General features: G+C 39.8%; 182 protein-coding genes, 3 tRNA genes and 1 pseudogene (1 of these 186 only partly in view). 114 read left to right on the top strand and 72 right to left on the bottom strand.

Going from position 1 to position 211,685, the window contains the following annotated elements; genetic code table 11:
- Nucleotides 1-267: 267 nt before the first annotated feature.
- Nucleotides 268-344, top strand: a tRNA-Pro gene (locus R3X26_RS06640).
- Between the two features lie 53 nt (nt 345-397).
- Here R3X26_RS06640 and R3X26_RS06635 read toward each other — a convergent pair.
- Both R3X26_RS06635 and R3X26_RS06630 read right to left on the bottom strand, forming a co-directional pair.
- Entirely contained in the window at nt 398-1,255 is an 858-nt protein-coding gene (locus tag R3X26_RS06635) for a TraB/GumN family protein (protein ID WP_317716434.1), read from the bottom strand.
- Complete coding sequence (locus R3X26_RS06630; protein ID WP_317716440.1) at nt 1,255-4,041, bottom strand: heavy metal translocating P-type ATPase; 2,787 nt, start codon at nt 4,039-4,041, stop codon at nt 1,255-1,257. The genes R3X26_RS06635 and R3X26_RS06630 overlap by 1 nt, the downstream gene beginning before the upstream one ends.
- 215 nt (nt 4,042-4,256) lie before the next feature.
- On the opposite strand from R3X26_RS06630, the gene gltX reads away from it, so the two are divergent.
- On the top strand, nt 4,257-5,684 hold the full coding sequence (gene gltX / locus R3X26_RS06625) for a glutamate--tRNA ligase (RefSeq protein ID WP_317716433.1): 1,428 nt from the start codon (nt 4,257-4,259) through the stop codon (nt 5,682-5,684).
- A 154-nt stretch (nt 5,685-5,838) separates the two neighbouring features.
- Here the strand turns inward: gltX and R3X26_RS06620 are convergent, their stop codons facing one another.
- Nucleotides 5,839-6,333: a Fe3+-citrate ABC transporter substrate-binding protein gene (locus R3X26_RS06620; RefSeq protein WP_317716432.1), complete on the bottom strand. Its 495-nt coding sequence runs from the start codon at nt 6,331-6,333 to the stop codon at nt 5,839-5,841.
- Nucleotides 6,334-6,686: 353 nt separating this feature from the next.
- Nucleotides 6,687-6,762 (bottom strand) — tRNA-Arg (locus R3X26_RS06615).
- A gap of 249 nt (nt 6,763-7,011) precedes the next feature.
- Here R3X26_RS06615 and R3X26_RS06610 point away from each other — a divergent pair.
- On the top strand, nt 7,012-8,985 hold the full coding sequence (locus R3X26_RS06610; RefSeq protein WP_317716431.1) for a methyl-accepting chemotaxis protein: 1,974 nt from the start codon (nt 7,012-7,014) through the stop codon (nt 8,983-8,985).
- Nucleotides 8,986-9,098: 113 nt separating this feature from the next.
- On the opposite strand, the gene R3X26_RS06605 is transcribed toward R3X26_RS06610, so the two are convergent.
- Nucleotides 9,099-10,247 (bottom strand): flagellar assembly protein FlgT, encoded by a 1,149-nt coding sequence (locus R3X26_RS06605; protein WP_317716430.1) that lies wholly within the window; start codon nt 10,245-10,247, stop codon nt 9,099-9,101.
- 186 nt (nt 10,248-10,433) lie between these two features.
- On the opposite strand from R3X26_RS06605, the gene R3X26_RS06600 reads away from it, so the two are divergent.
- Together R3X26_RS06600 and R3X26_RS06595 are read left to right on the top strand one after the other, a co-directional pair.
- Nucleotides 10,434-11,069: a FlgO family outer membrane protein gene (locus R3X26_RS06600; RefSeq protein WP_317716429.1), complete on the top strand. Its 636-nt coding sequence runs from the start codon at nt 10,434-10,436 to the stop codon at nt 11,067-11,069.
- A 9-nt stretch (nt 11,070-11,078) separates the two neighbouring features.
- A complete protein-coding gene (locus tag R3X26_RS06595) occupies nt 11,079-11,516 on the top strand; it encodes an LPP20 family lipoprotein (protein WP_317716428.1) in 438 nt (145 codons plus the stop codon).
- A 136-nt stretch (nt 11,517-11,652) separates the two neighbouring features.
- On the opposite strand, the gene R3X26_RS06590 is transcribed toward R3X26_RS06595, so the two are convergent.
- The 3 genes from R3X26_RS06590 to flgA all read right to left on the bottom strand — a co-directional run bounded on the left by R3X26_RS06590 (nt 11,653) and on the right by flgA (nt 13,276).
- Nucleotides 11,653-12,078 (bottom strand): flagella synthesis protein FlgN, encoded by a 426-nt coding sequence (locus tag R3X26_RS06590; protein WP_317716427.1) that lies wholly within the window; start codon nt 12,076-12,078, stop codon nt 11,653-11,655.
- An 18-nt stretch (nt 12,079-12,096) separates the two neighbouring features.
- The gene (gene flgM, locus R3X26_RS06585) at nt 12,097-12,405 is read right to left on the bottom strand and encodes a flagellar biosynthesis anti-sigma factor FlgM (protein ID WP_317716426.1); all 309 of its coding nucleotides are present in this window, start codon (nt 12,403-12,405) and stop codon (nt 12,097-12,099) included.
- Between the two features lie 160 nt (nt 12,406-12,565).
- Nucleotides 12,566-13,276, bottom strand: a complete 711-nt coding sequence (flgA, locus tag R3X26_RS06580; RefSeq protein WP_317716425.1) for a flagellar basal body P-ring formation chaperone FlgA — start codon at nt 13,274-13,276, stop codon at nt 12,566-12,568.
- Between the two features lie 111 nt (nt 13,277-13,387).
- Here flgA and R3X26_RS06575 point away from each other — a divergent pair, with 111 nt between their 5' ends.
- Complete coding sequence (locus R3X26_RS06575) at nt 13,388-14,317, top strand: chemotaxis protein CheV (protein WP_317716424.1); 930 nt, start codon at nt 13,388-13,390, stop codon at nt 14,315-14,317.
- A 17-nt stretch (nt 14,318-14,334) separates the two neighbouring features.
- The gene (locus tag R3X26_RS06570) at nt 14,335-15,162 is read left to right on the top strand and encodes a protein-glutamate O-methyltransferase (protein ID WP_317716423.1); all 828 of its coding nucleotides are present in this window, start codon (nt 14,335-14,337) and stop codon (nt 15,160-15,162) included.
- 154 nt (nt 15,163-15,316) lie between these two features.
- Here the strand turns inward: R3X26_RS06570 and R3X26_RS06565 are convergent, their stop codons facing one another.
- Complete coding sequence (locus tag R3X26_RS06565; protein ID WP_317716422.1) at nt 15,317-15,844, bottom strand: regulatory protein ToxS; 528 nt, start codon at nt 15,842-15,844, stop codon at nt 15,317-15,319.
- 1 nt (nt 15,845) lies between these two features.
- Nucleotides 15,846-16,742: a transcriptional regulator gene (locus R3X26_RS06560; protein WP_317716421.1), complete on the bottom strand. Its 897-nt coding sequence runs from the start codon at nt 16,740-16,742 to the stop codon at nt 15,846-15,848.
- A 287-nt stretch (nt 16,743-17,029) separates the two neighbouring features.
- Here R3X26_RS06560 and htpG point away from each other — a divergent pair, with 287 nt between their 5' ends.
- The 4 genes from htpG (at nt 17,030) to rfaH (ending at nt 21,481) form a co-directional block, all read left to right on the top strand.
- Nucleotides 17,030-18,934, top strand: a complete 1,905-nt coding sequence (gene htpG / locus R3X26_RS06555) for a molecular chaperone HtpG (protein ID WP_317716420.1) — start codon at nt 17,030-17,032, stop codon at nt 18,932-18,934.
- Nucleotides 18,935-19,112: 178 nt separating this feature from the next.
- On the top strand, nt 19,113-19,757 hold the full coding sequence (gene adk / locus R3X26_RS06550; RefSeq protein ID WP_317716419.1) for an adenylate kinase: 645 nt from the start codon (nt 19,113-19,115) through the stop codon (nt 19,755-19,757).
- Nucleotides 19,758-19,942: 185 nt separating this feature from the next.
- The gene (hemH, locus tag R3X26_RS06545; RefSeq protein ID WP_317716418.1) at nt 19,943-20,905 is read left to right on the top strand and encodes a ferrochelatase; all 963 of its coding nucleotides are present in this window, start codon (nt 19,943-19,945) and stop codon (nt 20,903-20,905) included.
- 78 nt (nt 20,906-20,983) lie between these two features.
- The gene (gene rfaH, locus R3X26_RS06540; protein WP_317716417.1) at nt 20,984-21,481 is read left to right on the top strand and encodes a transcription/translation regulatory transformer protein RfaH; all 498 of its coding nucleotides are present in this window, start codon (nt 20,984-20,986) and stop codon (nt 21,479-21,481) included.
- Nucleotides 21,482-21,619: 138 nt separating this feature from the next.
- Here rfaH and asnB read toward each other — a convergent pair whose 3' ends face one another.
- The 5 genes from asnB to nagB all read right to left on the bottom strand — a co-directional run bounded on the left by asnB (nt 21,620) and on the right by nagB (nt 28,616).
- Nucleotides 21,620-23,287 carry an asparagine synthase B gene (gene asnB / locus R3X26_RS06535; RefSeq protein WP_317716416.1) on the bottom strand — a complete coding sequence of 556 codons (1,668 nt, stop codon included), beginning with the start codon at nt 23,285-23,287 and terminating at the stop codon, nt 21,620-21,622.
- A gap of 202 nt (nt 23,288-23,489) precedes the next feature.
- Nucleotides 23,490-25,073 (bottom strand): cation:proton antiporter family protein, encoded by a 1,584-nt coding sequence (locus tag R3X26_RS06530; protein ID WP_317716415.1) that lies wholly within the window; start codon nt 25,071-25,073, stop codon nt 23,490-23,492.
- Nucleotides 25,074-25,339: 266 nt separating this feature from the next.
- Nucleotides 25,340-26,554 carry a DNA-binding transcriptional regulator NagC gene (nagC, locus tag R3X26_RS06525; RefSeq protein ID WP_317716414.1) on the bottom strand — a complete coding sequence of 405 codons (1,215 nt, stop codon included), beginning with the start codon at nt 26,552-26,554 and terminating at the stop codon, nt 25,340-25,342.
- Between the two features lie 108 nt (nt 26,555-26,662).
- Entirely contained in the window at nt 26,663-27,799 is a 1,137-nt protein-coding gene (nagA, locus tag R3X26_RS06520; protein ID WP_317716413.1) for an N-acetylglucosamine-6-phosphate deacetylase, read from the bottom strand.
- A gap of 13 nt (nt 27,800-27,812) precedes the next feature.
- Nucleotides 27,813-28,616, bottom strand: coding sequence for a glucosamine-6-phosphate deaminase (gene nagB, locus R3X26_RS06515; RefSeq protein WP_317716412.1), 804 nt, complete (start codon nt 28,614-28,616; stop codon nt 27,813-27,815).
- Between the two features lie 253 nt (nt 28,617-28,869).
- On the opposite strand from nagB, the gene nagE reads away from it, so the two are divergent.
- Together nagE and glnS are read left to right on the top strand one after the other, a co-directional pair.
- Entirely contained in the window at nt 28,870-30,342 is a 1,473-nt protein-coding gene (nagE, locus tag R3X26_RS06510) for an N-acetylglucosamine-specific PTS transporter subunit IIBC (RefSeq protein ID WP_317716411.1), read from the top strand.
- 167 nt (nt 30,343-30,509) lie between these two features.
- Entirely contained in the window at nt 30,510-32,177 is a 1,668-nt protein-coding gene (gene glnS / locus R3X26_RS06505; RefSeq protein ID WP_317716410.1) for a glutamine--tRNA ligase, read from the top strand.
- A 153-nt stretch (nt 32,178-32,330) separates the two neighbouring features.
- Here the strand turns inward: glnS and fcrX are convergent, their stop codons facing one another.
- Entirely contained in the window at nt 32,331-32,777 is a 447-nt protein-coding gene (gene fcrX / locus R3X26_RS06500; protein ID WP_317716409.1) for a ferric iron uptake transcriptional regulator FcrX, read from the bottom strand.
- Nucleotides 32,778-32,957: 180 nt separating this feature from the next.
- Between fcrX and R3X26_RS06495 the strand changes: the two genes are divergently transcribed.
- The gene (locus R3X26_RS06495) at nt 32,958-33,449 is read left to right on the top strand and encodes a DUF4442 domain-containing protein (protein ID WP_317716408.1); all 492 of its coding nucleotides are present in this window, start codon (nt 32,958-32,960) and stop codon (nt 33,447-33,449) included.
- A 66-nt stretch (nt 33,450-33,515) separates the two neighbouring features.
- Here the strand turns inward: R3X26_RS06495 and fldA are convergent, their stop codons facing one another.
- The 3 genes from fldA to R3X26_RS06480 form a co-directional block, all read right to left on the bottom strand.
- The gene (fldA, locus tag R3X26_RS06490; RefSeq protein WP_317716407.1) at nt 33,516-34,043 is read right to left on the bottom strand and encodes a flavodoxin FldA; all 528 of its coding nucleotides are present in this window, start codon (nt 34,041-34,043) and stop codon (nt 33,516-33,518) included.
- Nucleotides 34,044-34,129: 86 nt separating this feature from the next.
- A complete protein-coding gene (locus tag R3X26_RS06485) occupies nt 34,130-34,351 on the bottom strand; it encodes a DUF2788 domain-containing protein (protein ID WP_317716406.1) in 222 nt (73 codons plus the stop codon).
- A gap of 83 nt (nt 34,352-34,434) precedes the next feature.
- A complete protein-coding gene (locus R3X26_RS06480) occupies nt 34,435-35,205 on the bottom strand; it encodes an alpha/beta fold hydrolase (RefSeq protein ID WP_317716405.1) in 771 nt (256 codons plus the stop codon).
- 161 nt (nt 35,206-35,366) lie between these two features.
- Here R3X26_RS06480 and seqA point away from each other — a divergent pair, with 161 nt between their 5' ends.
- Nucleotides 35,367-35,939: a replication initiation negative regulator SeqA gene (gene seqA, locus R3X26_RS06475; RefSeq protein ID WP_317716404.1), complete on the top strand. Its 573-nt coding sequence runs from the start codon at nt 35,367-35,369 to the stop codon at nt 35,937-35,939.
- A gap of 112 nt (nt 35,940-36,051) precedes the next feature.
- Complete coding sequence (gene pgm, locus R3X26_RS06470) at nt 36,052-37,692, top strand: phosphoglucomutase (alpha-D-glucose-1,6-bisphosphate-dependent) (protein ID WP_317716403.1); 1,641 nt, start codon at nt 36,052-36,054, stop codon at nt 37,690-37,692.
- A 150-nt stretch (nt 37,693-37,842) separates the two neighbouring features.
- On the opposite strand, the gene R3X26_RS06465 is transcribed toward pgm, so the two are convergent.
- Nucleotides 37,843-38,589, bottom strand: a complete 747-nt coding sequence (locus tag R3X26_RS06465; protein WP_317716402.1) for a DUF1853 family protein — start codon at nt 38,587-38,589, stop codon at nt 37,843-37,845.
- 60 nt (nt 38,590-38,649) lie between these two features.
- On the opposite strand from R3X26_RS06465, the gene R3X26_RS06460 reads away from it, so the two are divergent.
- Nucleotides 38,650-39,405 carry a Nif3-like dinuclear metal center hexameric protein gene (locus R3X26_RS06460; RefSeq protein ID WP_317716401.1) on the top strand — a complete coding sequence of 252 codons (756 nt, stop codon included), beginning with the start codon at nt 38,650-38,652 and terminating at the stop codon, nt 39,403-39,405.
- Between the two features lie 208 nt (nt 39,406-39,613).
- On the opposite strand, the gene R3X26_RS06455 is transcribed toward R3X26_RS06460, so the two are convergent.
- Nucleotides 39,614-40,903, bottom strand: coding sequence for a citrate synthase (locus R3X26_RS06455; protein WP_317716400.1), 1,290 nt, complete (start codon nt 40,901-40,903; stop codon nt 39,614-39,616).
- 417 nt (nt 40,904-41,320) lie between these two features.
- On the opposite strand from R3X26_RS06455, the gene sdhC reads away from it, so the two are divergent.
- The 10 genes from sdhC to R3X26_RS06405 all read left to right on the top strand — a co-directional run bounded on the left by sdhC (nt 41,321) and on the right by R3X26_RS06405 (nt 53,135).
- Nucleotides 41,321-41,713, top strand: a complete 393-nt coding sequence (sdhC, locus tag R3X26_RS06450; RefSeq protein WP_317716399.1) for a succinate dehydrogenase cytochrome b556 subunit — start codon at nt 41,321-41,323, stop codon at nt 41,711-41,713.
- Nucleotides 41,707-42,054 carry a succinate dehydrogenase, hydrophobic membrane anchor protein gene (gene sdhD / locus R3X26_RS06445; protein WP_317716398.1) on the top strand — a complete coding sequence of 116 codons (348 nt, stop codon included), beginning with the start codon at nt 41,707-41,709 and terminating at the stop codon, nt 42,052-42,054. Before sdhC ends, sdhD begins: the two co-directional genes overlap by 7 nt.
- The gene (gene sdhA, locus R3X26_RS06440; protein ID WP_317716397.1) at nt 42,055-43,821 is read left to right on the top strand and encodes a succinate dehydrogenase flavoprotein subunit; all 1,767 of its coding nucleotides are present in this window, start codon (nt 42,055-42,057) and stop codon (nt 43,819-43,821) included.
- A 15-nt stretch (nt 43,822-43,836) separates the two neighbouring features.
- Complete coding sequence (locus R3X26_RS06435) at nt 43,837-44,550, top strand: succinate dehydrogenase iron-sulfur subunit (RefSeq protein WP_317716396.1); 714 nt, start codon at nt 43,837-43,839, stop codon at nt 44,548-44,550.
- Between the two features lie 165 nt (nt 44,551-44,715).
- Nucleotides 44,716-47,526 (top strand): 2-oxoglutarate dehydrogenase E1 component, encoded by a 2,811-nt coding sequence (sucA, locus tag R3X26_RS06430; RefSeq protein ID WP_317716395.1) that lies wholly within the window; start codon nt 44,716-44,718, stop codon nt 47,524-47,526.
- A gap of 32 nt (nt 47,527-47,558) precedes the next feature.
- Nucleotides 47,559-48,767 (top strand): 2-oxoglutarate dehydrogenase complex dihydrolipoyllysine-residue succinyltransferase, encoded by a 1,209-nt coding sequence (odhB, locus tag R3X26_RS06425; protein WP_317716394.1) that lies wholly within the window; start codon nt 47,559-47,561, stop codon nt 48,765-48,767.
- Between the two features lie 310 nt (nt 48,768-49,077).
- Nucleotides 49,078-50,244, top strand: coding sequence for an ADP-forming succinate--CoA ligase subunit beta (gene sucC, locus R3X26_RS06420; protein ID WP_317716393.1), 1,167 nt, complete (start codon nt 49,078-49,080; stop codon nt 50,242-50,244).
- Nucleotides 50,244-51,116 (top strand): succinate--CoA ligase subunit alpha, encoded by an 873-nt coding sequence (sucD, locus tag R3X26_RS06415; RefSeq protein WP_317716392.1) that lies wholly within the window; start codon nt 50,244-50,246, stop codon nt 51,114-51,116. Before sucC ends, sucD begins: the two co-directional genes overlap by 1 nt.
- Before the next feature lie 219 nt (nt 51,117-51,335).
- Nucleotides 51,336-51,902 carry an NnrU family protein gene (locus R3X26_RS06410; protein ID WP_317716391.1) on the top strand — a complete coding sequence of 189 codons (567 nt, stop codon included), beginning with the start codon at nt 51,336-51,338 and terminating at the stop codon, nt 51,900-51,902.
- A 147-nt stretch (nt 51,903-52,049) separates the two neighbouring features.
- Nucleotides 52,050-53,135 (top strand): TRAP transporter substrate-binding protein, encoded by a 1,086-nt coding sequence (locus R3X26_RS06405; protein ID WP_317716390.1) that lies wholly within the window; start codon nt 52,050-52,052, stop codon nt 53,133-53,135.
- A 47-nt stretch (nt 53,136-53,182) separates the two neighbouring features.
- On the opposite strand, the gene R3X26_RS06400 is transcribed toward R3X26_RS06405, so the two are convergent.
- Complete coding sequence (locus tag R3X26_RS06400) at nt 53,183-54,361, bottom strand: multidrug effflux MFS transporter (RefSeq protein WP_317716389.1); 1,179 nt, start codon at nt 54,359-54,361, stop codon at nt 53,183-53,185.
- A gap of 214 nt (nt 54,362-54,575) precedes the next feature.
- On the bottom strand, nt 54,576-55,160 hold the full coding sequence (gene sodB / locus R3X26_RS06395; RefSeq protein ID WP_317716388.1) for a superoxide dismutase [Fe]: 585 nt from the start codon (nt 55,158-55,160) through the stop codon (nt 54,576-54,578).
- Between the two features lie 276 nt (nt 55,161-55,436).
- On the opposite strand from sodB, the gene R3X26_RS06390 reads away from it, so the two are divergent.
- Nucleotides 55,437-55,760 carry a Grx4 family monothiol glutaredoxin gene (locus R3X26_RS06390; RefSeq protein WP_317716387.1) on the top strand — a complete coding sequence of 108 codons (324 nt, stop codon included), beginning with the start codon at nt 55,437-55,439 and terminating at the stop codon, nt 55,758-55,760.
- Between the two features lie 137 nt (nt 55,761-55,897).
- On the opposite strand, the gene R3X26_RS06385 is transcribed toward R3X26_RS06390, so the two are convergent.
- Together R3X26_RS06385 and rnt are read right to left on the bottom strand one after the other, a co-directional pair.
- Complete coding sequence (locus R3X26_RS06385) at nt 55,898-57,220, bottom strand: Na+/H+ antiporter family protein (protein WP_317716386.1); 1,323 nt, start codon at nt 57,218-57,220, stop codon at nt 55,898-55,900.
- A gap of 26 nt (nt 57,221-57,246) precedes the next feature.
- Nucleotides 57,247-57,903: a ribonuclease T gene (gene rnt / locus R3X26_RS06380; RefSeq protein WP_317716439.1), complete on the bottom strand. Its 657-nt coding sequence runs from the start codon at nt 57,901-57,903 to the stop codon at nt 57,247-57,249.
- Nucleotides 57,904-58,117: 214 nt separating this feature from the next.
- Between rnt and motY the strand changes: the two genes are divergently transcribed.
- A complete protein-coding gene (gene motY / locus R3X26_RS06375; protein ID WP_317716385.1) occupies nt 58,118-59,002 on the top strand; it encodes a flagellar protein MotY in 885 nt (294 codons plus the stop codon).
- Between the two features lie 114 nt (nt 59,003-59,116).
- Here the strand turns inward: motY and purU are convergent, their stop codons facing one another.
- The gene (gene purU / locus R3X26_RS06370) at nt 59,117-59,950 is read right to left on the bottom strand and encodes a formyltetrahydrofolate deformylase (RefSeq protein WP_317716384.1); all 834 of its coding nucleotides are present in this window, start codon (nt 59,948-59,950) and stop codon (nt 59,117-59,119) included.
- A gap of 228 nt (nt 59,951-60,178) precedes the next feature.
- Here purU and R3X26_RS06365 point away from each other — a divergent pair, with 228 nt between their 5' ends.
- From R3X26_RS06365 to R3X26_RS06320, 10 genes are all read left to right on the top strand, one after another.
- Nucleotides 60,179-60,376 carry a hypothetical protein gene (locus tag R3X26_RS06365; RefSeq protein ID WP_317716383.1) on the top strand — a complete coding sequence of 66 codons (198 nt, stop codon included), beginning with the start codon at nt 60,179-60,181 and terminating at the stop codon, nt 60,374-60,376.
- Between the two features lie 107 nt (nt 60,377-60,483).
- Complete coding sequence (locus R3X26_RS06360; RefSeq protein ID WP_317716382.1) at nt 60,484-62,397, top strand: ATP-dependent DNA helicase; 1,914 nt, start codon at nt 60,484-60,486, stop codon at nt 62,395-62,397.
- Between the two features lie 27 nt (nt 62,398-62,424).
- Nucleotides 62,425-63,126: a tRNA (adenosine(37)-N6)-threonylcarbamoyltransferase complex dimerization subunit type 1 TsaB gene (tsaB, locus tag R3X26_RS06355; RefSeq protein ID WP_317716381.1), complete on the top strand. Its 702-nt coding sequence runs from the start codon at nt 62,425-62,427 to the stop codon at nt 63,124-63,126.
- Nucleotides 63,127-63,207: 81 nt separating this feature from the next.
- Entirely contained in the window at nt 63,208-63,501 is a 294-nt protein-coding gene (locus tag R3X26_RS06350; protein ID WP_317716380.1) for a chromosome partitioning protein ParA, read from the top strand.
- Nucleotides 63,502-63,615: 114 nt separating this feature from the next.
- A complete protein-coding gene (locus R3X26_RS06345) occupies nt 63,616-64,161 on the top strand; it encodes a Slp family lipoprotein (RefSeq protein WP_317716379.1) in 546 nt (181 codons plus the stop codon).
- On the top strand, nt 64,162-65,040 hold the full coding sequence (locus R3X26_RS06340) for an alpha/beta hydrolase (protein WP_317716378.1): 879 nt from the start codon (nt 64,162-64,164) through the stop codon (nt 65,038-65,040).
- Between the two features lie 152 nt (nt 65,041-65,192).
- The gene (fadD, locus tag R3X26_RS06335; protein WP_317716377.1) at nt 65,193-66,908 is read left to right on the top strand and encodes a long-chain-fatty-acid--CoA ligase FadD; all 1,716 of its coding nucleotides are present in this window, start codon (nt 65,193-65,195) and stop codon (nt 66,906-66,908) included.
- 98 nt (nt 66,909-67,006) lie between these two features.
- Nucleotides 67,007-68,128 (top strand): ribonuclease D, encoded by a 1,122-nt coding sequence (rnd, locus tag R3X26_RS06330; RefSeq protein ID WP_317716376.1) that lies wholly within the window; start codon nt 67,007-67,009, stop codon nt 68,126-68,128.
- A gap of 8 nt (nt 68,129-68,136) precedes the next feature.
- The gene (locus R3X26_RS06325) at nt 68,137-68,412 is read left to right on the top strand and encodes a YcgL domain-containing protein (RefSeq protein ID WP_317716375.1); all 276 of its coding nucleotides are present in this window, start codon (nt 68,137-68,139) and stop codon (nt 68,410-68,412) included.
- A gap of 40 nt (nt 68,413-68,452) precedes the next feature.
- Nucleotides 68,453-69,424, top strand: coding sequence for a lytic murein transglycosylase (locus tag R3X26_RS06320; RefSeq protein ID WP_317716374.1), 972 nt, complete (start codon nt 68,453-68,455; stop codon nt 69,422-69,424).
- Between the two features lie 80 nt (nt 69,425-69,504).
- Here R3X26_RS06320 and folD read toward each other — a convergent pair whose 3' ends face one another.
- Complete coding sequence (folD, locus tag R3X26_RS06315; RefSeq protein WP_317716373.1) at nt 69,505-70,362, bottom strand: bifunctional methylenetetrahydrofolate dehydrogenase/methenyltetrahydrofolate cyclohydrolase FolD; 858 nt, start codon at nt 70,360-70,362, stop codon at nt 69,505-69,507.
- A 187-nt stretch (nt 70,363-70,549) separates the two neighbouring features.
- Here folD and R3X26_RS06310 point away from each other — a divergent pair.
- Nucleotides 70,550-70,626: transfer RNA gene (locus R3X26_RS06310), tRNA-Arg, on the top strand.
- Between the two features lie 335 nt (nt 70,627-70,961).
- Here the strand turns inward: R3X26_RS06310 and R3X26_RS06305 are convergent.
- Nucleotides 70,962-71,921 (bottom strand): transposase, encoded by a 960-nt coding sequence (locus R3X26_RS06305; protein ID WP_317716372.1) that lies wholly within the window; start codon nt 71,919-71,921, stop codon nt 70,962-70,964.
- A 427-nt stretch (nt 71,922-72,348) separates the two neighbouring features.
- Here R3X26_RS06305 and R3X26_RS06300 point away from each other — a divergent pair, with 427 nt between their 5' ends.
- From R3X26_RS06300 to R3X26_RS06290, 3 genes are all read left to right on the top strand, one after another.
- Complete coding sequence (locus R3X26_RS06300) at nt 72,349-73,344, top strand: DctP family TRAP transporter solute-binding subunit (RefSeq protein ID WP_317716371.1); 996 nt, start codon at nt 72,349-72,351, stop codon at nt 73,342-73,344.
- A 63-nt stretch (nt 73,345-73,407) separates the two neighbouring features.
- Nucleotides 73,408-74,031 carry a TRAP transporter small permease gene (locus tag R3X26_RS06295; RefSeq protein ID WP_317716370.1) on the top strand — a complete coding sequence of 208 codons (624 nt, stop codon included), beginning with the start codon at nt 73,408-73,410 and terminating at the stop codon, nt 74,029-74,031.
- Nucleotides 74,032-74,034: 3 nt separating this feature from the next.
- Nucleotides 74,035-75,396: a TRAP transporter large permease gene (locus R3X26_RS06290; RefSeq protein ID WP_317716369.1), complete on the top strand. Its 1,362-nt coding sequence runs from the start codon at nt 74,035-74,037 to the stop codon at nt 75,394-75,396.
- Between the two features lie 62 nt (nt 75,397-75,458).
- Here the strand turns inward: R3X26_RS06290 and R3X26_RS06285 are convergent, their stop codons facing one another.
- Nucleotides 75,459-76,802 carry a sigma-54 dependent transcriptional regulator gene (locus R3X26_RS06285; RefSeq protein ID WP_317716368.1) on the bottom strand — a complete coding sequence of 448 codons (1,344 nt, stop codon included), beginning with the start codon at nt 76,800-76,802 and terminating at the stop codon, nt 75,459-75,461.
- A gap of 15 nt (nt 76,803-76,817) precedes the next feature.
- On the bottom strand, nt 76,818-78,602 hold the full coding sequence (locus tag R3X26_RS06280) for an ATP-binding protein (protein ID WP_317716367.1): 1,785 nt from the start codon (nt 78,600-78,602) through the stop codon (nt 76,818-76,820).
- 548 nt (nt 78,603-79,150) lie between these two features.
- Here R3X26_RS06280 and tig point away from each other — a divergent pair.
- The 7 genes from tig (at nt 79,151) to R3X26_RS06245 (ending at nt 88,381) form a co-directional block, all read left to right on the top strand.
- Nucleotides 79,151-80,461, top strand: coding sequence for a trigger factor (gene tig, locus R3X26_RS06275; protein WP_317716366.1), 1,311 nt, complete (start codon nt 79,151-79,153; stop codon nt 80,459-80,461).
- Nucleotides 80,462-80,707: 246 nt separating this feature from the next.
- On the top strand, nt 80,708-81,334 hold the full coding sequence (gene clpP / locus R3X26_RS06270) for an ATP-dependent Clp endopeptidase proteolytic subunit ClpP (RefSeq protein WP_317716365.1): 627 nt from the start codon (nt 80,708-80,710) through the stop codon (nt 81,332-81,334).
- A gap of 99 nt (nt 81,335-81,433) precedes the next feature.
- The gene (gene clpX, locus R3X26_RS06265; RefSeq protein ID WP_317716364.1) at nt 81,434-82,714 is read left to right on the top strand and encodes an ATP-dependent protease ATP-binding subunit ClpX; all 1,281 of its coding nucleotides are present in this window, start codon (nt 81,434-81,436) and stop codon (nt 82,712-82,714) included.
- A gap of 274 nt (nt 82,715-82,988) precedes the next feature.
- The gene (gene lon / locus R3X26_RS06260) at nt 82,989-85,358 is read left to right on the top strand and encodes an endopeptidase La (protein ID WP_317716363.1); all 2,370 of its coding nucleotides are present in this window, start codon (nt 82,989-82,991) and stop codon (nt 85,356-85,358) included.
- A gap of 182 nt (nt 85,359-85,540) precedes the next feature.
- Entirely contained in the window at nt 85,541-85,813 is a 273-nt protein-coding gene (locus tag R3X26_RS06255; RefSeq protein WP_317716362.1) for an HU family DNA-binding protein, read from the top strand.
- 151 nt (nt 85,814-85,964) lie between these two features.
- Nucleotides 85,965-87,830 carry a peptidylprolyl isomerase gene (ppiD, locus tag R3X26_RS06250; protein WP_317716361.1) on the top strand — a complete coding sequence of 622 codons (1,866 nt, stop codon included), beginning with the start codon at nt 85,965-85,967 and terminating at the stop codon, nt 87,828-87,830.
- A gap of 269 nt (nt 87,831-88,099) precedes the next feature.
- Nucleotides 88,100-88,381, top strand: coding sequence for a helix-hairpin-helix domain-containing protein (locus R3X26_RS06245; protein ID WP_317716438.1), 282 nt, complete (start codon nt 88,100-88,102; stop codon nt 88,379-88,381).
- A 113-nt stretch (nt 88,382-88,494) separates the two neighbouring features.
- Here the strand turns inward: R3X26_RS06245 and rrtA are convergent, their stop codons facing one another.
- A complete protein-coding gene (gene rrtA, locus R3X26_RS06240) occupies nt 88,495-89,049 on the bottom strand; it encodes a rhombosortase (protein WP_317716360.1) in 555 nt (184 codons plus the stop codon).
- Between the two features lie 3 nt (nt 89,050-89,052).
- Here rrtA and R3X26_RS06235 point away from each other — a divergent pair, with 3 nt between their 5' ends.
- Nucleotides 89,053-89,673 carry a tRNA-uridine aminocarboxypropyltransferase gene (locus R3X26_RS06235; protein ID WP_317716359.1) on the top strand — a complete coding sequence of 207 codons (621 nt, stop codon included), beginning with the start codon at nt 89,053-89,055 and terminating at the stop codon, nt 89,671-89,673.
- A 59-nt stretch (nt 89,674-89,732) separates the two neighbouring features.
- Here the strand turns inward: R3X26_RS06235 and R3X26_RS06230 are convergent, their stop codons facing one another.
- Nucleotides 89,733-91,088, bottom strand: coding sequence for an anti-phage deoxyguanosine triphosphatase (locus R3X26_RS06230; RefSeq protein WP_317716358.1), 1,356 nt, complete (start codon nt 91,086-91,088; stop codon nt 89,733-89,735).
- A 266-nt stretch (nt 91,089-91,354) separates the two neighbouring features.
- Between R3X26_RS06230 and R3X26_RS06225 the strand changes: the two genes are divergently transcribed.
- The gene (locus R3X26_RS06225) at nt 91,355-92,401 is read left to right on the top strand and encodes a polysaccharide lyase family 7 protein (RefSeq protein WP_317716357.1); all 1,047 of its coding nucleotides are present in this window, start codon (nt 91,355-91,357) and stop codon (nt 92,399-92,401) included.
- A 308-nt stretch (nt 92,402-92,709) separates the two neighbouring features.
- Here R3X26_RS06225 and nirD read toward each other — a convergent pair whose 3' ends face one another.
- Genes nirD through cobA form a run of 3 tightly spaced genes read right to left on the bottom strand, consistent with a single transcriptional unit; the run spans nt 92,710 to nt 96,512 of the window.
- Entirely contained in the window at nt 92,710-93,054 is a 345-nt protein-coding gene (gene nirD, locus R3X26_RS06220; RefSeq protein WP_317716356.1) for a nitrite reductase small subunit NirD, read from the bottom strand.
- A gap of 52 nt (nt 93,055-93,106) precedes the next feature.
- Nucleotides 93,107-95,647, bottom strand: coding sequence for a nitrite reductase large subunit NirB (gene nirB, locus R3X26_RS06215; protein ID WP_317716355.1), 2,541 nt, complete (start codon nt 95,645-95,647; stop codon nt 93,107-93,109).
- 43 nt (nt 95,648-95,690) lie between these two features.
- Nucleotides 95,691-96,512, bottom strand: coding sequence for a uroporphyrinogen-III C-methyltransferase (cobA, locus tag R3X26_RS06210; RefSeq protein WP_317716354.1), 822 nt, complete (start codon nt 96,510-96,512; stop codon nt 95,691-95,693).
- Between the two features lie 409 nt (nt 96,513-96,921).
- Between cobA and R3X26_RS06205 the strand changes: the two genes are divergently transcribed.
- Nucleotides 96,922-99,435: a nitrate reductase gene (locus R3X26_RS06205; protein ID WP_317716353.1), complete on the top strand. Its 2,514-nt coding sequence runs from the start codon at nt 96,922-96,924 to the stop codon at nt 99,433-99,435.
- A gap of 58 nt (nt 99,436-99,493) precedes the next feature.
- Here R3X26_RS06205 and yfbR read toward each other — a convergent pair whose 3' ends face one another.
- Both yfbR and R3X26_RS06195 read right to left on the bottom strand, forming a co-directional pair.
- Nucleotides 99,494-100,093, bottom strand: a complete 600-nt coding sequence (gene yfbR / locus R3X26_RS06200) for a 5'-deoxynucleotidase (protein WP_317716352.1) — start codon at nt 100,091-100,093, stop codon at nt 99,494-99,496.
- Between the two features lie 118 nt (nt 100,094-100,211).
- Nucleotides 100,212-101,426, bottom strand: coding sequence for a pyridoxal phosphate-dependent aminotransferase (locus tag R3X26_RS06195; protein ID WP_317716351.1), 1,215 nt, complete (start codon nt 101,424-101,426; stop codon nt 100,212-100,214).
- A gap of 221 nt (nt 101,427-101,647) precedes the next feature.
- Here R3X26_RS06195 and R3X26_RS06190 point away from each other — a divergent pair, with 221 nt between their 5' ends.
- From R3X26_RS06190 to menE, 6 genes are all read left to right on the top strand, one after another.
- Nucleotides 101,648-102,997: an isochorismate synthase gene (locus R3X26_RS06190; RefSeq protein WP_317716350.1), complete on the top strand. Its 1,350-nt coding sequence runs from the start codon at nt 101,648-101,650 to the stop codon at nt 102,995-102,997.
- Entirely contained in the window at nt 102,994-104,823 is a 1,830-nt protein-coding gene (menD, locus tag R3X26_RS06185; protein WP_317716349.1) for a 2-succinyl-5-enolpyruvyl-6-hydroxy-3-cyclohexene-1-carboxylic-acid synthase, read from the top strand. Before R3X26_RS06190 ends, menD begins: the two co-directional genes overlap by 4 nt.
- Nucleotides 104,810-105,619 carry a 2-succinyl-6-hydroxy-2,4-cyclohexadiene-1-carboxylate synthase gene (menH, locus tag R3X26_RS06180; RefSeq protein ID WP_317716348.1) on the top strand — a complete coding sequence of 270 codons (810 nt, stop codon included), beginning with the start codon at nt 104,810-104,812 and terminating at the stop codon, nt 105,617-105,619. Before menD ends, menH begins: the two co-directional genes overlap by 14 nt.
- Nucleotides 105,620-105,646: 27 nt before the next feature.
- The gene (gene menB, locus R3X26_RS06175; protein WP_317716347.1) at nt 105,647-106,513 is read left to right on the top strand and encodes a 1,4-dihydroxy-2-naphthoyl-CoA synthase; all 867 of its coding nucleotides are present in this window, start codon (nt 105,647-105,649) and stop codon (nt 106,511-106,513) included.
- 181 nt (nt 106,514-106,694) lie between these two features.
- Nucleotides 106,695-107,696, top strand: coding sequence for an o-succinylbenzoate synthase (gene menC, locus R3X26_RS06170; RefSeq protein ID WP_317716346.1), 1,002 nt, complete (start codon nt 106,695-106,697; stop codon nt 107,694-107,696).
- Nucleotides 107,697-107,735: 39 nt separating this feature from the next.
- The gene (gene menE, locus R3X26_RS06165; RefSeq protein WP_317716345.1) at nt 107,736-109,235 is read left to right on the top strand and encodes an o-succinylbenzoate--CoA ligase; all 1,500 of its coding nucleotides are present in this window, start codon (nt 107,736-107,738) and stop codon (nt 109,233-109,235) included.
- 246 nt (nt 109,236-109,481) lie between these two features.
- On the opposite strand, the gene R3X26_RS06160 is transcribed toward menE, so the two are convergent.
- From R3X26_RS06160 to R3X26_RS06150, 3 genes are read right to left on the bottom strand one after another with little or no spacing between them, the layout of a single operon-like run.
- On the bottom strand, nt 109,482-110,399 hold the full coding sequence (locus R3X26_RS06160) for a YeiH family protein (RefSeq protein ID WP_317716344.1): 918 nt from the start codon (nt 110,397-110,399) through the stop codon (nt 109,482-109,484).
- Nucleotides 110,396-112,285, bottom strand: a complete 1,890-nt coding sequence (locus tag R3X26_RS06155; protein ID WP_317716343.1) for an MFS transporter — start codon at nt 112,283-112,285, stop codon at nt 110,396-110,398. The genes R3X26_RS06160 and R3X26_RS06155 overlap by 4 nt, the downstream gene beginning before the upstream one ends.
- Before the next feature lie 37 nt (nt 112,286-112,322).
- Complete coding sequence (locus R3X26_RS06150; protein WP_317716342.1) at nt 112,323-112,907, bottom strand: TetR-like C-terminal domain-containing protein; 585 nt, start codon at nt 112,905-112,907, stop codon at nt 112,323-112,325.
- Between the two features lie 323 nt (nt 112,908-113,230).
- Here R3X26_RS06150 and R3X26_RS06145 point away from each other — a divergent pair, with 323 nt between their 5' ends.
- Nucleotides 113,231-114,139 carry a Tim44 domain-containing protein gene (locus R3X26_RS06145; RefSeq protein WP_317716341.1) on the top strand — a complete coding sequence of 303 codons (909 nt, stop codon included), beginning with the start codon at nt 113,231-113,233 and terminating at the stop codon, nt 114,137-114,139.
- A gap of 160 nt (nt 114,140-114,299) precedes the next feature.
- Here R3X26_RS06145 and pta read toward each other — a convergent pair whose 3' ends face one another.
- Both pta and R3X26_RS06135 read right to left on the bottom strand, forming a co-directional pair.
- Nucleotides 114,300-116,456 carry a phosphate acetyltransferase gene (pta, locus tag R3X26_RS06140; protein ID WP_317716340.1) on the bottom strand — a complete coding sequence of 719 codons (2,157 nt, stop codon included), beginning with the start codon at nt 116,454-116,456 and terminating at the stop codon, nt 114,300-114,302.
- A 102-nt stretch (nt 116,457-116,558) separates the two neighbouring features.
- A complete protein-coding gene (locus R3X26_RS06135) occupies nt 116,559-117,755 on the bottom strand; it encodes an acetate kinase (RefSeq protein ID WP_317716339.1) in 1,197 nt (398 codons plus the stop codon).
- 337 nt (nt 117,756-118,092) lie between these two features.
- Between R3X26_RS06135 and yfbV the strand changes: the two genes are divergently transcribed.
- From yfbV to R3X26_RS06115, 4 genes are all read left to right on the top strand, one after another.
- Nucleotides 118,093-118,545 (top strand): terminus macrodomain insulation protein YfbV, encoded by a 453-nt coding sequence (yfbV, locus tag R3X26_RS06130; protein ID WP_317716338.1) that lies wholly within the window; start codon nt 118,093-118,095, stop codon nt 118,543-118,545.
- A gap of 206 nt (nt 118,546-118,751) precedes the next feature.
- On the top strand, nt 118,752-119,717 hold the full coding sequence (locus R3X26_RS06125; RefSeq protein ID WP_317716337.1) for an ABC transporter substrate-binding protein: 966 nt from the start codon (nt 118,752-118,754) through the stop codon (nt 119,715-119,717).
- 128 nt (nt 119,718-119,845) lie between these two features.
- Complete coding sequence (locus tag R3X26_RS06120; protein WP_317716336.1) at nt 119,846-120,790, top strand: ABC transporter permease; 945 nt, start codon at nt 119,846-119,848, stop codon at nt 120,788-120,790.
- Nucleotides 120,787-121,581: an ABC transporter ATP-binding protein gene (locus tag R3X26_RS06115; RefSeq protein ID WP_317716335.1), complete on the top strand. Its 795-nt coding sequence runs from the start codon at nt 120,787-120,789 to the stop codon at nt 121,579-121,581. Before R3X26_RS06120 ends, R3X26_RS06115 begins: the two co-directional genes overlap by 4 nt.
- A 145-nt stretch (nt 121,582-121,726) precedes the next feature.
- Here the strand turns inward: R3X26_RS06115 and dusC are convergent, their stop codons facing one another.
- Nucleotides 121,727-122,689 (bottom strand): tRNA dihydrouridine(16) synthase DusC, encoded by a 963-nt coding sequence (gene dusC / locus R3X26_RS06110; RefSeq protein ID WP_317716334.1) that lies wholly within the window; start codon nt 122,687-122,689, stop codon nt 121,727-121,729.
- A gap of 123 nt (nt 122,690-122,812) precedes the next feature.
- On the opposite strand from dusC, the gene R3X26_RS06105 reads away from it, so the two are divergent.
- Entirely contained in the window at nt 122,813-123,403 is a 591-nt protein-coding gene (locus tag R3X26_RS06105) for an SEC-C metal-binding domain-containing protein (RefSeq protein WP_317716333.1), read from the top strand.
- A gap of 87 nt (nt 123,404-123,490) precedes the next feature.
- Here the strand turns inward: R3X26_RS06105 and dsbB are convergent, their stop codons facing one another.
- Nucleotides 123,491-124,003 (bottom strand): disulfide bond formation protein DsbB, encoded by a 513-nt coding sequence (gene dsbB, locus R3X26_RS06100; RefSeq protein WP_317716332.1) that lies wholly within the window; start codon nt 124,001-124,003, stop codon nt 123,491-123,493.
- 84 nt (nt 124,004-124,087) lie between these two features.
- Nucleotides 124,088-125,683, bottom strand: coding sequence for a Na(+)/H(+) antiporter NhaB (gene nhaB, locus R3X26_RS06095; RefSeq protein ID WP_317716331.1), 1,596 nt, complete (start codon nt 125,681-125,683; stop codon nt 124,088-124,090).
- Between the two features lie 602 nt (nt 125,684-126,285).
- Here nhaB and fadR point away from each other — a divergent pair.
- Nucleotides 126,286-127,125 (top strand): fatty acid metabolism transcriptional regulator FadR, encoded by an 840-nt coding sequence (gene fadR / locus R3X26_RS06090; RefSeq protein ID WP_317716330.1) that lies wholly within the window; start codon nt 126,286-126,288, stop codon nt 127,123-127,125.
- A 101-nt stretch (nt 127,126-127,226) separates the two neighbouring features.
- Here fadR and R3X26_RS06085 read toward each other — a convergent pair whose 3' ends face one another.
- Both R3X26_RS06085 and metG read right to left on the bottom strand, forming a co-directional pair.
- A complete protein-coding gene (locus R3X26_RS06085; RefSeq protein WP_317716329.1) occupies nt 127,227-128,036 on the bottom strand; it encodes a hypothetical protein in 810 nt (269 codons plus the stop codon).
- Between the two features lie 263 nt (nt 128,037-128,299).
- Complete coding sequence (gene metG, locus R3X26_RS06080) at nt 128,300-130,345, bottom strand: methionine--tRNA ligase (protein WP_317716328.1); 2,046 nt, start codon at nt 130,343-130,345, stop codon at nt 128,300-128,302.
- Nucleotides 130,346-130,564: 219 nt separating this feature from the next.
- Between metG and apbC the strand changes: the two genes are divergently transcribed.
- The 3 genes from apbC (at nt 130,565) to R3X26_RS06065 (ending at nt 134,932) form a co-directional block, all read left to right on the top strand.
- On the top strand, nt 130,565-131,629 hold the full coding sequence (apbC, locus tag R3X26_RS06075; protein ID WP_317716327.1) for an iron-sulfur cluster carrier protein ApbC: 1,065 nt from the start codon (nt 130,565-130,567) through the stop codon (nt 131,627-131,629).
- Between the two features lie 291 nt (nt 131,630-131,920).
- Entirely contained in the window at nt 131,921-132,562 is a 642-nt protein-coding gene (gene udk / locus R3X26_RS06070; RefSeq protein ID WP_317716326.1) for a uridine kinase, read from the top strand.
- A 189-nt stretch (nt 132,563-132,751) separates the two neighbouring features.
- A complete protein-coding gene (locus tag R3X26_RS06065) occupies nt 132,752-134,932 on the top strand; it encodes an AsmA family protein (protein WP_317716325.1) in 2,181 nt (726 codons plus the stop codon).
- 98 nt (nt 134,933-135,030) lie between these two features.
- Here the strand turns inward: R3X26_RS06065 and cobO are convergent, their stop codons facing one another.
- The 8 genes from cobO to R3X26_RS06025 all read right to left on the bottom strand — a co-directional run bounded on the left by cobO (nt 135,031) and on the right by R3X26_RS06025 (nt 142,554).
- Nucleotides 135,031-135,636, bottom strand: a complete 606-nt coding sequence (cobO, locus tag R3X26_RS06060; protein ID WP_317716324.1) for a cob(I)yrinic acid a,c-diamide adenosyltransferase — start codon at nt 135,634-135,636, stop codon at nt 135,031-135,033.
- A 251-nt stretch (nt 135,637-135,887) separates the two neighbouring features.
- Nucleotides 135,888-137,447: a SulP family inorganic anion transporter gene (locus R3X26_RS06055; protein ID WP_317716323.1), complete on the bottom strand. Its 1,560-nt coding sequence runs from the start codon at nt 137,445-137,447 to the stop codon at nt 135,888-135,890.
- A 239-nt stretch (nt 137,448-137,686) separates the two neighbouring features.
- Complete coding sequence (locus R3X26_RS06050) at nt 137,687-138,457, bottom strand: heme ABC transporter ATP-binding protein (protein ID WP_317716322.1); 771 nt, start codon at nt 138,455-138,457, stop codon at nt 137,687-137,689.
- Complete coding sequence (locus R3X26_RS06045; protein ID WP_317716321.1) at nt 138,457-139,512, bottom strand: iron ABC transporter permease; 1,056 nt, start codon at nt 139,510-139,512, stop codon at nt 138,457-138,459. The genes R3X26_RS06050 and R3X26_RS06045 overlap by 1 nt, the downstream gene beginning before the upstream one ends.
- A 22-nt stretch (nt 139,513-139,534) precedes the next feature.
- The gene (locus R3X26_RS06040; protein ID WP_317716320.1) at nt 139,535-140,374 is read right to left on the bottom strand and encodes a hemin ABC transporter substrate-binding protein; all 840 of its coding nucleotides are present in this window, start codon (nt 140,372-140,374) and stop codon (nt 139,535-139,537) included.
- Nucleotides 140,374-140,802 (bottom strand): biopolymer transporter ExbD, encoded by a 429-nt coding sequence (locus R3X26_RS06035; protein WP_317716319.1) that lies wholly within the window; start codon nt 140,800-140,802, stop codon nt 140,374-140,376. Before R3X26_RS06035 ends, R3X26_RS06040 begins: the two co-directional genes overlap by 1 nt.
- Nucleotides 140,799-141,521: a MotA/TolQ/ExbB proton channel family protein gene (locus R3X26_RS06030; RefSeq protein WP_317716318.1), complete on the bottom strand. Its 723-nt coding sequence runs from the start codon at nt 141,519-141,521 to the stop codon at nt 140,799-140,801. Before R3X26_RS06030 ends, R3X26_RS06035 begins: the two co-directional genes overlap by 4 nt.
- 1 nt (nt 141,522) lies before the next feature.
- Nucleotides 141,523-142,554, bottom strand: a complete 1,032-nt coding sequence (locus R3X26_RS06025; protein WP_317716317.1) for an energy transducer TonB — start codon at nt 142,552-142,554, stop codon at nt 141,523-141,525.
- Nucleotides 142,555-142,951: 397 nt separating this feature from the next.
- On the opposite strand from R3X26_RS06025, the gene hutX reads away from it, so the two are divergent.
- From hutX to R3X26_RS06005, 4 genes are all read left to right on the top strand, one after another.
- Nucleotides 142,952-143,482: a heme utilization cystosolic carrier protein HutX gene (gene hutX, locus R3X26_RS06020; protein ID WP_317716316.1), complete on the top strand. Its 531-nt coding sequence runs from the start codon at nt 142,952-142,954 to the stop codon at nt 143,480-143,482.
- The gene (gene hutZ / locus R3X26_RS06015) at nt 143,472-143,996 is read left to right on the top strand and encodes a heme utilization protein HutZ (protein ID WP_317716315.1); all 525 of its coding nucleotides are present in this window, start codon (nt 143,472-143,474) and stop codon (nt 143,994-143,996) included. The genes hutX and hutZ overlap by 11 nt, the downstream gene beginning before the upstream one ends.
- A 127-nt stretch (nt 143,997-144,123) precedes the next feature.
- Nucleotides 144,124-146,262: a TonB-dependent hemoglobin/transferrin/lactoferrin family receptor gene (locus tag R3X26_RS06010; RefSeq protein ID WP_317716314.1), complete on the top strand. Its 2,139-nt coding sequence runs from the start codon at nt 144,124-144,126 to the stop codon at nt 146,260-146,262.
- Nucleotides 146,263-146,351: 89 nt separating this feature from the next.
- Nucleotides 146,352-148,142, top strand: coding sequence for an ABC transporter ATP-binding protein (locus R3X26_RS06005; RefSeq protein ID WP_411572400.1), 1,791 nt, complete (start codon nt 146,352-146,354; stop codon nt 148,140-148,142).
- A 225-nt stretch (nt 148,143-148,367) separates the two neighbouring features.
- Here the strand turns inward: R3X26_RS06005 and rne are convergent, their stop codons facing one another.
- Nucleotides 148,368-151,550, bottom strand: coding sequence for a ribonuclease E (gene rne / locus R3X26_RS06000; RefSeq protein WP_317716313.1), 3,183 nt, complete (start codon nt 151,548-151,550; stop codon nt 148,368-148,370).
- A 612-nt stretch (nt 151,551-152,162) separates the two neighbouring features.
- On the opposite strand from rne, the gene rluC reads away from it, so the two are divergent.
- Nucleotides 152,163-153,104 carry a 23S rRNA pseudouridine(955/2504/2580) synthase RluC gene (rluC, locus tag R3X26_RS05995; protein ID WP_317716312.1) on the top strand — a complete coding sequence of 314 codons (942 nt, stop codon included), beginning with the start codon at nt 152,163-152,165 and terminating at the stop codon, nt 153,102-153,104.
- Nucleotides 153,105-153,144: 40 nt separating this feature from the next.
- Here the strand turns inward: rluC and R3X26_RS05990 are convergent, their stop codons facing one another.
- Nucleotides 153,145-153,750, bottom strand: coding sequence for a nucleoside triphosphate pyrophosphatase (locus R3X26_RS05990; protein ID WP_317716311.1), 606 nt, complete (start codon nt 153,748-153,750; stop codon nt 153,145-153,147).
- A 163-nt stretch (nt 153,751-153,913) separates the two neighbouring features.
- Between R3X26_RS05990 and yceD the strand changes: the two genes are divergently transcribed.
- The 13 genes from yceD (at nt 153,914) to R3X26_RS05925 (ending at nt 164,666) form a co-directional block, all read left to right on the top strand.
- Complete coding sequence (gene yceD, locus R3X26_RS05985) at nt 153,914-154,438, top strand: 23S rRNA accumulation protein YceD (protein ID WP_317716310.1); 525 nt, start codon at nt 153,914-153,916, stop codon at nt 154,436-154,438.
- A gap of 96 nt (nt 154,439-154,534) precedes the next feature.
- Nucleotides 154,535-154,705, top strand: coding sequence for a 50S ribosomal protein L32 (gene rpmF / locus R3X26_RS05980; protein WP_153447365.1), 171 nt, complete (start codon nt 154,535-154,537; stop codon nt 154,703-154,705).
- Between the two features lie 9 nt (nt 154,706-154,714).
- Complete coding sequence (gene plsX, locus R3X26_RS05975; protein ID WP_317716309.1) at nt 154,715-155,788, top strand: phosphate acyltransferase PlsX; 1,074 nt, start codon at nt 154,715-154,717, stop codon at nt 155,786-155,788.
- A gap of 5 nt (nt 155,789-155,793) precedes the next feature.
- Nucleotides 155,794-156,834, top strand: a complete 1,041-nt coding sequence (locus R3X26_RS05970; RefSeq protein ID WP_317716308.1) for a beta-ketoacyl-ACP synthase III — start codon at nt 155,794-155,796, stop codon at nt 156,832-156,834.
- A 115-nt stretch (nt 156,835-156,949) separates the two neighbouring features.
- Nucleotides 156,950-157,873, top strand: a complete 924-nt coding sequence (gene fabD / locus R3X26_RS05965) for an ACP S-malonyltransferase (RefSeq protein ID WP_317716307.1) — start codon at nt 156,950-156,952, stop codon at nt 157,871-157,873.
- Between the two features lie 14 nt (nt 157,874-157,887).
- Nucleotides 157,888-158,625, top strand: a complete 738-nt coding sequence (gene fabG, locus R3X26_RS05960; RefSeq protein ID WP_317716306.1) for a 3-oxoacyl-ACP reductase FabG — start codon at nt 157,888-157,890, stop codon at nt 158,623-158,625.
- A gap of 166 nt (nt 158,626-158,791) precedes the next feature.
- Nucleotides 158,792-159,025: an acyl carrier protein gene (gene acpP / locus R3X26_RS05955; RefSeq protein WP_017051317.1), complete on the top strand. Its 234-nt coding sequence runs from the start codon at nt 158,792-158,794 to the stop codon at nt 159,023-159,025.
- A 90-nt stretch (nt 159,026-159,115) separates the two neighbouring features.
- Nucleotides 159,116-160,360, top strand: coding sequence for a beta-ketoacyl-ACP synthase II (gene fabF, locus R3X26_RS05950; RefSeq protein WP_317716305.1), 1,245 nt, complete (start codon nt 159,116-159,118; stop codon nt 160,358-160,360).
- An 82-nt stretch (nt 160,361-160,442) separates the two neighbouring features.
- On the top strand, nt 160,443-161,246 hold the full coding sequence (pabC, locus tag R3X26_RS05945) for an aminodeoxychorismate lyase (RefSeq protein ID WP_317716304.1): 804 nt from the start codon (nt 160,443-160,445) through the stop codon (nt 161,244-161,246).
- Nucleotides 161,243-162,274, top strand: coding sequence for an endolytic transglycosylase MltG (mltG, locus tag R3X26_RS05940; RefSeq protein WP_317716303.1), 1,032 nt, complete (start codon nt 161,243-161,245; stop codon nt 162,272-162,274). Before pabC ends, mltG begins: the two co-directional genes overlap by 4 nt.
- Complete coding sequence (gene tmk / locus R3X26_RS05935) at nt 162,274-162,903, top strand: dTMP kinase (protein WP_317716302.1); 630 nt, start codon at nt 162,274-162,276, stop codon at nt 162,901-162,903. The genes mltG and tmk overlap by 1 nt, the downstream gene beginning before the upstream one ends.
- A gap of 3 nt (nt 162,904-162,906) precedes the next feature.
- Nucleotides 162,907-163,908, top strand: a complete 1,002-nt coding sequence (gene holB / locus R3X26_RS05930; protein WP_317716301.1) for a DNA polymerase III subunit delta' — start codon at nt 162,907-162,909, stop codon at nt 163,906-163,908.
- Nucleotides 163,899-164,666: a YchF/TatD family DNA exonuclease gene (locus R3X26_RS05925; protein ID WP_317716300.1), complete on the top strand. Its 768-nt coding sequence runs from the start codon at nt 163,899-163,901 to the stop codon at nt 164,664-164,666. Before holB ends, R3X26_RS05925 begins: the two co-directional genes overlap by 10 nt.
- Before the next feature lie 121 nt (nt 164,667-164,787).
- Here R3X26_RS05925 and R3X26_RS05920 read toward each other — a convergent pair whose 3' ends face one another.
- On the bottom strand, nt 164,788-164,889 hold the full coding sequence (locus R3X26_RS05920; RefSeq protein WP_317716299.1) for a MetS family NSS transporter small subunit: 102 nt from the start codon (nt 164,887-164,889) through the stop codon (nt 164,788-164,790).
- Between the two features lies 1 nt (nt 164,890).
- The gene (locus tag R3X26_RS05915) at nt 164,891-166,378 is read right to left on the bottom strand and encodes a sodium-dependent transporter (protein WP_317716298.1); all 1,488 of its coding nucleotides are present in this window, start codon (nt 166,376-166,378) and stop codon (nt 164,891-164,893) included.
- Nucleotides 166,379-166,910: 532 nt separating this feature from the next.
- Here R3X26_RS05915 and R3X26_RS19060 point away from each other — a divergent pair.
- From R3X26_RS19060 to R3X26_RS05905, 3 genes are all read left to right on the top strand, one after another.
- Nucleotides 166,911-167,099 carry a YnhF family membrane protein gene (locus R3X26_RS19060; protein WP_411572399.1) on the top strand — a complete coding sequence of 63 codons (189 nt, stop codon included), beginning with the start codon at nt 166,911-166,913 and terminating at the stop codon, nt 167,097-167,099.
- Between the two features lie 707 nt (nt 167,100-167,806).
- A complete protein-coding gene (locus tag R3X26_RS05910) occupies nt 167,807-169,021 on the top strand; it encodes an ROK family protein (protein WP_317716297.1) in 1,215 nt (404 codons plus the stop codon).
- A gap of 83 nt (nt 169,022-169,104) precedes the next feature.
- Nucleotides 169,105-170,046: a chemotaxis protein CheV gene (locus tag R3X26_RS05905; RefSeq protein ID WP_317716296.1), complete on the top strand. Its 942-nt coding sequence runs from the start codon at nt 169,105-169,107 to the stop codon at nt 170,044-170,046.
- Between the two features lie 6 nt (nt 170,047-170,052).
- Here R3X26_RS05905 and R3X26_RS05900 read toward each other — a convergent pair whose 3' ends face one another.
- The 3 genes from R3X26_RS05900 to imuA are packed head-to-tail and all read right to left on the bottom strand — an operon-like array spanning nt 170,053 to nt 175,325.
- Nucleotides 170,053-173,199, bottom strand: a complete 3,147-nt coding sequence (locus tag R3X26_RS05900; RefSeq protein ID WP_317716436.1) for an error-prone DNA polymerase — start codon at nt 173,197-173,199, stop codon at nt 170,053-170,055.
- A 15-nt stretch (nt 173,200-173,214) separates the two neighbouring features.
- A complete protein-coding gene (locus R3X26_RS05895; protein ID WP_317716295.1) occupies nt 173,215-174,615 on the bottom strand; it encodes a DNA polymerase Y family protein in 1,401 nt (466 codons plus the stop codon).
- Nucleotides 174,616-174,617: 2 nt separating this feature from the next.
- Nucleotides 174,618-175,325, bottom strand: a complete 708-nt coding sequence (gene imuA / locus R3X26_RS05890; RefSeq protein WP_317716294.1) for a translesion DNA synthesis-associated protein ImuA — start codon at nt 175,323-175,325, stop codon at nt 174,618-174,620.
- A 215-nt stretch (nt 175,326-175,540) separates the two neighbouring features.
- Here imuA and R3X26_RS05885 point away from each other — a divergent pair, with 215 nt between their 5' ends.
- Nucleotides 175,541-176,476 (top strand): AEC family transporter, encoded by a 936-nt coding sequence (locus R3X26_RS05885; RefSeq protein WP_317716293.1) that lies wholly within the window; start codon nt 175,541-175,543, stop codon nt 176,474-176,476.
- A 183-nt stretch (nt 176,477-176,659) separates the two neighbouring features.
- On the opposite strand, the gene R3X26_RS05880 is transcribed toward R3X26_RS05885, so the two are convergent.
- Nucleotides 176,660-177,400: a YciK family oxidoreductase gene (locus tag R3X26_RS05880; RefSeq protein ID WP_317716292.1), complete on the bottom strand. Its 741-nt coding sequence runs from the start codon at nt 177,398-177,400 to the stop codon at nt 176,660-176,662.
- A gap of 87 nt (nt 177,401-177,487) precedes the next feature.
- On the opposite strand from R3X26_RS05880, the gene sohB reads away from it, so the two are divergent.
- The 7 genes from sohB (at nt 177,488) to pyrF (ending at nt 184,084) form a co-directional block, all read left to right on the top strand.
- A complete protein-coding gene (sohB, locus tag R3X26_RS05875) occupies nt 177,488-178,549 on the top strand; it encodes a protease SohB (protein ID WP_317716291.1) in 1,062 nt (353 codons plus the stop codon).
- 293 nt (nt 178,550-178,842) lie between these two features.
- Nucleotides 178,843-179,520 (top strand): (d)CMP kinase, encoded by a 678-nt coding sequence (cmk, locus tag R3X26_RS05870; protein ID WP_317716290.1) that lies wholly within the window; start codon nt 178,843-178,845, stop codon nt 179,518-179,520.
- 104 nt (nt 179,521-179,624) lie between these two features.
- On the top strand, nt 179,625-181,301 hold the full coding sequence (gene rpsA / locus R3X26_RS05865; RefSeq protein ID WP_317716289.1) for a 30S ribosomal protein S1: 1,677 nt from the start codon (nt 179,625-179,627) through the stop codon (nt 181,299-181,301).
- 74 nt (nt 181,302-181,375) lie between these two features.
- Complete coding sequence (ihfB, locus tag R3X26_RS05860; protein ID WP_317716288.1) at nt 181,376-181,657, top strand: integration host factor subunit beta; 282 nt, start codon at nt 181,376-181,378, stop codon at nt 181,655-181,657.
- A 131-nt stretch (nt 181,658-181,788) separates the two neighbouring features.
- Nucleotides 181,789-182,064, top strand: a complete 276-nt coding sequence (locus R3X26_RS05855) for a LapA family protein (RefSeq protein WP_317716287.1) — start codon at nt 181,789-181,791, stop codon at nt 182,062-182,064.
- A 26-nt stretch (nt 182,065-182,090) separates the two neighbouring features.
- Nucleotides 182,091-183,260, top strand: coding sequence for a lipopolysaccharide assembly protein LapB (lapB, locus tag R3X26_RS05850; protein ID WP_317716286.1), 1,170 nt, complete (start codon nt 182,091-182,093; stop codon nt 183,258-183,260).
- A gap of 128 nt (nt 183,261-183,388) precedes the next feature.
- Nucleotides 183,389-184,084, top strand: a complete 696-nt coding sequence (gene pyrF / locus R3X26_RS05845) for an orotidine-5'-phosphate decarboxylase (RefSeq protein ID WP_317716285.1) — start codon at nt 183,389-183,391, stop codon at nt 184,082-184,084.
- Between the two features lie 114 nt (nt 184,085-184,198).
- Here the strand turns inward: pyrF and miaE are convergent, their stop codons facing one another.
- Together miaE and R3X26_RS05835 are read right to left on the bottom strand one after the other, a co-directional pair.
- A complete protein-coding gene (gene miaE, locus R3X26_RS05840; RefSeq protein WP_317716284.1) occupies nt 184,199-184,954 on the bottom strand; it encodes a tRNA isopentenyl-2-thiomethyl-A-37 hydroxylase MiaE in 756 nt (251 codons plus the stop codon).
- A gap of 261 nt (nt 184,955-185,215) precedes the next feature.
- On the bottom strand, nt 185,216-185,980 hold the full coding sequence (locus R3X26_RS05835; RefSeq protein WP_317716283.1) for a DNA repair protein: 765 nt from the start codon (nt 185,978-185,980) through the stop codon (nt 185,216-185,218).
- Nucleotides 185,981-186,271: 291 nt separating this feature from the next.
- Between R3X26_RS05835 and cysB the strand changes: the two genes are divergently transcribed.
- Nucleotides 186,272-187,246: an HTH-type transcriptional regulator CysB gene (cysB, locus tag R3X26_RS05830; RefSeq protein WP_317716282.1), complete on the top strand. Its 975-nt coding sequence runs from the start codon at nt 186,272-186,274 to the stop codon at nt 187,244-187,246.
- Nucleotides 187,247-187,269: 23 nt separating this feature from the next.
- A complete protein-coding gene (locus R3X26_RS05825) occupies nt 187,270-188,463 on the top strand; it encodes a methyltransferase (protein ID WP_317716281.1) in 1,194 nt (397 codons plus the stop codon).
- A 126-nt stretch (nt 188,464-188,589) separates the two neighbouring features.
- Here the strand turns inward: R3X26_RS05825 and R3X26_RS05820 are convergent.
- Nucleotides 188,590-188,697, bottom strand: a pseudogene (locus R3X26_RS05820) (alanine dehydrogenase); the annotation flags it as partial.
- Between the two features lie 392 nt (nt 188,698-189,089).
- Here R3X26_RS05820 and lrp point away from each other — a divergent pair.
- The 5 genes from lrp to serS all read left to right on the top strand — a co-directional run bounded on the left by lrp (nt 189,090) and on the right by serS (nt 196,356).
- Nucleotides 189,090-189,584, top strand: coding sequence for a leucine-responsive transcriptional regulator Lrp (gene lrp, locus R3X26_RS05815; RefSeq protein ID WP_317716280.1), 495 nt, complete (start codon nt 189,090-189,092; stop codon nt 189,582-189,584).
- A 227-nt stretch (nt 189,585-189,811) separates the two neighbouring features.
- Entirely contained in the window at nt 189,812-192,745 is a 2,934-nt protein-coding gene (locus R3X26_RS05810; protein ID WP_317716279.1) for a DNA translocase FtsK, read from the top strand.
- A gap of 160 nt (nt 192,746-192,905) precedes the next feature.
- Entirely contained in the window at nt 192,906-193,523 is a 618-nt protein-coding gene (gene lolA / locus R3X26_RS05805) for an outer membrane lipoprotein chaperone LolA (protein WP_317716435.1), read from the top strand.
- 86 nt (nt 193,524-193,609) lie between these two features.
- Entirely contained in the window at nt 193,610-194,959 is a 1,350-nt protein-coding gene (locus R3X26_RS05800; protein WP_317716278.1) for a replication-associated recombination protein A, read from the top strand.
- 104 nt (nt 194,960-195,063) lie between these two features.
- Nucleotides 195,064-196,356, top strand: a complete 1,293-nt coding sequence (gene serS, locus R3X26_RS05795) for a serine--tRNA ligase (protein ID WP_317716277.1) — start codon at nt 195,064-195,066, stop codon at nt 196,354-196,356.
- A gap of 159 nt (nt 196,357-196,515) precedes the next feature.
- Here the strand turns inward: serS and bioA are convergent, their stop codons facing one another.
- A complete protein-coding gene (gene bioA / locus R3X26_RS05790; RefSeq protein WP_317716276.1) occupies nt 196,516-197,796 on the bottom strand; it encodes an adenosylmethionine--8-amino-7-oxononanoate transaminase in 1,281 nt (426 codons plus the stop codon).
- 196 nt (nt 197,797-197,992) lie between these two features.
- On the opposite strand from bioA, the gene bioB reads away from it, so the two are divergent.
- The 4 genes from bioB to bioD all read left to right on the top strand — a co-directional run bounded on the left by bioB (nt 197,993) and on the right by bioD (nt 201,962).
- Entirely contained in the window at nt 197,993-199,045 is a 1,053-nt protein-coding gene (gene bioB / locus R3X26_RS05785; protein ID WP_317716275.1) for a biotin synthase BioB, read from the top strand.
- 2 nt (nt 199,046-199,047) lie between these two features.
- On the top strand, nt 199,048-200,295 hold the full coding sequence (bioF, locus tag R3X26_RS05780) for an 8-amino-7-oxononanoate synthase (RefSeq protein ID WP_317716274.1): 1,248 nt from the start codon (nt 199,048-199,050) through the stop codon (nt 200,293-200,295).
- Nucleotides 200,296-200,493: 198 nt separating this feature from the next.
- Nucleotides 200,494-201,276 carry a malonyl-ACP O-methyltransferase BioC gene (gene bioC / locus R3X26_RS05775; RefSeq protein WP_317716273.1) on the top strand — a complete coding sequence of 261 codons (783 nt, stop codon included), beginning with the start codon at nt 200,494-200,496 and terminating at the stop codon, nt 201,274-201,276.
- Nucleotides 201,273-201,962 (top strand): dethiobiotin synthase, encoded by a 690-nt coding sequence (gene bioD, locus R3X26_RS05770; protein ID WP_317716272.1) that lies wholly within the window; start codon nt 201,273-201,275, stop codon nt 201,960-201,962. The genes bioC and bioD overlap by 4 nt, the downstream gene beginning before the upstream one ends.
- 165 nt (nt 201,963-202,127) lie before the next feature.
- Here the strand turns inward: bioD and R3X26_RS05765 are convergent, their stop codons facing one another.
- Nucleotides 202,128-202,295, bottom strand: coding sequence for a hypothetical protein (locus R3X26_RS05765; protein ID WP_317716271.1), 168 nt, complete (start codon nt 202,293-202,295; stop codon nt 202,128-202,130).
- Nucleotides 202,296-202,591: 296 nt separating this feature from the next.
- Between R3X26_RS05765 and R3X26_RS05760 the strand changes: the two genes are divergently transcribed.
- Together R3X26_RS05760 and htpX are read left to right on the top strand one after the other, a co-directional pair.
- Nucleotides 202,592-203,248 carry a hypothetical protein gene (locus tag R3X26_RS05760; protein WP_317716270.1) on the top strand — a complete coding sequence of 219 codons (657 nt, stop codon included), beginning with the start codon at nt 202,592-202,594 and terminating at the stop codon, nt 203,246-203,248.
- Nucleotides 203,249-203,510: 262 nt separating this feature from the next.
- Nucleotides 203,511-204,374: a protease HtpX gene (htpX, locus tag R3X26_RS05755; RefSeq protein WP_317716269.1), complete on the top strand. Its 864-nt coding sequence runs from the start codon at nt 203,511-203,513 to the stop codon at nt 204,372-204,374.
- 74 nt (nt 204,375-204,448) lie between these two features.
- Here htpX and rsmS read toward each other — a convergent pair whose 3' ends face one another.
- The 4 genes from rsmS to dinG form a co-directional block, all read right to left on the bottom strand.
- The gene (rsmS, locus tag R3X26_RS05750) at nt 204,449-204,634 is read right to left on the bottom strand and encodes a pleiotropic regulatory protein RsmS (protein WP_317716268.1); all 186 of its coding nucleotides are present in this window, start codon (nt 204,632-204,634) and stop codon (nt 204,449-204,451) included.
- Between the two features lie 64 nt (nt 204,635-204,698).
- Nucleotides 204,699-205,346, bottom strand: a complete 648-nt coding sequence (gene priC, locus R3X26_RS05745; RefSeq protein ID WP_317716267.1) for a primosomal replication protein PriC — start codon at nt 205,344-205,346, stop codon at nt 204,699-204,701.
- A gap of 19 nt (nt 205,347-205,365) precedes the next feature.
- Nucleotides 205,366-206,145: a TSUP family transporter gene (locus R3X26_RS05740; protein WP_317716266.1), complete on the bottom strand. Its 780-nt coding sequence runs from the start codon at nt 206,143-206,145 to the stop codon at nt 205,366-205,368.
- Nucleotides 206,146-206,202: 57 nt separating this feature from the next.
- Nucleotides 206,203-208,275: an ATP-dependent DNA helicase DinG gene (dinG, locus tag R3X26_RS05735; protein ID WP_317716265.1), complete on the bottom strand. Its 2,073-nt coding sequence runs from the start codon at nt 208,273-208,275 to the stop codon at nt 206,203-206,205.
- Nucleotides 208,276-208,911: 636 nt separating this feature from the next.
- Here dinG and R3X26_RS05730 point away from each other — a divergent pair.
- The 3 genes from R3X26_RS05730 to R3X26_RS05720 form a co-directional block, all read left to right on the top strand.
- Nucleotides 208,912-209,814, top strand: a complete 903-nt coding sequence (locus R3X26_RS05730) for a porin (protein WP_317716264.1) — start codon at nt 208,912-208,914, stop codon at nt 209,812-209,814.
- A 110-nt stretch (nt 209,815-209,924) separates the two neighbouring features.
- A complete protein-coding gene (locus R3X26_RS05725; RefSeq protein ID WP_317716263.1) occupies nt 209,925-210,644 on the top strand; it encodes a DUF2057 family protein in 720 nt (239 codons plus the stop codon).
- A 253-nt stretch (nt 210,645-210,897) separates the two neighbouring features.
- Nucleotides 210,898-211,685, top strand: partial view of an inosine/guanosine kinase gene (locus tag R3X26_RS05720; protein WP_317716262.1) — the 5' portion only. The gene runs 517 nt beyond the window's last position; only the first 788 of its 1,305 coding nucleotides appear in the window; its start codon is at nt 210,898-210,900; the stop codon falls past the right edge of the window.

Below are 211,685 nucleotides of genomic sequence, written 5' to 3'. Positions count from 1 at the left end.
AGTAGAGGGCAAGTGGTAAGAATAAGATACTCGCCAAGAATAAAAGCGCTATATAAAATGATCCAACTTGGAATGGATTTGATGGATACTCAGTCTTTTTGTCAGTCTTTTTAGGTCTGTCCTTTAATGCTTTAGGTCTGTCCTTTAATGCTTGGTATTGCTTTCACTATTTTTTCAACAAAATAATCCTTAACCTATTGAATTTTGTTAAGAGTAGTTGCCAAATTTTTGGGGATATTTATAATCAATCTGATAGTAAAACATTGCCGGATGCTAGCGCAGTTTGGTAGCGCACTACTCTGGGGGAGTAGGGGTCAGCGGTTCGAATCCGCTGCATCCGACCAGTTTTTTATCGAGATTTAAATTTAGAACGTCGCCGCAATAAAAAATTATGTCATTAACAGTCTAGAGGTTGTTCTTGAGATAATTGTATTATCTCAAAGCCTTTTTCAGATAATAAATTGATTAGATTGTCTTTTCCCACTAGATGAAGTGCTCCAACTACGACAAGATATTTCCCATCACTAATAAATGAGTTGGACGTTAATTTGTTTGCCCATGCATGGTTTCTTTTATAGATAAACTCATCGTTTAGAGCTTCGTTTAAACTATTTTGTAACAGAAACTCTGCCAGTTTTTCCTTGTTACCAGCTTGCCAGTTTTGAGCAAGGCACTGACTAACTTCCTGATGTTCAGTCCAATTATCAATAGTATCGGTTAACATTAGCTCTCCTGTTTTAGGGTCATCGGTAAACAATGAAAGTTGAAATTGAGCGCTTTCCAGGCCAAGTATTGGCTTATCTAGCAGAGTTGCCTGCTCTGTGATGTAGTGATCGGTACCGAGTTCTTGGCTGAACCCCATTTTGATGAATTGACTAATTTGTAAGGTCATTGCTGTTTGCCATGCCGGTTTGTTTACAAAAGCCTTCGGGTTAAAATTAAGTTGTTGATTGATTTCTTCAAGTTTTAGTAGTTGTTGCTTATCGAGAACTTGGTTGGTTAGTATCGCATCTGTGGGTATAGTAGGTATGCCGTCGGTTAGTTTCATTTCGGTAATGATTGCATCACTACTCTGTAAAAAATTGTGTATGGCCTCTGGCAATGGATACATTTTGGGGTGTCCAATATGAATAGACCCTAATATCATTAACTGCTTATCTCCTTTCTTGGCTTGGAAGAAGAGCGGTTCTGCTGCCACTGTATAAGACAAGAGCAAAGAGAGTAGTGTTATCGATGTAGTTACTGCAGTATTCATTAATGTACCTTGAAAAATCTTAGTCTGTTTGCGTTGCTCACTACCGTAATAGAGGATAAAGCCATTGCTGCGCCAGCAAATACTGGGCTAAGTAAAAATCCAAATGCGGGGTATAAAATGCCTGCAGCAACTGGAATTCCAATGAGATTGTAGATAAAAGCGCCTAATAAGTTTTGTTTTATGTTTACCACGGTCGCTTTTGAAAGTTCAATCGCGTTGTTGACTGCGAGTGGAGAAGAAGTCAGTAGTGTCATTTGAGCACTTTCTATCGCAACATCGGAACCACTCCCCATTGCCATACCAATATCTGCTTGTGCCAATGCTGGTGCATCGTTTATACCGTCTCCAATCATCGCGACTTTTCGGCCTTCTGATTGTAATTTTTTGATATGTTTGGCTTTTTCATCGGGCAAGACATTGGCAATTGTTTTTTCAATACCTACTTCTTTTGCAATTTTCTCTGCTACGGTTTTATGATCACCACTTAACAAAATAACATCGATTCCTTTGGCCTTGAGGTTTGAAATTGCCTGAGCGGAATCTTTTTTGATAGGGTCTGAGATAGCTATTATCCCGACAAGTTGTTGACCGAGACTAACACAAGCAACAGATCTTGCTTTAGTAAGGTATCGGTTGACACTTTTGTCAGGTATGGAGATTCCTTTTGAGCGTATAAAACTTATTGAGCCAATGGCTATATCTAGACCACCTACTTGTCCGGTAATCCCTTTCCCTTTAACGTTTTGTACGTTAGAAGCAGTGGCTAACTGGATAGGTCTGTCCTCAGTATAGTTGGGTCTGTCCTCGATAGCGTTTTCTTTATATTGCTCTTTTGCAAAATGACAAATAGCGCTTGCTAGTGGATGTTCAGAGTGACTTTCTAACGCATAAATGGATTGTAAAAATATGTCTTTCTCAATTCCGTTGAAGGTTTCGAATTCAGTTACGCTTGGCTTTCCTAGTGTTAGGGTTCCTGTTTTATCAAACACAACCGTGTTGATTTTACTGGTATGTTGTAGAACATCTGCATCGCGTATTAAAATTCCTAACTCTGCAGCTTTACCTATTCCAACCGTTATGGATAAGGGTGTTGCTAACCCTAATGCGCAAGGACAGGCGATAATAAGAACTGTAGTGGAAACAATTAACATAAAACTGGCTTTTGGCTCAGGCCCAAACCACCACCATATAAGTGCAGCAGTAAGCGCGATGCAGATAACGATAGGGACAAATACAGCTGATATGGAGTCAGCTAGTTTAGCGATAGCTGGTTTACTACTTTGAGCTAATCGAACCAGTTGGATAATTCTTGATACCATGGTTTCATTACCCACTCCAGTGGCAAGCATCAGTAGGCTGCCGTCATTGTTTATTGTTCCGGCGGATATTTTATCACCGCTAATTTTTAAATTAGGTATTGGCTCACCAGTCAACATTGACTCATCGACATAAGACTCGCCTTCGAGTACTTGTCCATCGACGGGTACTTTCTCGCCTGGTTTGATGAGAATATACATACCCTTGTGTATCGCTTCGATTGGCATTTGAACTTCACCATGGTCTGTCCTTACAGTAGCAAACTTAGCCTGTAGACCAATAAGTGATTGTAAAGATTGGGTCGTCTTCTGCTTTGCTTTTGCTTCAATATAGTGTCCTAATGAGATGAGCCCAATGATCATGGTACTGGCTTCAAAGTAGATGTGGCGTGAAGCGACAGGAAACCAGTTTGGAAAAAAAACAACTAACATTGAATAGAACCATGCAGCGCCTGTCCCTAGAGCAACGAGTGTGTCCATGGTGGCTCGTTTGTGGATCAACGATTGCCATGCGTTGATATAAAAATGTTTTCCTGCCGTTGCTAACAATAGTAAGCAAATAATTCCAATCAGTCCCCAACTTAATTGATCCGATCCATTTCGAATCATCATATTGCCACCGAATAATCCCCACAGCATTAGCGGTATGCCTAATGCTAATGCTAAGGTGGCGTTTTTTTTATGTGTGGTTTGTGCATGTAAATGGCCAGCTTGCAATTCTTGCTGCAAAGTCGCTTCATCTTCGATTATTGATGCGTTATAGCCAGCTTGTTCGATTGAATATATGAGTTTGTCTTGGATTACATTGTCATTTGTTTGCGCGGAAATTATGGCACTTTGTTCTGCTAAGTTGATTTGAGCATTTATGACTCCGGCCACTTTTAAACAGGCTTTTTCTACTGATGAAACACAGCTTGCGCAGGTCATGCCTTGTAAAGAAAGGTTGAGTGTATGTAAGCTTGGCCTGTTGTTTTTATTTAGCGTTGCTTGTTTAAAGTCGCTTGATGCTTCTGATTGTGAAGAATTACTTTTGTCACATGTATTTGATTCTGACAATGGATGCGGCGTTGCTTGAGGTGATTCTGAGTTGTTTATAGTCGCTGAAAAGCCTAATTTTTCTATTATATCGATAATAGAGAGTGCGTTTAGAGTTGTGACTACGGTTAATGAATCTATTAACACATCAAAACGAGCGATTTGATTATTGTTATCGAGAGCTTCAGCAACTTTATTGACACACTTGTTGCATTTTAATCCAAATAAGGTGAGTGAAATATGGTTTCCAGCTTGATATTGCAGAGACTCAATAGCTGAAATAATAGTAGTCAACGGTTGTGATGTTTCTACAGACAATGAGGTTTTGTCGATAGAGTGTATTTTTGTCTCAGAAAATGGCGTGAGGCTATCGGTGACTTTCTTCACACATTTTCCACAATTTAATCCTTTGAGTGGGATAACAAACTGATTCATCATTCTGTCCAATTTCTAGAGTACGTAGATTAAAGATAAACCTTCCCCCTTGGGTAAGGTCAAGGTTTAACTTGTGTGAGTGACTTCGTAACCAACTATTTGGTGAGAAAAGGAATGATTGAGATAAAGGGTGACACAATGTTAAAATGCGTGCACTTTTGTCTTCATCTACGCAGTCACTCGTGATTGCACCTTTAAATTTTAAGGTAATTCTAATGACGGTTAAAACTCGTTTTGCTCCTAGCCCAACAGGCTATCTTCATGTCGGTGGTGCACGCACTGCTTTATACTCTTGGTTATACGCAAAAAATCAGGGCGGTGAATTTGTTTTACGTATCGAAGATACAGACATAGAGCGTTCTACTCAAGAAGCGGTTGATGCGATTCTTGAAGGTATGCAATGGATGGGGTTGGAATGGGATGAAGGCCCGTACTATCAAACTAAGCGTTTTGATCGTTACAATGAAATGGTTGATAAACTTCTTGCTGAAGGGAAAGCGTACAAATGTTACGCACCAAAAGAGTTGTTAGATGAAATTCGTGCTGAACAAGAAGCTAATAAAGAGATGCCACGTTACGATGCCGAGCATCCTAAAATTGTTGCGGTCAACTCAGCGGCTAAAGAAGATGATCCAAGTGTCATTCGTTTTCGTAATCCTAAATCAGGTTCTGTCGTATTTGATGACCAGATTAGAGGACGAATAGAAATAGATAACGATCAACTTGATGATTTAATTATTCGACGTACAGATGGTTCTCCAACCTATAACTTCTGTGTTGTTGTTGATGATTGGGATATGGGCATTACCCATGTAGTTCGTGGTGAAGACCATATCAATAATACGCCTCGTCAGATTAATATTTATGAAGCTCTGGGTGCACCTGTACCTGTTTTTGCACACTGTGCAATGATTCTTGGTGATGATGGTGCGAAGCTATCTAAACGTCACGGTGCCGTAAGTGTTATGCAATATCGTGATGAAGGTTATCTTCCAAATGCTTTGAATAATTACCTAGTTCGTTTAGGTTGGTCTCATGGAGACCAAGAGATTTTTTCTCAACAAGAGATGATAGAGTTATTTAAACTTAATGATGTTAGTAAGTCTGCGTCGGCATTTAATACTGATAAATTGAATTGGTTAAATAATCATTACATTAAAACTTCTGAACCTGCTTATGTTGCTAAATATCTGCAATGGCATCTAGATAATCAAAAAATCGACATAAGTAATGGCCCCGATCTTGAAAGTGTGATCACTTTAGTGGGAGAACGTTGTAATACATTAGTTGAGTTAGCGAGTCAGTCTCGTTATTTTTATCAGGATTTTCAAGAGTTTGATGCGGCTGCCGCTAAGAAACATTTACGTGGTGTCGCTAAGGGACCTTTAGAATTAGCGCTAAGAAAAATAGAAGCTATTGAACAATGGACGACTGAAAACTTGCATAATGTTATTGCGCAAGTATGTGAAGAACTCAGTATTGGTATGGGTAAAATCGGTATGCCTCTTCGCGTCGCGGTGACGGGTGGTGGTCAATCGCCTTCAGTCGATGTTGTAATGCAACTAATAGGTAAGGATCGTGTGATTGCTCGGATTAATATGGCATTAGAATTTATCGCTCAACGTGAGGCAAACTCACAGTAACTTTCGAAAAAATAGCTTTTGGAACAACAATAACGGTTTACACCGAAATATCGTTATTTAGTTTTCGAAGGTTCGCTAAAAAAGTCACTGTTTCTTTAAGAATGCAGTGACTTTTTTATAGTGTAGTATGAGCGGTTATATCAAATAGTATTGATTATTTTAAATCAATACTATTCAATCTACCCATAAATAACAGAAGGTCGATATTATCTTTGTGTGCTTCTAGCAGTGCACGTTTAGCTTTTGAATAGGCAGCTAATTTGCCATGCTTGTCGATAGAGCAAACGGTACTACGATAATTAAATTGACCGTCGTCAGAGTACTCACGCCATTTTGCAATGTAATAACCTTGGCTTGTTGCAGGATCTTTCGATTTAAAAATGATTTTCGGCTCTAAATCGTGAGGTAAGCGAGTCATCAAATATGGTTCTTTAAGTAACCGGTTCCAAAACTTTCCCCACATTTCTTTTCCGAGTTCATTTCTAATATTTAAGGCTTTTTCCAAGGCTTTTTTTTCACCAATGCGAATAAAACCTACCGAACGATGTAAAATAGTATCATCAGGAGTATGGATGTGAATTTTATAAGCAGTTTTGCCTTTCGATATGAAACGATGGCCTGTATTGGATGTTAAATTACTTTTACTCATTATTTTTTTAACTTAATGATACATCTATTATTCACAAATAATATGACATTCTGCCCAAAAATTGAAGAAGTAGTTGACAAAAATGCCACATGCATTACGTGTATTTTTTATTTTACTTAAAAACCAGTGAGTTATATTTAGACTTCAATAGGTACAGCAATCTAACAAATATATGCAATAGACTGTGTTGTCTGGATCGTTGCTCTAACAATGATTTTTTGAATAGATGGCGTTTTTTCTATATTGATTAGCGGATTTTTAAGTATGTGGGCAGGGTTAATTTAAATTAATAGAGATGATGTTGTTGGCCAGTTACGAGCCAAATTTTTTGAACCGCAGAAACATAATAGAAGTGGCGTCCCCTACAGGATTCGAACCTGTGTCTAAGACTTAGGAGGTCCTTGTTCTATCCAGCTGAACTAAGGGGACACACTGAGGCTTGATTATATAAGTATTTTTTACAAATTCTATTGCTTTGTTGCTTTTTGTTGTCCAAGTGAGTAATTAAGCAACAATATGCACTTTTTCTAGATTGAACTAATCTTATGACAGAAACGAAATATTGATTATGTGATCAATAACAAACAGCTGTTACTTATTAGGCTTTTTTGCCATCTAAACTAAGGAAAGTGGTTGTTTTATCGATAACAGAGTGAACAGATGATTTGAGAAAATATTATGTATTTAAATATAAAACAAAAAATTTTATTGATTATTTTGCCTGTATTAATTGTTGTTTGTTATTTTTCAGCTTTGGAAATAACTGCAACTAATGATGCCAAAAAATCTGCATCTGAAACCTATAATTTTGTCGAGCTGTCTGCTTACAACAGTCGTCTGGTCCATGAATTACAAAAAGAGCGAGGTATGTCTGCTGGTTTTTTAGGTTCGCAAGGCTCTAAATTTGAGTCTGCTTTGGTAGTGCAACGTAAAGAAACCGACAGAAGGCTAGCCGATTTACAAGGTTATTTAACACAAAGTTCATCTAGCTTAGCGCAATATACTCAATTATGGGCTGTAGTGGATGAGGCTAATAAAATGTTAGCACGTATCGAATCAATGAGACGCGCTATTAGCAATCTCTCTTTACCTTTAGCTGATGCTCTTAATTACTACACCACGCTTAACAGCCATTTATTATCTGTACCCGGCTTAGCGGTACGTATTTCTAAAGTGGCAGAAATTAGTCGCTCTCTTGCCGCTTATTATGAATTTCTGCAAGGAAAGGAGAGAGCAGGGATAGAAAGAGCAGTGTTAAGTAATACTTTTGGTCAAGGTGAGTTTTCCCCCGGTCTATTTCGGAAATTTGTGCAGTTAGTGAGTGAACAAAACAGCTACTTTTCTACTTTTGAAACGTATGCTGCGCAAAACCATATCAATTCTTTCAACCAGATTATCCAACAAACGCCTTTTAAAGAAGTAGAAAATTACCGTGCTAAAGCATTCAACAGTGAACTCGAGCAAAACCCTGAGCTGTGGTTTTCCGCTTCTACTAACAGAATTAATCTGTTGAAAGAGCAAGAAGAAAAACTCACGGCAGAAATTCTTGATTCTTCTCACGTTCTTGTTGCGGAGAAAACCCAAAAATTTTGGCTTTTGTTAACGTTCTCTCTCACTGTGATTGTGTTAACCATCTATTTCAGTTTTATATTATTACAAGGCATTTCTAGGCAAGTAAATAGCTTAAATAATACTATGCAGTTGGCGGCCAAAAAGAATTTAGTTCCGCGCTGTACTGAAACAGGAGGGGATGAATTAAGCGTTATAGCCAGAAATTTAAATTCAATGCTAAATTCACTTACCGATGCAGTTCATGTTATCGCTAGTTCGAGTGAACAATTGGCAACGGCAGCAGAGACATCTGAAATGATAGTAACAGAGAGCGCTGCTGGTCTTAAGGAAGAATATAAACAGGTTTTGTTAGTTGTTAGCGCAATTGAACAAATGAGTGTTTCCGTAAGAGAGGTTGCAACCAATATTCTCACCACTTCTGAAGAAGCTAATACCGCGGATGAGCTTATTGCACACAGCAGTAAAATAGTTGGTGAATCCACCGATACTATTCACCAATTATCGTCAAAAATCGACAATGTATCGAATACAATTAATGAGTTGCATGAGAGCAGTAGTGATATTTCCAGTGTTGTAGATGTTATTCAAGGGATAGCAGAACAGACTAATCTATTAGCATTGAATGCGGCAATTGAAGCGGCAAGAGCAGGCGAATATGGAAGAGGTTTTGCCGTTGTTGCCGATGAAGTACGTTCATTAGCTCAAAGAACTCAAGATTCAACTTTAGAAATTGAAACAATGGTGACAAAACTACAAGGGATCAGTGATGATGCTTATACTCAAGTGAGTAGTACGAAAACTCTTGCACTCTCAAGTGTGGAAAAATCTGCGCAGGTCCAAGATACATTGCAATCGGTTGTTGCCTCTATTGCTCGAATTCAAGCAATGGCTGCTGAAATTTCGGCTGCCGCTGAACAGCAAGTAACGGTCAGTACTGATATTTCATCAAATGCACAAAATATCAGTCATAGTGTGGATGTCAGTGTTAGTAGCGGTGAGAAAATCGCGATAGCGGCAAAAGAACAGACATTACTAGCGGATAAGCTAAAACGCCTTGCGAATCAATTTGAAACAAAATAGAGGCTAGAGGCATTTCATTATTTTTGTTTAAAGACTGGCTAATAACTGCCACCTTGTTAAGTTAAGGTGGCAAATTTATTCTATGTTAAAGCTATGGTTAGTGTTTTGGATACTTAATTGATGGGAGTGAGAATTTCTTTATGCATTACGTCGCCAATATGAACACTTTGTGCTAATTCGGCTTGTTCTATATTCAGTTCAGCTTGCTGGTCAAATACTCGCGAAACCGTTAATGTGATGTCACTTTGGGACACTCTATTTCTTGGTAACCCTGTTTGATCAATAAACGATCCTGTATGCCATAATTGGAGTTTATCACCTACGTTTACACCATGAACTCTTCCTAAATTTATCGTAACAGTATTTCCTGCAACTCTGACGACTTCTGGTAGAGTAATTTTACAAGATAATTCAGATTCTAGATCGAGCATAATATTTCGGCTGACGCGTAGCAGCATTTTTCCATATGTTGATGCCCAAAATCGAGCACTACGAGTATCGACTTGACTGGTTTTAGGAAACCCCCAAACTGCGACTTCACGGTATGCTTGGCTGTAAACCTCTTGCCCAGTTTTGCCATCATAGACTTGCATTTCTAACGCAAATTGGCGGTTGATGGTATCGTCTTTTAGTACGTTTTGGTCAACGGTTGCCGTTAGGTCGCTAATGTGTCCACCGATAATATATTGCGCATTACTGTCTTGAGCTATCATTTGCAAGGTTAATGGATTACTCCTATCGATTTCGTAATCGGTTGTTCCAACAGAAACGAAGCTGATCGATTCCTGATCAAGTTGTTTATTCAGCACGTGACTGAAATCATCACCGATATTATAAACTTGTCCCATTACTGCTTGTTGTGGAGAGAGAATATCTATATTGCCAACTAAAAAGGTCTTTTTATATTGATCGACATGGCAACCTGTTGCCGATGGGTAGATATCTAATTGCACTCGTAGAACCATATTGCCGTTTTGTGTTCTAGAATCTAATACTCTGATATATCTAACTTCATGATTTGTGAACTGATATTCACTTTTTCTTTCCTCTAAAAATGGACGTAAAGTGCTTAGAGTACCAATATCAGCTCCTGAAAATTTCATTGCTTGGTATATAGCGTCTTCTAAAGCGTAAACTCTCGCCGTCTCCTGAGAAGAAACATAGGTAGCAGAACCACTTACTTCATACCACTCAGAAAATGCTAACTTACTAAATAGCAAGGATATTAAGAATATGCTGGTCGTTAAATTTAATTTTTTCATTTATATTTCCCTAACTGGGTATAGTTCTTGCTTGTTGTTTAGTAATTAAATGTTTTGGTGGCTGATTTAGTATGTCGTTTTTCAGTATAGGCAAATATTGAAAAGCAAAGATTGTTCCATAATCGTTTAAGAGAGATAAACAAGTTATAGAACATATGGCATCAAGTATATCTGGAGATCAAGAAAATGAGAAAATGGTTTATTGCAGTGATCAGCTTACTAGTTGCATCTTGCGCATATTCACCCATTTATAACGGCAAAGAACCTTATGCTGGGAGTCGGTTTATGCTCATGGAGAACCCTCGCCATACATTGGATTTCTTTGTAGAAACAATGACGGACGAATTGGTTGTCACCAACACCAGTATTTCTTCACGAACCCCAATAGCGGTGACGTCTTTTGTTGATATACAGGAACTAGATACAACCAGTTGGTTAGGCAATACGGTATCAGAGTCCTTTATACATCAGTTTCAACAGCGTGGATTTCAAGTGGTTGACTTTAAAACTACAGGCTCTATCCAAGTTACTCAGCAAGGTGATTTTGCCATGAGTCGTGATTGGCAAGATTTGGCACAAGAGCAGCAAGTTACTTATGTATTGACCGGTACTATGTTGCGCCAAGAAGGAGGAGTACTGGTTAATGCTCGCGTTGTTGGCATGAGAAGTCGTATCGTTGTCGCTACTGCGCAAGGTTTTTTACCTGCGGACAGAATCGGCCGAGACTTGGATACATTGAATACTATTCGTACTCAAGATGGATTAGTTATCCGCTCTGATCCTACTCGTTCTTCTCGAAATACTATTATTTTACGCCCTTAGGAGTTTGATATGAATTTTAAAAATTTACTCGTGCTTGCTTTCATATTGATTGCCGCAGGATGCCAGCCTCTACAAAAGATGAATGAAGATAATGTGTTAACGGCGGTTGGATACGCGAGCGTAAGTGAACAGAAAGGGCAAAATGCTGAAGAAAAACGTATTAGAGCAATGAGAGCGTCAAAGATTGATGCGTATAGAGAATTAGCTGAACAAATTTACGGTATGCGAGTGAGTGGCCGTGCTAATTTGCAAGATCAACGACTTGGAACTGAACGTACTTCAGGTGCCGTTGATGGTGTCATTCGTGGCGCAGAAGTGGTGAGAAGCTATCCTGTCGGAGATAGTTATGTGACAGAATTGGAACTGGATGTTACCAAAATGGATAGGCTCAAAGATTACGGTGAAGTCCAACAAGTACCATCTAAGAGGCAGCAAACATTATTCTAATTTAAGTATTAATATACGGTAACCCGACGTTTTACTTGATATCCAGACATAACACATCATCTCGATCAATAACATGATCGACAAAAGCCAAAAAGCGACAACGATTGCCATTGTCGCTTTTTGGCTTTTGTTATTATTATGCTTTTATATTAGTACCGAGAGTGGACACAGTTGAGGTTTGACCACCAGCGGTGTAGGTCATTCCTATTTTTCCTCGGCTTTGCTGCATTAAATTATTGAGTTTATTATAACTGAGCTGAGCACGTTGTAGAGCTTCGCCATTAACTTCATTGGCTTGCTGGCAATCGTGTATTATCGAGCGAATCAATTCAACATTGGCTTTAATTTGTTCATCTGATGTAAGTAGCTGAATATCAGTATGAGTTGCGATTCTTTGATCCGTTTGCTGAAGTTGAGAAATCAGTTGAAGTTTTTCTTTAGCTAATGCTTCTATATCAGAAGACATACGAGAAGTGATCGCCACTTTCTCTTTTTCTAAAAGAGTCGAAAGTGTCTGTGCGTTTTCTAATTGGTAGTTAACTAAATCAACAAGTTTTGCCATAGTCGTAGTTGGGCTAAATTACAGCCCACCTAATTCATTTTCAAATTTCATTATATTATCAGCCAGCTTTTCAGGGTCGACTCGATAAGAGCCATTAGAGATGGCTTCTTTAATCGCCGCAACTTTTGCACTGTCGAAACTTGGTTGAGACGCCATGTCTTGATGGAGTTGACCGATAGCTTTTCCTTGCTGGCTAAGAGAAACGGAATCTTGACTGCTTCTTGATTCTTTAACCGAATCAGAATTAGATGCCCCAGATTCTGAACGAGTCGCACTACGTCCTGTTGTCAGGGTGTGGCTCGAACGGATGTTATCTATACCTGCCATAATTAAAGCCTTTTCACGTATTGAGTAAATGTCATGTAAGAGATATCGGCAAATAAACGATGAACTTTAGCGATTATTTGCACTATTTTCATAATTTCTTCTACACGCCATCAATATTAACTATAATGATGAATACTAGCGTAATGTGAGTCAAAATGAACTAAAAATAAACAGTAATCTCAGCAATATCCGTTACAATTCCTTCAATTATACGCTTAGATTTGTCATTTTTCACTCTTACTTGATCTCCACTTGCTCCGTCAGATAGTGCCGTACCTTTTGTTGTAATAGTTAATTCACCCTTGATAGCCTTAATGATCACCTTTTCATTTCGACACACAACACAAATATCACCTCGCTCTATTACTTCTCCAACTCTAACATTTTTTTTCATTTTTGCGCCTGCAACATGATTTATTGTGTCATAACCCTGTCGGCGATAAGAATTCAGTTCTATCATTGTTATAGTTAGATCGGATTTTGTCACTATTTCGCCACGGGTTAAGGAACGATTCGCGACAACAAGAGGCAATGACATTGAAATACGCACAGGTACGTACACTCGCCAACCATGCTCTGGGCATTCGACTAATACAGTTAGGTTACTGGTTGAACGGCTTTTAGACGAGGATGAGGTCTGTAATGTTGATGGACATGTTGTGGCTTTAATTCTTGAATCTATATTGGCGGCTTTTGCAACTAATGCTCCGTCTTGAGGGACAGGGATAACCGTAGCTACGTGGCTTTCCGCAGCTTGTTGAATCATCGCTATTTGTTCAGGTGTTGCAGCGGACGAAAAAAAACTAAAGAAAATAGTCAAAAAGCCGATAAAATTAACAAAGGAAGAATAACAATTTATTGTTTTAGACATAAAATACATATTACGCTTCCCTCAGTTTTAGCATCCATATTGTGCTTTGTTGTAAAATAGCTCAATTAGGTTAACATTTTTTTATTCAGAAGTTTAAATGGAGTTGAGTTTATGACCGGTATTATGGATTCAGTGAATCAACGTACACAGCTCGTAGGTCAAAATAGGTTAGAGTTACTGACTTTTCGTCTTATGGGACGTCAAAGATATGGTATCAATGTATTCAAAGTAAAAGAAATACTACAATGTCCTAAATTGACATTAATGCCTAATCTTAATCCGTTAGTTATCGGAATTGCTCATATTCGTGGAAAAACGATCTCTATTATAGATTTAAGTTTAGCGATTGGTGGGCGACGTACCGCAGAGCCAGAAAAATGTTTTGTTGTTATTTCGGAATTTAACCGTACAGTGCAGGGGTTTTTGGTGTCATCTGTCGAGCGTATAATCAATATGCATTGGGAGACTATACTTCCACCGCCTGAGAGTGCCGGAAGTGGGAATTATTTAACTGCTGTAACGAATATTGATAATGAGCTAGTAGAAATACTCGATGTAGAAAAAATACTCGCAGAAATTTCTCCGGTAGAAGAAGAAATGAGTACAGATATTGCGGAAGAAATTGCGCAAGCAGAGCAAGGTACGCAAAAACCAATTGTACGTAGAATCTTGATTGCTGATGACTCTACCGTAGCTCGTAAACAGGTACAAAGAGCAATTGAATCTATCGGTTTTGAAGCGGTAGCGGTTAAAGATGGAAAAGAGGCGTATGAGAAGTTGGTTGAGATGGCCTCCGAAGGTAGCATTTATGAGCAACTTTCTTTAGTTATATCCGATATAGAAATGCCTGAAATGGATGGTTATACTCTAACCGCCGAGATTCGTCGTCATCCTGAATTAAAGGATCTACACATTATTTTGCATACTTCTCTAAGTGGCGTTTTTAACCAAGCGATGGTTGAACGAGTAGGGGCGAATGAATTTATTGCTAAATTTAATCCAGATGAATTAGGCGCAGCTGTGAAGGCAGCGGTTGTCTAATAATAAAAGAGAAATGAATGACAGTTATTACGATAAGTGATCAAGAGTACCGTGATTTTAGCCGATTTTTAGAATCGCAATGTGGTATTGTTTTGGGCGACAGCAAGCAATATTTAGTGCGCAGTCGCTTAAGCCCACTGATAAGTAAATTTAAGCTCGAATCGCTATCTGATCTATTAAAGAATGTAGTGACAGGGCGAAACAGAGAATTGCGGATTGCAGCGGTAGACGCTATGACAACCAATGAAACGTTATGGTTTCGTGATGGCTACCCTTTTACTGTTTTAGCTGAAAAATTATTACCTGAAGTTGCAGCAAATAAAAGGCCAATTAAAATTTGGTCTGCGGCGAGTTCTTCTGGGCAAGAGCCTTATTCTATGGCAATGACTATTTTAGAAACACAGAAAAAAAAGCCGGGTTTATTACCTAACGTATCAATTACTGCAACGGATATTTCCGCTAGTATGCTAGATATGTGCCGAGCTGGTGTGTACGATAATTTAGCTCTTGGTCGTGGTTTATCGCCTGAACGCAGACGAACTTTTTTTGAAGAAGCAGGTGATGGGAGAATGAAGATTAAGGATAATGTTAAACGGTTCGTTAATTTTCGTCCGCAAAACCTCATGGAAAGTTACGCTTTGTTAGGTAAATTCGATATTGTGTTTTGTCGAAATGTGCTTATTTATTTCTCTCCTGATATGAAGGCAAAAGTATTGAATTCTATTGCTAGTTCACTTAATCCTGGTGGTTATTTATTATTAGGGGCATCAGAATCCTTAACAGGATTAACCGATCGTTTTGAAATGGTCAGGTGCAATCCCGGTATTATCTATAGATTGAAGTAAGTTTTTTCTCAATTATGACGGTATAAATACACTCTCGAGACAGAGAATAAAAGGGGCAAGCACTCTTTTTATTCTCTGTTTTAGCCTCCCACCTTTCTTAAATCACCTATCTATTTCAAGCCTTGCTATTTAGGTAATAGTGATAGTGACTCTATTATTGCGAGGATAAAATACGGGAACCTTGATTTAAGCTGGTTAATAACAGTGCTTTATGATTAATAATATCAACTCGTCGGCTCTGTTCTGCATCCATAATAAAAAGTGTTTTTACGATATCGAGTTGTTGTTCAGTAAACTCCACGCTGTTGTTGGTCGATGTCTCTTTAAAATCTTTCGGATTAATGAGTAAATAGTTGTCACTGAGCTCCCAATCACCAGATTCTAAAATATTCATAACGGAAGTCACTTGTTGGTTTTTGTCAAACATTTTGAGATGTGAAACGCGCAGATAAGAACCATTAGGCAGGTATTTTACATTACTGATCATTTCAATATTGCTTAGAATATAAATTTTATTATTTTCATCTTTCTGCATTTCTGGAGAAATGAAATTATCTATTGTTGACTGCCACTCTCTAGACGTTAACTCCTTTTCTAATCTAAGATCTGATCCCCAATATAACCATGTGCTAAACATAATGGAGATCGATAAAATGATAAGCGCATACTTGGTGTTGTTCATTTTATCTCTCCGACATGTTACACAGTGGGTTAGCGCCATACTGTTTAGTAAATAGCTGAACGGTAACGTTCTCAGATGTATTCGATTCTGAATACACATAATTAAGAATTAAATTGTTATTTGGTCCTGCGGTTATTATCACTTCAACAGGCTGTTGTTTGTTTTGAGTAAGCTTTATTTCTGCTAAGTACGTTTGTACACATTTGTTTATTAATGGCTGCCATTTATCTAGAGGTGGGTGACGCTCTGTCGTTTGTAATGGGATCCCTTGGATTGTATCGATGAGTTTGAATTTTGAAGGCGCTGGTTCAATTGACAGATAAACGCAAATGGGTAGAAGCGCAGCCGCAAGCCAGATTAAGCGATAGACAATACGATGTTGCTTACTGTTTAGCCGGAAATTATCCCAAGTAGTCGAGTTATTATTGCTGTTAGACAAGTTCTGATTTGAATCAGGCTTATCCGAATCTCGGTGCGATGCTGTTACATTTGTCTTAGAAAGAATTGTGCCAATATCAGGTACCTTATTTTCGTTTAGACTAGAAAGTAACGGTACGGTTTTTTCTACTGAGGAAATAAACTGATAACCGCGTTTGGGGACAGTCTTAATAAATTGAGGTGTTTTTGTTGAATCACTGAGTACTCTTCTTAGAGTAGAGATCGCTTGTGTTAGGCTAGAGTCATCTACTTGGAAGCCTTGTTCTCGCCAAACAAAGTCATGTAATTCATCACGAGTGATAATTTGGTTAGGGCGTGTTGAAAACAGCAGTAAAATTCTACTTTCGTTACTACCCAATCGATTTAATTCATTACTATTTGTTTTATCAACTAGCGAATCGTTGTTTGGATCAAAAACAAACCGTTGTGCAAGAAGAAATTTAGTACCAATGCTAGTCATTTTATGGGATTTATACCTTAAGTAATTGAATAAAATATAGAAAAAATGAAAATATTCTATTTGTATAATTATTAATATAGGTTTGTTACGGTTTTTTGCCAAAAAGTTAGCGCACAATAGATAAAAATAGTTGTAAAAAACACTGTTTTTATAAAAATTGACCTTGAATTTACAAATGCCACCCTTATCTATTAGCCAACGATAGGCATGATTGCGCCTTACACGATACACAAGTAAGTAACAGAACTTTCTGTTATCTCATTTATTGAATAATTAATGGAGCTAAAATGAGCGAGACGGCAACAAACAACAAAGAAACTCGTGGTTTTCAGTCGGAAGTAAAACAACTACTTCATTTAATGATCCACTCACTTTACTCAAATAAAGAAATTTTTCTGAGAGAACTTATCTCAAATGCATCTGATGCTTCTGATAAGTTACGTTTTCAGGCTTTGTCTAATGCTGAATTGTACCAAGGTGATGCCGATTTAGGCGTAAAGCTTAGTTTTGATGCGGAAGCGAAAACGTTAACTGTGTCAGATAATGGTATCGGTATGAGTCGTGAAGATGTTATCGAACATTTAGGTACTATCGCTAAATCAGGTACTGCTGAATTTTTCTCTAAGCTTTCTGAAGATCAAAGTAAAGACTCCCAGCTAATCGGTCAGTTTGGTGTTGGTTTTTACTCGGCATTTATCGTGGCTGATGCCGTGACAGTACGAACTCGTGTTGCTGGCTCTGCCCCCGAAGATGCTGTCCAATGGTATTCTTCTGGAGAAGGCGAATACACCATTGAGTCTATTAAAAAAGAAACTCGCGGTACCGATATTATTCTGCATATGCGTGAAGAAGGAGAAGAGTTCCTTTCTGATTACCGTTTGCGCGATGTTATTAGTAAGTATTCTGATCATATTGGTATTCCGGTATCAATTTGGACTAAACAGAAAGATGAAGAAGGCAACGAAAAAGAAGAAGGTCAATGGGAGCAAATTAACAAAGCTCAAGCACTATGGACTCGTAATAAATCGGATATTGACGAAGAAGAATACAAAGAGTTTTATAAACATGTTTCTAATGATTACGCCGATCCATTGGTATGGAGCCATAACCACGTAGAAGGTAAGAACGATTACACGAGCTTATTGTATATTCCGTCAAAAGCACCTTGGGATATGATGAATCGTGATCATAAAAGTGGCTTAAAACTATATGTTCAACGCGTATTCATTATGGATGATGCAGAACAGTTCATGCCAACTTACTTGCGATTTGTGCGTGGTTTAATAGATTCTAATGATCTTCCTTTAAACGTTTCTCGTGAGATATTACAAGACAATAAAGTGACACAGTCACTAAGAAATGCGTGCACTAAGCGTGTGTTAACCATGTTAGAACGTGTTGCTAAAAATGATGAAGAAAAATACCTGACTTTCTGGAAAGAATTTGGCCAAGTATTAAAAGAAGGGCCTGCGGAAGATTTTTCTAACAAAGAAAAGATTGCTGGTCTATTACGTTTCTGTTCAACAGAGGTAGATTCATCCGATCAAACTATTTCTCTAGCGGCTTATATTGAGCGCATGAAAGAAGAACAAGATACGATCTATTATCTAACCGCTGATAGCTATGCTGCGGCTAAAAATAGCCCGCATTTAGAGCAATTTAAAGCCAAAGGTATTGAAGTTATATTGATGTGCGACCGTATTGACGAATGGCTAATGAACTATTTGAATGAGTTTGATGGTAAAACATTCCAGTCAATTACTAAAGCGGGCTTGGATCTGAGCAAGTTTGAAGATGAAGCGGAAAAAGAGAAGCAAAAAGAAACAGCGGAAGAATTTAAATCAGTTGTTGAGCGTACCAAAACCTATTTAGGTGACCGCGTTAAAGAGGTTCGTACAACCTTTAAACTAGCGAATACTCCAGCCGTGGTTGTTACGGATGATTTTGAAATGGGAACTCAAATGGCGAAGTTGTTAGAAGCGGCAGGCCAAGATGTCCCTGAAATGAAGTATATTTTTGAAATCAATCCAGAACACGATTTAGTTAAGCGTATGGCTGATGAAGCAGACGAAGAAGCATTTGGTCGTTGGGTAGAAGTGTTACTTGGACAAGCTATGTTATCTGAACGTGGTGCAATGGAAGATCCCGCTCAATTCTTAGGTGCAGTGAATACTCTTTTGACTAAGGTGTAAGAGAATCAAACACGGATGATCCGTAAACTACACAATAAGCCCGCATTCTGTGCTAGAATCCGCGGGCTTGAAAATAACTGAATAACATAAATGTTATACCGAAACTTACCGCTAACCTTTCATGATGAAAAAGTGAACAGTGAGTTTCGTTATAAATTAAAAATTAAGAGGAAATGTCATGCGCATCATTCTGCTAGGTGCCCCAGGTGCTGGTAAAGGAACACAAGCTCAATTCATCATGGAAAAATTCGGCATACCGCAAATTTCTACTGGTGACATGCTGCGTGCAGCCATCAAAGCGGGCACTGAAATGGGCAAAGCGGCTAAAGCAGTGATCGATGCTGGTCAGCTTGTATCCGATGAAATTATTTTAGGGCTTATCAAAGAACGTATTGCACAAGATGATTGTGAGAAAGGATTTCTTTTAGATGGTTTTCCTCGCACTATTCCGCAAGCCGATGGCTTGAAAGAACTGGGTGTTGCCGTTGACTACGTTATTGAAATTGATGTTGATGATAGTGTTATCGTTGAACGTATGGCAGGTCGTCGAGCTCATTTGCCTTCAGGTAGAACTTATCACACTACATTTAATCCGCCTAAAGTCGAAGGTAAAGATGACGTTACAGGTGAAGATCTTGTGATTCGTGATGATGACCAAGAAGATACTGTACGTGCTCGTTTAGGTGTTTACCATGAGCAAACATCTCCTCTTATAGAGTATTATGGAAAAGAAGCGACAATGGGTAATACTACCTACTTGAAGTTTGACGGTACTAAGCAAGTTGCTGAAGTTAGCGCTGAAATAGAAGCGGCTCTTTGTTAAGAATCACTCGGTTAATTAGCTTTTTTTCAACTGAATTTATTTAAATTTACAGAAAAAACCGACTGCTGGTAGTCGGTTTTTTTATGCGTATTGTAACAGCATGAGTAGGAAATCTTTGTCTAAGTTAACATGACAAGATAAGCTGTAGGTAAGCATTATTTTTAAATGACAATAAGTAGTTTTGAATGGAATTGAACAATAATAAAGGCGTTTTGTTGGTTAATTTGGGCACGCCTAATGCACCAACATCCGCGGCAGTAAAACAGTTTCTAAGTCAATTTTTGCACGACCACCGAGTTGTTGATATGACTCGTTGGCTATGGTGCCCGCTATTACACGGAATAATCCTGCCTATTCGCGCTCCGAAAGTCGCCAAATTGTATCAAAGCATTTGGATGGATGGAGGATCTCCGTTATTGGTGCATTCTAAAAACCAAGTTAAAAAATTAGAAGCTAGGTTGCAGTTGCCAGTTGAACTTGGTATGACCTATGGCAGCCCAAGTCTATTGACGGGGTTAGAAAACTTACAGCAACGTGGTGTCGATGAGATAATATTATTGCCGCTTTATCCACAGTATTCCGGTACAACAACGGGAGCGGTGCAAGACGCTTGCGATAAGGCTGTAACTAAAATAAGTGGAAAATACTCTGTAAGTTTAGTGAATGATTATCACGATCATCCGCTTTATATTAAAGCGTTGGCAAATAAAGTGAGGCAATTTTGGCAGCAAAATGGCCAAGGTGATTATTTGCTTTGTTCTTACCATGGTATTCCGCAACGTTATGCAAACAACGGTGATGTTTATCCGCAACATTGTGAAAAGACAACGCAGTTGTTGGCAAAAGAGTTGGCATTAGATAGTGATAAAATTGGCATGAGTTATCAATCTAGATTTGGAAAAGAAGAGTGGCTTAAGCCATATACGGATATGACGTTAAAGGCCTTGGCTAGTAGTACTAAACGAGTTGATATTATTTCGCCTGCTTTTTCAGTGGATTGTTTGGAGACTCTAGAAGAATTAGCTCAAGAGTGCAAAGAGCTATTTTTACAAGCGGGCGGCGAAGATTTTCGCTATATAGCTTGTTTGAATGATGATGATGATCATATTGAGATGATGATGGAATTAGTAACTAATAACGCTAGTTAGTGTTGGTTTGTGACTTTTTAATAGTATCAGTAACTAAAAGATTGCCATTAAATAATAATATAAATGAGAACAAGAGTTATGAAGCGTTGGTATCTTCTCTATTGCAAAAGAGGTGATTTGGAAAGAGCAAAAGCGCACCTAGAGAATCAAGGTGTTGAGTGCTATTACCCAGTAGTTGAAATTGAAAAGGTGGTGCGAGGAAAAAGGAAAAAAGTTGTTGAGCCATTATTTGCTTCTTACATGTTTGTTCAGTTTGATTATGAACAAGGCCCCTCTTTTACCACGATACGCTCGAGCAGAGGTGTTGTGGACTTTATTCGTCAAGGAACTTCTCCATTGGAAGTCAATGCGCAGCTGGTGGCGGAAATTAAAGTATGTGAGCAAAATACAGTTGTTCAACGTTCAGATCAATTACCTGAAAAAGGCCAAGAGGTTAGAATTACTCAAGGGCAATTTGAAGGCATTGAGGCTATTTATAAAGAAGCGGACGGCGATAAACGTTCTGTTTTATTGATAACATTGATGAGTCAAACGGTGCCTGTTTCTGTAGACAATAGTAACATTGAGGTGAAGTAATACCCGAGTGATCAAATGAGCATCGACGATTCGTTATATGTTGGTTCTTAAGGCGTGAATTTACTTAACCTGAACTAAAAACAACAAAGGGCAAATATGCCCTTTGTTGTTTGTGATTATAAAGATTAACTACTTATCTTAGTAAGAATCGTTATGTACTGCCTGAATAGCACGACCAGAAGGATCAGCCATGTTTTTAAAGGTCTCATCCCATTCAATAGCCTTCGCCGATGAACAAGCAATAGAAGGCCCCCCAGGTACACACTCTGCTGCAGATGGCAGCGGGAACAACTCTTCAAAGATTTCGCGGTACATGTAGCCTTCTTTGGTTGATGGCGTGTTGTACGGGAATCTAAACGCGGCATTTTCTAACTGTTGGTCAGTTACTTTTTCTTCAGCCAGTTCTTTTAATGAGTCTATCCAACTATAACCTACACCATCAGAGAACTGTTCTTTCTGACGCCATGCAATAGAATCAGGTAAATAGTCTTCAAAACACTCGCGTAAAATATGTTTTTCCATTTTTCCGTTGCCACACATCTTATCTTTTGGATTGATACGCATAGCGACATCAATAAATTCTTTATCCAAGAATGGTACTCGACCCTCTACACCCCAAGCTGCAAGAGATTTGTTCGCACGAGCACAATCAAACATGTTTAAGGCTAATAATTTACGCACTAATTCTTCGTGCATCTCTTTGTCATTTGGTGCTTTGTGGAAATATAGATAACCGCCAAATATTTCATCAGCGCCTTCTCCAGAAAGAACCATTTTAATTCCCATGGCTTTGATTTTTCTACCTAGCAAAAACATTGGTGTTGAGGCTCGAATAGTAGTGACATCATAAGTTTCAATGTGGTAAATAACATCACGAATCGCATCAATACCCTCTTGAACGGTATAAGTCATTTCGTGATGAACCGTACCAAGTTTGTCTGCAACTTCTCGTGCTGCAACAAGATCTGGGGCGCCTTCTAGTCCAATAGCGAATGAGTGAAGCTGAGGCCACCATGCTGCTGATTTTTCATCATCTTCGATGCGCATTGCAGCAAAACGTTTTGCTACCGCAGAAGTAATAGATGAATCTAATCCACCAGAAAGAAGAACACCATAAGGCACATCAGTCATTAATTGACGTTTCACGGCATCTTCAAGTGCTTTGGTTAACTCTTCTTTGCTTGATACATTATCTTTGACTGAATCGTATTCCATCCAGTCACGTTGATAGTATCGTTGAGGTTCGCTGTCATCTGAGCCATAGTAACAACCAGGAGGGAATTCACTAATAGTTTTACAAACAGGAACAAGAGCCTTCATTTCAGAAGCAATGTAGTAGTTTCCATGCTCATCATAACCTTGATACATTGGAATAATGCCAATGTGGTCACGACCAACAAGATATTTATCTTTTTCTTCATCGTAAAGAATAAATGCGAATATACCGTTTAGTTCTTCTAGCAGAGCTTCTGCACCTAATTCTTGATATAGGGCTAAAATTACTTCGCAATCAGAATCGGTTTGAAAATCGTATTTGTCAGCGTACTTAGCTCGGATTTCTTTGTGGTTATAGATCTCTCCGTTGACCGCTAATATGTGTTTTTTGTTTGGGCTATATAGCGGCTGAGCCCCACTATTAAGACCTACAATTGATAAACGCTCATGAGCTAAAATTGCGTTGTCTGAAGTATAGATACCAGACCAATCTGGACCACGATGACGAAGTTTTTTTGACATTTCTAGCGCTAATGGACGCAGAGTAGCGGTGTCGCTTTTAATGTCTAAAATACCAAATATTGAACACATATATATAAATCCCTGTTAAGTTCCGATGCTGCAATAGACACAATTTGCCACTATGGTTAAAAAAAGCAATCATTAATTATGATAAAAATCACAAAACCTTTATTCAATTAGAATTTTTTTAATATATTTGATTTTAAATGGATAATTTCTAATTGCTGTTCATTTTTGCACCGATAAAGTGAATGTTGCCCATTAACGGTGATTATTGTTTAAATTTAGGTTTAAGATGTTCTATTACGTGTTTAGCAAATCCACTTCCTGCTTCGCTGTATATATTGAATGCGGCGTTTACACCAAGCTCATTAAGAGTCTCTACTTGATCAGGGTAGGCAGCAATTGCTGCAGATTTTCCTGTGTAATATTTTGATTTTAATTGATTAAATGCTAATTCGTTACCATGATGGTTCGGCATTGCGAATAAGACTAATTGTATTTTGCCATTATCAAGGATATGCTCCCAAAAATCGGGGTCAACTGCATCACCACAAATTACATTTCGTCCTTCTTTACAATGTTCTATTGCTGCATCAGGGTGCAACTCTACACCTAATACTATATTGCCATGCCGTTTTATTAACTCATCGTAAGCACCTGTTCCTATTCTTCCCATACCTAAGATCAATATTTGAGCAGTGCCCGCCTTGATAGGTCGGTCCATCGGATTAAGGTTTTCCGGTGTCTGTTCTTGTAACCACTTTGACGAGCGTTGATAAACAGTATTGCCAAATCGATTTAATGGTGCGGAGATCATAAAAGAAAGAGAAACTGCTATTGCTATAGAGACTAATATATCGCCAGGCAACCAGCCCATTTTAAAAGCTAGCCCCCCGACTATAAGACCAAATTCACTGTAATTAAATAGAGATAAACTAGTTAATAACGCTGTTCTTATTCGGAATTTGAATTTATTTAATATCAAATAATAGATTGCGCCTTTTATTGGCAGGAGCAATAACAAAAGCAGCGCGGTAATTGTTCCAGATACGGTGGGATATTCAGCTAAACCTATGTTAAGAAAAAAACAGACTAAGAACAATTCTTTTAAGTTAAATAAAGACTTTGATAATTCAGATGACTTCTTGTGCCCTGCAAGCAATAATCCTAGAATTAACGCTCCCAAATCGGGCTTAAGGCCGACCAAATCAAATAAACCAGCACCTACCACTAGCGCCATAAATATGCCAAATACCACCAGCATTTCACCATGACCAACCCAATGTAATAGTCGATAGAAAAATGGCCGTAACATAGGTAAAGCGAATAGGCTTATAGCGTACCATTCTGGTACTTTTCCTGTAGAAATGGTTAGAAACAACACGGCAAAAATATCCTGCATGATCAGAATACCGATAGCGAGGGTTCCATAGGTGGTGTTCATTTCCCCTTTTTCTTCTAAATGTTTTACCGCGAATACCGTACTTGAAAAAGAAAGAGCGAAACTTAACAGTAGTATTTGGCTTAAGGTCATTGCACTAAAACTTGTGACTCCAATAAATTTTAATGCAACGATCGAGAGAGTGAAAAACACGGTAGATAATAGGTTATGGAATGTCGCTCCTCCCCATATTTCTTTAGATAGCAGTGTTTTGATATCTAATTTAAGTCCGATAGTAAAAAGTAATAACGTTACGCCTAAATCTGATAATAGTTCGATGTTTTCGTTAGATTCAAATCCTGAAAATTTTAAAATAAAACCAGCAAGCAGAAAGCCCACGAGAGGTGGCAAATTGCATCTAAGTGCAATAAAACCCATGATAAAAGAGGCGGTAATTAACAGGATATCCATACAAACCTACAATGTGATGTTATACCAATTATATTTACTAAAATAGTGAACTTACCTAATGCAGTTCAACGGATGTGTATTGAAACAGACATGTATTTAGACAAGCAGGCACGTGAAAACTAGGCCGAAAAAAGTGACATTATTCCGGCTCAATTATAGGTATTTACGGATAGTAGTGAATGCTTGCAATAAAAGTCTTACTTATTCAAGCATAACTTAGACAATGTCGCTATAAAAAATTGTATATTCTGAATTCAACTTAGTACTTATTGTTCTAGAAGCTTTTGCAGCAAAACACCATTAAGCATGGCACGTTTGATCATTGAAAATGCACCGATGGTTGGTTTATTTTCCAGTTCAGATACGACGATTGGCAAATTAGTGTGGAACCGTGTTAGAGACTGCGCTTCAATATTTCGGCGTATGGCTGGAATAAGTAACTCCGATGCTTGAGTTATATCACCAGCAATAACGATTTTTTGTGGGTTAAATAAATTTATCGTTATTGCTATCGCTTTGCCCAAATCATTGCCGACACGGACTAAACTTTGTTTAGCCAATTCGTCGTCGTTCAATGCATGCTGACAAACATCACTAATTGTTATAGCGGTTAATGTAGCAAGCGTGGAGGGGTAACCTTTACTTAAGCGAGAGCTGATACCATGCAAAATAGCTGGATTGGAGGCAACCGTTTCTAAACATCCATAGTTACCACATTGGCATTGTTCTCCCAGTGGATCTATTTGAATATGACCAATTTCACCAACGTTCCTATTGGATCCTAAAAAAACTTGGCCGTTGACGATAATACCTGCGCCGGTACCATTGTGGACACTAACCAGTATCGAATCGCTCGCATCTTGACTGGCTCCAAAATAATACTCTGCTAGTGCTCGACCTCGAATGTCGTTACCAATAAAACATTCAACATTGAATACTCGCTTAACCGCGTCTACAAGTTCGAAATTATCGACATCGGTATTAGGAATATAGTCAACAATGCCTTCTTCTGGGTTAATTAAACCCGGTAATACAATTCCGATCGCGATCAATTGACTAATGGTTTCTGATTGTTGGTCTAAGAAGTGTTGAATATGTTGTAACAGACCCGCTTCGAGTTCGGTTTGGTTGGCATAAATAAAGGCACTATGATGGCTTGCAAGTTCTACCGCACCTAAATCAAATAAACTTAAATGGATATAATCACGTCCTAGCCTTATTGCGATCGAGTGAAACAAGGATACTTCTGTTTTCAAAGAAATGGCACGGCGTCCGCCAGTCGATGCTTGTTGGGCGACTTCCTTTATTAATCCTCTTTGCATTAACTGCCGAGTTATTTTAGTAACGCTTGCTGGTGCGAGTTGACTAGCATCAGCTACCTGAATTCGAGAAATTGGACCTTGTTGGTCTATGACACTATAAACAGCCGCACTGTTAAGCTGCTTTACAAGATCCACGTTACCTATTTGTCCGCCAGTCACTGTTTGTTCACCAATTATTTTTGTTCACTAATCACTTTTTTCGTTATCGTGATTGTTCAAATCATAGTTTGGTTCACAAGACTTTTATATCTGATCGCAAACTATGCGTTAATTTTTCTGGAATTGTCCGTTTACTACGGTTGCTTGTACCTTAAAATCATCATCAAAAACGGTAAGATTTGCCACCATTTGAGCTTTAATTTGACCTAACTTATTATCTACTCCTATAGCTTGGGCTGGATAAAGAGTCGCCATTCTCAATGCTTCATCTAAATCTAGTCCTACCTGTTCAACCGTATGCTGTACTGCTTCAATCATAGTAAGTGCTGAACCACCTAGGGTGCCATTTTCATCTACACACTTGCCATTACGATAATATACTTTCTTTCCAACAAAAATAAAGTGATCCATATCCGCACCCGCGGGAGCTGTGGCGTCCGTCACTAATATGAGCTTACTACCTTTAATTTTATGTGCTATGCGGACATTGGCATAATCAACATGAAAGCCATCAACAATAATACCCGCATACACTTGTGGAGAATCAAAAATAGCACCCACCGCACCAGGCTCTCTACCTTGCATAGGTGTCATAGCATTAAACAAATGAGTAGCGAAACTTATTCCTGCGTCAATACCTTGCTTGGCTTGCGCATAAGTGGCATTAGTGTGTCCCATAGAGACAACAATGCCTGCACTTGTTAAACGTTCAATGAGTTTTGGGTCATTTTGCTCCGGAGCCAAAGTGACTTTGGAAACTAACTGACTATTAGAGCAGATATAATCAACCATGGCTTTATCAGCTTGGCGAATAAATTCTGGGTTATGGATGCCTTTTTTTTCTGTATTAAGGTAAGGTCCTTCTAAATGTAGGCCTAATGATTGGTTTTGGTACAACTCATTATAGTCACGCTGAACATCAATTGCTTGTCGCATATTACTGTCCGATGAAGTAATCAATGTTGGTAAAAAGCTAGTACAACCTGATTTCAGGTTTGCTTGATGCATTGTGTCGAGTGTTTTAACTGAAATATCATCATTAAACATGACACCGCCACAACCATTCAATTGCAAATCTATAAAACCAGCGCTTAGATTGGCGCCATTTAGGTCAATAGACTTGATCTCTTTAGGGAGATCTATGTTTAAGCAGATAGAGTGTATGTTTTCGCCTTCAATTAGTAACGAAGCGTTTTGCACCACTTCATTACCAGTGAATATTTTACAGTTAGTTAGCGCGTACATAATTAGCGTCCTGTTACTTAAGGTTTTGGATCTCTTCGGCTTCTAATTCTTTAAAGTATTTTACCGTTTTTACTTTTAATTCTTGAGTAGCGCTTTCGTCACAGACAATAATTGACCTTGCATGTAATTGTAGTGCTGAAATTGTCCAAAGGTGATTGACGCAACCTTCAACAGCCGCTTGCAAAGCTAACGCTTTGCTATGTCCTGAGACGAGTAGTAGTACTTCCTTAGAATCAAGTAAAGTGCCTACACCAATCGTTAATGCGTACTTAGGTACTTGGTTAACATCATTGTCGAAAAATCGAGAGTTAGCGATACGTGTATCTTCTGTTAATGTTTTAATTCGTGTTCTAGAAGATAAAGAAGATGCCGGTTCGTTGAATGCAATATGACCATCATTTCCTACCCCGCCCATAAAGAGATGAATTTGGCCGAATGAGCGGATTTTTTCTTCATATTGCCTGCATTCCGCCTCATGATCTGCGGTGTTTCCATTCAGTAGATTAATGTTTTTTTCTTGAATATCAACATGATTAAAAAAGTTTTTATACATAAATGTCCGATATGATTCCGGATGATCTTCTGCAAGCCCGACATATTCGTCCATATTAAATGTTACGACGTTCTCAAAACTTACTTCGCCTGCTTTATAAAGTGCAATTAAGTGCTTGTATGTATTAAGAGGAGATCCTCCAGTTGGTAAACCTAATACAAATGGGTTTTCTTTGGTAGGGTTGAATTTATTGATACGATTAACAATATATTGTGCTGACCATAAGCCAATATTTTCTGAAGTTTTAAGCGGAATCAATCTCATTTCGGTACCTTAATTAAATGTTGGAAGTAAAGTAATACTAGTACTTTATTGTCGTTATTTTTAATCATAAAATAAGTTTTATGATCAAGCCAACATAAAGTGAGAGCATTGAGGGTTTAACGTGATTTATGTCACATTTTAACTTCAATTAATTTGCGAAGAAAAATTATGAACATAAACTGAACAGGACTAAATTAGAAAGATAAAATAAGTCTTTCGAACCAAATGGATTTCCTATAGGAGGGAACGCAAAGTGAATATTCTTGGATATTTTCAAAAAGTAGGTAAAGCATTGATGGTTCCGGTAGCAACATTACCTGCAGCCGCAATACTAATGGGTATCGGTTATTGGATCGACCCTACAGGTTGGGGGGGTAATAATGCATTTGCTGCCTTTTTAATTAAAGCGGGTGCGGCAATTATTGATAATATGTCAGTATTGTTTGCTATTGGTGTAGCGTACGGCATGTCTAAAGATAAAGATGGTGCAGCTGCGTTGGCGGGCTTTGTTGGTTATATGGTTATTACAACTTTATGTAGCGCAGGTTCTGTTGAAGCAATTGGTCTAGTGACACTTGACGAAGGCTCGACACTTGCTTTTAACAAGATTGGTAATCAATTTGTCGGTATTTTATCAGGGATTGGTGCTGCCGAAATTTATAACCGTTATTATCAAGTTGAATTGCATAAAGCCTTGGCGTTCTTCAGTGGTAAACGCTTAGTACCTATCTTAACTTCATTCGCCGCAATTGGTGCCTCTTTTGTTCTCATGTTTGCATGGCCAATTATTTTCGGTGGATTGATTTCGTTTGGTGAAAGTATCGTTGGCTTGGGTGAAGTTGGTTCAGGTTTGTATGGCTTCTTTAACCGTCTCTTGATCCCAGTAGGTCTCCACCATGCATTAAACTCTGTATTCTGGTTTGATATGGCAGGAATCAATGATTTAGGTAACTGGTGGACACCAAATGCCGTTGAAGCTGGCGTTGGTGTTGTGGGTGAAACAGGTCGCTATATGGCTGGTTTCTTCCCAATTATGATGTTTGGTTTACCTGGTGCTGCTTTGGCTATTTATCATACGGCTAAACCAGAGCACAAAACTAGAGTGGCTTCTATAATGATCGCTGCAGGTTTTGCTTCTTTCTTTACCGGCGTAACTGAGCCACTTGAATTCTCTTTTATGTTCTTAGCGCCCGTACTGTATGTTCTGCATGCCGCATTAACAGGACTGTCCCTTTATATTGCAGATATCATGAACTGGACTGCTGGTTTTGGATTTTCTGCTGGTTTGGTCGATATGGTGCTTTCAGCACAAAATCCATTAGCAAATAAATGGTATATGCTTATTGTTCAAGGACTTGCATTCTTTGGTATTTATTATTTCGTATTCCGTTGGGCTATCGTTAAGTTTGGTCTCAAGACTCCGGGCCGTGAAAGCGATGAAATGAATGAAGTGAGTTCTTCGTCTGCCAGTGATGATACCGCTGAATTAGCAAAACAATATTTGGCTGTACTAGGTGGACACGAGAATTTACAGAATATTGATGCGTGTATTACGCGTTTACGTTTAACAGTAAATGATATGAGTGTTATCAATGAAAATGAATTGAAAGCACTCGGCGCGATGGGAGTAGTAAAACTTGGCAGCAATAATGTACAAGTTATTCTCGGGCCGTTGGCTGAAATTATTGCGGGAGAAATGAAAAATATCCCTGCTTCTACACGTTAAATTTGCGTTAAATTGCATTTCATACACTAACCTCCCATTTTTGGGAGGTTTTTTTATTCTACTGATAAGTAATTTGGCAAGAAATGCTCTGTTTTAGTTGTGTAAATATGGTGAATCGTGGATCATTAGCGAAACTATTTTTTGACATTAGACTAGAGGGTGCGTAGATGACTGAAGCTGAGGCTCGTCCATCAAATTTTATTCGCCAAATCATCGATAAAGATTTAGCGGATGGCAAACACACTAGCGTACATACCCGATTTCCGCCAGAGCCAAATGGCTATCTGCATATCGGTCACGCTAAATCCATTTGTTTGAATTTTGGTATTGCTCAGGATTATCAGGGTCAGTGTAATCTTCGATTTGACGATACTAACCCAGAAAAAGAAGACATCGAATATGTAGAGTCGATTAAAAATGATGTGAATTGGCTAGGCTTTCAATGGTCAGGAGATATCCACTATTCTTCAAATTATTTTGATCACCTTTATGGTTACGCGATTGAGCTTATTAATAAAGGTTTGGCGTATGTTGATGAACTGAGCCCTGATGAGATTCGCGAATACCGTGGTACGTTAAAAGAGCCGGGTAAACACAGCCCATATCGTGATCGCACGGTTGAAGATAACCTATCGTTATTTGAAAAAATGCGTGATGGTGGATTTGCAGAAGGAACCGCGTGTCTACGGGCTAAAATTGATATGGCATCTCCATTTATGGTGATGCGAGATCCGGTTATATATCGCGTCCGTTTTGCTCAACATCATCAAACCGGCGATAAATGGTGCATTTATCCAATGTACGATTTCACCCATTGTATTTCTGATGCGTTAGAAGGAATAACTCACTCTATTTGTACGTTAGAGTTTCAAGATAACCGTCGTTTATATGATTGGGTTCTGGACAATATTACCATTGATTGCCAGCCTCGACAGTACGAATTTAGCCGTTTAAATCTTGAATATACTGTGATGTCTAAGCGTAAATTGAATCAATTGGTTACAGAAAAGCTCGTCAACGGTTGGGATGATCCACGTATGCCGACCATTTCTGGCTTACGTCGCCGTGGATTTACTGCAGCTTCTATTCGCGAGTTTTGTTTACGCATAGGTGTAACAAAGCAAGAAAATATGATTGAGTTTAGCTCACTTGAATCGTGTATTCGTGACGATTTGAATGAGAATGCACCTCGCGCAATGGCTGTGTTAGATCCTATTAAGGTCGTGCTAGAAAACTTTGAAGCAGATAAAATTGAAACCCTGAATGTTGCAAATCATCCAAACAATCCTGAAATGGGTAGCCGTGAAGTGCCTTTTACCCGTGAAATTTGGATTGAGCGAGACGATTTCCGTGAAGAAGCTAACAAAAAATATAAACGCCTAGTATTGGGTAAAGAAGTTCGTTTACGCGGTGCTTACGTGATTAAAGCTGAGCGAATAGAAAAAGATGCTCAAGGTAATATCACGACTATATTTTGCAGTTACGATACCGAAACGCTAGGTAAAAACCCAACAGACGGTCGTAAAGTAAAAGGAGTGATACATTGGGTGTCAGCTGATAAAGGGCTACCTGCAGAAATTCGATTATATGATCGCTTATTTACAGTACCCAACCCAGCTGCTGCTGAAGATTTTAAAGCCACAATTAATCCAGAGTCTTTGTTGATTAAAAATGGCTATGTAGAACCAAGTTTACTGACCGCATTACCAGAACAAGGCGTGCAGTTTGAGCGTACTGGGTATTTTTGCGCAGATAGTAAAGATTCGAAGCCAGAGGCGTTAGTCTTTAATCGTACAGTAGGGCTACGCGATACATGGGCAAAGCAAAGCGTCTAGTCATTAAGCTTACTAAATAACCTGAATTCAAAACCATCTTATTCTGAGCTCAGGTTAACTTACTACTCGTACAAAGCAATAATGAAAATAAAAACGCCTAGGGTAATTTACCTTAGGCGTTTTAGTTTGTATCCACTGTCTATTAGTATTCGGTTACTTAATTTTATGCAGCTCAGGATTTTCTTTACAATTTCCAACACTGCATTTTCCATATAGATAGAGACTGTGATTGGTCAGCTCTATGTTATATGACTCTGCAATTTCTTGTTGGCGTTTTTCTATCATATCATCCGAAAACTCAATTACTGCGCCACAATCCAAACAAACTAAATGATCATGGTGATGTTGAGTGGATAACTCAAATACAGACTTTCCACCTTCAAAATGATGTCGAGTGACAATTCCTGCGTCATCAAATTGGTTTAAAACACGATAAACCGTAGCAAGGCCTATTTCTTCGCCTTGATCTATTAGCAGTTTATATAACTCCTCTGCGCTAATATGTTGACACTGTGGTTGTTGAAGCACTTCAAGTATTTTTAAGCGAGGTAAGGTTACTTTTAATCCCGCATCTTTAAGTGCTTTATTGTTATCTGACATATTTTTTCCTGTAGGCGAACTAATTTCTTAAATGCGACAGCATCAATATTACACATTATAGGGTAGCATTCATTAACATTAAACCTCAAACGTCAGGGGCTTAACAAGAAAAATTGTAATAAGTTAAGAATTTCAGTTACTGTAACCTATAAATAACATTTTGTTAACACTAGGGTGATTATGAATAAAACGTTAGCAAAGCTGTATAAGCCAAATTTAGTGAGGCATGCACTTAACAGTTGGCCTCCATTTTGGGGCGCGGGCATCACAATAACCAATATCAGTGAAGACTTTCGTAATGTAAACATCAAACTAAAGTTACGTTGGTGGAATAAGAACGCCAATAGAACTCAATATGGTGGGAGTATTTTTTCTTTAACGGATCCCGTTTACGCTTTGATGTTGATGGGGATACTTGGTGATAAGTATTTTGTGTGGGATAAAGAAGCGAGTATAAATTTTATTAAACCAGGAAAAACTGACTTACATGCTGACTTCCAAATTACGCAGGCCATGTTAGATGACATTTTGAACAATACCGCCAATGGAGAAAAATGTTTCCCCCAATTTATGACTTACGTGAAAGATGATAATGGGGTTATTGTCGCGGAAGTACAAAGAAAACTGTATGTAAGGAAAAAACCGCAATACAGAGAAGAACAACAGTCTTAGCGAATAAAAAATGCCTCTAAGAGGCATTTTCGAGATATCGTAATTTGAACGGGGTCACTACAAAGCTTAGTCTTCAAGCTCAGCAAGACACATCTCGTCGTAAATTTGCTTAACCCAGTTTGATACGCGTTCATCAGTCAGTTCTGGTTGACGATCTTCATCAATACACAAACCAACAAATGTTTCGTCGTCGATAAGTGCTTTTGATGCTTCAAACTCGTAGCTTTCTGTTGGCCAGTTGCCTAAAACAGTTCCGCCTTTTGCTTCGACGATATCGCGGATATTTCCCATCGCATCACAGAAATATTCGGCGTAATCTTCTTGATCACCGCAACCGAAAATAGCAACAAGCTTAGTAGAAAAATCTATGTCTTCTAATTCAGGGAAAAAGTCATCCCAGTCACATTGTGCTTCTCCGTAGTACCAAGTTGGTATTCCCAGTATAAGAAGATCAAAGTTGTCGATATCTTCTTTACTACTTTTCGCGATGTCTTGAACGTGAACCAGTTTTTTACTCAATTGTTTTTGAATCATCTTAGCGACAGCTTCTGTGTTGCCGGTGTCACTGCCAAAGAAGAGACCTACACTTGCCATATTTGTATACCTATTGATAATTTGTGATGTTGGCCAAACGCGCTATGGACAGTATGTTACTACCGCCTAGCTTTGACGAATTCTGGTTAACCTAAACCAGTTCCTTCCCAAGCTATTTGGATAATGCCTTTGGCAATGAATCCAGCGCAGCCTAAAAATAGAACCATCCATACGATACGTTGACCAAATACTGGAACATTACCCTGCTTAAGTACATCTTTTATCGCCATCCCTATGAGGAAAAAAATAGACGCAAATAAAAGATCTAAACCGATGGATTCCAATAAATCGTAATACTCGTAAAGCATAGTTGCCCTTTATACCAAATTTGTGGGTGAACTATACCACTGTTAATCATTAAAGTTAATGTGAAGCAGCACAGTTTAGCAGTCTATTTTTTATCGAGAAATCGTCTTATCACTCTAATCACTTCTTGTGGCTTTTCTGCATGCAACCAATGGCCTGTATTAGCGATAACATGAGCTTTTGCATCGGTGAATTGAGCTTGTATCAATGGTTGGTGTTCTTGAGTTAAATAGTCCGACTCGCCACCTTTAATAAATAAGGTTGGAACTCGAGTCTTTTCAATACGATCCCAACCGAGAATATAATTATAATTGTCCATTATAGATTTAACATCAAAACGCCAGTTGAATCCTGTTTCAGAGCGAAATAATGATTTACCCAAAAACTGCCTAACACCATCTAATTCTATGTGCTGTTCTAATATTTCCATCGCTGCAACGCGAGTTTGTGGCTGGGTCGCTTGCACCGCTTGTAGACCAGCAAAAACGTTGTCATGCTTTCGTTTTATGTAGGCAACAGGCGCCATGTCTAAAACGATAAGTTTATTGATATTATCTGCATATTGGCTTGCCAGTTTTATTGCCACTTTGCCACCCATTGAATGGCCAATTAATGTGATATTTTTCAACTCTAGTGAGGTAATTAACTGCTGAACATCGTCTGCCATTGCTGAATAAGTATGTTCATTTGAATGAAACGACAAACCATGGTTTCGCAAATCCATAGACAATACCTGATGATCGCGTTCGAGTTCTCGAGCCAGAAGCCCTAAATTGTCTAGATTACCAAATAGACCGTGTATTAATACTACCGTTGGCCCCTTGCCGTGAAGTTTATAGTTGAGCAGCTCAGACATTGTATTTATTTTCGATAAAAAAGGGAAAGAACGTTCATGGTAGTAATCCAAATGTCGCTGTGCAACCCAAAAATGCAGAAATACGATCTTGGAAACTCGCATCTTATGTTTGAATGAGTATAATCAACCAGATATTAATACAGTGAGATTGTGAAAAGCGAATGAAAACAATTGAAGTTGATGAGGATCTATACCGTTATATTGCAAGTCAGACTCAGCATATTGGTGAAAGCGCGTCAGATATATTGCGTCGTTTGCTGATTGTAGCTGAAGAGAAGCAAGGTTCACCTCAAATCGCAGAAGCTACTGGCGCGCAGAAAGTGCCTCTTGCTACCAAAGAACCAGTTGGTATTGTTGTGAGCAAAGATGCAGGGAATGCCGAGAAAGTTGATGGTGTGAAAGCGATGCGAATGTTACTTATCTCTGATGAATATTCAGAAAGTAACAAAGCAATAGATCGTTTTTTACAAGTTTTGTCTACGTTATACCGTATAAACAATGAAAGTTTTGCAGAAGCTACTCAAGTGAAAGGGCGAACACGTGTTTACTTTGCTGATAATGAAGATGTACTTTTAGCCAGTGGCAAAACAACCAAACCTCGCTCTATACCAAATACACCATTCTGGGTTATTACTAATAATAACACCAATAGAAAACGTCAAATGGTTGATCAGTTGATGACCAGAATGAACTTCCAGCAAGATTTAATAGAAAAAGTGTGCAGTTCGATTTAATTTTTGATTTGTGCTGTGGTATTCAAATGTATATAAGCCTCATAATGAACTGATTCCTCAGATGTCGTTATGAGGCTTTTTATTTAGGCTTTAGTTATTAAAGGATTACAAAATGGCAATGCATCCCCGAGCTGGGCAGAAAGCCCAACAACAAGATCTCACCAATATTCCTGCATTAGTATCAAGTTATTATTTGTTGCAGCCTGATAGTGAAGACGCCGCAAAACGTGTTGCGTTTGGTACGTCTGGTCATCGTGGTTGCTCAGAAAAAGAGACGTTTAATGAGAATCATATTCTTGCTATTGCACAAGCCATAGCGGAAGTTCGAGCGGAAAAGGGGACTACAGGGCCTTTATTTTTAGGTAAGGATACTCACGCTCTTTCTGAACCGGCTTTTTGTAGTGTAATAGAAGTATTGGTTGCTAATGATGTGAAAGTGATTGTTCAAGAAAACAATGGTTTTACGCCTACACCTGGTATTTCACACGCTATTTTGACTTATAACCTTCAACATGATGATAAAGCCGATGGGATTGTCATTACACCTTCTCACAATCCACCTCAAGATGGCGGAATTAAATATAATCCACCACATGGTGGCCCAGCAGAAGGTGACTTAACTCAGGCTATTGAAGATCGTGCTAATGAATTGATCGCGAATGAAATGAGTGGTGTTAAAGCCATGCCAAGTGGTGCAGCTAAGCAACTTATATCTGAAGTTGACCTTGTTCAACCTTACGTTGACGATTTAGTTAATGTTGTTGACATGCAAGCGATTCAAAATGCCAATATCAAAATTGGCGTAGATCCATTAGGGGGATCGGGCATCGAATATTGGCGACAAATAGCGAAAACTTATAATTTAGATTTAACCTTAGTTAACGAAGCGATTGACCCATCATTCCAATTTATGTCTTTGGACAAAGATGGTGCTATTCGTATGGACTGTTCTTCACCTTATGCCATGGCGAGTTTACTGGCATTAAAAGATGATTACGATTTAGCATTTGGTAACGACCCAGATTACGATCGTCATGGTATTGTTACCCCCAAAGGTCTGATGAACCCTAATCATTATTTAGCGGTATGTATTGATTACCTTTATCGCCATCGCGACGGTTGGGGGAAAAATGTCGCGGTAGGAAAAACACTGGTTTCAAGTGCATTAATCGACCGTGTTGTTGCCGATCTCGGTCGAGATCTGTGTGAAGTACCTGTTGGCTTTAAATGGTTTGTTGATGGTTTGTACGATGGTTCATTTGGCTTTGGTGGTGAAGAAAGTGCTGGTGCTTCTTTCCTACGTAAAGACGGTACACCTTGGTCTACTGATAAAGATGGTATTTTATTGTGTTTGTTAGGTGCAGAAATTACCGCTGTGACAGGAAAAAATCCACAACAATATTATGAAGAATTGGCTGCCAAACACGGTTCTTCAGAGTATAACCGTATATCTGCTGTGGCTAATGCTGAGCAAAAACGCGTTTTATCTAAGCTTTCTCCTGACATGGTTTCAGCAGAAACGTTAGCAGGAGAGCGTATTACGGCAAGATTGACTCATGCTCCTGGTAATGGGGCTGCTATTGGTGGATTGAAAGTGACCACGGAAAACGGTTGGTTTGCAGCTCGTCCATCTGGGACGGAAGAGATTTATAAAATTTATTGTGAAAGCTTTAAAGGTGAAGCGCATTTAAAAGCTATCGAAAAAGAAGCACAAGAAATTGTAAATCAAGTCTTTAAAGAAGCAGGATTATAGTTTTATCGCTGTTAAATGCATTAATCTACCGCGATTTTAAAGTTAATAAATTTGAAAACCGATACTATTAAGTGTCGGTTTTTTATTGGATTTGCAGCAAGAGTATTTATCTATTTTATTAATTTGAATACACAATACTTATCTAACTGATTACTTAGGCCAATGGTCAGGTACCACAAACCAAAAGTCACCGCTTAATGTTTGGCAATGTACGGCATACTCGCTAAGTTCTGTCAGTTTTTCGGTTAGTGCGTTAGTGCCGGCAATCCAATCGTACTTTTTAAGTTTGTATAGCGGTTCATTTACTAACTGTAGTTGATGTTGATAGCACCAGTTACCGGCAATTGAACTTGGGTTGATTGTGTACCCAACGCTCTCTTGAGGCACTGTTTCGGGTTCAAATGGGTTGATATATAGCCGTCCATGCATGAGCAGTTTTGGTGTAATATCGGCTAAATTGGGAAAGCGTTGCATAAATGCTTCACTTTTGGACATTTCTAGTTGGTGGGTAAGCATTCTATCCAGTTTTATATCTAACCTATCGCGACTATCTGGACCATACCAGAGTCCTCCTTGTAATAAATAAAACTTAATCGCGACTTCCCAATGTTCAATTTTTTGCTGCCGTTTGAGGATAAAATCAATGGCTCCGATGGTTTGCTTACCTTCAAATAGTTGTATTTCATCTGCGACAACAGAAAAATCAGAATGATGCTCAAAAAGGCGTTTACATAGTTCTTGATAGATAAAACCTAATCGACTGTTTCCGTTATATTCTTGGTAGTTAGGCAAGGATAATTGTTTAAATGGGTTACATGTGGCAGGTTCTTTATCAGGTTGTAATATTGGTGGATTATCGATCATCCATTGCGTTATTTTGCTGACATTATCCTGCATTATTGACGTCCTGTGGTATTCTGGAAACAAGGCTAACTTTATATATTGGTATAACATAAAATGGATCACTTGCAATTAGAAGCACTGCTAAATCAAAAACTTTCTCCTGAATTAATCAAAGATTACTGTCCAAACGGACTCCAAGTAGAAGGAACGTCGCAAGTTAAAAAAATTGTGACTGGTGTTACGGCATCTATTGCTCTTATTGAGAAAGCAATAGCTTTAAATGCTGATGCTATTTTGGTTCATCATGGTTACTTCTGGAAAGGCGAGCCTGAACCGATTCGAGGAATGAAAGGTGAAAGAATTAAAGCCCTCATAAAGAATGACATTAATCTTTACGCCTATCATTTACCGTTAGATATTCACCCAGAACTTGGTAACAACGCGCAACTTGCACAATTACTAGGTATTGAGGTTGAAGGTGGCCTAGAAGCGACGCCTCAATCTGTTGCTATGTATGGTTCGCTAAAGTCCACGCTTTCGGCAGATGAGTTTGCACAAAAAATTGAATCTGTTCTAAATCGAGTACCGTTACACATTTCCTCAGAAGTAAACAAGTCAATAAAAACGGTAGGTTGGTGTACTGGCGGAGGACAAGACTATATCGATTTAGCGGCAGCTAAAGGGCTTGATGCTTTTATTTCAGGGGAAATATCAGAACGCACAACGTACTCAGCCAGAGAGCAGGACATTCATTTTTTTAGTGCGGGTCATCATGCGACCGAACGTTATGGGGTGAAAGCGTTAGGGGAGTGGTTAGCTCGAGAATATGGGTTTGATGTTGAGTTTATTGATATCGATAACCCTGTTTAAGGGAAGCTTTTGTAACTCATTGATTTATAAATTTATTATTGTGTGGATAAAAAAGAGAAGCGATAAAATACGCTTCTCTTTTATTGTTTAACCTTTAATCAGTTATCCAAGTACTAATCAGCTACCTGAACACCAATTACTTGCCCGATTATGAGTAAATAAGTAGTGCGCCATAAATTCTCAGCACACTACAATTTAATCGTGACTGTTATTCTCTTTCGTGCAACGGTTCAAAATCACGTAATTGCTCACCAGTATAAAGCTGACGTGGACGACCGATACGGTTGTCTGGATCGCCATGCATTTCATTCCAGTGAGCTATCCAGCCAATAGTACGAGACATTGCAAAAATAACCGTGAACATAGAGATTGGGATACCAATTGCTTTCAGGATGATACCGGAGTAGAAATCCACATTCGGGTACAGTTTTTTCTCAACAAAATATGGGTCAGATAGAGCGATACGCTCTAATTCCATCGCCACATCCAACAATGGGTCTTCGATTTTTAGCTCTTTTAAAACTTCATGGCAGGCTTCACGCATTACTGTTGCACGTGGGTCATAGTTTTTGTAAACACGGTGACCAAAGCCCATTAATCTAAATGGATCTTCTTTATCTTTGGCACGGTCGACATATTCTGGAATATTATCAACACTGCCTATTTCCTCTAACATACGCAAGCACGCTTCGTTAGCACCGCCATGAGCAGGCCCCCAAAGAGATGCAATACCTGCGGCAATACAGGCAAATGGGTTTGCACCTGAAGAACCGGCTAAACGTACCGTTGAGGTTGATGCGTTTTGTTCATGGTCTGCATGCAATGTAAATATTTTGTCCATAGCACGAGACACAACAGGATTAACTTCATAATCCTCACATGGGTTAGCAAACATCATATGCAAGAAATTTTCTGCATAATTTAAATCGTTGCGAGGATAAATAAACGGTTGACCGATAGAATATTTATAACACATTGCAGCCAGTGTTGGCATTTTCGATAGTAGGCGGAATGCAGCTATCTCGCGATGGCTGTCATTATTGATATCAAGTGAATCGTGATAAAACGCTGCAAGGGCACCTACTACCCCAACCATAATAGCCATTGGATGAGCATCACGACGGAAACCATGGAAAAAGCTCGCTATTTGCTCATGAACCATAGTGTGTCTTGTGACGATTTTTTTGAATTCGTCGTACTCTTTTCTATTGGGCGCCTCTCCGTATAGGAGGATATAGCAAACTTCTAAGTAATCTGCTTTGTTGGCTAATTGATCAATTGGATAGCCTCGGTGTAATAGCACACCTTTACCGCCATCGATGAATGTTATTTGGGATTCGCAAGATGATGTCGCTAAAAAACCAGGGTCAAATGTAAAATATCCATTTGCACCTAATTTACGTACATCGATTACTTCAGGGCCTAACGTACCTTCCATAATCGGCAGTTCTATTGGAGCTTTACCTTCTATATGAAGGGTCGCCTTCTTATCTGCCATTACATTCTCCTTTGTTTAAAATTAGTCCATCCGGGATTTGTTCTGAGACATTTTTTACTCAGGATCTTGAGTAAAGTCAATTTTTCTAGAGGTTTGTGTGCACTTGTTAAGGTTTTCCACATTTAAAAAGTTAAAAACATGTGCCATGTAGCACTTTTTGTTAAGATTATTGTATTAATTTGTTGCCAAACGTATAGTGTAAATGAAGTTTGTGGTTGAGACCTTATAAGTTCAAGCCTAGAAAGAAATAATTACTTTAAAATCTGAACGCTTGATTAACATTTTATTTACATAATTAACCAGTGTTTGAACGTTAAAATGTTAAATCGATGTTAAGTTTTGTAAGGTTGACACATAAAGAACTCTAGATCTATCAAAATTCGAAGTAATAAACAAACAAACGCTCAATGGAGCTGAGTGAGCAAGCCCGTGAAAGAAAGAAAGTCAAGACCTGTCAATCTCGATTTGCAGACCATACGCTTTCCAATTACTGCGATTGTGTCTATCTTACACCGTGTTACTGGTGTAATCACATTTGTAGCCATTGGTATTTTGCTTTGGCTGTTATCAATATCTTTATCATCCCCTCAAGGTTTTATGCAAGCAGCTGATCTCGTAGACAGCTTTTTGGTTAAGTTTGTCTTATGGGGAATACTAACCGCACTTGCCTACCATATTGTTGGTGGAATTCGTCATTTAATTATGGACTTTGGCCATTATGAAGAATTCGAATCTGGCGTTATGACTGCAAAAGTAACCTTTGCTGTAACTGCAGTATTGTCGCTACTTGGAGGTATTTTGGTATGGTAAATTCTGTTTCTTCTGTAGGTCGTAATGGTGTTCATGACTTCCTACTTATCCGCGCTACTGCAATTATTCTTACTTTGTACACAATTTACATTGTTGGTTTTTGTGCTTTTAGTGGCGATATAACTTATCACACATGGACCTCGTTCTTTGGTGGCACGTTTACCAAGGCATTTACCATGCTTGCTTTGACTTCTGTCCTTGTCCATGCTTGGATTGGTTTATGGCAAGTTCTAACTGACTATATCAAGCCAACGCTTATTCGTGGCCTGTTACAATGTGTAATAGTTGCTATCTTATTTGTGTATTTCTTTTCTGGCCTATTTATTCTGTGGGGTGCCTAAGTGACTATTCCGGTTCGTGAATTCGATGCAGTTGTCATCGGTGCTGGTGGCGCAGGTATGCGCGCAGCATTACAAATTTCAGAGCAAGGCCTTTCTTGTGCTTTGCTATCAAAAGTATTTCCTACTCGTTCGCATACTGTATCCGCTCAAGGTGGTATTACCGTTGCACTAGGTAACTCCCACAAGGATAACTGGCAATGGCACATGTACGATACGGTGAAAGGTTCCGATTATATCGGTGACCAAAATGCCATCGAATATATGTGTAAAAATGGACCTGAGTCGGTGATTGAACTTGAAAAAATGGGATTACCATTTTCTCGTTTTGAAGACGGTTCTATTTATCAACGTCCATTTGGTGGACAATCTAAAGAGTTTGGTGGTGAGCAAGCCGCACGTACTGCAGCGGCAGCTGACCGTACTGGGCATGCATTATTACATACGCTTTATCAGCAGAATATTAAACATAAGACCACTATTTTTTCTGAATGGTATGCGCTAGATTTAGTTAAAAACCAAGATGGCGCCATAATGGGTTGCACTGCAATCTGTATGGAAACCGGTGAGATTAATTACTTCAAATCTAAAGCAACTATTTTAGCTACAGGTGGGGCAGGTCGTATTTACTCATCGACTACGAATGCGCATATTAATACCGGCGATGGTGTTGGTATGGCATTGCGTGCTGGTGTGCCAATGCAAGATATCGAAATGTGGCAATTCCACCCAACAGGTATCGCTGGTGCAGGAGTATTAGTGACAGAAGGTTGTCGTGGAGAAGGTGGTTATCTTCTCAATAAAGACGGCGAACGCTTCATGGAACGTTATGCGCCAAATGCGAAAGACTTAGCCGGACGTGATGTTGTTGCTCGTTCTATTATGATCGAAATTCGAGAAGGTCGTGGGTGTGATGGGCCATGGGGACCACATATCAAGCTTAAATTGGATCACCTCGGTAAAGATGTCTTAGAGTCTAAATTACCAGGTATCTGCGAATTATCGCGTACATTTGCTCATGTGGATCCAGTAAAAGAACCAATTCCTATTATTCCTACTTGCCACTACATGATGGGTGGCGTACCTACTCAGGTATCTGGACAAGCGATTAAGCAAGATACAAATGGTGCTGACATTGAAGTTCAAGGCCTGTTTGCTTGTGGTGAAATTGCGTCTGTATCTGTGCATGGTGCTAACCGTCTAGGCGGTAACTCACTGCTTGATCTAGTGGTATTTGGTCGTGCTACAGGGCTTCATTTGGGTGACACATTGGCTGCTCAATCAGAAGCTCGTCCCGCAACAGAATCGGATATCGAAGCATCTTTGGCTCGTACAATGCGTTGGGAAAATAGCGAGAAAGGTGAAGACCCCGTTCAAATTCGTAAGGATTTACAAGCGTGTATGCAGAATAACTTCTCAGTATTTAGAGAAGGTGATGCAATGGCAAATGGCCTTCAAGAGTTGAAAGAGATTCGTGAACGTTTAAATAATGCTCACTTATCAGATAAGTCTTCTGAGTTTAATACTCAACGTATTGAGTGTTTAGAGCTTGATAATTTAATGGAAACGGCTTTTGCTACTGCAGTCGCTGCTAACTATCGTACAGAAAGCCGTGGTGCTCACGCTCGATTCGATTTCCCTGACCGAAATGATGAACAGTGGTTGTGTCACTCTATCTATAACCCGGAAACAGGTGAAATGTCTAAGCGCGATGTTAATATGGAACCTGTGCATCGTGATGCTTTTCCACCTAAAGTTCGTACTTACTAAGGGGAGTAGAATACTATGAAACTGAATTTCTCTCTTTACCGTTATAATCCTGACGTAGACAGTAAACCTTATATGAAGGATTACGTACTCGAAGTGGATGAAGGTACAGACATGATGGTGTTAGATGCGCTGATTCTGTTAAAAGAACAAGATGCGTCAATTTCTTTCCGTCGTTCATGCCGAGAAGGTGTATGTGGTTCAGATGGTTTGAATATGAATGGCAAAAATGGCTTAGCTTGTATTACGCCGTTGTCAGCACTGATGGAACAAAACCCTATAGTCATCAGACCACTACCAGGTCTACCAGTGGTTCGTGATTTAATTGTGGACATGACACAATTTTATGATAATTATGAGAAAGTTAAGCCGTATTTGATTTCAGATGGTAATCAACCACCATCAAGAGAAAATTTACAGATGCCTGAAGAACGTGTTCATCTGGATGGACTATATGAATGTATTATGTGCGCATGCTGTACAACATCGTGCCCATCATTTTGGTGGAATCCAGATAAATTCATTGGGCCTGCTGGTTTGCTTGCTGCGTATCGCTGGTTAATTGATAGCCGAGATACCGCGACAGACGAACGCTTATCAGATCTCGATGATGCATTTAGCGTTTTTCGTTGCCATGGCATCATGAATTGTGTAAGTGTTTGTCCTAAAGGATTAAATCCGACTAAAGCAATTGGCCATATTAAAACCATGTTAGTGAATAGATCGGTCTAAGCTTTATTAGGAAACAACTGCAATATTTTATTAGTGAATATTGTAATAGTAAGCAAAATTGAAAAATAGGCATTGCCAGCATTGTGAACATATTGCAGTGCTGGCTATATACATAAAGCCCGAATAAATCGGGATTAAAGTGAAAACTACTGGTTAAGGGAATATATGCACAACGGCGTGATGAAGGCATGGCTCGAGTCTTCACACTTGGCTGGCGCCAATGCAACTTACGTAGAAGAACTCTACGAACTGTATCTAAGTGACCCGGATCTGGTCAGTGAGGAATGGAAACGTGTGTTTGAAGATTTGCCTGCGCAATCTTCCGAGGTGACAGAACAATCTCACTCACGTGTCCGTGACTACTTCCGGAGACTCGCCCAAGAGACAAAGCATTACAATGTCCAAGTTAGTGATCCAGATGTCGATGCTAAACAAGTTAAAGTTTTACAATTAATCAATGCCTATCGATTCCGAGGGCATCAAGCAGCTAACCTAGACCCACTAGGTATATGGGAACGTGACCCCGGTCCGGACCTAGACCCTGCATTTCATAACCTTACTCAAGACGACTTTGAAGAAACCTTCAATGTAGGCTCTTTTGCAGTAGCACAAGATTCTATGCAGTTAGGTGATCTTTATTCTGCGTTGAAAAAGACCTACTGTGGCTCAATCGGTGCAGAATATATGCATATGACGAATACAGAGCAAAAACGCTGGGTTCAACAGCGTTTAGAATCTGTATTAGGCCAGCCAACGTTCACAGCAGAAGAAAAAGCAACTTTTCTTGATGAATTAACTGCCGCTGAAGGCCTAGAGCGTTATTTGGGAGCTAAATTCCCAGGTGCAAAACGCTTTTCTCTAGAAGGTGGTGATGCACTTATTCCAATGACTAAAGAATTGATTCGTCATGCGGGTAAATCCGGTATGCGTGAAGTAGTTATTGGTATGGCTCACCGTGGCCGTCTAAACATGTTGGTCAATGTATTAGGCAAAAAGCCACAAGACCTATTTGATGAGTTTGCCGGAAAGCACGATGATACTTGGGGTACAGGTGACGTTAAATATCACCAAGGTTTCTCTGCGGACTTTGCCACTCCTGGCGGCGATGTACACTTAGCTCTCGCGTTTAACCCTTCTCACTTAGAAATTGTTAATCCGGTAGTTATTGGTTCAGTACGAGCTCGTCAAGATCGCCTTAAAGATAAAGATGGTAGTATGGTATTGCCAATCACAATTCATGGCGATTCAGCTATTGCAGGTCAAGGTGTTGTACAAGAGACCTTTAATATGTCTCGTACTCGCGGATTTCAAGTTGGTGGAACAGTCAGAATTGTTGTTAATAACCAAGTTGGCTTCACCACGTCGAACCCTAGAGATACTCGTTCTACTATGTACTGTACTGATATTGCAAAAATGGTACAGGCTCCTATTTTCCATGTAAATGCTGATGATCCAGAAGCCGTTGCTTTCATAACGCGTATTGCCCTAGATTATCGAAATACATTTAAACGCGATGTAGTGATTGATTTAGTGTGTTATCGCCGCCATGGTCACAATGAGGCAGATGAACCTAACGCTACCCAGCCATTGATGTATCAAAAAATCAAAAAACACCCAACGCCACGTAAGCTTTATGCTGATGTGTTAATTGATCGTGGTGAAATTGATATCGGTAAAGCTACTGAATTGGTTAATGACTACCGTGATGCACTCGACCATGGTGAAGTCGTCGTAAAAGAATGGCGTCCAATGGAAATGCATTCCGTTGATTGGAACCCTTATCTTGGACACGATTGGAATATCGAGTGGGATAGCGAGTATGAACTTACTCGACTTAAAGATCTTGGTGAAAAACTGTGTGATTATCCGGAAAGTCATAAGTTACAAAGTCGTGTAAATAAAATTTATAACGACCGTCGAGCAATGATTAGCGGCGAAAAAGCACTCGACTGGGGTATGGCTGAAATTTTAGCCTATGGAACACTGGTTGATGATGGCAAACGTATCCGTATTTCTGGTCAGGATTCTGGTCGTGGTACTTTTTTCCATCGCCATTCGGTATTGCATAATCAGGAAGATGCTAGCACTTATGTACCGCTGCAGAATGTTCATTCTAAACAAGGTCCATTTCAAGTGTTTGACTCGGTTCTGTCAGAAGAAGCGGTATTAGCGTTTGAATATGGCTATGCAACCGCAGAGCCAGGTGGTTTAACCTTATGGGAAGCACAGTTCGGTGATTTCGCTAACGGTGCTCAAGTGGTTATCGACCAGTTCATTTCGTCTGGAGAACAGAAATGGGGGCGGTTATGTGGTCTAACGATGCTGTTACCGCATGGTTATGAAGGGCAAGGTCCAGAGCACTCATCTGCACGACTAGAGCGTTATTTGCAGTTGTGCGCGGAGCAAAATATTCAAGTTGTTGTGCCTTCAACACCTGCACAAGTTTACCACATGATTCGTCGTCAAGTTGTCCGTCCTATGCGTCGTCCACTGGTGGTCATGTCGCCGAAGTCTTTACTTCGTCATCCATTGTGTACCTCGACACTTGAAGAACTTGCACAAGGCACTTTTCAACCTGCGATTGGTGAAGTTGATGAGATAGAACCAAGCCAAGTGAAACGTGTGGTATTTTGTTCTGGTAAAGTCTATTACGATTTATTAGATCAAAGACGCAAGAACGAACAAAATGATGTGGCGATTATTCGTATAGAGCAATTGTACCCATTCCCATTATTTGAAGTGCGTGATTTGATAGAACAATATGAAAACGTGCAAGATTTTGTTTGGTGTCAAGAAGAACCACAGAATCAAGGTGCTTGGTATTGTAGTCAGCATAACTTCCGTAATGCGATTCGAGATGGTGTTCTAAAATATTCAGGAAGACCAGCTTCAGCATCTCCAGCGGTCGGCTATATGTCGGTACATATGAAACAACAAAAAGCGTTGGTTGATGACGCTTTGAATCTAGATTTTTGATGAAGAACTAGAAGTTAAAGGAAGAATAAACTATGACAATTGAAATTCTGGTTCCAGACTTGCCTGAATCCGTCGCTGATGCAACGGTGGCAACTTGGCATAAAAAACCAGGTGAAGCAGTTGCTCGTGATGAAGTGATTGTTGACATCGAAACAGACAAAGTAGTACTCGAAGTTCCAGCACCAGAAGCAGGTGTATTGGATGCGATTATAGAAGAAGAAGGTGCTACGGTACTTTCGAAGCAATTACTGGCTCGTATTAAACGCGGAGCAGTGGCCGGTGAGCCAACTTCCGCAACGACCACTACGACAGAAGAATCTCCAGATCAGCGTCATAAAGCAGCACTGACTGAGGAATCGAATGACACATTAAGTCCTGCGATTCGCCGTTTGTTGGCAGAACATAGTATCCAAGCGAGTCAGATAAAAGGTACTGGTGTTGGTGGCCGGATTACTAGAGAAGATGTTGATGGTTATTTAACGAACGCCAAAACAGCGGCTAAAGATGAAGCCGCTCCAGCGATAGATACGCCTGCTGCGGCACGTAGTCAAAAACGCGTACCAATGACTCGTTTACGTAAACGAGTTGCTGAGCGTTTGCTGGAAGCGAAAAACAGCACAGCCATGCTGACTACTTTTAACGAAGTGAATATGAAACCTATCATGGATCTGCGTAAACAGTATCAAGAGCAGTTTGAAAAACGTCATGATATACGTTTAGGCTTTATGTCTTTCTATGTTAAAGCAGTAACAGAAGCGCTTAAACGTTACCCAGAAGTGAATGCTTCAATCGATGGTGAAGATATCGTTTACCATAACTACTTTGACATTAGTATGGCAGTGTCAACTCCACGCGGGTTGGTGACACCAGTACTGAAAGATTGCGATATGCTCGGTATGGCAGATATAGAGAAAGGGATCAAAGAACTGGCTATTAAAGGTCGTGATGGCAAGCTTACCGTAGAAGAATTGACAGGCGGTAACTTCACTATTACTAATGGTGGTGTATTTGGTTCATTAATGTCAACGCCAATTATTAACCCACCGCAAGCGGCAATTCTTGGTATGCACAAAATTCAAGACCGCCCTATGGCGATTAATGGCAAAGTAGAAATCTTACCGATGATGTATTTGGCCCTGTCTTATGACCACCGCCTAATTGATGGTAAAGAGTCAGTTGGATTCTTGGTAACGATCAAAGAATTACTTGAAGATCCTGCACGTTTACTGCTCGATGTTTAAGTTATTTACACATCAGTTGTTATATTAACTGAGAAAAACAGAGCTAGGCAGCTCAACACCTAGCTCTAATTTTACTAAGGCGTTGCTTAAAGTTAGCCGTGTAAGCTGCGGTTATTAAATATCTTTATGCCAACTAAAAAACCCTACAAATGTAAAGGAAGCCTCAATATTATAAATTTATTCGCTTTAGATACTATTTACTCAGGCATTTGTGAATCGAGTAAGTAACAACGTTGGCGAGAAATTGAATAATATTTTGTACTTTATGGAAATAATAATCCCTTAAGGGATAGGAAAATGGAATAGCACAATGAATTTGCATGAATATCAAGCGAAACAGCTATTTGCTGAGTTCGGACTGCCAGTACCAGAAGGCTATGCGTGTGACACTGCACAAGAAGCATTTGAGGCGGCGGGCCGCATCAGTACAGAAAAAAAGGTCGTAAAATGTCAAGTTCACGCTGGTGGACGCGGTAAAGCCGGCGGCGTAGAGTTGCATGATACTAAAGATGGCGTTAAAGCGTTCGCACAGAAATGGCTTGGCAAAAATTTAGTTACATATCAAACTGATGCTAACGGTCAACCGGTCAGTAAAATTTTGGTTGAAGAAGCCTCTAGTATCGCGAATGAACTTTACCTCGGAGCGGTTGTTGACCGTTCAACACGTCGAATCGTGTTTATGGCATCAACTGAAGGCGGAGTAGAGATTGAAAAAGTGGCCGAAGAAACACCAGAGCTTATCCACAAAGCCGCGATCGATCCACTGGTTGGCCCACAAGCCTACCAAGGACGTGAATTGGCCTTTAAGCTAGGTTTGAAAGGCGACCAAATTAAGCAATTCAGTAAAATTTTCATGGGTCTAGGTAACATGTTTGCTCAATATGACCTTGCTTTGTTGGAAATTAATCCATTGGTCATCACTGGTGACGGAAATCTTTTATGTCTTGACGGTAAAATTAATATCGATTCTAACGCGATGTATCGTCAGCCAAAATTACGTGAGATGCACGATGCATCTCAAGAAGATGAACGTGAAGCACATGCGGCGCAGTGGGAACTAAACTATGTTGCACTCGATGGCAGCATTGGTTGTATGGTTAACGGTGCCGGTTTAGCTATGGGCACCATGGATATTGTTAATCTGCATGGTGGTCAGCCAGCAAACTTCCTTGATGTTGGAGGGGGGGCAACTAAAGAACGTGTAACAGAAGCGTTTAAAATTATTCTTTCTGATGAAAATGTTAAAGCCGTATTGGTGAATATTTTTGGTGGAATCGTTCGTTGTGATTTAATCGCAGACGGTATTATCGGTGCAGTTGAAGAAGTTGGTGTTAAAGTGCCAGTAGTGGTTCGACTCGAAGGTAATAACGCCCCACTAGGTTCAAAAAAATTGGCCGAAAGTGGACTCAATATTATTGCAGCGACCTCGCTAAAAGAAGCTGCGGAAAAAGTAGTTGCAGCAGCGGAGGGCAAATAATGTCTGTATTAATTGATAAAAATACCAAAGTTATCTGCCAAGGTTTCACTGGCGGACAAGGTACATTTCATTCAGAACAAGCGATTGAATATGGTACACAAATGGTGGGTGGTGTTTCACCTGGTAAAGGTGGTCAAATTCATCTAGGTTTGCCGGTATTTAATACGGTGAGAGAAGCGGTAGAAACAACCGGTGCAACAGCTTCGGTTATCTACGTTCCAGCGCCATTTTGTAAAGATGCTATTCTAGAGGCTATCGACGCTGGTATTACTTTAATTGTAACAATTACCGAAGGTATTCCAACGCTTGATCTGCTTGATGTAAAAGTACGCTTAGATGAAGCTGGCGTGCGTATGATTGGTCCTAATTGCCCAGGTGTTATTACGCCTGATGAATGTAAAATTGGTATTATGCCGGGCCATATTCATAAAAAAGGCAAAGTCGGCATTGTATCGCGTTCAGGTACGCTAACTTACGAAGCGGTTAAGCAGACTACTGACGAAGGTTTTGGTCAATCGACATGTGTTGGTATTGGCGGAGATCCGATTCCGGGTTCGAACTTTATCGATATATTAAAACTGTTTGAACAAGATCCAGAAACAGAAGCAATTGTTATGATTGGTGAGATTGGCGGAACCGCTGAAGAAGAAGCAGCAGCTTTTATCAAAGATAACGTAACTAAACCTGTTGTATCTTATATCGCTGGTGTGACTGCACCTCCTGGTAAGCGTATGGGACATGCAGGTGCGATTATCTCTGGTGGTAAAGGGACTGCTGAAGATAAATTTGCCGCTTTGGAAGCCGCGGGTGTAAAAACCGTTAAAAGTCTTGCCGATATTGGTCAAGGTCTGCGAGAGATTACTGGTTGGTAAAGAGGGTATATAGCTGGTTAATATTGCCAACTAAACTGCCTATCTAAATAGACTAATTAAATCTTAATAGAAAAGCTTGAACATTTGTTCGAGCTTTTTTTTTGCTTTGGACTTACTATTAGCAGGACAAATAATAGTATAAAAAGTATAAATACATAAAATATAAAACTATTATTTGTTCAACGTTCGTTGTCGTTTGGTTTAAAGGAAGCTATTGCTATGTTGAGTTTACTGTTGGGGTTGTTGTTATTTTTGGGGATGCATTCTACGTCCATTTTTGCACCTTCTATTAGACAAAAAATGGCGCAAAAAAGTGAATTGGGGTGGAAAGCGATCTATTCGATTGTTTCGATTCTCGGTATTTACTTCATTGCGATAGGTTATAACGCTCTTCGAATGGAACCTGTTTTAATTTATGTCACGCCTTATTGGTTTAGACATATTACCTATCTCTTAATGGTTCCAGTGATGATTCTTTTCGTTACCCCGTATTTACCTGGGAAAATAAAACAAGTCACCAAACATCCACAATTGATTGCCGTGAAGTTATGGGCATTAAGTCACTTATTAGTTAACGGCATGCTGGCCGACGTTATTCTGTTTGGTGCTTTTCTTGCTTGGGCGGTACTTGACCGAATTTCGATGAAAAAGCGTGAACAACGGCCAATACCTAGCTTAAAACCCTCAATTATCAATGATGTTATAGCGGTGGTAGTTGGAATTGTATTGGCATGTGTATTTGTAATGTATTTGCATGGTAAGTTGATTGGTATGCCACTAATGTAAATTATTGGTTCGGTTTCCCCTATTTTAATAAAAAACGATGCAAATGCATCGTTTTTTAGTTTGTGTCGTAAATATTACTTGACCTTATTAATGAATGCCGTAAATTTATCTGTACATTTCGAATGTATTAAAATTATAGAGGAACGGATGAGATCCCAAAATAAAATTAAGCTGTTATTAAAAACAGCGACAATTGCAGCGATTGCTGCTTTTTCAGTTTCAACTCATGCTGCCGACAAAGTATATCGTTTAAAACTAGCAGAAACTTGGGGGCCAAATACGCCAATCCTCGGAGATGCAAGTAAGAACATGGCTAAAATTGCCAATGAAATGTCTAACGGTCGATTGCAAATACGTATTGATTCAGCCAATAAGCATAAAGCACCGCTGGGTGTGTTTGATATGGTTAAATCTGGTCAATATGACTTGGGCCATTCAAGTTCGTACTATTGGAAAGGTAAGGTTCCAAACACGTTGTACTTCTCATCAATGCCTTTCGGCCTAATGACAACGGAGCAGTATGCATGGTTTTATCGTGGTGGCGGTATGGAGTTAATGCAAGAAGTGTATGCACCTCATAACTTACTCTCTTTCCCGGGTGGCAATTCAGATATTCAAATGGGTGGATGGTTTAGAAAAGAGATCAACTCTATCGAAGACCTACAAGGGCTCAAAATGCGTATCCCTGGGTTCGCAGGAGAAGTGTTTGCTCGAGTCGGTGCTAAGCCAACCAATATTGCGCCAGGAGAGCTATACACGTCATTAGAGCGCGGTACTATCGATGCGCTAGAATGGGTAGGTCCTGCATTTGATTTACGTATGGGCTTTCAAAATATCGCACCATATTACTATACTGCATGGCATGAGCCAGGTTCAGAAACGCAATTCTTAGTAAATAAAAGAACTTGGGATAAACTACCAAAAGACTTACAAGTTATCTTAGAAACATCATTCCGTGTAGCCGCATTTGACATGTATGTTCAAGCAATTGACGAAAATGCTGAAAGTTGGGAAAAAATGTTAAGTGATAATCCAAACATTAAAGTACGAGATTTCCCACCAGAAGTGCTTGATAGAATGCTGCAAGAAAAAGAAGCTTTACTTGCTGAGTATGCAGAAAAAGATCCACTGGCTAAGAAGATTATTGATTCTCAAGCAACGTATTTAAAACGTGTACGCGCTTGGACTAATATCTCGACTAAAGCTTATTTAGACAGTACTTCAGCTGAATAAGTTATTTACTGACTCGTATTACAAAGCTCGGTATTTACTGGGCTTTTTTATTGTTTGGGTTCAGATTTAAAACCAAACCAAATACCGATAGAACTTAATACCGTAATGAAGACCACTACCACACCTAAATGCCATGCCTGTTGAATCCCAAAGCTCATCAAAATCATGCCAAGTAACGAAGCAAAGGTCATTTGCCCACCGCCTGATAAAGCTGCGACTGAGCCCGCCTTTTCTTTATAAGGCACCAATAATTGTGTTTGAGCACAAGGGAATGCAATGCCGTTACCTAAGGTTAAAAGGAATTGTCCAAACATCATTGAAAGTGGCGTAAGTGGCGCGAAGATCAACCATATAGCACCAGTTAAATGGACGAAAGGAGCGCAGAATAGCATTCTCTTTGTGCCAATTTTAGGCCGTACTCGATTACAAATAGTACCACCCACCAATAAACCACAAGCAGGAATAAGTGCCCACAATGCATACTGATCAGAGTTCATTCCAATTTGAATTTGCATGATAAAAGGCATAACTGAAATAGAAATAACCACCAAACTAAAATTAAACCAACCGATGCTAGCGAAACTTAAAAAGTAACGGGAAGTAATAAGCATCTTATAAGTTGAGAGCATAGCGGTAATATTCGGCAATGGTTTTTTTACCGCTAATGTTTCGGTAAAGACAAAAAGCAACAAAGTAATAACCAAGCCAATATAAGAAAGTAGAGCGATAAATACCGCTAACCAACCAAACGCATGGTTGATAAATCCACCAAGAACGGGGGCAATAATAGGGGTAAATGAAGCTACAATAGTCACCCAAGAAAGCGCTCTTGGTAGGTTAGCACCGTCGTAAGAATCCCGTATTGAAGCCCTAGCCAATACAGCACAGCAGCCAGCACCTAGCCCTTGTATAAATCGTCCTAATACCAACATATCAAACGAAAAACTGGCCAATATCGCTATTGATAAACCTAAAATAGCTAAAAATAACCCTGCTATAAGTATAGGCTTTCGGCCTAGTGCGTCAGATATCGGTCCATAAATAAGCTGAGAAGGTCCAAAACCTAACAAGTAGATAGAAATGAGCAATTGAGCATCTTCCGCAGAGATAGAAAAGTCTTGAGCAATCCAAGGTAAAGCAGGAAAAACTAAGCCCATACTAAATTGGCCAATACTAACGATAAGTCCAGCAAGTAGGACGGGTTTCCAGTCAAAAGAAGAAGGCATGGTTGTTCCAATAATAGCTAACAGACTCAACCAATAATGGTAAGTCTAGATGACATTTGAGAATTAAAGATGCCCTGATTATTGTATGAGAACTAGAGCTTGTCGATGGTTATTTTTAATAAATTCAATGAGTTTTTAGTCAATAACGGATTTTTATTCACCGTTTAAATACAAAAAGCTGGCCTAGGCCAGCTTTTGCATCAGGAAGAGAAAACTATTTTGCTAGGTTTTCTGCTACGAATTCCCAATTAACTAACGCCCAGAAACCATTCATGTAATCTGGACGAACGTTACGGTAGTCGATGTAGTAGGCGTGTTCCCATAGATCAACAGTAAGTAACGGAGTAACAGTATCGTCAGTTAGTGGCGTTGCTGCATTTGATGTGTTTACTATATCTAAAGAACCATCAGCTTTCTTAACAAGCCAAGTCCATGAAGAACCGAAGTTGTTGATTGCTGAATCGGTGAATTTTGCTTTAAATTCTTCAAAAGAACCGAATGATGCAGTAATTGCTTCTGCAACTGCACCTGTTGGTTCGCCACCTGCATTTGGAGCAAGGCAGTGCCAGTAGAACGTATGGTTCCAGATTTGCGCTGCGTTGTTGAAAATACCAGCAGAAGAAGTTTTTATGATCTCTTCTAATGATTTGTTTTCAAACTCAGTACCTGGAATAAGGCCATTTAGTTTTACAACGTAAGTGTTGTGGTGTTTACCGTGGTGAAAATCTAGAGTTTCAGCTGAGATATGTGGTTCTAGTGCATCTTTTGCATAAGGAAGTGCTGGTAATTCAAAAGCCATTGCCGGATTCTCCATTGATTTGAAAGATTGATTCTTTCGGTTGCTTCCAATAATTATTTTTATTTCGTCAAGTAAGCTGACTTAGTAAATAGTTTATCAAGTTTTTACTTTATTAAAAGCCTATTAACAAAAAAAACTTCAAAATGTAATTATCTTATCTGCGGATAAGATAATTAAGCATAGCTTAAAACCTTACTTATATTGTGCTTTTTATTCTTGTGCAAACCAGTAGAATGCTACCGTAACGTTAAGTGTTAAAACTAATGCGAGAAGACAATGGAAACTATCGATAAAATTAAACAACAGATTGAAGAAAACTCGATCTTGCTTTACATGAAAGGTTCACCTAAATTACCAAGTTGTGGCTTTTCCTCTCAAGCATCTCAAGCGCTTATGGCGTGTGGTGAACAATTTGCTTATGTGGATATTTTACAGAATCCAGATATCCGAGCAGAATTACCCGCTTACGCTCAATGGCCGACTTTTCCACAATTGTGGGTTGACGGAGAGTTAGTTGGCGGTTGTGATATTATTCTAGAAATGTTTCAAAAAGGTGAACTTCAACCACTTATAAAAGAAGCGGCTGAAAAAGCACAATAAATTTAAGTTCTACAAAAAACCAGTGACGAGTCACTGGTTTTTTTATTTATGAGTTTGATGGTATTTTTCCGAGCAATATTGTCAAATTAATACCTTTATGTTCGTCATTATCATTAATATTAAAGTGACTTCTGCGGCTAGAGCACCATCGCAGCAATCCAACCGAATACAATTAATGGGATATTGTAATGAACAAAGGTTGGAACGACCGTTTCCCATACATGTTCGTGCTGTCCATCTGCATTTAGACCTGATGTTGGGCCTAAGGTTGAATCCGACGCAGGTGAACCTGCATCACCAAGGGCTGCAGCAGTCCCTACCAATGCAATTGTTGCCATTGGCGAAAAGCCAAATGCCATTGCTAGCGGTACGTAAATGGTAGCAATAATTGGTATGGTGGAGAACGAAGAGCCGATTCCCATTGTTACCAGTAAACCAACCACCAACATCAGTAGTGCAGCAAGCGCTTTATTATCGCCTATGCTGGTAGATAACGCTTCCACCAACGTTTCTACACCACCTGTTTGCTTCATTACCGCTGCAAAACCTGCTGCTGCAATCATAATAAAACCAATCATTGCCATCATGTGGACGCCACGTGTGAAAACATCTTGTGTTTCTTTCCACGCAATTACGCCGCCAAAAGTAAACACCATAAATCCAGCTAGACCACCTATTATCATCGATCCAGTAGTAAGCTGTGCTCCGAGAGCAACTACAATGGCAATAGCCGCGATTACAATATTTTTACTATTAATTTGGACTTCATTACTTACCGTAGTGAGTTCAGTCTGCTTGTATTCACGAGGCTTACGATAAGTAAATAGAATTGCGGTAAGCAAACCGGCAATCATACCTAATCCAGGTAACATCATTGCTGTTGGGACTTGGCTTGCGACTACGTCAGGCAATCCGTTATCGTGTAAATTTTTTAACAGGATATTATTAAGGAAAATACCACCAAAGCCGATAGGCAATACCATATATGGAGTGACCAAACCAAAAGTCAGCACACAGGCGATCAAACGTCTATCTAATTTCAGTTTTGCAAAAACGCCCAACAGAGGAGGAATTAATATTGGAATAAAGGCGATGTGAACAGGGATAACATTTTGTGAAGACATTGTGACAAGAATTAATGCGCAAATAACTAGATATTTTAGTCCAGTGCTAGCCGCGCCATTTTCTTTGCCATGAATGCGCTTAATCACATTTTGAGCAAGTAAATCGGTTAAGCCTGATTTGGAAATCGCAACCGCGAATGTTCCCAACATTGCATAACTTAGTGCGATAGTTGCACCACCACCTAAGCCACTTTCAAATGCTGAGACAGAGTCTGTGAGCGTCATACCGGAAACAAGTCCACCGACGATAGCACTGAAGGTAAGCGCTACAACAACGTTAACTCTCATCAGTGCAAGTAATAGCATGATACATACTGAAATAACTACAGGGTTCATAACAATCTCGTTTAGTAATAGGTATTTTATGGTTGTTCGGTGTCGTCATCGGCTAGTGGCCAGCCTCCTAAGGCTCTCCACTTATTGACTATTCCGCAAAAAAGCTCGGCTGTTCTTTCTGTGTCGTATAAAGCAGAATGAGCTTCTTTGTTGTCAAAATCCAACCCAGCAGATTTGCATGCTTTTGCCAAAACAGTTTGACCATAAGCGAGGCCGCTTAATGCCGCTGTGTCAAAAGTAGCGAAGGGATGGAAGGGGACGCGTTTTAGTTTGCAACGTTCACTGGCTTGCATAACAAAACTATGGTCAAAATTTGCGTTGTGGGCGACCATAATCGCTCGGCTACAGCCGGCTTGTTTTTGTTCTTTTCTTATTAATTTATTTATTTCTTTCAAGGCAGTTTCTTCTGCAACTGCACCACGCAATGCGCTATACGGATCGCGAATTCCATTAAATTCTAATGCTGCTTTTTCTAGATTAGCACCTTCAAAAGGTTCTATATGAAAGTGAATAGTGGACGCTGGATGTAAATCACCATTCTCGTCCATTTTTAGGGTAATGGCGCAAATTTCCAAAAGTGCATCGGTTTTTGCATTAAAACCAGCAGTCTCTACGTCAATAACGACTGGAAAATAGCCGCGAAAGCGTTTTTTAAGGGTCAACTCTTCGTTTTCTACAGTCATCATTTTGCTATAAAGAACCGTCATGTTTGATAAGACGCGCATTATTGCAGATTCTCGCTCGAAGAAAAATGGTTAAAGTCAATTCTCTGTCTATAACTTGGCTAACTTCTTGCTATATCAAATACAGTTAAATGGAAAGTAAGTGAAAATGGACGTGTTTTCCTTGTAAAGCGGCAGTCGTTTGCCGTTTCAGCATAAAAGAGTTTTAGTTGTTATGAAAAAACGGATAGCGTTATGTACCCTAGTTACCGCCTCTGCACTGATATCACCTTTTTCAGAGGCAACAGCTGTCCGCTATGTAGCGGCACCTGAACAATCGTCTTGGCAAATGGCCACTAACACTCCTTTAGAGTGTCGTCTAGTTCATCCTATTCCACACTACGGGCAAGCCGAGTTTTCATCACATGCGAGTAAAAAAATTAATTTAGACTTCGAATTGAAAATGCGTCGACCTATGGGAGAAACGCGTAGTGTAAGTTTGGTGTCTATGCCTCCAGCTTGGCGTGCAGGTGAAAGTGCCGATAGAATGAATACTATGAAATTTTTTAAGCAGTTTGATGGTTATGTCGGTGGTCAAACAGCATGGGGAATATTATCGGAGTTAGAAAAAGGTCGTTATCCTACGTTTAGCTATGCCGATTGGGTTAGCCGTAATCAAAGAGTTGAAGTGTCGTTGTCTTCTGTCACATTTAGACAAAAATATGATGCCTTTACCCACTGTTTAAGCCAATTATTACCGTACAGTTTTGAGGACATTTCTTTCACTATTTTGCATTACGACAGAAATAGTGATCAATTAAATAAAGCGTCTGAAAAACGATTATATCAAATTGCCGATTACATTAGGTACAATCAAGATATTGATTTAGTGTTAGTTTCTGCTTATACCGACTCAAGTGGTGATAAAGATTTGAATCAATCATTGTCGGAAAGAAGAGCAATAGTGTTGAAAGATTATTTTAAATCGATTGGTTTAGAAGATAACAGAATTCGAATTCAAGGTTATGGAGAGCGTCGACCGGTTGCGGACAATGCTTCACCCATAGGAAAAGATCAAAATAGACGAGTGGTTATTTCATTAGGTCGAAGCCAAGTTTAATTGAGTTTTTGCGGTTAACTTAGTTTGCTGTGACATACATTGGTTTTAAAAAGTAGAAAGGCGATGTAAACCGTCTTTCTACTTTTTATAATCGATAACTAATATTTGAATCGGTTATAGAATAACCGTTTTGTTGCCATAAACAAAAACATGGTCATTAATGACTTTCATTAACGCTTTACTTAAGACGCTTTTTTCTACATCTCGCCCAGCTTGAGCCATATCTTGAGCACTAAAGTTGTGGTCCACCGGTATGACGTCTTGTTTAATGATAGGTCCTTCATCTAGGTCATCAGTGACAAAATGAGCGGTTGCGCCAATTATTTTAACGCCTCGGTCATATGCTTGTTGATAAGGTTTCGCACCGATAAAAGCCGGCAAGAAACTATGATGTATGTTAATTATTTTATGGTGGTAATTTTTAACAAAATTGGGCGTCAATATACGCATGTATTTTGCTAACACAACATAATCTGCTTGGTAACTGTCGATAACTTTTTGCATTTCCGCTTCATGCTGTTCACGAGTTAGATCTACATGTGAAACATGGTGATAAGGGATATCGAACTTTTCGGTTAATGCTTGTAGCGTATCGTAATTACCCACTACCGCTGCGATATCGACATTTAAACTTCCGTCATACGCTTTCATTAAAATATCACCCAAGCAATGTGATTCTTTAGTGACCAATATGACTATTTTCTTTCTTGTGGAGCTCATTAGTCTACGTTTAGTGCCTTCTGGAAGTGCGTAGTCGAGATCAGCTAAAAAAGTTTTATCATTAAAATAACCTTCAAGCTCAGTACGCATAAAAAAGTGACCGACAGCATTATCGACATACTCATTATTATGGATGATATTCAATTGATGCTTGTAACAGATATTAGTGATCTTAGCGATTAGACCGGGCGCGTCGCTACAGTGGGTTAATAAGGTCTTCTTTTCCATTCTTTTTTACATCCAAAAGTACAATTTTATAAAATAGCTAAATATATTTAAAAGCTCAACCACTTGTTGAGTTAGTGATCAGTGCCACAATAATAGCCCTATAATTAATCTATTCTTACTATGGTTTCAACAAAATTTAAGCGATATTACAGGTAATATGCATCTTGTTGATTTATTCCAAATTGTTTGATCAAATTTTTCATGTGACTCTTTATAAGGGAATACGTTATGGATAAAGAACTACTCGCACGTAAACTTTACTGCCAAAGAATCAACAACATGGTTGGCTCTCATCATATCGATGAACAAATAATTAGTGAGCTTTGGGAAAGCAGGACTAATCCAGTTGATGCGGTAAAAAGCATCCTCTCCGAAAATGATAGTTTTGATGGACCTGCTTGGTTGTCGAGATATTTACAGCGTTAACAAAAAAATTTATCACAATGATTTTTCTGATGCGAATAAATCCTTATTCGCACCAACTCATCAAACCTGACATAATCCGCTTACAGTTTAACTTCCTTGCTAATTAAATGATACGCAAAACTTTCTCTTCGGACGGTGCGCTTGGTAAAGCTATACCAGGTTTTTCTGCTAGACAGCCTCAAATTGATATGGCTGAAGCAGTGAATAAAGCCATCAAGGACAAATCGCAACTGGTAATTGAAGCCGGAACGGGTACAGGTAAAACCTTTGCTTATTTGGTGCCGGCACTGTTAAGTGGTAAAAAAGTTATCATTAGTACTGGGTCAAAAAATCTACAAGAGCAGCTTTTCCATCGTGATTTACCGTTGATGGTAGATGCGCTCGGTTATTATGGTCAAGTTGCCTTATTAAAAGGTCGTTCCAATTATTTGTGTTTAGATCGATTGAGTCGACAATTAGTCGAAAGCCACACTAACGAAGCAGAGCCGACGCTACTGACGCAATTGATCAAAGTGCGGAGTTGGTCTTCGACCACTAAAAGTGGTGATTTAGGCGATTGCGAAGATATCGCTGAAGATAGTCCAATCATTGCTTCAATTACGTCAACTAATGATAATTGTTTAGGTAAAGAATGCCCAAGCTTTGAAGATTGTTTTGTTTTAAAGGCACGAAAAAAAGCCATGGATGCTGATGTTGTTGTGGTAAATCATCATCTTTTTTTGGCTGATTTGGCGATTAAGGAAACTGGATTCGGTGAATTGATTCCAGAAGCGGATGTGTTTATTTTTGATGAAGCTCATCAATTACCTGATATTGCTAGCCAATATTTTGGTCAATCGTTATCGAGTAGGCAATTGCTTGAACTGTCCAAGGATATAGACATCGGATACCGCACAGAAGCCCGAGATATGCGTCAATTACAAAAGGTATCAACTCGGTTGAGCCAGTCAGCAATGGATATGCGTATTGTCTTGGGAGACACGGGGTACAAAGGCAATTGGCGCGAAGCGTTAAAGTCGGAATCGGTTGTACGAGAATTGAGTCGACTACAAGACAGCTTAGGATTAGCAATTGATGTGCTCAAATTAGCGTTAGGCCGTAGCCAATTGCTCGATACAGCGTTTGAGCGCGCTAATACGATTAAATCTCGACTGGATCGCGTTTGTGACGTTTCTATAATGGGTTATTCTTATTGGTATGAAACGACACCGCGACAATTTTCTTTGCATATTACCCCCCTCTCGGTTGCCGATAAATTTAAGCAACAAATTGAACAAAAGGACGGATGTTGGGTGTTCACTTCCGCTACTTTAGCCGTATCGGATGATTTTGGACATTTTACTCATCGTTTAGGTTTGCAGCCCAAGGAGCAGTTTTCTTTACCAAGCCCTTTTGATTATCAAACTCAAGCAAAACTTTGTGTGCCGCGATATTTGCCTGAACCTAATAGTCCTGGATTATCGAAAAAACTAGTCTCAATGCTCGCCCCTGTCATTGAACAAAATAATGGTCGCTGTTTCTTTTTATGCACTTCTCATAGCATGATGAAAGAATTGACCGAGGGCTTTCGTGCCATATTGACAATTCCTGTATTGATGCAAGGCGAAACAAGTAAACAAAAATTACTGGCAGAGTTCATGGAATTAGGTAATGCATTGTTAGTGGCTACTGGGGCTTTTTGGGAAGGGATAGATGTTAGAGGTGATACGCTAAGCTGTGTTATTATCGATAAATTACCTTTTACTGCCCCAGATGATCCGTTATTAAAAGCGCGGATAGAAGATTGTAAACTCAGTGGTGGAGAACCATTTCGTCAAGTTCAGTTACCTGATGCGGTGATCACTTTAAAGCAAGGGGTAGGGAGATTAATTCGAGATGGAAAAGATAGAGGTGTACTGATTATTTGCGATAATCGTCTTGTTACTAGAGATTATGGTGGGATTTTCTTGCAGAGCTTGCCACCTATACCAAGAACAAGAGATTTAACACAAGTCACTGCTTTTCTAGAAAAGCTAACTTAATCAATCATTATATAATTCGAGGCGTTAATGAAAGCAACAATTCTTGCTTTAGATACATCCACAGAAAATTGTTCCGTTGCATTAATGGTAGGGGACAACTTGATTAGTCGTAGTGAAATCGCACCTCGTGAGCACACGGCCAAAATATTACCTATGGTAGACGAATTGCTGCAGCAAGCTGGTATTACGTTAGATGATGTTGATGCGCTAGCTTTTGGCCGAGGTCCGGGAAGTTTTACTGGTGTACGTATTGGTATTGGTATTGCGCAGGGGTTAGCATTTGGCGCAAGTTTGCCTATGATAGGAATATCAACGTTAGCGGCCATGGCTCAAGGGGCTTATCGAGAACATGGTTCAACTTATGCGGCTTGTGCTATTGATGCTCGTATGAGCGAAGTGTACTGGGGCCGTTTTGTTCGTCAAGATAGTGGTGAATGGCGCGAATTTGAACCAGAGTGTGTTGTCGCTCCATCACAACTTATTGAAACAGTAGATGTAGATAGTCATCCGTGGTCGTTTACTGGTACTGGATGGCAAGCCTACCAACAAGATCTGGCTGCGCTTGAGATTAAAGGCCAACAAACGGACGTTTTATACCCAGAAGCAGAAGATATTGCTTTTCTTGCTCAATTGGAGTTTGCTAAAGGTAATACAACCTCAGCAGAAGAAGCGAGTCCGGTGTATTTACGAGATAAAGTAACTTGGAAGAAGCTGCCAGGTCGAGAATAGTAACTTATTAGAGGAATAGGGCTCTAATCAGTAAAAATAACGATATTATAATGGCGATAACTTTTTAAATGGTGACGATAAATGGTGACAGTGAATGGCTTAACGCCTGCAATAGTCCAACGAAATCATAAAGCACATAACAAAAGTGCTTTAAAAAATAGGGATACGCAAGATAATAATCAAACATCAAAAGTTGCGTCAGCAGTGGCGCAATCTATTCGGGCAGTGAGTGAGTCCGATTTAGAAAAAGTTGAACTTCAATATGACCTTCCTGAAGGTCATTCTCGTAGAGCAATGGAACAGTATATGGACGTATTCCATCACGCTAAAAAAGAACATCTTGCAAAGTTATTGGGTGTCGATATTTATATTTAGTATGTTGTTTTTCGATATTATTTTTATCTAATTCTAGTGTTCATGCCTAGTATTAGAGACAATATTATTAACCACTACCCTATCAATTTAGTTGGTTAATATTAAGGAAACTTTATGATCAGAATGTTGAGTGTAATCGTTATGTTGATGCTTGTATCGGCATGTTCTTCATTACCCCAATCACTTCATACCACTAACGAAAAAGTTATTACTGATTATCAGCAATGGTTAAATCTTCCTCAGGAGCAAGTCAAGGAAATTCGTCTTGGCGGAATTATTGCTAAGGTGACCAATTTGTCAGATAAGACCAGAATTGAAGTGGTGAATATACCAATTAGTAGCAATGGTAAACCCAGTTTAGATTTTGAGCCTTCCGGACGATTTGTTGCTTACGTTGATGGGTATGTTGAACCGATGGCCTATACAGAAGGCAGGCTCGTCACTTTGTTAGGTATTAGTCAAGGAGAAGAATTAGGTAAAGTTGACGAGTTCGAATTAGCTTTTCCAGTTATGCGGGTTACTGGGTCCCATTTATGGCGTATCGAAGAGACGGTTGTAGTGAGAGACGTTGACAGTCACTTTTCACCTTGCTACGGACTATATTGCCGAAGTTACAAAGGTTTGCCTAGCAAAGGAAAGGTTGTACAGGAAGTAAAATAGATGTTTATTGAAAAACAATACAAGCTAGTTCACAACAGACTAGCGACTATGGAATTAGGAGAGGCAAAAACGGCCGAAATAACGGTCGTTTTTATTCACGGGTGGTTAGATAACTCGGCTAGTTTTACCAAGTTGATGAAAGCATGTCATCAGTTAATGCCAGAGGCTCATTTGATCGCAGTAGATCTTCCTGGTCATGGGTTATCCACTCATCGTGAAGACGATAATTACTATCTTTTTCACGACTATCTTGATGATATTCACCAGTTTTTGAGTGTGTTAGAAACCAAGAAGATGGTATTAGTTGGCCATTCACTTGGTGCGTTTTTGGCTACTTGCTATAGTGCTGCTTTTCCTGAAAATGTTGCTGGATTAGTTCAAATAGAAGGTTTTGGCCCATTAGCAGAGTCGCCTAATAATACAGTCAAAAGATTGCGTGAAGGCATACTTAGTCGGCAAAAAATTAATGAGAAAAGGCAAAGATATTTTTTTAGTATTGATGAGATGGTTGATATTAGAGCAAAAGTGAATCATTTAAGACGACTCGAAGTCATGCCTATTGTAAAGAGAGGTACGATATTCGATGGCGAAGTTTGGAAATGGCGACATGACCCTAAGCTTCATGCTGATTCTTTGACAAGGATGTCACGTAGAAATGCCGAAGTTATTATGAAAGAAGTGCGCTGTCCACATTTAGTTATTCTTGGACAGTCTGGATATGATTATTTGTTACAACAAGCAGAAGCGGAACTTGAACATCCGATCTTGGCACAAAATAGTCAATTTAACGTTGAATACATTCCCGGCGGACACCACTGCCATATTCAACAGACTGAATTAACATCAGAGTTAATTGTTGGCTTAGTTAACAAAATTTAAACGTCTGTTTGATTGTTTCATACACAAGTGATTGAAGCTGTGTTGTAATAACTATGTTAATTAAATGAAAAACGCTTAAGTCTTTATGTATCGTATTGATAAAATCTATAACGCCTTATAACAACAAATTGCCAATAACGAGGAGTGTAATTGTGAATAAACCTTGGCTTTCACATTACCCGAGTGACGTACCCAAAGAAATCAACCCAGATCAATATCAATCTATAATAGAGATGTTTGAAAATGCAGTGCGCAATTACGCTGATCAGCCTGCATTTGAAAATATGGGTTCGATAATGACGTATCGAAAGCTTGAAGAGAGAAGTCGTGCATTTGCTGCATACTTACAAAATGATCTCAAGCTTAAAAAAGGCGAACGTGTGGCGTTGATGATGCCCAACTTGCTGCAATATCCGGTGGCCCTTTTTGGCATATTACGAGCAGGTCTGATTGCGGTGAATGTAAATCCTCTTTACACGCCCCGAGAACTGGAGCATCAACTTAACGATGCTGATGTGTCGACTATTGTAATCGTTTCAAACTTTGCCAGTACGTTAGAGAAAATTGTCGCGAATACGCCAATAAAAAATGTCGTCCTCACCAGTCTTGGCCAAATGTTGCCGAGAGCAAAAGGGACAGTCGTTGATTTTGTAGTGAAGTATGTAAAAAGATTAGTACCTAAATATCACTTGCCGGGTGCTATATCGTTTAGAAAAGCACTCTATAAAGGTCGTAGGCTACAATACGTCAAACCTTTTATGTCCGGTGAAGATATTGCTTTTTTACAGTACACCGGTGGTACAACAGGTGTAGCTAAGGGCGCTATTTTAACGCATCGCAATATGATTGCTAATGTGATGCAATGTAAAGGTGTGTACCAAGCGGTGTTACAAGAAGGACGTGAATCGGTGGTAACCGCATTACCTCTTTATCATGTGTTTGCGTTAACGGTAAATTGTTTATTGTTTATTGAATTCGGTGGTCGTAATTTACTTATTACTAACCCTCGCGATATACCAGGGTTCATCAAAGAGTTGCAAAATACCAAGTTTACTACACTGACAGGAGTAAACACTTTATTTAATGCATTAGTCAATAATGAAGACTTCCATGAGTTGAATTTTAGCAATCTGAAATTAACCATTGGTGGTGGAATGGCAGTGCAACGAGCAGTAGCAGAAAAGTGGCAAAAGGTTACAGGTGTAACTCTAGCAGAGGGTTATGGCCTGACCGAATGCTCACCATTAGTGTCTGTTAACCCGTATAATACCACAGAATATAATGGCTCCATCGGTATGCCTGTTTGTTCAACAGATGTTCGTATTGTTGATGATGAAGGCAAACCACTGGCAATGGATCAAGTTGGTGAATTACAAGTCAAAGGCCCACAAGTGATGCAAGGTTATTGGCAGCGGGCCGAAGCGACACGTAGCACAATTAGTGAAGACGGCTGGCTATCTACGGGGGATATTGTCAAAATTGATGACAAAGGCTATATCACAATAGTCGATCGCAAAAAAGATATGATCTTAGTTTCAGGATTTAATGTGTATCCTAACGAAATTGAAGATGTAGTCGTATTGCATGGTAAAGTCTTAGAAGTTGCAGCGATTGGTGAACCAAATAATGCGTCCGGTGAACTGGTTAAGATCTTTGTAGTTAAGCGTGATCCAAGCGTAACTTCACATGAGATTATTCAACATTGTCGACAATATTTAACCGGCTATAAAATACCGAAAGTCGTGGAATTTATTGACGAGCTACCTAAATCTAATGTGGGAAAAATTTTGCGTCGAGAATTACGTGAAGCTGATGAGGCTAGACGTAACGCTACGCAGGGGAAAAATAGTGTCAAAGAGGTTGCTTAAAATCGCTAAGACTAGCTTGTATTTAGAGGTTACTTAGCGTCACTCAAATGGTATGATGCCGACTATAACAGTCGGCATTTTTATGAATAGAGATTTATGTGGAATACAAAATAATTGATACAACATCGGCACTTGAAGCCGTTTGTGAGCTTGCCAGCCAAGCTGATAGTGTCATGCTAGACACTGAATTTGTGCGTACTCGAACTTACTTCCCGCAACTTGGCTTAATCCAGTTATATGATGGCAACAATCTTTCACTGATCGATCCTTCATGTATTGATGATATGTCTTCATTCGAAAAATTGCTTAAGGATGCCTCTGTATTAAAAGTATTGCATGCTTGTGGTGAAGATCTAGAAGTATTTAAACAAAGTTTTGGCTGTACTCCATTTCCTATGATTGATACTCAAATTATGGCTGCTTTCTTAGGCCATGGTCTATTGACTGGATTTGCGTCTTTAGTTAACCAATATCTAAATATTGAACTTGATAAAAGTGAATCGAGGACCGATTGGCTTGCTCGACCATTGACGTTACGACAACTAGAATATGCTGCTGCCGATGTATATTATTTGCTCCCTCTGTTTAATTCACTTGATCAACAAATTATTGAATCTGGATGGAAAGAGGCGGCGTTCCAAGAGTCGGAATTACTCATAGAAAAACGTTGCACGGTGTCTAATCCTGAGTCGGCTTATATTGATATAAAAGGAGCATGGCAACTCACTCCTAAGCAGTTAGCGGTTCTCAAACCACTCGCTATATGGCGCTTACAAGAAGCACTAAATAAAGATATATCCCTCAACTTTGTATTTAAAGAACAAGATCTTTGGACGGTTGCAAAGTTAGGCATTAAGTCACTACGAATGATGAATGAAGAGGGTTTTGATCAAAGAGCTATTCGCCGTCACGGAGAAAAAATCATCCAAATAGTGAAAAGTGCAGAACAGCTTAGCGAAGATCAATGGCCAGAAAAAATAGAGCGTTTGATGGATAAGCCAGCCTACAAGCAAACTTTTAAAGTGCTTAAAGATCATGTTAAACACGTTTCCCAATCGACTCATTTAGCCAGTGAATTTTTAGCTTCCAAGAAACAAATTAATCAATTGATTAGTTGGGCTTGGAAAAAGAATCGAGATCCTGAAATGTTGCCTGATTTAATGGTCGGTTGGAGAAGGGATGTACTTGGTGAAAAATTGGATACTTTATTAAAAGGTTAACTTTATTTATGTTGTGTTCGATATATAAAAGTAAGAAGAAAGATGGTGCTTATTTATACATTGCCGAAAAGGACAATTTTTCTCAAGTCCCAGAGGAATTGATGGCAATGTTTGGCGTGCCTCATTTTGTAATGGTGATTAAGTTAGATGGGCGTAAATTAGCCCAAGTCGATGTCAATAAAGTGAAAGAATCTCTACAAGAGGATGGTTTTTTCCTTCAACTTCCACCTCCAACACAAAATGTGTTGGAGCAATATAAAGCACAAAAACTAAAACAATCTTAAGCTTTATTACTAAAAAGTCAGCTAAAGGAGAGGGTTAACATTGAAAAAACTGGTCTTATTTATGTTAGGTATCGGACTAACAACCAATGCGTTTTCACAACAAAAAATGGAATTTACTGAATACGTTAATGGCTTAAAGCAAGAAGCGAGAGAGTATGGTATTTCAGAGCAGACAATAGAGAGTGCTTTCGCAAACGTAAAATATAAACCTAGAGCAATCAAAGCGGATAAGAATCAACCGGAAAAGAAACTTACTCTAGACGAATACATTCCAAGAGCAGTACCTGACTGGAAAATTAAACAAGCTAGAGCTCTGTATAAAGAGCATTATGAAGATCTGAATAGAATTGGTCTTGAGTACGGTGTTCAACCAAGATTCATCGTTGCTTTATGGGGTGTTGAAAGCAATTTTGGTAGGTTTACAGGTGGTTACAACGTTATAGATGCTTTGACGACTTTGGCTTATGACGGTAGACGAGAAGCGTTTTTTAAAAAAGAAACGATGGCGGCATTGACGATTCTGGAGCAAGAACATATCTCTATAGAGAACATGAAAGGGTCTTGGGCTGGTGCTATGGGACAGAGTCAGTTTATGCCAAGTTCATTTGTTCATTATGCGGTAGATGGTAATAGTGATGGAAAAATAGATATCTGGAATACTAAACCTGATGTGTTTGCTTCTGCCGCAAATTATTTAAAAAGCCATGGTTGGGACGACAAATATACCTGGGGTCGTCAGGTTAGTGTGCCTGAAAACTTATCGGCTAATTTGACTGGACGACAGCAAGAGAAAGCTAAAACATTACAAGAGTGGAACGATCTAGGTGTTCGAAAATTAAATGGTACATCATTACCACAAATAACCCCCGATATTGATGCGTGGTTGATTATGCCTGATGATAAAGGAGGACGTTCTTATTTAATTTATGGTAATTATCAGACATTAATGAAATGGAATCGTTCTTATTATTTTGGTCTAGCAGTAAGCCATTTAGCAGATAAAATTAACTAGATTAGTTGTTGCTAGGTTGCAATCTTCCTTTTAGGGAGATTGCAACAAGCGTGACTCTATTTAGATTACGTTTAAGATCATTAATTTTTTTTGTATTGTTCGCATGCAATCATGGTGTTTTCAATTAAGCTAGCAACGGTCATCGGGCCAACGCCACCAGGAACTGGTGTGATGAAACTGGCTCGTGTTTTCGCCACGTCATATTCTACATCACCAACTAATTTACCTGAGTCTAAACGATTTATACCTACATCAACTACAATAGCGCCTTCTTTTATCCAGTCTCCTGGGATGAAATTCGCTTTCCCTACCGCAACAATAACAAGGTCCGCTTGGCGTACAAAAGATTGCAAGTCGCTAGTAAATCGATGACAGGTTGTGGTGGTGCATCCAGCCAAGAGTAATTCTAACGTCATTGGACGGCCGACAATATTAGATGCTCCCACAACGACAGCGTGTTTACCTCGCAGCTCTATATTATAACGTTCTAGAAGCGTTATAATCCCTTTAGGTGTACAAGATCGAAGCTTGGGTATGCGCTGTGCTAATCGTCCAACATTATACGGATGAAACCCATCAACATCCTTTTCAGGAACAATCCGTTCAAGTACTTTTGTGCTATCAATTCCGGCAGGAAGTGGTAATTGGACTAGAATACCGTCAATTTCGTCATCGACATTTAGCTGATCAACTAAATCCAATAGTTGCTGTTCATTGGCCGTAGCGGGTAAGTCATAAGATTTAGATACGAAACCCACTTCATCACATGCTTTTCGTTTACTTCCAACATAAACTTGAGATGCGGGGTCTTCTCCGACGAGCACTACCGCTAACCCTGGAGCGCGTAATCCAACTTCCGTACGCGCTTTTACGCGAGCGGCAACTTCAGAACGAACAGTTTGAGATATTAACTTTCCATCGATATTTTGAGCCGTCATAGGGTCCCTTGAACTGGTTAATTGTAAAGCGTGCGCATTGTCGCAAATTTTTTTGATTAGGTCTATCAAGCAAACGTTTGCTATGTTTGTATTTTAACTCGTTGGTTTTTTTTTGCCCACTTAAAACAGTTTATTGTAGAAAGGCATTGACCTTAGCAAGTTCTTTCGTATAATTCACAGCCTCAATGCTCCGTTAGCTCAGCTGGATAGAGCACCCGCCTTCTAAGCGGGTGGTCGCAGGTTCGAATCCTGCACGGAGCGCCATATTTTTCAAGGCCTTAGCATTTTTGATGCTGAGGCCTTGTTCGTTTCTGCTCTTAATCTGTTCACTTCTGCTCCCAAATAGTTAAGTAAGCCTTTGGTTCAGTATTCCATAACTAGAGCCATAACTAGGACAGCCACTTTAAAAACCAGCCATAGCCATAACTAGGACAGTCACTTTAAAAACCATTTATCAATCGAATCTAGCAAAAACTAATGCTGAAAATTGGTGGCAAGTAGTTTGGTCATTTGTTCTATCGGTCTAATTTATCAGGTCGGGTAATAGAAAGAGGATTTGCAATATACTTCAAATGATGAGTGCGATTGGTTGAATTTATTTAACTTAACTGATATCCACGTATTCGACTTCGGCGTAATTTAGGTAGAGCCGATGGAAAACTTTGTCTACACCCAACTAAAATGGCTCGTTGTTTCTCTAACTGTGAGCAAGCAATTACCCAATCTTTATCCGTTAGATTGAGTCTTTGTAAAATAGACGGAGTACGCGGATTTAGGCTTGCTTTGCCTTCTTTTAGCTTTTGACCTGACCACTCAACAAGTTCTAAGTAATCGATCAATCTAAACGGTATTCCTGGATGAGTTGTGCTGGTTGAACCACCAACGAAAGGAAATAAATTCGGCTCGGTGGGTTGTTGTTGATAAAGTGTCTTTAATCGACTTTTGATTGAAGTGTAATCGGAGGTATCGAGGGTTTTAGCGGTACCTGAACGCACGGGATTCAAGTCAGTGTAAGCCATGGCAGCAAGCAACGCTTTTTCATCGAGCAAAGCCTGACTTTTGTATCGACTTTCCCAAAAGTGGCCTTTGCAGTTATCTTCTTTATTCGCTTTCAAAGCGATATCAAAATTTAGCTCACGCATAAACCAACTCAAACTATAGAGTCGCTCTCGCCATTGCAGAATTATCTTATTCGCTAAGCTGATTTCAGCTTTCCCTTTCAAATCATGGCCCATAAATCGTTTTATGATGTCTGGTGTAATGTGAAGCTGAGACCAACGCTGAACAACATCACTATCCGTTAATTCATCCAATTTGGTTTTGTTAATGTGCACCACAAGGTGGTAGTGATTACTCATCACCGCATAAGCGCAAATATCGATACAATAGACAGTGGCGAGCATTTTGATGCGAGATTCAATCCAGTCTCGTCGATGCTCGTAACTTGTTTGTGAAAAGGCATCATAACCACATAGAAAAGAGCGGCGAACACAACGAGAAACGCAGTGATAATAAGGGGTGGCGTCAATGCAAACTTGTTGGCTTCTTGCAGTGGTCATGGATGCTTCCTGTGTTAGGTACCGCAGCCAATATAACGGAAATACGTTGAGAGCAGATAAACAATTAATCGCGTTTCGAGTGATGATTTGTTTTTTAATGCAAACGGTTAGTTTGTTTCATAAGGTGCCTGTCCCTGTATGCTTCCCCGTTTACTGTGCCTGTCCCTATTTTGGAGAGCGTTGAATCTACTCAACCCAAAGTGGTTAGACTTTGTATACAGTATGTAATAAATGACACATTTACTTTCAATTAATGGGTCAATAGTCACCCATTAACTATCAGGTTAATCTGTTAGTTAGATAGGGCATATAACTCTAACTCTTGCTAGATAAGGGATGTAGCATAATTGTTAAAACTTGGCTTACTTATTGCCATATAGAATACAGATCCCAAAGATGGGACTGCTAAATCATATGGAGAATAAAAATGATCAAGCCACTTACCCTACTATCTGTATCTGCTATTGCTTTAACCTCATTCAATGCTATGGCTAATTGTGACCCTGGAGAAATTGTCATTAAATTCAGCCACGTTACCAATGCCGATAAGCACCCCAAAGGTATCGCTGCTTCGTTACTCGAATCACGGGTAAATGAAGAAATGAACGGTAAAGCTTGTATGCAAGTTTTCCCTAACTCAACTTTGTATGATGACGACAAATTGTTAGAAGCTCTGCTCAATGGTGATGTACAAATGGGCGCACCATCTTTATCCAAATTTGAGAAAATCACTAAGAAATATCGTATTTTCGACCTTCCTTTTCTATTTGAAGATGTTGCAGCTGTTGACCGTTTCCAAAACTCTGAAGCTGGTGACAAACTTAAAAATGCCATGAAACGTCGTGGTTTAAAAGGTCTAGCATTTTGGCATAACGGTATGAAACAAATGTCAGCGAACAAACCACTTATTCACCCGGAAGATGCGGAAGGATTGAAGTTTCGTGTACAAGCATCGGATGTGTTAGTTGCGCAATTTGAACAGTTAAAAGCTAACCCGCAGAAAATGTCTTTTAAAGAAGTGTATGGCGGTTTGCAGACCAAAGTTATTGATGGACAAGAGAATACTTGGTCAAACATTTATGGCAAAAAATTCTTTGAAGTACAAGATGGAGTAACTGAAACCAACCATGGAATACTGGATTACTTGGTTGTGACATCAAATAATTTCTGGGATGAATTACCAGCGGATGTGAGAGAGCAATTGGGTCAGATTGTTATGGAGGTAACTAAAACTCGAAACTCCGAATCTAGCCAAGTAAATGAGACCAATAAGAATAATATTATCGAAGCAGGTGGAGTGGTTCGCTCGTTAACAGCAGATCAACGTCAAGAGTGGGTGGATGTACTCAAACCAGTTTGGAAAAAATATGAGAAAGATATTGGTTCCGATTTGATTGAAGCCGCACTGGCATCAAATAAGTAATCCGCAAGCATGGGTAAAAACTACCCATGCTTTTTACAACCAGAATAAACGCGGAGAATTTTTATGCAACAGACTCTTTTTGCCCGCATTGAAAAGGCAACGGATTTATTAGAAGAAACACTCATATCGAGTTTTCTAGGCATTATGACTTTACTCACTTTTGCCAACGTCGTATGCCGTTATGTATTTAACGACAATATTTTATGGGCCTTAGAATTAACGGTCTTTATGTTTGCTTGGATGGTGCTAGTTGGTGCGTCATATGGTGTAAAAAGACACTTTCATATAGGTGTCGATGTGATAATAAATATGGCACCTAAAGGACTGCAGAAAATATATGCAATCATCGCCGTTTCACTTTGTTTATGTTTTTCAGTTTTATTATTGATTGGTTCTTGGAATTATTGGTATCCATTTATCTCTGAACGTGCCTGGTACGAGACCGATGACATTCCTATGCCTGAAATGCTGCAATTTTTAGCGGATATTTTCAATGAGGGTGAACGTTACGAAAAACTACCGCGCTTTATTCCTTATTCAGTACTGCCAATTAGTATGTTGACGTTAACCGCTCGTTTCGTTCAAGCAGCATACAAAATATTCACTGGTGAGTTAGATAGACTCATTGCAAGTCACGAGGCTGAAGAAAATCTTGAAGCCCTAAAAGCCGCAGTTAAGGAGGACTAAACTATGGCTATTCTATTCCTCTTTATTATGGTTATTGCGTTCATGTTGGTTGGTGTACCCATCGCTATCTCGTTGGGTTTGGCGAGCATGTTTTTCTTAATGATTCATTCAGATGCGTCGCTCGCTTCTGTGGCGCAAACTTTGTTTAACGCTTTTGCTGGACACTATACGCTTTTAGCTATTCCTTTTTTCATCTTAGCATCTAGCTTCATGTCGACTGGTGGTGTGGCCCGTCGAATTATTCGTTTTGCTATCGCCATGGTCGGCTGGTTTCGTGGTGGTTTAGCGATGGCATCGGTTGTAGCTTGCATGATGTTTGCGGCGCTGTCAGGGTCTTCTCCGGCGACGGTAGTGGCTATCGGAAGTATTGTCATTGCCGGTATGGTGAAAAATGGCTATAGCAAAGAATTTGCTGCTGGCGTGATATGCAATGCAGGGACTCTGGGGATATTGATTCCACCATCTATTGTTATGGTTGTTTATGCCGCAGCGACAGATGTATCGGTTGGACGTATGTTTTTGGGCGGTGTGATTCCTGGTTTACTTGCGGGATTAATGTTAATTATTGCTATCTACATTGCTGCTAGGATTAAAAAATTACCAAGACAGCCATTTGTTGGTTGGAGTGAAGCGATTAGTGCAGCAAAGGACGCGAGTTGGGGTTTACTTCTGGTGGTTATCATCCTTGGTGGTATTTATGGCGGGGTATTTACACCAACTGAGGCTGCGGCAGTTGCGGCAGTCTATGCTTTCTTTATTGCCAACTTCGTTTATAAAGATATGGGGCCTTTTGCTGATAAAGAAAACACCAAACCTTGGTATATCAAAGTGTTCCAAGCATTCGTGCATAAAGATACCAATACCACTCTTTATGATGCGGGCAAGTTAACTATAATGTTGTTATTTATCATTGCTAATGCACTGATTTTAAAACATGTTTTGACCGAAGAACGTATTCCCCAGATGATCACTGAATCAATGCTATCTGCTGGTTTAGGACCGATCACCTTTTTAATTGTAGTGAATGTAATGCTGCTAATTGGCGGTCAGTTTATGGAGCCATCAGGGTTACTGATTATTGTTGCACCGTTAGTTTTTCCTATCGCAATCGCTTTGGGGATTGACCCAATACACTTAGGGATTATGATGGTGGTGAATATGGAGATAGGGATGATAACGCCTCCGGTTGGGCTTAACCTCTTTGTCACGGCGGGGGTTGCCAAAATGTCGATGCTAAATGTGGTAAAAGCGGCACTACCTTGGGTTGGCGTGATGTTTTTATTTTTGATAATAGTTACTTACGTACCGTGGGTGTCTACTTGGTTACCAACTACCTTAATGGGACCAGAAATTATTACTAAGTAAACGTCAATTTTTTACCCTAACTTTAGAAAAAACCCTCAAGGATTAAATTGAGGGTTTTTTACTTAATTGACCTTATAGTTATCTTTATCTAGCTCATAACGCTGCATTTTGTCATACAGTGTTTTACGTGCAAGGTTAAGTATTTCCATAGTATCTTTAATGCTGCCACCAGATTCTATTAAGGCTTGCTCAATAGCTGATCTTTCAAACTCAGCAACTTGTTCCGCTAAGCTAGAGTTGATACAAACACTGTTTGTATCTTGTTCCAATTGCACCAACTTTCCTAATAACACATAACGTTCAGCTGCATTTCTTAATTCTCGTACATTACCCGGCCAGCTATGTGAAATTAACGTTTGTACTTCGCCTTGAGGAAGTGTACTTGCTGCTTTTTTATATCGTGCTGCAGCGACTAATAAGAAATGATGGAAGAGGGCAGGGATATCTTCTTTTCTGTCACGTAAGGGCGGCAAATGTAACGTTACAACATTGAGTCTGTAATACAGGTCTTGTCGAAACGTCCCTTCACTCGCAGCTTTTTTAAGATCAACTTTGGTCGCTGCGATAACGCGAATATTAATAGGAATGATTTGATTTGAACCGACACGCTCAATTGTACGTTCTTGCAGAACTCGAAGTAAGCGTATTTGTGCTTGCATTGGCATCGACTCTATCTCGTCTAAGAACAGTGTACCACCTTGGGCAAATTCGAACTTACCAATACGCTTACTTTCTGCTCCGGTAAACGCTCCTTTTTCATGGCCATATAGTTCACTTTCTATTAAGTTTTCTGGCACGGCACCGCAATTAACCGCAACAAAATTATTTTCTCGCCGACTACTTTGTTCGTGCAATGATCTTGCTACCAGTTCTTTACCGGTTCCTGTTTCTCCGAAAAGTAAGATGTCTGCATCGGTGTCTGCGATTGTTGTTATGGTTTGTCTCAAATTCTGCATATTTGTAGATTCGCCAATAATTCGAGGGCCTAGCGTTTTGTTCGCTTTAAGATCTTGTTTTAGTTTTATGTTTTCTTGAATTAATCGGCGTTTATCTTTTGCTCTTTTGACTGTATCAATCAGACGATCATTGGAAAATGGTTTTTCTATAAAATCGTACGCTCCATCTTGCATTGACTGAACCGCCATAGAAATATCGCCATGGCCGGTTATCAGTATAACTGGAAGTTCACTATCTTGGCTTTTGAAGCTATTAAGTAGTGCCTGTCCCGATATGCCGGGTAAACAAATATCGGTGACCACAACATAAGGCAAACCATCGCTTTTCGCTGCAAGTAACGCGGATTCTGCGTCGGCGAAAAATCGTGCAGAAATACCCTCTAACTCAAAGCTTTGCTCATGCGCGAGTCTCATGTCTGGCTCATCATCAATAAAAAATACGTCGTACATTTTTTTACCTTATTATTATTTTTCGGCGGCTTTATTTATTGTCATCGTGAATCTTGCTCCGCCTAACTTGGAATGGCCTGCGGTTAAATCGCCTCCCATGGTTTGCATTATTTGTAAGGAGATAGATAATCCTAAACCCAAACCATTTTTTTTGGTTGTGTAAAATGGCTCGAAAATCTGGCGAGTTTTATGTTGGGTAAATCCTTTACCTGAATCGTCAATATGAATGTAAATTTTATCTGCATCTTCACATAAACAGATTTCAATGTTTTTTGTACCACACTCTGTTAGAGCATCAATTGAATTGGTTAATATATTTATAATTACTTGTTCTAATTGTATTATATTTATATTGGCGATCAGCTTTTCGTTTTCAATTGAAGTGGTGATAGTTATCTGATTTGCTCTAAATTGAGTTTTCAATAAGTCGAGTGAAGAGATAATAACTGGGTAAACTTGCACGATGGCGAGTTCATCACTAGAAGATTTACGAGCAAAGGATTTTAATTGCTGGCTAATATTGGCCATTCGGTCAGTCAGCGCAGAAATCCGTGTCAGATTGTCGACGGTTCTTTCAGCTTGTCCTCTATCTAAAAAACGTTTGCCATTTTCCGCAAAGCTTCTAATTGCTGCTAATGGATTGTTGAGTTCATGACTTATGCTTGCAGACATTTGTCCCAAAACAGCCAGTTTTGCTGCTTGAATGAGTTCATCTTGGGTTTTCCTGAGCATTAGTTCTGTTTTTTCTCGTTCATCTATCTCCATTTGTAATTCAGCCGTGCGTTCCATCACTTGAAATTCAAGTTTTTGTTTGGCTTCCATTTCAATTAACGCGATTTGTTTCATCTTTATATGCCTATTGCGAAACAGTAGCCAAACCACAAAAATAAGCGCATACACTAAAGTCACAATGATGATGAAGCCAAATAGCTGCCAAAAAATGAGCACGGCAGGCGATAACACCCGAATTTGTAGGTTTTGACTACCCATAGCCTGTTTTACGCTTTGGTATTTGTCACTAAAGAAAACCGATTTATCTTTTTCAATCTGTCCAAATTGGGATAAATGATCTCGCGAAAACCCAAGATGGCTTATGGGCATATCGAGATAACGCTGACCTTGCATGATGTTTTGTTTTTGCTGCTCTGATATGGAAAACAAACTCTTATATAACCAATTTTTATTACTCGACATAAAAATTATGCCATCAGAATCGGTAGCGACAAAAGCGCTGTCATTATTTGACCAATTTTTTTCTATGCCACTTAATTCGGTTTTTATTACAATGACCCCAATTCTCTCAGCCGCAAAAATAATTGGGTATGCGTAGTAAAATCCTCGTCTATTTGATGTCGTTCCAAGTGCAAAATATTGCCCTCGTTGGCCATTAATGGCTTGCTGGAAGTATGGACGAAACGCAAAGTTTCGGCCAATAAATGAGGTTTCAGTATTCCAATTATTGGCGGCAATCGTGGTGCCATTTTTGTCTAACAAATACGTATCGGATGCTCCAATAATAGTATTCACGTTATGCAAATAACGGTTAGTGATATCAATTTGAGCACCATTATTAGGGTTAGTAAGGGCATCGATTAACTCGCTGTCTTTCGATAATAATTGCGGTATATAAGCATATTTACCTAGCTGGCTAGAAAGTTGACTGGTAAAAAGGTTGAGTTGTACTAAATTGTTCTGATTCTGATTTTCATAAGCTGCATGCCAATAGGCTTTTCCACCGATTAGGACAGTGGAAAAATACAAAATAACAATGATTGATGAGATACGTTGTAGTTTAATCATGAATATTTACCGCATGAACAATTACTTTAGGGTAAAGTGTCTTGGCAAACTTACCAATTTAACCGTTTAAAATAAGACAAAGATCTCTTTTTGCTCATTTTAGGAAAAAATTGATCACCCTCCATTGAAAAACCAGTTATTGTCCCCATTTCTGATGCAAAGTAGATAAATTAATGGTTGTCTAATTATATTTATTCGACTTGTTACTTGAGAATTTAGAACTTCACTCGACAGCCATTCGTCATATCGCTAGAATGTCGCGTCTAAAATTTTGGTTCTGAGACTAATCGGAGATACCTTACTTACGGTTCGTTATTAAAGTTATTTTTTAATGAAGTGGTCCCTTATTGAAAATTATGGGATGGGAAGATATCACTGATTGGTCCGGTACATGTGTATCGTGGAGAGCATTTCACGAAATGATTGTGTACCAATGCTCAAATTAAACGGTACTTCGATGAAGTACAACATAAAGATATGGTCATAACCTAAAGACGGTTGGGGCTAAAATACTCAGCAATCTGAGTTAGTTTTGAGGTTTATAAATAATGCAAGCTACTGTTGAAACTCTTGAAGGCCTAGAGCGCCGTCTAAATATTACTGTTCCTGCTGCTAACATCGAAGATGCAGTAACAGCGGAATTACGCAATATTGCTAAAAATCGTCGTTTTGATGGTTTCCGTAAAGGCAAAGTGCCGATGAAGATGGTTGCTAAAACGTACGGCAAAGCTGTACGTCAAGATGTGATGGGCGAAGTTATGCAACGCCACTTCATTGAAGCAATCGTTAAAGAAAAAATTAATCCAGCGGGCGCACCAACTTTTGCACCAGTTGAAAATGAAGCGGGTAAAGATCTTGTTTTTACCGCAAGCTTTGAAGTTTATCCAGAAGTTGAACTGAAAGGTTTAGAAAACATCGTTGTTGAAAAGCCAACAGTTGACGTTAACGATTCTGATGTTGATGAGATGATTGAAACATTGCGTAAGCAACAATCAACATGGACTGAAGTTGATGCTGCAGCTGAAAAAGGTTCTCGCGCAACAATTGACTTCGTTGGTTCTATCGATGGTGAAGAGTTTGAAGGCGGAAAAGCCGAAAACTTCCCTCTAGAATTGGGCGAAGGCCGCATGATTCCTGGTTTTGAAGATGGAATTATGGGTAAAGTTGCTGGTACTGAATTTGAAATCGATGTTGCGTTCCCTGAAGATTACCATGCTGAAAACCTAAAAGGTAAGCAAGCTAAGTTCTCTATAAAAGTGAACAAAGTTGAAACTCAAGAGCTTCCTGAAGTAAACGATGAATTTGTTGCTAAATTCGGTGTGACTGAAGGCGGTATTGATGCGCTTAAAGCTGAAGTCCGTAAAAACATGGAACGTGAGCTTAAACAAGCAATCAAAAACAAGATCAAAGAACAAGCGATTGACGGTTTAGTAAAAGAAAATGATATCGATGTTCCAACAGCTGTAGTTGACCAAGAAATTGGTGTTCTACGTCAGCAAGCCGCACAACGTTTTGGCGGTAACCCAGAAGCTGCAGAACAACTTCCTCGTGAATTGTTCGAAGAGCAAGCTAAACGTCGTGTTGTTGTTGGTCTGCTACTTGGTGAAGTGATCAAAGCAGAAGAGCTAAAAGCTGACGATGAAAAAGTTAAAGCGCTTATTCAAGAAATGGCTACCGCTTATGAAGACCCAAGCGAAGTTGTTGCTTACTATGAGCAAAATGAAGAAATGATGAATAACATGCGCAACGTAGCTCTAGAAGAGCAAGCTGTTGACGCTATCATTGCTAAAGCACAAGTTTCTGAAAAAGAAACCAGCTTCAATGAGTTAATGAATCAGCAACAACAGCAATCTGCTTAATTACAGACTCTGTTTATTGTGATAAATATGGTCCGTGTGAATTGTTCACTCGGACCATATTTTTACTGTTTTTTATAGGTATTCTAATACCGAGTCGGTTTACATGATATTGATGTAATATCAGTTAAAAATGATAAATACGTATAAATGTTAAGCAATTATCTAAGAATAGTTAACTTATTCTTGTTTATTCTCTAATATTGATTTAGATACTTATATAAAGCAGTAATTTTTTAGGGATATCAAATGAGCTACCAAGAAAAAAATATAATGTCTCCGATTGTTGATGCGCTCGTGCCAATGGTTGTTGAGCAAACTTCCCGCGGTGAGCGTTCTTATGACATCTACTCACGTCTTCTTAAAGAGCGAGTGATTTTCCTTACTGGTCAAGTTGAAGACCATATGGCAAATCTAGTTGTCGCTCAATTATTATTTCTTGAGTCGGAAAACCCAGATAAAGATATATTTTTATATATCAACTCACCAGGTGGAAGTGTAACAGCAGGCATGTCAATTTATGACACAATGCAGTTTATTAAACCTAACATCAGTACAGTATGTATGGGTCAAGCATGTTCTATGGGCGCATTTCTGTTAGCTGGTGGAGCAAAAGGCAAACGTTATTGTTTACCTAATTCACGCGTTATGATCCATCAGCCGCTAGGTGGTTTCCAAGGTCAAGCTTCTGATATTCAGATTCATGCCCAAGAAATTCTAACCATTAAGCAAAAACTGAATAAGTTGCTTGCAGAACATACTGGACAGCCACTAGAAGTGGTTGAAAAAGACACTGACCGTGACAATTTTATGTCTGCCGATCAAGCTGTAGAATACGGTTTAGTGGATGCAGTACTAAATCATCGCGGTGAATAAAACCTAAATTTTCGTACTCACGGAATTCGGTTTTACAAGAAATGCAATGAATTTTGATATACACTCAAGTCAATAAGGCTAAAGCTAAGAGGTTAGCGAATGACAGATAAAAGCAAAGAGAACAGCGGCGGAAAATTGCTCTATTGTTCTTTCTGCGGTAAGAGCCAGCACGAAGTTCGCAAGCTAATTGCAGGTCCTTCGGTTTACATCTGTGATGAATGTGTCGATCTATGTAATGACATTATTCGTGAAGAGATAAAAGATGTTCTACCTAAGAAAGAGTCAGAAGCATTACCGACTCCACGTGATATTCGTGACCACCTTGACGATTATGTCATTGGTCAAGATTATGCAAAAAAAGTGCTAGCTGTTGCGGTATACAATCACTATAAACGTCTACGTAATGGTGATACAACGGCCGAAGGAGTGGAACTTGGTAAAAGTAACATTCTTCTAATCGGACCGACAGGTAGTGGTAAAACACTATTAGCGGAAACGCTTGCTCGCTTCTTAGATGTTCCGTTTACTATGGCGGACGCAACAACCCTAACCGAAGCTGGTTATGTTGGTGAAGATGTAGAAAACATCATCCAAAAATTATTACAGAAATGTGATTATGATGTTGCTAAAGCTGAGCGTGGCATAGTTTATATCGATGAAATAGACAAAATTTCTCGTAAAGCTGAAAACCCATCGATAACACGAGATGTATCCGGTGAAGGTGTTCAACAAGCCCTGCTAAAATTGGTTGAAGGAACGATTGCATCGGTTCCTCCTCAAGGTGGACGTAAACATCCTCAACAAGAATTTTTGCAAGTTGATACGTCTAAAATCCTATTTATCTGTGGCGGCGCATTCTCTGGCCTAGATAAAGTTATTGAGCAACGTGTAGCGAAAGGGACGGGGATAGGCTTTGGTGCAGAAGTTCGTTCTAAAGACGAAACGAAAACCGTTGGTGAACTGTTCATGCAAGTTGAGCCAGAAGATCTGGTTAAATATGGGTTAATCCCAGAATTTATCGGTCGTCTTCCAGTCACTACTACGCTAACAGAGCTCGATGAAGCTGCACTAATCCAAATTTTGTGTGAACCAAAAAATGCGCTTACTAAACAGTATGCGGCATTGTTTGAAATTGAAGATACAGAATTGGAATTCCGTGAAGATGCATTGAAAGCAATCGCTAAAAAAGCAATGGAACGAAAAACAGGTGCACGTGGCCTACGTTCTATTCTTGAAGGTGTTTTGCTCGAAACGATGTATGAATTACCGTCTTCAACAGATGTAAGTAAAGTTGTGATAGATGAATCCGTTATTAATGGTGAATCTGAGCCACTGCTTATTTATGATGGAAAAGATAATCAAGCGGCTGGCGCTGAATAAAATAATTAGCTCAGTTAAGTCGTGATGAAAAAAGGAATGCAATGCATTCCTTTTTTGTTTTTCGCCCTATTTGTTATTAGTGTTATCTACTATAAAATTCATTTTTTATAATCTGGTGTTATTACTGGTCTTACTCAGCTACAAAGTTGAGTGAATTTAGTAATATATAAGATCAATCCGACATAAGAATTTGTTTCTTTTTTCTCTTCAGTTGTTGAATCCAATCAATTTGACCCCATATACTTTTCATAAGAAAACGGATAGAGAGATAAATATGAACTTGGAGCGTTCCGAACGTATCGAGATTCCAGTATTACCACTGCGTGATGTCGTGGTATATCCGCATATGGTAATTCCTTTGTTTGTTGGTCGTGAAAAATCGATTAATTGCTTAGAATCAGCAATGGATAACAATAAGCAAGTATTATTAGTAGCCCAAAAAGAAGCGGATACCGATGAGCCTGATATCGATGATTTATTCGAGATCGGTACCGTCGCGACAATTCTTCAATTGCTCAAACTTCCTGATGGAACAGTTAAAGTCCTGGTTGAAGGGCAGCAAAGAGCCAAAATCCACCAATTTAAAGAAAATGATTTCTTTTTAGCTGATGTTGAATACTTGACGACACCCGAGCTTGATGAAAAAGAACAAGAAGTCATTGTACGTAGTGCGATTAATCAGTTTGAAGGTTTTATTAAACTGAATAAAAAAATACCACCAGAGGTCTTAACTTCCCTTAGTGGTATAGACGAGCCTGCCCGTCTTGCCGATACTATTGCGGCTCACATGCCTCTTAAGCTGACTGAAAAGCAGCAAGTGTTAGAAATTATAGACGTGAATGAGCGTCTGGAATTTCTTATGGCGCAAATGGAATCTGAGATAGATCTGCTTCAAGTAGAAAAGCGTATTCGTGGCCGCGTGAAAAAGCAGATGGAAAAATCTCAACGCGAATACTATCTGAATGAACAAATGAAGGCGATTCAGAAAGAACTCGGGGATATGGACGATGCGCCAGATGAGTTTGAAACACTGAAGAAAAAGATTGAAGAATCGAAAATGCCTAAAGAAGCTCGTGAAAAAACCGAGCAAGAACTACAAAAACTGAAAATGATGTCTCCTATGTCTGCTGAAGCGACAGTGGTCAGAAGTTACATTGATTGGATGGTTGGGGTTCCTTGGGCTAAACGCTCTAAGGTTAAAAAGAACCTTGCTAAAGCAGAAGAAGTATTAAATGCAGACCATTATGGGCTTGAGCGAGTTAAAGAACGTATCTTAGAGTATCTAGCCGTACAAAACCGAGTGAATAAGCTCAAAGGTCCTATTCTGTGTTTAGTCGGTCCTCCTGGTGTAGGTAAAACCTCATTGGGTCAATCCATCGCATCCGCTACTGGTCGTAAATATGTACGTATGGCTCTTGGTGGTGTGAGAGATGAAGCTGAAATTCGTGGTCATCGTAAAACATATATTGGTTCGTTACCTGGCAAGTTGATCCAAAAAATGTCAAAAGTCGGCGTGAAAAACCCACTGTTTTTATTAGATGAAATTGACAAAATGGCTTCTGATATGCGCGGTGACCCATCCTCAGCTTTATTGGAAGTACTAGATCCAGAGCAAAACAATGCATTTAATGACCATTACTTAGAAGTCGATTATGACTTGTCTGATGTTATGTTTGTTGCGACATCCAACTCAATGGACATTCCAGGCCCACTTTTAGATCGAATGGAAGTCATTCGTCTGTCTGGTTACACAGAAGATGAAAAACTCAATATTGCTAAACGCCATCTAGTAGAAAAACAGATAGAACGCAATGGATTGAAAAAGAACGAGGTAATTATTGAAGATTCCGCGATTATTGGAATTATTAGGTATTACACTCGTGAGGCTGGTGTTCGTAGCTTAGAAAGAGAGCTGTCTAAAATTTGTCGTAAAGCTGTGAAAAACATCTTACTTGATAGCTCTATCAAGCAAGTGACAGTGAATATGGACAATTTAAAAGACTATCTTGGTGTGCAGCGCTGTGATTTTGGCAAAGCGGATGAAAGTAACCGCGTTGGTCAAGTTACGGGACTTGCATGGACGTCAGTTGGTGGCGACTTATTGACAATCGAAACTGAAGCAATGCCAGGTAAAGGTAAATTAACTCAAACTGGTTCGCTTGGTGATGTTATGCAAGAGTCAATACAGGCAGCGATGACGGTAGTACGTTCACGTGCGACTAAATTGGGTATTAACGCAGACTTCTATGAAAAACGGGATATCCACGTACATGTACCAGAAGGCGCAACCCCTAAAGATGGTCCAAGTGCTGGTATAGCCATGTGTACAGCTCTAGTGTCTAGTTTAACCGGTAACCCAGTGAAAGCTGAAGTGGCGATGACAGGTGAAATCACCTTGCGTGGTGAAGTTCTTCCGATTGGTGGTTTGAAAGAAAAACTTTTGGCAGCGCATCGTGGTGGCATCAAAACGGTATTGATTCCAAAAGATAATGAGCGCGACTTAGAAGAGATCCCAGACAATGTCATTGCGGACTTGGTCGTTAAGCCTGTTCAGTGGATTGATGAAGTTTTAGCCGTTGCGTTAGAGAACGACCCAGCAGGCTTTACTATTGAATCTTCAAAGAGTGACGGGACGCATAAATAAGTAAAGAATTACGCTGACAAGGCATAAAAACACTTGTCAGCGTTTTTTTTGAAGGATAACGTTACAACGCTATAGTAATAAGCTATATTCCTAAAGGCTTTGAGCACAAAAATTACTTTATAAATGGAACGAATGTTACCGAACTAAAAATAAAACTGGTAACACATCAAGGGGAATTAAAAGTGAATAAAACACAACTAGTAGAAAAAATTGCAGAAAACGCAGATCTCTCAAAAGCATCAGCTGGCCGTGCGTTAGACGCAGTGATTGAAGCAGTGACTGAAACACTCAAAGCTGAAGAGCAAGTTGCTCTTGTTGGCTTCGGTACATTTAGCGTTCGTACTCGTGCAGCTCGTACTGGTCGTAATCCTAAGACTGGTGAAGAGATTCAAATTGCAGAAGCTAAAGTACCCGCTTTTAAAGCAGGTAAAGCTCTGAAAGACGCTTGCAATTAATAGATATAATTACTTATTTAAGTATAAGACTCAAAATTATGCGCATCACAACACTGGTGCGCATTTCTTTTTCTGATATCATCAATTATCTCAACTTTCACACTGAGTACGGATTCAAATTCCTGCTCAACCTTCGGAGTAAAATAAGATTATGATGGAGCGATTACGCGAGGGCGTAAACAGTATCGCGGTTAAGATTATTCTTGGTCTAATTATCCTTTCTTTTGTATTTGCAGGTGTAGGTAGCTACATTGTTGGTGGAAGTGGTAACGCTGCTGCCAAAGTGAATAATACAGAAATCGGACGCGGTGCATTTGAACAAGCATATACAAATGAACGTAATCGTATGCAAGCACAAATGGGCGATTATTTTTCTAGCCTGTTAGCCGATCCAACTTACGTTCAATCTTTCCGCAAATCAGTTCTTGATAGAATGGTTAACGAACTGCTTATAGAGCAATACGCAGACTCATTAGGATTGCGTATTAGTGATAAGCAAATTCGTCAGCAAATCCTAGCGATGCCAGAATTTCAAAATAACGGAACTTTTGATCAAGAAATTTATTCTGCGACATTACGCAGAGCAGGTTTAAATCCGGACAGTTTTGCTGAATCGTTACGTAATGATATGACTCGTCAGCAAGTATTGATTGCTTTGCAAAACAGTGAGTTCTCTCTTACCAGTGAAGTTAGTTCGCAAAGTATGCTACTAACTCAAACGCGTGATATACGTTCTATTACATTGGATGTTAATGAATTTGCTCAGAACATCGAATTGACTGACGAAGAGTTATTAGCCTATTACGACCAAAATACAGCAAATTACTTGCGCCCAGAACAGGTGAAAGTTGCTTACATTGAACTATCCGTACAAGATCTCCAATCTAAAATAGAGATTAGTGATGAGCAAGCTCAAGAATACTATCAAGCTAATCTAGATAAGTATTCGACTACTGAGCAACGCGAAGTGAGCCATATTCTGGTTCAAGGTGATGACGAAGCTAAAGCTCAAGCTATTTTAGATGAACTTAACTCTGGTGCTGATTTTGCCGAGTTAGCCAAAGTAAAATCAGAGGATATCGGTAGTTCTGAACAAGGTGGCTCTTTAGGTTGGATCGAAAAAGACGTTATGGATCCTGACTTTGAAGCGGCTGCATTTGGTTTAGAAAATATTGGTGATACTAGCGGTTTAGTTAAATCTACGTTTGGTTACCATATTATTAAATTAGATGGATTAAAAGCGTCCCAAGCGACACCGTTCGCTGATGTTTCTGCTGATATAAAACTAGAATTGGCGGGTCAGGAAGCGATAGAGAAGTTCTATGAATTGCAAACTGATCTAGAGACAGTAGCATTTGAGTATCCTGATTCATTGGATGATTCTGCACAAACGATCAATCAACCAATTCAAACGACAGGTTTTATCTCTCGTGCTGACGCACCCGAGTTGCTCAACAATACGGCTGTATTACAAGCTATCTTTAGTGCAGAAGTTAAAGAGGATGGCTTGAATTCTGAATTGATTGAAGTTGCTCCTGAACATGTTGTGGTTGTTCGTGTAGAAGATAGCCGTCCAGAAACAGTCTTACCTTATGATGAGGTTCAAGATCAGGTTAAATCCGCTCTTGCTCAACAAAAAGGGAAAGAAAAAGCGACAGAGTTAGCCAACGTTGTGCTTAAAGCATTGAAGTCTGGTGATGAATCGGTTGTTGAGTCAAACGGTTTACAGTTTGGTGAGGTTGAAACTGTTGATCGCCGTTCTCCGTTAGCGCAAACAGTGTTTGCATTAGCTAAACCAGAAGAAGGGATGAAAACATACGCCCAAACATCCGATTTGGATCAGAATATTGTCATTATTGAATTGAACAATGTTTCGGTTAATGTGGACGATAGTTTTGATACTCAAATCGCAGCTCAATTAGTTCGAGCTGGAAGTCAGCAAGATCTAGCTGCAATTGTTAGCATGCTTCGCGAAGAGGCTGATATAGAGTATTACGCTGTGGAATCTCAGCCGTAAATAAATGTATTAGCATGATATATAAACAGGCCGCTTTTGCGGCCTGTTCTATTTTTAACATACTAGTCGCGACAATCGTTCAAGTATCTTTAATTATATGGTCTTCTAACAATACGTAAGGAAGGCCCATGAAACGATTTATTCTTATTATCTTCTCACTGACTACGAGTCTATTGACTGGCGTAGCGATGAGCCAAACCACAACAGTTAGCGACGCAAAAGTAGCGAGCAAAAACAAAGTAGTCAGTGAAGTTACAGTCGTTAACGAAATGGTTGAATCAAGCAAGGTAACAGCCGATTCGCAACCAGACGGTAGCAAGATACTCCAATCCAACGATAAATATGAAGGTATCGACATTACGGTTAATATCAATACCGCTACATTAGAAGAATTATCTGCTTTGCTTATTGGAATTGGCAGTAAAAAAGCACAACTTATTATAGATTATAGAGAGAAACACGGTCCTTTTTCTTCAAATGAAGCGTTAATGGAAGTGAAAGGAATAGGTCCATCAACTATCCAAAAAAATGCTAATCGTATAATCTTGTAAATGCTTGAAGGATAGTCAATCTAACCTAATTTGATTGACATTAGGATCACCATCGGCTTTTAGCCGGTGGTGATGGTGGGTGTTACGTAATAGCTCAGCTGAGCGGTGAATGGTTATTTTTTAAATCTCAAATAGGTCTTATAAAAAGTGATCATTGCTAAAAAGAAGCCCGCTACGAGACCAATCAAATGGGCCTCTATAGCGACTCTAGCGTTGATCAATTCGGCAGTACTAATTGAAGCACCATAAATTTGTTCGTATGCTACTTTTACCGCTATAGCAACCAATAATAACCAACTTGATTTACGCCTATTAATTATTTCACATAAAGTAAAATAGACAAACATGCCATGCAGAACACCAGATAAACCAGCATAAATTTGTAATGTGGTCATTAATAGTCCGGTACCAACCAGTAAACTCAGACATATGAGGACAACTAAAAATTTCTGATATGAAGGTTTAAATAGGCAACACAGTAGCCACAAAGCTAGTGTGTTCATGATTAAATGAGCAACATTGGTATGAGTAAGGTTTCCTGATAAAATTCGCCACCATTGGCCACTGTGTATCAAGTCACTATTCCAGATTACAGCGCTTTGGATTAAGGGTAATTGAAAAATAGTGCATATGGCGCTAACAACAATAACAAAGTAGGATAATTTCACTCGATGTCTCGATATTGCATAAATTGTGGTAAAGCTAACAAGGCTTGTATCTGTTCAAGCATACGAAAGATAGATACAGATATCGAGCTTATCATTCTTCAACACCCTTCTGAAGTTAATCGGGCTAAGGGTACGGCAAAAATATTGAATTTATCGTTACCTAATAGCCATTATTTTATTGGAGAAGATTTTTCATCACATGAAGCGTTAAACGCTTTAATTACAGCTAAAGACAGTAGCACGTATCTGCTTTTTCCCTCAGAAACCGCTCAAATCGTCCAACCTACGCTATTAGAAGGCAAAGAAAGTGAGCATACGATTAGAATTATTTTGTTAGATGGTACGTGGAAAAAAGCGTATAAGATGTACCAACTGTCTTTAAATCTTCAGGCTTTACCTTGTCTATGCCTGCCAGTAGATATTAGCGGCAATTATAAAATTAGAAAATCACCAAAGAAAAATAATTTATCCACTGCCGAAGCGGGTTACCAGATACTAAAAATTATTCAACCAGAAAAGAACTTTGAACCTATATTAACCGCCTTCAACACCATGATTGCATTTTATATCCAGCAATTACCAGAAGGTGTTTACCAACAAAACTATACGGATTCTAAGCACTAGGTCCAACACCCTTAAACGCTATATTTATGTGCAACCTCGTCGTGAATAATGGTCATTTACTAGCTAGCCGATGAAAACAGTTGTTGGTGTAATTTTTGAGCGTAACCATCCGTCATCGCGGCAATGTAGTCAGAAATAATTCGCATACCCGCTTCATTTTCTGTTTGACCATGCTCTTGTTGAGTGATGACCTTTTGTGAAAGTAACCACTTTCTTTTAGTCGCTTCAGGTAACAGTCTTTCTGGATCCGCACTTAATGCTTCGAACAAGTCCATAATGATCTGCTGCCCTTTGTATTCGATAATTTGAACCTCAGGTATTTGAATTACATATTTACTAACGAATCGTTTGAATACGTCCAATGCTTTAGCCAGATTAGGTTCCAGGAACGCGTTATATTGCAACAACTCATTTTCAAATATGACGTTAGGTTGCGATTGTATATGTGCGCTTGTGAGAAGGGTATTAACAATTGCGCCGATGGCATCCTTACGTAGATAATGCTCACCTGAAAAAAGCATCTCACTAATATCTTGTATATTTTCTTCAAACCAAGGATCACCACAGTTGGCGAGTTCATCTGCTGCAAATTCTTGCCATTGCTGACGTGTCACTTTGCCTAAAACAATGGCATCTTCTAGGTCGTGGACACCATAGGCAATATCATCTGCTATTTCCATAATGGAGCAATCTAGGGACTTATAACGGGTTTTATTATGTTTTTTTGGATCAGTAATATGGTCATTAATCGACATGAAAAGAGTTTTATCGGCTTCTGAAAGAGGCGCTAACACCCAATCAAAGTCTACTTTATCGCAATCATATATGCCTTTGGCGGGGGACCAATTTTTTGCTTTTAATCTTCTTTGATGAGAGACCGGATCGGGGAGGTGTTTACATCGGACACTGCTCAGTAACGCTGGGTATTTAATTAATCCAAGCAGAGTTCGACGAGATAAGTTCATTCCATGTTTTTTAGTGTAAGGTTCCAATTGACTTACAATGCGAAAAGTTTGTGCATTGCCTTCAAAACCACCGTGATCTCGCATGGCATAATTTAATGCCACTTCACCGCCATGGCCAAATGGTGGGTGGCCGATATCATGTGCTAAACAAAGGGACTCAATTAAACTTGCCGAAGGTAATAAAGGGTTAAGTTCTGGCTGCTTATTTTCTATTTGTGCTAATATCCCAGATCCAATTTGTGCGGCTTCTAATGAATGCGTCAGCCTAGTACGGTGAAAATCATTACTACCAGTGCCATGAACTTGAGTTTTAGCTTGTAGACGCCGAAAAGCAGCTGAATGAAGTATTCTAGCTCTGTCCCGTTGAAATGGGTCACGATGATCTTTGCGTCTTAATTTGTGCTCATTATTTATTCTTTGTTGCCAAAGCTGATGTTGTTTCTCATCCATAGCGACTCCTCATATTACTTTTCAGTAGTTTTAATAATGCGCTGAAATAAAGATCCAGTCTAGCAGTCGATATAACTATTTGACCGTTAAAACTTAAATAACGACTATGAGTGATAAAATGACACTTATTGGCGTTTTCATAATTTGATCTTGGTCTTAATTCCAATTGTTACTGTGTGATCCCACAAGCATTATTTGTCACATCAGTTTTTCTTTGTTTTTCTCTTAATTACTATTATATGACAATTATGATACGAGGATGAGAAATGAACAAAATACTTGTTGCCGCTGGGTCAATTTTATTAACGCTTCCGACACTAACATTGGCGGATGTAGAGAATAATGGGGTTCCTTATCCGGTACCTGCGGACAAATTTGATATGCGTAATTGGAAAATTACTATTCCATCCGATATTAACCAAGACGGGAGAGTTGATGAAATAGAAGGGGTGGCGATGATGAGCTATTCCCACTCAGATTTTTTCTTCTTAGATAAAAACGGTCATCTAGTTTTTGAAGTGCAGAACCAAGCTATTACCACTAAGAACTCAAAGAATGCTCGTTCAGAACTGCGTCAAATGCCTCGCGGTGCGAAATTTCATATAGATACTTCAGATAAGCTCAACCAGTGGGCGCTTTCGAGTCATGTAGATGCAGACAGTTACAGTGCGGTTGGTGGTACGTTAGAAGCGACCTTGAAAGTTAATCATGTTTCTGAACATGCAAAATTCCCAGAAAGGCCGCCTGCACACTCTGTTGTCGTTGGTCAAATTCATGCCAAAAAGCACGATGAATTAATTAAAGCAAAAACTGGTTTTGGTCATGGTAATGAACCGTTGAAAATTTTCTTCAAAAAATTTCCTGATCATGAATATGGCTCGGTGTTCTGGAATTACGAGCGTAATCTAGAGAAGAATGATCCAAACCGTATGGATATCGCTTATCCAGTATGGGGTAATACGTGGGAAAACCAACAAGCACCGGGTGAAGCAGGAATCGCTTTAGGTGAAGAGTTCAGTTATAAGGTTGAAGTGAAAGGTACTATCATGCACTTAACCTTTGAAACAGCTCGCCATAAAACGGTCACTTACGATATAGATTTGAGTAAAGGTATTGATGATAAAGACAATGCCCAAGGTTACGCTCAAGATGATTTCTATTATAAAGCAGGTGCTTACGGACAGTGTAGTGTCAGTGATAAACATGCAATATGGGGAACGGGTTGCGCAGGAACAGGGGATTTTGCTGTCGACAAACAAAATGGCGATTATAACAGCGTCACGTTCATGGCATTGAAACTTAACGGTCAATAAAAACTAAACTGAGATAAGCAAGGTACGTATGCTGAAAGCTGATTGTTTGAGTGATTAAAGCAGAATTTATGAGTGAGTAAAGTATGCTAAGTGTGCAAAAACATGAAAGACATCTAAGAAACCTTGCGAGAAATACAGCATCATGTCGTCGCCTTAACTATTTAAACAACAATATAAGGTAATTGCATTTAGATACAAATTGGCAAAGCGGATCATCTGTTATCGGGGGGCGATGAGTGATGATTAACGCTTTGCTTTTTTTTTTGCTTCAAAGATTACTGCTGATAAAGGATTAACTTTCAGTAAATTTAAGTCGGTATGTTATCGGGCGCTTGAATCTGTATTTGATTATCGACTACTCTGACCGCATAGGTTTTCAGCTGATATTCTGGCTGTTCTAAACATTGACCTGTTTTTAGATGAAAATGTTGTTTATAAAGCGGTGATGCCACGTACGGTTCTCCCTCAATTGATCCTATGATGCCTCGAGATAGAATTGAAGCTTTTCCTATCGGATCATAATTGGATATAGCATATATTGCTTGAGTGCGTTTGCAATTAAAAATAGCCACATGCTCTTGATTGACTAACGCACAACAGCCTACGTTTGGCGCTAAATCTTGTTGTGTACAAATTGTTGTCCAGTTACTCATAATCTAATCCTTTATATTGTTAATTATTCGAGTATCGTTAGTTCAGTTGTGGCTATTCAATTTCGAGTACTGCTATTCGTTGTTCAACACTTGGTTTAGGAAAGCGTTGTTCACGAAGTGAAACAAATTCAAGGTTGTCGTCTCGTTCATCACTATTAATAAAATGACTAAATCGCTTGAGTTTTTCTGGTGACGATAAGGTGGTTTTCCATTCGCATTGGTATTTTTCTATATTGTCATTCATATCTTTTTCAAGCTCTGCACATACGGCAAGCTTGTCTTCAATAACAACTTGTTTTAAGTAGTCGAGACCACCTTCTAAGTTTTCTAGCCAGACGGATGTTCGTTGTAGGCGATCTGCTGTGCGGATATAAAACATCATGATTCGATCGACATATTGAATAAGCGTTTTATCATCAAGATCAGTCGCGAATAAATCTGCATGACGTGGACGCATGCCACCATTCCCACAAACATAAAGATTCCAGCCGTTTTCGGTGGCAATGACACCAAAATCTTTTGATTGCGCTTCGGCGCATTCACGAGTGCAACCGGACACACCAAACTTGATTTTATGTGGGGTTCGAACCCCTTTGTAGCGATTTTCTAAGTCAATGGCGAACCCAACACTGTCTTTCACACCATAGCGGCACCATGTACTGCCGACACATGATTTTACGGTTCGTAGTGATTTACCATAAGCGTGTCCGGTTTCAAAACCAGCATCAATCAGTTTGCCCCAGATAGTTGGCAAGTCATTAAGCTGTGCACCAAATAAATCTATACGCTGGCCTCCTGTTACTTTGGTGTATAGGTCGAATTCTTTAGCGACTTCTCCAATTACAATCAGCTTATCTGGGGTTATCTCGCCTCCTGCGATCCGTGGAACCACAGAGTAAGTTCCATCTTTTTGCATGTTACCTAAAAAGATATCATTGGTGTCTTGTAATTCCATATGCTCATCTTGCAAAACATAATCATTCCAGAAAGAAGCCAGTATTGAGCCTACAGCAGGTTTACAAGTAGCACAGCCTAATCCGCTGCCATATTGTGAGAGTAATTGGTCAAAAGTCTGTATTTTATTGACTCGGATGATATCGCTTAGCTCTTGACGTGAGTAAGCAAAGTGCTCACATATGTCGCTATTCACTTCTACCCCTAACTGCAACAATTCACTGTCTAGAACTTGTTTAGTTAGTGCAGCACAGCCACCACACCCGGTAGAGGCATTAGTGGTTTCTTTTATTTGTGCCATCGAAGTACAACCAGACGCTACCGCTTGTTTGATGTCGCCTTTGGTCACATCGAAACACGAGCAAATAACGGCACTATCAGGCAGGGCATCCACTCCCATGGCTGAAGATTCGTCATCGGCAACCGTTGGTAAAATTAGCACCGATGGATTAGATGGCAAAGGCATATCGTTTTGCTTCATTTGCAATAAAGTGCCATAGGCATTGGCATCACCGACCAATACTGCACCAACGATTTTAGTGCCATCTTCAGAGATAATTAAACGTTTATATACTTGGTCGATTTCGTCATTGTAAGTAAAAGATTGTGCGCCTTGAGTTTTACCATGAACCTCACCGATACTGGCCACATCTACGCCGAGTAATTTGAGTTTTGTACTCATATCTGCACCAAGAAATTCAGCCGGCTTATCATCATCAGCTAAGATATGTTTCGCGGCGACCTTAGCCATTTGATATCCAGGTGCGACTAAACCGAAAATTTGATTTTGCCATAGTGCACATTCGCCAATGGCATACACATCTTCTAGGTTAGTTTGACAGTAATTATTGATCTGAATGCCACCGCGCTCACCTAGTTCGATATCAGATTCTCTTGCTAATTCATCTTGAGGACGGATACCGGCAGAAAATACGATCATATCGGTTTCAACGTGTGTTCCGTCTGCAAAATTCATCCGATAGCGCGCGGTTTCACCTGCAACAATTTCGGTTGTCGCTTTTTCGGTATGTACCGTGACACCCATGTCTTCTATTTTTCGGCGAAGCAGTGCGCCGCCGCCATCATCGAGTTGAACTGCCATTAATCTAGGAGCAAATTCAACAACATGAGTTTCTAAACCGAGATTCTTAATTGCATTAGCGGCTTCTAGTCCAAGTAGACCGCCACCAATCACTACGCCACTTTTACTTTGCAGGCTAGATTGCTCTATGGCATCTAAATCATCGATAGTACGATAGACAAAACAGTGCTCTTGATCATTGCCAGGAATAGGTGGAACAAAAGGGTAGGAGCCAGTAGCAAGGATAAGTTTATCGTAAGTCTCTACTCTTCCACTGGCAGTAACGACTTGTTTTTCAGTGGTATTGAGTTGAGTTACTTTCTCATTCAAGACGTATTTGATGCCATTTTGAGTGTAGTAAGCTTGATCGGCCATTGCCAAATCGTCAGCCGTTTTGCCGGTGAAATAAGAAGTGAGTTGAACACGATCATAGGCAAGACGAGACTCTTCTGAAAAAGTAATAATCTCAATGTCTTTGTGTTCCGATTGAATGAGGTTATCGATAAATTTGTGGCCAACCATTCCATTGCCGACAACGATAATTTTTTGCTTACTCATAATAGATCCTTGCTTAAAATTTGTTCAGTAGTCACCACGGTTTTTACGCCGACAGTTTCAAACCCTGTTTGTTATTGCTGCTATTGTTGGCATTACTAGAGCGATCCGCTAACTGTGTTAACCATTGCATCTGTTTTGCTACCGACACTACCTTCCCAACCACAATCAACGCGGGTGACTGGATTTGGTTGAGTTGTTTAATTTGTTCTAGTTCGTTTAATTCGCCTATAAAAATCCGTTGTTGAGGTGTCGAGCCATTTTCAATAAATGCCACTGGAGTGTTGCTTACCATTCCTCCTTGAATGAGCTTGTCACTTATCATTTGGCACTTACTTAACCCCATGTAGATAACCAAGGTTTGGTTAAGGTTGGCTAAAGCAGACCAATTTAAATCGAGTTTTTTATCTGCGTGAGCAGTGATAAAAGTGCAACCTTGAGCTAACCCGCGATGAGTTAATGGGATTTGAGCGTAGGTCGTGCAACCGGATGCGGCGGTTATGCCTGGAATAACATCAACATGGATGCCTTTTTTCGCTAGCAACAGCATCTCTTCACCGCCACGACCGAATACAAATGAATCACCACCTTTAATTCGACAAACGTTTTTACCTTGCAGTGCGTAATCTACTAACTGTTGGTTGATATCATCTTGTGTCGCACTATGGTGGCCTTTAGCTTTTCCTACATAAAGGGTGTCAGCATGGGCAGGGAAGGTGGCTCGGATTTCTTGGCTAACCAAATTGTCGAATATTATCAACTCTGCTTGTTCAATTGCTTTGGCTGCTTTTACTGTTAATAAGTCGGGGTCACCGGGACCCGCTCCTACTAAGGTAACTATACCGACCTTGTTGCAATGCCTATCCATAACCTTACTCCCTCACTAAATTCATCTGGTATAGAGAATCTTGTATTTAGCTCACTGCAATATGAGTGCCTAAATGTACATTTTTTGTTAAAAATTATTTTTATTTGTTAAATAACAAACGGTTATTTGTATTTTTGGCCAAGAGAGGAACGGGATGAAAATGTATGAGATTAAGTGTTTTTGTTTATAAATGAATCTTTATGGTGCATTTGTGTTGTTTAAGGTGCAAAACAGTGGTTAAAGTTGGTATTAATGTGGTAATTATGTCTACCACTTTAGGGGTATATTGTATTTTAAGTTATTGTATTGTAAGAATTAAAACTTGTCTTTTGTTATATTTGGATAGTTGGTTCATATGTTGCTACATAACCTAATAATATGACTGTTCTTTGTGGTTGAGGGTGCTTTTGTGACTATTGTTAATGATGGATGGATTAAAACGACTTGTGCCTATTGTGGCGTTGGTTGCGGCGTTGAAGCTAGGGCTAAATCGTGTGGTGAATTAGAAATTCGTGGCGATAAAAGCCATCCATCTAACTATGGAAAGTTATGCACTAAAGGTATTGCTCTTGGTGATACCGTTATTCATGATGGCAGATTGCTTGCTCCAATTGATAAGACCTTTGAAAAAAACAGCAATACCTGTGTGGAATACATGACGCCACCTGATAGGAATATCGATTGGGATGAAGCAACCTCGATAGTCGCCAGTAAGTTTTCTGAAACTATAGAGCGTTATGGACCTGATTCAGTTGCATTTTATGTATCCGGTCAACTGTTGACAGAAGATTACTATGTTGCCAATAAACTGATTAAAGGATTTATAGGTAGTAGTAATATAGACAGTAATTCACGGCTTTGTATGGCGTCTTCTGTTGTCGGACATAAGCGAGCTTTTGGTGCCGATACGGTTCCGGTTTGTTATCAAGATCTTGATGAAGCGGATTTGGTGATTCTCGTTGGCTCCAATCTAGCGTGGTGCCATCCTGTACTTTTCCAACGCTTGCGTCTGGCCCAACAAGAAAACAGTAAGTTACAAATTGTGGTTATTGATCCACGCCAGACAGATACCTGTTCTATTGCGGATGAGCATTTAGCGATTAAATCTGGAGCAGACGTGGCACTATTTAATGGCTTACTTAATTATTTAGTGTCAGAAGATTGTGTCGATAAAGCGTTTATAAATGACCATACCAATGGCTTTGAGCAAGCGATGATATCGGCTCAATCTGAAAGAAATATTGAAGCAACCACAGGTCTAACCTCACAGCAGTTAACTTCTTTTTATCAAGGTTTTGCCAATAGCGAAAAAGTGCTGACCATCTATTCTCAAGGTGTAAACCAATCGACCTCAGGCTCCGATAAAGTTAATGCAATTGTAAATTGTCACCTTGCAACAGGCAAAATAGGAAAAGTTGGTAGTGGTCCATTTTCAGTGACAGGGCAGCCTAATGCGATGGGTGGACGTGAGGTCGGTGCATTAGCCAACACATTGGCGGCGCACATGGAGTTTGATAATCCCAACCATATAGAATCGATTAAACGTTTTTGGCAATCTGATAACTTGTCAACTAAACCCGGCCTTAAAGCAATTGATATGTTTGATGCGCTTAAAGACGGAAAAATAAAAGCTATTTGGATCATGGCGACTAACCCAGTTGTCAGTTTACCGGATAGTGAAAAAATTAAATCCGCATTGCGGGACTGTCCCTTTGTTGTGGTGTCTGATTGTATTGCCGATACTGAAACAACGCGCTTTGCCGATATGGTTCTTCCTGCGCAAGGTTGGAGCGAGAAATCAGGTACAGTAACCAACTCTGAACGACGCATTTCTCGTCAGCGCCGATTAATGCCGAGCCCTGGGTTAGCTAAACCTGACTGGTGGATTATAAGCCAAGTAGCCAAAAAAATGGGCTTTACACAGGCGTTTGATTATCGACATGAAGGCGAAATTTTCCGAGAATACGCTCAGTTAACAACTCAAGATAACCATAACGGTGAACGAGATCTTAACTTGATTGGATTAACCCAATTAGATGATAAGGGCTATAGCCAATTGTCGCCACAACAGTGGCCAGTTACTTCGTTACAAGATGATATTGTTGATCAACGTATGTTTACTGACGGTCAATTCTTTACCGCGAACAAGCGCGCCAACTTTGTTGCGGTTGAACATCAGTTACCGAAAAGTGACACCAGTGAAACATATCCGTTGTTACTCAATACTGGCCGTAGTCGGGATCATTGGCATACCATGACTCGCACAGGGTTGTCAGCTCGGTTGGCAGAACATAAACCGGAGCCGTTTATGCTCATTCATCCAACAATTGCCAAGCGTTTTACCATTGATCAAGGACAAATAGCCAAAGTGATGAACGCACAAGGAGAGTGCCAAGCCAGAGTTGAAATTAGTGATGAGGTTTCAAGTGAGCAAGTGTTTGTCGCCATTCATTGGAATAACCTGACGGCAAAAAACAGTAAACCTTGTGATCTTATTGCCCCTCATACCGATGCCTTTTCCGGTCAACCTGAGTTTAAACACACACCCGTTACCCTTGCAGCTTGTCACTATCAAAGTCGTGCCATTTTTCTTACTAAACAACCACTGGACTTAAATGAGTGCGATTATTGGTCAAGGCAGAAAGTAGCTGGTGGCTATTTATATAGAATTGAATCTGCGTTATCGGTTTATCAACTTACCCAGATATTGAAACAAAAATTTATAGGCAACAGTGAAAAATTACTCACGGTTGAGACCGGAACACAGCATCGATTGGCGACGATAAAGCAAGATCAGCTTTCTCAGTTGGCTATCGTCCAACCGAGTGTTGATGGCTGGGAGCTTGATCAATGGATTGAAAGCTTCACCCAACCATTTTTGCTTGAACAAGAGCAACTGTTTTTAGCCAAACAATGCGCTTAAAAAGCTCAATTAAATAGGCACTAGCATAAATGACGTCTAGATTTAGCCGTCAGGCTAATCAACCAGATATTTTATCAAAAGTGGTCGTACAGCTATCACAAAAGATATCCATAAAGTCTTTTACCTCTGGCATGGTTTCAACCAGTTGTTCAATACGCGGATCAAGCCCTTCCTTTACGTGTTGAAATTCATCATTGTTGAACCTCAATTCGTTGAGTGTTTTGATGTACGCGGACAAAATATCAGCGGCTTTTACGATTTTTTTGTATTCATTATCGACATTTTTTTGGATAACTAAATCGGAAAACTCGTCTCTTAAATCGACTGGTAATGTATCTAAACATTCTTGTTCCGCAATATCTTCTAGCTTTTTGAATGCTGCGGTAAATTCCGGGCTATGATATTTAGTTTTTGAATTCATATCTTGCAGCTTCGTTTCTGAAATTTCATGATAAATGGCCACGACGGCTGCTTTTTCTGGGCTTAGGTGCCCTCCGTAACGCTTGTTTTTTATCACGGTTAATAAGTGTGCAATGACGGATACTTGGTGACAGTGTTCCGATACATTTTCTTCTTGAAAGCAATGCATTAATGCCCAACGTTTAATTAGCGGCATACGAGTAACCCAAGCCATAAATGTACTTTGTTGTGGTTTCACTTTGTTTTCCTTAACCAATAATGATCTATAAAACGAAAAAAACGCCCATTAAGGCGTTTTTTATCATAGAGAATTTTTTCAATCATTATAAGTCATAGAAGTCGCTATTTGAGTGACTTTATTGGCTATAAGTTGAAATAAATCGTTCAAATCGACCAATTGCAGTTTCCAAATCTTCTACATGCGGCAAGGTTACAATTCTAAAGTGATCGGGTTTAGGCCAATTAAATCCCGTTCCTTGAACCAGCAATACTTTCTCTTGAATTAAGAAATCGAGCACCATCTGCTGATCATCTTTGATGTTATACATCTTAGTGTCGATTTTGGGGAACAAGTACATCGCTCCTTTTGGTTTAACACATGAAATGCCTGGGATTTGAGTAATAAGCTCATAAGCTCTATCGCGTTGCTCTAGTAAGCGTCCACCGGGTAGAATCAGCTCGTTAATACTTTGATAACCACCCAATGCGGTTTGAATGGCGTGTTGCATTGGTACGTTGGCACATAGACGCATAGAAGCCAACATATCTAAACCATCTATATAGCTTTTGGCCAGATGTTTAGGGCCAGTGAGGAACATCCAACCACTGCGGAATCCACATACACGATACGCCTTAGATAACCCGTTGAATGTAACCATTAATACATCTTCGGCTAAGCTAGCCATAGTTGTGTGAGTTGCTCCGTCGTACAGTACTTTGTCATAGATTTCGTCAGCAAAGATAATTAGGTTATTTTGTCGCGCAATTTCAATGACTTCTAATAAAAAATCTCGACTATAAACCGCACCAGTTGGATTATTTGGATTAATCAGAACAATGGCTCGGGTTTTTTTGCTTATCTTACTTTTAATATCATCAAGATCAGGATACCAGTCTGAACTTTCATCACATATATAATGTACTGGCGTGCCGCCAGACAAGGAAACACCGGCTGTCCACAATGGATAGTCTGGTGCAGGAACTAGCAGTTCGTCGCCGTTGTTAAGCAACGCTTGCAGCGCCATTACAATCAGTTCTGAAACGCCATTACCAATGTAGACATCTTCGACATCCAAGCTACGAATGCCTCGTCGTTGGTAATGTTGCACGACGGCTTTACGGGCTGAATAGATACCTTTTGAGTCGGTGTACCCCTGAGAGGTGGGTAAATTACGTATAACATCGACAAGAATTTCATCCGGGGCATCAAATCCAAAAGGGGCGGGATTACCAATATTCAGTTTTAGAATATTATTGCCTTCTTCTTCCATGCGTTTAGCATGTTTGAGTATTGGACCTCTAATGTCATAGCAGACACTATCGAGTTTCGATGACATCCCGATATTATACATTGCTCTATTCCCTATCTTTCTGATTTTATTTTATTAAAGTACACCACTTTTGAAATTTTTAGAATAAAAATCTGTTATAAATTAAACAGATGTTACCCCTTTAGAGGTGTTTGAGCTAATGACTCACTCAAAACTGATCATCTAACTTGATTTGCCGCTAGTCAGCAAATAGAGTGCGGTGCATAATATGAACTCTGTGTATTAAACATTTCGAGGTGGATTTGTCCCATTTTAGTCAAGCTATCGATGAACTAATTAGTCAAGTTGCTACTACGAAAGAGCAAGACATTCGAATTGCTCAGCCTTTAACGAGCGGGCCTAATGTGGCGTGTATTGATTGGCTTGAGGCGCAACCGCATTTTCCAAAATTTTATTGGCAGTCGCGTGATTTACGTGAAGAGGTTGTGGCACTTGGTAAAGTTCATACTTTTTCCGAACCGGCGCCGGCCTATACTATTTTGGGTGAAAATCAGCGCATTTGGGGAGGGAAATCCTTCGCCAGTTCCTTGCAATCAGCCGCTAACCCAACGGAGAGCCTGCCGAGGCCAACTGAAAAAAATAGTAAGGGGCTTTCGGCTTACTTTTTTTTGCCGCAAATAGAACTGGTCAGATTCGATAACCAGTGGTCGCTGTGCGTCAATCTTGCCGATAGTAAAGCAGCAATCATTAACGCATTGCAAAGGCTATCGGTGCATGCCTCACCATTGCCAGTTATTGAGTGCCAAGTTGAGTCGGTAGATCATTGCCCGAACGAACATAAATGGTATAGCCAGATAGATGATGTATTGATGAAAATCAGACAAAATCAGTTTAAAAAAGTAGTGTTAGCTAGAAAGACAACAGTGGAGCTAGATTCAGCGGTATCTGCCGCTCAATTGTTGAAGTCGAGTTGGATTGAAAATAAACACAGTTTCCATTTTTTATTTGCGTTGGATGAATCGCAAGCTTTTATTGGCTCTACTCCTGAGAGATTGTACAGCCGCAATGGTCAAGAACTCGAAACAGAAGCATTGGCCGGCACCATTGGTCGTGGCAACAATCAACAAAAAGATTCCGAGTTGGCAAACTGGCTAACCAACGATAGAAAAAATCTCACTGAAAACCAATATGTCGTGGATGATATCATTGATAGGTTATCGCCATATTCCCACAGTATTGATGTTCAAACGGACGCAAGATTGGTGCAATTGCGTAAGGTACAACATCTAAAACGCAATATTCAAGCTCACCTTAAACAAGGTATCAATGGTGTGCAACTACTATCTGCCCTTCAGCCGACAGCAGCCGTCGCAGGTTTACCAAGAGAAGCCGCTATTCGTTACATTCATGACCACGAACCGTTTTCGCGTGGCTGGTATAGCGGGTCTATGGGGTATATAAGTCATCAAAAAGCTGAGTTTTGTGTGGCGATAAGAAGTGCATTTGTGGCAGAAAATGAGCTACATCTTTATGCTGGAGCAGGAATTGTAGAAGGTTCGCAAGCGGACGTAGAATGGAATGAATTAGACAAGAAAATGGCGACGTTACTGAGTTTACTAGAGGAAAATAGTGTATTGGGAGTCATTTCATGAGTCAACTTGACCAGCATAATGAGCAGAATCAAGCCCGACTTAATCGCCTCTGGTCTAAATTGATTTTAGAAGAGTTAACTCGGTTGGGCGTTCAGCATGTTTGTGTTGCTCCGGGCTCTCGTTCAACACCATTGACATTAGAAGCGGATGAACAAGAAAATTTAATTCTGCATACTCACTTTGATGAACGTGGCTTAGGTTTTCTTGCTCTGGGACTAGCCAAAGCGAGTTTGTTACCCGTTGCTATTATTGTCACCTCAGGAACAGCGGTGGCGAATTTATTGCCTGCTATCGCAGAGGCTAAGCTGACCGGTGAAAAGCTAGTGGTGTTAACCGCAGATAGGCCTCCAGAATTAATAGATTGTGGTGCGAATCAAGCAATAAGTCAGATCGGTATTTATTCCGAGCACGTTACTAGCAGTTTGAATTTGCCTGTTCCTAGTGAAGCGATATCCGCTGAATGGCTGTTGTCATCGACAGACAACCTGTTGTTTCAACAACGCCTTGCGGGTGGTCCAGTACACATCAATTGTCCGTTTGCCGAGCCGCTCTATCTGCTATCTGATTGTAATGATGGCAACAAAGCAAATCAGCACACTGCCATAAATAAATACGATGATTTAACTGATAGTAAAAAAACGGCGGTTTTCTATCGGTACTTACGGGGTGTGCAAGCTTGGCTAACAGATAGTCAACCGTACACTAAACAGGTCAACAACCGCTCATTTGTTCATGATGACGCTACATTTTTAGCGGCGCATAAAGGTTTGATTATTATTGGTAGTGTTGACCTTGCGGAAGCAGAGAAGGCGTTGGCGTTAGGAAAAGCTTTGCGGTGGCCTATATTGTGTGATCCACAATCAGGCGTATCGAGTGAATGGCAACATTATGACTTGTGGCTAAGAAATCAGCGCGTTGCCGTGCGATTGGCTTCATGCGACTTTATCTTGCAGTTTGGCGCAAGGTTAGTCTCTAAATCTCTAAATGGGTTTATTCACCAACAAGTTTCGAGTAACAAAGCCAATTATACGTTAGTGTCTAATCAACAACAGCGACTTAATCCCAATAGCCTGCCTCAAACGCATATTCACGCTAATATTGTCGAGTGGGTTAATAACCAACTTGCTCACCTTGCATCGCAATCTAGTACTCACCAATGTTGGGCCGATGAGCTAAAGCAGTATGCCTCTAGAGTGAAAAGTTTGTTATGGGATAAAGAGATTTTTCCATCTCAGAGTAATTCTGAACTCAAATTGTCAGAGATCAACTTGGCAGCATTACTTGAGACTATCGCCAATAAAACCGACTTGTTTATTGGCAACAGTTTAATTGTTAGGTTAATTGATATGGTCTCTGCGCTGAAAGGTAACCGAACTTATTCTAATCGTGGGGCGTCTGGTATTGATGGATTAGTCGCTACAGCGGCGGGCGTACAACGAATTAATAATGAAGCGATGTTGCTTTTGTTGGGGGACATTTCTTTACTTTATGATCTCAATTCTCTGGCGTTGTACCACCATTCAGCCGTTCCGACAGTTATCCTTGTGACAAACAATGACGGTGGGGCTATTTTCGATTTATTACCCGTGCCGACAGATAAAAAACAAGCACTCTATCAAATGCCTCATGGTTATCAATTTGAACATGCAGCCAGGCAGTTTAACTTGAAATACCTTAAACCCGATAGCTTACAGCAATTAATGGATGCTTCTGTTGCACATTTACAGTCGGGATCAGGCGCATTGGTTATCGAACTGCTGACTCCTGCTGGACAAGCATCGCAAGATATTCAACGTTTGGTACAAAAAATTCATGCTTTTTGTTAAGCAATACGCGGCTCGAACAGAGCAAGAACAAAAGCCGATATTAGTTTTTGTACATGGTTTATTGGGCGATGGTACCGATTGGCAAGAATTGATTGATTGCCTAACAAACTACACTTGTTTCACGGTTGATTTACCCGGTCATGGGCAAAGTAAAGTCGTTAAGCCGATTGATTTTGCGCATTGTGGTCAACTTATTCGTCAAGCTATTATGTCTGTCGAGCGAGCGTTACATGACCAACCTGAACGACCGATTGTGCTAGTGGGTTATTCTCTTGGTGCTCGATTGGTTATGTTTGCTTTAGTTCATGGTTTTTTACGAGATTTAAATATAAGTGCCTGTTTTATTGAAGGCGGCCATTTTGGCTTAACTGACCAAAAAGAAAAACAGCAGCGATTGGCCAATGATACAAATTGGGCATGCCGATTTCGACAACAACCAATAGAACAGGTTTTAACCGATTGGTATCAGCAATCTGTGTTTGCATCGCTAAATAAACAGCAAACAGATGAATTGATTGATAAGAGAGCGCATAATCAAGGAAGTGCGATTGCAGAAATGCTAATGGCGACGTCGTTAGCAAAACAACCTTTTTTATTAGATCAACTTGCGACAAATACTGGCTTTATTCACTACATATGTGGAGAAAAAGATGAGAAATTTTTCAGTTTAGCCAAGCAAAGTGAATTGAGTTTTACCGCGATAGAAGGCGCTGGGCATAATGTCCATAAAGAGAGGCCTGATAAACTTGCTCAGCTAATTAAAGCAAAACTTGAGCAATGTTCGTTACGCTTTTAGTTAATAATACAATGATTGGATCAAAACATGGCAAGAACAGTTGGAATGACCGAACAAGAACTTTACGCTCCAGTATCATGGGTAGATTGCAGTGATGGATACGAAGATATTCACTATCACAAATCGATAGATGGTATCGCGAAAATCACCATTGCTCGCCCACAAGTTCGCAATGCGTTTCGTCCGCAAACTGTGAATGAAATGATCAAAGCCCTAGCTGATGCTCGCTATGATGAGCAGGTTGGTGTCATTATTCTTACCGGACTAGGCGAAGATGCTTTTTGTTCTGGTGGTGATCAGAAAATTCGTGGCGATTATGGTGGCTATCGTGATGACAATGGAACACACCATTTAAATGTCTTAGATTTTCAACGTCAGATTAGAACCTGTCCTAAACCGGTTATTGCGGCGGTAGCTGGGTATGCTGTTGGAGGCGGGCACGTATTACACATGATGTGCGATTTAACCATTGCTGCTGAAAATGCCCAATTTGGTCAAACTGGGCCAAAAGTTGGCTCATTTGATGGTGGTTGGGGTGCTTCGTATATGGCTCGTATCGTTGGTCAGAAAAAAGCGCGTGAAATTTGGTTTTTATGTCGCTTCTATGACGCACAAGAAGCATTAGACATGGGATTAGTGAATACCGTTGTTAAGGTAGACGAATTGGAAAAAGAAACCGTTCGTTGGTGTCGTGAAGTGTTACAACATAGCCCAATGGCGTTGCGTTGTTTGAAAGCCGCTTTAAACGCTGATTGCGATGGTCAAGCTGGCCTGCAAGAGCTCGCTGGTAATGCCACTATGATGTTTTATATGACGGAAGAAGGGCAAGAAGGACGTAACTCATTTAACGAGAAACGACGTCCAGATTTCTCTAAATTCCCTAGAAATCCTTAGCCTTGAAGTACGTTACCTTGAAATTAAAAGCCTCAGAACCCATAAATATAAGGTTCGCAATTAAGTAAACCTTAACCATGATGCACATTATCAACGCTCAGTTTAATCATAAAACCTGAGCGGTTGTAGGTTTTCATATTGTTAAACATTAGATATTCAACATTACTTTATTGAGATTACTATGCGTCAAGCAAAGCTATACAAATACCAACTTCCTATGGACAGCGGAGTGATACTTCGAGAGAACAAATTAACCGAAAGAGTTGGTTGGATAGTTGAATTAACTGAGCAGGGTAAAAGTGGCTATGGCGAAATAGCACCTTTGGTTGGCTTTAGCCGAGAAACAACAGAACAAGCAGGGCAACAAGCACAAGTTCAATTAGAACAGTGGGTGAGTGGTGAAGAATTTCCATTCGATGACCTTTATCCTTCTGTGGCGAGTGGTTTATCTTTCGCCGAGCTTGAATTACGTGCTGAATTACCGTTAGCTGGCAATTATGATGCAGCTCCCTTGTGTACTGGTGACCCTGATTTACTGTTGCCAATTTTAGAAAACTTACCGACAGAAAAAAAGGTAGCCAAAATTAAAGTAGGCATTTACGAGCCTATCCGTGATGGTATGTTAGTTAATCTGTTTTTGGAGTCGATACCCGATCTCAAACTAAGACTGGATGCCAACAGAGCATGGTCACTGGAGAAAGCCGAGAAGTTCTCTTCTTATATTAAACCTTCATTTCGACATAGAATTGAATATGTTGAAGAGCCTTGTTTCGAACCCGGCAACAGCTTTACCTTTGCCATTAATACTGGTATTGCGATTGCTTGGGATGAAACCTTACAAGATGCAATAAAGACCGCGGATTTTGAACTGAATGCCTTGACTGGAGCGAAGGTGCTAATTATTAAGCCAACCTTAATTGGTTCTGTATATCGCTGCATCGAGTTGGTTAAAGAGGCTAAGCGATTGGGTATAACCGCCGTGATTAGTTCGGGTATTGAATCAAGCCTAGGTTTAACTCAGTTAGCTCGCTTTTCTCATTGGCAAACACCTGACACAGTACCGGGTTTAGATACCATTAAATTGTTTGGTTGTCAGCTTGAAGTCGAATGGCCAAATTGTACTTTACCTTTAGTTAAGTTATGCGACCAACCTGTTGTTTGGCAAAGTAGCGAGTGTATTTAGCCGAACATTGGCATACGAACAGACATGATAGATTAACTCATGAGCAACGATTTACTTTCGGCTAAGTCTCAACTTTCAACCACAGAATGTGGTTTGGAATGTTGGCGACAACGCACTCCGTCAGAGACGGCATTGAGGTATGCTGGTAAGGCTTTTACTTGGCTAGAGATCGGCTCAGTCGTTGACAGGTTGAGTCAATCTCTATTGGAACAAGGGGTTGTTAGAGGTGAGGTTGTTGCGCTTATTTCTAAAAATAACCCAGAGTTACTGCTAATCTATTTGGCCTGTTGCCGAATTGGTGCGATCGGTGCATTTATTGCGCCAACGACCGCAAATCAATTACAGAAGAAGTTACAAGTTCTTGGTGATTGTCACTATTGGGTCCACTCTAGCGGTTTTGATATGACCGATGGCGACAAACTGTGTGATACATCATTGGCTAAATGTGATACTTCATTAGCAAAAGTAGCATCGGATCCGAATTATCGTCCGTTGCATATCTCCATTGATTGGAATACGGGCTCCCCACAGACTCCATGCCCTGATGTGTCAGAACAAGATCTTACTAGCATTATTTTTACTTCTGGGACAACGGGATCGGCCAAAGCGGTAGCGCATACAAAACAACAACATATTGCTTCGGCGCAAGGCTTACTGGAGCGATTCAAATTCAATAAACAACATACTTGGTTATTGAGTCTCCCTATGTACCATGTTTCTGGTTTAGCGATTGTTTGGCGTTGGCTGGTTACTGGAGCTTGTCTTAAAATTGGTGAGGGAGCTGATCTCTATCAAGATTTACAACAGGTTACTCATGCCTCTCTTGTTACTACTCAATTGAAACGCTTATTATATGATGGACGACCACTTTGTTTGACAAGAGTGTTACTGGGAGGCAGTCATATACCCATTACTCTTGCGCAAGCAGCAAACCAACGGGGAATTGATACGTGGTTAGGCTATGGTATGACCGAAGCCGCTTCGACAGTAATGGCTAAACCGGTTGACGGTCGAGTAGGGGTCGGTTTTTTATTGCCTAAACGCAACATTAAAATTGATGACAAGCGAATCTTTATTAGCGGTGAAACATTAGCATCAGGTTATTTTTCTCATGGTTTCATTACGCCTTTAACCGAGGATGGTTGGTTTGATAGTAAAGATCTTGGCGAGTGGCATGGAGATGAAATCTGTATCCTTGGCCGTGCCGACAATCAATTTATCTCAGGAGGAGAAAATATCCACTGTGAGGAAATTGAAAAAGCGTTATCGTTCCATCCACAGGTAAGGAATGTAATGGTTGTTGCAGTAAAAGACAGTGTTTATGGTGCACGACCTGTTGCGGTTGTGCAATGCGATAGATTGCTCCATAAAAGTGAATATGAACAGGTTATTGCGAAACATCTGGATAAATTCAAATGGCCGATAGACTATGTTTTAATGCCAGAATTTATTAGTCAATCCTCTGCGATTAAAATCCCTCGAGCAAAAATAAAACAATGGTTTAGTGAGAATATTACCAATTATACTTTGGTTAGTTAGCTTAATTGGCTAGTCAATTAAGCCAAAATTTAACCAAACAATTGGTTATTTCTTAGTCCAAAAATGAATTTATTTTCGTATAAGAAAGCCTAATAATATGCCCAGCAGTTATTAAAGGGCGATTACATGAAGTTTTTAAGCATCATTTGTGCAATATTATTGATTACGCTTGCGTTGTTCACTCAAGGTGTTATTAAATCCTTGGCAGAGTTGAGCGCATTTTTATTGGTTGTTTATTATCTTTATTTACGCAAGAGTCAACCAAGCAAGCGACAGAGTTGAGATTGCAACCCACAAAAACACACCGAAAAGTAATGGTTTAGCGCCTGCCGCTTTTAATTTATCTAAAGAAATACTTGAACCAATTAAAAACAAGCAAACCACTAAAGTCTGTTTGGCTATCACAAAAATAGAGTCATAAATGTTGTCGAATTGAGGCAGATAATCGCTAATTAATATTGCCGCACAATAAAATACAATAAAGAATGGCACTCTGACTTTATTTTCACCATTGTTGAACAGTAAGGCACTAATAAAAGCCACTGGAACAATCCATAATGCTCGTGCCAGTTTAAGTGTTGTCGCTGTTTTTAACGCCTCTTCCCCATAAGCAGATGCTGCCCCAACTACAGATGATGTATCATGAATGGCGATTGCTGCCCATGTGCCAAAGGTATGTTGATCTAAATCGAGTGCATGGCCGATCAATGGAAAAATAAATAAGGCGATTGAATTAAGAACAAATACCACAGCCAATGCCAGCCCTGTTTGTTCGTCTGAGGCTTTTATTGCGGGAGAAACTGCAGCAATTGCACTACCGCCACATATAGACGTACCAGCCGAAATTAAGTAGGCGCCCTCTCTATTTAATCCTGCTTTTTTGGCTATCAAGGTACCAATGGTCAACGTGCCAAAGATAGAGACAATGATCATCCCAATGCCTTGCCCTGTCACTGCTAATGCTTCTTGAAAATGAATACCGAACCCCAGACCCACAATAGAATAAGCGAGGAGTTTTTTGGTTATTTTGCCAATAGGTAATGTTTGAGGAACAAAACCTAAGCTGGATAAGGCAAATCCCATAACCAACGCGGTAGGCGACGAAATCCAAGGTGTTAGACATGTTGCGGCAACAATAAAAAATACTAGGTTGTTTTTACTCATTGATTATTGCCTCTTAGCTGTTGCACTTGTTGATGAATATAATGGGCGCTTGCTTGTTTTGGTGAAATAGCCAAACCCGCTTCAATTTCTATCTTGGCTCGAAATCTACGTGGAAACCCTCTACAAGCTCGACCTTTGTAACGGCTGAAATAACTGCCCCACATGCCTTTTAATGCCAATGGAATGACCGGAACAGCTGAACGATTGAGAATAAGCTCGACGCCACGCATAAAAGGTTGTATTTCACCATTTGGGGTTAACTTCCCTTCAGGAAAAATACAAACAATTTTACCCTCTGCAAGCGCTTGTTCCACGCTTTTGAACGCTTTTACTATCGATCGAGTATCGTTTGATGAAATGGGGATGACCCCCGCTTTAGCTAAAAATCCCTTTATGGGCTTAAAGTTTGCGTAGTCTTGTTCCATAACAAAATGAATTAATCGTGGACTTACTGCACTCAGTAATAAAGCGTCCATATAGCTTACATGATTGCAGACTAACAGTGCGCCACCTTTTTTCGGTAGATGATGTAAATTGACCTGTTTTACGCGGTAAATTAAATGTGCGAATAACCGTACTAGAAATCGGACAACATAGATGGGGACTTGTATAAATAGAAACAGAGCAACCAGCAAATTTAATAAAGATAATATCAAGAAAAAAATTGGAATAGAGAGTTCTATTAAGCCAAGCAAGATAATGCCCATTATCGCACTTGCCACCATGAAGACCGCGTTATAAATATTATTAGCGGCAATAACTTGTGAACGTTGTGCCTTTTGAGCTCTAACTTGCATTATGGTGTAAAGTGGGACAATGAATAGTCCGCCACATACGCCAAGCAGTAATAGATAAATAAAGGTCGGCCACAGCGCAGTATAATTAACAAAGTCAGAAAACTGAGTTAATGGCGGTAGATTATCAGGAACAGAAAAGGCCAGTAGATATCCAAATAAACTGATACCGATGCTAGCTAATGGGACAATTCCATATTCAATACGATGGTTAGATAGTTTGTCGCATAGTTGAGAACCAAGCGCTATGCCAACCGAAAATAATGCCAGCAAGAACGAAACGGCTGCTTCACTACCATTTAAATATTGTTGAGTAAAAGTGGCAAATTGAGTGAGGTAACTTGCTCCTAAAAACCAAAACCAACTTATTGCTAGAATCGATTTGTAAATGATTTTATCTTGTTTAGCAATGCGCAATGTCGTTCGGGTCTGTTTTATCGGTTGCCAACTAATAGAGCTAGTAGGATTAACTGCCGGCGTTGATGGAATAAAACGGCTCGCGAGGTATCCGAGGATTGAAAATAATACGACGCACAATGAAGCGATATAAATGGCATGGTCGAACGAGGTTATAACACCTGCAATCACTGTCCCCAACAAAATAGCCAGAAACGTACCGGTTTCAACTAAAGCATTGCCAGATAAAAGTTCGTCACTTTTGAGATGTTGAGGTAAGAGAGAGTATTTAACGGGACCAAAGAAGGCTGATTGAGTTCCCATTAAAAATAACAGCATTAGTAATGCTAAGTAGCTTTGGGTAACAAATCCGACTGCGGCGCATAGCATAATGACTATTTCGAGTAATTTTACCTTACGTATAAACCAGTCTTTATCATATTTATCCGCTAATTCTCCTGCGGTTGCTGAAAATAAGAAAAACGGCAAGATAAAAAGCCCCGCGGCTAGATTAATAAATAAATTTGGTGAAATCGCTAATGCATCAACGCCCGCAAAAGCGACTAAAATTAATAAGGTGTTCTTGAATACATTGTCGTTAAAGGCACCCAAGAATTGGGTAATGAAATAAGGTAAAAAACGTTGCTGCGTCAATAGTGAGTTTTTAAACAAACGTGACGTTTTTTCTGCTGCCATACTAGACCTTATTTTAATTCATTACTTGAATAGTCGACTATTTTAAATAGTGTGCTAATAGGTTGGTAATAAGTGCTTTACCGTTGATAGGTTCAGAGGTGAAAAACATATCATCTACGCTAAGTTGAGTTATACCATGAACGCCAGCCCAAAGTACTCGGCTAGATTCTACCACTTCTTCAGTGGATTTTTCTGGAGATATAATTGCAACCAAATGTTCCAACATACTGGTCATGTTATGAATACGTTGAGATTGCCAGTCAGGTAAGTCTTCACCATTCATCGAGTGTTGGAAGATAAGACGCCAACGATATGGGTTATGCTGAGCAAAATCGTGATAACAGTAGGCTAAATTATATAAGGCATCTTGTGGGTTTGCTGATGTTTCGAGTGTTTTAGCCGCTTCGGCTTGCAGTTCATCGACAGTTTGAGCGACAACTTGTAATAGCAATAAATTATAGCTACCAAATACATTGACCAACGTACTGGGTACATAATCGATTGCATTGGCTAATTTTCTTAGGCTTAACTTATGATGAGGTTGATTGGCTAGAAATTCTTTTGCTTTATTCAGCGTTAGATTAATAAGCTCTTCTCGAGTGTGATCATTTCTTCGTGCCATACTTCCATGTGCCGATTTATTTATGTTGAGCAGGTTAATTGGTTGTCGTAATAACCTGATCAATAATGAACAAAGTTCATTATTTTATGTGTCATGTATAAAAGGTCAAGATTTTATGCTTAGGAATTTATTAGGTATTTTTCCCTGTAATATTTAGCAACACTCAGAGTGATACAAAAGATTCAATTATTCGAAATTTACATATATGATGCCAAAATACGGACAGTTAACCCTATGCTTAAACGTGTTTCCCTACTTACATTTTAAAGTTGCTTGGGTCTAGTCAAAAATAAAAATAAGGTTGAATAAAATTGAAGAACAAAATGAGAAGTATTTTAGCTATGGTTGCACTTATTATGTTTACCGTAACCACCTCTCCTACGGCTGATGCAAAACGTTTCGGCGGAGGAAAATCTTTTGGTAAAAGCTTTAAAACAGCGCCTGCGCCTAAGCAGGCTCAGCAAAATACCAATTCATTGAAGAAAGATCCATCGCAAGCATCAACAGGTAGCAAGCGTGGGTTACTCGGTGGTTTAATGGGTGGCCTACTTGCTGGTGGATTACTCGCGGCGTTTTTTGGCGGAGCATTTGACGGTATTCAATTCATGGATATTCTCATTATAGGTTTGATTGCTTATTTTGGTTTCAAGTTTTTGCGCGGAATACTGGCAGCAAAAGCAGGTGGAATGAATCAGCAGGCTTATTCAACGGCTGGTCACCAAAATTCTGATTATCAAAGGCAGAGCCATCAGCAAACTGGTTATCAACAAAATAGTGATTCATCAATGAAGTTTCAGGCTTCTGAGCAAGCTCAATCGTCTACCGGGTTTGGCTCTGCAGGTAAAGCGGATGTTCCACACAACTTCGCGCCTGGTTTTGATCAAGCAGCCCTTATAAATGGTGCTCGTGAACATTATAGAATTTTGCAAGGTGCATGGAACCATAACGAATTAAACACTATAGAAGAGTATGTTTCAGCGAGTTTATATCAAGATCTGAAAGCAGAACGAGCTCAATTGCAAGGTGAACAGCACACCGATGTAATGTACGTTGACGCAGAAATTGTTCGTGCAGATTATGACGGTTCTACCGCTCAGTTAAGCTTGCAGTTTAATGGTCGCTATCGTGATGCAGTGGAAGGGATTGAAGAAGATATCAATGACGTTTGGCATCTTGAGCGTGATTTGACAATAGACAACGCACCTTGGTTAATTGTCGGTATTCAGGCTTAATGGTATAGATTTATTGTATGCTTATTAAACAAAATATTTAATAATAAAATACTACAAATAAAAACCCCGATAGTATATATCGGGGTTTTTTCTATTTTACTTGAGTTGTTTTATCTCACTAGTTTTTACTATAACTAGCATTATAAACAATACAGTTACCTTATTTAGCTACTTCAATTTGTGCGGCTTGTTCTGCCTGAATTGCCGTTAGGGCTACAGTATAAACAATATCATCTACTAACGCGCCACGAGACAAATCGTTAACAGGCTTACGCATACCTTGAAGCATTGGACCAATAGAAACCAAGTCAGCAGAACGTTGTACTGCTTTATAGGTTGTGTTACCCGTATTCAAGTCAGGGAATACAAACACGGTCGCTTTACCTGCAACAGGAGAGTTTGGTGCTTTAGACGCCGCTACGTTTTCCATGATCGCTGCATCGTATTGAAGTGGGCCATCAATAATAAGATCAGGACGTTTCTCTTGAGCCAGTTTGGTTGCTTCACGTACTTTGTCTACATCTGCACCTTTACCAGATTCACCAGTAGAGTATGAGATCATGGCTACACGAGCATCAATACCAAAGGCGATAGCAGAATCTGCAGATTGGATGGCGATTTCTGCAAGTTGTTCTGCGGTTGGATCTGGGTTGATTGCACAATCACCGTATACTAATACTTGGTCAGGCAGTAGCATGAAGAATACTGATGATACGATAGACGCGCCTGGCGCTGTTTTGATTATCTGGAATGGAGGAACAATCGTGTTAGCTGTGGTGTGAACCGCGCCAGAAACCAAACCATCAACTTCATTCGCTTCAAGCATCATTGTGCCAAGGAAGACAGAATCTTCCAGCTTTTCACGAGCAACCACTTCGGTCATGCCTTTTTTCGAGCGTAGCTCAACAAGACGAGCAACATACTTTTCGCGAACGGCTGCTGAATCTATAATTTCAACACCAGCACCAAGCTCAACACCTTGTTGTGCGGCGACGTGGCGAATTTCTTCAGGATTACCTAAAAGAACACATGTTGCGATTCCACGTTCAGCACAAATCGCTGCTGCTTTTACTGTACGAGGCTCATCACCTTCAGGCAATACAATACGTTTGGCTGCACGGCGTGCGAATTCTGTTAATTGATAACGGAAAGCTGGTGGACTTAGACGGCGAATGCCTTGCGTACCTTCTGATAAAGAATCAATCCAAGGCCCATCAATGTGTCTGGCAACATGATCATTTACAAATTCGATACGATCTTTATCATCAGCAGGGACTTCCAAGCTAAAGCTTTGTAAGTTAAGTGATGTTTGCCATGTATTACCTTGCGCTTTAAAAATAGGTAGCCCGGTTTCAAAAGCACGTTTACATACTTTAGTTATTTCTTTTGGTAAGTCATACCCACCAGTAAGAAGAATAGCACCAATTTCAACGCCGTTCATTGCTGCCAAAGCCGCTGCTACAATCACGTCTGGACGGTCAGCTGACGTCACTAACAATGAGCCAGGTTTAAAGTGTTCAACCATGTGTGGTAGCGAACGTGCACAGAAGGTAATACTCTTAATACGGCGATTATACATGTCGCCTTCGTGTATCACTTCAGCGTCTAAGTGCTTGGCCATATCAATAGCGCGAGTCGCGATAAGATCAATGCTCCAAGGCACACAGCCTAAAACACGAATTGGACTTGCATTAATGATTTCCATTGTTTTGATGTTGGCTTGTTTCGCCGCGTCTGCTTCATCAAAAATCTCTGAAAGATCGGGACGTGTTCTGCCTGCATCATCAACTGGTGCGTTAAGTTTGTTAATAATAACGCCGGAGATGCTCTTATTTTTCGTGCCACCGAAGTTAGAAACGGCTAACTCGATACGTTCTCTTAGTTGCGCTGTATTATAAGTGCCCGGTGTAGCAACGAAGACAATTTCTGCACCTAATGTCTTGGCAACTTCTTGGTTGACTTGGTTCGCAAATGGATGCTTACGGGTAGGGACCAATCCCTCAATCAGAATAACTTCTGCGTTGCTCAATTCATTGTAACGACCGACAATGGTTTCTAGCAACTCATCCATCTTTTCATTACCGATAAGAGATTCGGCTTCATGCATAAGAATAGATGGTGATGTTTGAATATCACTGTTTGTATTGATAATGGTTGAAGTTAGATCGGGTTGGTTGCCACCGTGGCGTGGTTGGGCAATAGGTTTGAAGAACGCAACATTAACACCTTTACGCTCCATTGTACGGATAACACCTAAGCTAACACTAGTAAGGCCTACTCCAGCGCTGATCGGTACAAGCATGATAGTACGGGACATTCTTAGAATACCTCTGATTTAAGGGGAAAGGCTCGATTCATATGTAAATATATTCCCAAGCCCAAATCAAAACTGGCTAACAAAGTTAGCCAGTTCATTTAATTAAAGACCTGCCAGTCTTGCAGTATCTTCAGCAATAACTAATTCTTCATTAGTAGAGATAACCATTGCAGGGATGCGGCTTTCGTCAGTTGTAATAACACCTTCGCCGCCGAAGCGAGCCTTAAGGTTTTTATCATTATCGACTTCAATTCCAAATATACCTAGGCGGTTTAATACCAACTCACGAATTGGGCTAGAGTTTTCACCAATACCACCGGTAAATACGATAGCGTCAAGACGTCCATCAAGTGTTGCTGTGTAACCCGCAATGTATTTAGCTAAACGATGACAGAATACGCCCATAGCACGAGCAGCATCTTCTTTATCTTGGTAATTATCTTCAACGTAGCGGCAATCAGATGTCACTTGAGTTAAGCCTTGTAAGCCAGACTCCTTAGTTAGCATAGTATTGATGTCGGCTACCGAGTAACCAAGTGTGTCGTGTAAGTGGAAAATAATCGCTGGATCAATGTCACCAGAACGAGTTCCCATTACTAAACCTTCTAGTGGAGTAAGCCCCATAGAAGTATCTACTGATTTGCCATTTTTAATAGCGCAAATAGATGCACCATTACCTAAGTGACAGTTGATGATATTGACTTCATCTGCTGGTTTACCTAGACGTTCTGCTGCTTCACGTGCAATGAATAGGTGAGAGGTACCATGCATGCCGTAACGACGAATACTATGCTCTTTATAAAGATTGTATGGTAAAGCATATAAATATGCATCTTGAGGCATCGTTTGGTGATACGCAGTATCAAATACAGCAGACATAGGTAAGGCAGGAAAAGCTTTTTGAGCCGCTTTAATACCAACAATCGCAGCTGGGTTATGCAAAGGAGCCAAAGCGGCACAATCTTCAATGCCTTTGGTTACTTCGTCGTCGATTAATACCGATTGGGTGAATTTTTCACCTCCGTGAACCACGCGATGGCCAATGGCAGATAAAGAATTAGAAAGTTCTGGCTTAGAAGCAAGAATAGTTTCTACGATGAATGACAATGCTTCATCGTGTGCAGCGCCGTCGCCAAGCTGCGCCTCGTGTTTGCCATCAAGTTTCCATTTAATACGAGCATCTGGAAGATGAAGGCATTCTGCAAGGCCGGTTAGATGCTCGTTACCATTATCGGCATCTACAATAGCAAATTTAAGTGAAGAACTACCGCAGTTTAAAACTAAAACTAGCTTAGACATGAGTGACTACCTGTTAATCGTCTGAAAATATCAGTTTGGTTGAAAATGAATCTCAAGAATAACTGACTGTGAAAGTCATTCAATATCCTTGGTCAAAAAAACATCATTATCCGTTGTGTAAACATGGTCGTTATTTTATGACCACGCTAGCATTCCGTGCTAATTACCATCATAAATTTGCCTAATTTGTAAATAACAGCAACAATGATATTGATGGTGCGCAAAGAATAGCGATAATAGACTAAGATAACAAAAAAAAATGAGTAATTTTTAATTTTAGTCAATAATTTTATAATTAATGTTGAATAATTCAAATATTTTTTAGTGTGAGGCACAAATGAGCACAAATTCTGGACTGATCGGTAATCTGCGAAGCGGACAAAAATATATGGATACTTGGCCGATGAGAAAAGAGCTATCGCCTATTTTTCCAGAACACAGAATTATTAAAGCAACTCGATTTGGCATTAAAGTGATGCCAGCCGTAGCGGCTATGAGCATTTTAATGCAGATGAGTTTTGAAAACACACAAGCCATGCCTCAAGCAATTGTTATTGCTTTATTTGCGATTAGCTTGCCATTACAAGGAATCTGGTGGCTGGGGAATCGCGCTAATACTACATTACCCCCAGCACTGGCAGGTTGGTATCGAGAGTTACATCAAAAAATACAAGACTCTGGTTTTGCTATTGAGCCGATCAAACAGAAACCACGTTATAAAGAGCTCGCCGCGTTGTTAAATCGTGCTTTTAAACAGTTAGATAAAGCTTCATTAGAGCGCTGGTTTTAGAACTAATGTCAGTTTTTGTACTTTATAATTACTATAAAACCTCTCATTTCTATTAATTACTTTAATAAATAACAAACTCTTCTTCCATTCCGCTCTGGTTACTGGTAAAAATGTTTACGTAAGCGTAAACAAATACGTACAAGTCAAAAACAAAAATAATTTAAGCACAGTTTTGCGCTAAAAATATTGCTAATCAAGGAGTTAAGATGAAAGCAGGTAAAATTATTGCGACTGCAGTTATGGCGGGAGCCGCGTTGCTCTCTTCTACGGGTGTTATTGCTAAAACAGCCAAAGTTGCTGTTTCTCAAATTGTTGAACATCCGGCACTGGATGCTACTCGTCAAGGACTTTTGGATGGACTAAAAGCCCAAGGTTACGAAGAAGGTAAAAATTTAGAATTTGATTTTAAAACAGCACAAGGTAATCCAGCTATTGCTGTTCAAATTGCGCGCCAGTATGTTGGTGAACGTCCTGATGTATTGGTAGGTATTGCAACGCCTACTGCACAAGCACTTGTCGCAGCTACTCGCGATCTTCCTATCGTGTTTACTGCGGTAACGGACCCTGTTGGCGCTAAATTGGTAAGTAATGCAGAAAAACCAGGCAAAAATGTAACGGGTCTTTCTGATTTGTCACCAATTGCGCAACACGTAGAATTGATTAAAGAGTTGCTACCAGATGCGAAAACGGTTGGCGTAGTTTACAATCCAGGCGAATCAAACTCCGTTAGTTTAATGAAGTTGTTAAAAGAAAGCCTTGCTGCTAATGGGTTAGAGTTAGTTGAAGCGACAGCACTTAAGAGTGCCGATGTTCAAAGTGCAACTCAAGCGATCTCAGCTAAATCTGACGTGATTTACGCTATGATAGACAATACAGTCGCCAGTGCTATTGAAGGTATGACTATTGCCGCTAACCAAGCAAGTACACCAGTATTTGCGGCTACTACAACGTACATCGAAGCCGGTGCAATTGCAGCACTTGGCTTTGATTATTATCAAATAGGCGTACAAACAGCAGACTACGTGGTGGCTATTCTTGAAGGTCAAAATCCAGGGGATATTCCAGTACGTGTAGCGAAAGGTTCAGATCTTATCGTTAATAAAACAGTAGCAGACAAACTTGGCATTGCTATTCCTCAATCGGTACTAGATCGCGCCACGGATGTTAAGTAACTCTGTTTCGATAGTGTAATGTTGTAACAGGTCAAAGAAACACCTTTCGACCAATCTATGCAAGATTGGTCGAAAGTTTTTTACTAACGAAAAATTATAACGTTGGTACAAGCAGAAAAGGAGCATGTATGTCTGCTTTTGCATTTTTTGGGGCGCTAGAAATAGGCTTGATTTATGGGTTAGTTGCGCTGGGCGTATATTTAACGTTTAGAGTACTCGATTTCCCAGATCTTACTGTGGATGGCAGTTTCCCTATGGGAGCAGCGGTTGCTGCTACAGGTATTGTTGCAGGCTTAGATCCTTGGCTGTCTACTTTTTTAGCGATTATTGCAGCTAGTGCTACTGGTTGGGTAACCGCATTTTTAGCCGTACGTTGTGGTATTTTGCACTTGTTGGCTTCTATACTAACGATGATTGCTGCGTTCTCTATTAATATTCGTATTATGGGCCGTCCAAATATTGCCTTGCTGGGTTCGGATACTATTCTTACACCGTTTGAAGCGTACGGTGACTCAATGTATGTCAGACCGATTTTAGTCGGTGTGTTAGTTCTCATTTCTGCTTGGTTTGTGATCCGCTTATTAAATAGTGATTTTGGCTTAGGTTTACGTGCAACTGGTGTGAATGCACGTATGGTTAAAGCGCAAGGGGCAAGCACCGCATTTTATACTTATTTTTGTCTAGCTTTATCTAACGGTTTTGTTGGCTTCGCTGGCGCGTTATTTGCTCAAACCAACAGTTTTGCCGACGTGACTTCAGGGACAGGCACCATTGTTGTCGGTTTAGCTGCAGTTATACTGGGGCAAACGTTAATTCCTGGAAGAAAAATATGGATGGCTGTTGTAGCCGTTATTATTGGTTCTGTCTTATATCGTTTAGCGGTGGCATTTGCTTTGAGCTCAGGAATGTTTGGTTTGCAAGCATCGGACTTAAATCTAGTCACTGCGGTATTGGTTGCGGCAGCCTTAATTGCACCAAGAGTCAAGAGCAATTTAAAAGCCAAAAAGTCGCGTGCGCCGACTGACGATAGCAGTGCATCTCAAGGTAAAAAAGAATCAGGAGATGTTGCATGATTCATTTAGAAAACATACAAGTTACTTTTAATCCTGGAACCGTTTTAGAAAATAAAGCACTCAGAAGTGTGTCTGTTGAGGTACCTGAGCACCAATTTTTAACCGTTATTGGCTCAAATGGCGCAGGTAAGTCTACTTTACTTGGTGCCGTAACAGGCGAGACACCAATGGTCGGCGGAAGAGTTCGTATTGATGATTTAGATGTGACTAACCAAAGAGTTGACCAACGAGCCAGTCAGTGCGCTCGTGTATTTCAGGACCCATTGGCTGGGACATGTGGTGATTTGACCATAGAAGAGAACATGGCGCTTGCTTACATGCGTGGCAAACGCAGAGGGTGGGCACGTTCGATTTCTTCTCAGCGTAAAAAATTATTTCAAGAACGTATCAGCATCTTAGGCTTAGGTTTAGAAGATCGATTAAGCGATAATATTGGCCTACTTTCTGGTGGTCAGCGTCAAGCAGTGAGCTTGGTAATGGCGACACTGTCAGACAGTAAATTATTGCTGCTTGATGAGCATACTGCTGCACTAGACCCAAGAATGGCAGCATTTGTTCTTGAGCTGACTCAAACGGTTGTTAAAGAGTTTAATTTAACTGTGATGATGGTGACGCACTCAATGAAAGATGCTTTGGCATATGGTGATCGAACTATTATGCTGCATCAAGGTAAAATCGTACTAGATGTCGCAGGCGAACAGCGATCCAACATGGCCGTGCCTGATTTATTAGAGATGTTTTCTAAAGTACGTGGTGAAGAACTAACGGATGATAGTTTATTGTTAAGTTAAGTTCGTTGTACTTGTATCTATACAAAAACCCCTCTGTTAATAGAGGGGTTTTTGTATTTTACTAGTATTTTAATATTTAATTTTTTGGTTGAAAGGCGGTAGCTCGTTGTTATGATCTAACCAGATTATGTAATCACAAATCACGTTACATAGGATTTTTTATGCCAAGTTTGTTCTGATATTTCTCGATGTAAGCAACGATCGGATCAGCTGTTTTATAGGTTCTAATATCTCTGAATAAGTTATCTGCTTCATTGTATTGATTACGTAAATAGTTTAGCCACTGCTTTACTCTGTTAGGGTAATATAAGCCTTTATCACCTTTCATTTCGTATTGAGAATACTTAAGTAATAGCTCCACCACCTCAGACCAAGCCATGGCAGGATGGTTGTATTTAACCACATTACCTAAATTGGGTATGTTAAATGCTCCTCGGCAGACCATTAAAGAATCGATACCGGTGGTTGCGATGCAATTCTGCCCGTCTTGGTAATTCCAAATTTCACCATTGGCGATAATAGGTATCGAGAATCTATCTTTCACCTGCTTAATATATGGCCACTTAATTTCACTAGCTTTGTATCCTCCCACTTTTGTTCGAGCATGGATAGTGATCTCATTTGCACCAGCTTGTTCAATCGCATCGACTATTTCAAAACAGTCTTCTGGGTTTTCCCAACCAAGGCGAATTTTGGCCGTCACTGGAATATTACTTGGCACCGCGTCACGGCAGGCTCTAACTACCTTATGAATTAATTCCGGTTCTTTTAACAGTGCTGCACCGCCTCTACTTCTATTAACTAATCTGGCGGGGCAGCCAAAATTTAAGTCAATGCCTTTTGCACCAAAGCTTACCGCTTGCACGGCATTTTCCGCCATCCAATTCGGTTCTTGACCAAGTAATTGGACAAAAACGGGTGTACCGGATTTGGTTGTCGCATTGGTGGTTAATTCCGGACATAAGCGAGTAAAAACATGTTCTGGCAGCTTTCGATCAACTACTCGTATAAATTCAGTTACACAGAGATCATAATCATTGATTTCCGTCAGGATCTCGCGCATCAAATGATCTAGCACGCCCTCCATTGGGCCTAGTATTACTCGCATATTTTGGGCTTATCTATAGTCAAAGAGCGAGCATTCTATCCGTTATTTATTATTACATCTACTTATCTCTAGATGGCTTTTCATATACTCTTGCTCTATTGAACTCAATGTAGAATAAATATTATGCAAACAATTGAATTACCCCAAGACTGGCAAGGTGAGTCTGCTATTTTTATAGAAGGTGCTATTTTAGCGGCAAATTTAGCCGTGAAACCTTTAGAGCCAGAACATTGGTGTCAACAAGTTGGAGTAGATAAAGAGCAAGCAACGGTATTATTAGTCCCTAGGATAAATCAACAATACAATATGTTAAAGCGTAGTGAATACTCACTACTCAATCTTGATAAGTCACAGCTAGCTGATTTTGCAGAAGGTTTTATGTCTGTTTGGCCGACCATAGAAGTGCAGTATCAAGAAATACAGTTACTCGATAGCACTCTACGTATGCTGCAAGCGTTACTTACTACATTCATGCTTGCGATTGATGAGCAACAAACCCAGCAGCAGATGAGAGAATCAGGAATTGACAATCCGCCCAGCTTACACGACTTGTTACCTCAACTGGATGTTATGCTAACGGAAGTGGCGTTGGCTGCAGATGAGCAGCTGATCGGAACGAAAGGACAGAGTGTCAACCCATATAAAAATATTGGTAGAAATGATATCTGTCCATGCGGTTCGGGAAAGAAATTTAAGCTGTGTTGTGGCAAATAAGTGATTGAATGAGGCACTTAGTCGCTTTTCCACCACAATAAAGTAAAGCACCTATTCACTGGTAAAAGTTGGTGAATAGGTTAATTTTTAACGTTTTGTATTAAAGCATTGCGATAAAGCGATAATGCATGAAATTGCAAAACTGGTAGCAAAAATAACCACTAACCATTGTGGCATAGAAAGGGTTACGAACTGCCATACTACTTCGCTACAACTACCTGTGGCTTCAAAAAAGCTAGGTAACCACTTATTTAATGGCGCCCAATCTGGGAAAAGTAGTGGTGAACAAGTGGCGAAAATGTTGTTTTGATAGCTAACATGTTCTAAAGCCAACAGTAACCCTTTTAATGATGTCGCGCCCCAGGCTAAAATTCCCAACCAGCGAAACAGTATAATTTGTGGGTTAATAGCAGCAAATAATGCCGAAATACCTATCCCAATCATAGCGATCCTTTCGTAGATACACATCACGCACGGATCTAGCGCCATTAGGTGTTGAAAGGTGTAGGCACAAGCAATAAAAAACACGATAAAGAAAAACAGCAAAAGCCAAGATAAACGTGTCTTAGAAAAAGTATTTAAAGCAGAAAAAAAATTCACCTATTAAATCCCTAATGTAGAAAATAAAAAAGCTCTGATTAGTCAGAGCTTTTTATACTGAATAAGTTCAGTGGTCAATAAATATTAGTGATGGCCCACAGCAGAAACGGCTGAGTTAGCGGCTTCTGCAGCATGATGCGTTAACCAACCTAAATCGTACATCCAAGCAGTCATAGGATCGAGTAAGAAAGTTATTCCGCCTAAACCAACTAACGCTAGAACAATGGTATATGGGAATGCCATCACTACCATTCGGCCATAAGAAAGGCGAATAAGTGGAGCCAATGCTGATGTTAATAAAAATAAGAATGCTGCTTGGCCATTTGGCGTTGCAACTGACGGTAAGTTAGTTCCGGTATTAATCGCGACTGCGAGTAAATCGAATTGATCTCGACTAATAACACCGTTATTCAATGCACTCTTCACTTCGTTGATATAAACCGTGCCGACAAACACATTATCAGAAACCATGGATAATAAGCCATTGGCAACATAGAACATGCTTAATTGCTGGCTTCCTTCCATTGCTAATACACCGTTTATAATTGGTCCAAACAAATGCTGGTCAATGATAACCGCAACCACTGCAAAGAAGACCGCTAGTAAAGCAGTAAAGGGGAGAGCCTCTTCAAATGCTTTGCCTAATGCATGTTCTTCAATCACACCCGTAAACGCGGTAGCTAGAATAATAACAGAAAGGCCGATCAAACCAACGGAAGCTAAATGCAGTGCTAAACCAATAATTAACCAAACAGCGATAAGACCTTGTATATATAATTTAGCGACATCTTGCTTAGTACGTTTTCTTTTTTCTTCTTGATCATAGTCGTTCAAAATAGTGCGAACGCGATCGGGTAACTGAGCGCCATAGCCGAAAACACTGAATTTTTCGACTAATGCACAAGTGATTAATCCACAGATAAATACCGGTAATGTTACTGGTAGCATACGAACGATAAATTCACCAAATAACCATCCTGCTTGGTCAGCGATAATTAGGTTTTGCGGCTCGCCGACCATAGTTGTTACTCCGCCAAGAGCGGTACCAACACCTGCATGCATAAGCAATGAGCGTAAAAATGAACGATAGTTCTCTAAGTCATCACGAGTTAATTCTGTAAAGTGTTCATCTGTAGTGTGGTCATGTGCTGGATTGGTTCCTTTACCAGAGGCGACTTTGTGATAGATCGAATAAAACCCAATAGCAACACTAATAACGACAGCAATGACGGTCAAGGCATCTAAGAAGGCAGACAGAAAAGCAGCCGTAAAGCAAAAAGCCATAGATAGTAATACTTTAGAACGTATGCCGAGCAATATTTTAGTAAATATGAACAACAATAGCTGCTTCATAAAATAGATACCCGCTACCATGAACACGAGCAGCAGCAAAACTTCTAAATTATTAGCCAACTCATGCATAACTAACTCAGGTGTTGTCATACCTATCGCAATTGCTTCAATTGCAAGCAACCCTCCTGGTTGAAGAGGGTAACACTTTAATGCCATTGCTAGAGTGAATATGAATTCAGCAACAAGCATCCAACCCGCAACGAATGGGCTTACATAAAAAAAGACAATAGGGTTAATAATGAGAAAAGCTATGATGGCAACTTTATACCAGTCTGGCGCTTTACCGAGAAAATTCTTGATCAAAGCGTTCCCGAGTGAAATCGGCATGTTAATACTCTTACAATTTAATAAGTTTTTGATCTTATGCTTGTTTTTATTATGCGTATAAAACGCACGTCTCTATTTGTTACCTAGCGATGAGAACAAGGGTATGTCGGCTTAAAGTAAGCCGTTTGATATTTAACAAGCACTTCCTATTTTAAACTGATAGTATTGTTAATTAATAGTGTAAATCAATAATACAAATATATTTAAGTTATTGATTTCATAAATTCTATATAAGTGTCAGTTCAAAACCTCACATAGCATACCATGTAAGTTACGTTTTTTTACAATTTTATTAGCATGTTGAATTTCTGTTTAAAAAAATGATTTACCTCCATAAAACTTATTATTTTACAATGAATTATAGGTGAAAATTAAAGTTTACTCGCTATAAGCAACAAGTGATATATAAACGGTGTTTTGATCAATTATACGTTTCTATGATTTAGATCATATTTATGGACATAATAGAATTAACCTAGCAAGCTTTAACAAAATTTTAACAAATTCATGAATCAAACAAATTTTTCGGATTTCGTTCAGCGAGTAACTAGTGGTATGATGAGTTATATGACATTACAATAATTATTCGGATATAAAACTTCATGGTTATAAAGGCAAAAAGTCCAGCAGGCTTTGCTGAAAAATATATAATTGAAAGCATCTGGAATGGCCGTTTCGCCCCAGGTTCTATATTGCCTGCAGAACGCGAACTATCAGAGCTGATTGGAGTAACAAGAACGACGCTCAGAGAAGTATTGCAACGCTTAGCTCGTGATGGTTGGCTTACTATTCAGCATGGTAAACCTACTAAAGTGAATCAATTTATGGAGACATCTAGTCTACATATTCTCGATACTTTAATGACCTTGGACTCTGAAAATGCAACCAGTATTGTAGAAGACTTATTAGCCGCTCGTTCTAATATTAGCCCTATATTCATGCGTTATGCTTTTAAAGCGAATAAAGATAGTTCAGAGAAAACCATCCGTAGAGTCATCAGTTCTTGTGAAGAACTTTTATCGGCCAAGAACTGGGATGCGTTTATTGAAGCTTCACCTTATGGTGAAAAAATCAGCCAAAATGTCAAAGACGATGGCGAAAAAAATGAAGCTTTACGCGAATCATTGTTAACTGCTAAAACTTTTAATTATTATGATTATATGCTGTTTCAACGTTTGGCTTTCCATTCTGGTAATCAGATATATGGATTAATTTTTAACGGATTGAAAAAGCTATATGATCGCGTTGGAAACTTTTATTTTTCTAACCCAGATGCACGAGAGCTAGCCTTAAATTTCTATCGTCAATTACTAGAGGTTTGTGAAAACGGTGATAGGGACCGCTTACCAGTACTGATTCGCAGTTATGGTTTAGAAAGTGCTCAAATATGGAATCAAATGAAAACCTCACTTCCTGCTAATTTTACTGAAGACGATCACTAATTAGGAACGTCATAAATCAAAAATAGTTCATCAATTTAAAAACCCGCATGTGAGCGGGTTTTTAATGGTCACTCCATTTATTCAAAGTATCTGTGATTTACTTAAATCGATAATACTAGTTTTGGTAATGGTTCATAAATGTTTTCTGCTATCTCAGTTAGTATGCAGTCATAACAATTAAAAATGACCAATGAAGCGTCAGTAGACATTTTATAAAGTTGGTCATTAGTGTAATCGAGTGTACTCGAATCAGACAGTTCCTCTAATTGTTTACACACCAAAGAACAGGCTGGTGAAGCAACTGCTGTTGGGCTAATTAAAGCCAACTGGTTTAAACGTCGTGTTACCGTTGAAGAATGAAGTTGCAGGCGTGAAAAGCCATTTTGGGTTTCGGCATCCTGTATCGTTAATCTGAATTGGGTCAAAGCTTCCAAGCTATCGATGATTTGTTGCCATTTCAGATTATATTCATCACTTAGATCGGTTTTTTGTGCCTCAATTAACCATGCTAAAACAACCTCATCTATTAAAAATAAGCAGTGACGAATGGAGCGGCCATGCGCCATTTGATTTTGACTAACTGTTAACGTCTCCCACTCAGAAAGTAATTTCTTTAACTTTGAATGTAAGATTCGGTAGATAGGTTTGTTGTCAAAATGCGCCTGATTAATCACACTTTCACAAGCAGACATCATTTTTTGCTCGATTAAATCAATTTCGTCGTTTCGTAGATTGTTATGTTGAAGAATTTTGTGACTAGCACTTCTATGCTGACGACAAAGTGTTACCAGTGCTCTTAAATCCGATACCATGTCATATTTACGTTGGAAACTGGCATCGCGACTTTGTGAGGACCAATACATAATCCCCAAGATTAATATTGAGAGTAGAATGGCGATAAGTACGATCATAAACGCTCCTTAGTCGTGTACCACTTAATAAGTATATGCAGTTATAATGCCATGAATAATACATTTAAAAACAGTCGGTTAGTTTTTTAAAATTGAGTTCGTAAGCTCGACGATGGTGCATACTGCTCTGAAGTGGGGACATATGGATACACAGAATAGCGACTGAAAAAAAGCAGGCCATATACTATATGGCCTGCTTTTTACTATCTATTGATCAATTGATTTATTGGTCGAATTAATGATAAGGAAGAAGAATGCAACCGTTACATAACGCGCATACCTGGTTTAGCACCATCATGTGGTTCTAAGATCCATAGATCTTTCCCTCCCGGTCCTGCGGCTAATACCATGCCTTCAGACATGCCAAATTTCATTTTACGCGGTTTCAAGTTGGCCACCATTACCGTATGTTTACCGATAAGGTCCTCAGGTCTATAAGCTGATTTTATTCCCGCAAATACCTGTCTGGTGTCTCCGCCGATATCAAGTTCAAGTTTGAGTAGCTTATTGGCTTTCGGCACTTCTTCGCATGAAACGATTTTAGCTATTCTTAGATCAACTTTGGCGAAATCATCGAACTCAATTTCGCTTGCAACTGGCTCTTTATCTAATTCGCTTGCTGGTGCTGCTGATTTCTCTTTTTCAGCTTGCTCTTTGGCCGCATCTTGCTTTGATGCTTCGATCATTGTCTCAACTTTTTTAGGATCGATACGGCTGAATAGTGCCTTAAATTTAGTTATTTCATGATCGACAAGAGGGGTTGCTATTCCTTGCCAAGTCAGCTCTTGGTTTAAAAACGCTTCTGTTCGTGCAGCAAGTTCCGGCATAACAGGTTTCAAATACGTCATGAGAACTCTGAATAGGTTAATACCTACCGAACAAATATCTTGCAGTTCTTTATCTTTACCTTCCTGTTTGGCTATAACCCAAGGTGCTTTTTCATCTACGTATTGGTTTGCTTTGTCTGCTAAAGCGGTAATCTCTCTGATCGCACGACTAAACTCACGATCTTCGAACTGCTGTGCAATTTTATCGGCTGCTTGAGCAAATTCTGCATACAGTTCAGGCTCTGCAAAAGTGCTAGACAGTTTTCCTGCAAAACGTTTTGTAATAAAGCCTGCATTTCTTGAGGCGAGATTAACTATTTTGTTAACGACATCAGCGTTTACACGTTGAGTAAAGTCATCTAGATTTAAATCTAAATCATCAATGCGGCTATTTAGTTTGGCAGCGTAATAGTAACGTAAACACTCTGGATCTAAATGTTCAAGGTAAGTCGCCGCTTTAATAAATGTCCCTTTTGACTTAGACATTTTAGCGCCATTGACCGTTACATAACCATGTACGAACACATTATTTGGTTTTCTGAATCCTGAGCCATCTAACACTGCCGGCCAAAATAGGCTATGGAAGTACACAATATCTTTACCAATAAAGTGATACAGTTCAGTGCTACTATCTTTGCCCCAATATTCGTCAAAATCTAGGTCATCACGTCGTTTACATAGATTTTTGAACGACCCCATATAGCCAATTGGTGCATCAAGCCACACATAGAAAAATTTATTTTTCTCACCTGGGATTTCAAAACCAAAATAGGGTGCATCACGAGATATATCCCATTGTTGGAGACCCGACTCAAACCATTCTTGCATTTTATTTGCAGTTTCTGTTTGCAGTGAACCTGAACGAGTCCAAGTTTTTAGCATGCTTTCAAATTGAGGTAAGTCGAAGAAAAAATGCTCAGACTCTTTCATTATCGGTGTCGCACCAGATACCGCAGACTTAGGGTTAATTAAGTCCGTTGGACTGTATGTTTCACCGCAGTTATCACAGTTATCACCATATTGATCTTCTGATTTACATTTTGGGCATGTGCCTTTTACAAAACGATCAGGTAAAAACATCTCTTTTTCAGGATCATATAATTGTGAAATGGTTCTGCTGGTTATGAAGCCATTTTCTTTTAGACGTTTATAGATTAGAAAAGAAATTTCGCGATTCTCGTCGCTGTGCGTGCTGTGATAATTATCGAAACTAATATCAAAGCCATTGAAATCTTTTTGGTGTTCTTCACTAACGGCAGCGATCATTTCTTCTGGGGTTATCCCCATCTGCTGTGCCTTAAGCATAATTGGCGTGCCGTGAGCATCGTCTGCGCAGATAAAGTTTACTGTGTTGCCTCGTAATCGTTGGTAACGAACCCAAATATCAGCTTGGATATGCTCAAGCATATGGCCAAGGTGGATTGAACCGTTAGCGTACGGAAGGGCACAAGTTACCAAAAGTTTTCTTGGATCAGTTGCCATACTTAATAATTCGCTTTAATTGGAAGATGAAATGAGATGCTAATGTTACCTTATGCAGACTATTACTCCAACAGTGGAAACATTTATTCCGTGATATTTTTAGGCTTTAGCTGACCGAGTTGCAGTGTTAGCATATAAGAAACTAATGAAATTAGCGTCAATGACGTCACTATTGATTAATTTCTATGTCCAAGTGCTTAAATCTTTAGGAGAAAATGTATGTCTAATGCTCAGTCAAAGCAGCAATTGTGTGATTGGTTGAATCACTTTCAGCATCCTTTATTGATTGAAGGTTGGGCGGAAGTCAATTCGATAGTAAAAATTCTCAAAAATGGTTCGATTTCTATCCAATTGCCTTTTTATTCCAAGGATTTGCAGACTTCATTGAAACGTTGGATAGAAAATGAAGATATTGATAGCAACACTATTAATGTCTCTGTAAATGTCGCCAGAATGGAAACGGTCGTGAAATCGGAATTGTCGGACGTAAAAAATATCATTGCTGTTACGTCTGCCAAGGGTGGCGTAGGTAAATCAACTACCGCGGTAAATCTAGCGTTAGCATTGCGTGCGCAAGGAGCGGACGTTGGATTACTCGATGCGGACATTTATGGTCCATCTGTACCAATGATGCTAGGTAAAGAAGACGAAAGGCCAGACGTTAGAGATAATCAGTTTATGATTCCAATAGAATCATTTGGTCTCTATACCAATTCCATTGGCTACCTAGTAGACAAAGCAGAAGCGGCAATTTGGCGTGGTCCTATGGCATCTAAAGCACTGGGACAGCTGCTGAATGAAACCGATTGGCCAGAACTGGATTATCTCGTTATCGACATGCCACCCGGTACTGGTGATGTGCAATTGACTCTGTCACAAAATATTGCGGTGACAGGTTCTATTATCGTAACCACACCGCAAGATTTAGCTTTAGCTGATGTGCGAAAGGGACTGGCTATGTTTGAGAAGGTTGACGTGCCAGTGATTGGAATTGTTGAGAATATGAGTTACCACATTTGTAGCCATTGTGGTGAAAAAGAACATATATTTGGCACTAATGGTGCGGAGAAAGTGGCCCAAGAGTTTGGTCAGAATCTGCTGGCTCAAGTTCCTTTGCATATTTCTATGCGTGAAGATATTGACGCAGGAAAACCAACCGTTGTGGCTAGGCCAGAAGGTGAACATACGCAAATTTATTTGCAAATGGCAGAAAAAATTGCCAGTACACTATTTTGGAGTGGCCGAGTCCAACCGGAACATATCCCGTTAACCAACTTAAGTTAGCCATAAGGTTATTATTCATGATGTTGATTATGGTGAAATAACGTCTTAATTTGACCCATTAATTAGTAACTAGTGTTCATTAGATGCGTCATTTTCATAAGGTACGTACAGAGGCGGAATTTCACCAAGGCTTTGGTTTAGTATGAGTAATTGGTGGAGAAATGAAAGATTAACTCGGTGTTGGCATAATTTTATACTGTATTACTTAAATCTCTTGCTACAAATCCTAGTATCTCAGGCAACTAAACTTTATAATCGTCGGGTTTATTCCATTATCCCCAAGTGTTGGTCATGTCTGAAATAAGTAATTGCGTCATTGTTGGTATTGCTGGTGCGTCTGCGTCTGGAAAAAGTCTAATCGCTAGTACGATTTATAAAGAACTAAAAGCTAAGGTTGGTGATCATCAGATCGGAGTAATTACCGAAGATTGTTACTATAAAGATCAAAGTAATTTAAGCATGGAGGAGCGGATTAAGACCAATTACGATCATCCTAACGCGCTTGATCATGATTTATTGTGTGACCATTTAGAACAATTGATGTCAGGCAATACGGTAGAAATCCCCGAGTACAGTTATACTGAACATACTCGAGTTGAAGAAACTACCACCTTCACGCCTAAGAAAGTCATCATTTTAGAAGGCATTCTGTTGTTAACAGAACCTCGTCTTCGCGCCTTAATGCATGCTTCTATTTTTATGGATACACCGCTTGATATCTGCTTACTTAGACGCTTAACCCGCGATGTGCAAGAGCGTGATAGAACCATGGAATCGGTACTAAAGCAATATCAAAAAACAGTGCGCCCGATGTTTATGCAATTTATTGAACCATCAAAGCAATATGCAGATATTATCGTTCCTCGTGGTGGGAAAAACAGAATAGCTATCGATGTACTCAAAGCTCATATAGCTAAGCTATTGAACTCTTAAAAATAAGAAATTGAACATTATTTTGACGTTCAGTTAGCATATATATGTTTATATATTAATAATATGTAGTTGAAAGAGTGGCACGTTATGTGCCATTTTTTGTCTTAAAGAAATAGATCGTGTTTATATTATTGTTAGATATCTTTAAGGTGATGTAAATCTCCTCAATTTTTGTAAAGGGAAATGTGAATGAAGAAGTTGCTATTGATTATAGGCATTCCAGTTTTTGTCATTATTGTTGCCGTAGCTGCATTATTACTGTTTGTTGACCCAAATCAGTTTAAACCACTAATAGTCGAACAAACCAAAGAACAAACAGGAATGGATTTAGTTATCGATGGAGATATCGCTTGGAAAATTTTTCCGTCATTAGGGTTAAGTTTAGGTAAAACTGAGCTAAAAAATCCAGAAGGGTTCACAAATGAAAATTTATTAAAAATTGATGCTATTGGTGTGAATGTATCGGTAATGCCTTTATTGGATAAAGAGCTGTTTATCGGCCAAGTTACGCTTGATGGTGCTGAAATTTACCTTGAAACTAAAAAAGATGGTTCTAGTAATTTAGACGCCCTAACTCAACAATCGACAGAGGTAGAATCTCAGTCAACGTCTGAGTCTACGGTCAATGCGAGCTCGGACGCAGAGCAGCAGGATGTAACAGAAACAACGGAGTCATGGACGGTTAATCTTGCGGGTGTTGAGATTACTAACGCTTTATTAGAAATTCAGGATGATTCGACAGGCAGCTATACCAAGCTTTATGATGTTGGTTTATCGGTTTCCGAATTCGCCTTCGATCAATGGACGACAGTCCAATTTTCCGCGAAAGGGAAAAACAATCAACAAACGTTTGCTGCAGAAGGTGAGGCGGAAGTCACTTTAAGTCAAGATTTAGCGAATTATCAGTTACGTAATATCGAAGTGAACTCAAGCTTTAGTGATCCTACTACGGATATCTCTAGCGTAAAAATAGAGTTAGATACCTTTGCTTTCGATCAAGACAACCCACTGAAATTGAGTGTTCAGGGTAACGCTGCTGATATGGATATCGATCTGTCTTTAACCACGACTCTCAGTGTTGATAAAGCGATTAGCATGGTTCAATTGAAGGCTATTGACCTCGATTCAACCTTTGAAGGCAGTGCGTTGCCACAGTCTCCAATGAATGTTACCAGTCAATCTGATTTTACGTTTGACCTCGAGCAATCATTAATCTCCTTAGATCTAGACAAACTTACTTTGAATGATATCCAACTCGATGGCAACACCTCTGTGAAGCTGATGGATATTCCTCAGATACGTTTTACTTTGCATAGTCCGAATATCGATTTAGATCAATTTCTTGGTTTGAATAACCAACAACAAGAGACGAGTTCTTCTGATACCGCAGAGGCAAGTTCATCAACTGCGAGTACTTCAAATAAGGCAGAAGTAGAACCTGATTTAAGTGCGTTGGAGACGCTAGACGTCAAAGGTAAAATTGCTATCGATAAATTTAAAGCCAGTAACGCCACGATGCAGGACGTTCTGACTGAATTCACTGTAAACCGAGGCGTAGCTGATTTGAATTCATTTACGTCCAACTTATATCAAGGGTCTATTAAAGCCTCAGCTCAACTGGATGCTAGAAATACACCAGCGAGTTACTGGGCTAAAAAACAGATTAAGGGTGTTGAAGTATTACCATTACTAATCGATGTTGCGGATAACGATATGTTATCTGGAACAGGGAATATCGATGTAGACGTAAAAGGTAAAAGCCTGACCCAAAGTGGCATTAAGCAGAATTTATCTGGTGTTGTAAAAATTAACTTTGCTGATGGTGCAGTTAACGGGATCAATGTTGCGCAAGTAATTCGAGTTAATTACGCGAAAATAAAAGGTCAAAGCGTTGATGAAACGGTAACAGAAGAGAAGAAAACGGACTTCAGTGCATTAACCGCGACTTTGAACTTAGCAAAAGGCGTAATGACGACGAATGACTTTTCCGCTTCTTCACCATTATTGAGAATTAGCGGTGAAGGGGATGTCAATTATATTCAAGAGACTATGGATTTACTATTAAATACCTCATTGGTTGGCAGCTTAGAAGGTCAAGGTGGTGAAGGTGTTGATGATCTTAAAGATATTACCATTCCAGTACGTGTTTATAACCAATGGGCCGATCCAAAATATAAAGTAGAGTTTGATCAACTATGGAAGCAACTGGAATCCGAAAAGAAAGAAGAGTTGAAGAAAAAAGCTGAAGAAGCGAAACAAGAATTAGAAGAGAAAGCACAAAAAGAGATTAATAGAGCATTGGGTGACGCTGTTTCTGGTGGTGATGCAAAAGAAATTACAGATAAGTTACTCAAAGGTTTGTTTAATTAGTTTTGCCTGTCAGCTCGTTGTGATTATTTATCATAACGAGCCTGACCATCTTTCTACGTTAAAGTAAATCAAACCTAATGAATTTCAAACCTAATGAATTACCAGTCGACCCCTTTTCGTGCTTTAACTCCAGATTCAAAAGCGTGTTTAATATTTTTGACTTCTGATACGGTGTCGGCTAGTTCAATCAAAGAACGGTGGGCCGCTCGTCCGGTAATAATGACAGATTGTTCGGTTGGGCGAGCTTGTAATGCCTCTAATACTTCGTCGAGGTCGATATAACCGTAGGTGACCATATAGGTCAGTTCGTCAAATAAAATAACGTCAATTGATTCATCTTTAAGCATGCGCTTGCATTCTTTCCATACCTGTTGGGCGGCAACGGTATCTGCTTCTTTGTCTTGGGTATTCCAAGTAAAACCTGTGGCCATTACCTGAAATTCAACCCCAAGCTTTTCTAATAGGTTTTTTTCACCGTTATCCCAAGTACCTTTAATAAATTGTGCAACTGCGCAACGTTGATCGTGGCCAACTGCGCGAGCAATGGTACCAAAACCCGATGTGCTTTTGCCTTTTCCATTCCCGGTAATAACAAGCAATAACCCTTTTTCTGTTTGAGCTGCTTTTACCTTAGAATCGATATTCTCTTTTACTTTTTGTTGACGAGCTTTGTATCGATCATCCTTTGCTTGATTAGTGCTCATTCTAGGTAATCCTTTCAGTTGTCGTTAGTTCACAGTAATTATATTACTTGCTGCCAATAGATGGCTACTTAGTTGCTATCATAAAACAATAAGGTATAGGGAAAAACCTTAAATAATAGAGGTGACTGTGTATTTTACAGATTCGATATATAACGTCACCTTAGTATAAGCCAAGAATAAAAAAGGGCTGAGTTATTAGATACTCAGCCCTTACAATACTAATTAGGTGCTTCATTCACTTTCGTGCGTGATTAACCTGCTAGAAGGTCGGTTGCCACTTTGTAGCTTGGATCTTCTTTGACGTTAATTTCAATCAAGCTCCCTGCTTTTTCAAGTAAATTACGGCAGTCTGGGCTTAAATGTCTTAAATGAAGAGTTTTACCTTGTGCAGTATAACGCTCGGCGACGGTTTCAATTGCTTCTATAGCTGAGTGGTCTGCTACGCGAGAATTAGCGAAGTCAACAATAACGTCTTTAGGGTCATTTTTCGCATCAAACAATTCTAGAAAGTTAGCTGCAGAACCAAAGAAGATAGGCCCATTGATATGGTATTCTTTCGAACCTTCAGCATTAATGCGACTGCTAGCATAAATGTGTTTAGCATGTTGCCAAGCAAACATTAATGCTGAAGCGATAACGCCTACTGCGACAGCAATGGCTAGGTCAGTCATTACTGTTACAACTGTGACTAAAACGATAACAAAGAAATCTTGTTTTGGTACACGACGTGCCAATTTAAATGTTGCCCATTCAAATGTACCAATAACTACCATGAACATTACACCAACTAGTGCAGATAATGGGATCATTTCAATAAGAGCCGATGCGAAAAGGATGAAAAATAGTAATGCTATGGCTGCTGTGATACCGGAAAGGCGACCACGACCACCTGAATTAACATTGATCATAGACTGGCCAATCATGGCACAACCACCCATAGCGCCAAAAACAGAGCATGTCATGTTGGCGATACCTTGACCGACACATTCGCGGTTAGCTTGTCCACGTGTGTTGGTCATTTCATCAATCACCGTTAAGGTTAATAGTGATTCTATCAAGCCTATTGCGGCTAAAATAATCGCATATGGTAGAATAATTTGTAACGTTTCGAAATTAAATGGCACCATTGGAACAGAGAAGGTTGGTAAGCTACCCGCTAGCGTTGCTGCTTCATCACCCGACATGGTACGAAGGAAATCAACGACAGTACGAGTATCTAGTCCAAGCAATTGAACAATTAAGGTCACCGTTACAATCGCAACTAATGAAGACGGTACGGCTGTAGTGAATTTCGGTAGAAAATGAATAATCGCCATCGTCAGCAAAATAAGACCAAGCATGATCGCCATTTGGTCACCGGGTAGCCACGAAAGCACGCCATTAATGTCAGGTGCTTTAAATTGGCCTAGCTGAGCCAAAAATATCACAATTGCGAGACCGTTCACGAAGCCTATCATTACAGGATGTGGCACCATACGGATAAATTTCCCTAAACGGAAAATCCCGGCGGAGACTTGAAATGCTCCGGCCAATAAAATCGCAGCAAATAGATATTGCACGCCGTGAGTAGCCACAAGGCTAACCATTACTACGGCCATTGCGCCCGTTGCACCAGAGATCATGCCAGGACGACCACCAAATACCGAGGTAATCAAACCAACAATAAAGGCAGCATAAAGGCCAACCATTGGGTCAACACCAGCAACAAAGGCAAAAGCAACTGCCTCAGGGACTAGGGCTAAGGCAACCGTCAGGCCAGAGAGCATGTCATTTTTAACTGACTGCCCAGAAAATTTTGGAAATTCAAACATTTTAGCTCAGTATATTTGCGAATAGATAAATTTAACCAATCGCGTTTGCAAATAAAGCTAAATATTTTGAAGCAAAAGGGTGCTTTAGCGCAATGTGATCGGATTCAATTAAGAATGGCGAATCGTACAGAATAGTGTGATTGACTTCAAGAATTAATGCAATTTCGAGCTGCGAAATTAATAGTATAAGTGGTACAGACTAAGGCCAATATTGTCTGCATTATTGGCCTTAGTCGAGGCTAGGTTAATATAACCGGATGACCTCGTTCTGGATGCGCGATTATTTTAGCCGGCCATTGATAGACTTCTGCTATCTTTTCCTTTGTTAACGTATCCCATGGATTACCGTCTGCGACTAATTTACCTTCATTTAAGATTAAAATTCTATCAGCGTATTGCGCTGCTAGGTTTAGGTCGTGCATAACCGTGATAACGCTTGCGCCTTCTTGTGTTAAGGATTTTGCTAATGCTAACGTTTTATGCTGATGGGATAAATCCAGTGCAGAGGTCGGTTCATCTAACAGTAATACTTTCTTATCCTTACTTTGTGCTAGCTGGGTAAGTACGCGCGCCAAATGTACTCGCTGTTTTTCACCACCGGATAAACTCGGGTAAAGGCGATCAGCTAAATGCAATACATCCGTTTCACTCATGTACTGAGAGGCAATATCCGCCACTTCTTTTTGGCTCGCTTTTAGCGTTAAACCGCCAAGCTCGATTACTTCTCGTACCGAAAAATTAAACGTCAGTGTACTGGACTGAGGTAATACGCCAAGATGCTTAGCTAAATCAGCCGGTTTCCATTGACTGGAATCTTGGCCAAAGTAGCGTACCTCACCTGTTGATGGCCATTCCTTGGTAATCAGTTTTAATAAGCTACTTTTACCGGTACCATTTGGACCCAATAATATGGTTAATTCAGACGAGTGGAAATCCAACGAGATATTATCCAGAATCAGCTTATCACCCAATTTGAGATGAAAATTATTTAACGAGATTGTCGGTTCCATTACAGGCGCCCTCGCTGCTTAATTAATAACCAAATAAAGAAAGGCGAGCCAATTAATGCGGTCACGATGCCAACAGGCATATCTAACGGCGCCACCACGGTTCTAGCGATAATGTCAGCAATTAACAACAATAAAGCACCTATAATCATTGATAGTGGTAACAAAATTCGGTGATTAGGCCCTACCATCATTCGACCTAAATGAGGGACAATTAAACCTATAAAACCTATCACGCCAGAAACCGATACACAGATGCCAACACCTGCAGCAGTAAGCAATATAAGTCGACGTTTTAATGACTGCACGTTAATACCCATATGTTTTGCTTCGGGTTCGCCAAGCAGTAAAACATTGAGTTTATTTGCATCTCGATAAAATAGAGTAAACAAAATAAACAAACCAATAAGTACCATCATTACGCTATGTAAATTAGCACCGGCAAGCGAACCCATAGTCCAAAGCGACAAATCTCTTAATGCTTGGTCATCAGCAAAATAGTTCATTAAACCTAACCCAGATCCAGCTAAGGCGCTAATAGCAACTCCTGCTAGTAACATCATAGTAACTGAGGTGCCATTTGGGCTAGTACCTAAGCGATAAATAACAAATGTAGTGACGCTACCACCAACAAATGAAAACAGTGGAACGGTGCCGAATAACAGCAAGTTAGGGTATTGTTCTGCTAAGCCACCGAATAAAACAATCGCCATTGCCGCACCTAATGATGCACCTGCTGACACGCCAATAATGCCTGGGTCTGCTAATGGGTTGCGAAAGAGTCCCTGCATAACAGCCCCACACAAAGCTAAAATTGCACCAACAGAAACGGCCAGCAGTGTTCTAGGTAAACGGATTTGTTGAATAATTAAGCTAACATGCGCTGCCGCAGTACTTTCTGGCTTTAAGCTATCAGGTAGAAGAGCAAACATGCTATCGATGAAACTGATATCCATTGGGCCAATAGATATTGATAATACTATGGCCAAATAGAGCAATGAGATGCTTAGTAGCATTAATAAACGGAAAGAAACCCGTCCCGAGTTTGGTTTATTCATTTTCTATCGTCATCTCGAAATATTATTGTTTGTCTGAGTTAAATTTATCATGCAGTTGTTGAGAAAGTTGAATACTTTCTAAGCCAAATCCACCAATTAATGCGTGACTAGGTATCGATATTATCCTGCCTGGTTTATTGGCAGATGTGACTGCCAATAAAGGGAAAGCATCGATTATACCTTGGTGTCCTTGAAGGCTTTTCCAAGCTCTTTCACTGACTAGTATATAATCTGGTTGTAATGCAATTACCGCCTCTATTGATAAAGGCTTATAAGATCGAACTGAGTCCCGAGCCGGATTTAAGGCTCCCGATAAAGTGATAATTTTATCTATAGTTGTCTCTTGGCCGCCTACCGTAACAGGTCGGCCTTTACTTAGCATCATAAACATGACTTTAGGTGGCTCGGTCAAATGTTGAGAATCTAATATAGCCATTTGTTGTTGAACAGTTTTTTTTAATCCAGCCGACTTATCGGTTGTACCAGTAATATCTGCAATAATATCAATTCTTTGATACAAATCTTCAATACTATCTCCTGATGGTACCGTGAGAACGTTGACATGGGTAGCTTTAAGATTATCTATGGTTGATTCTGGTCCCATCTCCTCTGAACCAATAAGATAACTAGGATCAAGCGCGAGTAACCCTTCCGCCGATAATTGTCGATGATAGCCAACCTGAGGAATGTCACTGCCTTGTACAAAATAACGACTAGTGGTATCTACTGCCACCAGTTGGTCTTCAGCTTCGAGTGCATAAACCAGTTCAGTAATCGCCGATCCAGCACTAATAATACGCTCTTGAGCCAGAGCGGATGAGTGAACGAAAAGAAAGCTAAAAGTAATTAGTAAAAGTCTCATTATTGTTGGTTATCCATCATTATATTGGTTGCGGTGATATTGTTTTTTTGTAGAAATGCGAGCAATTTCAACATGGTGTCGACAGACGCTGATTTGTCTGCTGCAATGATGAGCATGCGCTCAGGGTTATTTTTCATTTGTTCGATAAGATCCATCGTAAATGTGTCCCAGCTATCATAAGGTGAACCATTTATTGCCCAAGATGACGGATGCTCGGTGGTTTCAGGTAATAGGTTTATTGTTAGGCTCTGTTTGTCTGGACTTGATAACACCTCACTATCAGAGGTTTGTGGAATTGACACATTCATGGTTTTAACCGGGATATTGGTGGTTAATAATAAAAATACCAAGACGATAAAAATTAAATCCAACAAAGGCGTTAAATCCGGATTTAACGAGGCTTTAGATTGAGATGTACTGGTAATCATGACGCTAAACCTTCAAGGTCTTGCTGAGTAATGTGAACCTGAGATTCGCTAGAAGAGATAGAATGGTTGAGCACTTCAGTGGCTTGTTTTTCTAGCGAAATTCCTTCTAGATAAAGATTGCAATGATTCAGGGCATGTTCGATTTTCTCGATAGAACGCTCTGCCCATAGCTGTAGAATTTGGCTGCCAAAAATTGCAGGAACCGCAATGAACAAACCGGCGGCGGTGGTCGACATAGCAAGCCCTAATCCAGCAGCGAGATCCGATGGTGCAATCGCATCAGAGGTGACTGCGAGATCTTTAAACATTTCAATTAACCCTAGAACCGTACCCAGTAAACCAATGAGTGGGCTAATAACACCAATAACCGCAAGCAGACGTAAGCCAGACGTATATTGTTGGCGCTTGTTAGTCAGCCAAATACTGACAGTTTGTTCTCGTAAGGTTTTGTTGAAATTTTTGTGAGTCAATAGCAGAGCAATTCCTTTTGACAACGTATTTTTTTTTGCCGATTGTTCTTGGATCAATTGGTTGAGTGCACTTTTATCGTTCATGTCAACCGATCTAATCTTTTTGATCAGTTTTCTAGCGGACATTTTGCTATTGGTACCAAGAAAAATAATTCTCTCTAGAAGTAGCGTGACCGTTAAAATAGACAATATGGCTAAAGGCCAAGCCATTATCCCAAGCTGGTTATTTATGGTAATTAAAAGGTTCATTTTATCTATCCAATTTGAAGGTGACCGGTATCCGAACCCGGTGAGCGATGCTGTAACCTTGTTCAACAGAAACAGTAAACTGCCAGTTTGAAATAGCGTTTAATGCGGCTTCATCTAGCGCTGAATACCCTGAAGAATCAACGATAAACTGCTTAATTTGTTGTCCTTTTTGATCGATCCAAACTTCAACGAGTACCTTACCTTGTTGTCCTCGTCTTTTAGCTAGCCGAGGGTAGCTCACTGGTGTTGGTTTAGCTTTAAACGTTGGTTTATCAAGCAATTTAGGTGTTGATGTTTGCGCAGTGTGAGCGCGGTTATTGGCCGTTGTAGAGGGGCTAGTAGTGGAATCGAAAGGTTCGGTTGTTTCATCAGTAGGTTCAGCCAGTTGATTAGCAGGCTTAAACGGTTTTTTGACAAATTGAACGGCTTCTTCTCTGTTAGTTTTTGGCGTAGCGTTTTTGCTTACAGTTTTGGTATCAACCACATTTTTATCGGTTTCCGGCACGGCTGCCACTTTGGGCGCGCTATTATTTGGCTTATTACTAGCGGTTACTTGCTTATTAATCGCGATTTCTTGTTTTAGCGATAGTGGTTTTTTTGTCGTTTGTTGCACAGATTTGGCTACAGACGGTTCTACTGGTTTCGCTATTGCTTGTTCTACTGGTTTCGCTATTGCTTGTTCTACTGGTTTCGCTATTGCTTGTTCTACTGGTTTCGCTATTGCTTGTTCTATTGGTTTCACTATTGACGATTCTACTGGCTTCACGGACGAAGGTGCTGTCGGCTCGTCCAGCGATGGTTCTGTTGATTCGGTAAACGACCGTTTTACCTCAATTGCAACGGTTGTGTTTACTGATTGTTTTACAGCGGTTTTTTCTGCAGAAGAAGGGAGCGAAACAAACTGAATGTTGATGCTTGATACCGTAGAGTCAATAGAAATGTGTGGCTCATTTTGTACGGTTTTAGCACCTAAAATAAGACTATGTAGGGCAAGAGAAATTGCGCCGAAACTCAAATATCGCTTGCCGTTCAAAATAGAATTCCTTTCATAAATCTTCTTCCTTTTTTCTGCTTGTCAGCTTCGATTCTTGAGCTCTGGCTACACATTTTTCCTACCACGATTGGTCTTAATTTTGGTTGTGTACTATTCAGCCTTAGGTGACCAAGTGCTAACTTATCTAGATTATCAATAACGGCTATATCTTATAATGATAATACGAATGAGATCAATTATCATTTACAATTAAAAAAATAAAAGATAGTATCATGCCGACAATAATCCTCATGCCTTTGATATATAGGGATTATCACTAGTAATAGTAGGGTTAAAGATGTCGTCAGTTTATATAAACGATCAATTCAAATAATCAATGAATTGAAACAGGTAGAAAAATGAAATTAAGCAAGCGGTATCGTGTGGAGAAAATAAAATGAAGCTATCCGATTCATTACAACAACTTCAAGCAAAGGTCGATCAATTAAACGAAAAAAATCCCAACGCTTCAGTGTGGGATTTAGCCAATAGCTTGAGCATTTCTGAAGGTGAGGCGGCATTAGCATTACCCAATGAGTACATAACAGCCATTGATGGGGTTGATTGCCAAGCAGTTTTGCAGCAGTTGCCTGCTTGGGGAAAAGTAACCACGATTATCCATTCTCAGGGCTCTATTTTTGAAGTAAAAGCCCCGTTTCCCCAAGGTAAAGTCGCTTATGGCTTCTACAATCTTATGGGAGGCAATGACGGCCAGCTACATGGTCATTTAAATATTGATTTGGTTACCGATATCATCTTTGTATCTAAACCATTTAAAGGTATGGAAAGTCACTTCATCGGCTTTTATGCCGATAATGGCCAGTGCGTATTTAAAGTGTATCTGGGTAGAGATAAAAAACGTCAAATTTTACCTGGTCAGATAGAGCAATTTACACAGTTGTCACAGGAGTTTATCCATGGAAAGTAAACAAGTTAGGTTGCAAAGTCGTATTGGTAATGACATCAACGAGTTTCGCCAACAGCAGAAGACGTTACAGTTAGCGAGTATTACTAAAGATGGTTTACCACATATAAGCTATAGCCCGTTTGTCTATCTTTCTGATTGTTATTATATCTTCATCAGTGATATTGCTAAACATGGTCAAAACCTAAAAATTAATCCTCAGGTTTCTATCATGATGATTGAAGATGAAGAGCAGTCAAAAAATATTTATGCGCGTAAGCGTTTAACTTTTGATACAGAGGCAAACCTAATTGCCCGTGATTCACAACATTGGCAAACCACTATCACTACATTCGAGCAGCAGTTCGGAGAAATTGTTAGTAATTTGAGCAAACTAAGTGATTTTCACTTATATCAACTGGTTCCGAAAGCCGGGCGCTTTGTCAAAGGTTTTGGACAAGCGTTCGATATTTCGGGTGCAGACCAAGTTGATGTCGTTCATCTTGATAAAGGTCATACAAAGCAGAGTAACGCATAATAATTCAGACCGATTCAAGCATTTGATCAAATAAATACATAATAAAGAAAATAAGTCAGTAAGTGAGACCTGTATAGGGACTCGCTAAGGAATTTTTTCGCCTGAAAAAGGGATAAAGGAGAGAGAAATGCTCAACAAAACAAAGTTAGCCATAGCGATAAGTGGCTTGATGACACTATCAGCCAGTGTCAGTGCCGAGACCTATTCATTTGATGAAGTTGTGGTGTCAGGAACGCGTACTGAACAAAGTAAAAAAGATGCATCATCTGCAATAGAAACCATTTCAGCTGAAGATTTAGAAAACAATTTAGCGGGTGATTTAAAACAAGCATTTCAGTACACGCCGGGTGTAAACGCTCAAGGAAGTGGCCGATTTGGCGTATCAGGTATCAATATTCGTGGTATTGAAGAAAACCGAGTGAAAATGTTGATTGATGGTGTGCAACAACCTGCCTCTTATAATCCTGGTGCAAGTGAACAGCGTAAGTACCCCAACGCAATCGAAGTGGATACATTACAATCCATAGAAGTAAATAAAGGACCATCTTCAACTTTATATGGTTCAGATGCGCTAGGTGGCGTAGTGCTTATGCGTACCAAAAATCCTGAAGATTATTTCACTTCAGAAGAAAATCAACAGCGTTTTGGTATTAAAAGTGGTTACGCTTCGGTCGATGAGGAGTTTAAGACCACCATTAACTGGGCAAGAAGACAAGATAAGTTAGACACGTTATTAATGGCAACTTACGCAAGTGGCCACGAAACAGAAACCCACAGCTCAGGTGCGAATGTTGAAGGTCCAGATAGAGGCGCGGCCAACCCAGCAGATAAAACGTTGACCAATTTATTGGGTAAAGCATTTTATCAGATTAACCCAAATAATCGCCTGGGGTTAACGGTTGAATATTACCAACAGCAATACGATGAAGATGAATTAAATTATAACGGTTATACTCTTTTCCCCGGTTTTACCTATACCGACAATTACAATGAAGACACCAATGAACGTCTTCGTGTTGGACTTGAGCAGCAACTGTATTTTGAGGCACTTGTAGCCGATTCATTAAACTGGTCTGTAAACTATCAAGATTCACGTTCTTTATCAGAAAATTATGATACGACTGGCTTTAATGGTGAACGTATGCGTGAACGAGATGCATCAGACCGCTCGATTCAATTGGATACGCAACTAGGTAAAATAGTCTCACTTGGGGATAGTATCCATGAATTGACTTATGGTGCTTCATTCCTAAATAACGATTTTAGCTTAGATAATACCGATTATAAGTATGACTTTGGTACGGTTACATCCGGAAGCACTGGAATTCCAGATGCGAACATAATTCAGTGGGGCCTATTTGTTCAAGATCAGGCTTTCTTTATGCAAGATCGCTTAGTGGTGACGGCAGGTCTTCGTTATGATTCTTATACTGCAGACCCTTCTACTGATTCGGCTTACACCACGGAATATGATGAGAATAAGGATAGTGCCGTTACTGGTAAATTAGGTTCGGTTTACCATTTGAATGATCAACTGTCAGTGTTTGGTCAGGTAAGCCAAGGTTTCAAAGCACCAACGGTTTATGATCTATACTACTTTTATGATCAAGGCGCGATAATTGAAGCAAATCCAGATTTAAAAGCTGAGAAGAGCACCGCTTATGAGTTAGGACTTCGTGGTGCCAATAAATCGGCTCGTTTCGAATTTTCTGTGTTCTACAATGACTACACCGACTTTATCACTCAAGAAATTACCGGTGAGCAAGATGGTAAAGATGTCATTACCAAAAAGAATCTAGATGAAGTTGAGATATATGGAGTTGAATTCAGTTCAAACGTTAATTTAGATGAATTGTTTGATGCGCCACAAGGAAGTTACGCTAGAGCAAGCGTGGCTTTCTTAGATGGAGAAGATAAAAATAGTGGAGAGTCATTAGATTCAGTCGCACCATTAACAGGTGTTGTTGGCTTGGGTATTGATAAGGCATCATTTGGTAGTGCACTAAACATTACGATGGTAGCAGCAAAAGACCAATGGCAGTCTGATGATAATGAAGAGGTTGCAGGCTACACGTTGGTCGATCTTACTGGTTATTATAAACCGATGAAAGATCTTACAGTATCAGCTGGCTTGTTCAATGTGTTTGATAAGAAATACTGGTTATACGATGATATGGCTGGTCGCTCTGAAACAAGCAGTTTTAATAAAGATATCAACTCTCAACCAGGTAGAAATTGGGGAGTGGTTGTCGATTATCAGTTCTAATTTTATCTTCAATCATTAATTTATTAGCCGCCTTAATTCACTTTAGGCGGCTTTTTAACTTTGGACAGTAAGCCGTGTTAACTGACTCAATAAAAACTAACGCAATAAAAATCATCAATATAAAGTGGCTTTTTCAGCAAGCCAAACATCACAAAAAAAAGCTGATTATGGCCAATTTGGTGGCACTTTTAGCTGCGGTAATTAGTGTACCCATACCATTAATGTTACCGCTATTGGTTGACGAAGTGTTACTCGACCAGCCCGGTGCTGGTCTTGAATTATTGAATCGAATGACACCAAGTTCTTTGCACAATGCCCACGGCTACATTGTGGTGGTTTTATTACTGATTATTCTGATGCGGTTAGTTAGCCAAGGACTCAATATTCTGCAAGCAAGACAGTTTACTCTTGTGTCTAAAGCGTTGACCTGTACCTTGCGAAAACTATTACTGGAAAAGTTAGGCAAAATTACCATGCGCCAGTATGAAGAGAGAGGCAGTGGTGCGCTGACTTCTCATCTTGTAACGGATATTGAAACCATCGATCGATTTATAGGGTCAACGTTAAGTCGATTCGTCGTTAGTGTACTCTCCGTGATTGGTATTGCCATTGTACTGTTTTGGCTGAATTGGACATTGGCTCTGTTTATTTTACTGCTTAATCCGCTGATCATTTATCTATCCAATAAAATGGGCTTGAAAGTTAAAGACCTGAAGAAAAAAGAGAACCAATCATTTGAACGTTTTCAGCAAAGATTAGTTGAAACTCTAGATGGGCTATATCAGTTAAGAGCCTCCAATCGCGATAGAGAATATTTGCAGCGACTCATGCAAGATGCGGATGGTATTCGACAAGATGCCGATAATTATGCGTGGAAATCGGATGCGGCTAATCGTCTCTCTTTTCTGTTGTTTCTTATTGGTTTTGAAATATTTCGTGCACTAGCCATGATCATGGTGTTGTTCGGTGATTTAACCGTAGGCCAAATTTTCGCGATATTCGGCTATCTTTGGTATATGTTATCGCCAATACAAGATTTATTAACCATTCAGTATTCTTGGTTCAGTGCCTCTGCGGCAATGAAACGTTTAAATAGTTTATTGAAGTTAGAAGAGCAGCAAGTTTATCCTGCCAACGTGATGCCATTTGAAGATAACACGTCATTTGATATTGAGTTTAAAAATATCGAATTTCGTTATGACTCAGAAAAACAAGTGATTGACCAGTTAAACCTATTGATTCCTAAAGGCAAAAGAGTTGCGTTAGTGGGCGCATCGGGAGGAGGTAAGTCGACATTGATTCAGTTATTGCTAGGTATTTATCAAAAAAATAGCGGCGAAATTTTAATTAATGGTCATGCGGTAGAAAATGTTGGCTACCAAAACTTGCGCGAACGGTTAGCAGTCGTTCTTCAGCAGCCGATGATATTTAACGCAACTTTACGTGAAAACCTAACTCTAGGTAAACATTTCACAGAGCCGCAGATATGGCATGCGCTTAATATTGCTCAATTGGAGGATTTCACTCGTCAGTTACCTAATCAATTAGAATCGGAATTAGGTCGTCAAGGCGTTAAACTATCTGGCGGGCAGAGGCAACGATTAGCCATTGCTCGTATGGTATTAAGTGACCCAGATTTCGTCATACTTGACGAAGCAACTTCTGCTCTAGATACCGCAACGGAAGCGGCATTACATCAAGCGCTGAATCAATTTTTACAAAATAAAACCACGTTAATCGTTGCCCATCGTTTATCTGCAGTAAAACAAGCCGACCTTATTTATGTTTTACAAGACGGCAAAGTGATTCAATCAGGTCAACATCAACAACTGCTTAACCAGCAAGGTTTATATCAAACCCTTTATGGTGGCCAAGTGTAAAATTACAGGGACAGGCACCTTATTGTGTCACTTTCATTGGCCATTAACAGTACAGGGACAGGCACTTTGATTTTAAAATTACAGGAAATTACAAGGACAGGCACTTTAATTTATCGTTTGTCAGGGTCATAGATAGCGTGAGGATGAATTGAAATGGTCGTAAAAAAGGTAAGCCCGAGGGCTTACCTTTTACTTTTTTAGCAACAAAGCTTTATAATAATTAGCTTACTTATTAGCAGTTTTAGACATACCAGCAGAAGCTTGGTTGGTTGCCGCTTGGCTTCCTGCTCCTTTAGGTTGATAGCGTTGTTCTCTTAGAGGCGCAGACTTGACTTCAATTTCTTTGATCTCTTGAGGTCCTGGTGCTTTAGTCATTGCAGACGTTGCGTGACCTTTTAGCTTACTAGTGGCCACTTTTGTTACTGGCTCAACTGCAGTAGCAGCAGGCTGTGCTACCGCTTCAACATTAGCAGTATCGGTGCTTTGTTGCACTTGTTGTGGTTGAGCTACTGGAGCGTCAACTTTTTCTTCTGCTTTTGTTTCAGCTTCCGCTATTTCTGGCGTTGAGTCTGTCGCTGGTGTTTCTATAACAACATCTTCCGTAACAACATCTTTAGCAACAACAGGTTCTGTGACTGTAGCTTCTGTCACTGCTACTTCTGCCACTGCTACATCTGTAATGGCGGCTTCAGGTTGAGCTTGAACGCTAGGTTCAATTGATACTACTTCAACTGGATTCGTTGTCGTTGTTACGGGCTCTTTCACAGCTGTATTTTGTGTGAAATCACGGCCAACGATAACTTTACCCATTGCCATTTCAGGGAACGCGAACCCACCATTTAATGCTGATTTTTCAGTTTCTGGCGTAATGCGAGTTCTTTCTTTACGCTTTGGTTTGGTTAAATCATATTTTGGCATGACTTTACCCATTGCCATCTCTGGAGAGGCAACACCACCTTTGCGTAAACGGAACGGATTAGGTCTACGGTCACGACCGCGACGACGACGTTGTCCACTGGCTCTTAGATGACGAGGCGTACGACGGCTACGACGTTTTGGTTCTTCTTTATTCACCGATTCGGTTACTTGATTTTGTTCTGAAGAATTACTTGTGCTAGAAACCGTATTCGCTTCATGAGCTTTACTCGCTTCAACGGAGTTATTGGTTTCGGCAGGCTTGGTTTCTGCAACCTTACTTTCAACCGTTTGTTGAGCTGCATTCGCTTCCAATTCCGCTGTTTTAGCTTGGTCTTTCACTCGAACTTGTTTTTTTAACTGACGACGTTGACGACGCTGTTTAACCTGAACTTTTTTCTCTTCAGCAGCAGGTGCTTCATTTTGCGCTTCAGCTGCAATCTGTTGTCCTTGTTGTGCCACTTTAGAGTTGGGTTTGTTATAGCGCTTGTCTTGTTGTGACTTACGGTTATCTTTATTGTTTTGACTTGGTTTGTTGTCAGTTTGATTTTCTTGAGCATTGTTGTTGCGATTTGGCTTACGGCGATTCTTGTTTTGCTCACGATTATCAGCTTGATCGCGATTTGAATCTCGTGAATTGCGACGACGGTTATCATTGCGATCACGACGATTATTGTTGCGATTATTACGGTTGTTATGAGTATTACGTGATTTGTCTTCTTTCTTCTCTTCTGCTTTTTCTTGTTGCTCTTCTTCTTCAGGAGAGGATAAGAAATTAGCAATAGCTTTAAAGAAGCGAGAAACAACGCCCGGTTTATTTTGCTGCTCTGTTACTACAGTCGCTTCGGCAACTGGTGCAACGGCTGTTGGCGTAGGTTGTGGTGCTGGTGCAGCAAAACCTTTTAATGCTGGTTCTTCAATTTTTCTCGGTTTGATTTCTGCTTCAGAAGGTTCATTCGCTTCTGCTTCTTTCATCGCATCCAATTTCTTAGGAACTAAGTAAGACAGTAAATCATGCTCTTCGCCATCACGAACACGAACTACCTCAAAATGAGGTGTTTCCATGTCTGAGTTAGGTACAATGATCACTTTAACATTTTGCGATGATTCAATAATATTTACTGAACGGCGTTTTTCATTGAGCAAGTAAGAAGCAATAGCAACTGGAACAACACCAACCACTTGTGATGTATTGTCTTTAAGTGCTTCTTCTTCTATCAATCGAAGAACTGAAAGTGCCAACGATTCATTGTCACGTACCACACCTGTGCCTGAACAACGCGGGCAAATATGGTGGCTAGCTTCTGCTAGTGATGGGCTCAAACGTTGGCGAGACATTTCTAATAGGCCAAAGCGAGAAATACGACCGATTTGAACACGCGCACGGTCCATTCTGACCGCTTCACGTACTCTATTTTCTACTTCACGCTGGTGACGAACTGGGGTCATATCGATGAAATCGATAACGACTAAGCCACCAAGGTCACGCAAACGTAATTGACGAGCAATTTCATCAGCGGCTTCAAGATTAGTATTAAGAGCCGTTTCTTCGATATCTCCGCCTTTTGTAGCACGAGCAGAGTTAATATCTATTGAAGTTAATGCTTCTGTTGGGTCAATAACGATAGAGCCGCCAGAAGGAAGTCGAACTTCTCGTTGGAACGCCGATTCAATTTGGCTTTCGATTTGGTAATGACTGAATAGCGGCACATCTCCATCGTACTTTTTAACTCGATTGAGAAAATCGGGACGAATAAGCTGAATATGTTGTCTAGCACGCTCGTAAATAGTGGCGCTATCGATCAAAATCTCACCAATATCACGGCGTAAATAATCTCGAATTGCACGAACGATGACGTTACTTTCTTGGTGGATAAGGAATGGCGCAGGAGTGGCAACTGCTGCTTCTGTTATCGCATTCCAATGGTTTAGCAGTACATTTAAATCCCACTCAAGTTCTTCTGCACTTTTACCAACACCCGCTGTACGGACGATTAAGCCCATGCCTTGAGGTAAATCTAAGGTGCTAAGTGCCGCTTTTAGTTGAGTACGCTCATCACCTTCAATACGACGTGATATACCGCCAGCTCTTGGGTTATTTGGCATAAGGACTAGATAGCTGCCCGCAAGAGAGATAAACGTAGTTAATGCTGCGCCTTTACTGCCACGTTCTTCTTTCTCTACTTGAACAATAACTTCTTGTCCTTCAGTCAGCACTTCTTTAATGCTTGGACGACCTTGATAAGTGTAACCTTTAGGGAAGTAATCTCGAGCGACTTCTTTTAGAGGGAGGAAACCATGTCTTTCTGCGCCGTAGTCAACAAAGGCGGCTTCTAAACTTGGTTCAATACGGGTGATTTTACCTCGATAAATATTGGCTTTTTTTGATTCATGACCAGGGCTTTCGATATCTAGATCGAAAAGTCGCTGTCCATCGACCAAAGCGACACGCAACTCTTCTTTTTGAGTTGCGTTAATTAACATTCTTTTCATTTTTTAAATTCTCGTTGATATTTCTTATTTTCAATTACATTTGTCGCTTCGCTTCGATCTCGATGGTGTCAGATCCCATGACTGAATAAGTGCAGCCTCACGGCTGGAAGGGATGCTCTCGGACACTCCAGTTATCAAGAACTAATTATATAGCGCCTGATCCACATCTTGGTGGTAAATACTCAACATCGTGAACGATGAGTAGAGCGACAAGTAAGTCTTATTTTCAATGTCTTACGCCATATGCCGCATCGAATAATAAAGCTTTTCTACTCATTTAACTTATTGCTGTTGGAAAAATTAATAATGCAAAATGCATCCAATTTACCCATTACAGGTGTGGACTATAGCAGCGCAGCGAAAATACAGCAATCTGCTTTGTTATAAACAGGTAAAAAAATTAAAACGACTTCAATTTAGTAATTTGTTATCTAATTGATATTAATGGTTATTTAATGCTCAGCTGTCGTTTTGTCCAATATTCATCCCACAATTTATTCACAGGCACTGATGATGGCAACAAACTGGCTAAATATTGCCTACTTACTGGTCAAGTTTTTATTGATTAAGAAAGACTGAAAAAATAGCGCATTGAATGATAGAATAATATTTATGAATGAAATAAAAACTAAAGTTCAGTTAGTCGACATTGATGAAGATATGGCTGGACAACGTATAGATAATTTCTTGCGTAATCAATTTAAAAACGTGCCTAAAAGTTTGCTCTATCGAATTATTCGTAAGGGTGAAGTTCGTGTAAATAAAAAACGTATCAAAGCGGAATACAAGCTTAAAGCAGGTGATATAGTTCGATTGCCACCAGTTAAAATTGAGCAAGTTGAGCAAAAAGACGTTCCGAATACTAAATTAAATAAAGTTTCACAACTGCAAGATTGTATTATTTACGAAGATGATCATTTACTTATTCTTAATAAACCTTCGGGAACTGCTGTACATGGTGGCAGTGGGTTGAAGTTTGGCGCGATTGAAGCATTAAGAGCTCTGCGCCCAGATGCTCGTTTTTTGGAATTGGTACATAGAATCGATCGAGATACGTCTGGGATATTGCTGGTTGCGAAAAAACGCTCTGCTTTACGTCATTTACAAGCGCAATTTCGTGAAAAAACAGTACAAAAATATTATTTTGCTTTAGTTATGGGTGAATGGAAATCAACTTGCCGTAATGTAAATGCACCGTTATTGAAAAATGAAGTAAACAGTATTGTACGAGTAAATGCCAAAGGAAAAGCCTCGGAAACACGCTACAAAGTGTTAGAAAGGTTTGCTCAGGCGACACTGATTCAAGCTAGTCCGATAACTGGACGCACTCATCAAATTCGTGTTCATTGTGAATATACTGGTCATCCCATTGCTTGGGATGACCGATATGGCGACCGTCGTTTCGATGCGTACACTGGGGCATTTGGCCTAAATCGACTGTTTTTGCATGCTGCTAATATAAAGTTTACTCACCCGAGTAGTGAAGAGGTAATGGATATTTCAGCACCGATGGAAGCGAAATTAGACAAGGTATTAAACAAAATGCGCGGTTAGTGCTCTTAACATTTGAGCCCTTCAATTTAATTTGCCAATGTTAGTTTCCCAGTACTGAAACGCCTTGTTTTTCTAACATATCAATTAGTGTAATTAAGGGAAGCCCGATTAAACTGTTCGGGTCTTTTCCTTCAAGTCGGTCAAATAAGGCGATCCCTAAACCTTCACTTTTAAAACTGCCAGCGCAATCGAGAGGCGATTCTTTTAATACGTAGCTTTCAATTTGTTGCTGACTTAAAGTACGAAAATAGACATTGAAGGTATCGAGCTCGACATCAGTTACACTTGTTAAGGTATTAACAAGCGCTAAACCGGTATAAAAGGTTATACATTTTCCGCTTGCGGCTGAGAGCTGTTGAATTGCGTTCTCTGCCGTATGTGGTTTACCGACGATACCACCGTTAATGACACATACTTGGTCTGAACCGATAATCAGAGCGTGACTAGATTGATTTGAACCGACATTTTTGGCCACGCTTTGCGCTTTTTCAATCGCCAGCCTTTGTACTAGTTGCTTGGGCGTTTCGTTACTGTGTGGGCTCTCATCACATAATGGTTTAGCTTGAGTAAAAGGTAAGCCAATTTTTTCTAAAATAGTTTTTCTGTAAGATGAAGTCGACGCTAAGATAAGACTTGGATTATTCATATTGGTATCTGCTTGGGCAAAGAATGGTGCAAGGATAAATCATCATGCTTGTTGTCCTCAACATATACCGTTCTCCGCCCAGATGAAACCTAACGAGAAAAGTGAATAACTTTTTCACTTTTTCTTTGACTCGCAGCCATTAGAAATATATTATTCGCGCCCTATGCAAAAGGTAAAAATACCACGCACGGTAGATCCGGCAAAAGCGGCACAAAAAAGACTAGATTATGATGGCATCATCCAACCTAGTTTATTTAAGCGTTTAGCTGAGACAACCGCAGGCGTAAAACGCGACGCAGAAGTTTCATTGTCCTTTGAGATAGATGAACAACGACTATCCGTTATCTCTGGTAAAGCTAACGTGGAAGTCGATTTAGAGTGTCAACGTTGTAATGAGATTTTCACACATGAGTGTGAAGTTCAGTTTACTTATACTCCTGTACGCGGTGAGAAAAGTGAAGTGGATGCACCGGAAGAGTACGATTTGGTAGATCTGAACGAGTACGGTGAAGTCGATCTTATACAATTAGTTGAAGACGAGTTTATTCTTGGTTTGCCTCAAGTGGCAATGCATGATGAAGCGGATTGTAGCGTTAATTCAAATAATTTGGTGTTTGGTGAACTTCCGAAAGAAATTGAAGATGATAAGCCGAATCCATTTGATGTTTTAAAAAACTTAAAGCGCTAAGGCCTTTAAAGTTGTTATTTGGCTTGATATTATTGAATATAAGACAAATACAGCTCTAAAAACTGGTGTTTAGGTATAAACAAAGGAGTAGGGTCAATGGCCGTACAAAAGAGCAAGAAATCACGTTCAATGCGTGGCATGCGTCGTTCACACGATGCGCTAACTACAGCTTCACTTTCTGTAGACGCAACTTCAGGTGAAACTCACCTACGTCACAACGTGACAGCTGACGGTTTTTACCGTGGCAAAAAGGTTATCAACAAGTAAGGTTGACCTTTGAAGAAGATTACCGTTGCAGTTGATGCAATGGGCGGAGATTTCGGTCTCCGCGTCACAGTGCCTGCCGTCGTGCAGGCATTGTCGCGTTTTCCTGAACTGAAAGTGATTCTGGTGGGTGATCAAAATTTAATCACTGCCGAGTTGGCTACGTTAGGTTACGAGTTCGATCGTTCAATAGATAGCGATTCAACTATGCAGCAACGCTTAATTATGCAGCAACGCTTAATTATTCAGCATAGTGAACGAGTTATTTCCAATTCCGAAAAACCCTCCCTTGCATTACGAAATAGCGCTGGAACATCAATGCGTATTGCTATTGATGCTGTTGCTGATAGCAAAGCCGATGCTTGTTTAAGCGGAGGAAATACCGGTGCTCTTATGGCACTGTCTCGATTCAGACTCAAACTATTACCAGGCATTGAACGGCCAGCATTAGTTTCTGCACTTCCTACTGCGTTAGGTAATAAACTATGGTTACTTGATTTAGGCGCGAATGTTTCAGTTGATGCAGACACATTATTTCAATTTGCGGTGATGGGCAGTGCTTTGGCGGAAGAACACTTAGATAGATTACCTAGAGTTGCGATACTAAATATTGGTGAAGAAGAGATAAAAGGTAACGATTTGGTTAAAAGATGCGCAGAAATGTTGAGTAAAACCAAATCAATTCATTTTACCGGCTATATTGAAGGTAATCAGTTACTGCATGATGTCGCTGATGTTGTAGTATGTGATGGTTTTGTAGGTAACGTATGCTTAAAAACAACCGAAGGTGTTGCTCATCTTTTTATTAGTAAGTTAAAAGAGCACATGACTGCATCGACATTAAAAGGTTGGTTAGCAAGACAACTCTTTTCAGGGTTAATAGAAGAAATAAAAGATCTGAACCCCGACCAGTATAATGGCGCAAGTTTGTTAGGATTGCGCGGCATTGTGATAAAAAGTCATGGAAGCGCCGATGTGGCTGCTATTATTAATGCTATTGAAGAAGCAGTACACGAAGTCAAACGACAAGTTCCAAGTCGTATTAGTGATCGCTTAGAAGCGGTTTTACTCGAGAGGCATTATTAGTCTATATGTACAGTAAAATATTAGGCACAGGCAGCTACCTGCCGTCTCAAGTGCGTACTAACGCAGATTTAGAGAAAATGGTAAGCACAACTGACGAATGGATAGTGACTAGAACGGGTATCCGTGAACGTCGTATTTCAGCACCGGATGAAACTGTTGCGGATATGGCGACTATCGCGTCTCAAAATGCACTGGATATGGCTGGCATAGACAAAGATGATATCGATATGATTATTGTCGCTACGACCAGTGGTTCTCATGCTTTTCCATCGGCGGCATGTCAAGTCCAGGCTAATTTGGGTATTAAACATTGTCCGGCTTTTGATATGGCAGCGGCGTGCTCTGGATTCGTTTACGCTCTTTCTGTTGCTGATCAACATGTAAAATCAGGCATGTGCAAAAATATTTTAGTGGTTGGTGCGGATACATTATCAAAAACGTGTGATCCGTCTGACCGTTCAACCATTATCCTTTTTGGTGATGGTGCCGGTGCGGTGGTAGTAAGTGCAAGTGAAGAACCGGGTATTTTGTCTACTCATATTAATGCAGATGGACGCTTTGGTGATTTACTCAGCCTTAAACATCCAGGCCGCAATAGCGAAAAAATGTCGGCGAGTCCAAGCATCAGTGCCGAAAGCAACACTGACGTCGTTGAAACCAATATTGATAATGAATTTGCCCACACGGATGATATTAATAGCTGGTTACATATGGCGGGTAACGAAGTTTTTAAAGTCGCAGTGACCCAATTATCTCGATTAGTAAAAGAGACGCTTAAAGCCAATGATATGGACAAATCTGAATTAGACTGGTTGGTACCTCATCAGGCTAATTTACGAATTATATCAGCAACCGCTAAAAAATTATCAATGCCTTTAGAACAAGTGGTGATCACGTTAGATCGTCATGGAAACACGTCGGCCGCCACGGTACCAACTGCATTAGATGAAGCCGTAAGAGACGGGCGAATTAAACGTGGGCAGAATATTCTGCTAGAAGCGTTCGGTGGTGGTTTCACATGGGGTTCAGCATTAATTAAGTTTTAGTTTTGATCATTACTAAACTCGCTTTAACTACAATTTCTATGGATAGGCATTTGAAGTTTCATTGTAAATGCCTATCTTTTTAATTATTACTGCATTGCTTAAAGGAAAAATAACAATGAGCAAATTTGCTATCGTATTTCCAGGTCAAGGCTCGCAATCTGTTGGCATGTTGGCTGATCTTGGTGAAAATTTTGATATTGTTAAACAGACATTTGCTCAAGCGTCTGAAACATTAGGCTATGATTTATGGTCATTGGTGCAAAATGGTCCTGTAGAAGACTTAAATGAAACATTTCGCACTCAGCCTGCACTGCTTGCTGCTTCCGTCGCTATTTGGCGTGTATGGCAAGAGCAAGGCTTAGCACAGCCAGAGAACCTAGCGGGACACAGTTTGGGTGAGTATTCTGCGTTAGTGTGTGCTGGCGTGATTGATTTTCAGCAAGCGATTAAACTCGTTGAATTACGTGGCAGGCTTATGCAAGAAGCCGTTCCAGCCGGTGTTGGCGCTATGTATGCCATAATTGGTTTAGATGATGAGTCCATTGCTAAAGCTTGTGAAGTTGCAGCACAAGGTGAAGTTGTTTCACCGGTGAACTTTAATTCTCCGGGGCAAGTTGTTATTGCTGGAAATAAAGCAGCAGTAGAAAGAGCAGGCGCATTATGTAAGGAAGCCGGTGCTAAACGTGCCTTACCATTACCCGTTTCTGTTCCGTCACATTGTGCATTAATGCAACCCGCAGCAGATAAGTTAGCAATTGCATTACAAGAGATTGAATTTAATACTCCTGTCATTCCTGTCATCAATAATGTCGATGTGATTGCAGAAACAGATCCTGAAAAAATTAAACAAGCACTTGTTCGTCAGCTATACAGTCCAGTACGTTGGACGGAAGGTGTACAGGCAATGAGTGATAATGGAATCGAGAAACTTTACGAATTAGGCCCAGGTAAAGTTTTAACCGGTTTGACAAAGCGTATTGTAAAAACGCTGACCGCTGCAGCTGTAAATGATAGTGCTTCTTTAGACGCAGCGAAGTAACAAGAGAGATAAAGATGAACAATCTAGAAGGTAAAATAGCATTAGTAACAGGTGCAAGCCGCGGTATTGGGCGCGCTATTGCGGAACTTCTTGTTGAACGTGGTGCCACAGTAATTGGTACAGCAACAAGTGAAGGTGGCGCAGCAGCAATTAGTGAGTACCTTGGCGAAAACGGTAAAGGTTTTGCTCTGAATGTTACAGAGCCAGAATCTATCCCGGATTTGATTAAGACGATTACAACTGAATTTGGTAGCTTAGATATTTTAGTTAACAATGCAGGTATTACTCGTGATAATCTATTAATGCGTATGAAAGATGACGAATGGACAGATATTATTGATACTAACCTAACGTCTATTTTCAGACTGTCTAAAGCGGTATTGCGTGGCATGATGAAAAAACGTGATGGACGTATTATTAATGTCGGTTCGGTTGTCGGTACTATGGGTAACGCAGGTCAGGCTAATTATGCAGCAGCGAAAGCAGGTGTAATTGGTTTTACTAAGTCTATGGCACGTGAAGTTGCTTCACGCGGTGTAACGGTTAATACGGTTGCGCCAGGGTTTATTGAAACTGACATGACAAAAGCACTGAATGATGAGCAGCGTGCTGCTACATTGTCTCAGGTGCCTGCGGGGCGCTTAGGTGATCCACGTGAAATAGCAGCAGCGGTAGCATTTTTAGCTTCTCCAGATGCAGCATATATCACTGGTGAAACATTACATGTGAACGGTGGTATGTACATGATTTAAATTTTGTACTAAATTTAGTGCATGATTTATGTCAAAAATGTATCTATTTTCGGTCAAAATCATTAAAATTGTGGTTTGACCAGCGATCACACTCTTGCAACTTTTAAAAGTTTGAATAAACTACGGAAAACATCGCATAATGCGAAGTCTGTAAAGGAAAGAAAAAATGAGCAACTTAGAAGAACGTGTAAAGAAAATCATTATTGAACAACTTGGTGTCGATGAAGCAGAAGTGAAAAATGAAGCTTCATTTGTTGATGATCTAGGTGCAGATTCTTTGGATACTGTTGAGCTAGTAATGGCACTAGAAGAAGAATTCGATACTGAAATTCCAGACGAAGAAGCCGAGAAAATCACTACTGTTCAAGCTGCAATCGACTACGTTACCAGCGCTCAGTAATATTCTCTCCCAGGCGGTCAACCTTGACCGCCTGAGTTTTATCCAATTCGTTATTCCTCAATCACTCATTTAATTCCGGAGAAAAGTATCATGTCCAAGCGTCGTGTTGTTGTCACTGGCATGGGTATGTTGTCACCGGTAGGCAACACTGTTGAATCTTCATGGAAAGCCCTATTAGCTGGTCAAAGTGGTATCGTTAATATCGAACATTTTGATACATCCGAATTTACCACTCGTTTTGCAGGTTTAGTTAAAGACTTTAACTGCGAAGAGTATATGACTAAAAAAGATGCACGTAAGATGGATTTGTTTATCCAATACGGCATCGCTGCCGGTATTCAAGCCCTTGATGATTCAGGTTTGATTGCTACCGAAGAGAACGCGCCACGCATTGGTGTGGCTATTGGTTCAGGTATTGGTGGTCTTGGCTTGATTGAAGCTGGACATAAAATGCTGACCGAGAGAGGACCTCGTAAAATTAGTCCTTTCTTTGTGCCATCCACTATTGTCAATATGATTGCAGGTAACCTGTCAATTATGCGTGGCCTTCGCGGCCCAAATATTGCTATTTCTACTGCTTGTACTACTGGATTACATAATATAGGTCACGCTGCTCGTATGATCGCTTATGGCGATGCGGAAGCCATGGTGGCCGGTGGGGCAGAGAAAGCTTCTACACCTTTAGGTATGGGAGGCTTTGCTGCCGCTAAAGCGCTATCTACTCGTAATGATGAGCCGGCTAAAGCTTCACGTCCTTGGGATAAAGACCGCGATGGCTTTGTTCTAGGTGATGGTGCTGGCATGATGGTACTAGAAGAATATGAACATGCTAAAGCTCGTGGCGCAAAAATATATTGCGAACTCGTTGGCTTTGGCATGAGTGGGGATGCTTATCATATGACATCCCCAAGTGCAGATGGTTCAGGTGGTGCACTAGCAATGGAAGCCGCTATGCGTGATGCAGGCGTAACAGGAGAGCAAATTGGTTATATTAATGCTCATGGTACATCTACGCCAGCTGGTGACGTTGCCGAGCTAAGAGGTGTGAAACGCGCACTTGGCGAAGCTGGCGCTAAGCAAGTACTTGTATCGTCAACTAAATCAATGACCGGTCATTTACTTGGTGCTGCTGGCTCAGTGGAAGCGATAGTTACCGCAATGGCGTTAGTCGATCAAATGGTACCGCCAACCATAAATCTAGATAATCCTGATGAAGGTTGCGATCTCGATTTGGTTCCACATACGGCGCGTAAAGTTGATATTGAGTATGCGTTATGTAACTCGTTTGGCTTTGGTGGAACAAACGGCTCACTTATCTTTAAAAAGATCTCATAGTCGATTAAACTGTTTTAACGGCGGCTTAATGCTTAGCATTAAGCCGTTTTTTTTGACTAAATTTTTATAGCTAGGGTGTGAGATGTTTTGGGTTAATGGCCAACCAGCGTCAACAATATCACTTTCCGATCGGTCTTTTCAGTATGGAGATGGTTGTTTTACTACCATTCTTACCAAACAAGGTAAGCTTATTCGATGGGATTTACATCTAGAGCGAATGCAGGCATGTTTGCAACGATTAGGAATAACTCAGCCAAATTGGCAACAAGTGAGCGAGTGGTTAAACTTGGCGTCACTAGATGAACCTTATGCAGGCTTGAAATTACACATTAGTCGTGGTTCTGGTGGTCGAGGGTATAGCTCTAAAGGAATTGATACTCCGACCGTTACCGTAAGCCATTTTTCTTATCCACAACACTATTTTAGTTGGAAGAAAGAAGGTGTACAACTTGGTGTATGTGAGTTGAAATTAGGTTTAATGCCTCTACTTGCAGGGCATAAGCATAATAATAGATTAGAACAAGTGTTGTTAAAACAAGAGCTTGAACAATCAGGTTTACAAGACGGTGTGGTTATGGATATTAATAACCATGTGGTTGAAACGACAATGGCTAATTTATTTTGGATTAAGCAGGACATCCTTTATACACCAAGCCTAAGTAACTGTGGTGTGGCTGGAATTATTCGAAAAACAGTGTTAGCACAAGCTAAACTGTTCAATATTACTACTGTGGTAGACGATTTTTATTTCGAACATTTACAAAGCGCTGAAGAAGTATTCATGACTAACGCAATAATAGGTGTCGCTCCGGTGACTCGAATTGATAATTTTCATTTTAGTATAGGTGCGTTTACACGACGTATTCAGGAGAGTTTGAATTCGTGATTAAAAAGCTGTTTATTTTACTACTCATTGCCATAGCTGCTGCGGCAGGTGGTTATTTTTACATTAAAAATCAAATTGATATTTATGCGGATCAAGTCATAACACTTACTGAACCCGAGACTATTACTATTGATGCTGGAAGCAGTTTTCGTAGTGTTTTACGTCAATTTGAATCTAAAGGTTGGGTGACCCCTAGTCCTTTTATCAAGCTGATAACTCGATTTAGGCCGGAATTAAAAAACGTTAAAGCTGGTACGTTTATGATTCAACCTGATATGTCTTTTAGTGATGCTCTAATTTTTATCTCAACAGGCAAAGAGCACCAATTTGCTATTACGTTTGTTGAAGGCAGCCGTTTTTCTGAATGGCGTTCTATTTTGTCACAAGCTGATTCCTTAACTCATAAAACCACTGATCTCACAGAGTCTGATATTGCCGATCAATTAGCAATTGGCTCAGATTTAAATTCAGGAATTAAAAAATTAGAAGGGTTATTTTTAGCTGAAACCTATCATTATACTGCGGGTATGTCTGATCTCGATATTCTTGCTCGCGCGCATAACAACCTAAATCACGTATTAGATCGTGAATGGGCAAATCGACAAAAAGATCTTCCGTTAAAAACGCCTTATGAAGCACTTATTCTTGCTTCAATTATAGAGAAAGAGACGGCGCTAGAAAGCGAACGAAAAACCGTTGCATCGGTGTTTATTAATAGGTTGAATCGCCGTATGCGTTTGCAAACTGATCCAACCGTTATTTATGGTATGGGTGACAAATATACTGGAAATATCCGCAAAAAAGATTTAAAAACACCGACACCATATAATACTTATACCATTAATGGTTTACCTCCAACGCCAATAGCGATGGCTGGTGAAGCGTCTATTCATGCTGCACTTAACCCTGAGAATACCAGCTATCTTTATTTTGTTGCCAGTGGTAAAGGTGGGCACGTTTTTTCTAAAAACTTGAAGCAGCACAATCGAGCAGTACAAAATTACCTAAGAGAATTAAGAAAGAAATAATGAATAAAGCAAAGTTTATTGTCGTTGAAGGGTTAGAAGGTGCAGGCAAAAGCACCGCTATTGCTGCAATTGAACAAGTATTGAAAGAACAGGGTATTCACTCAATAGTTAATACCAGAGAGCCAGGTGGGACAGTGTTAGCGGAAAAAATGCGAGCCTTGGTAAAAGAGGAGCATGAAGGAGAAGTGCTTCAAGATATGACGGAACTACTGTTAATGTACGCCGCTCGTGTTCAATTAGTTGAAAACGTAATAAAACCTGCATTGCAGCAAGGTCAATGGGTGGTAGGTGATCGCCATGATCTATCATCTCAAGCGTACCAAGGTGGCGGTAGACAAATACCCTTGGCGACGATGCAAAGCTTAAAAAAAGTCACGTTAGGGGATTTTAAGCCCGATCTAACTCTGTATCTGGATTTAGATCCGCGCTTGGGATTAGAAAGAGCCAGAGGTCGTGGCGAGTTAGATAGAATAGAAAGAAATGGTATCAGTTTTTTTGAACGTTCAAGAGCTCGTTATTTAGAATTAGCTAATGAAGATGACAGCATTATCATTATTGACGCGAGTGATAATATTCAGCAAGTTCAAGCGAGTATTACCACCGAGCTTGTTGAGTGGCTAAATAGGTAGACAATGCACGATATGTACCCTTGGTTACAGCCTATGTGGGCAAAATGGCAAGCTTTGAGTGAGACCGAACGAGTTTCAGGAGCATTACTATGTAGTGCTCCGCAAGGCAGTGGAGTGAATCAATTAGTTAAACTTTTTGTGCATACCCTTGTTTGCAGTCATTCAAACAGTGAGCCTTGTGGTTTTTGTCATTCATGTGAGCTCGCTCAATCAGGAAATCATCCTGATATTCACTGGGTGACCGCAGAGAAAGAAGGAAAGCCAATCACTGTTGAGCAAATTCGCCGTTGCAACCAATGGGCGATAGAGTCCTCTCAGTTGGGAGGAAAGCGAGTTATTGTTATTCATCCTGCTGAAACGATGAATGAGTCGGCCTCTAACGCTTTATTGAAAACACTAGAATCACCAGCAGAAGATTGTGTGTTCATATTGATCGCGAATAATAATCGAAACTTATTACCGACTATCACCAGTCGTTGTCAAAAATGGTCACTTGCCGAACCAACATTAGAAAGTACTTTTCAGTGGTTATTAACCCAAACCGATAAAGTGTGTAATCCAGTTGGCATTAGACTGTGTAACGGAGCGCCATTGAAAGCTCTGGAATTTTTTGAGCAAGATAAATATAGCGATTTTCAAAAAATAGAGTTGGCTTTAACTACATTTTTAAGTACCAAGACTGTTGATTATCGAGCGGTTTGGTTAACCATTCAAGCGAATCCTATCGAAAGTTTGAAATGGATTGCCGTGTTAATGAGTGATATTCAGAAAGTACACTTTGGGCTTAGCGGTAAAGAGCCTGCTTCACAAGGACTCTCTTCACAACCCCCCGTATTTTGTGAACAAAGTGAAGCTCTATCGCAACTTATTCCATACAATGTCGCTTATCAAGCGATGTTATCAATTAATGCCACCAGAGATCAGATCGAACGCGCTTCTGGTTTGAACGCAGAATTACTGTTTATTCGATGGTTGGTAGAACTTCAAGAGGCTATATGTTCGTAGATTCACATTGTCATTTAGATAAACTTAATTATCTTGATTTACATGATGGCGTCCAAGATGTAGTTGCCAAGGCAGCGCAAGCAAAGGTGACCGAGTTGCTTTCTGTTGGTGTTACTCTCGATGCATTTCCAGCTATGATCGAAATGATTAAAACATACGATCATATTCATGCATCTTGCGGTGTACACCCACTGGATGTAGAAAGCCCTTTTAGTTTAGATTTGCTCAAACAATACGCTAATAATCCTAAGGTGGTCGCTATTGGCGAAACAGGGTTAGATTATCATTACCAACCAGAGACAAAGCCGCTACAAACCGAACGATTTGAACAACATGTTGAATTGGCGGTTGAATTGAATAAGCCTCTGATTATTCATACTCGTGATGCAAGAGTTGATACGTTATCAATATTGCGTGCAGGTCATGCAGAAAAGTGTGGTGGTGTGATTCACTGTTTTACCGAAGACCTAGAATTTGCTGAAAACGCAATGGCTTTAGGTTTCTATATTTCTATTTCAGGTATTGTGACATTTAAGCAAGCCTTAGAATTAAAGCAAGTGGTTAAAGAGTTGCCATTAGACAGGTTACTAATAGAAACAGATTCGCCTTATTTAGCACCAGTACCGCATAGAGGTAAAGAAAATCAACCCGCTTATGTGGTAGAAGTTGCTCAGTATATTGCGCAACTAAAGGGGATCTCATTGACCGAGGTTGCGGAAAAAACTACACGTAATTTTCATGAGTTATTTATCAGATAAACTGATTGAGTCACGATATTAAAAATGGCCACTAGTTGAAAATCATCTAGTGGCCATTTTTTTACTCGCATTTTTTGCTAAATAACTGGCTGTTAAATAGCTTATAGGTTAGATAACAACATTATTTCTTGTTATTGTCCATCGCCTTTTTAATACAAATAGCCGCACCACCCCAAGTGAAACCTAGGCCAAAAATCATCATAATAATTGCACCAGTTGTCATGTTACGCTTCCTTTTGATTCGATTGTTGTGGCTTACTAACCACATTGATAATAATGCCTACAATAGCGAGAAGAGCAATTAATCCCCAACCAAGAGTCATAAGTTCATACTGAGCATAGCCACCATAACCTTCGGCAATTAAGTGGGTAAATTTAGTATAAACAATAAGCGCCAACGCAAGTGGGGTAATAAAGCGTAGGCATAATTCAAACCAACCTGCGATAGTAAAATCAGAGACCTTATTAACATATTGGCGAACATCAGCCAGTTTAACTAACCAAGCCATTAATACAATTTCGATCAAACAGCTGGTTAAAATACCCACGTTATTAACAAAGTGATCGACTAGGTCGAGTAATAACAAACCGCCATTAGTTGCAAATGCCATCGAGATAAGCATACCTACGCCACAGACGATAGTAGCGGCTTTTTTCCGTGACCAGTTAAGCTTGTCGATTACAGATGAAACAACCGCTTCCATAATAGATATCTGCGAGCTTAAACCTGCGACTACAAGTGCAAGGAAAAATAGCGGACCAAGGATATAAGGAGCCGGTAATAAGTTAATCGCTGCAGGTAATGTTACAAACGCAAGACCAACACCAGCGCTCACGACTTCTGTTATAGGTTTACCTTGTTCTGCAGCCATGTAGCCAAGAACAGAGAAAATCATTACACCTGCCAGAATAGAGAAACCACAGTTAATCAACACTGTCATAAAGGCATTGTTATTAATATCAGATTTCTCTGGTAGATAGCTTGAATAGGCCAGCATAATTGCAAAACCAATACTTAGAGTGAAGAAAATTTGACCATAAGCTGCAGCCCAAACTTTCATATCTAAGATTTTGCTAAAGTCCGGTTGGAATAAGTAGTTAATACCGTCGACGGCACCTGGTAAAAATATCATGCGAGCGATAAGTCCAAGTACCATAATAAATAGTACTGGCATCATTATTTTTGCAGCGCGTTCGATACCTGCTTTAACACCACCAGCGATCGCTGCATAAGTTATTGCCCAAGCGATTAGCATCGAGCCAGCAATACCCCATCTCATTCCACCAAGGTTAGTTGGTGAGTTGTCACCTAATCCTAAATATTCGCTGAAGAAAAAGGCATTGGTATCCGCCCCCCATTCTTGAGTGAATGACATACTAAAGTAGGAAATTGCCCATCCAATTACAGCAACGTAATAAACAGCAATACTCGCTGCGATACCGATTTGGAACCAACCTAACCATTCGAATTTTGCATTGATACGAGCTAAAGTTATAGGTGCTGAAGCTCGATTTCTCTGTCCCATACTAAATTCTAGGATCATAAATGGAATACCAGCGGTGATCATGGCAAAAAGGTAAGGAATTAAAAATGCGCCACCACCATTTTCGTAAGCCATATAAGGAAAACGCCAGATGTTTCCAAGGCCGATAGCCGATCCAACTGCGGCAAGAATAAATCCTGCGCGGGATCCCCATTGTTCACGCTTCATAGTTACTCCTTTGTTACGGTATTCTAAGTTATGAAGCATTTACTCTTGTTTAAAATGACACCTTAAAGATATTCGATATTATTCACTTTGAATTTTGTAATTATGTAGCTGCAAATTAGTGTGATTTTTAAATACTTGGCTTTTTATTTTGTTATCAAGGGTAAATCTTAGAATATTATTCTTTATATTGTGATGTGTGTTTGCGAAATCTGAAATAATCAGCTACGCGTGATGACGGAGAGTACAGAGATTGATACCGTAAATCAATAGATATGGGTTGTTACAGATGTTATTTTTTTTGGTTTTAAAGTTGCTAAAATGAAAAATAAATGGATGGATAAGTCGTATTGTTGAAGTTAATTAGTTTATATAACTAATATATTCTTTTTTAGCAGATTATTTTTCTAATATATTTTAAAGTGACTATGACTGAAAAATATGCAATATACATAATAATATTGCTTATATGTCACTATTTAACGCTATATTCAATATTTTTACCATTGACTGAAAGTGGTCGTCTCTTGTGATAATGGTACAAATAATTATTGGCTATAGTAAGAGTTTCTTGAGACTATTAACCTTGTGTATTGTACAGTTAAATTTATTAGCTTTAATGGAGAGGTATTTTATGGAATACAACATGAAAATGGCACTATCAATTGTTTCAGTTTCTTACGCTATTATTCTTTTTTGTAGCTTTGTGGCTGTGACACATTAATTTTCTTACAGAGTTATTTTTGCTGGGTAGTTTTATACACTCAATTGTATTTATTTCTTAATTGTGTACTGTTTAATTTAGAGCATCAGTGATGAAACGAATAGAATTGAGTTAAAATTAGGTAAAGTACTTAGTCATTGTTTGATTTTGATTGCTCAAGGATGAGATCAAAACGGGATATTTAGAGTAGTGATATGATGATGTAAGTTAAGGTGACATTCAGTATCAAACCCTATTATTAAGAGTCGTTGACTTGTCATGTTTACAGTGCAGCCTTTAAAGCCAGCTTTGTTACTCATACTCTTGGCAGTTTTGATTCGTTCTGCATCTATCTTTGTTTTAATGTTTGCGTAAATCCCCGATATAATACCTGTTCAAGGTAATATCTTTATGATCATATAGTGTTTTTTAAGCCACTACGCGAGTTACTTTAATTCGGTTTTCTTGTGTATTTTTCACCTTGTAATGCTATTTGAATCGAACAATTTTTTTATTGCAATGGAAGGTAGGTATCATTTATGCAGTCTTATCGGCATATTGTGATTGGACAGTCTGCGTGAGATCAATTATTTTGAACAGTGAAATATATTTTTGTCTGATTTTTGGGTTAAATGTGATTTGCGCGCGATAGATAGTGAACGACTGAGTAGATGGTCGGTATTGCGTAAATAGAAAATTAACTTAATTGTGTCATTTTGGAGTTTCAAATGTACATGGCTCAACCAGGCCATATTGACCATATTAAACAGGTCAATGCTGGACGTGTGTATAAATTAATCGATGAACTCGGTCCAATATCCCGTATTGATTTGTCGAAAACAAGCCGATTAGCACCTGCGAGTATTACTAAAATTACTCGAGAGTTAATTGATGCACATATTATTCATGAAACCATTGTTCAGGAAGCGACCAGTCGTGGTCGGCCAGCTGTAGGGTTACAAACGGATAATGAAGATTGGCAGTTTGTTTCTATGCGGCTAGGGCGGGGGTACCTGACTATTGCCTTGCATGAACTAGGTGGTTCGGTATTAATCGATACAAAGATCGATATTCATGAAGTAGAACAAGATGACGTGCTTGCTCGTTTGTTGCATGAAACAGAAGAATTTTTTCAAACTTATGCCGATCAATTAAGCCGAGTAACGAGCATTGCAGTGACATTACCCGGCTTAGTTAATTCAGAACAAGGCATTGTCATTAAGATGCCACACTATAATGTCAAAAACCTTCCTCTCGGCCCAGCAATGTATCAGTCAACTGGCCTACCGGTATTTATTGCTAACGATACCCGTGCATGGGCGTTAGCAGAAAAATTATTTGGCAACTCTCAAGTAAACGATAATTCGGCATTGATTTCAATTCACCACGGTGTTGAAGCCGGTATTATTCTGGGTGGACGTCTGTTACAAGGTCGACATGGTAATATTGGAGAACTCGGCCATATTCAAATTGATCCTAATGGATCGCTTTGCCATTGTGGTAATAGAGGATGTTTGGAAACGGTAGCAAGCTCTCAGGCAATAAGAGAACAAGTAACTACGCGCTTGCAAGCTGGTGAACAGTCTATAATTGATATCGAACACGTAACGATTGAATCTATTTGTTCTGCGGCTGCGGACGGGGATCCATTAGCAGTAGAGGTGGTTGAGAAGTTAGGCTCTTATCTTGGTTCTGCTATATCTATCGTTATCAATTTATTTAATCCAGAAAAAGTAATTATTGGTGGCGTAATCAATCAAGCCAAATCAATTCTTTACCCAGCGATTGAAGCGGTAGTGAAGAATCAAAGTTTTTCCGATTATCGAGTTAACCTAGAAATTGTAGAAAGTCGTTTTTATAAACAAGCAACCATGCCTGGTGCCGCTTTAATTAGGCAGGCTTTGTATGATGGTCAGTTATTAATGAAAATGGTTGATGGTTAAGTCTTCGATAATGATCAATTGTAGTCGCCCACTTTTGGGTTTAAGCTTTATAAAAGTCTCACCTTAAATTAGTGGAAAACTGTATGTCTGGAATCCTTAATAGCGTAGATCAGAGAACCAATCTAGTGGGTGAAAACCGACTTGAATTATTGCTGTTTAAATTAAGTCGCTATCAACTATTTGCTATTAATGTATTTAAAGTAAAAGAAGTCCTTAAAGTTCCACCTATGGCTAAAATACCAGGCGCTGATGCCAGTGTAATAGGAGTGGCATCTTTGCGAGGAGAGTCAGTGCCAATTATTGATTTGCGAGCAGCGATTGGTTTTAAACCGATGCATCCAGATGAAGAACAAAACCTAATTATTACTGAATATAATCGCAGTATCCAAGGGTTTTTGGTCGGACAAGTACGTAATATTGTTAATACTACATGGAGCAATATTGCTCCACCACCTAAAACAGCAGGTAAATCTAATTATTTAACCGCGATTACCCAGTTGGAAGATGAAGGTAAGACAAAAATTGTTGAAATCATTGATGTGGAAAAAGTACTAGCTCAGATTATTGATTACGATATATCAATCAGTGACGGTGTTCTGGATGAAAATCTTACTGCACAAATGGCAGGAAGAACCGTTCTTATTGTTGATGATTCGGCGACGGCTAGAGGTCAAATTAAAGGCACTTTACAGCAGCTCGGATTAAATATTATTGAATGTGGTGATGGGTTAGAAGCACTAACGTTATTGCGAAAGTGGCGAGATGAGGGTAAAGAGATCACCCAAGAGTTAATGATGATGATCACTGATGCCGAAATGCCAGAAATGGATGGTTATCGATTAACTTATGAAGTGCGCAATGACCCTTCAATGAGAGATTTATTTATTACCTTGAATACTTCACTTAGCGGAAGTTTTAATGACGCAATGGTTGAAAAAGTTGGTTGTGACCGCTTTATTTCTAAATTTCAACCAGACCTTTTAGTTGAAGTTGCGCAAGAAAGAATGAAGCAGATTCTCACGTAATTATCACTAATGGAAATTACGTGACTTTGTGTGGATTTTCTGATTGCAGAGCGTTTCCACACAGCCACTTAGATCGATTAGCTTGCCAGCAATGACATGGGTAACTTTACCATCGTGCTCTAATATCCCTTTCACTTTTAATATATTCGCTGTTAAATAAGCGTTTTTTTGAGCTCTAGCAGTGGCGGACCAGACCACCACATTGACGTTACCTGTGTCGTCTTCCAGAGTAAAAAAAGTAACACCTGCTGCTGTACTGGGAGATTGACGACCGGTGACTACACCTGCAACGGTCACTAATGATTTATGTGGTTTATTGAGTAGTTCGGTTTGTCGAGTAAAACAACCTAGCAGCCCTTTTTCTGCTAATAAGGTAATTGGATGTTTAGCTAATGATAAACCTGTTGCCGCATAGTCTTCAGCGAGAGTTTCAAAAGCGTTTTCCTTGTGCTGAAACGTTTGCGTTTCCTCAACCAGAGATTGAAATAGCGGATAATCTTGTATTGAGTCCATAACGCTCCAACGGCTGCTATATCTGTCATTAGCACAAGAGATTAATCGATCATCAGCACAAGCCTTTAGTTGATGGTCAGAAAAGAAATTTAAGCTATTAGCAGAAGCTAAGGCAGAAATATCTTTTTTATTTATCCCCATTCTTTTTAGCTGTCCACTGCTTTGATAGCCATTGTCAGGGCGATTATTGGCAAGTTGTATTGCTGCTTTTTTAGATAAACCGCGCACCAAACGTAGGCCAAGGCGCAGAGCGTAACGTTTGGTGTTTGATTTTTTATCTTCTACTATTGTGTGATCGTATTGAGATTGATTAACACATATAGGCAAAATTTCGATGTGATGTCGCCTTGCATCTTGTATCAGTTGAGAAGGGCTATAAAACCCCATCGGTAAGCTATTTAGAATCGAGGTATAAAAAATTTCAGGATAATAATATTTTAGCCAAGCAGAACAGTAAGCTAAAATAGCAAAAGAAGCCGAATGACTTTCAGGAAATCCATATTCGCCAAAACCACAAATTTGTTCAAAAATACGTTCTGCGAATTTTGCATCATAACCTCTATCTAGCATGCCATTAATCAGTTTATGTTTGAATTTGAATACGTCACCGTTTTTTTTCCACGCCGCCATTGCTCGTCGTAATTGATCAGCTTCTCCACCGCTAAAACCGGCTGCTACCATAGCCAGCTTTATCACTTGTTCCTGAAATATGGGCACACCCATTGTGCGCTCAAGGACTTGTCTTACTTGTTCTGAAGGGTAGGTGATCGCTTCAATACCATCACGTCGTTTTAAAAATGGATGAACCATATCACCTTGAATTGGCCCGGGACGTACAATGGCAATTTGAATGACCAGATCATAATAACAGCGTGGTTTTAATCGAGGTAACATACTCATTTGCGCTCGAGATTCAATTTGAAAAACACCTACCGTATCGGCTCTTTGTAGCATGGCGTAGACATTTGGATCATCTTGCATTCGGCTGATATCTGCAATGGATAATTGCCGTTGTTCGGTTTTTTCAATTAGGTTGAAACATTTTCTTATAGCGCTAAGCATCCCTAATGCTAATACGTCTACTTTTAATAATTTTAGTGTCTCTAAGTCATCTTTGTCCCACTGGATAACGGTTCTGTCTGGCATCGAGGCATTTTCTATTGGAACGAGCTCGTATAATGGACCTGAAGATATGATAAACCCACCTACATGTTGCGATAAATGGCGAGGGAAACCGATAATTTCATCGACTAACTGTATAAACTGTTGGCCTTTCAACGATTCAGGTTTTAAACCAAGCTCAGTAAGCTGAGCTTGCCAGCCAAGACTTCGATCGCGACGATGAGTATTTTTAATAAAAAAATCGAGCTGAGTTTCAGATAAACCCAACGCTTTGCCTACATCTCGTACCGCACTTTTATAGCGATAGCTAATGACCGTTGCGGCTAAAGCGGCTCGTTCTCTACCATATTTTTGATAAATATATTGAATCACTTCTTCGCGTCGTTCATGTTCAAAATCAACATCGATATCAGGTGGCTCATCTCGCTCTTTGCTGATGAACCGTTCAAAAAGTACCGAGATTTTCCGTGGATCGACTGAGGTAATTTCTAAGCAATAACATACAACTGAATTTGCTGCAGAACCACGACCCTGATAGAGGATACGCTGACTTTTAGCAAACATGACAATGTCATGAATAGTTAAAAAATAGAACGGGTACTTCATCTCTTCAATTAAGTGTAATTCTTTATCTATTGTGTTTTGTATTTCAGGATCAACGCCATTGGGAAAGCGAACTTTTTTTCCTTTTTTAACTAACAACCTTAAGTAACTCATCGGTGTGTGTCCTTTAGGGACAAGTTCCGATGGGTACTGATAACACAATTCATTGAGACTAAAGCGGCATGTTTGAGCAAGTTGATATGACTCTTGTAACCATTCCGGGTTAAAAATAGTGGCTAATTTATCGAGAGTACGTAAGCTTTGCTCAGTATTACTAATTAGTTGCTGTTTAATGCTGGTAATAGGACGCTTTTCTCGGATTGCGGTGAGCGTATGCTGCAAGGGCAAGCGAGTGACATTGTGCATAAGGACACCACCACAAGCCGTGATTTTAAGATCCAATGTTTGAGCCAAGTATTGGCAGTGTTCAAGGTAGCTTTGATCGGTACTTTTTAAGTGGCGTTGAAAGCCAAGCCAAACCCGCTGAGGGTGGTGTTTGGCTAGCCAGTCACCCCAATATTGATCGCTAGGTTTGCCTTTAGGCAACCAGACAATATAACAATGAGACAGCGACATAATATCCCACTCTGATAAGTTATATTGTCCTTTTTCGCTGCGTTTTCGGGCGTTGGTTATCACTCTGCATAACTCAGTATAGGCGCTGAGAGTTGGGCTCAATAAGATAATTTGGCATTCAGAGTTAAGCCAGAACATGCTGCCAATGATCAACTTAATATTAAGTTCTTGCTCCCTTATGGTTCGAAAAGCACGCACAACTCCTGCTACGGAACACTCATCTGTAATAGCAATAGCCGAATAACCGAGAAAATTGGCTTGCAAGACCAATTCTTCGGGATGAGACGCACCTGTCAGAAAAGAGAAATTGCTTTGACAAAATAGCTCAGCATAGTTGATATTTGCTTTTTTCATTTAGCTAAATACTCCATGTATAAACCATTGCTTTGTTGGTGTTTTAAAAATCCACAAGATTTTGCCTGTTACGCTTCTGGCAATGAAATAATCTCGTATGACTTCATTACCATCCCACCAACCGGTTGCTAGCCTTTCTGGTCCGTAAATAATAGAAACTTTTTCTTGTAAAGGAGTTGGAATAGGCAGCAGTAGGCTAGGCCTTATTTGCTTTGTGTGCTTGCTCGTTTTATGAGGCTGCAAAGGTGGACACAATTGAGTGCTTCGTTCTGGTCTTGGATCAGAAGTGAGAGTGATGCCCTGAACCGATTGCTTACCTAACTTGGCTTGTAATAGAGAAACCAGTTCAAGGGCCGATAATTTTCCTGTTGTTCCATCAAATAAATCACGTTCTTCTGTTTGGGCTTGTGCGACTCGGTTAGCATCTAAAGTCATCGCAATAATTGGTGACGCGAGTTGTACCGACTCTAAAGTTAGTTGACTTAATTCGTGCCATTTACTGGCTAAGTAATCACCTCGTGCGGAAGTGAAAATGACGCTTTGCTCTTCTTGATCTTTATCGCGTTGATGAAGTGTTAAGGTTATTTCATAAGCAACCAGGTTTCTTAATTTGAGAAAGTTTTCTAATTGAATCAATAAGGTTTGCAGTGGTTTGCTCACCCATTGGATATTTTCTATTTCATAAAGCAGATCTAAGTAGCGGCTAAAGGATTCTGGTGGATAATAGAATTCGACCAAATGTTTAAAGCGTCCCGAGAGTTGACCAATATAATTGACCAATTGAATATCAAACCGCCGAGCGAGTTCTGAACTGTCTAATTTGAGAAGATCGCCAAGTTGCCGAACGCCGACCCTATTGAGTTTTTCAATATCCTTATTGCTTAATTCAGTGGCTTGTAAAGGATACTTTTTCAAATGCGCTTCAAGTATTTGCCTATCTGAAGTCACTTGATTAAAGCCGACCTGTGCTAATAAACGAGCCGAATAAGGTGAATAACCAGTTGAAAAATCATACTTCACATTCAGTTGATCTAATACATTTTTAATTTCTTGCCAGTAGCTATTTAAGTCGTCATAAAGAGACAACATGCTGGTAACTTTTAGCAGTAGCCCGCAAGGCGGAGACAAAGAAATATCAGCGGTTGTGATGTATAGCCAGTGGGCTATCTCTAATAATTTTTTTTCTTCAATTTCGGGTTTATAAGGATGGACCTGTAGATCGTGACAAAAAGAAGCGGCAGAGCCTAAACCCATGCCCAATTTTAAACCTGAATCTTGTGCTAGTTGGTTTAATTGAACTAATTCATTATGGTGCAAAATAGCAATAGGCTGATTATCTACTTGAGAAAAAAGCGTATCGAGTTGCAATTTAGGAAAATGAAGATAGAGCCAAAGAATCATCTTTATCCCCGTCTTTGTGATGGAAATAGGGCGATGTTGTCTTGCTTTTTAGTCGGTATAGATGTTGGTAACGATTTCGCTTGTTGCCTTAGGTACGCCCACTTATGACTCATATCGATAGAAAAGGTCGATTTTTTCCAACCTCCTTTACGCTTGTGAATAGTGGCTTGTATTCCAGATTCTTCTGCCTGCAACTGCATAGTAAGTGAAATAGGTAAACTTACCTGTTCGTGCCGTTCTGTTTTAAATAAAAAATTAAGGCATTGGCCAGTTTCACTGGCAACTTGTAAACGTCTTGCTTGATGTACTTGTAAACAAGGATGCCAGAGAATAACACTGCTACAACAACCACTTTTTAGGCTCTGTTCGGTTGCCCAAAGTGCTTCTTTTTCTGTTTTAGGGAAAATGGTAATTAGACGATGCAGATCAATCCCTTGTTGATCTAAATATTCAGAACATAAGTAAGCCGGTGGATTAATAAAGACACTTAATTTTTTTTTCCCCGATGCTTTTATAAAGGGAGTCAGTAAACGTAATTCGCCTATGCCTAGTTCTGAGCAGATCTCTACCACGCCATGAATAGGGAAACCACCGTCTAGTTGTGCATCCAGTTCAGGATAGCCTGTCGATTGAGTATTGATAGGCTCTTGTTGTTTAGAACCTTGCCAAATTAGATGTTTGCTGTGTAACAAGTCAATAACGCTTGGCATAATTCATCTCAAATATACTGTGCATATATACAGTATATTTGATTTGTAACTAGGATCAAGTAAGAAAAATAACAGCATAAGATGAATGAACAATACATTGCATACTATATGGCGATATAACGTATTGTATGACATATTTATATGCTATCATTTGTAAAAACTCATATTTAATAGGTTAACCTTTTGTCTGAATTCAGGTTTTTAGGAGAGCCTTAATGCATCAAAAACTAATAATATTATTTTCTCTTATCATTGTTAGCTTTTATCTCGGCTTAATGTTTCAAAAACGCTATCCAGGGCTGAGCCAATCTTTCAGTGTTTCATTAAGTAAGTTTAGTTTAACGGTTGTTATTCCGTATTCGATACTGACTTCTATTTGGCAACTTCCTAACATTGACACCCAATTATTTTACCTTCCTCTAATTGGAGTTGGAGTCATACTATTTGGTGCTTTGGTTGGTTTTTGTGCTACAAAATGGAAAAAACTTGCACCTAAGCAATCTGCCTCTTTAATTTCTGTAACGACATTTTATAACCTAGGGGCTTTAGGCAATTTGTGTGCTTTTTTTATGTTTGGGGAAAGTGGTGCAGCGATTGTTGCTTTATATAAATTATGTGAAGAGCTTATCTATTTTGGTGGTTTGTACCCATACGCAAGAAAATGCAGTGATGAACAGTTTAATGTTGGTAAAACAGCCTTTTGGCGAGACCCAATATTTTTGGCGGCTATTAGTGCTATTTCTATTGGTTTAATTCTGAATATGAGTGGTTTATCTCGTCCATTAATCATTGCGGATATCAACCAATATATCATTCCGCTTGGTAGCTTAGTTATGGTGTTTTCGGTTGGGTTAACCTTCAATCTAAAGGGCGGTGAAAAATGGAAAAAATTAGCCATTCAAGTCTCGCTTTGTCGAGCAATCTTAACGCCTTTAGTTGCGGTAGCGCTGATTACTTTGTTCGACTTATGGTCTATATATGACGGTATGGTAGCAAAAGTGTGTATTTTACTGTCTATTATGCCGACAGGCTTTGCTTCAACTATTCCTACGGTGCTGTATCGTTTAGACGGTGATCTTGCCAATACTGCTTGGTTTTATAGCTATGCGGTATTTTTTTTGATGTTGCCAATCGCTGTAGTTTTGCTGTAAATAATAAACTTGATCGGTTTAGGTTCTCCTGCATACAGATTAAATAATGCACGTTAAATATTAATGTGGTCACTGTTTCCCAATCGTATAGCGAATTTATACGATTGGGATTTTATGTGTTTAACGCTTCAAGGTAATCAACGACTTTAGCGCTAGTGCGGTACTTGCAATCCAGTCGACGGACTATTTTGGTTGTGCGTCAATACACTGACCATTGACCGCTTTACCTTCTTCAGCCATCAAATATAGATACAATGGCATGATATCTAGAGGTGTTTTGAGTAACTCTGAATCTTCCGCTGGGTAAGCGGTAGCTCGCATTCCGGTGCGTGTTGCCCCAGGGTTAATCGCATTCACTTTAATATCTGAATCCGTTAATTCATCTGCTAAAATTTGCATCATACCTTCGGTCGCAAATTTTGAGATTGAATATGCGCCCCAAAAAGCACGCCCTTGATGACCAACAGTCGAAGAAGTATAAATAATTCGAGCATCTTCAGATTTGTGTAACAAAGGCAATAAAGCTTGAGTCATTAAAAACTGGGCTTTGACATTTACTTGCATTACATCATCAAAAGTATCTTCACCTATTTGATCAAACGGGCTAATGACACCAAGTAAACTGGCATTATGTAAAATGCCATCGAGTCGGCCGAATTGTTGCTCAATCGTATCTGCCATATCTAAATAATTTTGTTTACTGGCACCTTTCATATCCAAAGGAATAATGGCAGGTTGAGCATAACCTGCGGCCTCTATTTCATCGTAAGTTTGTTCAAGCTTCTTAACGGTTCGGCCTAATAAAATAACTGTTGCGCCATATTCGGCATAACTAAGTGCGGCTTGCTTACCTATTCCGGCACCTGCGCCAGTAATTAAAATGATTTTATCTTTAAGTGCATCTTTTGAGACTGAATAATCCACTATCATATCCCTATTTTTCTTATTGAATGTTGGTTATCATGACAAGGTGATTACAATACACGAATTGAATTGATTGGGGATAGTAGATTGGAATTTTTGTTGAGCTACGGCCTGTTTTTGGCCAAGATTGCAACTTTTGTGGTAGCAATTATTGCTATTTTGATTGTAGTAAAAGCAGTAGGTGGTAAACAAGGTGGTTCGAAAGGTGAATTAGAAATCACTAATTTAACTGAAAAACACAAAGATAATATCGAATTAATGGAACATCACCTGCATGATGGTACATTTATTAAAGAACGCGATAAAGCAGAAAAGAAAGCAGAGAAAGAGAAAGAAAAATTACGCAACAAAGAAGTGAAAAAAGCGGCTAAGAATGGGGCATTAGAAACGACCCGAGAAGCGCATTTATTCGTTTTGGATTTCAATGGTAGCATCGATGCAAAAGAAGTCGCCTCGTTACGTGAAGAAGTGAGTGCTATTTTATCAGTCGCGAGACCCGGTGATGAAGTGTTACTCCGCTTAGAGTCTGGCGGAGGTATGGTTCATGGATATGGACTTGCTTCTTCACAGTTAGATCGTATTAAAGCCGCTGATATTCCGTTGACTATTGCTATTGATAAAGTTGCCGCGAGTGGCGGTTATATGATGGCATGTATTGGCGATAAAATTGTATCCGCGCCATTTGCCATTGTTGGTTCTATTGGTGTAATTGCTCAGTTACCTAATTTTAATAAATTATTGAAAAAGCATAATATCGAATTTGAACAACTGACTGCTGGTGAATATAAGCGCACATTAACTATGTTTGGTGAAAATACCGATAAAGCTCGTGATAAATTCAAAGAAGAACTCGAAGATACGCACGGTTTATTCAAAGATTTTATTCATCAACGTCGTCCTGCACTGGATGTAGAAAAAGTAGCAACTGGTGAACATTGGTTTGGTACTAAAGCCCAAGAGTTGGGGTTAGTGGATGAAATTAGCACTTCTGACGACATTGTTGTCAATGCATGCCAAGAAAAAACGGTGCTTTCTGTCCGTTACGTACAAAAGAAAAAAATGGCAGATAAATTAGCAGGTATTGGAGCAGAAGCGGCAGATCGCTTGTTAATGAAGTGGTTATCTCGTGGCCAAAAACCCATTGTTTAAGGTCGGTCTTATTGTTAAATAGTTATCTTCTATCTGATAGTTAGGCCATTAAAATGTAACACTGATGAGTAGTAACCACTCTGTCAGTGTTACATTTGATTACACAATGTCTCAGGCGCTAAATCTTGCTAGTGGGCATATTAAATATCTCATTCCAAAAGTGGAAATTTGATTAAGTTTTAACTTTTCGACTTTCTTTTCTCGCTCCTAATCTCATTTCAACTTATAATATGCCGCCGATAAAACGGCGTTATATTTAATAGAATGGCTAAAAAATCAAATTGGAGTAACAGATGTCCTCAAATACACCGGTCGTAACCGTTGATGGACCAAGCGGAGCTGGTAAAGGCACGCTATGTATGTTGTTGGCTAAGAAATTAGGCTTTAACTTATTAGATTCAGGCGCTATTTACCGAGTACTTGCTCTTGCCGCTATTCATCATGGTGTCGATACGGAATCAGAAGAGGCACTCGTTCCTCTAGCGACTCATCTAGATGTTCAATTTATTGCTGATGGTGATCTGGTTAAGGTCATCTTAGAAGGGGAAGATGTTTCTTCAGAGTTACGCAAAGAAGAAACCGGAACAGCCGCATCAAAAGTGGCGGCACTGCCTCGTGTTCGTGAAGCACTACTACGACGCCAACGTTCATTTAGCTCAGAAGATGGCTTGGTTGCAGATGGAAGGGATATGGGAACCGTTGTTTTTCCAAATGCAGAAGTGAAAATTTTCTTAGATGCAACGGCTGAAGAAAGGGCAACTAGACGCCTTAAGCAGTTGCAAGATAAGGGGTTAAGTGTTAAATTTGACCACCTTTTGCGTGAGATACAGGAACGCGATGATAGAGACCGCAACCGTGCGGTGGCTCCGCTACGTCCTGCTGATGACGCATTAGTGCTTGATTCTACATCACTTTCTATTGAAGAAGTGGTAGCGCAAGCGCTTGAATATATCGAATCTAAATTGTCTTAATGTAAGAGGCAATAGGAGGTCGGTCGCAAGGATGATGACTGGCTATTTTATCAACCCCACGCGGTAGGATGCCCGTGGAAGTTTAATAATTGAAGATCAAATTAATGACTGAATCTTTCGCTCAACTCTTTGAAGAGTCTCTAAACGAACTAGAATTTCGCCCAGGTACCATTGTTAAAGGTACTGTTGTAGCAATCGAGAACGGCTTTGTTCTTGTTGATGCTGGCCTAAAATCAGAATCTGCTATCCCAGCAGAGCAATTCAAGAACGCTGCTGGCGAACTTGAAGTTGAAATTGGCTCAGAAATCGACGTAGCACTAGACGCTGTTGAAGATGGCTTTGGTGAAACTCAACTTTCTCGTGAGAAAGCTAAGCGTCACGAAGCTTGGATCGTTCTTGAAAAAGCATACGAAGAAGCTGAAACTGTTATTGGTATCATTAACGGTAAAGTTAAAGGTGGTTTCACAGTAGAACTTAACGGTATCCGTGCGTTCCTACCTGGTTCACTAGTAGATGTTCGCCCAATCCGCGACACTGCTCACCTAGAGAACAAAGAGCTAGAGTTTAAAGTAATTAAGCTAGATCAAAAACGTAACAACGTTGTTGTTTCTCGCCGTGCTGTTATCGAATCTGAAAACAGTGTTGAGCGTGACGAACTTCTTGAAACTCTTCAAGAAGGTAGCGAAGTTAAAGGTATCGTTAAGAACCTTACTGACTACGGTGCATTCGTTGACCTTGGCGGTGTAGATGGCCTACTTCACATTACTGATATGGCTTGGAAGCGTGTTAAGCACCCATCTGAGATCGTAAACGTAGGTGACGAAATCCTAGTTAAAGTTCTTAAGTTCGACCGTGAGCGTACTCGTGTATCTCTAGGTCTTAAGCAACTTGGCGAAGATCCATGGGTAGCAATCGCTAAGCGTTACCCAGAAGGTCACAAACTAACTGGTCGTGTTACTAACCTTACTGATTACGGCTGCTTCGTGGAAATCGAAGAAGGCGTTGAAGGTCTAGTTCACGTTTCAGAAATGGATTGGACGAATAAAAACATCCACCCATCTAAAGTAGTTAACGTAGGCGACGAAGCTGAAGTTATGGTTCTTGAGATTGACGAAGAACGTCGTCGTATTTCTCTTGGCCTGAAACAATGTAAAGCTAATCCTTGGCAGTCATTCGCTGAAGCGCAAGCTAAAGGCGATAAAGTAACTGGTAAGATCAAGTCTATCACTGACTTTGGTATCTTCATCGGTCTTGACGGCGGCATCGACGGTCTTGTTCACCTATCTGATATCTCTTGGAATGTTGCAGGAGAAGATGCGGTACGTGATTATAAGAAAGGCGATGAAATCTCTGCAGTAGTTCTTGCAGTTGATGCAGAGCGTGAGCGTATTTCTCTTGGCGTTAAGCAAATGGAAAATGACCCGTTCAATGCATTCGTTGCAGACAACAAGAAAGGCATCCTAGTTAAAGCAACTGTTACTGCAGTTGACGCAAAAGGTGCTACACTTGAGATTGTAGAGGGTGTTGAAGGCTACATTCGTGTTTCTGAAGTATCACGTGATCGTGTTGAAGATGCATCTCTAATCCTAAGCGTTGGCGATAGTGTTGAAGCTAAGTTCACCGGTGTAGACCGTAAGAACCGCGTAATCAACCTTTCTGTTAAAGCGAAGGATGAAGCTGAAGAGCAAGAAGCAATGGCAACAGTGAACAACAAGCAAGAAGATACAAGCGGATTCACTAATGCAATGGCTGATGCTTTCAAGGCAGCTAAAGGCGAATAATAATCGCAATTAGGGAGCCTTTGGCTCCCTTTTTATTATTATTTGACGTTTCTGAAAATGTGATGAGGGTATATATGACTAAGTCTGAATTAATAGAAAGACTCTGTGCGGAGCAAACTCACCTCTCTGCGAAAGAGATAGAAGACGCTGTAAAAGATATTTTAGAGCATATGGCTTCTACCTTAGAAAGTGGTGATCGTATTGAAATTCGCGGTTTTGGTAGCTTCTCATTACATTATCGTGAACCTCGCGTAGGGCGTAACCCTAAAACTGGTGACAAAGTAGAATTGGACGGTAAATATGTTCCTCACTTCAAACCAGGCAAAGAACTTCGTGAGCGCGTTGATATCAGCTAATAATACTGGCTAGAGTTATAAAAAAGCGGCATATTTAGGTATGCCGCTTTTTTATGAGTGGTTTATGATGGTGTGTCGTCTCGAATTACTGCATAATTGGACGTTGGCAAAATATTCTGGAGTAGTGAATCATGAAAATTATAAAAGCGATTCTAGTCATTGTACTTTTCCTTATTGCGTTAGCATTAGGTGCACAAAATCAAGAAGTCGTTTCATTTAACTATCTGTTAGCTAAAGGTGAATTTCATCTCTCGACTTTGTTAGGGATTGTCTTTGTTGCTGGATTTGCGTTAGCTTGGTTGATTATTGGCAGCATGCAGATCAAATCTCAATTGACTATCCATCGTTTACAACGCAAGTTAAAAAAAACGAGCAATGCTACATTACCTGCTGAACAGAAAGCATAGTAATGGTGGTGCTGCGGTAAACGTAAATGCTTGAACTACTCTTCTTATTATTACCCATTGCAGCCGCTTACGGTTGGTATATGGGTAACCGTAGTGCGCGGCAAGATAAGCAAGAACAATCACACCAAATTTCTCGGCAATATGTCACGGGACTTAATTTGCTTTTGTCTGATCAATCAGATAAAGCGGTGGATCATTTTATTGAATTACTTCAAGTAGATGCTGAAACTATAGATACCCATCTGGCTCTTGGGAATTTATTTCGCTCACGCGGAGAAGTCGACCGAGCAATCCGAATTCACCAAAACCTTATTTCAAGAAAAAATCTGACCATAGACCAAAAAAATATCGCGCTGCAACAACTGGCAAAAGACTATATGGTGTCTGGTTTTTTAGATAGAGCGGAAAAAATTTTTGAGCAATTAGTAGAAGAGCCTTCACACAAAGAAGCCGCACTTACTCAGTTGGTGAATATCTATCAACAGACTCAAGAGTGGAATAATGCGATAAAATACGCGACTGCGTTAGTTAAACTTGGCCGTAAACGTGTGATCGCGAGTATCGCACATTTTTGGTGTGAACTGGCTATGTCAGAACAAGCTGAAGGTGATAGAGCTAAAGCGATACTTTATTTTAAAAGGGCACTATCAGAACATCCAAAGTGCGTCAGAGCGAGTATTTCTTTGGGTAAGCTTTATTTGGAAAATGAAGACTACACCAGTACCATAAAATACATGGAAATGGTTCTAGACCAAGATATCGACTTTCTTAGTGAAGTGCTTGAAACCTTAGCTGAATGTTACCATCATCTTGGGCAAGAAGAGCGACTGGTTGAATTTCTGCGTCGATGTATTGATAAAAAAGCAGGTGTGTCTGCTGAGCTTATGTTGGCACAATTAGTTGCCAATCATGAAGGCAACGCTTCTGCTCAAATGTTATTAACCAAGCAATTGTTGCGAAATCCTACGATGAAAGGTTTTCATCGTTTAATGGATTACCATTTAGCCGACGCAGAAGAAGGTCGAGCTAAAGATAGCTTAACCACACTGCGGTCACTTGTTGGTGAACAGTTAAAAACCAAACCTCATTATCGATGCAGAAACTGTGGTTTTTCTACTCATTCTCTTTATTGGCATTGTCCTTCTTGTAAAGGGTGGGGAACCATTAAGCCAATTCGTGGTTTGGATGGCGAGTAGTGTCAGGGGTAAAATTCGTTATTTAGTCGAATAAGTCTAAATAATGGTAAGAATAATTAGCGATAGCTAAATGAGTAGTATTAACCTCCTGTTTGGAGGTTTTTTTGAATAAATATTTAGGAGAAAAAATGTTGGATCAAAAAGTAATAGTGGCTTTAGATTATGACAATCAAGCAGATGCTTTGGCCTTTGTCGATAAAATTGACCCTAATTCTTGTCGTTTAAAAGTAGGCAAAGAGATGTTTACTTTATATGGTCCACAATTTGTGCAAGCTTTGCACAAGCGCGGCTTTTCAGTCTTTCTGGATCTTAAGTTCCATGATATTCCTAATACTTGTTCAAAAGCAATAAGAGCTGCGGCTGAACTCGGCGTGTGGATGGTAAATTTACACGCGAGTGGTGGCGAGAAAATGATGTCTGCTTCGCGAGAAATTTTGCAACCATACGGTAAAGATCGGCCACTTCTAATTGGTGTCACGGTATTAACCAGTATGGAACAAACCGACCTTGCGGGCGTTGGCTTAGATATTAGCCCGCAACAGCAAGTAATGCGCTTAGCTCAATTAACTAAAAACAGTGGTTTAGATGGCGTCGTATGTTCGGCTCAAGAATCATCTATGTTAAAGGCAGAGTTAGGTAAAGAGTTTAAATTGGTCACACCGGGAATTCGTCCTGAAGGCAGCGCTGTTGGTGATCAAAAACGTATTATGACACCAGTAGAAGCGATACAAGCAGGCTCAGATTATTTAGTCATAGGCCGTCCTATCACTCAAGCAAATGATCCCGCAGCTGTTTTAGCCGATATAAATAAGACACTACAGTAAGGTAAATGGCCTGAACTTTGGCAAGTTGCACTGTAAAATTCGAGTGTTATAGGTGCATGTGTCCAGAGTTCAGGTGCGCTGTTATTTTCGTAAATAACTTATAGCCCTAAAAACTCATTCAGGTAAACCGCTGTGAAGTTTAAAATCGCTGTCTGGTGAAGAAATGAGCTCGGCTTCAAGCGTAGCGAAATATTCCACTCTTTCAGTAATATCTTCATTTGTGATTTGTTGAGCTAACGCTAAATAATCTTGATAGTGACGCGCTTCAGAGCGCAGCAAGGAAACGTAAAATTTACCAATATCTTCAGGGAGATGAGGAGCCAGCTTTGCAAAACGCTCACAGGAACGAGCCTCAATAAATGCCCCAATAATCAGCTTATCAATCAAAGCTTCAGGTTCGTACGTGCGAACCTGTTTAATCATACCTTTAGCGTATCTAGCTGCTGGAATAGGCTCATAAGTCAGTTGGTTATTTTCAATAATTTCTAAAACTTGATAGAAGTGATGTAACTCCTCCCTGATCAGTAATACCATTTTATCGATCATGTCTTGTCCGTATACACAATCTGTTCGGGGTTTGATTGATTTGGAAATAACATTTTGGCCTTTTAACGACTCAAGATCGCCAATGCGTTTATAGGCGAACTGTTCGTAAGGCAAAACAAGAGCGGATAGCTGCTCAATACCTTCAGGCGTTAAAGCGTACCTCTTAAGTAAAAACATCGCACTTTGAGCGGCTTTTAACTCACATATTAAATGGTCGCGTAATATAACAGGCAAGTTATTTGGCTTCTTGGCTTCTTCAACCCAAGCATCGGGGGTTGAACATTTAAGAAAAGCGTAGATTGGTGCTAAAAGTTCTTGGTACATGATATTTAAATTATTGCGAAATTTATTATACCGATTATACCATGGTGAGCTGTAGTACTAGGAGCAATTAATGTGGGTAAAGTGTTAGTTTAAAAAAGACTCTATTTATTGGCCTAATTCATTGTAGTGTTGTTGACTAATAGCAAAATACCTAGTCTGCAATAAAAGTGGAATAATGCACTTTTATTGCAGGAATTAGTTGCTGTAATAGTTGATTAGTTAAAAATAAATGACAAAAATGATGTTAAAAATGCGCAAACATCACCATTTTTTCTTTTCACCAAATAATGCATCCATGTCGTTATCACGTTCTTTTTCTTCTTGTGCTAATAACTGATCGGCATTTCGTTCTTTTTTATTTCTATCCAGTTCATCTAACATTGACTGCAGTTTCTCACGAGCTTGGTTGGAATAGCTGTCATTTTTTGTTGTTAAAACATCGATAGCTTTTTTAAGTAATTGCCTAGCTGTACCCGTTTGATTACGCACTACAGCTTCATTGGCCCTTTTTATGACATTTTCTATGTTAATGCGGACTTGAATAGTTTCTAGACGAGCATTCTCAGCAACATAGCTTTGAGTATTAAAACGACCTTTATTATGCTCGCTACGGATAGTATCTCGTAAACGTTTGACCAACTTGAGCATAACAATCGCTTGTTTATCACTATTAGGGACTTTAAAGGACGTACTATCTTCACGTGTACTGTTACTTTTTAGAGCTTGGATTTGACCTTTCATATTTTCAACTCGTTGTGCTAATTGCTTATTCTTTGGATCAAGCATCAGCATATTTTCCAATGCGTCTAAAATTCGATTATTTAAACAAATTAGTAGCTCTTGGCTGAAAGGTAGGTGATGAGCATTGCCAATAAGATCTTCTGTCGCATCAATAATAGTTAGGTAGCGAGCGGATTCTTGCTTACGTGTAGACTCAACCTTTGTTTTATACTGTAACATTACGTTATAGCCGATAACGAGAACCAGTAATATCGCCACGAGGATAATAATTAAACCAATATTCATAAAGTAGTATCTATCGGGTGGAATAATAAATTATCAATAAGCATACACTATTCTCTAATCAGCCTACAGCCGTATTGGTTAATGAAGATGGTAATTTGTGCACAAATATTGAGTAATCAATAGTCAACATAATCGTCATTTTATTTGGCAATTGCTTCATGGCATCGACCTAAAGCAAATTTTCCTTTCTAACGGTAGTTTTTCTCTATCAATTATCCTAATTAAAGGTTATAAATAGGGTTTATAACCTTTAATTATAACGTTAGACGGTAAAGGAATACAGGTAGCAAAATGAAATTACAGCAACTGAAATATATTGTTGAAGTAGTCAATCATAATTTAAATGTTTCTGCTACTGCTGAAAGCCTCTACACCTCTCAACCAGGGATTAGTAAGCAAGTTAGGTTACTTGAAGATGAACTTGGTATTCAAATATTTGAACGTAGCGGTAAACACCTAACTCAAGTTACAACCGCGGGTGAGGATATTATCCGAATTGCAAGAGAAATTCTTTCTCGTGCAGAGAGTATTAAATCTGTCGCAAGTGATCATACTAATCCTGAAATAGGCACATTAAATATATCCACTACACATACTCAAGCTCGTTATGCATTACCCGAGGTTATAAAAGGTTTTACTACGCGTTATCCCAAAGTCTCACTAAATATGCACCAAGGTACACCTTCCCAGATGTCTGAAGCGGTTGCAAAAGGCACAGCAAATTTTGCTATTGCAACAGAAGCTTTGCACTTATATCAAGATGCTATCATGCTTCCTTGTTACCATTGGAACCGATCTATTGTTGTGACCAAAGACCATCCTTTAGCGCAAAAAGAATCGGTAACCATTGAAGATCTGGCGGCATTTTCTTTAGTCACTTATGTGTTTGGCTATACCGGAAGTTCGGATATTGATACTGCATTCAATCAGGTAGGGTTAACGGCAAAAATTGTTTTTACTGCGACCGATGCCGACGTCATTAAAACTTACGTAAGAATGGGGATTGGTGTTGGCGTTATCGCCAGTATGGCGATTAATCAAGTTGAAGATAGTGATTTAGTGGTTATTGACGCAAGCCATATTTTTGGGTTGAGTACCGCAAGCATTGTATTTAGGCGTGGAACCTTTTTACGTTCTTATATGTTTGATTTTATGGAGCGTTTTGCACCACACCTGACTCGCCCTGTAGTCGAACAGGCAATCTCTTTGAGAAATAATGCGGAGATAGAAACAATGTTTAAAGATATCGACTTGCCTATTCGTTAACTCTTCTACTGTGAGCCAAAACATTGCACAAACCCTTTTTACAGCTTGAACAGATATTAAGCCAACATCAGTTACTATGGCGGTTTGAACCATTTCATCAGAGTGCTCAGTCTACATTACCTTGGGTAGAAGATTATCCAGATTTATGTCATTGGTTAAATGCTTTATCTATCGAACAAATTATACAGTATAAATTATCCACCACACGTTTATTAGCAGATGTAAATAGTGTATTTCCTAGCGCAAAAAGCCTAAATCACCTTGTCAAATTATCGACAGATAATCACTTGCCACTTAATTTAGAACGAGGGATAACTGCAGGTATTCCAGGAAGAAAATTACAGCAAATAACGTCAATGGGAAGCTTTTTACTTAACAACCATAAAGGTCAGTCATGGATCGAATGGTGTGCTGGAAAGGGCTATTTAGGTCGAATTTTAGCATCACATTCACCTCAATTGGTTACAAGTTTTGAGTGGCAACAATCGCTTTGTGAGGCTGGACAAATAGAAGCGCAGAAAAAATCGTTAAACATGAAGTTTATTCAAGGTGATGCCTTATCACCAGAAGCTAAAAACATGCTAACAGAACAGCACCACGCTGTGGCACTACATGCCTGTGGAGATTTACATGTACGACTAATTGAGCATGCTAGCGCAGCGGGTAGCCAGGCGATTTCTATTTCACCTTGTTGCTATCATCTAATAGAAAAAAAACACTACCAACCGTTATCTGCTTACGCAATTTCAAATTCAACGCTTAACCTTTCTAAAGCGGAACTGCGAATCCCACTGCAAGAGACGGTAACTGGCGGACAAAGAGTCGTGCGACATCGAGAGCAAGAAATGAGCTATCGCTTAGGGTTTGATCTGCTACTTAAACAACGCTTAGATATAGAGGGTTATGTGGCCATTCCGAGTATCAAAAAATCGATGCTTGCTGGTGGTTTTGAAGATTTTTGTTATTGGGCAGCAGAACAAAAAAATATCGTCTTACCAACAATAAATTTTGAATATTGGCAGAAAAAAGGAACAGAGCGTTTTTGGCATATGGAACGTTTAAGCTTGGCTCAGCAGATGTTTCGGCGAGCATTAGAACTTTGGCTCGTGTACGACCGAGTACTGTTTTTGCAAGAGCATGGTTACACCGTCACTGTTACTGAGTTCTGTGACCGTTCCGTTACACCAAGAAATATTATTATTCATGCAATAAAATAATCGATCTACTCTAGCTTCGCTAGTCTCCGTTGGTGTGGCTTTTGGTGATACGTTAGAACGAATTTTTATTTGTATTAAGTTGCTGGACGACTTGATACTTATTTAGCCACATAATGTCGCCTGAAAGCCTAAATTATTTTTTGCAGTATCATAGTCTATACAGGCAGCGTTGCTCTTGATAAGCTGTCGGGTCTGTGAAAAATTGGCTGCAAGGTGCAGATAAGTAAATAATATTTATTCAGCCCTAGCGTTTATGGTTTTACAGATAGAGGTTTATTTACATTTACGACGAATGTTTGTTTAGTTAACTCATTGTAGCGCTAGCTCACTTTTAGTCTTGAGATATTGTCCGTTATTTACTGTGTTTCAAGCGGTTGTTAGATTGATATTTTAATAGTGAACCCGATACTTTTAATTGCTTAGGTTCTAGCTTTTGTGGTTGGTTTTATAGCGTTAATAACTAGATTTATGGGTTTAATATTAGGTTTATAGTTGTAATAACTAGGTTTTTAGTTTAAAACCAATATATACCTCTAATATGAAGAGCGAAAAGTAATATTTGATTCTGCATATTACCAGGTTGTAATATGTTTCTTTGCAGGGAAGTTAAAAGGTGGAATAAAAAAATGGCAGATAACTACAAAAAGCCGTCCAAGGAACTGGATCGTATCGATCGCAATATATTGAATGAATTGCAGAAAGATGGTCGTATTTCGAATGTAGAGTTGTCTAAGCGAGTAGGTCTTTCACCTACTCCATGCTTGGAGCGTGTTCGTCGATTGGAACGACAAGGGTATATCATAGGTTATACCGCATTATTGAACCCACAATATTTAGATGCATCTTTACTTGTATTTGTAGAGATAACTCTTAATCGCGGTGCTCCTGATGTATTTGAGCAATTTAATACCGCAGTACAGAAGTTAGATGATATTCAAGAGTGTCACCTAGTATCTGGTGATTTTGATTATCTTCTTAAAACACGTGTATCGGATATGGGAGCATATCGTAAACTGCTTGGTGACACATTGTTGCGATTACCTGGTGTAAACGACACTCGTACTTATGTTGTTATGGAAGAAGTTAAACAATCGAATCAATTGGTTATCCAAACGCGATAGAAGAGGATTTATGCAAGCCTTAAATTTGGACTAGAGTCTGATTAAAGCTTGCTATAAATTGGGTTTCGGTTGATGTTATGATTAAATTCAACGTATTAAATCGTACCCATCAGTCGAGCGGCAATTGCCGCTCGGATTGTTTATATAACCAAGTAATCTTCTTATACATGTAAAGCGTAAAAACGAATATATCTAAAGCATAAACGAAGAGTAAAAAACAAAATTCTATGTTCAAAGAGCAAAAAGCGAAAGTACAAACTATTTTAAAAACTGGTGATGATGGCGATCAGTATCGTCTTAACGGTTTTCAGCGTCTTCGAGAGTGTTGTTTTATTCTTGGATCGTTGATGGCGATTTTTTTGGCTATTTCTCTATTTAGCTTTAGTCCTGCTGATCCTTCATGGTCACAAACATCATGGGGAATGGAAGTTAATAATTCTGCTGGGATGTTGGGAGCGTGGGTTGCGGATACTTTCTTTTTTGTTTTTGGATCCTTGGCGTATTGTTTACCACCTATTTTAGTGTTCCTTACTTGGGGGTTGTTTCGCAAAAGAGGTGAAAAAGATCCGATTGACCTAATGTTATGGGGGACCAGAATATTAGGTTTGAGTTTAGTCATTCTGACCAGTTGTGGTTTGGCTGATATAAATTTTGATGATATTTGGTATTTCTCTTCTGGTGGTGTAATCGGAGACGTATTAACTAGTTTATCTCTTCCTACATTAAATGTGCTGGGTACAACCATTGTATTATTATTTTTGTGGGGAGCAGGGATTACACTTTTAACGGGTATTTCTTGGCTATCAATTGTTGAATTTTTAGGATCCTCTTTTTTAGGTGCAATTGCTTGGATGGTCAATTCTTTACGTGGAAACAACAAAGAAAAATTGCATGCAGTGAACAATGATTATGTAACCGAGTCGTCAGATGAACAACAACCCTTAGACAGTCCAATTGTTCATCGTCTTGAACCAGAAGCTAAACCGGAACCGCGTAGGTATAATATTCATGTTCCACATGAAGACTCCAAGTCCGATGAGGTGAATCAACAACCCCTCACGATTGATCGTTCTTCACAATTGAATTCAACGATTGAGAAGTTAGAGCAAGATGCGCAAAATAATGGCGATTTTCCTGTTATTAACTTGACTGATCCCGAGCATACTGTTGCACACAGGTCGACGTCACACTCTGTCGTATCTCCACAAGAGGCGCCTCAATCACTAGCAATAGAAGAAAATGATGGAAAAATAGAACCGTCTATATCGCTAGGCAATATAGATAGCTTGCTAGATGATGAAGATAAAAAGCAACAGGCAGTCGGTGCGCAAGATGCGGTGGAAGTAAAAAATATTGGTGATGAAAATACTGCAACAGACCACCTTGAGGATACTCATTGTAGCCTCGATCCTTACGCTGTTAATTCCCAAGAGTTTGCCAGCAACAACATTGCACCGGTAGATGGGGCTGCTAATCCTGTAGAGCCAGAATCCGCACAATCTCCATCTGCACCAACACCATCTACTCCAACTATATCCAACGAACCACAAACAGCGGTTGATAACGATTCATTGGCATTCCAAGATCTGGTGGCCGAAGCACAGAAAAATATGGCAGGTGAGCAGAATCCATTTTTGATGCAAAAGCAGCAAGATCTGCCAGTTCCTACTACGCCGTTACCCGCATTGGATCTACTTTATTACCCTGAAAAACGTGAAAATCAAATTGATAGGGCAGTGCTTGAAGATATCGCTCGATTAGTAGAATCGAAATTAGAAGATTTTAAAATCAAAGCGAGAGTGGTTGATATATTTCCGGGTCCAGTGATCACGCGTTTTGAATTGGATTTGGCGCCGGGCGTAAAAGTTAGCCGAATTTCAGGTTTGTCTATGGATTTAGCTCGTTCACTTTCTGCTATGGCCGTAAGGGTCGTTGAAGTGATTCCGGGTAAACCATATGTTGGTCTAGAACTGCCGAACATGACTCGTCAGACCGTGTATTTTTCTGATGTTGTTGGAAGTAAGATATTTCAAGAGTCGACTTCTCCAACCACGGTTGTTATGGGGCAAGATATTGGCGGTGAAGCCGTGATTGCCGATATTGCTAAAATGCCTCATGTGTTGGTGGCTGGTACAACGGGTTCCGGTAAATCGGTTGGTGTCAACGTTATGATCTTGAGTATGCTTTACAAGGCCAAGCCTGAAGATTTGCGTTTTATCATGATTGACCCAAAAATGTTAGAGCTGTCCATTTATGAAGGCATACCGCATCTATTAGCTGAAGTTGTTACCGATATGAAAGATGCTTCCAATGCATTGCGTTGGTGTGTTGGTGAGATGGAACGTCGCTATAAACTGATGTCGGCATTAGGTGTGAGAAATGTTAAGGGCTTTAATGATAAATTAAAAATGGCCGCAGATGCAGGCCACCCGATTCATGACCCATTATGGAAAGCCGGTGACAGTATGGATGAGTTACCGCCATTACTGGAAAAACTGCCTTACATAGTCGTGGTGGTAGATGAGTTTGCCGACTTAATTATGGTGGTGGGCAAAAAAGTTGAAGAGTTGATTGCAAGACTAGCACAGAAAGCACGTGCGGCTGGTATTCATCTTATTTTGGCGACTCAGCGTCCATCAGTAGATGTGATTACTGGCCTTATTAAAGCCAATATCCCTACGCGTGTAGCGTTCACGGTTTCAACCAAAACGGACTCTAGAACCATTCTAGATCAAGGTGGCGCTGAATCCTTATTAGGTATGGGTGATATGTTGTATCTACCACCGGGATCCAGCCATACGATTCGTGTCCATGGTGCCTTTGCATCTGATGACGATGTTCATGCGGTGGTAAATGATTGGAAAGCCCGTGGACAGCCAAATTATATTGATGAAATAATTAAAGGCGAACAGACAAGCGATACCTTATTACCGGGTGAAAGCCTTGATAGCGATGAAGATGTTGATCCACTGTTTGACCAAGTTGTGGAGCATGTGGTTCACAGCCGTCGTGGTTCGGTATCTGGCGTGCAACGACGATTTAAAATTGGCTACAACCGAGCAGCACGTATCGTGGAGCAATTAGAAGCACAAGGCATCGTTAGTGCGCCAGGCCACAATGGCAATCGTGAAGTTATTGCACCGCCGCCTGTGAAAGAGTAATCACAGTGCTTGTTGGAGCGATAGTCATTTTAGGAACTAACTGACACCGAGCGAGTCCAATAAATCAGTATTCATATTACGAGTTTAATGAATGAAAAAATTGTTTAGCCTGTTTGTATCAACTAGTTTTGTATCGCATTTTTATAAACCACGCTTTGGTATGTTGCGTGGTTGCCAATACATCGTTGTCGCTTTGACTGCAGTACTGTTTAGTACCTCCGTTTTGGCAACCGCCAAAGATGAATTAAATTCGCGCCTATCCAAAACAGACGGATTTAGCGCCTCTTTCTCGCAAACGGTGATCAGTGCCGACAATGAAATTGTTATGCAAGGAGAAGGGCTGGTAGAAATCGCTCGCCCGAGTTTATTTCGTTGGACCACCACATTACCCGACGAAAATATTCTCGTTTCAGATGGCAAAACCTTATGGTATTACGACCCATTTATTGAGCAAGTGAGCATCTACTGGCAAGAACAAGCCACTGCGCAAACCCCATTTATTCTATTAACACGTAATAGAGCCAGTGATTGGGATAACTACAACGTAGTGCAAAATGGCGACCAATTTATTTTGACTCCTACCGCGGTCGATTCTAATCAAGGTCAATTTGAACTGAATGTGGAACAAAGTGGCGAGATTAAAGGGTTCAATGTGATTGAACAAGATGGTCAAAAAGGCCAATTTGTCTTTAATAACTATCAAAATGACGTGCCAAACAAACAACGTTTTAGCTTTGTTATTCCAGATGGCGTTGAAATTGACGACCAGCGCGAGTGATACTCTGGTAGAAAATGAATATGCTGGTAAAAAAATGTTTGTACTAACCTAAAATCAGAATAACAGTGAATGAGTAACGACCGTTTATGAGCAATTACAGTTTAGACTTTACCGCTGATGAAGATTTTCGGCCACTTGCGGCACGAATGCGACCAACAACAGTCGAACAGTACATTGGCCAAGAGCATGTTTTAGGTGAAGGTAAGCCGTTGCGCCGAGCATTGCAAGCGGGGCAAATACACTCGATGATTCTATGGGGGCCACCCGGAACAGGCAAAACCACATTAGCGGAAGTGGCCGCCAATTACGCTAATGCTGAAGTAGAACGTGTTTCTGCGGTTACTTCCGGAGTAAAGGATATACGAGCAGCGATAGAAAAGGCTCGAGAGAATAAATTGGTTGGTCACCGAACCATTTTATTTGTCGACGAAGTACACCGTTTCAACAAAAGCCAGCAAGATGCTTTTTTACCCCATATTGAAGACGGCACGATTACTTTTATTGGCGCGACTACAGAAAATCCCTCGTTTGAACTTAACAATGCATTATTATCACGTGCGAGAGTGTATAAACTTACCTCGTTAAATAATAACGCTATTTTACAAGTCTTGAACCAAGCGATAAATGATCAAGAGCGCGGGTTAGGCAAAACAAAAGCACACTTTGCTGATAATGTGTTAGACCGATTAGCTGAACTGGTTAATGGTGACGCACGTATGTCACTCAATTATCTTGAGCTAATGTATGATATGGCGCAAGAGAATGAAGAATCGATAAAGCAAATTGATTTACCCTTGTTAGCGGAGGTGGCTGGGGAAAAAGTATCTCGTTTTGATAACAAAGGAGATATTTGGTACGACCTTATTTCGGCGGTACATAAATCGATCCGTGGTTCCGACCCAGATGCAGCACTGTATTGGTCTGCAAGAATGATGGTAGCCGGTTGTGATCCACTGTATATTGTACGTCGTTTACTGGCCATTGCCTCCGAAGATATTGGTAACGCCGACCCACGAGCGATGCAAATCGCCGTGTCAGCATGGGATTGCTTTACTCGCATAGGCCCAGCAGAAGGAGAACGTGCGATTGCTCAAGCCGTTGTGTATTTAGCGTGCGCGCCCAAAAGTAACGCTGTTTACACCGCCTGGAAACAAGCGTTATCTGACGCACGCGACCAACCTGAATATGAAGTGCCTCATCATTTAAGAAACGCTCCCACCAGTTTAATGAAAGATATGGGCTACGGAGAAGAGTATCGATACGCGCATAACGAACCTAATGCTTATGCAGCTGGAGAAAATTACTTCCCGCCAGAAATGGCACAAACACGTTATTATTTGCCTACCAACCGAGGCTTAGAGAGCAAAATAGCGGAAAAGTTAGATTATCTTGCCTCGTTAGATGAAAAAAGCCCACAAAAGCGCTATGAAAAGTAGTGCTTTTTGGATATCTTTACTCGATTAACTATTCTATAGCGCATTGATAACGATATTACTGTTGATCAAGCGTTTTTTCTCAACTAAAAGGCATAGGATTAGCAATGCTAGATTCTAAATTACTTCGAACAGAGCTAGATGAAATAGCTGGAAAATTAGCCCGTCGAGGATTTACTCTCGACGTAGAAACCATTCGTGCACTTGAAGAGCAACGCAAATCGTTGCAGATCAAAACAGAAGAGTTGCAAGCGCTACGAAATTCCCGTTCGAAGTCCATCGGTCAAGCGAAAGCAAAAGGCGATCATGATGAAGCTGCCCGTATTCTAGCTGAAGTTGGTAACCTAGGTAGTGAACTAGATGAAGCGAAAGCAGCGTTAGCCGACCTGCAAACTAAGCTGGAAAGTATTAGCTTATCGGTTCCGAATTTACCTGACGATTCTGTACCAAACGGCAAAGACGAAAATGAAAACGTCGAAGTTGCTCGTTGGGGTGAACCGAAAACGTATCCATTCGAATTAAAAGATCATGTTGACCTTGGTGAATTGGCAGGTGGTCTTGATTTCCAAAGTGCCGTTAAAATTTCTGGTTCGCGTTTTATCGTGATGAAAGGTCAATTTGCTCGTTTACATCGTGCTCTTGCTCAGTTTATGCTTGATTTGCACACTGAACAGCATGGTTATACTGAAATGTATGTTCCTTATTTAGTCAATCATGACAGCCTTTACGGCACAGGACAGTTGCCTAAATTTGGTGAAGACCTTTTCCATACCAAACCAGCAACAGAAGAAGGTCAAGGTATGTGTTTAATACCAACCGCCGAAGTGCCTGTTACTAATATGGTACGCGATACGATTACCAATGAAGCAGATTTACCGCTTAAAATGACCGCTCATACACCATGTTTCCGCTCTGAAGCTGGGTCGTACGGTCGTGATACACGCGGTCTTATTCGTATGCATCAGTTCGATAAAGTGGAGTTAGTACAAGTAACTAAACCAGAAGATTCGATGAATGCATTGGAAGAGTTAACCGGTCATGCAGAAAAAGTGTTGCAACTTCTAGAACTACCTTATCGTAAAGTGGTGCTATGTACTGGCGATATGGGCTTCGGTGCTTGTAAAACTTACGATTTAGAAGTGTGGGTTCCTGCTCAAGAGACTTACCGAGAAATTTCATCATGTTCTAATATGTGGGATTTCCAAGCGCGTCGTATGCAAGCGCGTTTCCGTCGTAAAGGCGAGAAAAAACCTGAATTAGTGCATACATTGAATGGATCAGGCTTGGCGGTAGGGCGTACTATGGTGGCAGTGTTAGAAAACAACCAGCAAGCTGATGGCCGCATAGAGATCCCACAAGTGTTGCGTAAGTACATGAATGGTTTAACCCATATCGGTTAAGGTTAGCTCGGGATTACGTTTATTTCGAACTAATGTTAATTTCGAACTAACGCTAATCTCGAGCCAAGGCAGATCTTAGTAACATCATTGCAAATAAAAGCCGACAATACGATGTCGGCTTTATTGATCTTATTGCGTCATTTACTCGAGCGAACTTAACTAGCCCACAAAGCAGGCTTCATTTTGTACCGCTTTTTCAATCACTTCTATTAGCTGATTAATTTGTTCTTCATTACTGATATACGGTGGCATGATATAAATTAACTTACCAAACGGCCGTATCCACACACCGTTGTCGACGAAAAACTTTTGAATGACCACCATGTTAACCGCTCGCTTGGTTTCTACCACACCAATAGCGCCTAGCCAACGAGTATCCTTGACTAACGGGTACTGATTCAAGCTAGGCAGTTTGGCGGCGAAAAGTGATTCAATCGAGGCAGTTTGTGTTTGCCATCCACCCGATTCTATTAATTGCATACTAGCCGATGCCACTGCGCATGCTAAAGGATTACCCATAAATGTAGGGCCGTGCATAAAGCAACCAGCTTCACCGTTGCACACCGTATCGGCAACATGCTTACTGGTTAATGTTGCAGACAGAGTCATATAACCGCCGGTTAATGCTTTGCCCAAACAGAGAATGTCGGGTTGGATATTCGCATGTTCACAGGCAAACAGTTTACCAGTTCGCCCGAAGCCAGTCGCAATTTCATCCAGTATAAGAAGCACATCAAATTCATTACATAACTGGCGAACTTGTTTAAGAAATTCAGGATGGTAAATACGCATCCCACCAGCACCTTGAACAATAGGTTCTATTATTACTGCGGCAATCTGCTGGTGGTTTTCCGTTAGTTTGTGCTTAAAGTCGGTTATATCATTAGGATCCCATGTCTGCCAGAAGCCAACTTTGGGTGAGTCAGCAAATATATGTTCAGGAAGAAAGCCTTTGTACAGGCTATGCATAGAATTATCTGGGTCGGTAACCGACATTGCGGCAAAAGTATCGCCATGATAACCATCACGCAAAGTTAAAAATTTGGATTTAGGCTTACCTTTGCTATGCCAATACTGCAAGGCCATTTTCAAGCTTACTTCTACGGCCACCGAACCTGAATCCGCCAAGAAAACCTGTTGCAAATTATCGGGTGTGAGTTTGAGTAATTTTTTGCACAAATCAATCGCCGGTTGGTGAGTTAAACCACCAAACATCACATGAGAAAAGTGGTCAATTTGTTGATGCGCCGCAGCATTTAGCAGTGGATGGTTGTAGCCATGAATAGCCGACCACCAAGAGGACATCCCATCTACTAACACTTCGCCAGATTCTAACTGAATAGTCGCACCTTCGGCTCGTGATACCGGATAGCAAGTCAACGGATTTACCGTGGAAGTATAAGGGTGCCATATGTGTTGCCGATCAAAATTTAAATCCATAAATTACCAATTGATTATTTTGTGTCCAGTTGTAAGCTTAAATGCCTTAATGATAGTTGACAGTTTAAAGCTTATCAGTAGACTAGCCAAGTATTACAAAGCACGCTGGTTAAAAAGCGGCCCGACTAGTTCGTACTAACAAGAACAAACAAGAACAAACAAGCAAAAATACAGACTCAACTAAAGGAAGCATCACGTGGAAGTTCGTCATAATTGGCAAGTCGAAGAAGTTCGTGCATTACTAGAAAAACCTTTTATGGACCTGTTGTTTGAAGCACAGCAAGTTCATCGTCAATACCAGCAACATAATTATGTGCAAGTCAGTACGCTTCTTTCGATTAAAACTGGTGCCTGTCCCGAAGATTGTAAATATTGCCCACAAAGTGCCCACTATCGAACCGATGTAGATAGAGAACGCTTAATGGAAGTGAAAAGTGTGTTACAAGCAGCAACACAAGCCAAAAATGCCGGTTCAACGCGTTTTTGCATGGGTGCGGCTTGGAAAAACCCTAAACAACGCGATATGCCTTATTTAAAAGAGATGATTAAAGGGGTTAAAGAGTTAGGTTTAGAAACGTGTATGACCCTTGGCATGCTCACGCCAGAGCAAGCCAAAGAGTTAGCTGACTCAGGTCTCGATTATTACAATCATAACCTCGATACCTCACCAGAATATTACGGCCAAATCATTACTACTCGAACCTATCAAGATAGGTTAGATACTTTATCGCATGTACGTGATTCTGGTATGAAAATCTGCTCTGGTGGGATTATTGGTATGGGAGAAAGTGTTAATGATCGTGCCAGTCTGTTTGTTGAGTTGGCTAACTTACCGGTTCATCCCGAAAGTGTACCGATCAACATGTTGGTTAAAATCAAGGGAACACCGTTAGAGCAAGCGGAAGATGTTGACCCATTTGATTTTATTCGCCTAATTGCTGTGGCGCGAATTATGATGCCACAATCGGCTGTCCGCCTGTCTGCTGGACGCGAAAACATGAACGAACAAATGCAAGCGCTCTGCTTTATGGCAGGTGCTAATTCGGTATTTTATGGTTGTAAATTACTTACCACACCAAATCCAGATGAAGACACCGATAGGCAACTGTTTAATAAGTTGGGAATCAACAGCATGCAAGTGAGTCAAAAACCGGATCAAATACAAGAAAATGAACTGCTTGATAAAGTGATGGAGCGAGTCGCTGCACGGCCGGGCAAAGATGATCTGTTTTATGATGCAAGTGCGTAAACGTGCCGTTTAATCAGCGTATTCAGTCTGAACTAGTCGCACGAGTTAACGCAGGACTCGATCGAAAGTTGACGGTGCTTGAAGGAGGCAATCAATCCACTTTCACGCTTCGCCAGCCTAGTTCTGCTGAATATACACCTGATTCTACGGAATATACACATGGCTCTACGGAACATAAAACTGGCTCTGATAAATATAACGACAACCTCAATCGAGTAGAAAAACGCTATGTGAATTTTTCTAGCAACGATTATTTGGGCTTAGCGAGCTCATCTGAATTAGCGCAAGCATGGCAACAAGGAATCGACAAATATGGCGTCGGTAGTGGTGCATCACCGTTAGTCACGGGGTTTTCACCTGCTCATCAAGCTTTAGAAGACACGCTGTGTGATTGGTTAGGTTACAGCCGAGCGGTAGTATTTAGTTCGGGCTTTAGTGCCAATCAAGCGGTGTTATTTTCTTTATTACAAAAAGATGATCTTTTACTGCAAGACAAATTAAATCATGCCTCTTTGTTAGAAGCTGGCAAGTTAAGCCCAGCTCAGATGAGACGTTTTAAACATAATGATATTGAACAGTTGCGTCACCTTTTGCTCAGTCGCAAACCGCCACTAGTGGTTACTGAAGGTGTGTTTAGTATGGATGGTGACCAAGCGCCTCTTAATCAAATTAATCAGGTGGTTAACCAATCTAATGCTTGGTTAATGGTCGATGATGCGCACGGTATCGGGGTGTTAGGTAAAAATGGTGCGGGCAGTTGTCAACTAGCGGGCATTAAGCCGCAATTTCTGGTGGTGACCTTTGGTAAAGCATTTGGTTTATCGGGCGCGGCGGTACTTTGCAATGCCAGTACTGGTGATTACTTAACTCAGTTTGCTCGCCATCATGTATATTCAACTGCATTACCGCCTAGCCAAGCTCATGCACTCAACCATGCTGCGACTATGTTGCGTACTCAACAATGGCGCAGAGATAAATTAGCCGAGTTGTATCATGCTTATGATAAAGGCTTAAATGGTCTTGCTGGTTTTGTTGCTACTAATACGCCGATTAAGCCGTTTATTTGTGGTGATGTTGAACGAACCTGTCGACTTGCTAATCAACTTAAAGCATCAGGTAATTGGGTTACCGCAATTCGTCCCCCCACGGTGGCCAAGCAAACGAGCAGAATAAGAATTACCTTAACAGCGAATCATACTGTTCAACAAGTGAATCATTTAACTCATAGTATCAATATGTTAACTAATTAATCAGTTGGCTTAGCCAGCCAGTTTAACCAGTTTACTTAGTCAGTCTATTTGACCTGTCAGTTTAATCAGTCAGTTTAAACAATATAGACGTAGAGTGCACAAATACAGGGGTTGGGCGCATAAACCCAGCGATAGAATGCATAAGTGCCGAGTTAGGATGCATAAATACAAGGTAGAATATACAAAGTGAGAGGGACAATGGCCAATAACCTAACTCGTAAAGCAGCGATAGCCCAAGCTTTTAGTAAAGCGGCGCCAAATTATGATCAACATGCTCAATTCCAAAGGCAAGTCGGCAGAGATCTATTAGCTCAATTACCGCTAGATTTAAAAGGGTTAACGGTATTAGATCTCGGTTGTGGCACCGGCTATTTTTCTCAATGCCTTGTTGAGAGAGGGGCACAAGTGGTGGCGTTAGATTTATCATTAAGCATGCTGAAACAAACTCAGATTCGTTGTCAATCGCAAACCATACAATACTGTCAAGCGGACGCCGAGGCGCTGCCCTTTGCAGAGCAACAATTTGACATGGTATTTTCTAGCTTAGCATTGCAATGGTGCGACAACTTAGCTGTCCCTCTAAAAGAGTTACAACGAGTCACTAAACCCGGTGGCAGAGTGGTTTTTTCTACCTTAATGGATGGCTCGTTAATCGAGTTGCAACAGGCATGGTCTAAAATTGATACACATCAACATGTCAATGTATTCCTTAATAAAAACCAAATAAAATTTGCGTTAGCGCAATCTGGATCACAAAATCATCACTTAAACTGCTACCCAGTTCAGCTTTGGTATTCATCTGCATTCAACTTAATGCGTGATTTAAAAGGAATTGGAGCAACTCATGTCAGTGATAGGGCGGTAGGTTTAACCAAAAAACACACCTTATTGCGTGTTGAGAGTGAATATCAACGCTTTAGAAATAATAATAATTTGTTGCCTGCAACTTATCAGGTCTGTTTAGGAACTATTTTTTTATGATCAAAGCATTTTTCATTGCCGGTACCGATACCGAAGTAGGTAAAACGGTTGCTTCAAAAGCCATATTACAAGCACTTGCGGATAAAGGGCTGGCCACCATTGGCTATAAACCCGTTGCTGCGGGGAGTGAACAAACAGCTGAAGGATTGAGAAATTCAGATGCGCTTCATTTACAAGAAGCCGCATCGATAGATGCCGCGTACGCTGATGTTAACCCTTATGCACTTGAACATGCGACCTCTCCTCATATTGCCGCTAAATTTGATTCGGTCGATATTGATTTCGCTTTATTAGGCGAAAAATTGGCGGTGCATAAACAAGCGGCAGATGTGGTATTGATTGAAGGTGCAGGGGGCTGGCGAGTACCTATTTCAGATAACGAATGTTTATCCGCTTGGGTACAGCAAGAAAAGCTACCAGTCATATTAGTGGTAGGCATTCAGTTGGGTTGTTTAAACCATGCCATGCTTTCAGTAGAGGCCATCAAGGCCGACGGGTTAGACATTATCGGTTGGGTAGCCAACCGCATCAATCCAGCAACTGAAAATTACTCATCAATTATCAGTATGTTACAAGATAAAATCTCAGCACCAAAGTTAGGTGAAATTCCTTATGTATCGAGTGTGAAAAGAAAGCACATTGGTAAATATATAGATGTTGATCCTATTCTAAAGGCAGCGGGTTAATCGTATTTCTATTATAACGACTGTTACCACTACTAGTTCTACAGTCAGTTAATTAGAGCCAGTTCATTAAAACCGGCTCATTGTAATCACAATGAGCGCATTAAATCATCAATAAAAAAAGGGTAGCAGAATAAATCGGCTACCCACTTTTATTGAACAATAAGTCTACTTGTCAGAATTAAGTCCTAATACTGATTGTTGAGCATTCATTACGTGCTTTTGAACTAAGGATTGGTCACTAATGCCAAGTTGTTCTTTAGCTTGATCTTCAGTGAGCCCTAAGTGGCAACACAATAAATCTATCGCCATTTGAAAGTCGTTGTTCTCAACCATCTTACTGTTCCTTGTGTTGGTTGCAGACGCTTGCGCTGCAAGTTATTGCTACGGATTACTATGGTGAGTAATCTACGTCTTATCACTGGTTTACTCAATAAGACTAAGGTCTAATGTCGCAACTTTATGAACCGCTCTACCTTTGGCACGTCAAAGAATGGGATATCTTACGCAAATGAGACGGGGAAACGTTTTGGTCGATTTGCACATTATCGAAATTAGTAAATTATCGATGCTAATGTGAATTAGATTACATAAAGGCAAAATGTAAGCGAGTAACTTGAACGGGTTAATTAATGAAAGCTTGCTATTTTTCGCTCATCGCGTTGTTTCTGATTAGTTGGTCAACTTTGATTGGTGCTAATACTCACGTATCGTTTGATGGGATTTTAGGTGTTTGGAGAGACGGCGGTAATCGTGAACTTGTAATCGATAATTGTAACGCTTATACCGGTGAGCAGGGAGACATGAAAATTGTTATTGTGAATGAACGATGTAATTTATTGCATTTTTCAATGTACGTTTTTTATAATGAATGCAAATTTAATCCAAATAATATGGTAAAAATTGTAGGTAAAGAAGCAGAGACGCGATTTACTTCAAGTGAAAAAAATTGTGAAAAAGTTTACCAACAAATTTCTAAAAAAAAATATATCCAAAACCCAACCGAAATAGCTCCACTCGAACATGCAACGTCAAAACAAATTGAAAAATCGACGACGTTATCTAAAAACAACATTACACATTATGTGATTCAGTTTTATTCCGGTTTGACTGCTCCGGATATAGATGCCGTTCAATGTAAAACTGCTAATGTTTCCGTCAAGAAGCATAATGAGATGTTTTACATGGTCTCAGAGCAACTAACATATAATGACGCGCAATTAACCCTGCGTGAACTCAAAATGAAATGTGAGAGTTCTGCATGGATTCGCCCTAGTCCGATCCAATAATCAGTTATTTTTACCACTTCGATCCTTGTGGGTATTGGCATTAATACTATCGACTTATAGTGTTGATAGTATTAATTTCATCTACATTTTATCGCGCAAAAACATTTGTTGACAATTTAAAGCAATTTTCCGCTTAACCTTGTAATCAAAATCAACGACTATATATAGAAATTAGTATTGTGTATTCTAGTTTAGCGTATCGTTTAATTTAGAGTTGACCATAATTAAAGTTGAGACCAAAAGGTTGTACGGAGAAAGTGAAATGAAACGAATTATGTTGTTTTTAGCAACTAACTTAGCGGTCGTTTTTGTACTGAGTATTGTGCTCAATATCGTGTATGCTACCACGGGTATGCAGCCGGGGAGTTTGAGTGGCTTGCTAGTCATGGCTGCGGTATTTGGTTTTGGTGGTTCGATTATCTCGTTATTAATGTCTAAACGTATTGCATTACGTTCAGTTGGTGGTCAGGTAATAGAAAGCCCAAGAAATGAGACCGAACATTGGTTACTAAGCACGGTGGAAAGACAGGCTAAACAAGCTGGCATTGGTATGCCAACAGTCGCAATTTATAACGCACCAGATATCAATGCGTTCGCTACTGGAGCAAAGCGAAATGACTCATTGGTAGCAGTGTCTAGTGGCTTATTGCAAAATATGACACGTGATGAAGCAGAAGCGGTGTTAGCACATGAGATTAGTCATATCTCAAATGGCGACATGGTGACAATGACCTTAATGCAAGGCGTAGTAAATACTTTCGTGATCTTTATTTCTCGATTTATTGCCAATATTGTCTCATCTGGCGATAGGGAAGAAGGGCAAGGTTCAAATATGCTGCTGTATTTCGCTGTTTCATTTTTCTTAGAAATGGTTTTAGGATTTCTAGCGAGTTTTATTACTATGTGGTATAGCCGTCGTCGTGAATTTTATGCTGATGCCGGTGCTGCTAGTTTGGTGGGTAAGCATAAAATGATTGCCGCATTAGAAAGACTTAAAATGAGCCATGAACCTCAACTAGAAGGGTCAATGATGGCGTTCGGTATCAATGGCAAAAGTACAATGATGCAATTGCTTATGAGTCACCCTCCACTAGATAAGCGTATTGAAGCACTTAAAAATAGCTAAATAACTCTATTAATATAACAGTCATGGATTCACCGTGGCTGTTACTTTTATACTTCCCGTTATTGTCTTAACCATTACTCACTGGAATGTGAGTTAACCTTTTGAAGTAAATCTTGTTTTACTATTTCAATGGCTTGTAGTGCCGTAGAGGGATCAACATCATTACTTTCTAATAAATAGATGAGATCGACAGCAAGTTTTATTTCGTCTGGGGCACTGTCTAGTGGGTGAGTTACTGGGTTATTGGTCTCTGTATTCATTGGCTTATTGGTTAACCTTACTATTTGTTAAAATGGATAAAACCACGTCTTCTATCGTTATTCCTTATTTTATCGACAATCTCTGTTCTATTAACAGTATTTGCTGCTGAATCTTTTCTGTTGCTTGCTTACATCGTGCGAGACGCTGTTGCGCTGCAATAAGAGCTAATGTTTCTTCACTGGAGTTACCTTCTGCAACTGCTGGTGGTTGTTTGCAGATTAGTTGTTTTTTTTCACCAACTAAATCAGACAAGCGCAGTTGCCACTGTTGATGTTGTGCAAGGTTCGCGTACAGCGTTTCTAATTGGTGCTGAATGTCGTTCGTTAAGGTTGAATGTAATGTTAACTGGCGCGAAATCGCGTTGACTTGATTAACCAGTTTATCTGCCAAGAATTCGGTTTGTTGCAAGCAAGTTTTACTGTCGTTAGCGTTATCCATACTGATCGTAGACATAACGCTTTTGAATGTTTGTATCGCTTCATCAACATAAGGCAGTAATAAATGCGAATTGCACTTAAATAATTGATGATCAAAAAGTCGATTCTTGCCAGGTTGGCCGTATCTAGATTGATGGGATATAGATTGATCGTATCTAGGCTGACCACCGTGTTGTGCATGATAAGCACGTTGCTGTTCCCGCTTAGTGTCGAGTTCTGATGCCCGCTGAGCGAGGTGGCGTAATTGTTTTTTGATCGACTTAAAACGATTCATAACATTTTACTCAAAGCCGTTATGAGGTGACGAACCAGGCGTCGTAAGCTAACTTAACCGCTAGTATACTAACTACAGTAACAAACACTGGACGAATGAATTTAGCACCAAACCGAATCGCTGAATGCGCGCCAACAAATGCCCCTGCCATTAAACACACTCCCATGGTTAAGCCGAGAACCCAATTGATGTGGCCCAAAATAGCAAAAGTAATTAGCGACGTGATATTACTGGTAAAATTCATCGCTTTAGCAAGCCCCGAAGAGAGTAAAATGTTTATTTTGTAAATGGCCATGCTACTTACCGTCCAAAATGCGCCGGTTCCAGGACCGGCTACTCCATCATAAAATCCAAGAGTGAAACCCTGTATCCATTGAGTTTTATTCAGTTTTTTGCTGGGCTTAGGTAAGGCATGACCGTCTGACTCTGGTGTTTTATGTAAAATGGTATAAATAGCGGTCGCTAAAATAATTAAAGGTAAGACTTTTTCGAGCCAGTCCGTACTAAGTGAATCAACCACCAGTGTCCCTATAGTTGCGCCAATTAATGTTGCAAGAAAGGCATGAACCCACAATTCAGGGCTAAAAAGCCGTTTGCGATAATAAGTCATCGCCGAGGTTGACGTTGCAAACGTTGCCGCAAGTTTGTTGGTTCCTAAAGCAATATGAGGTGGCAGCCCAATAGAAAGTAAGGCGGGAACAGTTAACATGCCGCCGCCGCCAGCCACTGCATCAATAAAACCGGCAGCAAAAGCTACCAGTGCTAATATCACCAACATGGTTGGTTCTAACATTTCCATAAAATTTTCCGAGGATTAGATTAAAGCTTAGGATCTATTTGTTAAACAGTTTGCGCGTTACTCAATAGTTCGCTTAAATGGTGGTAATGAATCAAGTAATAGTTTGCCATATCGCTTGCTGACGACTCTTCGATCAAGAATGATGACTCTACCAGAATCTTGCTCTTTACGCAGTAAACGTCCAACCGATTGGATTAGCTTTTTACTCGCTTCTGGAACAGATATCTGCATGAAGGGATTGCCGCCACGGTTTTCTATATATTCTGAATGCGCTTGCTCCACCGGAGATGTTGGAACCGCAAAGGGAATTTTAGTAATGATTAGGTTTTCCAGCAGTTTTCCAGGCAAGTCTAAACCTTCTGAAAAACTGCCCGTTCCAAATAAGATACTGGTTTTACCACATTGGGTTAAGGCTTTATGCTTATTCAAAATTTCTGTACGTGAAGATTCACCTTGAACCTGAAGTGTCCAGCCTTGCTTTGCAAATGGTTTTACTACGCTTTCTGCTACTTGCTTCATTTGCCAATAAGAAGCAAAAAGCACCAAGTTTGCTTTTTTATCAATGATAAGATTTGGTAAGCATTCAGCCAAATAGTCACTAAATTGTGGTGCTTGTGGTTCATATTTCATTGCCGGTATAAGTAGCTCAGCATTGTCTTGATAATTAAATGGTGACGCCAAAGCTAAAAATTGCACACCGTCTTCTTCTTTGTTACTCACGCCAACTTGATGGCAAAAGAAGGTAAACGAGTTTAGTGCACGAAGTGTCGCTGATGTTAGAACACAACCTACGCAACGACTCCATAGTTTTTGATCTAACTGCCAACCGACTTCTAATGGGGACACATTAACGATGAAGTCGTCTTCACGTTCTGCACTAATTTCTAACCATTTTACAAGTGGCGCACCTTTATCCTTTTTTGGTTCAGCCATTAAACTCCACACTTTCGCTAAGTTTTCTAATCTCTGATCATAAAAGCCGAGTTCGGCTAATGCTGGTTCCGCCAGTTTATTGGACAGTTCTCCATCCTTTAATCGTTCAGCGATCAGATCGGCAATTTTACCCACGGCGAGGTTAGCTTTATTTGTTAATACCTTTAAACCTTTCGACTCCGTCTCTAACCATTCGGGGAGATCACCGTGTTCGAATCGGTAAACGTTGTCGATAAACTTATGGGGGTCAAACTGCTTGCTTAAATTGGAGAAAGAAGGCACCAATTCTTGAATCGCATCTTGTAACTCATTTCTAAAGCGGTTAACTCGTTTTTCATCTGCTAAACTGGTGAACTTGCTTGATGATTGATTGAGCTTTTCTAACCAAGTTACAGCGCCTTTTAAACTTGCAGCGGCAGATGAATGGTCTCTGGCAATTTTGGGTAAGTGATGAGCTTCATCGAATATATAAATAGTATTGTCTGGTTCAGAAAGAATAACTCCACCTCCAAGCTCAATGTCTGCCATTACTAAGCTGTGGTTAGCGATAATTACATCGTTTTTGTCAAGTTCAGACCGTGCTTTTTGAAACGGGCAACCTCTATGCGCAGGTAAACTATTGTTACAGCTATGTTTATCGCTAACAATAGTTTGCCAAACTGTATCATGAATAGGTTTTGGCCAGGAGTCTCTGTCTCCATCCCATTTTCCCTGAGATAGCGCCGAGTACATTCTTTCCAAAAGCTCAATATCCGCTTTTTTGGGTTTAGTATCAAACATAGCCAGTTGACTATCATCAGCACCGCTGGCCGCAGCGAGTTTTTCTGCGCAACAATACCGTTGACGACCTTTTGCCAGAATAAATGAAAAATTTAAATCGGTTATGCGTCTAAATAGTGGAAGATCTTTATTTAAAAGTTGTTCTTGCAAAGCAACAGTTGCTGTCGAGATAACGACTTTTCGATTATTTAATACCGCACAAGGTATTGAACCCATCAAATATGCGAGCGATTTGCCTATACCCGTTCCTGCTTCTGCAACAATAATACGATTACTTTTATGATATTTGCCTGACAAGGTGTTCGCTATTTCAGCGACTAAATAGTTTTGCGCTCGCCTAGGGACAAAATTATCCAGCTGATGCTGTAAGTTTTGATAGCTATTGCGGACAGATTTTTCAACTTTAGGGTTAAGCATAACGAGACCAACTAAAAAAGATGGCGCAGTTTAGCATAGCAATAAGGTCTACTCTACGGGTAAGAGAATATGTGAGAAAGGTCACTAAGCATGTTTCTATTACACTATTATTATTTTTTATAACAAGATAAGAATTTATTTTTATTGAGAATTTATTTAGTTACTGAGTCGATTTAAGTCACATATTTACTTCTTTTTTAGTAAAAACACGATCTATGTCACAAAAAAAATTGAACCTTTTCAATTGTAATACATGAAACACTAAAATAGTTTAAAATTTTTTTAAAATTGTATATTTAGAGTTTAATTCTTTTATTTTGTTTTTATTTAAGGGTTTTAGGTTTATATGTCTGAAATTGGTTTGTTGTTGATGATGGGTTTTGTTGTAGTATTCGGGTGGTAATTATAACTTAGACTTATAGGTAATAAGCTAACTTGTTGTTTTATAGTTATTTATTTATTTTTATTTTTATTTATTTGCTTGTTTGACATCGAACGAATTCTTTTGCAATCTAGACCTCGAATTATTAGGGGTGGTGGCGAGTTGGCAACATAGTCAAACGTCATCATCAATAAAATAAAAAAAGGGAACCGGAAAGGATTTCCTACATTCTTAAGAAAAGGCAGTGGATTATTATGAAAAAGACTCTATTAGCACTATCAGTACTAGTTGCTTCTTCAGCAGCTAACGCAGGTATCGAGCTTTATAACAACGATGGTACAAGTGTTTCTCTTGGTGGTGACCTAGAAGTTGTTTATCTAAAAGGTACAGCTGAAGATTCAAGTGTTGAGCAACAAATTCAAGATGCTGATTTGAAAATCGACATCCGTAAAGTTGTTAACGATGAGCTATCTGTAGGCGCATACTGGGAATTCCAAGGCGACGAAGACAACACTACTGAGGGCGGAAGCTCTAACATGGGTGACGTTTACTTTGCATTCTACACTGCTTCTTACGGTTCTGTAAAAATCGGTGACGTTTGTAGCATCGCTGATGATCTAGGTGTAGGTTCAGATTACCAATTTGGTGTTACAGCGGCTGTAGACCAAGTTGATGCTTGTGCAGACGAAGCAGTTCGTTGGGATTACTCAAACGACCAAATGTATGTTTCTGCTGCTTACCGTGACAACCAACGTGCTGATGCAGTTGCAGACCTTGCAGACATCAAAATTGGTTTCATGGCAGGTGACTTCGATCTAATGGGTTACTATGGTACTTCTAACTCTGCAGAACAAGATACTTTTGCTCTTGAAGCTCGTTACGGTATTGATGCTATTAACCTAGAACTAGGTTACTACGATGTTGAAGACGCAGGTAACGTAGTTGCTCTTGCTGCTGATTACACAATGGACAAGTGGTTGTTCGCTGCAGGCGTTAACTTAATCGATGCTGACGGTTCTGACGATGATACTACTGAGTACTTCCTAAACGCTGGTTATGCAGTTGCTTCTTCTACAACTCTTTACGCTGAAATCGGCGGAAATGACGTAGATGATTCTGAGCTAGGCTACGCTGTTGGTGCTAAAGTAGAATTCTAATTTAACCTTAATAATTATTGTTAAATTAAAATCTTAAAAAAAGCCACCCATCATGGGTGGCTTTTTTGATTTAATGTTTGATAGTATTGTATTTATTTTTAAGGAGTAGTATGAAATACGTCATTGGTGGATTAGTCAGCTTTTTCTTTTCTGCAACGGTGTTTAGCGCCGAATTAATTCCAGACAGGGATATAAGGTTATTGGTTGTAAATGAAGTGGAGACAGAATCTACGACCAAACCTGTAGCAGTGAATAATGGTTTTGTTCAGGTGGTCGCGAAAGTTTCTAGCCGAGTAGGCCAAGGCTCAAAAAAAAGAGTGTTCGATTCTGCTCCTTTTATTATTTCATTCGAAGCAACTGATAAAGATTTAACTTTAGTCGCACCCCGACTAAGAGATTACGAACAAGCCGTGTTGCATTTTAAAGGAACTCCCGATATTAAGCTTTTGGTTGAAGGTGAAGAAGTTGAATATCGTTACGATCAACTACCAGCCAAACAAGGCTTTATGCCTTTTCAGGATGAACTGGCACAAGTTAAAGAATATAATCAACAGAATAGAATCTTTTTTGGTGAACAAGCAGAGCTTGCTTCTAAAGCACAAGTTGTATCAACAAGTTCAGCTAGTGTAGGGGCTGCCGCTGTGACAGGAACGGTTGCTGCTGCTTCAGTGGCGAGTAATACTACAGTCGACAGCGCGGTAGTCAGTGCTGCTAATACAGCTTCCGCGCCAGCAGTTAATACTAACTTACAGCAGTTACAAGCGTGGTACACTAAAGCTTCAAAAGCGGAACGTAAAGAATTTCGCAGATGGATGATAGATCAAGAGTAGGGTAGTTACGTTACATACCACTGCTCCGTTACATACCATTGCTACGTTACTCGCTCACTAAGCTATTAATTAGCGATGAAGGTAAGAATCACCGCTTGAACTTGTCGATTTATTGAGTCGTTACAAAGGATAGCGGTTTACTTTCGTGAAATTATTTTGTGACGGTAACGTTTGCGTGCTACTACAATATTGCTGTTATAAAAATCTCAAGCTAAAATAAATATCCCTTACTTTATTATAGCCAAACCTTTCTATGAAATTCCCCGGCCAACGTAAATCGAAACATTATTTTCCCGTTCATGCACGTGATCCATTGGTTACTCAAGCGAAAGCGAGTAAACAGATGGATAGAACACATATTATTGGTATTGACCAAACGTTAGTGGATATTGAGGCTAGAGTGCCAGATAGCTATCTTGAGCAGTTTCACTTGAGTAAAGGACATTCGTTGGTTATTGATGATGAAGCAGCAGAGTCTCTTTATCAGTTACTTAAACAACAGAACCTAATTACCAACGAATATGCTGGGGGAACGATAGGCAATACGTTACATAATTATTCAGTGTTAGCCGATGATAAATCTATATTGCTTGGTGTAATGAGCCAAGATATTAAAATTGGCAGCTACGGTTATCAATATTTATGTAATACATCAAGCCGAATGGATTTAAATTATTTACAAGGTGTTCGCGGGGCAATTGGCCGCTGTTTTGCTTTGATATCAGATGATGGTGAAAGGACATTTGCTATTAGTGAAGGTCAAATGAATCAACTTCAACCGACTAGTATTCCAGAACATATTTTTGAGAATGCTTCCGCTCTAGTTTTGACCGCCTATTTAGTACGATGCAAAAAAGGCGATCCAATGCCTGAAGCAACAATGCAAGCCATCGCGTATGCTAAAAAATATGATGTCCCTGTGGTATTAACACTCGGGACCAAGTTTGTTATTCAAGATGATGCGCAGTTTTGGCGCGATTTTTTACAGGATAATGTTTCAGTTGTAGCGATGAACGAAGACGAAGCGGAAGCTTTAACTGA

The organism is Vibrio sp. TH_r3 (genome assembly GCF_033101115.1).
Taxonomy (GTDB): domain Bacteria; phylum Pseudomonadota; class Gammaproteobacteria; order Enterobacterales; family Vibrionaceae; genus Vibrio.
This window is presented reverse-complemented; position numbering and strand designations above follow the sequence as displayed.

Coding starts and splice junctions, on each gene's coding strand:
- R3X26_RS06635 (WP_317716434.1), bottom strand. CDS start 1,255: ATGAATACTGCAGTAACTACATCGATAACACTACTCTCTTTGCTCTTG.
- R3X26_RS06630 (WP_317716440.1), bottom strand. CDS start 4,041: ATGAATCAGTTTGTTATCCCACTCAAAGGATTAAATTGTGGAAAATGT.
- gltX (WP_317716433.1), top strand. CDS start 4,257: ATGACGGTTAAAACTCGTTTTGCTCCTAGCCCAACAGGCTATCTTCAT.
- R3X26_RS06620 (WP_317716432.1), bottom strand. CDS start 6,333: ATGAGTAAAAGTAATTTAACATCCAATACAGGCCATCGTTTCATATCG.
- R3X26_RS06610 (WP_317716431.1), top strand. CDS start 7,012: ATGTATTTAAATATAAAACAAAAAATTTTATTGATTATTTTGCCTGTA.
- R3X26_RS06605 (WP_317716430.1), bottom strand. CDS start 10,247: ATGAAAAAATTAAATTTAACGACCAGCATATTCTTAATATCCTTGCTA.
- R3X26_RS06600 (WP_317716429.1), top strand. CDS start 10,434: ATGAGAAAATGGTTTATTGCAGTGATCAGCTTACTAGTTGCATCTTGC.
- R3X26_RS06595 (WP_317716428.1), top strand. CDS start 11,079: ATGAATTTTAAAAATTTACTCGTGCTTGCTTTCATATTGATTGCCGCA.
- R3X26_RS06590 (WP_317716427.1), bottom strand. CDS start 12,078: ATGGCAAAACTTGTTGATTTAGTTAACTACCAATTAGAAAACGCACAG.
- flgM (WP_317716426.1), bottom strand. CDS start 12,405: ATGGCAGGTATAGATAACATCCGTTCGAGCCACACCCTGACAACAGGA.
- flgA (WP_317716425.1), bottom strand. CDS start 13,276: ATGTCTAAAACAATAAATTGTTATTCTTCCTTTGTTAATTTTATCGGC.
- R3X26_RS06575 (WP_317716424.1), top strand. CDS start 13,388: ATGACCGGTATTATGGATTCAGTGAATCAACGTACACAGCTCGTAGGT.
- R3X26_RS06570 (WP_317716423.1), top strand. CDS start 14,335: ATGACAGTTATTACGATAAGTGATCAAGAGTACCGTGATTTTAGCCGA.
- R3X26_RS06565 (WP_317716422.1), bottom strand. CDS start 15,844: ATGAACAACACCAAGTATGCGCTTATCATTTTATCGATCTCCATTATG.
- R3X26_RS06560 (WP_317716421.1), bottom strand. CDS start 16,742: ATGACTAGCATTGGTACTAAATTTCTTCTTGCACAACGGTTTGTTTTT.
- htpG (WP_317716420.1), top strand. CDS start 17,030: ATGAGCGAGACGGCAACAAACAACAAAGAAACTCGTGGTTTTCAGTCG.
- adk (WP_317716419.1), top strand. CDS start 19,113: ATGCGCATCATTCTGCTAGGTGCCCCAGGTGCTGGTAAAGGAACACAA.
- hemH (WP_317716418.1), top strand. CDS start 19,943: ATGGAATTGAACAATAATAAAGGCGTTTTGTTGGTTAATTTGGGCACG.
- rfaH (WP_317716417.1), top strand. CDS start 20,984: ATGAAGCGTTGGTATCTTCTCTATTGCAAAAGAGGTGATTTGGAAAGA.
- asnB (WP_317716416.1), bottom strand. CDS start 23,287: ATGTGTTCAATATTTGGTATTTTAGACATTAAAAGCGACACCGCTACT.
- R3X26_RS06530 (WP_317716415.1), bottom strand. CDS start 25,073: ATGGATATCCTGTTAATTACCGCCTCTTTTATCATGGGTTTTATTGCA.
- nagA (WP_317716413.1), bottom strand. CDS start 27,799: ATGTACGCGCTAACTAACTGTAAAATATTCACTGGTAATGAAGTGGTG.
- nagB (WP_317716412.1), bottom strand. CDS start 28,616: ATGAGATTGATTCCGCTTAAAACTTCAGAAAATATTGGCTTATGGTCA.
- glnS (WP_317716410.1), top strand. CDS start 30,510: ATGACTGAAGCTGAGGCTCGTCCATCAAATTTTATTCGCCAAATCATC.
- fcrX (WP_317716409.1), bottom strand. CDS start 32,777: ATGTCAGATAACAATAAAGCACTTAAAGATGCGGGATTAAAAGTAACC.
- R3X26_RS06495 (WP_317716408.1), top strand. CDS start 32,958: ATGAATAAAACGTTAGCAAAGCTGTATAAGCCAAATTTAGTGAGGCAT.
- fldA (WP_317716407.1), bottom strand. CDS start 34,043: ATGGCAAGTGTAGGTCTCTTCTTTGGCAGTGACACCGGCAACACAGAA.
- R3X26_RS06485 (WP_317716406.1), bottom strand. CDS start 34,351: ATGCTTTACGAGTATTACGATTTATTGGAATCCATCGGTTTAGATCTT.
- R3X26_RS06480 (WP_317716405.1), bottom strand. CDS start 35,205: ATGTCTGAGCTGCTCAACTATAAACTTCACGGCAAGGGGCCAACGGTA.
- seqA (WP_317716404.1), top strand. CDS start 35,367: ATGAAAACAATTGAAGTTGATGAGGATCTATACCGTTATATTGCAAGT.
- pgm (WP_317716403.1), top strand. CDS start 36,052: ATGGCAATGCATCCCCGAGCTGGGCAGAAAGCCCAACAACAAGATCTC.
- R3X26_RS06465 (WP_317716402.1), bottom strand. CDS start 38,589: ATGCAGGATAATGTCAGCAAAATAACGCAATGGATGATCGATAATCCA.
- R3X26_RS06460 (WP_317716401.1), top strand. CDS start 38,650: ATGGATCACTTGCAATTAGAAGCACTGCTAAATCAAAAACTTTCTCCT.
- R3X26_RS06455 (WP_317716400.1), bottom strand. CDS start 40,903: ATGGCAGATAAGAAGGCGACCCTTCATATAGAAGGTAAAGCTCCAATA.
- sdhD (WP_317716398.1), top strand. CDS start 41,707: ATGGTAAATTCTGTTTCTTCTGTAGGTCGTAATGGTGTTCATGACTTC.
- R3X26_RS06435 (WP_317716396.1), top strand. CDS start 43,837: ATGAAACTGAATTTCTCTCTTTACCGTTATAATCCTGACGTAGACAGT.
- sucA (WP_317716395.1), top strand. CDS start 44,716: ATGCACAACGGCGTGATGAAGGCATGGCTCGAGTCTTCACACTTGGCT.
- odhB (WP_317716394.1), top strand. CDS start 47,559: ATGACAATTGAAATTCTGGTTCCAGACTTGCCTGAATCCGTCGCTGAT.
- sucC (WP_317716393.1), top strand. CDS start 49,078: ATGAATTTGCATGAATATCAAGCGAAACAGCTATTTGCTGAGTTCGGA.
- sucD (WP_317716392.1), top strand. CDS start 50,244: ATGTCTGTATTAATTGATAAAAATACCAAAGTTATCTGCCAAGGTTTC.
- R3X26_RS06410 (WP_317716391.1), top strand. CDS start 51,336: ATGTTGAGTTTACTGTTGGGGTTGTTGTTATTTTTGGGGATGCATTCT.
- R3X26_RS06405 (WP_317716390.1), top strand. CDS start 52,050: ATGAGATCCCAAAATAAAATTAAGCTGTTATTAAAAACAGCGACAATT.
- R3X26_RS06400 (WP_317716389.1), bottom strand. CDS start 54,361: ATGCCTTCTTCTTTTGACTGGAAACCCGTCCTACTTGCTGGACTTATC.
- sodB (WP_317716388.1), bottom strand. CDS start 55,160: ATGGCTTTTGAATTACCAGCACTTCCTTATGCAAAAGATGCACTAGAA.
- R3X26_RS06390 (WP_317716387.1), top strand. CDS start 55,437: ATGGAAACTATCGATAAAATTAAACAACAGATTGAAGAAAACTCGATC.
- R3X26_RS06385 (WP_317716386.1), bottom strand. CDS start 57,220: ATGAACCCTGTAGTTATTTCAGTATGTATCATGCTATTACTTGCACTG.
- rnt (WP_317716439.1), bottom strand. CDS start 57,903: ATGACTGTAGAAAACGAAGAGTTGACCCTTAAAAAACGCTTTCGCGGC.
- motY (WP_317716385.1), top strand. CDS start 58,118: ATGAAAAAACGGATAGCGTTATGTACCCTAGTTACCGCCTCTGCACTG.
- purU (WP_317716384.1), bottom strand. CDS start 59,950: ATGGAAAAGAAGACCTTATTAACCCACTGTAGCGACGCGCCCGGTCTA.
- R3X26_RS06365 (WP_317716383.1), top strand. CDS start 60,179: ATGGATAAAGAACTACTCGCACGTAAACTTTACTGCCAAAGAATCAAC.
- R3X26_RS06360 (WP_317716382.1), top strand. CDS start 60,484: ATGATACGCAAAACTTTCTCTTCGGACGGTGCGCTTGGTAAAGCTATA.
- tsaB (WP_317716381.1), top strand. CDS start 62,425: ATGAAAGCAACAATTCTTGCTTTAGATACATCCACAGAAAATTGTTCC.
- R3X26_RS06350 (WP_317716380.1), top strand. CDS start 63,208: ATGGTGACAGTGAATGGCTTAACGCCTGCAATAGTCCAACGAAATCAT.
- R3X26_RS06345 (WP_317716379.1), top strand. CDS start 63,616: ATGATCAGAATGTTGAGTGTAATCGTTATGTTGATGCTTGTATCGGCA.
- R3X26_RS06340 (WP_317716378.1), top strand. CDS start 64,162: ATGTTTATTGAAAAACAATACAAGCTAGTTCACAACAGACTAGCGACT.
- R3X26_RS06325 (WP_317716375.1), top strand. CDS start 68,137: ATGTTGTGTTCGATATATAAAAGTAAGAAGAAAGATGGTGCTTATTTA.
- folD (WP_317716373.1), bottom strand. CDS start 70,362: ATGACGGCTCAAAATATCGATGGAAAGTTAATATCTCAAACTGTTCGT.
- R3X26_RS06305 (WP_317716372.1), bottom strand. CDS start 71,921: ATGACCACTGCAAGAAGCCAACAAGTTTGCATTGACGCCACCCCTTAT.
- R3X26_RS06300 (WP_317716371.1), top strand. CDS start 72,349: ATGATCAAGCCACTTACCCTACTATCTGTATCTGCTATTGCTTTAACC.
- R3X26_RS06295 (WP_317716370.1), top strand. CDS start 73,408: ATGCAACAGACTCTTTTTGCCCGCATTGAAAAGGCAACGGATTTATTA.
- R3X26_RS06290 (WP_317716369.1), top strand. CDS start 74,035: ATGGCTATTCTATTCCTCTTTATTATGGTTATTGCGTTCATGTTGGTT.
- R3X26_RS06285 (WP_317716368.1), bottom strand. CDS start 76,802: ATGTACGACGTATTTTTTATTGATGATGAGCCAGACATGAGACTCGCG.
- R3X26_RS06280 (WP_317716367.1), bottom strand. CDS start 78,602: ATGATTAAACTACAACGTATCTCATCAATCATTGTTATTTTGTATTTT.
- tig (WP_317716366.1), top strand. CDS start 79,151: ATGCAAGCTACTGTTGAAACTCTTGAAGGCCTAGAGCGCCGTCTAAAT.
- clpP (WP_317716365.1), top strand. CDS start 80,708: ATGAGCTACCAAGAAAAAAATATAATGTCTCCGATTGTTGATGCGCTC.
- clpX (WP_317716364.1), top strand. CDS start 81,434: ATGACAGATAAAAGCAAAGAGAACAGCGGCGGAAAATTGCTCTATTGT.
- lon (WP_317716363.1), top strand. CDS start 82,989: ATGAACTTGGAGCGTTCCGAACGTATCGAGATTCCAGTATTACCACTG.
- ppiD (WP_317716361.1), top strand. CDS start 85,965: ATGATGGAGCGATTACGCGAGGGCGTAAACAGTATCGCGGTTAAGATT.
- R3X26_RS06245 (WP_317716438.1), top strand. CDS start 88,100: ATGGTTGAATCAAGCAAGGTAACAGCCGATTCGCAACCAGACGGTAGC.
- R3X26_RS06235 (WP_317716359.1), top strand. CDS start 89,053: ATGTCTCGATATTGCATAAATTGTGGTAAAGCTAACAAGGCTTGTATC.
- R3X26_RS06230 (WP_317716358.1), bottom strand. CDS start 91,088: ATGGATGAGAAACAACATCAGCTTTGGCAACAAAGAATAAATAATGAG.
- R3X26_RS06225 (WP_317716357.1), top strand. CDS start 91,355: ATGAACAAAATACTTGTTGCCGCTGGGTCAATTTTATTAACGCTTCCG.
- nirD (WP_317716356.1), bottom strand. CDS start 93,054: ATGAGTAACTGGACAACAATTTGTACACAACAAGATTTAGCGCCAAAC.
- nirB (WP_317716355.1), bottom strand. CDS start 95,647: ATGAGTAAGCAAAAAATTATCGTTGTCGGCAATGGAATGGTTGGCCAC.
- cobA (WP_317716354.1), bottom strand. CDS start 96,512: ATGGATAGGCATTGCAACAAGGTCGGTATAGTTACCTTAGTAGGAGCG.
- R3X26_RS06195 (WP_317716351.1), bottom strand. CDS start 101,426: ATGTATAATATCGGGATGTCATCGAAACTCGATAGTGTCTGCTATGAC.
- menD (WP_317716349.1), top strand. CDS start 102,994: ATGAGTCAACTTGACCAGCATAATGAGCAGAATCAAGCCCGACTTAAT.
- menH (WP_317716348.1), top strand. CDS start 104,810: ATGCTTTTTGTTAAGCAATACGCGGCTCGAACAGAGCAAGAACAAAAG.
- menB (WP_317716347.1), top strand. CDS start 105,647: ATGGCAAGAACAGTTGGAATGACCGAACAAGAACTTTACGCTCCAGTA.
- menC (WP_317716346.1), top strand. CDS start 106,695: ATGCGTCAAGCAAAGCTATACAAATACCAACTTCCTATGGACAGCGGA.
- menE (WP_317716345.1), top strand. CDS start 107,736: ATGAGCAACGATTTACTTTCGGCTAAGTCTCAACTTTCAACCACAGAA.
- R3X26_RS06160 (WP_317716344.1), bottom strand. CDS start 110,399: ATGAGTAAAAACAACCTAGTATTTTTTATTGTTGCCGCAACATGTCTA.
- R3X26_RS06155 (WP_317716343.1), bottom strand. CDS start 112,285: ATGGCAGCAGAAAAAACGTCACGTTTGTTTAAAAACTCACTATTGACG.
- R3X26_RS06150 (WP_317716342.1), bottom strand. CDS start 112,907: ATGGCACGAAGAAATGATCACACTCGAGAAGAGCTTATTAATCTAACG.
- R3X26_RS06145 (WP_317716341.1), top strand. CDS start 113,231: ATGAGAAGTATTTTAGCTATGGTTGCACTTATTATGTTTACCGTAACC.
- pta (WP_317716340.1), bottom strand. CDS start 116,456: ATGTCCCGTACTATCATGCTTGTACCGATCAGCGCTGGAGTAGGCCTT.
- R3X26_RS06135 (WP_317716339.1), bottom strand. CDS start 117,755: ATGTCTAAGCTAGTTTTAGTTTTAAACTGCGGTAGTTCTTCACTTAAA.
- yfbV (WP_317716338.1), top strand. CDS start 118,093: ATGAGCACAAATTCTGGACTGATCGGTAATCTGCGAAGCGGACAAAAA.
- R3X26_RS06125 (WP_317716337.1), top strand. CDS start 118,752: ATGAAAGCAGGTAAAATTATTGCGACTGCAGTTATGGCGGGAGCCGCG.
- R3X26_RS06120 (WP_317716336.1), top strand. CDS start 119,846: ATGTCTGCTTTTGCATTTTTTGGGGCGCTAGAAATAGGCTTGATTTAT.
- R3X26_RS06115 (WP_317716335.1), top strand. CDS start 120,787: ATGATTCATTTAGAAAACATACAAGTTACTTTTAATCCTGGAACCGTT.
- dusC (WP_317716334.1), bottom strand. CDS start 122,689: ATGCGAGTAATACTAGGCCCAATGGAGGGCGTGCTAGATCATTTGATG.
- R3X26_RS06105 (WP_317716333.1), top strand. CDS start 122,813: ATGCAAACAATTGAATTACCCCAAGACTGGCAAGGTGAGTCTGCTATT.
- nhaB (WP_317716331.1), bottom strand. CDS start 125,683: ATGCCGATTTCACTCGGGAACGCTTTGATCAAGAATTTTCTCGGTAAA.
- fadR (WP_317716330.1), top strand. CDS start 126,286: ATGGTTATAAAGGCAAAAAGTCCAGCAGGCTTTGCTGAAAAATATATA.
- R3X26_RS06085 (WP_317716329.1), bottom strand. CDS start 128,036: ATGATCGTACTTATCGCCATTCTACTCTCAATATTAATCTTGGGGATT.
- metG (WP_317716328.1), bottom strand. CDS start 130,345: ATGGCAACTGATCCAAGAAAACTTTTGGTAACTTGTGCCCTTCCGTAC.
- apbC (WP_317716327.1), top strand. CDS start 130,565: ATGTCTAATGCTCAGTCAAAGCAGCAATTGTGTGATTGGTTGAATCAC.
- udk (WP_317716326.1), top strand. CDS start 131,921: ATGTCTGAAATAAGTAATTGCGTCATTGTTGGTATTGCTGGTGCGTCT.
- R3X26_RS06065 (WP_317716325.1), top strand. CDS start 132,752: ATGAAGAAGTTGCTATTGATTATAGGCATTCCAGTTTTTGTCATTATT.
- cobO (WP_317716324.1), bottom strand. CDS start 135,636: ATGAGCACTAATCAAGCAAAGGATGATCGATACAAAGCTCGTCAACAA.
- R3X26_RS06055 (WP_317716323.1), bottom strand. CDS start 137,447: ATGTTTGAATTTCCAAAATTTTCTGGGCAGTCAGTTAAAAATGACATG.
- R3X26_RS06050 (WP_317716322.1), bottom strand. CDS start 138,457: ATGGAACCGACAATCTCGTTAAATAATTTTCATCTCAAATTGGGTGAT.
- R3X26_RS06045 (WP_317716321.1), bottom strand. CDS start 139,512: ATGAATAAACCAAACTCGGGACGGGTTTCTTTCCGTTTATTAATGCTA.
- R3X26_RS06040 (WP_317716320.1), bottom strand. CDS start 140,374: ATGAGACTTTTACTAATTACTTTTAGCTTTCTTTTCGTTCACTCATCC.
- R3X26_RS06035 (WP_317716319.1), bottom strand. CDS start 140,802: ATGATTACCAGTACATCTCAATCTAAAGCCTCGTTAAATCCGGATTTA.
- R3X26_RS06030 (WP_317716318.1), bottom strand. CDS start 141,521: ATGAACCTTTTAATTACCATAAATAACCAGCTTGGGATAATGGCTTGG.
- hutX (WP_317716316.1), top strand. CDS start 142,952: ATGAAGCTATCCGATTCATTACAACAACTTCAAGCAAAGGTCGATCAA.
- hutZ (WP_317716315.1), top strand. CDS start 143,472: ATGGAAAGTAAACAAGTTAGGTTGCAAAGTCGTATTGGTAATGACATC.
- R3X26_RS06010 (WP_317716314.1), top strand. CDS start 144,124: ATGCTCAACAAAACAAAGTTAGCCATAGCGATAAGTGGCTTGATGACA.
- rne (WP_317716313.1), bottom strand. CDS start 151,550: ATGAAAAGAATGTTAATTAACGCAACTCAAAAAGAAGAGTTGCGTGTC.
- rluC (WP_317716312.1), top strand. CDS start 152,163: ATGAATGAAATAAAAACTAAAGTTCAGTTAGTCGACATTGATGAAGAT.
- R3X26_RS05990 (WP_317716311.1), bottom strand. CDS start 153,750: ATGAATAATCCAAGTCTTATCTTAGCGTCGACTTCATCTTACAGAAAA.
- yceD (WP_317716310.1), top strand. CDS start 153,914: ATGCAAAAGGTAAAAATACCACGCACGGTAGATCCGGCAAAAGCGGCA.
- rpmF (WP_153447365.1), top strand. CDS start 154,535: ATGGCCGTACAAAAGAGCAAGAAATCACGTTCAATGCGTGGCATGCGT.
- R3X26_RS05970 (WP_317716308.1), top strand. CDS start 155,794: ATGTACAGTAAAATATTAGGCACAGGCAGCTACCTGCCGTCTCAAGTG.
- fabD (WP_317716307.1), top strand. CDS start 156,950: ATGAGCAAATTTGCTATCGTATTTCCAGGTCAAGGCTCGCAATCTGTT.
- fabG (WP_317716306.1), top strand. CDS start 157,888: ATGAACAATCTAGAAGGTAAAATAGCATTAGTAACAGGTGCAAGCCGC.
- acpP (WP_017051317.1), top strand. CDS start 158,792: ATGAGCAACTTAGAAGAACGTGTAAAGAAAATCATTATTGAACAACTT.
- fabF (WP_317716305.1), top strand. CDS start 159,116: ATGTCCAAGCGTCGTGTTGTTGTCACTGGCATGGGTATGTTGTCACCG.
- pabC (WP_317716304.1), top strand. CDS start 160,443: ATGTTTTGGGTTAATGGCCAACCAGCGTCAACAATATCACTTTCCGAT.
- tmk (WP_317716302.1), top strand. CDS start 162,274: ATGAATAAAGCAAAGTTTATTGTCGTTGAAGGGTTAGAAGGTGCAGGC.
- holB (WP_317716301.1), top strand. CDS start 162,907: ATGCACGATATGTACCCTTGGTTACAGCCTATGTGGGCAAAATGGCAA.
- R3X26_RS05925 (WP_317716300.1), top strand. CDS start 163,899: ATGTTCGTAGATTCACATTGTCATTTAGATAAACTTAATTATCTTGAT.
- R3X26_RS05920 (WP_317716299.1), bottom strand. CDS start 164,889: ATGACAACTGGTGCAATTATTATGATGATTTTTGGCCTAGGTTTCACT.
- R3X26_RS05915 (WP_317716298.1), bottom strand. CDS start 166,378: ATGAAGCGTGAACAATGGGGATCCCGCGCAGGATTTATTCTTGCCGCA.
- R3X26_RS19060 (WP_411572399.1), top strand. CDS start 166,911: ATGGTACAAATAATTATTGGCTATAGTAAGAGTTTCTTGAGACTATTA.
- R3X26_RS05910 (WP_317716297.1), top strand. CDS start 167,807: ATGTACATGGCTCAACCAGGCCATATTGACCATATTAAACAGGTCAAT.
- R3X26_RS05905 (WP_317716296.1), top strand. CDS start 169,105: ATGTCTGGAATCCTTAATAGCGTAGATCAGAGAACCAATCTAGTGGGT.
- R3X26_RS05895 (WP_317716295.1), bottom strand. CDS start 174,615: ATGATTCTTTGGCTCTATCTTCATTTTCCTAAATTGCAACTCGATACG.
- imuA (WP_317716294.1), bottom strand. CDS start 175,325: ATGCCAAGCGTTATTGACTTGTTACACAGCAAACATCTAATTTGGCAA.
- R3X26_RS05885 (WP_317716293.1), top strand. CDS start 175,541: ATGCATCAAAAACTAATAATATTATTTTCTCTTATCATTGTTAGCTTT.
- cmk (WP_317716290.1), top strand. CDS start 178,843: ATGTCCTCAAATACACCGGTCGTAACCGTTGATGGACCAAGCGGAGCT.
- rpsA (WP_317716289.1), top strand. CDS start 179,625: ATGACTGAATCTTTCGCTCAACTCTTTGAAGAGTCTCTAAACGAACTA.
- ihfB (WP_317716288.1), top strand. CDS start 181,376: ATGACTAAGTCTGAATTAATAGAAAGACTCTGTGCGGAGCAAACTCAC.
- R3X26_RS05855 (WP_317716287.1), top strand. CDS start 181,789: ATGAAAATTATAAAAGCGATTCTAGTCATTGTACTTTTCCTTATTGCG.
- lapB (WP_317716286.1), top strand. CDS start 182,091: ATGCTTGAACTACTCTTCTTATTATTACCCATTGCAGCCGCTTACGGT.
- pyrF (WP_317716285.1), top strand. CDS start 183,389: ATGTTGGATCAAAAAGTAATAGTGGCTTTAGATTATGACAATCAAGCA.
- miaE (WP_317716284.1), bottom strand. CDS start 184,954: ATGTACCAAGAACTTTTAGCACCAATCTACGCTTTTCTTAAATGTTCA.
- R3X26_RS05835 (WP_317716283.1), bottom strand. CDS start 185,980: ATGAATATTGGTTTAATTATTATCCTCGTGGCGATATTACTGGTTCTC.
- cysB (WP_317716282.1), top strand. CDS start 186,272: ATGAAATTACAGCAACTGAAATATATTGTTGAAGTAGTCAATCATAAT.
- lrp (WP_317716280.1), top strand. CDS start 189,090: ATGGCAGATAACTACAAAAAGCCGTCCAAGGAACTGGATCGTATCGAT.
- R3X26_RS05810 (WP_317716279.1), top strand. CDS start 189,812: ATGTTCAAAGAGCAAAAAGCGAAAGTACAAACTATTTTAAAAACTGGT.
- lolA (WP_317716435.1), top strand. CDS start 192,906: ATGTTGCGTGGTTGCCAATACATCGTTGTCGCTTTGACTGCAGTACTG.
- R3X26_RS05800 (WP_317716278.1), top strand. CDS start 193,610: ATGAGCAATTACAGTTTAGACTTTACCGCTGATGAAGATTTTCGGCCA.
- serS (WP_317716277.1), top strand. CDS start 195,064: ATGCTAGATTCTAAATTACTTCGAACAGAGCTAGATGAAATAGCTGGA.
- bioA (WP_317716276.1), bottom strand. CDS start 197,796: ATGGATTTAAATTTTGATCGGCAACACATATGGCACCCTTATACTTCC.
- bioC (WP_317716273.1), top strand. CDS start 200,494: ATGGCCAATAACCTAACTCGTAAAGCAGCGATAGCCCAAGCTTTTAGT.
- bioD (WP_317716272.1), top strand. CDS start 201,273: ATGATCAAAGCATTTTTCATTGCCGGTACCGATACCGAAGTAGGTAAA.
- R3X26_RS05765 (WP_317716271.1), bottom strand. CDS start 202,295: ATGGTTGAGAACAACGACTTTCAAATGGCGATAGATTTATTGTGTTGC.
- R3X26_RS05760 (WP_317716270.1), top strand. CDS start 202,592: ATGAAAGCTTGCTATTTTTCGCTCATCGCGTTGTTTCTGATTAGTTGG.
- htpX (WP_317716269.1), top strand. CDS start 203,511: ATGAAACGAATTATGTTGTTTTTAGCAACTAACTTAGCGGTCGTTTTT.
- rsmS (WP_317716268.1), bottom strand. CDS start 204,634: ATGAATACAGAGACCAATAACCCAGTAACTCACCCACTAGACAGTGCC.
- priC (WP_317716267.1), bottom strand. CDS start 205,346: ATGAATCGTTTTAAGTCGATCAAAAAACAATTACGCCACCTCGCTCAG.
- R3X26_RS05740 (WP_317716266.1), bottom strand. CDS start 206,145: ATGGAAATGTTAGAACCAACCATGTTGGTGATATTAGCACTGGTAGCT.
- dinG (WP_317716265.1), bottom strand. CDS start 208,275: ATGCTTAACCCTAAAGTTGAAAAATCTGTCCGCAATAGCTATCAAAAC.
- R3X26_RS05730 (WP_317716264.1), top strand. CDS start 208,912: ATGAAAAAGACTCTATTAGCACTATCAGTACTAGTTGCTTCTTCAGCA.
- R3X26_RS05725 (WP_317716263.1), top strand. CDS start 209,925: ATGAAATACGTCATTGGTGGATTAGTCAGCTTTTTCTTTTCTGCAACG.